The organism is Nocardia sp. NPDC052254 (genome assembly GCF_040679495.1).
In the GTDB taxonomy this organism is placed as follows: Bacteria; Actinomycetota; Actinomycetes; order Mycobacteriales; family Mycobacteriaceae; genus Nocardia.
This window is the reverse complement of record NZ_JBFAUW010000005.1, coordinates 114044-340340: the sequence shown is the minus strand read 5'-3', so window position 1 is coordinate 340340 and position 226297 is coordinate 114044. Positions and strand designations below refer to the sequence as shown.

Below are 226297 nucleotides of genomic sequence, written 5' to 3'. Positions count from 1 at the left end.
GCTCCTCGAAACGCCCGATCACGCCCTGCTCCATGGCGGTCATGATCGGCGACGGGATCATCGACTCCCGCGACTGGCCCTTGGCGATGACCATGGAGATGTTCCACGAATATTTGATGTGGTCCTCGGTGGTGCCGGCGGTGCCCTGCACCACCAGGGTGGAATTGCGGCTGATGGCCGCCGACAGCAGCTCGGCCAGCCAGCTCTTGCCGGTACCCGGATCTCCGATCAGCAGCAGGCCCCGGTCCGAGGCCAGCGTGACGATGCTGCGCTCGACGAAACTGCGGTCACCGAACCACTTCTGCTCCACCTGGCGGTCCAGTCCGTCGGCGCGTTCGGAGCCGAGGATGAACAGCCGCACCATCTTCGGGCTCAGCCGCCACGCGAACGGTTTCGGGCCGTCGTCGATCGACTCCAGCCAATCCAGCTCCTCGGCGTACTTGACCTCGGCGGGGGCGCGCAAAACGTCGTTCATGATGGCTGGTCTCCTAGTCGAGAAAGTTCTTGAGCTCATGGATGAGCTTCTGGATGCGTCCGGAAATCACGGGGGTGCCGAGGTTCTTGAACCGTTCCCGGAACCACGGATTGACGCTCTGATGGCCGGAGCTGTTCACCGAGCCGACCGGGATGAGTTTCACCCCGGACCGGTGCACGGCCTCCATCGCCTCGAACAGCGGCTGTGAACGGTCGAACTCGTAGAAGTCCGAAATCCACACCAGCACCGTGTTCTTCGGATCGGTGATCTTGGGCTGGGCCATGGCCATGGCGACCGGCCCGTCGTTACCGCCACCGAGATTGGTGCGAAGCAGCACCTCGAACGGATCGTGCACCCACGGGGTGAGATCCAGGGCGCGGGTGTCGTAGGCGATCAGATGCACGTCCACCTTGGGCAGGCCCGCGAAGATCGACGCCAGAATGGTGCAGTTGACCATGGAATCGACCATGGAACCGGACTGGTCCACCACCACGATCATGCGGGCGGGGACGGTGCGCCTGGCGGTCTGCCGGTAGTAGAGCCGGTCGACGTAGAGGCGCTCGTCTTCGGGATTCCAGTTCGGCAGGTTCTTCCAGATCGTGCGGTCCACATCGAGGTTGCGCAGGATGCGCTTGGGTGCGACCGTGCGATCGATGGTGCCGGCGCTGGTCTGCTGTACCTGGGTACGCAGAACCTCGGCGACCTCGTCGATGTAGCGGCGGATCAGGCGTCTGGCATTCGCCAGGGCCACACCGGACAGATTGCGCTTGTCGCGCAGCAATTGCTCGATCAGCGACATACTGGGTGTGAGCTGGGCGGCCAGGTGCGGATCGGCCAGCACCTCGCGCAACCGCATGCGCGAGACCAGGTCACCTTCCAGGCCGGTGAGTACGCCCTGCATCGCGCCGGCCTTCGCACCCAGACAGCGCCGCAGCCAGCTTGCATCGGACTGCCAGCCGGCCAGCTGAGTGGCGCTGACCTCGCCGGAGCCGGTCGCGAAGATATTGAGCAGGAGTTTGGAAACCAGTGCCGCGGTGCGGACATCGGCCGCGCCGATGGGCTCGGTTCCCGCGCTCGCCGGCGCGGTGTTCTCGACCTCGGAGTCACCGTGCTCGGAGAAGTCGAGGCTGTCGAACTCCGTCCGCATCTCCGGATACCGTTGCACCACGGTGTCGATGGAGACGCCCGGATCGAGGACGGCCAGCGGCAGTCCCAGATCGTCGACGATGCCCGCACTCGCCTGTTCCAGCGTGGGGTGCTGATCCCCGGAGAAGACACCTGCCAGCAGACGCCAGTACAGGATCTGGCGCCGAGTCTCGTGATTGGTCATTTCCGCAGCAACCGTCCCGCGCGCTCCCGCAACACCGCCACGGCGTCGCCCGACTTCGCTTGTGCCTTGGCCACTTTCGGATCGGTGGGACCCAGTGCCCAGTCGCCGTTGTGGAAGGCGGTGACCGCGCTCCTGACCTTGCGTCGTACGGCCAGCGGCCGCACCGACCAGCCGTCCGCATCCCAGCGCAGCAATCCGATCATCGCGACCGAACCCGACACCCCGGCGGCGGTGAGCGGACCCGCGGACGGCAGCGCGTCCAGCTCTACTCGAAGCTGCTGGTCGCCCAGGGTGAGCACGCCGTCGCGGAGCCGGTACCCCTCGAACAGAACCGGCTCGGCGATGTGTACCGGATCGCGATCCAGTGGTGCCGCGGCCGGGGCGTGTGCCTGCGGCAGTTGCACCGTGGCGGTGACGAAGGGATCGGCGGCCTCCCCGGCCTGTGCCCGGTTGTCGTCCCACAGCAGGTCACCCGCCGGTGTCAGCGGCATGTCGGTGAGTTCGAGCGCGCGATGCCCGGCCAGCGCGGTGAGCAACTGCGAATGCGCTGCGAGCAACTGCCATACCGCCGGCCCGACGATGGTGTCGACCTTGGCCGCGGCCACCGAGACCCGCACCCGGCGGGCCGGTGCGCCCGCGCTCTCCAGAACGCCGTACACCTGTGCCTGGACCACGGTGCCGTGTTCGTGCACGTCCACCCCCAGTGGTAGCAGACGCCCCGAAACAGGTTCGCTCACAGTGGAGTCCGCGCCGCGCCAGGACAGCAGCAGGGCTCGTGTCCACAGATCGGCCCAGCGGCGCGCGGGTATCCGGTCCATCGTCGCGACCGGGGCGCAGGCGCCCAGCTCGGCGGTGAAGCCGTCCAGCAGCATCGCCAGCCGCCGCACGGCGGGCTCGGCCAGCAGGGTTTCCACGGTCCGATCCGCGGCCGCCACCAGGTCGTGGTCGACGCCGCGCCAGCCGGAGATGGCGAGTTCGCCGAGCCAGGCCCGGGGGCCCGCCGCGAGCGGACTCACGGCAGTGGTGTTCGGTGCCGCGGTCCACTCGGATCGCGTGCGGTCCACCGCCGTATCGGCTCGCTCGACCAGGGCATCGTGCACCGCGCCCAGCAGCGCGGCCCGGGCAGCGGCCAGTGCCGAGAGTTCGTCCGGGCCGATCGCTCCGGTGTTCACCTTCGAGACCGCGGCGGCCACCGCCTCGGCCAGGGGCGACCCCGAGACGGCCGCGGCCAGTGCCGCCAGCGCCGCGCTCTGCGGTTCGCAGACCCGGGCGAAACCGTCGACCAGTGCGGTGTCGAAGTCACGTACCGTGGCCAGTGCCGCCGTGACGCCTTCGGGTATCTCCATCAGCGCGGTCAGTTGTACTGCCTGCATCAGCCGCCCACCCCCGCCGGGAACCACTGCAACTCCGGAATCGGTGTCGTGCTGCCCGGTAGCTCCAGGTAGGTGAGATGCCGCAGGAACCGGCTGAACACCGCTGCGGCCGGAGCCGGGTCACGAGTTCCGTTGAGGCAGTTCACCAGCCGGTCTCCGTCGGCCACCTCCACTCGCAGGAACCGCGCCACCCGGTCCTGTCCGTACTGGAGTACCGCCGCATCGATGAGCGCGTCGAGATGTTTGCAGGCCCAGCCCTGATTCAGCCCGCCGCACGGCCGGTTGTTGTTGGTGCTGCAGCTCAGCCCGTGCGTGCCCGCGGTCACCGACGCCACGTACACACGTGAGATGTCGGAGCCACTGGACACCACACCCTGCAGGCGTCCGTCGGCCAGCTCCACGAACGGCACCTTGTTCAGTTTGCGTGGTGCGACGCCGGGCACGACCCGTACGACAGCGGTGCTTTCCCAAGCCGGTTCCTCCGGCGTGGCACTCGGATTCGAGGCCATCGTTCTCCCTCCCGGTCGATCACGATGCGCACAAGGTATGTGACGGCACCGACAAGTCCTCCTCGTGCTCCGGCACGGCCGGTGGAGATCGGTCGAGGAAGTGGACCCGGCACCGGCCGGCGCGATCGGCGACCTGGCCGAAATCAGTCGATATCTGGCAGTTTCGCGCATTCCGGCCGGGTGTCGGGCCGGATACCGTCGAGCCGTCCGGTTCCGGAGGAGGGTGCGGCGGTGTTGTCCATTGGAGTGTTGCGAGCAGGTGTGTGGTGACGAAGGTCTTGCTCGCCGCGCATGTACTCGCGGTGATCGTTGCGATCGGCCCGGTCGCGGTGGCGGCCAGTATGTTTCCGCCCGCGATCCGCCGCGCGGCCGACAGCGACGATGCAGCGGATCGTTCCGTTGCCGTTGTCCTGCACCGGATCTGCCGGGTCTACGCGTGGATCGCGGTTGCCGTCCCGGTGCTGGGTGTGGGCACCGCGAGCAGTATGGGTGTGCTGGGCAGTCCGTGGCTGATCGCCTCGATGGTCCTGACGATCGCCGCCGCCGCAGTGCTGGGTCTTCTGGTGCTGCCCGCGCAGAGTGGGTTTCTGACCGCCGCGCAAGCGCCGCCCGGCGAGGCGCTGGCCGTGGCCGCTCGGGTGAGTGGCCGACTGGCGATGCACACGGGGATCTTCAATCTGCTGTGGGCGATCGTCACGGTGCTGATGATCGTCCGTCCGGGATCTTCCACCGGAGCCTGACGGCCGGACTCACCTGGTCTTGGGAAGTTTCGGCACCAGGGCGGCCGCGGCGGTGCGCGCCTTGTCGCACAGCTGCGGATACAAGCTCTTGTCCTGGCTCTGCACAGTGACTTTCGCGGTCTCGGCGAAGTCGGAGAGGTCGGTGAGCTGGATGTAGGTGTAGGTGCACAGGCCATCGGTGAGGTGTTCCTCGTAGAACGGGATCGGGCCGACGGCGACGAAACGGGTCAGGCCGGTGCTCTTGACCTTGGATTCCCGTTCGACGGAGAACTGGGCGGTGAGGGCGACCGTTCCGCTCCATTCGCATTGGTGCACACCGGCATCCGGCACACCGGCGCCGGTCCGGCCGATGATCGGCTCGAGTGTGGCGAGGTCGAGCACCGAACAGGGATCGACGGCGACGAGGGAGCCGGGCGGGGACGGGTGGCGCGGTGGATTGGCACCGAGCCGCTGCACGATCGGCGTGAAGAACTCGGTGACGACGGTGCAGGGATCCGCGCCGGAGACTCCGGAAACAGCCAGCCCCACAACCAGTTCCCGATTCTCGGTGGGTACGGCGACACCACACTCGCCGGGTTTCCTGCCGAGCAGGTCCGTCTTCTTGTGCCCGACTCGCAGGCCGTTGATGTGGTCGCTCGCATCGGGGGTATCGAATGTGTAGCCGCGGATGTCGTCATCCAGTCGAAGATCGATGACCAGCGTGCCGTATGTGCCACCCTGCGTGCGCAATTGGCATTCGGACCACATCGGATAGCCCGCACCCTTGCCGGTGGGTGTCCCGGCACCGGGCGGCACTTCGTTCACGAGCCCGCACGGATCGACCGATCGCAACAGCGCCATCGGGATCTGCCGGCCCTCGGGTGCGGTGGTGCGCGAAGCCGAGAAGGAGTCGTCGGAGCCCGAGAATCGCGTCGCCACAAAGATTCCCGAGGCGATGACGAGGATAAGAGCGACTACGACCGGAGTCGCCAGCACCGCCAGTGGCGGCCGGCGCCGTTGCGGAGGGGGTGGGGGTTGCGCAGCGGGAGGGGAGGGCCAGGTCATGGTGTCACTTCCGGGGGAGTCTCGGAATAATCTCCGCGAGAACGGATTTGGCACGCACGCACGCCGTGGCGTGGTCGACGCCGGCGGCCTCGGTGACCTGGACCGCCACGACCTCCGCTGACTCGTTCGGCTCCGGTCCATGCATGTAGCGCACCTGGCAGGCGTGTTCGTTCTTCTGGATCGTGGCGGGCGGCCCGGTATCCTCATTCGCCGGAATCTCGTACCCGGTCGCACCGGCGATGTCGAACGGCACGAAATTCTGGTATGCGTCGCGCACGTCCGGCCGGCGACCGGAACCGAGCGAGACCAGCAGGGAGGTTTGCGCACCTCGCACCCGGCAGTCGTGCACGCCGTGGGGAGGGTTGTGCCCGGCGGGCTCACCGACCACGCCGCGCACCGTGTCCGGGGTGACCAATGCGCAGGGATCGACGGTCCGCAGGGAATCCGGTGTCATCTCGGCGGGCCGGGCCGCGCCGACGAGTCGATCGACGATGAGCGGGACCGCCTTGTCCACGATGGCGCAGGCAGTGTCGGAGTTGTCGGCGCGCAGGGTCATCACACCGATCTCGAGTCCGTCCCCGCCGGCCGTGTCGACGCGCCGGGTGCAGAAACCGGAGGACTTCCGGTCCAGCCGCGATACCGGAAAGCCGTGCGATTTCTCGCCTGTCACGACCCAGCCGTCGTCGTCGCTGCTGGACCAACCGGCGTACACGTGCAGGCTGGGTGACTCGACGTCGAACGATTCGGGAAAGACGCTGCAGGAATCCCAACTCGAACTCTCGGCCACATGGCTGTTCGCGCCGACGGCCGCGACCACCCGTGCGTCCAGCAGTGAACAGGTATCGAGGATCCGCAATTTCTCGATACCGAACCCGGCCGCCGTCGCCGAGGAATCGTGGCGCAGTCCCACGGTGAACAGCACACCCGCGATCACGACCAGAACGAGTGACATCGCCAGCGAGGCAACGAGTGGACCCTTGCGCCACGGTGTCCGGCTCGTCGGCGCGGCGGCCGGTACGGCAGCGGTGAAGGGCTGGACGCCCACGGGCGGTTCGGCGGCGACGTAGGGCAGCTGTCCGGTCGCGAACGGGCCCGAAGGTGGGGGACCGGGCGCGGCGGCGGGCGGCGCCGGTGCGGTATTCGGCCACGGCGGTGCGGTATTCGCATGGTGCGCGCGCCGCGCCTCGTCCACGAGCGCGGGCAGCAGGGTGCCGATCCCGTCCAGTGTCGTTCCCAGGACGTCCGCCTGCACCGCATCGAGCAATTCGCCACGTTCCATGGCGGCTGATGCCCGAGCGGCGGCGCAGGAGTCGTCGGCGAGCAGTCCGAGCACGACCGCGCCGACGGGGAGTGGCCACAGGGTGAACCGCCCTGCCACGCGGCCGGCGATATCGAGCGCGATCGCACAGGAATCGGTGACCGGGACGTTCTCCCATCCGCCGGAAACGCCGGGATCCGGATCTGCGACATCCGCCGCCGCGAGAGCGTCGAAATCACCCGCCTGCAGCCGGATTCGCGACCAGTCGCCCGCGACGTCGGCCTGTATCAGGGCCACCAGCAGCGCACGCGTGTCGACCGGACCGGGCGCCACCCGGTTCGCCGCGTGCCGCAGGGCCGCTGAAACGGCCGGGTGCAGCGGTACGCCGGCAAGCACGGTGATCATCGATCGCCCCCTCGTCTCGTCGGTCTCCCCGGGCGGCTCGACCTCGATCACGAGACTGCGGGGGCAGACAGCGAATCTCGACGATATCGCGGTTTCGCCTGGGCGTCAGTTCGTTACGGCCACCGGGTGGGAAGGGTCATGATGGTCGGCTCTACCGGACCTGACCAGCCACAGGGCAATTCGCAGGTGGCGATCACCGCGTCGGTGACGACCCCGTCGGTGTAGGAGATGGTCCGCAGAACCGCCTGGGCGGGATATCCGCACGCCGGGCACTTGCCGAAGTAGTTCAGTATTTCCCGGGACCGTACGGCGGAGATGCCGCCCAGGCGGTGGGTCTCGTCCGGTCGTGGGTGATCGATGTGCACGCTGATCCTCCGTCCACCCGGCCCCGAGTGACTCGTTCTCGTGTCGATTCGGCGGACTCGGGTGCGATCGTGAACGACAATCGATCCGAGCGCGCAGCGCCGGGAATCCGTTGCCCGGCCCGGAGATCCCCCTGCGGTACCGCCGGGCCCGGCGGTGGTGAGTGACCTCGTCGTGGGAGTGTCGCTCGCATCGGCCGCCGATGTGGTCGCCGATACCCGTCATCGTAATCCCTGTTCGGCGCAATAGTCGATGAATTCGGCATAACTTGCTCGACATGGACCTCTGACCTCATCTTGTGGTTTTTCACTATGAGCACCGATGATTGCGGACCTTCCGGTCTGGGTGACCCTCTTCACAAAGTGTGAATTATGAGTAACATACGCTCGTGCGGGTTCACGGTGATCGCTGAAAGGCCGTGGGCAACAGGCAAGGGTGCCTGCGTCCGTCGCGTGCGAGATGTGCGTGCGACGGGGCGGCCGATGGGTGAAAGGACTTGCGTCGCAATGTTGAAGCGGCTGGATCGGCTACTGAGCTACGAGATGAAGGTGTCCGAGTTCCTGGGGACGCTGATCATCATCGCCGTGCCGTACGGGATCGTCGGGGTGATCTGGACGCTGACGCACACCTCGCACCTGAAGAACCTGCACGGCATCGACGTGATCATGTCGTTCCTGGGAGCGATCGTGTGCTGGCCCGTGCTCACCTTCTCGAACGTCTGCATGACCTAGTCATGATGGCGCTCGTATGGCTCATCGACATCGTGGTGATCGGAGTCAAGATCCTCGGTGGGCAGATGAAGATCAATCCCGTTCTCCGATACGGGCTGTGGGTCGCGGTGCTGAGTGCGCTCGGCGCCGGTATCGCCGTGGTGGGGCTGTTGCTGGTGCTGTTGCAGCACCATCTGGAGAACCTCTCCTGATGTTCCCGCGAACCGGTCGAACCGAAACAACATCGTGTGCCGCACCGCTGATGGGTGGCACCGCGCACGCCGGCGGCCGAGTGGTCCGGCGGTGGGTCAGAAAGGAACAACCGCTGTGACGTCGACCCGAGCTTCCGAGGGGCCGCAACCGCCGGTACCGCCCTGGCGCGTGACCGACGAGGGCGAGCTGCAGCGACTCGTCGATGCCGCGAGTGGTCTGTGGCGGCGACATCCGCAGCGGTCGCTGGAAACCCTGGGCCGGCAGGTGGATCTCGGTCGCGAGGCGATCATCCAGCTCTTCGTCTCCATGGTGAGCCGGCGTTTCCCGTATCGGGAATTCATCAAGCAGTGCGCCTTCATGGCCAATGTCTCCGCCGCCCCAACGGTTTTCGTCGCCATACCGATCGCCGTGGTGGTGTCGATCCAGGTGGGCGCGCTCGTGAATCAGGTCGGCGCGACGACGTTCATCGGCTCGGTGGCGGCGCTGGGCATCATCCGCCAGGGCGCACCGCTGGTCTCCGCGCTGATGATCGCGGGTGCGGTGGGCTCGGCCATCTGCGCCGATCTCGGATCGCGCACCATCCGGGAGGAGATCGACGCCATGATGGTGATGGGCGTCGATCCGGTCCGCCGGCTGGTCGCACCGCGTCTGGCCGCCGCCGTCCTGGTGAGTGTATTGCTCTGCGGTTTCATCGTTTTCGTCGGATTCGCCACCGCGTACATGTTCAATGTGTACGCGCAGTCGGGCACGCCCGGTTCGTTCATCGGTTCGTTCGCCTCCTTCGCCGTGGCCAACGATCTGCTGATCGCGCTGGCCAAAGCGGCGATCTTCGGGGCCCTGACCGCGATCATCGCCTGCGATGTCGGCCTGCACACCAGCGGCGGCCCGGCCGGAGTGGCCAATTCGGTGAACTCCGCGGTGGTCAGCTCGGCGCTGATGCTGTTCGCCACCAACATCATTCTGACCCAGCTGTCGAATACGCTGCTGCCGGCGAAGGTCGTGTGAGATGGCCAGTTCCTACACTCCGCCCGCGGCCCGGCCGCTGCGCGCCGTCGGCAACGCGGCGCTGGCCCCGGTGCACGCCAATCAGCGGCTCGGCCATCAGGCGCTGACCTTCGTCCAGGCGATGGCCTCGATTCCTTTCGTGCTGAGGCACTATCGCAAGGAGCTGGCCAGGCTGACCGCCGATGTCAGCTGGGGCAACGGCTCGCTGATCGTCGGCGGCGGCACCATCGGCGTGGTATTCATCCTGTGCTCGTTCGGCGGGATCATCGTGGGGATGGAGTCGTTCACCGCGTTGGACCTGCTCACCATGAGCCCGCTGACCGGCGCCATCTCCGGTTTCGCGACCACCCGCGAGCTCGCGCCGATCCTGGCGACGCTGGCCTTCGCGATTCAATCCGGTTGCCGCTTCACCGCACAGCTGGGATCGATGCGCATCTCCGAGGAGATCGACGCCCTGGAATCGATCGCGATCCGCCCGCTGCCGTATCTGGTCACCACCAGGATGATCGCGGCGACGGTCACCATCGTCCCGCTCTACACCATCGGTCTGGCCGCGGCCTACCTGACGACCAAGTTCACGGTGCTCTTCCTCGGCGGCACCACCTCGGGTACCTACGACCACTACTTCTTCCAGTTCCTGCTCGGACCGGATCTGTTCTACTCGCTGCTCAAGGTCGTGTTCTTCACGATGCTGGCCACCTTCATCCAGTGCTACTACGGCTATGTCGCCAGCGGTGGTCCCGAAGGTGTCGGGGTGGCGGCCGGGCGCGCGATCAAGATGGTGATCGTCGTGATGGTGTTCGCGGATCTCTTTCTCACCCTGGCGATTTGGGGGATCGACCCCGGATTCCGGATCTCAGGATAGGTGTCGTTCGTGATTCTCGATCCCAGTGGCCGGGGCGCCACCGCGCGGCAGCTCACGCTGTCCGGTATCGCGATGCTGCTCGTGCTGGCCACGCTGATGTATCTGCTGGTGTTGCGCTACACCGGCCATTTCACCGAGAAGGTACCGGTCGCCGCGATTCTGACCAGCACCGGCGACGGACTGCCCAGCCATGCCGACGTGAAGTTCCGCGGTCTGGTGGTGGGCAGTGTGGATTCGGTCGAGGTGGTGGCCAAGGGACAGCGGCAGCGTGCCGAAATCGGAATGAAACCGCGTGTGGTGGAGACGATTCCGGCCAACGTCACCGCTCGCGTGATCCCCAGCAACCTGTTCGGTGTCACCGCCGTGGAACTGGTGGACAACGGTCCCGATCACGCGACACTTCGTTCCGGGTCGACCATCCAGCAGGACACCGGCGCCGCGACCATCCAGTTGCAGACCACGCTCGACGTGCTGCGCAATGTGCTGACCAATATTCAGCCCGAGAAACTGGGCCGCGTGCTGGCGACCCTGTCGGCCGCGCTGGAACCGTCGGCCCGGGTGCCCGGTTCCACCATCGAGCGGCTCGACAACTGGCTCACCCAGGTCCACGACATCCCCGGGATCGGCGATCTGCTGGGCAATCTCGGCCGCGCTGCCGGTGCGCTGAGCCAATCGGCTCCGGAACTGGTCGGTGTGCTGTCCGACTCGGTCACCACCGCACGCACCCTCACCGAGCGGCGGTCGAATCTCGTGGCGCTGCTGACCGATGCGGGCGGTGCGATCGATGCGGTGAACGGCCTGTTCGCCCGCAATCCGGATTCCGGTAAGTACCTGGTTTCCGGACTGGACGATCTGTTCGGCGGTCTGGCCCGGGATCCGGACGCGATTCCGTTCACCGCGGCCAATCTGAACACCGCGCTGCAGCGGCTGAAGACCACCTTCCACTGGGGTCCCGAACAGCAGATGGTCTGGGCGATGGATGCCTCGCTCACGCCGTTCCAGCAGTACACCGCCGCGGACTGCCCGCATTACGGCGATCGGTACGGTCCGCGATGCGGGGGCGCCAGTGTGCCGGATGTGGCACCGGCACAGCAATATCCGGCGCAGCAGCTGCCTCGGTGGCTCGATGCCGCGGGGCCGCCCCCGGTGCCCGCGGCGATACCCGCCGCCCCGGCACAGCAGCCGTTGTTTCCCGGTCTGCCGGTGTTGCCCGGATTCCCCGCGCTGCCGGGCATTCCGGGGCTGCCGCAGATTCCCGGGATCACCGCACCCGCGGCCGATCGCGGCGGCGCGGCCGGTCCGGGCGTGCGGCCGGTCGCCTTGCGCGGACCCGCGGCGGTGGCCGCGGTCGTGGGCGGTGTGCCGAACATGGCGCAGCTGCTGTTGCTCGGGCCGATTCTCGCCGGCGGCTACCTGACCGTCGGCGATGCGCCGGAAGGTGGTGTCACGCAGTGAAATCGACGAAGGCGCTGATCGGCTTCGCCCTCTTCGCCGTGGTGGCCATCGGGCTGACGACCACGATCTACTCCACGCTCCAGCGTTCGGTGCCGGGTTCGACGGATCGGTACTCGGCGGTGTTCTCCGATGTACTCGGCCTGCGGGTCGGCGACGACGTGCGGATGGCCGGGGTACGGGTCGGCCGGGTCGACAAGATCGACTTCGCCGGCGACTACCAGGCCGGTGTCGAATTCAGCATCCGCAGCAATCAGCATCTGACCACCACCACCAAGGCGATGGTGCGATATCAGAATCTGATCGGCCAGCGCTACATCGCGCTGGCGGCGGGGCCCGGCGCCGGGCAGGCACTGCCGGCCGGCGGCAGGATTCCGATCGAGCACACCGAACCCTCGTTCGACGTGTCGGCGCTGCTGTCCGGATTCGAGCCGCTGTTCTCGGTGTTGCAGCCCGATCAGGTGAACTCGTTGTCGGACACGCTGATTCAGGCATTGCAGGGCAATCAGGTGTCGCTGAGCACGCTCATCACCCAGGCGGCGCAGCTGGCCGGCACCTTCGGTCAGCGCGACAAGATCCTCGGCGATGTGGTCGCCAACCTCAGCAGTGTGATGTCGGGACTGACGCACCGCAGCAATGAGCTGGAGACCCTCATCACCCAGACCCGATCGCTGATGGACGGCCTGTACGCCCAGGGCGAGGCGTTGAAATCCTCGGTGGATCAGGTTGCCACCTCGACCGATGCGCTGGTCGGGCTGATCAGCCAGGTCAAACCGGGAATCGCGGCCGCGCAGGACAAGGCCACGACGGGCGTCGCGCTACTGCTGCTCAACGGCGCCGCACTCGATCGCGCGGCCGTCCAGTTGCCGAACGTGCTGAACCGGATCGCCCAGTTCTCCAGCTACGGCGCCTACGGCAATGCCTATTTCTGCGGTCTCGACGTGTCGTTGTGGGGTGTCCTGCTGCCGCCGGGACTGTTCTCCCGGATCGGCGGCAACTCGCACTCGGAGGTGTGCCGGTGATGGCCAGAATTCCGCGACCGAGGGTGCCGAAGGTGCGGCTGCCGAAAACTCCCGGCTTCCTGCGCAACCGGTATCTGCGACTCGGCCTGATCGCCTCGGCCGCGGTGATCATCCTGCTGGTCGGCTCCAGCACGCTGACCCAGGCACGGCTGGGGGACAGGACGATTCACGCCGAATTCGCCCAGGCGGCCGGGCTGCGGGCGGGTGCCACGGTGGACGTGTCGGGCATCGAGGTCGGTGCGGTGCGCGCCGTACGCCTGGAGAACGCCATGGTGGTCGTGGATCTGAAGGTGCGCCGAGATCTGCGGCTGGGGTCCGATGCGCGGGCGGCGATCAAGATGTCGACCATTCTCGGCCGGCTGCACGTCGACCTCACTCCGGGACACGGAAAACAACTGCCGGGCAACCGAATTGGCCTGGACCACACCAGCGTTCCCTACAACCTCGGCAAGGTCATCCAGGATCCGCAGTACAAGGCGTCGTTCGAGCGGGTCGAGCGGATCGATCCGCAGAAGTTGCGCCAGGCCCTGGACACGATGAATCAGCAGATGGGCGATTCGCCGCAGCTGGCGGTGCAGGCGCTCGACAGCATCGGCGCACTGGCGAAGGTGATCAACGATCGCCGCGACGAGGTCGACACCCTGCTGAAGGGCATGGACACGGTATCCCAGCTGGTGTCGGACAACCAGAACAGTGTGCTGATGCTGCTGACCCGCGGCGAGGCCATCGGGCAGGCGGTGCAGCAGCGCCAGCAGCTGCTGAAGAACCTGCTCGACAACGTGGCATCGCTGTCGAAGCTGTTGCAGGACATGGGGTTGGAGAACAACAACCAGTTCGGCCCGATGATCGGGGATCTGAACACCATGTCCGAGGGACTGGAGAAGAACAAGGCCAACCTGGACCGGCTCTACGAGATCATGCCGGTCACCGTGCGGCAGTTCAACAACGTACTGGGCAACGGCCCCTACGGCGATGTGTATGTGCCGTGGGGTCTGTTCCCCGACAACTGGATCTGTTTCGCCCAGGTCGTACAGGGGTGTAAGTGATGACGTTGCGCGCACTGGCCAAACTCGCCGTGGTCTGCGCGGTCGCGACCGCGGGCTCGGGCTGTTCGCTGCTGCCGGGAACACTCGGCACCGCCGCGAATCAGGCGCTCGGCGACCACCTTCGCATCAGCGCCGATTTCGAGAATGTGGCCGGGCTGTATGCCGGTAACGAGGTCGACGTGCTGGGGGTGCCGGTGGGCACGGTCGAGTCGGTGGAAGCGAAGGGCAGCTATGTCCAGGTCGTGATGCAGGTCGACAAGGGCGTACGGATTCCGGTGGATGCCATGGCGGCACTGGTGAATCCGCAGTTGATCACCAATCGGCACATCGAATTGGCGCCCGCCTACGAGGGGCACGGGCCCACCATGGCCGACGGTGCTCATATTCCGCTGCCGCGCACCAGAACTCCGGTGGAACTGGACCGCATCATGCAGACCTTCGATGAGATCGGCGCGACCCTGAAAGGTGACAGCGAAACCGGACCGATGGCGAGCCGGACATTGTTCCCGCTGCTCAACGGCAACGGTGACAGATTGAAAGAAACCCTCGACGCGCTGTCGGGGGCTTTCGAGACCACCTTCGCCAACAAGGACCAGATATCCAACACGATCGTCAAACTCAACGACATCACGCAGGTCATCGCCCAGAACGACCAGACCGTGCGAGATTTCAGCGGACGTCTCACCGAATTGATCGGTCTGATGGGTGAGCAGGCTCCTGGTCTGCAGGCGGTGCTGACCCAGCTCGACGACTTCGTGGCCAATACCGCGACCGTCGTGGGACAGAACAAGGATCAGCTCGCCGGCGCGCTGAAACGGTTCGTCGAGATCAGCAACCAGATGCGTGCCAATGCCCGCAATCTCACCGAGATCGTGGACGTGACTCCACTGATGTTCCAGAATCTGGCCAACGCGACCAGTTACGAACATCAGGCGTTGCGCCTGCACGGTCTGCTCGACAAATCCGTACTCGACGGTGAGGCGCTGTCGACCTTCTGTGAGCGGGTCGCCATGCGCCTCGACGGTTGCCGGACCGGGAAGATCGCCGATATGGGTCCGGATTTCGGAATCACCGCCGCACTCCTGGGGATCAGCGGAAAATGACACAGTCCTCTCGCGGAAAATTCTGCCGCCGAACCACGTTCGCCGCCATCCTCACCGCTACCACCGTGGGTGTGAGCGGGTGCGGGGTGACGCTGCAGAACATGCCGATGCCGAAACCGGGCATCGGTGGGCCCGGTTACACCGTGCACGCCGCCTTCACCGATGTGCTGAATCTGCCCGATCACGCTCACGTGCGGATCGGCGGTACCGATATCGGCACCGTCACCGCGATCGAGACGACGAATTTCATCGCCGACGTGAAAATGGAGATCCGCCAGGACATCAGCCTGCCGCGCGGTACCACGGTGGAATTGCGCCAGGCCACGCCGCTCGGCGACATGTTCGTGGCGATGACGCTGCCCTCGGCGCAGGAGGCGGGTCCGCCGCTGCACGATGGTGAGACCATCGGCACCGATCACACCGGCACCGCCGCCTCGGTCGAGCAGTTGATGATGTCGGTGGCGATGCTGGTCAACGGCGGTGGTATCAATCAGGCCGCGCAGATCACCACGCAGATGAATTCGATGTTCGCGGGCCGGGGACCACAGTTGTCCCATCTGCTGAACGAATTGACCAGTGTGATCGGCGCGCTCAATCAGCGCACCGGCGATATCGACGCCACCCTGCAGGGGCTGAACGGCCTGTCCGGGGAATTGGCGAATCGGAAGAGGGAACTCGGCGAGGCCGCCGATACCTTCCCCGCACTGCTGGGCCTGGTGAACGAGAACAACCAGCGCATCATCGATCTCACCACCAAGGTGTCGACCACCATGGCGGCGCTCGGAGACTTCACCGATTCGACCGGCCCGCAGTTCCTGAGCCTGTTCGACAGTATTCAGAAACTGATGACCGGTTTCACTCAGATGGACGGCAACCTCACCGAGGCGCTCAACGGTCTCAACGAGCTCTATCCGACGCTCATGGCGAGTCTGCGCGGGTCGAGTCTGGCGGTCATGCCGGTGGTGTCGTATCTGAGCGTCGGCGCGCTCAGCGATGCGCACGGCAGCCGGTGGCCCGAGATCGGCGATGTGCCGGCCTTCGCCGGCAGCCTGGCCCAGGTGTTCGAGAAGGTGTTCGGCCGGGTGATCAGCCCGCCGCGGCCGGTGCCGGGTGCACTGCCGCCGGGAGCGACTCCGCCGGCGGCACCCGATCCGGCCACGCCGCAGCAGGCACCGCCGGACTCCGCACAACCCGAAACCTCTCAGCCCGAAACCTCTCAGCCCGAAACCTCTCAGCCCGAACCGACTTCGCCGGACGGTGACCGATGAATACACCGTTGTGGAACTGGCTGGTGCGCCGTCGTATCGCACTGGCCAACCTCAGTCTGATCGTGGTGCTGGTGATCGGTGCGGGCTATCTGGGCCGATATGTACTGCGGCTCGACCCGATTCCGCACACCTTCACCGTCACCGTGCGGCTGGCGACCTCCGGCGGCATCCTGCCCGGCAACGACGTGACCTTCCGCGGCACGCGGGTGGGCAAGGTCGCCGATGTGCGGGTGTCCGGCGACGGTATCGACGCGGTCGCCGAGATCGACGACAGCGCGAAGATACCCGTCGGCGGAACCGTGCACGTGGGCCGGCTGTCCGCGGCGGGTGAGCAGTATCTCGACTTCCGCCCCGATGCCGACAGCGGGCCCTATCTGTCCGCGGGCGCCGTGGTCGAACGGGCGCGCACCAGCGTGCCGATCCCCGTGCAGAATCTGCTGACCGACCTGAGCGGATTCATCGGCGGGATGAATCCCGACCGGCTCGACGCGGTCATCGACGAACTGGACAAGGCGCTCGCCGGTGGCCCGGATCGCCTGCGCAACATGATCTCCGGTATCAGCCGTGCCATGGCGGGACTGACCGATCTGCTGCCGCAGACCCAGCAGTTGCTCGAGAACCTCGAGGTGATCGCCGAGACCACCTCGCACGCCCAGCCGGACCTGAGCACCCTGACCGCGGCTGGTAGTGCACTGTTCCAGCAGGCCACGGCCGCCGACAACGAGATCCGGAAATTCCTCGATCAGGGCCCCGCCGAGCTCGCCACCCTCGGCTCGGTGGTGCAGCAGAATGTGGACCCGATGACCGACCTGGTCACCAATTTCGTGGCGATCACCAAGGCCGCGAAGCTGCGCCAGCCCGCCATCGAAGCACTGTTCCCCGCTCTGCGCCAAGGGATTCAGGCGCTCGGTGTGCCCGCGCACGACGGCGCTTATCACACCCTCGCGGATTTCTGGCCGCGGCCGACGTGTGAGTACGACACCATCCCGGTGAACCCCACGAAGGTGATGGCCGACACCCGGGTGCGGCTCTACAACTACTGCCTCACCGCCGATCCCGCACTGCAGGTGCGTGGTTCGGCCGATGCGCCCCGGCCGAATGTGCCGGACAACGGTTCCGGGCCGCCGCCGGGAGTCACCGGAAACGAACTGTCCCGGCCGATCCCGCCCGGCCCGATCCCCGCCAACTAGGAGCGAAACCTGATGAGTGCCAAGAAGATCGATGAGCCGGAGGATCGCGCCGAGGCGCTCGAATCCGCCGAGCCGGAAACCGCGCGGGCCGCGGCCGGCGACGTATCCGGGACCGCGGCGGCCGCGCCCGGATCCGAGAGCGCCGCCGATTCCGAGGAGGCGACTCGATCGGACACCGCCGCCGAGTCCGGGAACTCGACCGGAGCCGACGGTGTCACCGCGGGCGAATCCACGAAGGAGTATGCGGTGCAGGAGGTGTCGGTCCTGTCCCGGCTGGCGTCGAAGGCCGGCGGTCGTGGTGTGGCCGTCGCCCTGCGCGCGGTCGCCGCGGTCGTCCTGGGAGCCGCGGTCGGTAGCAGCATCTACTTCTACACCCAGGACAAGGACCACAGCGACGTGCTCACCGCGCAGGCCGAGGCCCGCCAGGCCGCCTGCGCGTATGGGCCGGTGGTGTCGACCTACGATGCCAAGCACCTGGACCAGTACGTGCACGATGTGCTGGCCGGTGCCACCGGTGACTGGCGCAAGCAGTTCGAGTCCAACAGCAAGGATCTCAGCGATGTGCTCGCCAAGGGCGAGGTGGTCGCGAAGTCGACCGATGTGCAGTGCGCGATCCGATCCGGTGACAAGAACTCCGCCGAGGCGATCGTCGTGATCGGCCAGACGATCACGAGCCTGGGCACCCAGGGCAAGCCGGAACCGGGACAGCTGTCGACGGTGATGCGGCTCGAGAAGCAGGGCGATCACTGGCTGGTGGGCAAGATCAGCACACCGCTGGCGCCGCTGCCGCCCCAATCGTAGCCGAGACGAATCTCATCGAAATCCGAGAACGGACAACAACTTTGAGCCGCGCACAGGACGCCCGGGCGAAGGCCGCGGTGCCGTCGACAAAACCGGACGGCGAACGTGTGATCCGTCGCCGGCCGAAGAATCGCCGCGCGCAGATCGCCTCCGAATCGGCGGCGGCCTTCGGCACGCTGGGCTATCACGGTGTCAGCATGGAAGACATCGCGGCCCGGCTCGGCATCTCCTCCGCCGCGCTGTACCGGCACTATCCGAGCAAGTACGCGCTGTTTCGTGAGGAGTTGCTGCGCTTGTCCGCGGCGGCGGTCACCGCGGCGACCCCGCCGGTAGCGGCCGCGGCGAGCGCGGCCGGTGATCGGCTGGCGACGGTGATCGAGGCGATCGTGGCCGACACCATCGCCAATCGCCCGACCGCGGCGCTGGCCCGCTGGGAGGCCCGTTATCTGAAGGCCGACGATCGCCGGATCTTCGACGAACGGTTCACGACCGCGATCACCGCCGTGCGCATGCTCATCGGCGAACTACGGCCGGAGTCGCCCCGTCGTGAACAGACGGTCCGTGCCGTCGCGATCTTCAGTGTGGTCAGCAGTATCGGCGACCACCACGCCCACCTGCCCGCGAAAGCGCTGGCGGTGGTGCTGCGCGAGGCCGCCTGGTCGGTGGTCCGGACGGATCTGACTGCGGCCGAAGGTATCCCGGAGGAGCCGCCGGTGTTCGATGTCCCGCAGGCGTTCAAGCATCAGGTCGTGTTGAACAAGGCCGTCGAATTGTTCCACGAGCGTGGCTATCCCAATGTGAGCGTGGAGGATATCGCCGCGGCGGCGGATCTGTCGGCGGCCTCGGCGGTGTATCGCTACTACCGCAGCAAGGACGCGCTGCTGGCCGCGGCCTTCCGGCGGGTCGCCGACCGGATGGCGGCGGCGATCGCTCCGGCGGTGGAGTTGTCGGAGTCGGCCGAGGAGGCACTGGCGCGCCTGATCGACCTCTATGTGGCGGGGTCGTTCGCCGAGCGGGAGCTGACCTTCGTCTACTACGCGGAGTTCGGCAATGTGAGCTCCTACGAGCGAACCGTGCTGCGCAACATCCAGCGGCTGGTGGTGGCCGAGTGGGCGGAGTTGCTGGTCGATGCGCGGCCGGAACTGTCACCGGCGCAGGCCCGGGTACTGGTGCACGCGGGCTTCGGACTGGTGGTGGGTCTGGGCCGGCTGTTCGGCAACGACCAGCGGATGTGTTCGCGCGCGCAGGTGGTCGGGCTGATGGAGACGACGTTGTTCGGCCGCCGGGCGGCGCGGTAGCGGCCGGTCGATTCGGTGCTGTGGATATTCGACAACTCGACGATCAAAGGGAGTGCCGCCGTGGTCGTCGCGGCACGGATCACGCGGATGGCCGTCGATCGCGGCGTATCCGGAAAACGCAGGAGGAGAGGACTCGTATGACAACGGCAATGGAGCGTTCGGAGCCGAATTACACCGACCCGCACAGTGATTCCTATGTCGAGGAGGAGTCGGTGCCGGTAGGGTCCCGGGCCGCGTCATCGGAGCACTCCGGTGTCCTGCCGCCGCTCACCCTGCAACAGACGCGTATCCACATTCCCGACTTCCACCGGTCGCCGCGCAAGCGCCCGGCGCAACTGCCCGATTCCCTGGACTTCTGGATGTTCGCGGGCGCCGCGGCCAATGTCGCCATGCAGTTCTCCCATCCGGCGGTGGCCGCCGGTGTCATGGAGAGCACCGTGGAATCCGGTGCGCTGATGGTGCATCCGTGGAAGCGGTTGCGTACCACGGCTTCCTATCTGGCGGTGGCGATCCTCGGCACGCCGGAGGAGAAGAAGGAATTCCGGGAGGCGGTGAACGTCGCGCATCGGCAGGTGCGGTCCGAGCCCGGTGCCAAGGTGAAATACAACGCCTTCGACCGGCATCTGCAGCTGTATGTGGCGGCCTGTATCTACATCGGGTTCGAGGATTCCCATCAGCTCATCAACGGGAAGATGTCGCCCGAGGAGCTCGAGGCGTTCTATCAGGGCGCGGACACCTTCGGCACCACGCTGCAGGTGCATCCGGACATGTGGCCGAAGACCCGGGCGGAATTCGACGAATACTGGCTCGAGGCATGCCGTCAGGTGATCATCGACGACGCGTTCCGCGCGTATATCGGTGATCTGCTGCATCTGCGGATGATCCACTGGTACATGCGGCTGATCTTCGGGGGCCTGCTGCGTTTCCTGACCGCCGGATTCCTGCCGCCGCATTTCCGCGATCAGATGGGTGTCGAGTGGAGCGATTCCGATCAGCGCCGATTCGAGAATCTGTTCCTCTTCGTGGGTTTCGTGAACCGTTTCATCCCCAAGTTCATCCGTTTCTCGGGAACCAAGATGATGATGCGCGATGTGCAGCGCCGCATCCGCCGGCAGAAGACGTTGGTCTGACCCGTTCGGCGCCGGGCGCGGGTGGATATCCGGCCCGCGGGGGGATGCGGCCGGCAGCCGCGCCCCGGCGGGATAGAATTCGCGGTACTTGTGGCTCGTTCACGGCATGCGCCGGTTCGCCGGCGCTCGGTCGGAAGGTACAGGTGGCCAGCATGGGCAAGATCAAGAATGCGATGGACCGGCTCCATCTCGGTCGGCGGCGGCCGGCCCCCGACCCCGAGCCGAAACAGCTCGATCGGTGGGTGAACGAGGGCGGGGCATTGCCGCCCCCGCCGACCGGCCGGGAGCGGGAGCAGCGCTGACGGCGGTGGCTCAGCCGGCGAGGGAACGGGCGATGACCAGACGCTGGATCTGGTTGGTGCCCTCGAAGATCTGGGTGATCTTGGCCTCGCGCATATAGCGCTCGACGCGGAAATCGCGGGTGTAGCCGTAACCGCCGAAGACCTGGACGGCGTCGGTGGTGACCTTCATGGCGGCGTCGGTGGCCACCAGTTTGGCGACCGAGGCGTTGCGGGAGTACGGCTGGCCGGCGTCGCGGCGCCGGGCGGCGTCGAGGTAGGTGGCGCGGGCGGAATCCACCGCGGCGGCCATATCGGCCAGCAGGAAGCCCAGGCCCTGATGATCGATGATCTTGCGGCCGAAGGTGGTGCGCTGCTGGGCGTAGGCGACTGCCTCGTCCAGGGCCGCCTGTGCCAGGCCGGTGGCGACCGCGGCGATGCCCAGCCGGCCGGAATCCAATGCGCTGAAGGCGATCTGCAATCCCTGGCCCTCGGTGCCGATGCGGCGATCGGTGGCCACGAGGGCGTTGTCGTAGTGCGCGGAGGTGGTGGGCACCGCGGCCAGGCCCATCTTGTCCTCGGGTTTGCCGAAACCGAGGCCCTCGGTGCCCGCGGGCACCAGGAAGCACGAGATACCGCGTGAGCCCTCGCCGGTGCGGGCGAACAGATTGTAGAAATCGGCGATGCCGCCGTGGGTGATCCATGCCTTGGTGCCGTTGATGCGGTACCCGTCCGGCGTCGCGCCGGCCTTGCAGGTGAGGGCGGCCGCATCGGATCCCGCCTGCGGTTCGGACAGGCTGTAGGCGCCGATCGTGGCGCCGCCCAGCATCTCCGGGAGCCACCGCTGCTTCTGCTCCTCGGTGCCGAAGGCGAACAGCGGGTGGCAGGCCAGCGAATGCACGCTCACCGCCACGGCGATCGCGGCCCAGCGCGCCGCGATCTCCTCGAGTACCTGCAGATAGACCTCGTAGGGCTGACCTCCGCCACCCCACTCGACCGGATACGGCAGGCTCAGCAACCCGGCCTCGCCGAGGGTCGCGAAAACACCCTCGGGATAGCGCTCGGAACGCTCGTGCTCGTCGACGATCGGAGTGAGCGTCTTGTCGGCGATATCGCGGGTGAGCCGGATCAGATCGTGCGCTTCGGTGGTGGGTAGCAGACGGTCGACGGCCACGGCGACTCCTCGTTCGATCACGGAAAATAGTACTGAATCGTCGATCAGAGTACTGGTTTTCGATAGTACTGAAAAGTCCCGCCCAGTACTATCGCGGCATGGAACAGCTGTCCCGGCCCGAATTCGCGACTCGGCGGCGTAGTGAACTCTTCGATGCCCTGGTCGATCTGTTCCTCGCCGAAGGCTTCGCGCACCTGACTCTCGATGACATCGCCGCCCGGCTGCGGTGCTCCAAGTCGACGCTCTACGCGCTGGCCGGAAGTAAGGAGCAGCTGGTCCGGGCGGCCACGGTGCACTTCTTCCGCCGCGCCACCGACGATGTCGAATCCCGGGTGGCGGCGCAGGCGAGCACTGCCGAGCGCATCACCGGATATCTGTCCGCGGTCGGCGTCGCGTTGGGGGCGGCCTCGGCGCGGTTCATGGCGGATCTGGATGCCTTCGGCCCCGCGCGCGAGGTCTACGAGGTCAATACCCGATTCGCCGCCGATCGGGTGCGTGAGCTGGTGACCGAGGGGGTCGAGGCGGGTGAGTTCCGCGATGTGCACGCGGTATTCGTCGCCGATCTGGCCGCGGCGATGATGGTCCGCATCCAGCAGGGCGGGGTCCGCGCGGCCACCGGTCTCGACGATGCCGGGGCATACCGGGAGCTGGCCGCGCTGCTGACGGCCGGAATCAGTCGCTGATCTCCGGGTGTGTGTTGTCGCACTAATAGTTTGTGGGCTAACTATTAGTGCGATACCTTTGTGGGGACACGAGGAGGTGGGCATGACGACCGACGTCGAAGACCCGTTGCGGCTCGACCGGCAGGTGTGTTTCGCCCTCGCGGTCGCCAACCGATCGGTGCTGACGATCTACCGGCCGCTACTGGAACCGCTGGGACTCACACATCCGCAGTATCTGGTCATGCTGGCGCTGTGGGGTGAGGCGCCGATGTCGGTGAAGGCGATCGCCGAGGCGCTGCAACTCGATTCGGCGACGTTGTCCCCACTGCTCAAACGGCTCGAGTCCGCGGGACTCATCACGCGCAGCCGCGACCGCCGCGACGAACGCGCGCTACTGGTCGATCTGACCGAGGCCGGCCGGGAGCTGCGCGGCCAGGCCGAGCAGATACCGCCGGCGGTCGTGCGGCGACTGGGGGTGAGCCTCGCGGATCTGGAGGAATTGCGCACGGTGCTGACCCGTGTCAACGAGGCGGCGCGGCGGGCCGCGCTCGCGGAACCGGTGGAGGGCCGATGAGCGACACTGCGCAGCCCCATCCGTTGGCCCGACCCCGTGCGGGTGTCCCGCGAATCTCAGGAGTTACCGATGAATGATCAGACGCCGAGTCCGATTCAGCGGATCCGTTACATCTGCGGTGCGACCCTGCCGCCGTCCATGCGGCAGTGGGTGCTGGCGGATCTGACCGGCCCGGGTGCGGCACGCCGCTACCTGCTGCGTATCCTGGTACCGATCATCCCGGTGTTGTGCCTGTTTCTGTTGATCCCGGGTCCGCTGTGGATCGGCCTGTCGATGATGGCGCTGCTGTATCTGCCGCTGATCTACTTCACCGTCGCATTGATGTACGTCTACCGCCGTCACCGGCTGTTGCGGCACGGGCTCGATCCCGAACTCGTCGATACCGCCGAACGGCAGCGTGCGGCCGCCGAACGAGAGCGTTACGAACTGCGGCACGGACGCGGCTGAGCCCGCTCGCGGGCTACCGACGCGTAATCCGTGGCCGCCGAACCGATTCCGGCGCGCCTCGCCGGTGACGTTCCCGGCCGGACACGGTTGTCCGGGGTGTACTGTCATTGTGTCGGTGATCGATCGAGAGCCGCTGGGCGCGTGGGACGTTCGGCCGATTCGTCGGCCAGGGCACAGCGCCGATGGTGAATCCGTATCACCGCATGCAAGGGAAAGGGCATCCGTTATGAGTGAGCAGCCGAACCTTTTCAGCCACAGTCCGGTGCCGATCGAAACGCCGGCGCCCGCCGGTGGGGTCGCGCACCGTCCACTGTTCCGTAGCGCCGGCGCCTCGGCGGCCGGACCCGATGGCACGGAGACGCCGGTCGACGACATCGTCCGCTGACCGTGGAGCCCGGATGCTCGCTCGGACACGATCCGGCAACGGGCACCGGGCCTCGTTATCTCGGTACGGTCGCGCTGACCTGCGGTGATTCCGGTTGTTTCCGGGATTGATGCGAAAGGTTTATCTCCCGCGACCGAACCGTTAGCAAATTCTCGTCGAATCGAAGAATTGGGCGCGATGTTGGTGAATTCGAGGCCAACGACGGTTTTTCGTACTCCGGTACTGTCGGTTCAGCAATTGTTCGGCAACCAATGTTCGGCAATCGATTTGCCCAACGCGTGACCGGCTGACGAATCGGCTATCGACTCGGCGGGAATTTTCACGCCCAGGCGTCACTTGCCCGGAAACGGAGCCCGGCGTGAGCGCTGTGACTTTCGGTTTCCCGGGAATCCGGGAACAAACCCACCGGCTGTCCGCCGGTATCGACCAGGCGTATCGGCTGCGGACCGCGGTCGAGACGTCGGCGGCGTGTGTCAGCGCGGGCACCGCCGGACTGGCCATGATGTTGCCGATCAGCCGATCGGCGCTGCAACCGGGCTCGGCCCTGCAGGTCGATCTGCTGATCTTCAACATGCCGCTGGCCCTGACCGCCGGCGCACTCATCGCGGTGATCGCCGTCTCGGTGTCGGCCGCGATCGGCAGCACCCGTCTGGCCTGGTGCGCGGTGTTCTGCGCCACCACGGCGATGCTGGTCAACCACGTCCTGCTCGTGCGGTTGGAGACCCGGACGTTGTCGACGCTCAACTACGTCGACTCCGTGCTCGCCGGAGTGATACTCGGCTGTCTGGCGGCGGCGGTGTGGGAACGCCGTGCCCCAGCGGGCGGATTCCTGTTCGGTGCGCTCGCCTCGATTCTGGTCGGCGACCTCATCCAGGCTCCCGATGACACCGCCGCCGCACTCGGCGACGAGTGGTTGCGGGGCGCGCCGCCGGTGTGGCTGATCGTGGTGGCCGTGGTGCTCATGCTCATGACCGCGGTGCTGTTCCGGCAGGGGCCTCGGTCCGAACCGGACACGCTCTCGGTGGTCCCGCTGAAACCGGTGCTGGCCGCCGTGGTGATCGCGTCGGTGACCCTGGCCACCTCGGTGTGGCTGGCGCGCAGCGGCACGGTGACCGCGATTCTGGTCGGCGGGACGATTCTGCTGGCGGCCACGGCGGTGGCGGCGTTGCTGCTGCCCGGCCGCGACGGCCTGCTCGTGGCGGCCATGGTCGCCTTCGCGGCCGCGGGGTCGACGGTGCTGACCGTGCCGCGGCCCGGCTGGTCCACGATTCCGATCGTCGTCCTCGCCGGTGCGGGACTCTATGCGGGATGGCGGGTCCCGCGCCCGATGGTGGCGGTGCTGAGTTCGGTGCTGCTGGCCCTCGCTGCCGCACTGACCTCGGCATTCATTCACACACCGAGTGCGTGGCTCACCGTGACCGGCTGCTTGGCACTGTCGGTGATCGCGGGATACGCGCTGGGCAGCACGGTCGGGCCGCGTGCCACCGGCGCGGTCGTCGGCATCACCATCCTGTTCGTCCCCTCTGCCGGGGTGGCCCTGCAGGGGCGCGACGTCGGCCGGGTCGAATACTCGCAGACCTGGTACCGCAGCGCCGAGGTCGCGCACACGGCACTTCCCGGAGCCGTCGCGGCAGGGCTGGGGGTCGGCTGTGCGCTCATCGTGTTGCTGATCGTCCGGCTCCGGCCCGCGGACCGAACTGTGTGACACGTCGTCACGGCGGTGTGGTTAGGATGACCTTGCCCGCTGGGGAAGACCGGTGTGAGTCCGGGGCTGTCCCGCAACTGTGAGGGTCGTCTGCGACCCGAAGCCAGACACCCACGGGTGCAGTGACGAACGGTCATGATCACGTGGGTATTGATCGATGCCGAATGAGCCGCCGTGCCGTGGTTCGTTTTCGCATACCTCATCGCGTGGATCACCCGGAACGCGATGGGAGTGAAGCCGCAGATGTATTCGACTGCGCCGCGGGGCCCGAGCCGCCGCGCGTTTCTGCTCACCGGTGCGCTCGCCGCGGGCGGCATGATGCTCACCGCGTGCGGCCGCGACGCCGACTCCGACACCTTCACCGCCGCATTTCAGGGCTCCGGCGCCGCCGAGGGGATCGACCCGGGGGTGAACACGCTGTTCATCGACGAAGCCCGGATGAAGGCCGTCTACGACGGGCTGTTCGAGGTCGACGACACCATGACACCGGTGCCGCGGCTGGCTGTCTCCGCCGAGCCGAATGCCGACGGCACCCGCTGGCGGATCGCGCTGCGCGAGGCCCGCTGGCACGACGGATCGGCCTTCACCGCCGACGATGTGCTGTTCACCATCGCCCGGGTACTCGGCCCGCCACAACGCCGCCCCTTCATCGCGGCGACCACGCTCGACCAGGTCGACCTTCCGCAGTGCCGGGCGGTGGACGCGCGGACCGTGGAGATCGCCCTGAAACGGCCGTCGTTCGAATTCCTGACCGCGCTGTCGGCCTACGGCACCAAGATCGTGCGCAACGGCACCACCGATTTCACGCGGCCGGTCGGCACCGGCCCGTTCGCCTTCGAATCCTTCCAGGCGGGAAGGGAATTCACCGGCCGGGCCAATGAGCACTACTGGGACGGGGCGCCCGCGATGCGGCGGCTGCGGATCCTCGGCGCCGAGCCCGATGCCCGGCTGGCGGCGGTGCAGAGCGGTCAGATCGACTACGCCGACAATCTGACCCCGTCGGCGGCCCGCACGCTGACCGGCAGGCGGGGGGTCACTCTCGAGTCCACGCCAGACAGCGGGATCTACTTCTTCGCCATGAAGACCGATCGGCCGCCGTTCGACAATCCAGCGGTCCGGCGGGCGGTCATGCACATGACCGATCGCGCCGAACTGGTGCGGGTGGCACTCGAGGGGCAGGGTCAGGTCGGCAACGATGTCTTCGGCAAGGGGTACCGGTATTACGCCGACCTGCCACAGCACGAGTACGACCCCGACGAGGTGGGCCGGCTGTTACGCGGCGCGGGTATCCGTGATCTGAGTTTCGAGTTGTTCACCGCCCAGGTCGGTTACGGGTTCGTCGAGGCGGCCCGCCTTTTCGCCGAGCATGCCGCGGCCTGCGGGGTACATGTCGAGGTCGTGCTCGGGTCCAAGGACAGCTACTACACCGACGCGCTCGAGACCGGCCACCTCACCATGGGGCAATCCGGTCCGCTGGCCATCCCCAACCACTTCGCCTCCCGGCTGCTGACCGGTGCACCGCAGAACCGCACCAAGTTCTCCGATCCGGAATTCGATGCGCTGTATCTGCGGGCGCAAGCGACCCCCTCGGCCGATGCGCGGGCGGCGATCTATCGGACCATGCACGAAATACAATATGACAGAGGAGGTTTCGTGTTCTTCGGAAATGCCGACTGGAACAGTGCGGCCCGCGACAGCTACGCGAACGTGCCCGCCGCGGTGCCGAATTCGCATCGCTGGGCCCGCTTCGACACGGTGTCGGCGCGATGACCGCGGTGGATCTGTCGCCCGAGCGCGCCCGGTACTGGGTACAGCGCTGGGATCGCCAGCAGGAGCGCTACATGCCGGACCGGGAACAGCGCTTCGAGGTCCTCGGCGATATTCTCGACGAACTTCTCGAACGTCCCGATCCACTGATCGTCGATCTCGGAGTGGGCCCGGGCACCCTGTCGCAACGGCTGGCCGCGCGTTTCCCGCGGGCACGGATCGTCGGGGTGGACGCCGATCCGCTGCTGCTGGCACTGGCCGATCTGACGCTCGGCTCGGATCGCTTCCGCACCGTGAACACCGATCTGCGCGAGCCGGAATGGATCGCGGCGCTGGAATTGGACCGGGCGCCGGACGCCTTCGTGAGTACCACCGCGCTGCACTGGATGAATCGTGAACCGTTGCGTGCGCTGATCCGCGCGTGTGCCGGTGCGCTCGCCCCAGGTGGTGTGTTCGTCGACGGCGACCATCTCTACGAGGGGCCCGCCGGTCCGAAACTGGATGCACTGGGCCGGGCGCTGACCGCGCGGCGTGGGCAACGCCAGGGCACCGCCGCGGCCGAGGACTGGGCGGCATGGTGGGAAGCGGTCGAATCGGCGCCGGACCTGGACGGACTGGTTCGGTTGCGGGACGGGGGATTCGCCCACACCGTGCACGATCGGCCCACCGCGCACGATTATGTCGACTTCGCCCGCGATGCCGGATTCACCGAATCCGGCATCGTCTGGCAGTACGGCGACGATCGTGTCGTGGTCGCGATCCGCTGAGCGGGTATCGCCGGCGTGGGCGCGTGCCGTGCTGCGCCGGCTGGTGATCATCGCCGGTCAGCTGGTGGTACTGCTCGTCGTCGTTTTCGTCCTGTCCTTGCTGCTGCCCGGCGATGCCGCAGATGTCCAGAACAATGATGTGCTCGGCGCCGGACAGCGGGAGGCGGCCCGGCATCTGCTGGGCCTGGATGTCTCGCCGGTGCGGCGTTTCCTGGACTGGTCCGGTCATGCCCTGACCGGTGACCTGGGCACCTCCTATGCGAGCGGCGAGAGTGTGGCGTCGGTGATCGCGGAACCCTTCCTCGTGACCGGCCTGATGGCCGTGCTGGCGCTGGTGCTGTTGTTACCGGTGGCCACGGCCGCGGGCTTCGCCGCCGGCCTGCGTCCCGGCTCATGGATCGATCGGCTGATCACTTCGATCAGTGTGGGTATCGACTCGGTACCGGATTTCGTGCTGGCGATCCTGCTGGTGACCTTTGTGGCGGTCCGGCTGGAACTGCTTCCGGCGACATTCCTCGGCACCGACACCCACACCGTGTTCACCCGGCCCGAATATCTGGTGCTGCCACTGATCGTGATGGTGGTGCGGGTCGCCGCGCCGCTGGTCCGCCTGGTTCGCGCCGGTGTCGTCGAGGTGCGCGACCGGCCCTATGTCGAGCAGGCGCGCCGGCTCGGCGTCGGGCCGACGTCGTTGCTGCTGCGCCACATCGCGCCGAATGCGCTGGGCCCGGCGATCCAGGAGCTCGGCCGCACGGGTGACGGATTGCTCTCCGGGGTGCTGATCGTGGAGGCGGTGTTCGTGCTGCCGGGTATCGCGTCGGCACTGATCAACGCGATCGGCAATCGCGACGATCCGGTGATCCTGGCGATCGTCGCGATCACCGGACTGTGCGCGATCGTGATCAACCTGGTGATCGATCTGATCGGCGGCCGGCTGGCACCGCGCGCGGAGATGGCGCGATGACCTGGCTGCGCCGGTGGGCCGGGGTGGTCGCGGTCGTCGTTCCGTTGCTGTTCGCTGTCGCCGGGCCGCTGCTGGCGACCTCGGCGCCGGCCGAGCGCGCGGCCCCGTTCGGGCCGTCGTCCTGGTCACCGCTGGGCACCGACCGCTTCGGCCGCGATGTCCTGGCGGCGGCACTGACCGGCGGGCGGACCTTCCTGCTGGTCGCCGCGCTGACCGTACTCGGCGCCTATGCCGTGGGTTTCGTGATCGGAGTCGCCGCCGCGGCGGCACCGCGGCGCTGGCTCGAGGAACTGCTGATGCGGCCGATGGATGTGCTGCTGTGCCTGCCCTCGCTGCTGATCGTGATGGTGGCCGCCCTGCGCACCCGCGGTTCGGCGGTGGCGATCGCCTGCGCGATCGGGGTGGCACTGGTGGCGCCGATCGCCCGCTTCGTGCGGATGGCCGCGCGGGGTGTGGTGCACGGACCGGTGATGGACGCATTGCGGATGCAGGGCGAGGGTCGCACCTACCGGTACGGCGGTTATGCGGCACGCGAATTGGCCCGTCCGCTCGCGGCGGACATGGGCGTACGTTTCACCGCCGCGGTGTATTTCCTCGCCTCCGCGAACTTCCTCGGGCTCGGTTTCGACACCACCTCCACCGACTGGGCGGTCTCGGTGGCCGCCAACAAGGACGCACTCACGATCGCACCGTGGTCGGTGGTGCTCCCGGCGGGACTGATCGTGCTGCTGGTGGTCGGCATCAACCTCGTGTGTGACGAGTGGCTGGCCGACCCGGCCACCGTGGCGGCGCGCGCCGCGGCGCGCGGATCGGTGGTCCGGACATGACGGTGGAAGACGCTGTGGCAGAGCTTGTCTCGGTGCGCGGACTGCATGTTCGGGCCGGGAACACCGTGCTCGTCGACGAGGTGGACTTCGAGGTTCGGGCGGGGGAGGTGCTGACCCTGTTCGGGCCTTCCGGTGCCGGAAAGTCCACCATCGCGGCGGTGGTGGCCGGTGCCGCCCGGCCGGGGATCGAGGTGCGTGGCGAGATCCGTCGCGCCCACGGCCGGATCGGCTATCTGCCGCAGCACGCCGCGGCGACCCTGAATCCCGCACGGCGGATCGGCACGGCCCTGGGGGAATTCGCCGGCATCCACGCTCGGCGCAGCGGGATCCGCCCCGGCCGCGACCATCGCCGGCAACTGATCGTTCGTGCCCTCACCGGCGCGGCCTTCGATATCGACGAGACAACTCTCGATCGCACCCTGCGTCGCTTTCCGTTCGAATTCTCCGGCGGTGAACGCGCCCGGCTCGCGCTGGCGCAGGTGCTGGCCGGTGAGCCGGAGGTACTGATCGTCGATGAGCCCACCGTCGGCCTGGATCCACCCGCGCGGTCGATACTGCTGGACAGCCTGGATCGTTTGCGCCGCACCGGAACCGCGATCGTGCTGATCACCCACGACCGGGTTGCGGTGGACCGGCTCGGCGGCCGGGTGTTGCAGATCCGCGACGGGCGTGTGTATGCCGGGGACCCGGTTCCGGATGCCGGAGTACGGGTCCGGCGGCAGGCGCCGCCACCGGCGCCCGTCCTCGCGCGAATGTCCGACATCTCTGTGACGCTCGGGAATTCGCCGGTGTTGCGGGAGGTGAACCTGGAGATCGGCGCGGGTGAGTTGCTCGCGGTGGTCGGTGTTTCCGGTGCGGGCAAATCCACTCTGGCGCGGGTGCTCGCCGGTCTCGTCGCACCCGATCGCGGCGTGGTGCAGGTCGAACGGACACCGATGCCGGTGCTGCGCAGGCGCTCTCGTGCGCAGATCGCGGCGGTGCAGTACGTGTGGCAGGAGTCGGCGGGCTCGTTCGATCCGCGTCGGGCCGTGCTGGATCAGGTGGCCGCGACGGCCGTGCGGTTGCGCGGTGCGACGCGCGCGGCCGCCTGCGCGCAGGCCACGGCGATACTCGCCGAGCTGGGCATCGACGCCGATCAGGCCCGCCGCCTGCCGGCGGATCTGTCCGGCGGGCAGTTGCAGCGCGCGGCGTTGGCCCGGGCCCTCACCGCCCGGCCGCGGGTGCTGATCTGCGACGAGGTCGCCACGGCGCTGGATCACACACTGGCGCAACGAATTCTGGACCAGGTGAGCGAGCTGCGGCGCGACGGGACCGCGGTGATGTGGATAGGTCACGATGTGCGCGCGCTCGTGGGACGGGCCGACCGCCTGGCCGTGGTGGCCGACGGCCGGATCGCCGAACAGGGCGCCACCGGAGACCTGCTCGCGCGGCCCGCGACGGGCGCGCTGCGGCGACTGCTCGCCGCCGAGGGGCTCGACGCCGAATCGGACTCAGGCCCTGCGTAATTCGCTGACGACCCGGAAATCCACCCCGTCGGTGTCGGCCAGATAGACCGGCTGGGTGGTGTGCGCGCCGCGGATCTTCACCTCCCCGCGCGGGCCGTCGTAGCGCACGCGCGCGGCACGCCGTTCGATGTCGCGGACATCGAGGCTGCGCGCGGCTTCGGCCAGTGAGGCGAACAGCAGCAGACCCTCGTAACAGGATTCGCCGATATTGTTCAGCGCCGGTGCGAAGGGGCCGTACCGCGCGGTGTAGCGGCCGCCGAAATCCATCGCGGCGGCCGAGACGACGCTCTCGAAATATCCCGAGGCGGTGAACAGGCCCCGGGTGCTGTCGGGCCCGCCCGCGTACAGCACGTCCTCGCCGATCATCATGCTCAGGCGCAGGCGGTGCTCGTCGAGACCGGCGGCGGCGAAGGCGCGATTGAACGCCGCGCAGTCGGCGCCGACCAGGAACAGCAGCACGGCCTGTGCCGACGAGTCGCGGATGAGGTCGAGGGCGGGTCCGAATCGGCGTCCACCCAGCGGCACGTAGGTCTCGCCGACGATGTCGATACCGCACGCCGCGGCCGATTCGCGGGTGACCCGGGCCGTCTCGCGCGGCCACACGTAATCGTTGCCGACGACGGCCCAGCGCCGGATTCCGCGTTCGGATCGCAACCAGCGCAGCGCCGGGAACAGCTGGTGTTCCGGGGTCTCGCCGACCATGTACACCCCGTCGGAGTTCTCCCCGCCCTCGTAGAAGGTCGTGTAGACGTAAGGCACCCGGCCCGCGGTGCGCGGGGTCAGGACGCGGCGGGCGTTGGACAGATGCCAGCCGACCACACCGTCGATGGCCCCGGTGCCGATCATGTGGTCGATGCGCCGCGCCAGGTGTGGCAGTGGCGCGCCGGAATCGACCGTGTGCAGTCGCACCGGCCGGCCCAGAATTCCGCCCGCGCGGTTCACATCCTCGACCGCCAGCGCCGCACAGGCCTCACACGACGGGCCGAACAGGCCCGCCGGCCCGCTGCGCGGCACCACCAGCGCGATATCGACGGTCTCGCGTTCGCTGCGGGAGTGCGACAACCTCATCGGAACCTCCGCCGTCGGGAACACGCTCGTCCGAATAGTCGCTCGTCCAACTGCTCATGTTAACGAGACCTCGCGAATCCGCTGGTTCTCGTCCTCCCAGCGATGACGAAAGCCACATCGTTGCTATATACCCCCTATGGGTATATATTCGGCACCGTTGCCGGCACTCGGCGAAAGGACTGCGCATGGACCACGTCGATCACGCGACCGTGACACCCGAACGGATGGCACACACCGAGCCCCACGGCGAGCATGAGGGGCACGGCCGGCACGACATGTCGATGGCCGATATGGCCACCGACATGCGCAACCGGTTCCTGGTGGCGCTCGTGTTCTCGGTACTGGTCATGTTCTGGTCGCCGATGGCGACCGACATGTTCGGCCTCCACCTACCCGTGCCGTTCGGTATGCGGCCCGATGTCTGGACCCTGATCCTGAGCCTGCCGGTGATCGGCTACTCCGCCACGATCTTCTTCACCGGTGCCTGGCAGGCGCTGCGGGCCCGGACTCTGGACATGATGGTGCTGGTGGCGGTGGCCATCGGCGCCGGCTGGCTGTATTCGCTGGCGATCACGCTCAGCGGCGGCGGCGAGGTCTTCTATGAGGCCTCTACCATGCTGGCCACCTTCGTACTGCTCGGGCACTGGTTCGAGATGCGGGCCCGGGGCGGCGCCTCCGACGCCATCCGGACCCTGCTGGATCTGGCGCCGCCGCATGCGGTGGTGCTGCGCGACGGGCACGAGATCGAGATCCCGACCGCGCAGGTCGTCGTCGGCGATCTGCTGCTGGTGCGGCCGGGGGCCAAGATCCCGGTCGACGGCGTGGTCGAGGGCGGTGACAGCGAGGTCGACGAATCCATGGTCACCGGCGAGAGTCTGCCGGTGCGCAAGCGGCCCGGCTCCGCGGTGATCGGCGCGAGTATCAATACCGACGGCACCCTGCGGGTCCGGGCCGACAAGGTCGGCTCCGACACCGCGCTCGCCCAGATCGTGAAACTCGTTCGACAGGCGCAGAATTCGAAGGCACCGGGCCAGAAACTGGCCGACCGGGCGGCGTTCTGGCTGGTGCTGGTGGCGCTGCTCGGTGGTGTGGCGACCCTGCTGGGCTGGCTGCTGGCCGGTGCCGACTTCGCCACCGCCATGCTGTTCGCCATCACGGTCGTGGTCGTCACCTGCCCCGACGCACTCGGCCTGGCCACGCCGACCGCGATCATGGTCGGCACCGGATTGGGTGCGCGGCGTGGGGTGCTGTTCAAGAACGCCTTGGCGCTGGAGACCTCGGCCCGCGTCGACGCGGTGGTGATGGACAAGACCGGAACCCTGACCAAGGGCGAACCGGAGGTCGTCGAATTCGTGACGCCGGACGATGTGCCCGGGCTGCCGTCGCTGGTGGCGGCGGTGGAACGGGAATCGGAGCATCCACTGGCCCGGGCGATCGTGCGCTACGCCGAGGATCAGGGCGCCGCCGTCCCGCGGGCCGAGGAGTTCGAGAACGTCGCCGGCCATGGTGCGATCGCCACCGTCGAGGGACACCGCGTGATCGTCGGCAATCGGCGGCTGTTCGAGCGCGAGGGGATCGAGCTCGGCGCACTGGCCGCGGTCCGGGACCCGATCGCGGCGGGCGGGCGGACCGCGGTGCTGGTGGCGGTCGACGGGCGGGCGGTCGCGGTCGCCGGGATCGCCGACGCGCCCCGGGACACGGCCGCCGCCGCGGTGCGCGAACTGCACGAGCTGGGGGTGGAGGTCGTCATGCTCACCGGCGACAATCGCGCCACCGCCGACCGCATCGCCGCCGAACTGGGCATCGACACCGTGATCGCGGAGGTGCTGCCCGGGGACAAGGCCGCGACCATCGCCGAAATGCAGTCCGCCGGAAGAAAAGTCGCGATGGTCGGGGACGGTGTGAACGACGCACCGGCATTGGCGCAGGCCGATCTCGGCATCGCGATCGGGGCCGGAACCGATGTCGCCATCGATACCGCCGATGTGGTGCTGATGCGATCGGATCCGCTCGATGTGCCCACCGCCTTGCGCATCGGTCGCGGCACGCTACGCAAGATGCGTCAGAACCTCGCCTGGGCGGTGGGGTACAACACCGTCGCGTTGCCGATCGCCGCCGGGGTGCTGGTGCCCGCCGTCGGGTTCACCTTGCGTCCCGAGATCGCCGCGCTCACCATGTCGGGCTCGAGCATCATCGTCGCGGTGAACGCGTTGTCGCTCAAAAGGCTTCGGCTCCCGTAACGGTCCGGGCCGCGGTGCGCGGCACGATCGCCGAGATCTGCGCGCACAGCTGCCACGGGCGCTCGGTGTCGGTGGTGGCCTTGCCGCTGGTCAGCACCGCACCGGACAGGCCCCGGTCGAGATCGGCCCAGCCGTACTGGGTGGTGAGTCCGCTACGGCCGAAGTGGGATTCGGTGTGCGCACCGAATTTCGTACGGCGACCGCCCAATTCGAAGCCGGCCGCACTGACCCGTCCGGCGATGCCGGGGATGCGCGGGGCGGGCCGGATCGCGCGCCGCACCGAATCGGGGGACAGGATGCGCACACCGTCGAGTTCACCTTCACGGCAGAGTATTTCGTAGAACCGTGACAACTCGGTGGCGGTGGTGACGAGATTGCCGGAGGGCAGTTCCGCGGTCAGGAACTCGCGATTCGCGGATTCCGACACCGATGAACTCATCCCGCCGCCGAGGGCCTTACCGGCGACCACGGACCAGGCGCGCGACGGCCGCGGCCCGGTGCGCACACTCGGCGCCACCCGGTCCACGTCCTCGGGGCGGACACCGAAATTGGTCCACCGGAAGCCCAGCGGATCCAGGATCTGCTCGGCCAACTGGTCGCGGATCCGCTTCCCGGTCGCGCGCTGCACCAGTAGCCGTAGGATCAGACCGCTGGTCAGCGCGTGATACACGCGGAATCGGCCGGGAGCCCAACTGGGCCGCAACGCGATCAGCGCCTGGGTCGCGATCTGTTCGTCCACCACGGCGTCGAAGCCGCGGAAGCCCGCGGGCATGAACGGAACACCCGCGGAGTGGGTGAGGACATCGGCGATGGTGATACGGCCCTTACCGTGCGAAGCGAACTCCGGAATGTAATCGCACACACGGTCTTCCGGTGCGAAGGCGCCCTGTTCGATCAACATGTACACCACCGTCGCCGCCACGCCCTTGGCGGTGGAGAAGCCGCAGAACGGGGTGTCGACGGTGATCGGCTCGCGCTCGATCTCCGGTCCGTCGCCGGGAGCATTGCCCCGGGCGTGGCCGATGGCGCGGTTGAGCACGATCGAGCCGTGCCGGCGCAGGCAGATCTGGATCGCCGGGGTGGTGCCCAGGCGGTACCAGCGCCGCACCGACGCCCAGACCACCTCGACCTCGCCTCGGGTCAGTCCCACGGCCGCGGGATCGTCCTCCGGGCCGATCGCGGTGACGGTGTCCAGGTCGGCGGGAATGTTCACCAGCGGGATACTCACGGCGCCAGCATAGTGATCCGGGCGATCGGCGCAGGTCAGCGCGGCCTCACAGACCCGGGCCGGTGGTCTCCGGCACGGCTGTGCGCCATCCGACGCTGGTCACCGACGGTTCCAGGCTCAGCCGGCTGACCGCCGATTCCATCTGCCGGTCGTCGCGCTGATCACCGGCCAGATCCGCGCTCACCTCCACCTTGCCCGACTTCCCGGCGTTGGCGCTGGCCACCGAGAGCAGCCGGAAGTCGGTGCGTGTCAACGCCTGTACGAGCAGTGCCCGCACGTGCGCCTCGTTCTCGTCGTCGGTGACGGCGGAGAAGGTGTAGTGCGCGGGCTGTTCGTTGCCGGATTCGGGCTGGCGGTCCACCGCCCGCCCGGCCGCGCGCAGGGCGATATTGACGATCACCACGGCGACCGTTCCCGCCGCGGCGGTGACATACATGCCCGCGCCGGACAGCGAGCCGACCGCCGCCGCGCACCACAGCGTCGCCGCGGTGTTGAGACCGCGCACGTTCAGCCCGTCGCGGATGATCACACCGGCACCGAGAAAACCGATACCGGAGACGATCTGCGCGGCCACCCGGGTCGGGTCGGCGGCGCCGCCGTGGAATCCGTGCGCGGACAGCAGGACGAACAGCGCGGCACCCGCGGAGACCAGTGCATTGGTCCGTAATCCGGCCATCCGGGCCCGATACTGGCGTTCGAAACCGATCAATGCACCGAGGCCGACACCGGTTCCCAGGCGCAGCAGCATTTCCCAAGTCGACATGGAAACATACCTTCAGTCGAGGCGAGACTCGTGCGCGCAGGCTACCGCCACGAACGGGGGTGCGGCAGGATGCGGGAGTGGTCGCCGAGTGAATTGTTGGCAAAACGGTGACTGTCACTGTCGTCCGGCATCGTCGACCACCTCCTTCCGAGGCATATCTGCTGTTCCGGAGCGCTGCGGCGACTCCGGTCACGTCATCGGGCCCGGCGCTCCCGGTGAGCGCCCGCCATCGCCGCGGGAAATATCCGCGCCGGATCGCCAGTAAACACCCGGCGCGTACCGTCGGCAACCCGGATTCCGTGAGGACGGGATCCGAACCCGTACTCGGTGCGGAGACGAGGCGGCGCCGGGGGAGGATCCGGTGACCGGTTGTCCGCTGCTCAGGTGATGTCGACGATCGGCAACCGCAGGGCGGCCGGTGCTCCCGCGGGGACCACCGGTGTCGCGGGCGGGATCGGCGCGAGGCGCCGGTAGGGCGCGCCCAGCGCGGGACGCTGATCGGTCTCACCCTTGTTGGGCCACAGCGACAAGGCCCGTTCGGCCTGCGCCGTGATGGTCAGCGACGGATTCACCCCGAGATTGGCCGAGATCGCCGAGCCGTCGACGATGTGCAGGCCGGGGTGGCCGTACATGCGGTGGTAGGCGTCGACGACGCCGGTGTCCGCCGAATCGCCGATCACGCAGCCACCGATGAAATGCCCGGTCATGGGAATGCCGAACAGGGCGGTGATGCCGGCGGTCGGAATGCCGTCGATCTTGTCGGCCACCCGGCGGGCCACCTCGTGCCCGGCGGGGATGGAGGTCGGATTCGGTTGCCCCTCACCCTGTCTGGTGGTCATCCGGCGCCCGAACAGCCCGCGCTTGGTGTAGCTGGTCAGCGAATTGTCCACCGACTGCATGACCAGCAGCCCGATCATCCGCTCCGACCAGTGCCGCGGATTGTGCACCCGGGGCAGATCGCGCCGCTGCCGCCAGTTCGCGCGCGCCCACAGCCGCCCGCGTGAGGTGCGGCCGTCCTCGTCGTACATCACCGTCGTCATCAGCGACAGCACATTGCTGCCCTTGCCGTATCGCACCGGCTCGATATGGGTGTCGGAATCGGGATGGATGGAGGAGGTGATGGCCACCCCCTTGGTGAAATCGGTATCCGCACCGCGGCTCCGGATCGACAGCAGCTCTTCGGAATTGGTGCGCGACAGATATCCCAGCCGGCCCGACACCCGGGGCAGCGAGCCCCGATCGCGCAGCCGGTGCAGCAGCCGCTGGGTGCCCAGCGCCGCCGCGGCGAAGATCACCTGTTCGGCGGTGAAACTGCGGCGGGCCTTGCGGATCCAGCGCCCGGTGCGCACCGTCTCGACGCGGTAACCGCCTTCGGGCAGCGGTCTCACATCGACCACCGTGCTGTACGGATGTACTGTGGCACCGGCCTTTTCGGCGAGGTGTAGATAGTTCTTGACCAGAGTGTTCTTGGCGTTGTGCCGGCAACCGGTCATACATTCGCCGCAGTGCGTGCAGGTGCGGCGCTCGGGTCCCACCCCGCCGAAATACGGATCGGGCACTTCCTGCCCGGGCCGGGTCCCCTTGCCGCCGAACAGGACTCCGACCGGTGTGGTCCGGAACGAGTCCCCGACGCCCAGTTCCTCGGCCACCTCGCGCAGCACCCGGTCCGAGGCGGTGATCGCCGGATTCGTGGCCACCCCGAGCATGCGCTTGGCCTGGTCGTAGTGCGGTGCGAGTTCGGCGCCCCAGTCGGTGATGTGCGCCCACTGCGGATCGTCGAAGAATTTGGCGGGAGGTTCGTACAGGGTGTTGGCATACACCAGTGAGCCGCCGCCGACGCCGGAGCCGCTCATGATGAAGGTGTCCTGGAGCAGGGTCAGACGCTGGATGCCGAAGCAGCCCAGGGCCGGTGCCCACAGGAACTGCCGGGCCCGCCACGAGGTCTTGGGGAATTCGTCGTCGGCGAAGCGGCGCCCGGCCTCCATCACTGCGACCCGGTAGCCCTTCTCGGTCAGGCGCAGCGCACTGACACTGCCACCGAAACCCGATCCGATGACCATCACGTCGTAGTCGAACCCCATCGTTCGCGCCTTTCGTCGTCCCGTCCTCGGGTTGTACCGTATGCGCGGACCAGCGGCGAGCCGAAGAGAGTGGCGGCCAGGAATCAATAGTTGCGGTCACGCCGGTAGGCGGCCGGTGTGGTTCCGGTCCAGCGTTTGAACGCGTGGATGAACGGCGTGGCCTCCGCATAACCCAGCCGGATCGCGATGTCGTCGATGGTCAGCGGGGTTCCCGACAGCATCTCCTGGGCCAGTGCCCGGCGCACCTCGTCCAGCAGTGCTCGGTAGCTGGTGCCCGCCTCCGTCAGCCGCCGGCGCAGGGTCCGCACACTCATGTTCAGATCGCGGGCCACCGATTCGATCGGTGGCGGGGTGGTGATACCGGTCGCGCCGCTGCCCGGCAGCAGTCGTTCGCGCACCTCCGCGGCGATACCGGTGCGGGCACTGCGACGCTGCACCAAATCCCGGCACTGGGCGATGCACACCGCCCACGTCTGCCGATTGGCCTGTGGCAGTGGCTGGGCCAGAATCTCGGGCGGGACGGTGAACATGGTGTGCGGTCTGCTGAAGCTGGGCCGCGCACCCAGGGCCGCTTCCAGCCTGTCCGCGTAGGCGGGTTCGTCGTATCCGAATTCCATTCGAGCGAAGGAGAATTCGCGCCCCAGCAGATCGCCCATCACCCGGTGCATGGCGACGATGTCCCGCTCGACGAGAAATCGCTGCACATCGGGCGGAATGAGTTCGTGGTGGATCCAGGCGATCACATCGTCGCGGCGATATTCCACAATCGGTGTGCAGAAGGCGAATCCGAGCCGGTAGTAGCGGATGGCGAGCGAGATCGCCTCGCGCAGTGTGGGGCTGGTGACGCACGCGAAACCGAAGATGCCGAAGGTGCTCAGCCGGTAGCGCCGGCCGACCTCGACTCCGAGTGCCGGGATCGTATCCAGTTCGGTCACCAGATTGCGTGCCACCGCCAATTCGGCCTCGGCCGGGATCTGTGCGGCGGGGTCGGCGAGGGCGCCCGCACCGATACCCGATCCGGCCAGTAACCGCCCCGGCGGCACCCCGTGTTCGGCAGCGAACTCCGTCATCACCGCGACACTGGCGATACCTCGCGGGAAGTTCCAGGTGCGGACCTCGGGTGCCTCGACGGTGTTCATCCCACCATTATGGCCGAAATTATTGATGCTCCTGGGACCCGCGTACCCGGCGGTCGTAGGAAGCCCGCGCGGTGGTGTCGACCTCGTCGGTGAAGATGCGGTGCACACCCATCCGGCGAGCGGCGAATTCCCCGAATGCCCGCGGCGTGAGTTTGTTGAAAGCCATCGCCACCCCGGCCAGCCGGGTGACCGTGACCCGTCGCCGCGGCCGCGCGATCAACCGGGCCACCGCGCGTGCCACATCTTCCGGTTCGGCCAGCAATCCCATCGGTGCCTTGGTCCCGGCGATCAGTTCGGTCCGGGTGAAGGTCGGTAGCACCGCCGAGAAATGCACGCCGGTACCGCGGTATTCCAGGCGCATGGTCTCGGTGAAACCGAGAACGGCCTGTTTGCTGGCGCAATAGGTCGCCATTCCGGGGGTGGGATTCTCCCCGGCCAGCGACGCGATGTTCACGATGTGGCCGGCGCCGCGTTCGAGCATCCGGGGCAATGCGGTCTTGGTGCCGTGCATGACCCCCAGCACGTTGACCTCGAGGATTCGGCGGGTGATGTCATCGGATTCGGCGGTGAAGCGGCCGACCGGCATGATGCCGGCATTGTTGATCAGCACGTCGACGGTGCCGGCCTGTTCGGTGACCGTGGCCAGGAAGTCCGCGAACGACCTCGGATCGGTGACGTCGAGCGGTACCGCGGCGGCGGCGCCGAGCCGAGCACCCGCCTCGCGCACGGCGTCGGCGTCGATATCACCGAGGGCGACCCGGGCGCCGTCGCGTTGCAACTGCTCGGCGATCGAGTAACCGATTCCCCGGGCGCCGCCGGTGATCGCGACGACCTTGCCCGACAGGGACTTCACGCGTGCTGCCGGCGGCGGTACCGGACGGTGCACGGCTGCTGCAACTGCACCACCATCTTGGAGTGGTCGTTGCGGTAGCTGTCCGACGGCTGCGCCATCTCGAATTCCCAGTCCCGCAGCAGAATCGAGAAGATGGCCTTGAGTTGCATGAGGGCAAAGGCCGCGCCGACGCAGCGGTGCCGGCCGGCGCCGAACGGAATCCAGGTCCAGCGGTTGATCAGATCGGCCTGATTCGGATCGATGTAGCGGCCCGGATCGAAGCGGTCCGGCTCGGGGAAGTCCTCGGCGATCCGGTTGGAGATGGCCGGGGTGGCCGCGACCATGTCGCCGGGCTCGATCTTGTTGCCGCACACCTCGAATTCACCCTGCGCGATCCGCATCAGGATGATCAGCGGCGGATGCAGCCGCAGCGTCTCCTTCAAGGTCGCCTCCAGCTGCGGAATCTGGCGCAGCGCATGGAAGCTGACATCCTGCCCGTCGGCGTAGAGCTCGTCGAGCTCACCCACGACATCGGCCAGGATCTCGGGATTGCGCAGCAGTTCGATGACCGCCCAGGACGCGGTGCCGGAGGTGGTGTGGTGCCCGGCGAACATCATCGAGATGAAGATGCCGGTGATCTCACTGGCCGAGAACCGTAGCTCGCCCTGTTCGTCGCGGATCGAGACCAGGACGTCGAGCATGTCGCGATCCTCTTTGCCCTGCGGCGGATTCGCGATGCGACCGTCCATGATGCCCTGCACCAGCTCGACCAGCTGGGCGCGGGCCTCGTCCCGGATCCGGAAGCTCTCGATCGGCGCGTAGGGGTCGACGTAGCACAGCGCGTCGGTGCCGCGCTCGAGTTCGTGGTAGAGGTGGGCGAACCGGTCGTCGAGCTCCTCGCGGAACTTCTTGCCGATGAGGCAGGACGAGGAGGTGTAGATGGTCAGCTCGGCGAAAAACTCGAGCAGATCGATCTCGCCCTCGTCGTCCCAGCGCTCGACGATCCGATACACCTCGCGGGCAATGGTTTCCGCGTGCCCGCGCATGTGCTCACCGCGCAGCGCCTGGTTGTGCAGCATCTCCTTGCGGCGCTCGGGGCTGGCGTCGAACACCACACCGTCACCGAAGATCGGCTTCATGAACGGGTAGGCGCTGCCCTGGTCGAGATCCTCGTCGGCGGACCGGAAGAAGAATTCGTTCGCTTCGGAGCCCGACAGCAGGATGACGTCCTTGTCGGCCAGACGGAACGAGCCGACATCGCCGCACTCGGTGCGTACCCGCCGCATCAGCGCGATCGGATCGGTGCGGAACTCTTCGAGGTGGCCGTGCTCGTGCTCGCCCCCGGAGACCTGCCGCGGCTTGACCAACGTCATGAGAAATCCTTCCGCAATCCCGGATCCATCTGCGATGGACACGTGTCTGGACGCTACTACGGAAGGGTGGGTGAGGCAAGGTGCGGCGACGGTTCGTACGGGGTGCCGGTGCGGCCGGAACGGCCCGGTTTCAGTGCGGGATCGGCGCGGACCGCACTGTGCTGAGCTGCCGGATGACGGCGGCGGCGTGATTGTCGAAGCGTTCGCGGTCGATCTCGATCTCGCCGATCAGATACGGGCGATAGCAATAGGCGAGAGCCCCGAATATCGCCATCGCGTTCAGGGTGGCGTCGAGTTCGTCCGGGGTGGGGTTCTCGGTGTCGTCGGCGGCCAGGACCGCGGCGATCGGCCCGGTGATCATCGCGACCAGTTCGTTGCCGCGTCGGGTCAGTGCCGGAGTGGCCAGTGATTCCACGAACAGGATGCGGCCGCGGCGCGGGTCCTCGGTGAGGAAATCGGTGAACGCGCGCACCACATGGCCGAAGAGCAGATCCCGGTCATCGGGGGCGTCCGCCAGCGCCGCGAGCAGGCGATCCCGGCACTGCTGGACGGTGTTCTCGAGGACGGTGGTCATCAGATCGTCGAGATTGGCGAAACTTTCGTAAAAATAACGTTCGGTGAGTCCCGCTTGTCGGCATACTCCGCGCATCGAGGTGTCGGCCGCGCCGGCGTCGGCCATGAGCTCGAAGCAGGCCTGCGTCAACTGCTTCCGGCGGGTGGCGATGCGGTCGGCCGGTTCGCGTCCGCGCCACGGTCGGCTGCCCGTCTTCGGGGGATGCGGCGAATCGGCCATGGTCGCGATGGTACCGGGGCCGGAAAATATCACGATTTTTGACATCGGCCGTTGTTGACATCTGTTGATGTCAACAATAGTGTCGAGACATCGCTTCGATGAGATGCAAGGACGCACCAATGAACACCTCGGTCTACGACGACCAAGCCCACGCGATCAGGGCGCGCGATGTGCGGTTCGACTTCGGCTCGGTCCCGATGCATTACATCCCGGGCGAAGTCATGGCCACCCACATCATCAACGTGATGCACCTGGTGCTCCCGGAAGGTGAGCGGGCCATGGCGGCCGCCCTGGCCGAGGCGCTGCCCTATATCGACGATGCCCGCCTGCGCGAAGAGGTGCAGGGGTTCATCGGCCAGGAGAACCAGCACGCGACCTCGCACGCGCAGGCCCGCAGCCACCTGGAGGCCATCGGCCTGGACGTGGGGCCGATGGTCGAGTCGGTGGGCTGGCTGGTCGATCGGATACTCGGCGATCACGGCCTGGTCGGCCGCGCGAAATACGAATGGCTGTGCGAGCGGCTGGGATTGTTCGCCGGAATGGAGCACTACACCGCCGTCATCGGCGAATGGCTGCTCACCAACGATGTGCTCGAGGCCAAGGACATGCATCCGGCGATGCTGGATCTGATCCGCTGGCACGGCGCCGAGGAGGTCGAGCACCGCAGTGTGGTCTACGACGCCTACATGCACGTCGACGGCGGATATCTGCGCAAGGCCCGCACCGCCGTGGTCGCGAGTTCATCGCTGCTGGTGCTGTTCGTGACCGCGGGCGGTTATCTGTTCGCCAAGGATCCCGAACCCGCCAAGGGACGATTCTGGCCGATGCAGCTGCTCAGTGCCTCCGCGCGCGGCGTCGTCCCGAAGATGTCGACCTTCCTCACCGAGATCCCGCGCTATCTGCGCCCCGGATTCCATCCCTCCCAGCTCGGGAGCATGGACAACGCACTGCGCTACCTCGCTCAGTCCCCGGCCGCGCGGGCGGGCGAGAAGTGAGTTCGACCGCGGTGGAGCCGGCCGGGATCCGGTCGGCATACGAGCCGTCACTGCCGATCCGCGCACTCGGGGCGGTATTCGACATCTACAAGCGCACCGTCACCGCCGAAGCGGCCAACAGCGTGCTGACCGGTCCGAATCCGGTGCGGCGCAGTGGGTTCGAACGGGAGATGATCGTCGCCGACCGTCAGGTGCAGGCCGGTGACGTGGTGGTGCTGACCCTGGTCGCGCCCTATCGGCGGCCGCTGCCGAGCTGGATTCCCGGTGCGCACATCGATCTGGTGCTGCCCTCGGGCCGGCAACGGCAATACTCGCTCAACGGCGATCCGGCCGATCGCGGCAGTTATCGCATCGCGGTGCGGCATCTGCCCGGCGGTGCCGGCGGTTCCGACGAGATCCACCGCACCGCGGCGGTCGGGGACCGGCTGCGGGTACGTGGGCCGCGCAATGCCTTTCCCTATATCCGCGCGCCGCACTACGTGTTCGTCGCCGGCGGTATCGGCATCACGCCGCTGCTGCCGATGGTCGCGGACGCGCAACGCCGCGGAATCGATTGGCGGCTGATCTATCTGGGCCGCAGTCGCGACAGCATGCCCTTCCTGGACGAGCTGTCGGCCCGGCGCGGTGGCCGCCTCGACATCCTGCCCGACGACGAATTCGGTGTGGCCGACATCGGTGAGCTGCTGTCCGATGTCGAGCACGGTGCCGCCGTCTATGTCTGCGGGCCGCCGCCGCTGATGGCCGCCGCCCACGACACCCGGGCCGCCGCGGACCCGACCGTCTCCCTGCACACCGAGCGGTTCTCACCGCCGCCCGTCCAGCACGGCCGGCCGTTCCGGATCGAATTGCGGCGCAGCGGCCTCGGTGTCGACGTCGCCGCCGGTGAATCGGCGCTCGCCGCCATCGGCCGGGTGCTGCCGGACGCGCCGTACTCGTGCCGGCAGGGCTTCTGCGGCACCTGCGCGGTGACCGTGCGCGCCGGCGAGGTCGACCACCGGGATCGGCGCCTGACCGACGTCGAACGCGAAACCACCATGCTCACCTGCGTATCGCGCGCGGCGGGCGAGATTATCGAACTCGATTTGTGAGCGCCCGGTGCCGCGTGCACCGCGCTTCGGGCAGTGCTGCCCGCACCGAAAGGAATTCGACGATGGCAGTATCCGACAGCGCCGCTGCCGAACACACTTCGATCGCGGTGATCGGCGCCGGAATCGCCGGAATCGGGCTCGCGGTGTCGTTGCGCGCGGCCGGATTCGAGGACTTCCTCATCCTCGAGCGCGCCGAGGACCTCGGCGGCACCTGGCAGGCCAACACCTATCCCGGCTGCGCCTGCGATGTGCCCTCGCAGCTGTACTCCTATTCCTTCGCGCCCAATCCGGAATGGTCGCGCACCTACGGCCGCCAGCCGGAGATTCTCGGATACCTGCGGGGTGTGGCCGAGAACCACGACGCGGTGCGGCACATGCGCTTCGGTGCCGAGGTGCGGCGGGCGGAATGGGAGGAATCCGAGCGGCGCTGGATCATCCGCACCGACAGCGGCGTGCTCACCGCCGACGTGCTGATCTCGGCGGTCGGCCCGTTCAGCGAGGCCAAGATCCCGAACATGGCGGGCCGGGACAGTTTCCGCGGCAATCAGTTCCATTCGCTGCACTGGGATCATGAGCACGATCTGACCGGTGAGCGCATCGCGGTCATCGGCACCGGCGCCTCCGCGGTGCAGTTCATTCCGGAGATCGCGCCGAAGGCCGGGCGGCTCACGGTCTTCCAGCGTTCCGCGCCGTGGATCGTGTCGCGGCTGGACCGGCCCACGCTGGGCCTGGAACGTGCGCTGCTGCGCCGGATCCCGGCCCTGAGCACCGCCCTGCGCGGGGCCTACTACACCGGGATCGAGAGTTTCGGGCTGGTGGGTTTCGTGGATCGCCGTTTCCGGCATCCGTTCCAGGCGCTGTCGGCGCTACAGCTGCGCCGCCAGGTCGGCGATCGGGCGCTGCGGCGCACACTCACTCCCGACTACATGATCGGTTGCAAGCGCGCGATCTTCTCCGATGCCTACTACCCGGCGCTCACCCGCGACAACGTCGAGGTCGTGACGTCGTCGATCGCCGAGATCCGCCCCGGATCGATCGTCACCACCGACGGTGCGGAGTACCCGGTCGACACCATCGTGTGGGGTACCGGATTCGGAGCGATCCCCGAGCTCTACGACCGGATCGTGGGTGTCGGGGGCCTGTCGGTGGCCGATCACTACCGCCGCCGGCCCAGCAGCTATCTCGGCGCCGCGATCGCCGGGTTCCCCAATATGTTCCTGACCCTCGGCCCGTTCGGCGCCGCGGGGAACCAGTCCGCGATCTTCATGATCGAATCACAGATCGCCTATATCGTCGATGCGCTGAAGACATTGCGCGACAACGGTATCGATCGGGTCGAGGTCCGGCCCGGGGTGCAGCGGCAGTTCCTCGACGAGATGCGCGAGCGCAGTCGCCGGACGGTCTGGCTGGGCGGTGGCTGCGACAGCTACTACACCAACGACAAGGGCGAGAACGCCGGACTGTATCCGAACTGGAGCTTCGAATATCGTCGTCGTGTCGCGACGTTCGACGCGCAGTCCTATCTGATGTCCCGATCCCCGAAGCCCGCCGCGGAGATGAGCAGTATCCGATGATCACAGATCCGTTCGACATGGTGCGTTCGCTGCTGTCGCCGGTGCTCGGCGAGCCCGAGCGGCTCGATCCGCGCGACAAGGTCGTGGTGATCACCGGCGCCGCCGCCGGAATCGGCTACGAGCTGGCCCGCCTGCTCCACGACCGTGGCGCCTATGTGGCGCTGTTCGACATCGACGCCGACGCTGCCCGCGAGCGCGCTGCCGCACTGGGTGTCCGGGCCGTCGCGGTGGGCGTCGATGTCGCCGACCGGGAGGGGGTGCGCCTGGCCATCGGTCAGGTGCGCGAGAATTTCGGCCGGATCGACGTGGTGGTCGCCAATGCGGGCGTGGTGCCGCGCCCGGCCACCGTCCGGCTGATGGACCCACAGGATTTCGACCGGGTGCTCGCCATCAATCTCACGGGCGCCTTCAACACGATTCAGCCCGCACTCGACGATGTCATCGCCCACCGCGGTCATGTCGTGGTGGTGTCCTCGTGCGCGGCCTTCGCCCCCGGTATGGGCGGTTCGCCCTACATGGTGAGCAAGGCCGGTGTGGAACAGCTCGGCCGCGCGCTGCGGGTCGAACTGGGTGGTACCGGCGCCACCGCGGGCATCGTCTACTTCGGTGTGGTCGAGACGGCCATGACGCACGGCACGCTCGACGAGGACGAGCTGGGCGCCGAGATCGGCTCGCTGCTGCCCTGGCCGCTCGATCGGCGCATCACCGCGCGACGGGCCGCGGAGGTCATCGCGGGCGCGGTGGAGCGCCGGGCCGCGCGGGCGATCGCTCCCGCGGGCTGGGAGCCCTACGCGCTGCTGCGCGGTGCGGTGAACGTCGTTCTGGACCGCAAACTCAGTGCCGACGAGCGGGTCCGTGCGCTGACCCGCCGGCTCGAGGAGCGCATCCTCGCCGATCGCGCCCGGTAGCGGGCGCCCCGAATCTGAGGAAAATCATAGGAACGGCACAGTTTGCCGTCAGGCCCGCGCGGCACCATGGATCCCGAGGACGAACTCGGCGAGATGGGGTCTGCGATGGTCGATATCGAGGTCACGGGTACCACGGTCACCGTTCACGTGCGGGGTACGCACCGGTTGCTGGCCCTGTGTGAGCGAGTTCGTTTCGATCTGTCCGAGATCGTCGCGATCGCACCCGCCGAAGTGGATCTGCGTCCACCGTGGGTGCGCGCACCGGGTACCTTCCTGCCCGGTGTCATCGCGGCCGGAATCTTCCGGGGCAAGGGCCGCAAGGAGTTCTGGGACACCCGCTTCGACGGTCGTGGTGTGCGGATCGAGTTGCGCGGCACCGAATTCACGCGAGTCGTGGTCGATGTCGACGATCCGGACGACGTGCGGCGGGTGCTGGCACACGCCGCTGCGGCCTGAATCGGGCGAAATTCGCAGCGCCGCAGCCTCATTGCGACACGCCGACTCGGCGTGGCGTGCGCGACACGCCGAATAGTCTGCCATTACGGCAAATCTGCAGTTTCGCAGATGGTGGTTCATCGACTATGAATGGCATGTGCCGTTCCCACTTCGTGAACACTTGCCGGCCACCGTTTCTCACCGGGCGGTGGTCTAGTTGACCGTCGAACACCCCGGAGAAGATGAGGTCAGGCAGCTCGCGCGACGGGTCGAAAAGGCCCGCGGGCGGCTTGCGTACCAATTCGATCCGGCGCTGACCGAGGCCCTGTCGGAGAACGAACTCCATGCCGAACGTGACCTCGCGGAGAAGATCCGTGAGCAGGAACGCGAGCAGCGCTGGAAGAATGTACAGGCGGCGGCGTCGACGTCCGACCGCGCCAGGCAGACCTCCGAAGCGATCGCGAAGGCCGATATGCGAGATCTGTTGATGGCCCGCAAGGCAATTGCGGCGCAGCGACGAGAATCCAGCCCGCATGCCAAACTGGCCTCCCTGTACCGGCATCGTGCGTGGTCGATGCGTGCCCTCGCGGGCGTCGTCATCGCCGGCATGCTGTGGTCGGCGGTCAACGTCCAGCACAACATCGCCCCCGGCGGTCCCAGTGATCCGCTGTACTGGTTCAGTTATCTGCTCGAAGCGATGATCAGCGTCTGTCTGGTCATCATCATGATCGGCACCAACAAGGTCGCCGAATGGGGCATCCTGCACAGTCGCCGCCAGGTCGCGATGGCCGAACTGGCCCTGCTGGCGCTGACGGTCGGCCTGAACACCTACCCGTATCTGCGTAACGGTGACTGGTACAACGTCGGTGTGCACGCGGTGGCGCCGGTGATGATCGGTGTCGCCCTGCTGGTGCACGACGCGGCCAGTCAGCGCTACGGCCAGGCCATCACCCAGGCCACCGACCAGATCCGTGATCTGCCCGATCCCGCCGAGCAGATCCGTCGCAGCATGCCGACCTTCGTCAGCTTCATCCGCCAGTCGGCACCCGACACCCGTCCCACCTCCGCCGCCCCCATGGCGGCGCTGCCGGGCGCATCCGACACCGCGCCCGCCGAACCGGCGGCCAAGGAATCCGCGCATGTGGAAACCGTCGACCCGGTCGTCGAGCCCGATATCTGGACCCCGAAGACGTCCAGTGCGCGGACCGATTCCACCGACGAGGCCGCCGACGGCAAGAAGAGCAAATCGCCGAAAGCCGAAGCGCTCGACGATGACTCGGATCCGCTGAGCGACTACGACACCGGCCAGTTCCGCATCGCGGACACCCTCGAGCAGGAACTCGCCGAACTCCGGGCCGAGCGCAAGCGTGCGAGGTCCGCGAAACAGCGGGCAGCAGGCGGAGCCATCCTGGACTGATCGGTTCCGGTACCCCTCTCTACGTACCGTCCAGAACAACAGCCCGGCGCATCAGCGCCGGGCTGTTGTCATATCCGGACGGCGTGGCGCGGGTCACATCCCATAGCGAACCGCTACAGTGCCTGCGTTCAGCGCAGTCATGGCCGGTGTTCGGTGTGCGGGTGTGTCTCGCACGGTATGGGAGGCGTGATGAGCATCCGCAGGCCGGCGATCGGCTTCGGTATCTTCGCGATCGTGTCGGTCCTGGTCACGGTGGTGATCTGGAATACCTTGGCCCGCACGGTGGATGGTCCGGTGGACAAGTATTCGGCGATCTTCAGTGACGTGCTGGGACTGCGGCCCAACGACGATGTGCGGATCGCGGGCGTCCGGGTCGGCAAGGTCACCGCGATCGACCTGGATCAGGACCCGAAGACCAACAAGTCCCTGGCGCGGGTGACCTTCATGGTCCAGCGCGATCAGTCGTTGCACACCGATACCAAAGCGCTGGTTCGCTATCAGAACCTGATCGGCCAGCGCTATCTCGCCCTGGCGCCGGGTACCGATCCCGATTCGCACATCATGTCCGCCGGTGGCCGGATCCCCCTCGAGCGGACCGAGCCCTCGTTCGACATCTCGGCCTTCCTCAACGGCTTCCAGCCGCTGTTCGAGAATCTGGCGCCCGAGCAGGTCAACGATCTGTCCACGACGTTGATCCAGGCGCTGCAGGGCGACGGGGTCTCGCTGTCCACCTTCATCACCCAGGCCGCGGCGCTCGCCTCGGACTTCCAGCGTCGCGACGCGATCCTCGGCGACATCATCACCAATCTGTCCGGTGTGATGTCGGGGCTGGCCCGGCGCAGCGGCGAGCTGGAAACCCTCATCACGCAGACGCGCGCGCTCGTCGGCGGACTCTACGACCAGGGGCAGTCGCTCTTGTCGTCGACCGAGCAGATCGGCCGGGCCAGTTCGAGTTTGGTGGCGATGGTGTCGCAGGTGCAGCCGGAGCTGGCGCCCACGCAGAAGTCGGTCGGCAATGCCCTGACCCTGTTGCTCGCCAACGGTGCGAAATTCGACCAGGCCGCGATCGACCTTCCCGGAATCCTTTCCGACGTGGGTAAATTCACCGCCGACGGCGCCTATGCGGCCGCCTATGTGTGCTCGCTGGACATCTCGCTGTACGGAATCCTGTTCCCGCGCGGAATCTGGTCGCAGATCGGTGGCCGGTCGCACTCGGCGGTGTGCCGCCCCTGACCCCGCCGCCCGCGGCGTGCGGGGCCGGAGCGTATCCGCTGGTCAGGCCCGGCCGCGAACTGCCTTGTAGATGAACAGAATGATCACCGCGCCGACGATCGCGCCCAGGAAGGTGTGCTGCACCGGCGGATGCACACTGAACTTGTGCGGGGCGAAGACCAGACTGCCCAGCGTGCCGCCGACGTAACCGCCGACGATGCCCAGCACAATGGTCAGGATCCAGCCGAAGTTCTCCTTGCCGGGGACCAGCAGGCGAGCGATGGCGCCGGCGATCAGGCCGATGATGATCATCGTGATGATACCCATGGTGAAATCTCCTTGCGGGCAACCGGTATGGGGATCCGACGGTAACAAGGATGAGCCCCGATGTGCAGGCGCCTGTGCCGATGTTCACCGGACCGGAGCAATATCGTGTGAAGCGCGGTTTCGGGGGTATTACCCGCGGCACTGCTCCCCATGGATACAGCTCCGCCCCGGGCGATCGAGCCCGGGGCGGATGACTGTCGCCGGTGGCTACAGGTCGGCCGGGGTCTTCTTGGCCACGCTGCGCACCTCGAACGCGTAGACGACCTCCATCACGCCCATGAAGATCAGCCACCAGCCGACCACGAGCGCCAGCACCGTGATCGAGTGGATGGGCCAGACCACCAGGGCGATACCGCCGATCAGCAACAGGATGCCGAAGAAGATCGACCACCCGCGTCCCGGAACCCCCTGCGGTGCTTCGGCCCCGGCGACCATGGCCGCGATGCCGCGGAACAGCCAGCTGATGCCGATCCACAGGCCCAGCAGCACCAGTGAGTTGCCGATGCTGCGGAAGGCGAAGAAGGCCAGGATGAACGACAGGATGCCGCTGATCAGGGTCAGCACCCGGTAACCGGTCCCGACGTGCGGGCCGAATGCGGCGATCAACTGCAAAATTCCGGAGATCAGCAGGTAGATGCCGAACAAGATGCCGGCTACTGCGAGCGTCGGACCGGGCCAGACGAGCACAATGATGCCGACGGCCACCGACAGCAGGCCGATGACCAGCAATGATTGCCATGCGCCACGGGCCAATTGGTGCAGCGGCCCTACATAAACTCCCTCTTTGCTGGTTGTCATGTGGGCAGGATAAGTCCAGTAGATCAAGTAGCGGATGATTAACCAGTATCGAACGAGTTACGGTGTGGGTGTGCCGATGCTCCCGTGAGGTGGCGAAACCGTTCGTTTCGGGCGGGTGGTGCCCGAAATTCGGTCCTCGACTGTCGTGAACAGCGGTTCTCCGGTGCGTGAGCGCGACGTGGTGGCCCGATCCGGAGGGCCGGGCGGCGGTGTTCGTGCTCGCGGGGTGACTCGGGCATCATGTCGCAGCGGCGAGATAGGGTGAACGCGGATATCGCCCCTGTCCGCCGCTGCTGCGTAGAAACGAGGCGTCATGGATCTGAGCCTGCACTATTGGAACTTCTCCACTCCCGCCGATCCGGCTCGCACGGCCGGATCCATCGCCGACAGCGCCCGCATCGCCGAGCAGGCGGGTTTCGCCGAATTCACCGTCATGGACCACTACTTCCAGATGGAGCTGCGCGGATCGGCCGAGGAGCCGATGCTGGAGGCCTACACCACGCTCGGCTATGTCGCGGGACTGACCGAGCGGATGCGGCTGTCGGTGCTGGTGACCGGCGTGATGTACCGGCACCCGGGCTTGCTCGCCAAGATCGTCACCACCCTCGACGTCCTGTCCGGCGGTCGCGGCCAGCTCGGTATCGGCGCCTCCTGGTACGAGCGTGAGCAGCGTGGCCTCGGTGTGCCGCTGGTGCCGATGGGGGAGCGCTTCGAACGGCTCGAGGAGACGCTGCGGATCTGCCTGCAGATGTGGAGCGAGGACAACGGCCCGTATACGGGCAAGTATTACCAGCTGGCCGAAACCCTTTGTGTCCCCGCGCCGCTGACCCGTCCACGCCCGCCGATCCTGATCGGTGGCGGTGGCGAGAAGAAGACGCTGCTGTTCGTCGCGCGCTACGCCGACGCGTGCAATCTGTTCGCCTCCACGCCCGAGGATGTGACGCACAAACTCGATGTGCTGCGGGCGCATTGCGCGGCCGAGGGGCGCGATTACGACGCCATCCGCAAGACCGCGACCTACCTCGGCCCGGTTCTCGACGATCCGGATGCCTTCGTCGCGGATGCGCAACGCTATGCGGCTCTGGGTATCACGCAGTTCGACATCATGCCGGACCGGGATCCGGTGGAGTACACCGAACGGGCGGCGGAGCTGGTGCCGCGGCTGCGTTCACTCTGATTCGCCACGAATGCCGTAGTCGCCGAGGGCCGGTTCCAGTAGATCGAAGATCCGCTCGGCGTCCGCGGTGACGGTTGCCGTGATGTCCGGGCGCGTGGCGCCGGACAGCTGCAGTTCCTGAATGCGGGCGAAAAGAAGCCGGTAGGCCGCGCTCAACTGCGCCGCCGCCGTCCGGCGTAGCAGTTCGTCGCCCGGTAGCACCGCCGCCAGGGCTTGTTCGCGTAGGTCGTGCAGTTCGCGCAGACGTGCGGTGAGCGTCGGGCTGCCGGCGAGCATCCGGCTGAAATCGGGGCCCGAGAATCCGATGTCGGCGGAGTACGCGTCCGTGGCGGAGCGGAATCGGGCCCGAAGGGCGGTGAGCGCCGACTCGCCGCCACCGCGCCGGCTCACCGCGTCGGCGAGAGCGCCGACGAAGTGCTCGTGATGGTCCAGTGCCAGATCTTCCTTGCGTGGGAAGTAGTTGGTGACGGTCTTCTTCGCGACTCGGGCGGCGTCGGCGATCTCCGCGATCGTGGTCGATTCGAAGCCGCGCTCGATGAACAGGCGGGTCGCGGTATCGGAGATTTCTTGACGGGTCTGCTGCTTCTTCGTTTCCCGGAGTCCCGGCGCGGTATTGGCCACCCGAAAATGTTACCACCGACATAAAAATCATCTTGACGTACTTTGTAGTACCGTTCTAATATTGCGTCCGTTGTAAGAAAGGAGGTTCCGATGTTGCCCCGTAACAGCTGCTGATCACCGTCCCGTTCCGGACAGTCCACGGCCGTCGGCCACCCAGCTCGAAAGGCATTGTCAGTGCGCGCAATTCAGTTCTCGGCCCGGGGTGATCGACTTCCCGGCTCCCGCATCGTCGAGGCGCCGCGGCCGCAACCGGAACCGGGGCAACTGCTCGTCCGTACCGAATTGAGCGGTGTCGGCGTCGGGGCGGTACGCATGCTCCGCGCCGACGCCGCGGCGAATCCCGGCGGGGAGATGGTCGGAACGGTCGTGGCGGCCGGACCCGGTGTCGACGAGGCGTGGATCGGCATGCGGGTCGGTGGACTGGTGTTCGATTCGGTACATGCCGAATATGTCTGTGCGGCACCGGCGCTGATCACCGGGATCCCCGAGGGTGTGCACGCGGCGGATGCGCTGGCGCTGGTCCGCGGCGGGCTGGTCGCCCGCGGAGCGCTGCGTGCGGCGGGATCGGTGGCGGGGAAGTCGGTCCTGATCACCGGCGCCGCCAGCGGATCCGGGCATCTGGCGTTGCAGCTGGCCCGGGTGGCGGGCGCGTCCGAGGTGATCGCCGTGGTCGGTTCCGCCGGCAAGTTCGACTTCGTGACCCGGTGCGGCGCCGATCGGGCGCTGAGCTATGACGGGTCGTGGCCCGAGGGGATCGACATCGTCCTCGACGGAGTCGGTGGTGAACTCGTCCAGCGTGGTGTGGACATTCTCGCTCCGCACGGCAGCCTGGTCGCCTTCGGTGGCGGTGGCGGTGCGGTCGATGCCTCCACATTGCTCGGCGGGCTGAAGACCGTCACCGGATTCTCGATGGCGCTACCGTCCCGGACCCGGCCGGATCTGATCGCCGAGGATCGGGCCCGGCTGTGGGAACTGCTGGACGACAGGATGATCCACCCGCATGTGGAGGTGCGCGGCTGGGCGGAGATGGACGCGGTCGTGGAGTCGATCGCCACCCGTCGCAATCTCGGGCGGATGGCCCTCACAGCACCGCTTGAGTCTGAGTGACCTTTCCGACGAGTTTTCCGGCATCGTCGTGGATCTCGGTCTCCACCACGATGAAGCTGCGCCCGGCATGCAGGGGAGTGGCGGTGGCGACCGCATGCCCGGATCGCACCGCGCGCAGGAAGTTGGTCTTCGATTCCACGGTCGTGGTGCCCTGTTTGCCCTCGGGCAGATTCAGGTAGGCGCAGACCGCACCCGTGGCATCGGCCAGCGACATCAGCGCGCCGCCGTGCATCGCACCGCCCAGCGTGCACAGACTCTCGTCCCAGGCCAGGCGGCTGCGCACCAGCTTGGGCCCGTGCTCGAGCACCTCGACACCGAGTTTCGCGGTGAACGGCATGGTGGTGTGGAACAGCTGAGTGCCCTCGGCATCTGTCACGGGCTCGGTATCGCTCATGGGGTCGAGCTTGCCCGCACCGATGTGCGCAGTCCATTACCTCCCGGGTAACGCTCGCGCGGGGGCGGTCGCGCCGGCCACCACTTCTTCGGATCGTGATGCGACCCGAAAGTAACTGGAAGGTGGTCGGCCCGCAGTCTGTCAGAAGCAGTCCGGCGGCGGTCGGCGCGATATCGATGTCTCCGGGCAGTACAGCTAGCCGAGCCGGCTCATGACCGCGCGCGGCAACCGCGGCAGTACGAGGTTCAATGCACGCCAGGGCCATTGCGGCACGCAGGCCCGGACGGGTTCGGCCTCGATCGCGGCGACCATGGCGGCGACGCCGCGGTCGAGCGGGACGATCAGGCGGGCATCCTCGGCCCGGGCGGACATCTCGGTGGCGATGAACCCGGGCTGGACGGTGGTCACCGCGATGGGGTCGGCGCGCAACTCCGTCGCCAAACCCTCACCGAGCGCGGACAATCCGGCCTTGGCGGCCGAGTACGCGGCCTTCTTTCCGGGCAGGCCCCGAACCGCGCTCATCGACGAGATCAACACCAGGTGTCCGGCTCGCTGATCGCGGAAGATCTCGAGGGCGGACTCCGCCTGCGCGAGCGCGCTCACGAAATTTGTTGTGGCCGTCGCGATATTCGCTTGTGCGCGACCGGTACCCAGCGGGGCGCCCCTGCCCAGACCGGCATTCACGACGACACGATCCAATCCGTCGAATTCATCGCGGAATTCGCCGAATACCCGCTCGACCGCGGCATGATCGTCGACATCGAGCGCGCGTACCGATACCCGGATGCCGGGATGTGCCGTGAGCAATTCTTCGCGCAGCGCCCGCAGATTCTCGATGCGGCGGGCGCACAATGCCAGATCGCGTCCCCGGGCGGCGAACTGCCGGGCCATTTCGGCTCCCAGTCCCGCGCTCGCTCCGGTGATGAGGATTCTGCGCCTGATCATGGCACTCACCCTACTGACGATGCGCGTCAGCGGGTCCGGCGCGCACCGGCGGACGGTACGGCCACGAAGAATCGAGGTGGGGTGAAGCCGTCGGCGCGGAATCGCCGGCGGATCGCCGCGGCCACCGAATCGGTGCGCTCGATATCGGTCAGGGCGATGACACTGCCGCCGAATCCACCGCCGACCATGCGCGCACCGTGTGCTCCCGCCGCGAGCGCACTGTCCACCGCGGCGTTCAATTGCGGGGTCGACACCTCGAAATCGTCGCGGAGGGACTGGTGGCCGCTGGTGAGCAGCGGACCGATGGCGCGCGGATCACGCCCGTCGCGCAGGAGTTCGGCCACGGTGAGCACGCGGGCGTTCTCGGTGACCACATGCCGCGCCCGCCGGCGCAGCACCGGATCGGCCAGCCGCAGTGTTTCGCCGGGTTCGCTGATCGCCCGCAGCGAGTGCACACCGAGTTCGTGTGCGGCCGCCTCGCATTCGCGCCGTCGCCGGCCGTAATCGCCGTCGGCCAGCCGATGCGGGGTGTCGGTGTCGGCGACCAGCAGGCGCAGGTTCGCGGCGGTGAGATCGAAGGGGACCTGCGCGGCCTCGCCCGTGGCGAAGTCCAGGAACAACGCATGGCCTTCGGTGCACAGCAGCGAGGCGGACTGATCCAGCGTCCCGGTCGCGGCACCCACATAGGAGTTCTCGGCCGCCCGGCCGATGTCGATCAGTTCGGCGAGCCCGACTCGGGGCGCGAACAGATCACGCATCGCCAGTGCCACCGAACATTCCACCGCTGCCGACGACGACAGTCCGGCGCCGACCGGTACCGCGCCGTCGATGTCGAGCACCACACCGGGCGGCCGATGTCCGCGGCGGGCGAATTCGTGCACCACGCCCAGCGGGTAGCGCGCCCAGCCACCGACCGTCGCGTCACCGAGCCCGGCGATCGGCTCGCGCACCGACCGGCCCGGGTGCTGGCGCGACGTCACGCTCACCATCGCGTCGGTGGTGGCCGTGGCGGTGCAGGTCACGACCTGGGGCAGCGCGATCGGCAGCGCGTACCCGTCGTTGTAGTCGGTGTGCTCGCCGATGATGTTGACCCGTCCGGGCGCCACCCAGACCCCGGCGTTCACCGCACCTCCCGCAACTCCGCGGCGACGGTCTCCGGTGTCGTGTCACTGATGAACACCTGCATTCCCGACTCCGAGCCAGCCAAATACTTCACCTTGTGCGCGGTCCGGCGGATGGAGAACAGTTGCAGGTGCAACCACCAATTCTCCTGTGCTGCGGGAATGCCCGGTGCCTGATTCCAGGCCGCCACGTAGGGCATGGGCGTGTCGAAGCGATGGGCGAAGCGTTGCAGCACATCCAGATACAGCGTGGCGAACCCGTCGCGCTGGGCCTCGTCGAGCTCCGGGAGGTCGGTCACCCGGCGGTGCGGATAGAGCTGGACCTCATAGGGCCAGCGGGCGAACGGCGGGACGAACGCGGTCCATTCCTCGTTGGCCGCCACCACCCGGATCCCGGCCGCCCGTTCGGCGCCGAGCAGATCCCCGAACAGGTTGCTGCCGTGCGCCCGCCGATGCCGCGCCGCATTGGCCGACATGGTGACCGCGCGCGGGGTGGGGAAGGAATAGGCGTAGATCTGACCGTGCGGATGCGACAGGGTGACCCCGATCTCGGCCCCGTGGTTCTCGAAGCAATAGACCTGCGCGACACCGTCGAGTGCGGCCAGTTCCGCACTGCGCTGGGCCCATACATCGACCACCAGCCGGGCCCGCTCGGGCGTCAGCTCGGCGAACGAACTGTCGTGATCGCTGGTGAAGCACACCACTTCGCATCGTCCGAAACCATTGCGCAGCAGCGTCTCCGGTGAACCTTCGACATGATCGGGCAGCTCCACGCGGTCGGTGGACAGTGCGGGAAAGCGGTTCTCGAACACGACCACCTCATAGTCGGATTCGGGAATCTCGGAGGGGCGCCCGGGCCGTGACGGGCACAGTGGGCATTGATCGGCCGGCGGCAGGAAGGTGCGGGTCTGCCGATGCGACGCGATCACCACCCATTCGCCCAGCAGCGGATCGAAACGCGCCTGGGATTGTGTCGCGGTGGGCGGCAGATCGCGGGTGTCGGTCGCGGTACGTGGCACCGGATCGGTGTCGAAATAGATGATCTCGCGCCCGTCGGCCAGCGTCCGACGACTCGGTACCGGAATCGACCGTGGCATCGCATCCCTCCGCTCGAACCCCCGGACTCAGCGGACACTAACACCGGCGCGGCCGAACAAGCTGGCGCGAACTGCGGCGCGGCGCATCCGATCGGATGCGCCGCGCCGCAGTTCGCGCCAGCTTGTTCGGCCGCGGCGCATCCGATCGGATGCGCCGCGCCGCAGTGGCGGTCAGTACTCGCTGCCGAACGGGCCGCCGGGTCCGTAGGAACCGGTGGCCGGCGGTGCGGGCATCATCACCCAGCCGCCGCAATTGCTCGCGTGGAAGGCGACATCGTTGGGCTTGATCAGCACCCGGACCGGCGCGTTGTGGGTGTCGTCGCTGGCGCTGATGTATTTGTTGGGATCGGCGGTATCGCCCGGCGGGGCGATCTCCCACAGGCGCTGCCAGGAGCAGGCATGGGCAGGATCCGCCGGTCCAGCGGACTGGTAGATGCCGGGGGCGATGTCGACACCCACCCGGTAGAGCCCGTCACCGGGAATGCTTGTGGCCGGATCGGCAGCGGCACTGCCGAATCCGAACATCGTCACCGCGGACGCAACGGTCCCGGCGATCACAAACGTGCGTCCACGCACGACGGACCTCCTCGATATCGCATACAGCCGCCGATCGACTATCGCGGCCGGAGAAGATCCCCGAATCTTCCGGGGCCTTGGTTTATCAGAATTCCGATGGCGCCGGACCGGATCGGTCAAATATCTGGAGATTCGACAAAGAAATGCGGATGGTTTCGCCTCGATGGCGAGGCGGTGTCCGGCGGAATCTCGAAATGTCCCCGCGGGATCCCCTCGCGCCCACGGGGACAGCACCGGATCGAGTGCGGTCCGAGGTGCGAGATGGGAAGCTACTGCAGTTTCGGCAATCGATGCAACACGGCTTATGTTTCAGTATTCAATTACTGTTGCGAATGATCGGACTCAGCATTTATCGAGATTTCGATGGCTTCCCTGTATATCAAGGTCCTCGAGATCCCGAAGTGGATCACAGCGATTTTCGGGCAATGGTGTGTGTTCACAGCGTTTTTCGAAAAAATGTGGCTAGCAACACAAACCTTACGGTTGTTTCCGGCGGTGCCGCTCCGGCGATCTCCCTCGGAGATCGGTTCGGTAGCTCCGAAATGTCCAGTTCCGCGACCTCGCCGCCAGGTTGCGCTGCATATGCGAGTTGTCCTGCGAAGATACTGCTGTATCCGCTCATGCAGCGGGGTAACGGTTCGATAACTGGGGTTGCGCATGTGAACTAGCGTTGCCACAGTGAACCACTGGGTTTGATGTTACTAGTGGGAAGGGAGGGGCGCCCCCATCCCGGGAGCGCCGTCCGAACATGAACCATCCACGCATCATCAAGACCGGACTCGGGCTCACCGCCGCCGCGATCACCACCGCCGGTGTGCTGGTGCCGGCCGCCGCCTTCGCCGCGCCGGCCGCGCCCGCGGATCCCGATATGTCCACGAAATTGGCCGGTAAGACGGTATTCCTCGACCCGGGCCATCAGGGCTCCGGCGCTGCCTCCGATCTCGCACGGCAGGTGAACGACGGCCGGGGCGGGACCAAGGAGTGTCAGACCACCGGGATGACGAGCCGGGGCGGGGTGCCCGAACACACCATCAACTGGAATGTGTCCCAGCTCGTCCGCCAGTCTCTCGAGGCGCTGGGCGCGCATGTGGTGCTGAGCCGCCAGGACGACACCGGCTGGGGCGGCTGCGTCGACGAACGGGCCGCGGCGGCGAACAGCTCCGGCGCCGCGGTCGCCGTCAGCATTCACGCCGACGGCGCACCCGAACAGGACCACGGCTTCCACCTCATCGTGCCGCAGCTGCCGATACCGGACGCCGCCGCGAACCAGGCGCAGTCCGGGCCGGGGCTGGTCGCGACCAAGGCGGTGCGCGACGCGTACGTCCAGTCCGGATTCACGCCCGCCAACTACGCCGGCGCGGTCGATGGACTGCAGACTCGCTCCGATATCGCCGGCCCGGCGCTGACCTCGGTGCCCGACGTCTTCATCGAGATGGGCAACGGCGCCAACGCCGACGACGCGGCGATGCTGGAGTCGGCGGACGGTCAGCTCAAACACGCCATCGCCATCACAACCGGACTGGTGAGCTATCTGATTGGTGCGGCTCCGGGCGGAACCTCCCCGGCCTCGAGTCCGGCGGACAGCCCGGTGAACGCCCCGCAGTCGGCGCCCGCCGAGCAATCCGCCCCCGCGCAGCAGTCGGCGCCCGCCGAGCAGTCCACGCCTGCTCAGCAATCCACTCCTGCTCAGCAACCGGCTCCCGCTCAGCAGCAGTCCACGCCTGCGCAGCAGAATTCGGGTGTGCCCGGTTCGGTACCGCAAAACTCGGTGCCGCAACAGGGATCGGCCACCGATGCCCTGCGCGGTCTGTCCCGATCGGCACCTGCGGCACCCGCGCCGGGTGGTACCAACCAGCAGGCTGCTCCGGGCGCGACCCAGCCCGGTGCACCGGCGGGCACCTATCGCACCGCGCCGGGCGCCTATTCGAAGACCGATCCCGGAACCTCCGGCACCACACCGGGACAGTCGTCGAGTCCGGGAAGTCCGGGGACCAGTGCGCAGGCGCTGCCGGGGCAGGCGGGAACCGGTACGCAGAGCAGCCCCGACAACTCGGCCGCGGGCACGCTCACCACGACCGCGATGCAGTTGCTGCTGCCGCTGGCGAAGTCACTCGGCCTGGACGACAACGGGCTCGACTCGGTCCTGGTCAACCTCGCCTACACCCTGGTCTCCACCCTCATGGGGTCGAGTAAGTAACTCGACCTCCGATCGTGCCCGTCCCTGCGCACGAGGGGCGGGCACGGTCGTGCCGGGACCTGGGTAAGCTCGGCCGAATGGATCGGCGCATACCTGTTCTGGTGGTCGCGGGATTCCTGGGCGCGGGCAAGACCACCCTGCTGAACCGGCTGCTCCGCCGGCGCGAGGCCCGGATCGGGGTGGTGGTCAACGACTTCGGCGCGGTCAACATCGACGCCATGCTGGTCGCGGGGCAGGTCGACGCGATGGTGTCACTCGGCAACGGTTGTGTGTGCTGTGCGGTCGATGTCACCGAACTCGACGACATGTTCGCGCGGCTCACCGAACCGCGTCACGGTATCGACGTGATCGTGGTGGAGGCCAGCGGTCTGGCGGAACCGCGCAATCTGATCCGGATGGTCGTGGGCAGTGACAATCCGCGCATCCGCTACGGCGGCCTGGTCGAGGTCGTGGACGCCGAACACTTCGACGACTGCCGTGCCCGTCATCCTGAACTGGCCAAGCATCTGCGCCTGGCGGATCTGATCGTGCTGAACAAGGCGGATCGGGTCGGCCCGGAGCGACTCGACGAGTTGCGTGCCGAACTGATCGAGATCGCCGCAGGTGTACCGGTCCACCCCGCCGCGCACGGCCGCATCGATCCGGCCCTGCTGTTCGACCTGCCGGACAAGGACGAATCGCCGGTGGCGCAACAGTTGTCGTTCGATGAACTGCTCGACGATCACGATCACGACGAGCCCGGTCACCACCACCTGCACGACGGGTACGACAGCGTCTCGTTCACCAGCGCCACCGATCTCGATCCGCGGAGTCTGGTCGGCTTCCTGGAGGATCCACCGGCGGGTCTGTTCCGCGCCAAGGGCACGGCGGCATTCGGCGTGCGCGGGGAGAACCGGAAGTTCCTGCTGCACATGGTCGGTCGCCATGTGGTGTTCGAACCCGCGCCGTGGTCACGTGGCGAGACTCGCGAAACCTGTCTGGTACTCATCGGTTCCGGGCTGGACACCGCCGCGGCCACCGCTCGCCTGCGCGCCACCGCGCACACCGCCGCCGAACCGCTGGACGAACAGGCACTGCTGCCGGTCTGGCGCCATGTGCCACGCGAGATCGGCGACCGGAGTGCGTGAATGTCGGGCAGCGGCTCGATGATCCGGCCGGGCCCCGCGCCGTCCGAGGTCCGGCCGATCGAGCCGGATGTGGTCGATGCCGATACCGGCCCAGGATCCGGAACGACGTCGGCATCGAGCGCGGCGACGGTGGTCCAGATCTCGCGGTGACCGGTGCGGCCGCGGTCAGCCGCAGGCATTCACCCACTCGGACATGCCGTCGGCGAAGAGCTGGCGTTTCCAGATCGGTACCTCGTGTTTGATCCGGTCCACCAGCTCCGCGCAGATGGTGAAGGCCTCCCGGCGATGCGGTGCCGCCACCGCCACCGCGATCGCCGGATCGCCGACGGTGAGTGAGCCGATACGGTGCACCGCCGCCACCGGCAGGCCCGACTCCGCCGTCATCTCGGCGCAGACCCGCGCCAGGAACTTCCCGGCCTCCGGGTGCGCCGAGTATTCGAGTGCCGAAACGGCTTGTCCAGCATCGTGATCGCGGACCTTGCCGGTGAAGACGACGACTGCGCCGTGCTGGGGGCCGGTGACCGCTTCCTCCACCTCGTCGGGGTCGAGTGGCTGATCACTGATACGGGTGAGCGGCGTGTACTCACTCATGACGTCCTCCTCCGGCGACCTGGGCCAGCAGATGGTCCAGCAGCGGTTCCAGGACCGCGATCCCGTCCCGGACCCCGCCCGGCGAACCGGGCAGATTCACGATCACCGTAGCGCCGGACAACCCCGCCACGCCACGGCTCAACGCGGCCAAGGGGAATGCGGCCGTGCCGCGCTGCCGAATCGATTCGGCGACACCCGGCAGCTCCCGATCCAGCACGGCCAGTGTGGCTTCGGGAGTGGCATCGGTGGGCGAGGCGCCGGTTCCCCCGGTGGTGATCACCAGACCCGGTCCGCCATCGAGCGCGTCACGCAGACCGGACGCGATCTCGGCATCGGCGTACACGAGCGGGCCGCGCACCGAAAAACCCAGGCCGGCAAGCCAATCCGTGAGCACCGGGCCCGTCTTGTCGACCCGGGTGCCGGCCGCGGCGCCGGTGGAGGCGACCACCACGACAGCGGAACGAGAGCCCTCCTCGCCGTGCGCGTGGCCGGAATGTCCCGAAGTCCGCGGGTCTCCGAGATCGTGCCCGTGCGGATGGCCGTGCAGCACAACGGGACTCGATGTGGGGTTGCGGGCCGGGCCGGGCAGGTGCTCGGTGGTGTCCTGTGCTGCGGTTCGAGGGCCGGCTCCGGGTCGTTCCCAGTGACCGTGCTTGCCGCCGTCCTTGGTCAGCAACCGCACGCCGTCCAGGACCGCGGCCGGGTCCACCGCCTTGACCATGTCGTGCAGTGTCAGCCCCGCGACGGCGACCGCGGTCAGCGCCTCCATTTCGACTCCGGTCGGGCCCTTGGTCTTGGCGCGGGCCTCGATCGTGATGGCGTCATCGGTGAAATCGAACCGCACGTGCACCGACGACAATGCCAGCTGATGACACAGCGGGATCAGTTCCGAGGTCTTCTTCGCGCCCGCTATCCCGGCGATGCGTGCCGTGGCGAGCACATCGGCCTTCGGCATGTCGTCGGCACGGACCAGCGCCACCACCTCAGGGGTGGTCCGCAGTACACCGGCGGCGACCGCGACGCGGGTGGTCTCCGTCTTCGCGCTCACGTCGACCATGCGCGCCCGGCCTTCGGCGTCCAGATGCGACAGACCACCCTGATCGGGATGCGGCAGACCTTCGGCATTCACCTTCGACTCGCTCACAGTTCGCGCACCCGCACCGGTGCACCGGCCGCCACCGCGGTGACCTCCGGCGGAATATCGATGAGGACATCGGCCTGTGCCATCGCGGCCACCAGATGTGATCCGGGGCCCGAGACCGAACGCACCCCGGCGCCCTCGCGCCGCCCGCGCAGGAATTGCCGCCGCCCGGCCGGTGACCGCACCGGATTCAGCAGCGCCACTTCACTGTCCGGCACCGGCGCCAGCCCACTCAGCAGCCGCAGGATCGGCCGGGCGAACACCTCGAACGACACCATCGTGCTCACCGGATTACCCGGGAAGCTCAAGATCGGGACACCGTCGACCACACTGACGCCCTGCGGGCCACCCGGCTGTACCGCGACGGATCCGAACTCGCCGCCGAATTCCGCCAGCACCTCCTTGACGACCTCGAAATCGCCCTGTGACACACCACCCGAGGTGAACACCACATCCGCCGCCGCGGTGGCCGCCGACAGTTCGCGGCGGAACTGCGCCGGATCGTCGCGGCTGTGCGACACACTCACCACGTCGATTCCGTTGGCGCCCAGCGCCGCCGCGAGGGCGATGCCGTTGGAGTTGTAGATCTGCCCCGGCCGCAGCCGCGCACCCGCGGGCATCAGTTCGTCCCCGGTCGTCAGCACCGCCGCGCGCACCCGCCGGGCCACCGGCACCGATGCGATCCCCACCGCGGCCAGCGCCGCGATCCGCTGTGGTGACAGCAGTGCCCCGGCGGCGATCAGCAAGTCGCCCCGCCGGATATCGGTGCCCGCCTCGCGGACGAAGTCGCCCGCGCTGCGGCCCCGTTCGATCAGCACCCGGCTGCCGTCGGAGCGGGTGTCCTCGACCGGCACCACACAATCGGCACCCGGCGGAACCGGCGCTCCGGTCATCACCTTGATCGCGGCTGCCTCGGGCAGCCGTTCCGGACCGCCCTCACCCGCCGCGACCACGGCGGCGACCGGCAGTGTCACCGGCGTGACGGCCACCGAGGACGCGCGCACCGCATAGCCGTCCATTCCGGAATTGCGGAACACCGGAAGATCCAGCGGCGAAGCGACATCCTCGGCCAGTACCCGCCCCCCGGCCAGCGGCACTCCCACCCGCTCCACATCGCGCGCGGCCAGCGGGCGCAGCAACTGTTCGATGCGCTCACGGTGATCCTCGACGGACCGAGCCGCCGCGGTGCTGGGCCGGTTGGTCATAGAGGTCAGCCTAGCCGCGGGTTTCGGGAGGACCCGAGGTGCCGGTCGGCTACGACCCGGGACCAAGCGGCACAACCCCGGGAAGTCCCGCCCCGGAATCACCACAGCACGACAACTGCGGATTGGCCCCGGGACACCAGGTCACCTCATCGGCACACAGCAAGGTAAACGTTTCCGACACGGTGCTCCCGAGTGGGTTTCGGCCCGCCTCGATTCTGGACTGCCGGAGCGGAGGAGCGAAGCGGAGGAGCGGAGAAGGGAAGAATCGAGGCCCAGAGGGCCGAAACCCCGCCGAAGCGAAGCGGAGGCCAAAGATACAGCCGAAGCGAAGTCCAAAACACCTCCCCTCACAGTCGCCGAGTCCTCGGACGTGAGATGGGGGTGATGTCCATAATGGTGGGGTGACCGTCGTTCTCATGGGGATTCCCGCCGTCCGGGGTGGGCGGCCCTCGATGGACGGCCGGCCCGGCACCGACCTGCTCGTGGATCGATTCGGGCGCACCGCCCGGGACCTGCGGGTGTCGATCACCGAGAAATGCTCACTGCGCTGTACCTATTGCATGCCCGAGGAGGGCCTGCCCGCCATCCCGGCCGACGAACTGCTCTCCGCCGAGGAGATCGTGCGGCTGGTCGCGTTGGCGGTGCGCCGGCTCGGGGTGCGCGAGGTGCGCTTCACCGGTGGTGAGCCGCTGATGCGACGCGATCTCGAGGAGATCCTCGCGGGCTGTCACAGCGCGGTCCCGGGTACGCCCCTGGCGATCACCACCAATGGTGTCGGTCTGCAGCATCGGGCCCGTGGGCTCGCGGACGCCGGACTGGGCCGGGTCAACGTATCGCTGGATACCGTCGACCGTGCCGGATTCGCCCGTCTGACCCGCCGTGATCGGCTCGGTTCGGTGTTGTCGGGTATTCGCGCCGCGCATGCGGCGGGGCTGTCCCCGGTCAAGGTCAATGCCGTCCTGATGCGCGAAACTCTGTCCGGCGCAGTCGATCTGCTGCGCTGGTGCCTGGCCGAGGGCTGTGAACTGCGGTTCATCGAGGAGATGCCGCTCGACGCCGATCACGAATGGGCCCGCGCGAATATGGTCACCGCCGCCGAACTGCTCGAGGTCCTGGGGGCCGGTTTCACTCTCACCGCGGCCGGGCGCACCGATCCGGCGGCGCCCGCCGAAACCTGGCTGGTGGACGGCGGCCCGGCCACCGTCGGCATCATCGCCTCGGTGACCAGGCAGTTCTGTGGTGATTGCGATCGCACCCGGCTGACCGCGGACGGCATGATACGGTCCTGCCTGTTCAGCGACCAGGAATACGATCTGCGCTCACTGCTGCGCGCGGGTGCGACCGACGAGGAACTCGCACAGCGCTGGCGCGGTGCGATGTGGAACAAATGGGCAGGGCATGGCATCGACGCCGCCGATTTCGTGCCGCCGGAACGCACGATGGGGGCCATCGGTGGTTGAGGTCCGATATTTCGCCGCGATCGCCGACGCGGTCGGCGCTTCGAGTGAACAGCTCGACCTGCCCGATGCGGCGACGGTCGCGGATCTGCGCGCCGCGTTGCTGGCGGCGCACGGGACGGATCTCGAGCGGATGCTGAAGGTCTGTGCCTACCTGGTGGGCGACGAGCTCACTCGCGACGACAACGCCCAAGTGGGAGTCCGGGTCGACGTGCTGCCGCCATTCGCCGGCGGCTGAGCCCGTTCAGGCCCGCTGCCACCAGGTGTCCAGCGGTGTCGCCGGGACGGTGCGCTTGTGCCGGGTGTTGCGGAAGATGGTTTCGAGGCGTTCGGCGACCTCCGGTGACACGTCCTTGCCCTCGAGGTAGTCGTCGATCTCGGCGTATTTCAGGCCGAGCGCGACCTCGTCCGGCAGAGCCGGACGGTCGTCCTCGAGATCGGCGGTGGGCACCTTCTCCCATACGCTCGGCGGTGCGCCCAGTTCCTGCAGCAGCGCCGCGCCCTGGCGTTTGGTGAGTCCGGTGAGCGGCGTGATGTCCACACCGCCGTCGCCGTACTTGGTGAAGAAGCCCGTCACGGCCTCGGCCGCGTGATCGGTACCGACCACGACCAGATTGAGCTGACCGGCGATGGCGTATTGGATCACCATCCGCTCGCGGGCCTTGATGTTGCCGCGCACGAAATCACGCAACTGCGCGTCCTCGCCCAGCAGTTCGCGCACACCCGTGGCGGTCGCGGCCGCCACCGCGTCGGCGCCCGGCTTGACGTTCACCTCGACCGAACGGTCGGGGGTGATGAAATCCAGAGCGCGCCGGGCATCCTCGGCATCGGCCTGATCGCCGTAGGGGAGCCGGACCGCGACGAAGGTGGCCTCGCGGCCGCGGGCCCGCAACTCCTCGGCCGCGAGCTGGCACAGCTTGCCGGCCAGGGTGCTGTCCTGGCCGCCGCTGATGCCGAGAACGAAACCCGTTGCCGGCGTGGAACTCAGGTAGTCGGCGAGGAATTCGACGCGCCGCCGCACCTCGAGTTTCGGTTCGATCTCGGCGACAACGCCCAGTTCGGCGATGATCTGTTCGCGCAGGTTCCCCATGCGCACACTCTACTGGGCAGGTGTCACCAGCGCGCGGACCACCTTTTCCCAGTGATCGGCGATCCGCTCGGGCGGATGACCGGCCACCCGGATCTGATGCAGGACCAGCGCGGCGTCCAGGTTGGCCAGCAGCGTATCGGCCAGCAGCGCGATGTCACCGGTGGCGCCGAGCTGCCGGAGCAACAGCGACACATGGGTTTTGGAGATGTTGTAGGGGGCGGAGGCATAGCGCCCGGATTCGTCGGCGGCCCGGCGCATCTCGCCCTCCACCTCGATCCCCGCCAGCCGGGCGCGACCGAAGGCGATGAGCCGCTGTAGCGGTGGCGCGCCCGGGCCCAGTGGTGGCGGCCCGAACATGAACGCCGCCTGCAGTTTCTGTTCGGACTGGTCCAACAGTGCCAGCATCAGCCCGGCGCGATTTCCGAACCGCCGGAAGACGGTGCCCTTACCCACCCCGGCACGCTTGGCGACCGCGTCCATGGTGACGCCGTCCGCGCCGAATTCGCGGACCAGCTCCTCGGCCGCGTCGAGCAGCAGCTGCCGGTTGCGTGCGGCATCGCTGCGCTCGGAGAACTCGGCCACCGGCAGGGCGAGGGCCTGCCTCGGCAGTTCCACCGACAGGGCCTCGAGCGGGAGTTCGGCCGGAAGCGAGTCCGTCGCGAGCAGCGATGTATCGGCTGCTCGCAGGGTCGATGACGAGGAGGAGTCCGACCCCTTCGGATTGGGAGTGTCGCAGTTCACCGTTCGGTCACCCCATGGCCCGGGAATGAAACCGGACTGTAGTCCGGTTATCGTCACGTGAAAGCGGACGCCACCGCCCCACCGCACAAGGAGTGATCATGTCACAAACTCGCATCCTGGCTCTCGTCGGCAGCTTGCGTGCCGGTTCCATCAACAAGCAGCTGGCCGAGGCCGCCGCCCACACCGCCCCGGAGGGTGTCGAGGTCGGTATCTACGAGGGCCTCGGAGATATTCCTTTCTACAACGAGGACATCGATGTCGAGGGCCGTGTGCCCGCCGCCGCGCAGGCGCTGCGTGACGCCGTCGGTGCGGCCGACGCTCTGGTGTTGTTCGTTCCCGAGTACAACGGAACCATCCCCGCGGCGCTGAAGAACGCCATCGACTGGGCCTCGCGTCCCTATGGTGCCGGGTCGATCAAGGGCAAGCCGACCGCCGTGGTGAGCGCGTCGATCAGCCCGAACGCCGGGAAGTGGGCGCACGGGGACACCGTCAAGTCGGCCGGTGTGGCCGGTGCCGCGGTCGTGGAGAGCGCGCACCTGCACTTCGCGACCATCGGCCAGCGGTTCGGCGAGGCGCATCCGCGTGAGGATGCCGAGGCGCTCACCCAGCTCGCCGCCGTGGTGACCGATCTGGTGGCGGCCGTACGCGAATCGGTCGACGCCTGAGCGCGAGCCGACACCGTCCCGAATTTCGCCTCGAGGGGCCGCACCGCTGTGGTGCGGCCCCTCGGCGTCGTCGGGCCGGACATCGTCCGGTTGTCGGCCGGTCACTTCACGGCGTGATCCGCGCCCTAGGGGGCGGGGCACTCGGTCTATAGGATATGAAAACCATTTCCAATAGAAGGAGTGAGAAGGATATGAAGGTGCGGAACTCGTTGCGCTCACTGAAGAGCAAGCCGGGTGCACAGGTCGTGCGCCGCCGGGGTAAGACGTATGTGATCAACAAGAAGGATCCGCGATTCAAGGCCCGCCAGGGCTGACTGTCACGGCCTGCGGGGCCGACCGTGCGACACGCCGGAATCGACGGCCGGATGTCGAGCCTGCTCTCCGGAGCGGTGACGGCATCCGGTCGTTCTGCTGTGCCGGGTGGGTGTCGGAGAGGTGCCTGTGACCGGTGTGACCAGAGGTGGAATTGGGTTTGCTGGGGGAGAGCTGCGACACAAAATCGTGATCTGCGCCACTGTCGTGTCGGGTTGCGAATCAACTGTCCTGGTACTTACGACCGCCGAATTCCATCTTTGTGGTTCGCAACATGTCGTGTTGTAGGAAACTGTCGGCCACTAGGTGTAGTGTCTTGAGCACTGGAAGGGGAGACGGATTCCGAGCCGATCACGGCAGGGAAATTGCCCCTACTGCTCCTTCTTCCAGGGGTTTGCGCAGTACCAGATGGATCGTGCTCAGTACGGATGCTCAGTGCAGATGGCAATCGATTCAAGACTGCATCGGATAAGGCAAGGAGAGAGGGTCACCCATGAGTATCACGGTCTACACCAAGCCCGCTTGTGTCCAGTGCAATGCCACCTACCGTGCGCTCGACAAGGCCGGTGTGGAGTACGAGATCATCGACATCTCCGAGAACCCCGAGGCCCGCGATTACGTGATGGCAATGGGTTATCTGCAGGCCCCTGTCGTCGTCGCCGGCGACGACCACTGGTCCGGTTTCCGTCCGGACCGCATCAAGTCCCTGGTGACCGCCGCGGCCTGATCCGCCGGTCATCGTTCGTCCGATGATGGGAAGGGGGAGTGGGATGGCTGGGTTGTCCGGGGAAGGAGCCCAATCGACGCCCGCTCTGGTCTACTTCTCGAGCGCGTCGGAGAACACGCACCGCTTCGTCGAGCGGCTGGGTTTGCCCGCCGTTCGCATTCCGCTCCACACCGCCGATTCGCTGCGCGTCGATGCGCCCTATGTGCTGATCTGTCCCACCTACGGTGGCGGCCGGCACGTCTTCGACGCGCAGCGCGGCGAGGGAGCATCCGGTCGCTCGGACAAGGAATTCGTGCCCAGACAGGTGGCGAAGTTCCTCAACGATCCGCATAACCGCGCGCTGCTGCGCGGGGTGATCGCGGCCGGAAACACGAACTTCGGCGATACGTATTGCTATGCGGGAGAGGTGATCTCGCGCAAATGCGGGGTGCCTTACCTGTATCGCTTCGAACTGATGGGAACCGCCGAGGACGTCGAGCGCGTCCGAGAGGGATTGGGATTGTTTTGGCAACGACAACAGCACCGGCCGGAAAGACGGCCCGCCTAGAGCGCCCGGTCAGCAACGAGACCGCCACCGACGGTCTGGACTACCACGCGCTCAACGCGATGCTGAACCTGTACGGACCGAACGGCGAGATTCAGTTCGACAAGGATGTCGCCGCCGCCCGGCAGTACTTCCTGCAGCACGTCAACCAGAACACCGTGTTCTTCCACAATCTCGACGAGAAGCTCGACTACCTCGTGGAGGAGAACTACTACGAGGCCGAGGTGCTGGATCGGTACAGCCGGGCCTTCGTCAAGAAGCTGTTCCAGCAGGCCTACGCCAAGAAGTTCCGGTTCCCGACCTTCCTGGGCGCGTTCAAGTACTACACCTCCTACACGCTCAAGACTTTCGACGGTAAGCGCTATCTGGAGCGGTTCGAGGACCGTGTCTGCATGGTCGCGCTGACCCTGGCCGACGGTGACGAGGTCCTGGCGCAGCGGTTGGTCGAGGAGATCATCGACGGCCGCTTCCAGCCGGCGACGCCGACCTTCCTGAATTCGGGTAAGAAGCAGCGCGGTGAGCCCGTGAGCTGCTTCCCCGCAGGAACTCCGGTGGATACCAGTGTCGGCCCGCGCCCGATCGAGAGCCTGCGTCCAGGGGATCTCGTGTTGTCGCACGACGGTTCCTATGCCGAGGTCGAGAAGCTGATCGAGAATCCGAACGATCAAGCGCTGGTGTCGATTTCGCATTTCGGTCACAAGGAGCCGATCAGGTGCACTCCGGAGCATCCGATTCTGGTGTGGACCAGCCGTGACGTCGAGACCATCATCGACGGTGACGGTGCCGATCCGTTCCGTGGGTTCGTGTGGCTGGCCGCGCAGGATGTGCATCCGTCCGATTTCATCGTGACGACTGCGCCGATGGATACGCGTGAGCGCCGGAGCTTCGACATGATGGAGTTCACGGGGAGGGGCATCTACGAAGAGTCCGACGGGCTGGTCCGCAAGGTGAATGCGGATGCCAAGCACCGCAACAAGCAGCGGTACAGTCAGGCGTTCGTGCCGGTCAATCGGTACATCGAGGAGTCACATGAACTCGGCCTGATTCTCGGCTGGTACCTCGCCGAGGGGCATGTCTCCAAGCGTTCCGGTGTGGAGGATGTGCAGCCGAACGGTGTGCACTTCACCCTGGGCGCACATGAAGTCGAATATCATGCCGAACTTGGTATGGCGTTCAAGCAGGTGTTCGGGACGAACCTGTCCCTGCACACCAACCACTCCGATCACTCCACTCGTATGGTCTGCAACAGCAAAGCCGTTGCGTCATTGTTGTTGTCGATGGCAGGGACCGGATATGCCACCAAGCGGCTGTCGCACGGGGTCATGACGGCTGATGACGATTTTCTGCGCGGTCTGGTCGGTGGACTGTTCCGTGGTGACGGATGCACGACCACCGGTGGCATGGTTCTCGACCTGGTCAATCCGGAACTGATCGACCAGGTACAGCTGATCCTGCGCCGTCTCGGCATCGTGTCGGTGGTTCGCACCTACCTCAACCAGGCCGGTAACCCGACCGGGCAGGTATTTGTGCCAGGCCTGCCCGGAACCAACGAAGAGTTCATCTTCGACATCGGCAAGAACCTGCACAACTACGCCGGGCGGAAAGGAACGAAGCGCACGACGTATCAGGTCGTCCACGGTCGCCACGTCTACGGCGTCCGCGCGATCGAGCGTACGTCGGACATCCCGCAGAACGTGTACAACCTGCACGTAGCAGGTACTCACACCTATTCGATCCATGGCACGGTTGTGCATAATTGCTTCCTGCTGCGCATCGAGGACAACATGGAGTCCATCGGGCGCTCCATCAACTCGGCGCTGCAGCTGTCCAAGCGTGGTGGCGGAGTCGCGCTGTTGCTCAGCAATATTCGTGAGCACGGCGCGCCGATCAAGAAGATCGAGAACCAGTCCTCGGGCGTCATTCCGATCATGAAGCTGCTCGAGGATTCGTTCTCCTACGCCAACCAGCTCGGTGCGCGTCAGGGCGCGGGTGCGGTGTATCTGCACGCCCACCACCCCGACATCTACCGCTTCCTCGACACCAAGCGCGAGAACGCGGACGAGAAGATCCGCATCAAGACGCTCTCGCTGGGTGTGGTGATCCCCGACATCACCTTCGAGCTGGCGAAGAAGAACGAGGACATGTACCTGTTCTCGCCGTACGACGTCGAGCGCATTTATGGGACGCCTTTTGCTGATGTGAATGTCACCGAGAAGTACTACGAGATGGTCGACGACGGGCGCATCCGCAAGTCGAAGATCAATGCGCGCGAGTTCTTCCAGACCATCGCCGAGCTGCAGTTCGAGTCCGGATATCCGTACATCATGTACGAGGACACCGTGAACCGGGCCAACCCGATCAAGGGCAAGATCACCCACTCCAACCTGTGCTCGGAAATCCTGCAGGTCTCCACCCCGTCGGTGTTCAACGACGATCTGTCCTATGCCACCGTCGGCAAGGACATCTCCTGCAACCTCGGCTCCCTCAATATCGCCAAGGCGATGGACTCACCGGATTTCGGGCAGACCATCGAGACCTCGATCCGCGCGCTGACCGCCGTCTCGGATCAGACCCACATCTACTCGGTGCCCTCGATCGAACAGGGCAACAACCAGTCCCACGCCATCGGCCTCGGTCAGATGAACCTGCACGGGTACCTGGCGCGCGAGCGGGTCCACTACGGATCCGAGGAGGGTGTGGACTTCACGAACATCTACTTCTACACCGTCGCGTTCCACGCGGTGCGGGCCTCGAACCTGCTCGCCATCGAGCGTGGCACCGCCTTCGGTGGTTTCGCCGATTCGAAGTACGCCAGCGGCGAGTACTTCGACAAGTACACCGAACAGGTGTGGGAGCCGAAAACCGAACGCGTGCAGCAGATCTTCGCCGAGGCGGGTGTGCACATCCCGACCCAGGAGGATTGGCGCGAGCTGAAGTCCTCGGTCATGGCGCACGGGATCTACAACCAGAACCTGCAGGCCGTACCGCCGACCGGGTCCATCTCCTACATCAACAACTCCACCAGCTCGATCCACCCGGTGGCATCGAAGATCGAGATCCGTAAGGAAGGCAAGATCGGCCGCGTCTACTACCCGGCTCCCTTCCTCACCAACGACAATCTCGAATACTTCGCCGACGCCTACGAGATCGGCTACGAGAAGATCATCGACACCTACGCCGCGGCCACCCAGCACGTGGATCAGGGCCTGTCGCTGACCCTGTTCTTCAACGACAGCGCCACCACTCGCGAGGTCAACCGGGCCCAGATCTACGCCTGGCGCAAGGGCATCAAGACGCTGTACTACATCCGCATCCGCCAGATGGCTCTGGAGGGTACCGAAGTAGAGGGCTGCGTCAGCTGCATGTTGTAGAGGTTCGGCTCGGTCGCCGGCCGGGGGAGCAACCCCCGGCCAGCGTTTTGTTTCAGGTGTCACGTAGCGGCTCTTGCGACGAGACGGGCGCGACTGGGCATCGCAGCCGAGGTGTTCGGCGAGGCCGAGGACCACCCGGTGACGGTGACTCGGCGCGACGGTGAGGCTCTCGTGCTCATGTCTCGGCGCGAGGCGGAAGGCCGCGCCCGCTTGCTCGAGTTCGCCGCACAGCTCATCGGGGTGGCGGTGGACGACGACGGTCCGCTCGCCGAGCCACGAGAGGTGGCAGCACACGCCGACGATCAAGGGCACCGCGCGCATCTGGTTCTTCGTCGGCGAGCGCACGGTGTACTTGGAGCAGGTGCATACCAGCCACCCGAACGAGACGAAGTAGCGGAGTTCCTCACGCCGGCGTCGGCGGGGCTACGCACCCATCTTGCCGAGGCGCAACTCGGTGTCCTCCAGAAGAACTCCCGGTGGTCGTGTACCACTTCGAAGTCGAAGCGGCGATGCGCGCGGGCTGCGACGACTCGGTTCGGCATTACGGCCCGCAGAGGTGTAACCTGCATGCGGGCGCACTGCGTCCAGATGATGATCTTGCGATGGTGCAGGTCATCGGGGTTGCCGGGAGGGCGCCCGAACATTCTTTTGACGGTGAAGTGCTGGCGATGAGGAGGTGGGTAGCTGTGCGTAGCGAACCCCCGAGTCGAAGGCCGCGCGGCGCCGTCCTCCTGTTCTGCCGGTAGAGCTTTCGGTGGCGAGGTCGGTGCCTCGCGGTGTGAATCCGTGATTCCCGTACCCACTCGCTGTATGCCGAGGTTCTGTCATGTCGCCGACCGATCTGTACTTTGCCGCGCCCGCGCGTTCCCGTGCCCTGGGTGACGATCACCCGTCCGTACCCGAAATCGTTGCCGCCGACGCCGTCGCGGAAACGACCCTTGCCGCCGTGGACGGGCCCTGCTCGCCCGGTGTCGGATCGGCGGGCGAATCCGGGAACGTGGCATCGGATGCCGCGGAATCGAGTGCCGCCGAATCGAATTCGGACCACACGTCGTTGTGGGAGCTCATCGACGCGCGCCGCGTCTGTGACGCGCTGACCTGGTTGGACGAGCACGCGCCGCATCGGATCGCCGATGAACTCGCGCGCATGGACGCGGTGCAGGCCGGTATCGCGTTCCGGCTGCTGGACAAGGACCGCGCGCTGGCGGTGTTCGAGGAACTCGAGCCCGTCGACCAGCAGCAGATCCTGTCCGGTATGCGGGATCAGAGCTTCCGCGAACTGATCGAGGGGATGGATCCCGACGACCGCGCGCGCATGCTCCGCGAGGCGCCGGCCACCGTCGCCAAGAAGGTACTGGCCGGGCTGAGCCCGCGCGAACGGCGGATGACCGCGGCTCTGCTGGGCTATCCCGAGGGTTCGGTCGGCCGGTACATGACGCCGGAAGTCGTTGCGCTGCATCGCGATCTGACGGTTGCCGAGGCGCTCGGAGTGGTCCGGGCCAAGGGCGCGCACGCAGAGACGGTCTACACGTTGCCCGTGGTGGACGGCGGCCGCCGGTTGATCGGGATCGTCGAGATGCGCGAGCTGGTGCTCAGCGATCCCATCACGCTGCTGACCGACCTCGTCGTCACCGAACCGGTTTTCGTCCGCGCGACCGATGCCGCGGAGAAGGCGGCACGGCTCATGCGTGAGACCAATCTGATCAACCTGCCGGTGGTCGACAGCGAGGATCGCCTCGTGGGTCTGCTCACCATCGATGATGCGGTGGAGGTCATCGAGGCCGCCGACAGCGAGGACGTGGCCCGGCAGGCCGGGGCCAGTCCCTGGGCCGGCCACTACATGGCCGCCGGAGTTTTCCAGCTGGCCCGCTACCGGGCGATGTGGTTGCTGTTGCTGCTGGTCGCCGCCACGTTGACGGTCTCGGTCACCGACGCGTTCGAAACGACGCTGGTACAGGCGGCGAATCTGGCGCTGTTCATTCCGTTGCTCATCGGCGCGGGCGGCAATGCCGGTGCGCAGGCGGCGACCTCGTGTGTGCGCGCGCTCGCGGTGGGTGAGGTGCGGGTGTCGGACCTGCTGAAGGTCATCTGGCGCGAATGCCGGGTGGGCCTGGTGCTGGGGTCGATGCTGGCGGTCGTCGGCATGGTCATCGGCGCGACCTTCGTCGGCGCGCAGATCGCGCTGGTCGTGGGCATCACCCTGGTGATCATCTGCGGCTGGGCGGCGACCATCGGCGGCACGATGCCGTTGCTGGCCAAGAAATTGCGCATCGATCCGGCGGTCATCTCCGCGCCCATGGTGACGACGCTGGTCGACGCGACCGGGCTGATCATCTACTTCACCACCGCGAAGCTCGTACTCGGCATCTGAGTGCGGGCTGCTGTCAGCTCGGAGCGGAAGAACTCTCGCCTCGGCGTCGGTGTGCTGCTCTGTTGCCCCGGCACCGAGCCGACAGTCGTGGCGAGACCCGAATCGGCTGGCGGGTCACGAGGTTCCGAGGGCTCGACGGCACCCATACTGATCGCATGAATATGCAGCTGCGAGCAAATTTCTTCCGCAGGACCGCGATTGCCGTAGCGCTCGCGGCGCCGCTGTCGCTCGGTGCCGCCGCGACGGTGAGCGCCCAGCCGGCCACGGTGTTCCCGGTGCCGGTGGTCACCGGCCCGGAGATCGGCCCGGGCGGGGTGCCCGGCGGTCTGTTCCAGACGACCTCGGTGACGGCCACCCCCGGCGACCGGCCGGGCACCGTGATCTTTTCGGTGGCCACGCCCGCTCCCTACAACACTCAGTACAACTATCGGTGGCTCACGGTCCAGTGGCGCAATCTCCGTACCGGCGCCACCGGTGCCGCCGATCTCCGGCATTGGGTCGATACCGGAAACACCGTGGACAAGTCCTACGCGGCGACGCTTCCGCTGCAGGTCACCGCGGACACCGGTTCCGGACCCGTCGTCGCGACCGTTGCCCACGAGCGTGAGCAGTACAACGCGCCACCCCAATCCACCGCCGTCGTGCCGGGTTTCGGCGCGATCATGGTGCCCTGAGGGCGATCCGAACTCGGGCTCGGCGCAATCCTGAGCTGCCCCGAATGGTGAAGCAGTCGGGGCGGCAACGGTTGTGGCGGTCGGCGAACCGCGCGGGGAGATGCTGTCGGTGAAGTGTGCACGGCTTCCGATGGGCGATCCGGAAGATTTCGGCAAACCCTCGGCATCGTTGCTGTCGCCGATGCGCCGGCACTGGCCTGTCGAGCGCGCGCTGGTCATTCCCCATCGGCCGCGATGTGGAACTTCCCACGCTGGAACGTATTTGCGCAGTACTCGGAAGACACAAGCCTTTGTGCTGTGCTGAAGCACAGACCACTAGGAGTAGTGTCTCGGCGTAGAATGTCCAGCGAAGCGGGAAGGGTGAGTGAGCGGGCGTGAAGCTGATCGATCGAGTGTCTGCGATCAACTGGAATCGGGTGCCCGACGAGAAGGATGCCGAGGTCTGGGATCGACTCGTCGGCAACTTCTGGTTGCCGGAGAAGGTTCCGGTGTCCAATGACATTCCGTCGTGGGCGACGCTGAACTCGCAGGAAAAGCAGCTGACCATGCGGGTGTTCACGGGCTTGACCCTGCTGGACACCATCCAGGGCACCGTCGGTGCGGTGAGCCTGATTCCGGATGCGCGCACTCCGCATGAAGAGGCGGTGTACACCAACATCGCGTTCATGGAGTCGGTGCACGCCAAGAGCTACAGTTCCATCTTCTCCACGCTGTGCTCCACCCGCGAGATCGACGACGCGTTCCGGTGGTCGGAGGAGAATCCGAATCTGCAGCGCAAGGCCGAGATCGTTCTCGACTACTACCGGGGCGACGAGCCGCTCAAGCGCAAGGTGGCCTCGACGCTGCTGGAGAGCTTCCTGTTCTACTCCGGCTTCTATCTGCCGATGTATTGGTCCTCGCGTGCCAAGCTCACCAACACCGCCGACCTGATCCGCCTGATCATCCGCGACGAGGCCGTGCACGGGTACTACATCGGGTACAAGTACCAGAAGGGACTCGAGGACCTCACCCAGCCCGAGCGTGAGGAGCTCAAGAACTACACCTTCGAGCTGCTGTTCGAGCTCTACGAGAACGAGGTCGAATACACCCAGGACCTCTACGACGAGGTCGGCCTCACCGAGGACGTCAAGAAGTTCCTGCGCTACAACGCCAACAAGGCGCTGATGAATCTGGGCTACGAGGGCTTGTTCCCGGGCGACGAGACCGACGTCAACCCGGCGATCCTGTCGGCGCTGTCGCCCAATGCCGACGAGAACCACGACTTCTTCTCCGGTTCCGGCTCCAGCTATGTCATCGGTAAAGCGGTCAACACCGAGGACGAGGACTGGGATTTCTGAATAACCCTCTCCCCGGACAGGCCCGGACATCATCGACGATGTCCGGGCCCTGTTCGTCTGAGCCCGGACGCCTGGTCCGCACGACCCGAATGCTGGGCCGCGGCTTGTCATCCGGCGATGCGGTCGATTCGGGACGCGAGCGCGGCGTAGTCGACGGGCCGGGTGGTGTCGACCTCGAGGGTGGGCGTCAGCCCGAGGGGTGTGGCGTTGCGGGCCCAGGTGTCCCAGTCCGTCGACAGGTGGTGGGCGTCGCGATGGAACTCCGGGCGGCGCCGGTTCGAGTAACGGGCCCGCGCGACCGGTGCCGGTGCGGCGCACCATATTTCGATCGTGCGGTCGGGCGCGGTCCGCTCGATCCCCAGCCGGGCGAATTCCGTATCGCGCGGTGCGAACCACCATGAATCGATGACGACGGAGTTCGGGGCCGCGCGTGCCAGGGCCCAGACGGTGTCCATGGCGATGCCACCCAGCTCCGGCAGGTCTGCGCTGTCGTCCACCCCGTTCGCCAGCGCCTCCTTGACGGCGTCCTTGGACAGGAATCGCGCGTTCAGGGCCCGCGCCAATGCTCGTCCGGTGGTCGACTTGCCCGATCCGGGGAGTCCGTTGACGAGGATCAGCAGCTTGCCCATCGGGGCATCATGCACGTGGCCGGGCCGGACTGTGCGGAGATGGTGTGTGGACCGCGGCGCCGGCGGTGGGGTGGGTGCGAAGCGGGCCGACCGCCCGGTATCATTCGAATATGTGTTCGAGTTCCGATCGGAAGGTGCCGGGTGAGGGTGGTGCGGCCGAGTCGGTGGCGCCGCGGCGGCTTCCGGCCGATATTCCGCGGACCGAGGGCACCGGGCCGGAACTGCAATATCCGAACGAGACCGGCTATTACTACCGCGTTCTGGTGCAGCCGCCCAAGCCGGTGTGGGTGCGGCTGGATGCGATCCTGATCCGGGATCCCGGTGCGCCGACGCATGTCAACGGGTCGGGGCTGGATATGACGGGGGAGCGGCCCGGCACGCTCACCCACTGGGTGCCCTCGTTCAGTGGTGATTGGCTGGGGCGGGTGAACTTCTCGGTGTGCTACGCGGACGGGCGGACGCCGCTGCAGCTGTCCGATCAACTCGTGCCCGCCTACGCCTTGCGGCCGCGCGGGGCGGGTGCCGATCCGCGCCGTCCGCCGCAGCGGAACTGATCGGATGTGGTTGCGCCGCCGGAAATCAGTCGGTGACGAAGCCGTTGAGCGTCTTGCGCAGATCGTCGAGGATCGCGCGGGCGGCGGTGAGGCCCGATCCGTGCCAGATATCGTCCTCGACGACGAAATCGCGCTTGTCGCTCACCGCGCTGAGGTCCTTCCAGTCGTCACCCTTCATGACCGACTGGGCATGGCTCTTGCCGTCCGCGCCGTCGAGCATCAGATAGATGATGTCGCCCTCGATCTTGTTGCGATCGGACTTCGTGGACAGGCTGTCCACCGTGAAGGAACGATCGCGCTGGGCGGTGGGGCGCTGCACGCCGGCGTCGGCGAGCACCTGGCCCGCGAACGTGTCGTCACCCTGGACCTGAATATCCTTGGCGGAGAAGCGGATCACCGATGCCTGCGAGAAGTTCGCGGCGATCGAGGCGCCCGTCTCGCGGGCGTCGGTCCGGTAGTCGGTGAGCGCCTGGGTTCCGGCCGACGCGCGGCCCATCGCATCGGCGTACCCGGTGAAATCTTCCTGCCAGCCGCGGTGCTCCACCAGGACCGTCGGCGCGACGCCGCGCAGTGCGCCGGGATCGCCGTCGCCGGCGCTGCCCAGAATCAGATCCGGATGCAGTTCGGCGATCTTCGCGGTGTCGACCGCACCCGTGCTGCCGACGCCGGGGATCTTCAGTACGCCGGTGCCCAGATAGTTCGGCTGGGTCACCGGCCCGGCCAGGGTGGTGGTGCCGACGACACGCTCCCACAACCCCACCGCGCACACCGCGTCCAGCGCCGCGGTATCCAGTACGACAATCCGTTTCGGATCGGCCGGGACCTGTGTGCCCGCGACGGTACGGGTCCCGGTTGCCTGATCGGGTGCGCTGGGCAGCGCGCACGCGCGGGTGGTGTCGCGCTCGATCCCGACCACACTCGCGCCGGCGATATTGGTGGTGGTCCGGACGATGGAACTCGCCGCGTCGTCGCCGCCGGTTCCGCAGCCGGACACCACGGCGACCAGGGCGCCGACCGCCGCCGCGCCGATCGACAGCCGACGCGCGCTGGCGCGCTTGCGGGTCTTGGGGTTTCGGGCGGAGACGCGTTCGCTCACCGGCATGCAGCGTAGGGTACATGCGCTTGCCCGGCGCGCCCCGCCGCCCTGGGCCGATCAGGTCGTCGTGATCCCTTCCGAGGGCAATTACGACACAGAGTAGGACCCGTTCGGACGCTTGTGGCGCCACGGTTTACGATGCCTTTAGCGCAAGCCACCGTCGTTTCGTCATGCACCGGAACGCACGAGCGTGCGAAACGAGCAGAAGGCACACCTTCAGGAGGATCAGTGACTGCTGTAGAGCCCCAGCCAGTCCCCAAGTTGGAAGCGACGCGGCCGTATCCGGCGCGGCTGGGCCCTAAGGGGTCGTTCATCTACAAGGCCGTCACCACGACCGACCCGAAGGTCCTCGGTGTGATGTACCTGGTGACGGCGATGTCGTTCTTCATGATCGGCGGCCTGATGGCGCTGCTGATGCGTGGTGAGCTCGCTCGCCCGAATCTGCAGTTCCTGTCGCCGGAACAGTTCAACCAGCTGTTCACCATGCACGGCACGATCATGCTGCTGTTCTACGCCACCGCGATCGTGTTCGGTTTCGCCAATATCGTGCTGCCGCTGCAGATCGGCGCACCCGATGTCGCTTTCCCGCGCCTGAACGCGTTCAGCTACTGGCTGTACCTGTTCGGTGCGACCATGGCGACCGCGGGCTTCATCACCCCCGGTGGCGCCGCCGACTTCGGCTGGACCGCCTACACCCCGCTGTCGGACATCGTGCACTCCCCGGGTGTCGGCGCCGACCTGTGGATTCTGGGTCTGGCCGTTTCCGGTCTGGGCACCATTCTCGGTGGTGTCAACATGCTGACCACCGTCGTCTGCCTGCGTTGCCCGGGTATGACCCTGTTCCGGATGCCGATCTTCACCTGGAACATCGCCGTCACCAGCGTCCTGGTCCTGCTGGCCTTCCCGCTGCTGACCGCCGCGCTGATGGCACTGGCCTACGACCGCCACCTGGGTGGCCACATCTACGACCCGGCCACCGGTGGTTCGCTGCTCTACCAGCATCTGTTCTGGTACTTCGGTCACCCCGAGGTGTACATCATCGCGTTGCCGTTCTTCGGCATAGTCTCCGAGATCTTCCCGGTCTTCAGCCGTAAGCCGATCTTCGGTTACACCACGCTGGTGTACGCCACCCTGGGTATCGCCGCGCTGTCGATCGCGGTGTGGGCGCACCACATGTACGCCACCGGCGCGGTGCTGCTGCCGTACTTCTCGTTCATGACCTTCCTGATCGCGGTGCCCACCGGTGTGAAGTTCTTCAACTGGATCGGCACCATGTGGAAGGGGCAATTGACCTTCGAGACACCGATGTTGTGGTCTGTCGGCTTCCTGGTGACCTTCCTGTTCGGTGGTCTGTCGGGTGTCATCCTGGCCAGCCCGCCGCTGGACTTCCACGTGTCCGACACCTACTTCGTCGTCGCGCACTTCCACTACGTGCTCTTCGGCACCATCGTGTTCGCGACCTTCGCGGGTATCTACTTCTGGTTCCCGAAGATGACCGGCCGCATGATGGACGAGCGTCTGGGCAAGTGGCACTTCTGGGCGACGCTGGTCGGCTTCCACACCACCTTCCTGGTGCAGCACTGGCTGGGCGCCGAGGGCATGCCGCGTCGGTACGCCGACTACCTGCCGACCGACGGTTTCACCACGCTGAACACCATCTCCACGATCGGTGCCTTCATCCTCGGTGCCTCGACGCTGCCGTTCATCTGGAACGTCTTCAAGAGCTACCGCTACGGCGAGGTCGTGACCGTCGACGATCCCTGGGGTTACGGCAACTCCCTCGAATGGGCCACCACCTGCCCGCCGCCGCGGCACAACTTCTACGAGCTGCCGCGGATCCGGTCCGAGCGTCCGGCATTCGAGCTGCACTACCCGCACATGGTGGAGCGCATGCGGGCCGAGGCCCACGTGGGCTGGGGCTCCAAGTCCCACCATGTGGCCGAGCTCGAGAAGGTGTCGAGCTAGTACCACACCCGAACGCGGCGGTCGTCCTCGAGACGGCCGCCGCGTTCGGCGTTTCCGGGGATTTCGGGCGCGGTACCGCGCGCGCCGGGGACGGGATCCGACCTGAGAGAATGACCCCTGGCCGTCGGCGGACCCGCGATCGCCGGCCACTGGAGTTGTCACGAGAGATGGAGTTGCGCGTGGGCACGTCCGAGTCTGGTGATGGCACGCGCGCGGCGAGTGCCATGGAGACGACGGTGCTGATCACGGTCACCGGTCCCGATAAGCCGGGTGTGACCTCGGTGCTGCTGGCGGCGCTGTCCCGGCACGGCGTGAGCCTGCTGGACGTGGAGCAGGTCGTGATCCGGGGCCGGTTGACTCTCGGTGTGCTGGTGACAAGTCCGGGCGATCCCGAAGAACTGCAGGATCAGCTCGAGGAAGCCATGGCGACGGTCGGCATGGAGGTCGAGATCGAGATCGGCGCCAATTCGGTGTCCGGGGCGCCGCTCTCGACCCATGCGGTGGTGGTACTGGGCAGTCCGGTCACCGCGCGGGCGTTCAGCACGATCGCGCGCACTCTCGCGGCGCAGGGCGCCAATATCGACTCGATCCGGGGGATCGCCGACTATCCGGTGACCGGTCTCGAACTGATGGTCACCGCACCCGCGACGGCACCCGACGATACCGCCGCACTGCAGGCGCAAGCGGCTGCCGCCTCCGGCCCCGATCCGAGTACCGCTGTGTCGGATGGCGGTACTCGGGGGGCCTCCGTGGTGACGCAGGCTGCCGCCTCCGGCCCTGACCCGAGTACCGCTGTGTCGGATGGCGGTATTCGGGGGGCCTCCGTGGTGACGCAGGCTGCCGCCTCCGGCCCTGACCCGAGTACCGCGGAGACCCGGTTGCGCACGGCGCTGGCCGAGGTCGCCGCCAAGGAGAACGTCGATGTCGCCGTCGAGCGTGCGGGGCTGGCGCGGCGGGCGAAGCGGCTGATCGTGTTCGATGTCGACTCCACCCTCATTCAGGGCGAGGTGATCGAGATGCTCGCCGCGCACGCCGGTGTGGAGGACGAGGTCCGTAAGGTCACCGAGGCCGCGATGCGCGGTGAGATCGACTTCGCGGAATCCCTGCGGCAGCGGGTCGCGACGCTCACCGGACTGAACGAGACGGTGATCGATCGAGTGGCCGAGCGCATCGAACTGACCGCCGGTGCCCGGACCACCATCCGCACACTGCGCCGGCTGGGTTTCCGCTGCGGTGTCGTCTCGGGTGGTTTCCGTCAGGTCATCGAACCGCTGGCGCATGACCTGGAACTGGACTTCGTCCATGCCAACACGCTCGAGGTCGTCGACGGCAAGCTGACCGGCAAGGTGATCGGCGAAATCGTCGACCGCCCCGGAAAGGCCGTCGCGCTGCGACGTTTCGCTGCCGAGGCCGGGGTGCCGATGGAACAGACCGTCGCGGTCGGCGACGGCGCCAACGACATCGACATGCTCAACGCCGCCGGACTGGGTATCGCCTTCCAGGCCAAGCCCGCCCTGCGGGAGGTCGCCGACACCGCACTGTCGCACCCGTTCCTGGACGCGGTGCTGTTCATCCTCGGCGTCACCCGCGACGAGGTCGAGGCGGCCGACGCGCGCGACGGGTTGCTGCGCCGGGTGCCGCTGAGCTGACCGGCCGGGCGCGGCGGTATCGACGATTGCCCTCGACCGGCACGGCGAGGCGATACGGCCTGCCATGGCGGTTCGAGCACACGAGCGGAGATCACATATGACCGAATCGGATTCCGGTACGCCGACTCCGGACGCCGCCGGGAATCACGCCGCGGCACGTGGCGTCGAGGCGAACCCGGTGTTGTGCGTTCCGGCGGACGAACCGCCCGGTCACGGCACACCGGGTGATCCGCTGCCCGGCGACGGTGTGGACGCACCCCTGCGACTGGATGCGCGGTTCCGTGCCTGTCACGCCGAACTCGCACGCGGTTACGGCGGCGGTGGTGATCCGGACGATCCCGCGCAGGTGCAGGCCATGCAGATGGTGCTGCACATTCCGAAGACCGATCCGCCGCCGCGCAGTGCCGTGCTGGAGGCGGCCGCCGCCTCCGCCGTGGCGCTGTGCCTGGACCCGCGGGTGGGACCGGGCGGTGAATGGGAACCCCGGTATCTGACCTGGAAGCGATCGCGGATCCGCAAGGTGGCGCGGCGGGCGCGCGGTGCGCAGTGGACCGCGGCCGGCGAGGTCGACGGCATCACGATCGAGACCGACGGTGCCCAGGCCCGCGCACTGGTCCCCGGTCCGGTCGGCGAGATCGATCCGCGAATTCGCAAACTGCAGATCGGCGGAACCGACCTCGAACATGACACACCGGAGGCACCGGACCCGGAACTGCCGGTGCTGTGGGTGAATTCGGTCCTGGACATGACAGTGGGCAAGGCCGCGGCCCAGGTCGGCCACGCCAGCATGCTGCTCGCCGGAGCGCTCCCGGTGGACCAGGCGTTCGCCTGGGCACAGCGCGGGTTCCGATGCGCGGTACGTGACGCGGATCCGCGGCAGTGGGAACGACTGTGCGCGCTGGTGAACGGCGATGCCGGAGCGCGGACGGTCGCCGCGGTGCGAGATGCCGGATTCACCGAAGTCGCACCGGGATCGATGACCGTGATCGCTGTCGCGCCGGAGCTCCGGGCGATCGAGGAGTGAACTGCGGCCCGTGCCGAATCCGCATGCGCGATCCGGCCTGAACGGAGGGGTCCGCCGCGCGCTCGGTCTCCCCGGCTCACCGCATGCGCGGTCCGGCTCGACGACCCGCTCCCACGCTCGGGCGACTCGATGCCGCGCCGGGCGTGTCGAGTAGCGGATCTCGGTGAAACGTGCGCAATCTCACTGCGACAATGGCTGATTCGAATCGTCATCGCGTGAGCGGCCGACTATGACAGATATCGTGCACACCGACCAAGTTGGCAACCGAGCGCGCGCGTCGGCAAAGATGGAGCTCGTGTCGCAACCGGATCCCGATCTGCTCATCGATTTCACCGAGGTGACCGTCCGGCGTTCGGGCCACACCCTGGTGGGGCCCGTCACCTGGCAGGTGGAGCTCGACGAACGCTGGGTCGTCCTCGGCCCCAACGGCGCCGGTAAGACGTCGCTGCTGCGGATGGCCGCCGCCGAGCTGTATCCGACCTCCGGCTCGGCCATCCTGCTGGGGGAGGTGCTGGGCAAGACCGACATCAGCGAGCTGCGCCCGCGCATCGGCCTGTCCTCGGCCGCGGTGTCGAGCCGGATCCCGCAGGAGGAGAAGGTGTCGGATCTGGTCGTATCGGCCGGATACGCGGTCATGGGCCGCTGGCGCGAACAGTACGACGACGTCGACACCGACCGCGCCGTCGACATCCTGGAAAGTCTGGGCGCGGAACACCTTTCCGACCGTTCCTACGGCACCCTGTCCGAGGGAGAGCGCAAGCGGGTGCTGATCGCACGCGCCCTGATGACCGATCCGGAACTGCTGCTGCTCGACGAACCGGCCGCCGGACTGGATCTGGGCGGTCGCGAGGAACTGGTCGAGCAACTCGGCGATCTGGCGGCCGACTCCGATGCGCCTGCCACGGTGTTGGTCACCCATCACGTGGAGGAGATCCCGCCGGGTTTCACCCACGCCTTGCTGCTCCGCGAGGGTGATGTGATCGCGCAGGGCCTGCTGTCGGATGTGCTGACCGCCGAGAATCTCAGTGATGCGTTCCGGCAATCGATCGCCCTCGATCGCATCGACGGCCGGTACTTCGCGCGCCGCTCACAGCGTTTCGGCCGGCATCGCGTCTGAGCGCGGGCGGCACCGGCGTCCGGACGGTGGACACCGTACAACTCGGGACCGAGCGGACGTTAGGGTGCGATTGTGAGTGAAACCGTTGCGGGAACCGAGACCGAGCCGCCGGCGCCCAAGGACGCCTCCACCGTCGTGCTGGTACGCGACGGCGCTTCCGGCCCGGAGGTATTCCTGCAACGCCGCGTCAAGGCGATGGCCTTCGCGGCCGGGATGACGGTATTTCCCGGCGGCGGCGTCGACCCCTCGGACGCGGGCGCCGAAATCGCCTGGGCCGGTCCCGACCCGAGTTGGTGGGCACAGCGGTTCGCGGTCGATCGAGCGCGCGCGCAGGCACTGGTGTGCGCCGCGGTCCGCGAGACCTTCGAGGAGTGCGGCGTCCTGCTGGCCGGGCCCACCGCCGATTCGGTGGTCTCCGATACCGCTGCCTACCGCACCGCCCGCGAGCGTCTGGAGCGGCGGGAACTGTCGCTGGGGCAGTTTCTCGCCGAGGAGAAACTGATCCTGCGCGCGGATCTGCTGCGTCCCTGGGACAACTGGATCACGCCGGTGGTCGAACCTCGCCGCTACGACACCTACTTCTTCGTCGCGGTTCTTCCGGAGGGCCAGCGCGCCGACGGCGCGACGTCGGAGGCCAACGAGGTCGCCTGGCGCACTCCCGCCGAGGCCCTGGATCGCTGGCGTGCCGGCCATGAGATCCTGCTCCCGCCCACCTGGACCCAGCTCAGCTCGATCGCCGAATTCTCCTCCACCGCAGAGGTGCTGGCGGCCACCCGCACGATCACTCCGATCATGCCGGTGTTCGAGCCGGTCGAGGGCAAGCCGATGCTGCAGTTCCCGAACAATGTCCGCTACTTCGCCGATACACCGGACGCGACCCGTTTGCAGGGGTCCAAGAGGGACTGATCGGGCGCCGCCCCGCCCGATCCGGCACGCCCGGACACCGACCCGGATACCGGCATCCTGCGGGTCCCGCCACGCCAGTAGGCTCGCGCGGTGGCCGAATTCGTGACCGTGGACCGTGCCGAGACGGGAATCGCCGTCCTGCGTTTCGCACGACCACCGCTGAACCTGATCGATCTGCAGCTGGCACTGGAACTGGCGGCGGCAGCCGAGGAGATCGCGGCGGCCGAGGACGTGCGCGCGGTGATCGTCTACGGCGACGAGCGGATCTTCGCCGCGGGTGACGACCAGGCCGAACTGGCGGGCTGGACGCCGGAGCAGGCGCGGGCCGTCGTGTCGGATCTGCAGGCGGCCCTCGAGTGCCTGGCCCGCATCCCGCAGCCCACGGTCGCCGCCGTCACCGGTTACGCGGTCGGCGCCGGCCTGGAGCTGGCGCTGGGTGCCGACCGCCGGGTGATCGGCGACAACGTCAAACTCGCGTTGCCGCAGATCCGCGCGGGCCTGGTGCCGGTGGCCGGTATCCGGCGGCTCGCGCTGCTGATCGGTGCCGGTCCCGCCAGGGATCTCGTCTACACCGGCCGCTTCGTCGAGGCCGCGGAGGCGGCCGCGCTCGGCCTGGTCGACGAGGTCGTCGCCCCCGACGACGTCTTCACCGCCGCACTGCGCTGGGCCCGGCAGTTCACCGAGGGGCCGGCGCGTGCGCTGGCCGCCGCGAAACGGATCTTCGAGGCCGGTCCGCACGGCCGTGACCGGGCCCGCGACGAGTGGGCGGAGCTGTTCGAAACCGAAGATCGCAGCACAGGAACACGTTCTTGTTCGGTGGCCGGTCCGGGCGCCGCGGAATTCGTGGGCCGCTGACCGGCGGCCGGTGATCACTCGATACGCTGTCCCACCATGACCGCACGTCCTGACGACCCCGCGCCGAACCCGCACGCCACCGAGGCGGAGGTCCAGGCCGCGCTCGCCGACAACAAGCTCGCGCAGGTCCTCTACCACGACTGGGAAGCCGAGACCTACGACGACAAATGGTCCATCTCCTATGACGAGCGCTGCATCGAGTACGCGCGCGGCCGTTTCGACGCCGTCGCGCCGAACGCGCCGCTGCCCTATGATCGGGCGCTCGAGCTGGGGTGTGGTACCGGCTTCTTCCTGCTGAACCTGATGCAGGCCGGCGTCGCGAAATCCGGTTCGGTGACCGATCTTTCGCCGGGCATGGTGAAGGTCGCCACCCGCAACGCGCAGAACCTCGGTCTCGATGTCGACGGCCGGGTCGCCGACGCCGAAACCATTCCCTACGAGGACGACACCTTCGACCTTGTCGTGGGTCACGCTGTGCTGCATCACATTCCGGATGTCGAGCTGGCGCTCAAGGAATGCCTGCGGGTGCTGAAGCCGGGCGGTCGTTTCGTCTTCGCCGGTGAGCCGACCACCGTCGGCAACTTCTACGCCCGCAAACTGGGCCAGATCACCTGGAAGATCACCACCGAGGTCACCAAGCTGCCCTTCCTGTCGGACTGGCGTCGTCCGCAGGCGGAACTGGACGAGTCCTCGCGTGCCGCGGCCCTCGAGGCCGTCGTCGACCTGCACACCTTCGATCCCTCCGACCTCGAGGAGATCGCCCGCCGCGCGGGTGCCACCGGGGTGCACGCCGAGACCGAGGAGTTCGCCGCCGCACTGTGGGGCTGGCCGGTGCGGACGTTCGAGGCGGCGGTTCCGGAGGAGAAACTCACCTGGCGCTACCGGATGGCGCAGTATCGGGCGTGGCTGGGCCTGAGCAAGCTCGACGAGAAGGTGCTTCGGCACATCGTTCCGCGGCAGTTCTTCTACAACGCCATGATCACCGGCGTGAAGCCGGGCGGCGCCGGAAAGTAGTGGGCGAGAGCCTGTCTCGTGCGCGGGCCGATCGTGGGATCGGCCCGGTACGGCCACCTCGGACGGGCGGTCGTCATGTCGTCGCCGTACCGCGCCGCCGCCGGCGACATCGGTGGCCGACCGGGTGGTACCGGCCGGAGGCGCGCTAGTGGGATACCGATTCACTCGTGCCGATATCGCCTATCTGGGCGGTGACGCCGGGCGCGCCGCGCTGGTAGCGGTCGGTGAGCGCCCGCTCGGACCCGCCACTCTGCTCGGCGACCTCGAATCGGTCCGCCGGGACCACCCCGCTCACGCGGCGGCCCTGGTGGAGACGGTACGGCTGCGCCGGCGCGCGTCGGCCAAACTGGATGCCGCCGATTGGCTGCTCACCGATGACGCACTGCAACAAGCGACTCCGAGCCCGGTCGCCCGCCATCGTGCCGATCGCCTGGCCGGGCGCGAAGTACACGACGTCACCTGTTCGATCGGCGCGGAACTGGCCGCACTGCATCGGGTCTGCCCCGCGGTGATCGGCAGCGATCTGGATCTGGTCCGGCTGGACATGGCCGCACACAACCTGGCCGGTGCCCCGAATGTGGTACTGGCGCAGGCGGATGCGCTGCGACCGTGCTCGGCCGGCACGGTGGTGATCGCCGATCCCGCCCGGCGGGCCGACGGCCGCCGCACCCACGATCCGGCGAAATTGCAGCCACCACTACCGGATCTGCTGTCGGTGTACCGGGATCGCGATCTGGTCGTGAAATGCGCTCCCGGACTGGATTTCGACCGTTTCACCGGCCCGGAGCCGTCGCGAGGCGCGGACGGATACGCCGGAATGTCCTGGGACGGGGAGGTCGAGGTGGTGTCCCTCGACGGTGCGGTGCGCGAGGCGTGCCTGTGGTCGCGCGGCCTGAGCGAATCCGGCGTGACCCGCCGGGCGACGGTGCTGCGCGGTGACGGTTCGTCGTGGACGCTCACCGATACCGAACCCCGCGAGATCCCCGAGCGTGGCCCCGGTGAATGGATCGTCGACCCGGACGGAGCGGTGGTCCGCGCCGGGCTGGTTCGTCATTACGCGGCGAGACACGGTCTGTGGCAGCTGGATCCGCGGATCGCCTATCTGACCGGCGACAGCGTGCCCGCGGGTGTGCGCGGATTCCGCATTCTCGACCGGCTGGAATTCCGGGAGAAGCCGTTGCGGGCCGAACTGCACCGCCGTGACTGCGGTCCGCTCGAGATCCTGGTGCGCGGCGTGGATGTCGACCCCGATGCGCTGCGCCGCCGCATCAAACCGCGCGGCGGGACCGCCCACACCGTGGTGATCACCCGGATCGGCCGCACCGCGACCGCATTCGTCTGCGCGACCCCGCCCGTGGGCTGATCGGTACTACTTGTCCGGAGTGAAGGTGAACAGTTCGCCCAGACGATCGGCGACCACGACCTCACCCTTGGGCCCGATCGCGGTCGACACCGTGCTACCCGTGGCTCCGGGCAGGGGAGCGGAGGCGACCGTCTTACCGGTCGTGGTCTCGAAGGTCAGCAGATTGAGGTCCGCGCCCATCGGGACCACCGCGTAGCCGGTGTCACCGGCGGTCTGCACCGGACGGCCGCGCAGCGCGAGATCCTTACGTTCCCAGGCGATACCGGCACTGTCGCCGTTGTCGTGCAGTGCCAGCAGATGGCCGTCGTCACCGCTGGGGATCAGCAGACCGTCGCGTTCGGAGATCCCGCCGCGGGGAGTGAAACCCAGCGGTTGTGTCCACTTCGTATGCCCGTCGCCGGTGTCGACGGCGAGCAGCCGGCCGCTGTTGTCGCCCACGTACAGCGTCTTCCCATCCGCTGACAGCGCCGGACTGGTGGCACTGCCGTCGGCGAGGATGTCCACGCTCCACTCCTGGGTGACCTTCTTGTCGGCGTAGTGCAACGCCACCAGCGATGCGGCCGGTGCGCCCGTCCGCCAGGCGGTCAGGTAGAAGTGACCCGAATCTTTGTCCAGCGCCGAGACATTCGCCACCGCGCACTGCGGTCCGCCGACCGCGCAGTCGCCGAGGCCCTGACCGTCCGGTGGCCGCGTGATGTCGGGGTGGGTGAGGAAGTCCGGCTCGCCGAGTACCTGGTAGCTCGAGACCGTTCGCGCACCGGTCTGCCGATCCAGAATGTCGACCTGACCGGATTGCGATACCGACAGCACGGCGCCGTCGGCGGTGAACTGCATGGACACCGGGACGCCCGCGACCGGGGTGCGCCAGCGGGGCTGTCCGAGGTTGTTGAACGCGAAGACCGCGCCGTCGTCGCCGACGTAGACGTTGTTCGCGCTGTCCACCGCCGAGGCGGCCGCGATGGCATCGGGCCCCAGCGGGTTGCAGAAGCGTTTGCGGCCGGTCGGCATCTGGAACGAGAAGATCGCTCCGTTCGTCCCCGGGTTGCCCACGCAGTCGGTCTGGGTACGTGTCGTGACGAACATCTGCCCGTCCGGGCCGAGCGTGGTGGCGGCGGCCAGCGGCCCCCCGATCGGGCGTGACCAGCTGAGGGTGAGGTGCCGGGATCCGGTGACCGGACTGGAACCGCTGTTGCGGGCATCGCGGAAGGGAGACTGCCAGCCCTTGTCCTTGCCGACCGCGATGTCGTCGAGAGTGGTGCTGCCACATCCGGTCAGCGCCAGCATGCCGAGGGCGCCGAGCGCCGCCAGGGTTCGCTTCGGTGCGGACAGCCGAATGTCCGAGCGCCGCAATGCTGTCGGGTGGTCTCCGGCGCGGTCGTGCTCGTTGCGCTCCGGTCGCCGGCTGCCGCTTCGCACCTGCTGGGCTCCCATCTGTTCGTAACGGGCCTGCACGAGACTAGAACATTCACCGGCGTCGCAGCGTGCTGGGTGAGAAGAGTGGGCGGATACCGCTGCCCCGGTCGGGTACTGCCGGAATTCCCGGGGTGGAATCGCGGACCCGGGATTCGAAAGTACGCTGGTACCTCGATCGGACATCCGCCGAGGTAGCCGACGCCGAAGGAAAGGGAACAGACCCGTGACGAGCATGTGGGGCGCACCGTTGCGTTCGCGCTGGCGGGGATCGCGCCGCCAGGATCCGGACCAGGCGCGTTTTCTGACCATGGCATCGCTGCGCTGGGTGTTCGCCAATCGGGCGTACACACCGTGGTACCTGGTGCGGTACTACCGCCTGTTCAAGTTCCGGATGGCCAATCCGCATATCGTGCTGCGCGGCATGGTCTTTCTGGGCCGCCGCGTCGAGATCCACGCGACTCCCGAACTCGGCCGGATGGAGATCGGCAAATGGGTGCACATCGGCGACGGCAACGCGCTGCGCTGCCACGAGGGCTCCCTGCGCATCGGTGACAAGGTGGTCTTCGGCAAGGACAACGTCGTCAACACCTACCTCGATATCGAGATCGGGGCGTCGACCCTGGTGGCCGACTGGTGCTACATCTGCGACTTCGACCACCGGATGGACGATGTGAACATGCCGATCAAGGATCAGGGCATCGTGAAGAGCCCGGTCCGGATCGGCCCCGACACCTGGATCGCGGCCAAGGTGACCGTGCTGCGCGAAACCTCGGTGGGCCGTGGCTGTGTCCTCGGCGCCCACGCCGTGGTGAAGGGTGAGATCCCGGACTACAGCATCGCCGTCGGCGCTCCGGCGCGGGTGGTGAAGAACCGCAAGAAGGCCTGGGACGATGCCGCCGAGGAGCGCGCCCGGCACGAGGCCGCCCTGGCCGATATCGAACGCAAGAAGGCCGGAGTCGGGGCGGGGTCCGACGACTGAACGGCGAGCCTCAATCCGGCGGCGGTGTCGGTGCCGGCGGGTAGCGTTTCGGCCATGAATCGGTACGCGGCGTGGCTGCGGGGGATCATGCCCAGCAACCCCAACATGCGCAACGAGAAGCTGCGGGCCGTCTTCGAGGGGCTGGGTTTCGACGGCGTCGGGTCGTTGCTGGCCAGCGGCAATATCGTCTTCGGCAGTCCCGAAACGGATATGGCCGCAATGGAATCCCGGATCCAGGCGGCCCTGCGGGCCGAGCTGGGGATCGGTGGCGGCACCATCATCCGCAGCCGGGACGAGTTGCGGGCGCTGGTGGACTCGGATCCTTTTCCGGGGCTCACCCACGGACGCGGGACCTATCTCACCGCCACCTTCATCAAGAGCCGGCCGGAATCCCCGCCGCCCGCACTACCGGAGGCACTGCAGTCGTCGGTGCGGCTCGTCGGCTACGACCGCCCCGCGGCGACACTGCTGGCGATCATCGACAACAACGTCGCCGGCACGCCCAACCACATGGCCTGGCTGGAATCGGTGTACGGCAAGGACATCACCACGCGCACCTGGCTCACGGTCCAGAAGGTGCTCGCCAAGCTGTAGTCCGAGCCGCGGGAACTTCTACGCTTCAACCCACTGCCAGGTCTTGACTGCGGATGGATCAAGAGGAGACTGAGAGGTACACCGGAGCACCGGAAAAAGTCGAGTAGTCGATCGAGACGTCGAACGATGTACCAGGCGGTTTCCAGGATCTGGCCAGGCCCCCGGCAAGTCGATCGAGGACCTGAACATCAGCGACGACCGACGTTCAGGAATCGATGAAGACTACCGGGGACTGCTGTGTCCGGGGGTGTTCAGCCGAACGTCATGGCGGCGCGGACCTGTTCCGGGTCCAGCGAGTGGCCCGGGAGCGGATGCGCCGCTTCGGCGCGCAGACCGTCGAGCAGGGTCGCCAGATGCCGCCGCCACGCATCGGGTGCGATGTCGCGTATCCCGTCGGTCGCCCGGACCACCGACCACACCAGTAGTCCGATATCGGTCTCGGTGACGTCGGAGCGCAGCTGCCCGGACTGCCGGGCACGCTCGACCACCTGCCGGAACTTTTCGTGGCCTTGATGTTTCGCGATCTCGATGGGGCTGTCCGCGGGTAGCGAGTAGACGCAGATATCGGTGAAGCCACGGTCGCGGGCCTGGAGTTGCGCAATGGCCGTCAGATGGTCGACCAGCCCCGTCCACGGATCGGTGGCACGCAGTGCGGCCTCGGCGCTGCGCCCGGACTCCAGCACGCCCTCCAGGAGTGCCTCGTTGATCAGGGCCTCGCGGGTCGGGAAGTGGTTGTAGAGCGTGCCGATGCTGACCCCGGCATCGCGCGCTATCTGATTGAGCGACGCGTCCAGCCCCGCCGTGCCGAATCTGGCCCGCGCCGCGGTCGCGATCTTGTCGCGATTGTCGCGGGCGTCGCGACGTCGTGGCCGCGGCGGATTCTGCGCCACCGTGTCCACGGTCGTGGCGGGTCCGGCGCTGCCGTCGTTCGCGACCGTCTCGACCATGGAATCACTCTACAACTTGAAAACCCTCTCAACTCGAGCGTAAGTTGAGTGGTAACTCAAGTTGAGTGGGTTCTCAAATTGATCTGGAGGTACGGACATGGCTCATCTGGTGGTGTTCGGTGCGGGCCCCGCGCTCGGTCTGTCGGTGGCGCTGCGGTTCGGTCGTGCCGGCTGTTCGGTCACCCTGATCGGGCGCAACGCGGCGACGCTCGAACCGCTCCGTGAACGGCTCGCGGCCGAGGGCGTGGCAGTGGATGTCCTGCTCGCCGATCTGACGGACGAATCGGCGGTGGACGCGGCGCTCACGGAATTGCACGCCGCGCACGGTGTTCCCGATGTCGTGGTCTACAGCCCCGGCGATGTCGGCCGGCTCCCCGTCGACGCGGCGTCCTTGGATGTCACCACGCTGCGCAGCTGGTTGCCGATCAACCTGACCACGCCGGTCCACATCATCCATACGCTCGTACCCGCCATGATGGCCCGCGGCTCGGGTGCGATCCTGATCGCGCAGGGCAGTTCCGTCCGGCAACCCCAGGCGGCGCTGGCCAGCGTCAGCATCCCGCAGTCGGGTCTGCTGAATTATCTGCACTCGATCGATCAGCAGGTCCGGGCGCGTGGTGTTCGAGTCGGCGCGTTACTGATCGGCCGGCTCATCGAGAACAGTGCGGCGCAAAAGCTTTTCGATTCCGGTCACTTCGCCACGGTGGAACCGAACGAGGTGCAGCGAGTGCACCCGGACGAACTGGCCGACGATCTCTATCTGATGGCGACCACGGACGCCGAGGTCGAACGAGCGGCGTGAGGGTTGCCGGGCTGGATTTGCAGCGCGTGAGACCGGCTAACGCACCGTGCGCGCCAGGATGCCGAGAGTGGCGCGCAGTGCGCTCTCCGGGATCACGGGGAAGATGCCGAGGTCGCGATACTGCTGGTCGATCTCGCTCCAGTCGTAGTACGAGGTGACCAGCGTTCCATTGGCGCTCGGCTCGAGCCGGTAGCCGTACAGGTGCCTGATCGGGGGCTGGATCGTCCCGGAGATCGTCCACTCGATCAGTGCATCCTGCTCGAATCGGGTGATGATCACGGTGACGTCGTATGCGCCCATCGGCAGATCGTTGAGCGCCTCGCGGTCCATGTGCACGACGAACCGGTCGCCGACCCGGGCGACCCGTTCGCCTTCCGCGGATTGGAGCATCCCGGAACTGTCGATGGCGACATGGCCGTCCGGCTCGCACAGCACCGCGAACACCGCACCGGGCGACGCCGCGATCTCGCGCTGTACTTCGAAACGCTCGGTAGTCATGGCGCCAACCTTCACACAGCGGACCCCGCCGGACAAGGCGAGGATCGGGTCAGGCCGCTCGTCGTTGCTCGGGAACCGGTGTCGCCGCTTCCTTTTCGCTCTCCTCGAAGCCGGGGCGCCCGGTGCCGATGAACGCGACCAGCCACGAAGCCACCGCCACGAAGCGGTTGCGGAAGCCCACCAGATAGAACAGGTGCACCGCGAGCCAGGTGGCCCACGCGAACGTGCCGGTGAACTTGATGCGGTCGTTGAGCTTGGTGACCGCGCTGAACCGGCTGATCACCGCCATCGACCCCTTGTCCAGGTACACGAACGGGGTTCCGGGCTGCTTCTTGCGGCGGATGATGTCGGCGACGTGGCGGCCCTCCTGCATGGCCGTCGGCGACTGGCCGGGATAGCCGTTGAGCGAGGTCATATCGCCGATGGCGTAGATGTCGGCATGCCCGCCGACCGTGCAGTCGGGATTGATGAGCAACCGTCCGGCCCGGTCGGTGTCGCATCCGGTCGCCTCGGCCAGCAGTGTGGCGAAACCGCCGGCCGCCACGCCCGCCGACCACACCACGGTCTCGGCGCCGATACCGCGCTCGACACCGTCCTTGGTCTTGACCGTCACCTTGCCGGCCTCGATGTCGGTGACGAACGTGTCGAGCAGGACTTCGACACCGTTGCGGGTCAGCGACTTACGCGCGTACTCCGACAGGCTGCCACCGAACGGCGGCAGCACCGCGCCCGCGCCCTCGACCAGCGTGACCGAGATCTCCTGGTGGTAGTGCCGTTTCGCGAGTTCCTTGAGCTGCCCGGCGACCTCGACACCGGTCGGTCCGGCCCCCACGACGACGAAGCTCAGCAGCCGTTCGCGGGTCTCGGGATCGGCCTGTGCGGCCTCGGCGAAGACCCGCTCGATCTGCGCGCGCAGCAGTTTGGCGTCGTCGATGGTCTTGAGTGAGAACGTCTTCTCCGCGAAATCGTCACGGCCGAAATAGGACTGGGTGGCACCGGTGGCCGCGATCAGCGATCCGTAGCGGATCCGGCGCGTGCCGTGCTCGGTCTCGTAGGTCAGCACCGCGGCATCGGCATCGATGTCGGTGACCTTCCCCAGCCGGACATCCCCGCCCTGGTGCCGGCGCAGGATCTGCGCGATCGGCGGAGCGATATCTGTGGACGGGAGCACACCCGTCGCTACCTGATACAGCAGCGGCTGGAACAGGTGTTCCGGCGTCGCCGAAATGAGTACGTAGTCCACCCCCGATTTGCTGAGCTGCTTCGCGGCGGCGAGCCCGCCGAACCCCGAACCCACGATGACCACATCCGTGGTTTCGATTCCCGCTTCCACGTGTTGCATGACAGCCTCCTTCTGTCATTAGTAACCGCGATTCGTTGTCTGGATGTTCCAGGGGTCAGGGCGCATAATATTGATGACTCTTATCTGGATCGATCATGAATGGGAGATCTCGATGGAACTGCGTCAGCTCACCTACTTCGTCGCGGTGTGCGAGGAGTTGAGCTTCAGTCGGGCAGCCACTCGCTGCTTCATATCGCAATCAGCTATCAGTCATCAAATTGCGAGACTCGAACATGATCTTGGTGTGCAGCTCTTCGAGCGCTCCACACGATCGGTTGTTCCGACTGAGGCAACTATTCGGCTACTTCCTCTTGCGAAGCAAATGCTCAGCCTCGAATCGGCCATTCGCGCAGCTGTACGGGACTCCGGGCCGCGAATTCGCTTGGCGGCGAATATGTCTTTCGCAACAAGATCGCTGTCCGCGATCGCTGGAGCACGCGAAGCGCATCCAGGCGCCGAAATCGAGTTCGTCATCAAGCCTTTCCGGCAGCGCATCGCCGCGGTCGCCGATGGCGATTGTGATCTTGCTCTCATTAGAGGCAGCGTCGAACAGCCCGGTTTGACGGTCGAACAGCTGTGGGTGGAGGACCTCGTGATCGCCACCTCCACCGCGCATCGGCTGGCCGGCCGGGTGGATGTGAAACTGACGGAGTTGGGGAAATATCCGCTGCTGCTACCGCCGGAGACGGAACAGGTGCTGCTGCACAACGTCGTCCGGCACGCTTTTGCCGAACTGCCGACCCGGCCGAGCTACGGCCCGCCCATCCCGCCGGACCACACCGCGACGATGGAATTGATCAACCGGCCCGATGCCTGGACCATCCTGTACGCCGACAGCGCCACCGAGGGCATCGCGACGCTGAAGCTGGCGGGCCGGCCGCTGCGCATCCCGGTCTCGGCGGTCCTGCGCAGCGAAGTGCGCCGCTCGCCGATTCTGGTGACGTTGCTGGCCGCCTTGCACAGTTCCTGAGCCCGGCCACGCAAAAGACCGGTTGCCGCCATACTTCGGCGACAACCGGTCTCGGATGCGATGTCTAGGCGCGGGCTTCGATCCGGTGGAACAGGAATTCGACCAGTGTGATCAGCGACCGCAAACAGGTGCCGCGATCGCGGGCGTCCAGCGCGGTCAGCGGTGTGCCGGGCTCGAGATCCAGCGCATCGCGGATCTCGCCGAGCGCAAACCGCTGGGCGCCGTCGAATTCGTTGATCGCCACCGAATACGGGACGCCGCGTTCCTCGAGGATCGACAGCACCTCGTCGGCCTTGTCGATCCTGCGGGTGTCCACCAGGACGAGGGCGCCCAGCGCGCCGTGGGCCAATTCCTCCCACAGCGGCAGGAAGCGACGCTGTCCGGGGGTGCCGAACAGATACAGCGCCAACTGCGGATTGAGCGTGATACGCCCGAAATCCATTGCTACCGTGGTGGTTTCCTTACCGGGGAGCCCGGCCATGTCGTCGACGCCGACGCTGGCCTCGGTGATGGTCTCCTCGGTGCGCAACGGCCGGATCTCCGACACACTGCTGACGAACGTGGTTTTACCGACACCGAAATTACCCGCGACCAACAGCTTCACCGACCGCGTGACCGTTTCGGGGACATAGTCGACCGTTCGGTCGGTCACCGCGGCGGGACGTTCGGACAGGGCAGTTGGGCGCTCAGACGGCGAGAGCGCGGAGCCCATTGAGTACCTCCTCGAGCAGGGCGACCTCCGGAACTTGATCCACCGGGGTCGGATTGACCAGATGGCCGCTGTCGAGAAGGTCGGATACCACGATCTTCACTACCGAGGGCGGCAGGTCGAGATAGGCGGCCACCTCGGCGAGCGACAGTGCGGCATGCCGACTGCAGATTCCCAGTACCCGGCGCGCATCCGGAGTGGCGCCAGGCATCGGGTCCTGGGCTGCCACAACGAGTGTCACCAGATTCACCGAACGAGATGCACGGGTACGTCCGCCCGTGCGCACGTAGGCACGGACCAGGTCGGGATCGCGCCGGTGCTTGCTCATGCCCGGTCGCTACCGGGCCTGTGGCGCGGCAGGCTGCCCAGTTCGCGGCCGACTCGGACCGCGAGCTCGTTCATGCGGTGGGCCACCATGCTGACGTCGACATCGGCCGAGGTCGAGACTCCGATCAGGGCACCCTCACCAGCCGCGGTGATGAAGATCATGCCCTCGTCGTACTCGGTCATGTTCTGGCGCACCGAACTCGCGCTGCCGCAGAATTCCGTCAGCGCCTTCCCCAGCGATCTCAGCCCCGACGCCGCAGCGGCGAACCGCTCGGAATCGTCCAGCGAGATGGCGCCGACGTGGGCGATGCGCAGGCCGTCCTCGGACAGCAGTACAGCGAATCGGACCCCGGGGACCGTGAGGTCCTCGAGCATCCACGACAGCTTGTTGTCGCCGTCGGTCACGGTGGTGCCGGGTGTGGCCATCAGGATGTCATCCCTTCGGAGTTGTCATGTGCGGCCGCGCGTCCGGCGGTGGAGCCGGTCTGCCAGGCTTCGGCGATATCGACCCGGGGCAGCGCGGTGTCGGTGTGTGGTCCGGACGGCCCGGACTCGGTGCGGGGCGTGCGTGCGGACACGGGTACTGCCACGCTGCGGCGGCGCCGGCGCGGCAGACCGCCCGGGGTGATCTCGTGCACCGTGGAGGACTGGCCTGTCGGATTCGGATCGGCATCGGGCAGCCGCACCGGCTCGGGTACCGCGGCGACCGGGGCCGCCGCGGCGATGGGAGCCGGTACCGCGGCCGGAGCCGGTACCGCGGTCGGAACAGGCATGGGAGCGATGTTCACCGGGGCCGGAATATCGATGTTGTTCGCGACCGGGGCGGGGGCCGCCATCGCGGGGGCCGGAGCCTCCGCGGGAGCGGAAATCGGTGGGGCCGTCATGGATTCGAGCGCGGCCTCGGGCCGCGCGGTGAGCAGGCCCTCGGGCACGTAGACCATCGCGCGCATACCACCGTAGATGTTGGGGCCATCGATGTAGACGGTGAAGCCGTAACGCCGAGCCAGGGCGGCGATACCGGGGAAGCCGACGCGCGGGGTCGGTCCGAGCTGGTGGATGTCGACGCTGCGCTCACCGGCGAGGACCTGGCGGGCCTCCTCCATCTGCTCCGGGTTCATCCGGACACCCGCGTCGTCGATGATCACCGTGAGTCCGTGATGGCCTTCCTGGAAGGTGACATCGACGAACGACGTGGGCGGCGAGTAACGCAGTGCGTTGTCCAGCAGCGTCGCCATGGTGTGCACCAGCGGCTCGACAGCACGGCTGATCACCACGCGGTCCAACTGCTGCGGGCGCACCCGGGTGAAGTCGCGGACGCGGCCGACGGCGCCACCGACGATGTCGGTGAGTGTCTGCTGCGGCCAGCGGCGGCCGGGCAGACCACCGCAGACGATCACGTAGGACTGCGCCTGGCGGATCATCTGCTGGACGCTGTGATCGATCCGGATGAGTGTCTCGTAGACGTCGTCACCGCGGTGCTCGCGCAACGCGGCGCTCACCACCTGGCTGACGTCGGCGCCCAGGCTGACGACGGATGTGCCGAAGGCACGCACGGCCGCACTGGTGGCGTCGCGGGAGCCGTTCTCGACCTGTTCGCGAACACTGGTCTCGGCGGTGGAGATTGCTTGTTGTTTCTCGTATTCGAGTTCGTGGCTGGTGCGTTCGTGGGTCTCGGCGGCGACCCGGTGCAGGTCGTCGGCGTAGCGCTCGGTCAGCCGCTGAAGCAGCTGAGCGAAGCGGGAACCGCCGCGGTCGATTGCGGGCAATTCGACCGTCGACTCGGCGCGGCGCACCGAGTCGGCCACCAAAGCCATTGTGGTACTCGCGAAATGCTCGAGCTCGTCCTCATGGGCACGTAGCTCGGCCTCGGCGCGGCTTGCGCGGGCACGTTGTTGCGACGCGTAATACGCGGCATACAGGGCTCCCGCAATCGTCAGTATCAGAATGGCGGCGAGGATCCACGAAAGCGTCACGGCGGTAGCTTGATTCATCAGTTCCCTCGGTGCCGGATGTCCGGCCGCTGCGTCCTTCCCTATTGGCGACCGCGAATCTGCACGGCCGGATGACACTGGGGTCGGACGGCCGGAACGCGGTAGGCAGGATGATACTGCAACCTAACCTGAGGGACCTCGAAGCGCTTACCGGACAGGCGAATTCATGATCGACCCAACCGGCGGAGGATCCCGATCGGCCCCAGCACCCGACCGTGCAAAGATAGCAGCAATTCCGGGTGGCAGCGACCGATTCGTTATCTACGCCTCGGTAGGAAAAAGTTCACTGCGAGTATTTCGGATTCTGCCGGCCGGTTCTGTTACGCCGGTGTTTCCCGCAGCGCCGGTATCCCGGCGAGCGCCGTCGCCACGGCCAGATGTAATCGCAGGTCATCGGCGTTGTGATCGGTGACGGCCCAGGAAATTTCCTCCATCGCCCGCAGATAGGCCCAAGCCGCCGCGCGGGCCGGGTCCACACCGGTTGCGGTCGAGGTCGATGTGACCATTTGTTCAGCGTGGTCGATGGCCGGAAATCGCTGAACTCGAATCACGATCAGGAATCCGATATCGAATGCCGCTTCCCCCAGATACGGCTTCGGATCGATGAGCAGCCACGGTTCCCGTTCGGCGGCAACGATATTGCCGAGGTGGGTGTCACGGTTGACGATCAGTGCCGGACCCTGCGGCTGTGACAGCTGCTCGCAGCACCGGACGGCCAGGTCGAGCAGGGCGGGCGGGACGATCCGGGCGAACTCGGGTTCCGGTGATCCGAACCGATCCGACCATTCGGTCACCAGCGACGAGACGGTGGGAACGGCGGGATAACCGTCGGGGAGGGGGACGGGTTCGCGGCGCAGCCGGCGGAACAGACGGCAGGCGGTGCCCACTTTGCCCGAATGTTCCGGTAGCCCTTCCAGACTGGGGAAACCCGGCTGTTCCAGCAGGGCGGTGCCGGGCCGCGCCCACTCCAGCAGCAGCGCGCCGGAGGCTGGATCGTAGTCGTGGAGCCGGACCGCGCCGTCACCGTCGTAGCAGAACAGGCCGCTCGCCTCGCCCGCGTTCTCCGCGTCGACGACCGGGATCTTCAGCACGGCCACCGAGTCGTCGCCGCGGCGGACCGGAGCGGCGTAGGAATGGGTGCCGCCATGGAAGGCGGAACCGATCGGTTCGAGTTCCCAGTGCGCGCACAGTTGTTCGACGCGGTCGGGGAGTTCGGCCAGCCAGGTCTGCCCGCGGGCACCGAAGACGGTGCCGACCGTCTCGGTGACATCGGATGGCAGCGCTATCGGAGGTCTCGGCATCTGTCCAGCCTGCGTAGCCGCCGGGGTGATGGCAAGCGGACGGGCTTGCGCGCGGGTGGTTTTCCGGGTGACCGGAGTTCGTCCGGCGCGGCTCGGGGTGGCGTTCTACGCTTGACCCCGTGGGAAACGAGAACGTCCGGGCCTCGGATGCGGATCGGGAGAAGATCGTCGAGCGATTGCGCTCGGCGATGGACGAGGGCCGGTTGAATCTGGCCGAGTTCGACGAACGCGTCCAGCAGGTCTACGTCGCTCGTACCTACGGCGAGCTGTCGCCGATCCTGTCGGATCTGCCGGCCGTACGCGACGAGCCGCGGAGTTCGCGGCCGAAGCGGGTGCCGCCGTGGGTGCTGATCATGTGGACGCCGTGGGTATTCGTCAACGTGCTGTGCATCGTCATCTGGCTCGCCACCGGCGCCGGGTACTTCTGGCCGTTCTGGGTGGCGGTGCCGTGGGGACTGGCGTTGTGTATCCCGTCCGCCATCGGTGTCATCACCGGGCGGCCGCCGGAGCAGGGCTCGTGCCGCCGCCACGACGATCCGTGAGCTGGATCCAGACGTGGTCCTGATCCGGAAGTCCGCGACGCGCCACAACGCAGACGGCCCGCCGGATCGGAATCGATCCGGCGGGCCGTACTCCCTGCAGGGGTCAGGTTGTCAGCCCTTGTGAGCCTTGACCGCCTCGGTCAGCTGCGGGGCGACGTTGAACAGGTCGCCCACGATGCCGTAGTCGCTGATCTCGAAGATCGGCGCCTCTTCGTCCTTGTTGACCGCGACGATGGTCTTCGAGGTCTGCATACCGGCCCGGTGCTGAATGGCGCCGGAGATGCCCAGGGCCACGTACAGCTGCGGGGAGACCGTCTTACCGGTCTGACCGACCTGGAACTGGCCCGGGTAGTAGCCCGAGTCGACGGCGGCACGCGAGGCGCCGACCGCGGCACCCAGCGCATCGGCCAGCGGCTCGATGACCTTGTGGAAGTTGTCCTCCGAGCCGACGCCGCGACCACCGGAGACCACGATGGTGGCCTCGGTGAGCTCCGGACGATCGCCACCGACGATGGGCTCACGGGAGGTCACCTTGGTGACGCCCTCTTCCTGAGCCGGAACCTCGACGGTGACCTTCTCGCCGGCGCCGGCCTGCGGAGCGGCCTCGATCGCGCCCGGGCGCACCGAGATCACCGGCACATCGCCGGTGGCCTTGGCGTCGACGGTGAACGCGCCACCGAAGATGGAGTGTGTCGCGGTGCCGTCGGCCTTGACGTCGATGACGTCGACCAGCAGGCCGGAACCGATGCGGGCGGCCAGGCGACCCGACACCTCCTTGCCCTCGGCGGACGCGGCGACCAGCACGGCGGCGGGGGAGGCCGCCTCGGCCAGACCGGCCAGCACGTCGACCTTCGGGGTCACCAGGAAGCCGTCGACATCGTCGGACTCGGCGACGTAGATCTTCTCGGCACCGGCGGCGGCCAGCGCGTCGGCGATCTTGTCAGCCGAGCCGGGCGCGCCCAGCACGACCGCGGCCGGCGAACCCAGCGAGCGGGCGGCGGTGAGGAGTTCGGTGGTCACCTTCTTGGGGGCACCATCGGCGTGCTCGACGAGCACAAGTACTTCTGCCATGTGTATCTCTCCTGAAGTCTGTGGTGAATGCGCTCGGCGGGATCAGATGATCTTCTGGCCGACGAGGTACTGCGCGACCTGGTTGCCGCCCTCGCCTTCGTCGACCGTCTTCTCACCCGCGGTGCGCGGCGGCTTCGGCGTTACAGCAGTCACAGCAGTCCCGGCATTGCCCACACCGACGGTCGACGGGTCGATGCCCAGGTCGGCCAGGGTGAACGTCTGCACTTCCTTCTTCTTCGCGGCCATGATGCCCTTGAAGGAGGGGAAACGGGGCTCGTTGATCTTCTCGGTGACCGACACGATGGCGGGCAGGCTCGCCTCGAGCTTGAACACGCCCTCGTCGGTCTCGCGCTCTCCGGAGATCTTCTCGCCGTCGACGGTGAGCTTGCGCAGGTGGGTGAGCTGCGGGATACCGAGGTACTCGGCGATGATGGCCGGCACGGCTCCCGCGCGGCCATCGGTGGCCTCGTTACCGGCGATGACGAGTTCGATGCCTTCGATCTGGCCCAGCGCACCGGCGAGCACCCACGCGGTCTGCACGGCGTCGGAACCCTTGATGGCGTCGTCCTTGACGTGGATGGCCTTGTCGGCACCCATGGACAGCGCCTTGCGGATGGCCTCGGTGGCACGCTCGGGACCCATGGCGAGAACGGTGACCTCGCCGCCCTGGGCTTCCTTGATCAGCAGGGCCTCTTCGACGGCACGCTCGTTGATCTCGTCCAGGATCGCGTCGGCGGCCTCCCGGTCGAGGGTGTAGTCACCATCGGTCAGCTTGCGCTCGGACCAGGTGTCGGGAACCTGCTTGATCAGTACGACGATGTTCGGCATTGGTCTTCGTCGACCTCCTGTTCTGGTGGCACGTGAGGTGGGGTCGCACGATCGGGTCGCCGTACGTCCTCTGTGACTTCGAAAGCTTCGATCGGGAGATTACCCTACATTAAGTTACTCGCGGGTAACTTAGGGTGTGATGTTCTCCATGCCCGGTCCGGACGTGGGTGTGATACGCGCAACCGCTAACGTCGATCCAATGAGTGAGGCTGTCGTCTCCCCGGTGAGTGGGGAGTCTGCCCAGGTGGAGCCGTTGCCGCTGACCGGTGAGCGGACCGTGCCCGGTATCGCGGAGGAGAACTACTGGTTCCGTCGGCACGAGATCGTCTACGCCCGGTTGCTCGACCGGTGCACCGGCGCAACGGTTCTGGAGGCCGGATCCGGCGAGGGGTACGGCGCGAACATGATCGCCGCAGTGGCCACCGAGGTGATCGGTCTGGACTACGACAGCAGCGCCGTCGAGCATGTGCGGGCGGCCTATCCCCGGGTGCGGATGATCCAGGGCAACCTGGCCGAGCTGCCGCTCGACGACGCCTCGGTGGATGTGGTGGTGAATTTCCAGGTCATCGAACATCTCTGGGATCAGGGACAGTTCCTGCGCGAGTGCCTGCGGGTGCTGCGCCCGGGTGGTGAACTGCTGATCAGCACGCCGAACCGGATCACCTTCTCGCCCGGTCGTGATACGCCGTTGAACCCCTTCCACACTCGGGAACTGAATGCCGCCGAACTCTCGGAACTGTTGGTGGCCGCCGGATTCCGGGTCGAGGTGATGGCAGGCGTGCATCACGGTGCGGCGCTGGTCGCCCTCGACGAGCAGTGGGGTGGTTCGTTCATCGACGCCCAGATCGAGCGGGCGCTGGCGGGCGAGCCCTGGCCTGCCGAGTTGACCGCGGCGGTGGCCGGCGTGCGGACCGACGATTTCGATCTGCGTCCCGCGCTGCCGGCACGCGGTGCCGATGTTGCGCCCGCCTGGGATCCGGAGATCGACGCCAGTCTCGACCTGGTCGCCATCGCGGTGAAGCCGTGACCGGAGCGCGGTCCGTGCCGGGGCAGTTCACCCTGGTCCTGCATTCCCATCTGCCGTGGCTGGTGCATCACGGGCGCTGGCCGGTCGGCGAGGAATGGCTCTATCAATCCTGGGCGGCGTCCTACCTGCCCGTGGCGAAGGTGCTGAGAACCCTTGCCGCCGAAGGTCGTTCGCACCTGCTGAGCTTCGGCATCACACCGGTGCTGGCGGCCCAGCTCGACGATCCGCACGCGCTGACGGCCATGCATCACTGGCTGGGGAACTGGCAGATGCGCGCCGACGAGGCGTCGATGGCGGGCAAACGCGAGCTCGGCCGGTACGAGCACACGCTGGCCGCGCGGGCGCTGGCCGATTTCGAGCAGCGGTGGCGGCACGGCGGGTCGCCGGTCTGGCGTGAGCTGATCGACGCCGAAACGATCGAACTGCTCGGCGGTCCGCTGGCGCACCCGTTCCAGCCGTTGCTCGATCCCCGGCTGCGGGGATTCCAGTTGCGTGAGGGGCTGGCCGATGCCCGGCATCGCTGGGGGCACACGCCCGCCGGTATCTGGGCGCCGGAGTGCGGTTTCACCCCCGGTATGGAACAGGGGTACGCCGATGCCGGTGTGACGCATTTCATGGTCGACGGCCCCGCCCTGCGCGGCAATACCACCGTGGGCCGCCCGGTGTGGGACAGCGATGTCGTGGCCTTCGGGCGGGATCTGCAGGTCAGCTATCGGGTCTGGTCGCCGAAATCCGGATATCCGGGGCAGAGTCACTATCGCGACTTCCATCACTACGACCATGACACCGGTCTCAAACCCGCCCGGGTGACCGGTAAGACGGTGGCCGGTCCGGACAAGGCGCCCTACGACCCGGCGGCCGCCGCCGCGGCGGTCGAGCGCGATGTGGCCGATTTCGTCGAGACCGTGCGCCGGCGCCTGATCGACGAATCCGAGCGCATCGGCCGGCCCGCGCTGGTGGTCGCCGCCTTCGACACCGAATTGTTCGGGCACTGGTGGCACGAGGGCCCGCAGTGGCTGGAGCAGGTACTGCGCGCGCTGCCCGAGGCCGGTGTCACCGTCGGCACCCTGGCCGATGCCCGTGCGGCCGGATTTGTCGGCGAGCCGGTGGAGCTGGCCGATTCCTCGTGGGGTTCGGGTAAGGATTGGCGGGTGTGGGCCGGCGATCAGGTCCAGGATCTGGTCGAACTCGACGCCGAGGTCGTGCGCACCGCGCTGGACACGCTGGACAAGATGGCCGCGCAGTCCGACGGGCTGCGTGATCCGGTCGCCGATCAGCTGGTCCGCGAGGCGATTCTCGCGGTGTCCAGCGACTGGGCGTTCATGGTCAGCAAGGATTCCGCGGCCGGCTATGCCCGCGATCGCGCGCACGAGCACGCCCATGCCGTCCGCGAACTCGCGGGGGCGGTCACCTCGGGTCAACTCGCCAAAGCGCGGCAGTTGGCGGCAGGATGGTATGCGGCCGACGGATTCTTTCCCGCTCTGGACGCGCGGCGACTCGACGCACGAGAGACGGACCCATCCGGACTCGGTCACCGCGCGGCGGGAGCAACAGAAGGACCGGCATGAAGATCTTGATGGTGTCGTGGGAGTACCCACCGGTGGTTGTCGGCGGGCTCGGTCGCCACGTCCATCACCTTGCGGTCGAACTGGCCGCCGCCGGACACGAGGTCGTCGTGCTGGCCCGCCGTCCCATGGGCACCGATGCGACCACCCATCCCACCCACACGTTCATCGAGGACCGGGTGCTGGTGGTCGCGGTCGCGGAGGATCCGCCCGCCTTCGATTTCGGCGAGGACATGCTGGCCTGGACGCTGGCCATGGGCCACGCGATGGTTCGGGCCGGTATCGCGTTGAGCAAGCCGGGGATCGCCGACGGCTGGACGCCGGATGTGGTGCACGCCCACGACTGGCTGGTCGCGCATTCGGCGATCGCCCTGGCCGAGCACTACGACGTGCCGCTGGTATCGACCATCCACGCCACCGAGGCCGGGCGGCACAGCGGCTGGGTGTCGGGCCGGGTCAACAAGCAGGTCCACTCGGTCGAGTGGTGGCTCGCCCGCGAATCCGATGCGCTGATCACCTGTTCGGCCTCCATGCAGGACGAGGTGGACAGCCTGTACGGCCCCGGGCTGGTGCCGGTGACGGTGATCCGCAACGGAATCGATGTGGGCGCGTGGACCTTTCGCGACCGCTCACCGCGTTCGGGGCCGCCGCGGCTGCTGTATGTGGGCCGGCTCGAATACGAGAAGGGCATACAGGACGCGATCGCGGCACTGCCGCGGATCCGTCGCGCGCATCCGGGCACCACGCTCACCATCGCCGGGGTCGGTACCCAGTTCGAGTGGCTGCGCGAGCGCGCCCGGGTGCACCGGGTGGCGCGCGCGGTGAATTTCGCCGGGCGCCTGGACCATACGGAACTACTGGGCTGGCTGCACGGTGCCGACGCGATCGTGCTGCCGAGCCGCTACGAGCCGTTCGGCATCGTCGCCCTCGAGGCCGCGGCGGCCGGTACGCCACTGGTGACCTCGACGGCCGGCGGGCTGGGTGAGCTGGTGGTCGACGGTATCACCGGTGCCTCGTTCGAACCCGCGGACGTGAGTGGACTGGTCGAGGCGGTGACCGCGGTACTCGACGATCCCACGGCCGCCCAGCAGCGCGCCTACGCCGCACACCAGCGGCTGACCGCCGATTTCGCCTGGGATGTGGTGGCGGCGGAGACGATTCAGGTCTATCAGGCCGCCAAGCGCCGGGTCCGCAATCCGCTGGGCCGTCCGGTGATCACCGAACGCCCGCTGCCGGAACGGGATCCGAACAACCCGCTGTGAGCGAGCCGCACCGCCGCGGCGGTTGTGGGTCGGTGAGCCAATTGCCGGAGACGGGGCGGAAACGCGCTGGTTAACGTTCGGTGTGACGGGCGTCTCGTTCACCGGACTGGCATCGGCTCGACACTCGAACGTCGCCGCGATGCCCGATCCGCCTGGCTTCATCGACACATGACGCCATCGTCCGTGCTGACCGCGACCCGCACGACAGGCCCAGGGGCCGCTCGGCCAGAGTACTCCCTGGTTGTGTCTTCCGATCTCGACCACCGCCGTGCCGCACAACGCCTGCGGTACCAGGTTTTCGCAAACGAACCCGGATTCGATATTCCGGACAACGCCGACGGTCTGGACGCCGACCGGTTCGACGACCACTGCGACCATCTACTGGTCCGCGACGATCTCACCGATCAATTCGTCGGTTGCTACCGGATGCTGCCCCCGGACAAGGTCTCCGCGGCCGGCGGCTACTACACCGCCACCGAATTCGATGTGAGCGCAATGGATCCCGCGGGGCAGCGGATCGTCGAGATGGGCCGCGCCTGCGTGGTTCCCGAGCACCGCAACGGTTCGGTGCTGACTCTGATGTGGGCCGGAATCCTGCACTACATCCAGCTCACCGGTTACGACTGGGTGATGGGCTGCGTATCGGTTCCGATGTGCGAGGGCCCCACCGACCCGCCCGGGGTGAACGTGGCGGCGGTGCGAAATCTGTTGTTGAGCAAGCACGCCGGCGATCCGCAGCGCCGGGTGCGCCCGTATCGGCCGGTGCTGGTCGACGGGCGCGGGCTCGACGAGGTCGACGCGCCCGCGCGCCCGAAGCTCCCGCCGCTGCTGCGTGGCTATCTGCGGCTGGGCGCCGAGATCTGCGGTGAACCGGCGCACGATCCCGATTTCGGTGTCGCCGACTTCGTGGCCCTGCTCGGGCTGGAAACCATCAACACCCGCTACCTGGAACGTCTGCAGAGTGCGGCGGGCGCCATGGACGCGCGAGCGGCTCAGGCCGCCGTGGTCACCGATCGTGGCGGTGTGTGATGTCGGTGAACAGCGAATTATTGACCGGTGCAACGATTTCCGACCGTTCGCACCTCCCCGGTGTGGCGCCGGCCGAGCCTTCGGCCACCGCGGCACGCGGCGGGCTGTCCTGCCCGCCCGCCGCACCCGTGCACGCGTGGATGCCGGTGAGCCCGTGCGGCGCGCGCTGCGTCGACACTCCCGACAGTGCGAGTGTGCTGCGCAGTACCGCCCGCGCGGCGGGGGTGGTGGGATTGCTGGCCGCCTTCCCCGTGATCAACGTGGTGACGCCGCGGTCGCGCCGTCCGCGCCTGCACCGGCGCTACGCCCGTGCGATGGTGCGGTGCTGCGGAATCGAACTGCGGATCGTCGACCGCCGGCACGCGGCCGAGCCCGCCGCGGCGCCGGTGGTCCGGGACGCGCAGGTCGATGCCGGGATGCTGGTGGTCGCCGGCCATGTCGGCTGGACCGACATACTCGCGCTGGCCACCGTCTCGCCGATGGGGTTCGTCGCGCGCGCCGATCTCGTCTCCTGGCCGCTGCTCGGCAGGTTGGCGAGGCTGATGCGGGTGATCCCCATCGAGCGCGAACGACTGCGACAGCTACCGGAGGTGATCGCGGCGATCTCGGCGCGGCTGACGGCGGGGGAGCGGGTCGGGGTGTTCCCGGAGGGCACCACCTGGTGTGGGCGGGCTCACGGGCGGCTGCGCCCCGCGCTGTTCCAGGCCGCGGTGGATACCGCGACGCCGGTGCAGCCCATTCGCCTGCGCTATCTGAACGATGCAAGTGAGATCTCGACGGTGCCCGGGTTCGTCGGTGTGGACACCTTCCTCGACTCTGTTCGCCGGGTGCTGCGGGCCCGCGGTGTCGTCGCCGAACTGGTCCTGCTTCCGGCGCAGGCACCGGGTGCGGATCGCCACGATCTGGCCCGCCGCTGCGATCGGGCCATTCGCGGCCGCACCGAAGTGCGCATCGATGCCCACGCCACCGCGGTGGGTACCGGGCCCACCCGGGACATCGTGCTCGCCGATCCGGAATCGGTGCACCCGGACTGACCCGCGCCGTGGGGCCGGTTCAGTCGTGCGGCACCAGCCGGTGTGCGGTGAGCACGATGTGGTCGACGCGACTGCGGGTGGCGGTGTTCTGCCCCCGCAAGCGGCGGAACTCGTCGACGAACTGCACCGCCAGATCACGCAGTTTGGTGTTGGTTTCCTGCGAGCGCCAGCTCAGCACCCGGAACGCCTGGTCCGGGCTGATGCCGTAGGCGAGGACCAGCGCGCCCTTGGCCTGCTCGATGACCGCCCGGTTCTCGATCAGCTCGGGCAGCACCTCCGATATCGCGTCGTTGCGCTCACCGGCGATCGTCTCGGTGATGTCGACGAAGAAGCCGCAGGTGCCGATGATCGTGCCCGCATCGTCGGCGAGATGATCACCGACGACGATGATGTCGCGCGCCCGTCCTTCGCTGTCGAGGATGCGGTGCTGTCCGCAGATCGGCTCGCCGGTCTCGAGGGCCGTCGCGATGCTTGCCGCCATTGCTTCCCGGTCGTCCGGGTGCTTGTGCGACAACAGCAGGTCGGTGGAGGGGTCGGTGTCGGTGGCGGAGTAGCCGTACATCCGGGCCACTTCCTCGGACCACTCCCAGCGCTGGTCGGCGAACCAGAACCGGAACCAGCCGACACCGCCGCACGGCTCCGCACCGAGCACGGTGGTGACGAGATCCAGCTCTGCGGCAGCCAGCCGCTGTTCGGTATTCACCGCCACAGTATCCGCCGGACCGCGATCACCCGGCATACCAGGTCGGATGGACCGGCATCCCGCCGGATGCGCGGGGAAATTTCTGTTTGGTGCGCGGCGTTGAGGGCATTTCGAACACTGCGAGCGTGGACGGCGCACCGAATCGGTGCTCGACGCCGACGCTCGCGGTCCGGGAGACGGCGACCTGCGCCGGAGTTCGGATCGAGACCGTTCGACATCGAGAGGACCGGATCGTTCGTGGTTACGCTGCTTGTGGGGATCGGTGTCGTCGCACTGACCGTCATCTCGATGTATGCGGCAGTGGTCGCTGTGTGGTCGGTGAAACTGCGCGGTCGCTACGCGATCGGAGTTCCCGGTGCCCCGCGCGAATCGAGCCGCCTGCGGCAAGCAGCGAAAGACGTTGTGAGCCAGCCTTTCAGGCCGGAGCGCGCCGCCGCGGACGCGATGCCCTGATCCGTTCTGCGCGACAGTGGGCGACGTGGGTACACCCGGCGGTGCCGAACGGCGTCGGCTAGGATCAGCTCGCCTCACGGTCGAGCAACAGGCCGCTGAGCAAGTAGGCGTGCGCTCGGGCCGCCACTTTTTCGATCGGAGGCAGCATTGTCGAAACGTGCCGCTCCTGGCACGGTCGCGCTTCCCTCGTCCATGGTCACCACGTCGACGCCCGGTGCGTCGGCCTCGCCGAAGACCCGGCCCTCGCTGCGGGAACAGAACCCGCGGGCTCGCGATGTCTCCGGTGGCGCCGTGGTGCGCGCATCCGATGACGCGCGGCCGGATCGCGGTGGGAACCGCTCCGCCCAGCTCTCGGCGTCGGCGGCGGTGCCGTCGCTCGGGCGGGGGCTGCCGATCGGGCGGACGATTCTGCTCGTGGAGGACGATCCGGGCGATGCCCTGCTGGTCGAGGAGCTCGTGGCCGACGGTGCGCCCGGCGCCCGGCTCGAACATGTCCGGTCGCTGTCCGAGGCGGGCGCCTGGCTGGCCGCGGGGCTGCCCGACTGCGTACTGCTGGATCTGAACCTGCCCGATTCGCAGGGCCTCGAAGCCCTCGCCCAGCTGCGCGAGTACACCGACCAGGTCGCGGTCGTGGTGATGACCGGGCTCGACGAGGAGCAGACGGGACTGGCGGCGATGGCGGCCGGTGCCGAGGACTACCTGGTCAAGGGCCGGGTCGAGCCCGAGTGGTTCGGCCGTGCCGTGCGCTACGCGATCGAGCGCAAACAGGCCGAGCGAACCGCCGCCGCACTGCGTGCGACCACCATGCGCGAGCAGGAGAACGCCCGCCTGGAACGGGGTCTGCTGCCCACACCGCTGCTGCGTGGTGAACCCGTCATCGACGTGGTGTCGCGATACCGGCCGGGCCGCGCGTATTCGCTGCTGGGCGGTGACTTCTACGACGTGGTCCAGGAAGCCGACGGCACGGTGCACGCCCTGATCGGTGATGTGGCCGGTCACGGACCGGACGAGGCCGCGATCGGCGTCGGACTGCGGCTGGCCTGGCGCACCCTCGTGATCAGCGGCGTCACCGGGCCTCGGCAGGTGGAGCTGTTGGAGCAGGTGCTGGTCGCCGAACGGACCGGTCCGCAGATCTTCGCCACACTCACGACGTTGTACGCCCCGCCGCAGTGCACGCAGGTGCAGGTCATCCGCGCGGGGCATCCGGGTCTGCTGGTGCACGGGCCCACCGGTACCGAGTGGCTCGAGGTTCCCGGCGGGCCGGCGCTCGGCTTCGTGCCGGGCCGGGCGGACTGGCCGGTGCAGCGGGTGGACGTGCCCGCGGGAACCGGCCTGGTGCTGTTCACCGACGGCTTGTTCGAGGCGCGCACGAGCACCGACGGCGAGCGTCTCGGTGAGGACGGCCTGCTGTCGATGGCGACGGCGGTATCGGCCGATGAGCCCGCGCGGTATCTGGACGAACTGCTGAGCAGGGTCGAGGACGCCGCCGCGCCGGCCGGAGGGCTCGACGACGACGTGGCCGTCGTTCATCTGCGCTGGCGCGAACGCGGGCAGGAGGGCGACCGATGACGAGCACACGGCGTCGCGCCGGCAGTGTCGGGCGCTTCACCGTGCAGACCTGGTTTCAGATCGTGCTGGGGCTGATGATCGTGATGATCGTCCTCGGCGCGGTCGTGGCCGGCCAGGTGATCGTGCGGACCAACGCGGTGACCGATCGACTGCTCGACCGCACGCAGCCCACCGCCACGGAGGTCTACCGCCTGCAGTCGGCGTTGGTCAACCAGGAGACCGGTCTGCGTGGTTTCGCGATCGCCGGTGACCCGCAGTTTCTCGATCCGTACAACCAAGGCGTACAGGACGAGGCCGCGGCGGTGGCGCGCATCCGCGAGGTGGCTGCCGGGCGGCCGAAACAGCTCGCCCAGCTCGACAGTGTGGAGTCGGCAACCCGGCGCTGGCGCGGCGAATACGCCGAACCTCTGATCGCCGCGGGTGGTAACACCCGTGGTGGCGATACCGAGGCGCTGGTCAGCCGGGGCAAGATCCTCTTCGACGGGTTGCGGGTGGCCTTCGCCGCACAGAACGCCGACGCTTCCGCCGCGATCGTCGCCGACCGGCACGAGCTGACCGACGCACGGGCATGGCGCGATCGGGTGCTGATCGCGGTGGTGGTCGTGGTTCTGCTGACCGGTCTCGCGCTGATCGTGCTGATCCGGCGGCTGGTCGCGCGCCCGCTCGACGATCTCACCGCATCGTCGCTGCGGGTCGCGAACGGCGAGTTCGATCATCACATCAGCCCGCGCGGGCCCGCGGATCTGGCGACCGTCGCCGAGGCGGTGGAGCAGATGCGGGTGCGGATCGTCACCGAACTGTCGGCCGCGCGTGAGCAGGAGGAACGGCTCGCCAGCCAAGCCGAGGATCTGGACCGGCAGACGGTGCAGCTGCGCCGATCCAACGCCGAGCTGGAGCAGTTCGCCTATGTCGCCTCGCACGACCTGCAGGAACCGCTGCGCAAGGTGGCGGCGTTCTGCCAGCTGCTCGAGAAGCGCTACCACGATCAGCTCGACGACCGGGCCAAGCAGTACATCGACTATGCCGTGGACGGTGCCAAGCGGATGCAGCGGCTGATCAACGATCTGCTGACCTTCTCCCGCGTGGGGCGGGTGATCGACGGCACCGAACCGGTCGACCTGAACGCCACTTTGGATTCGGCGCTGGACAATCTGTCCGGTGCGATCGAGGACTCCGGCACGGTGATCGAAAAACCCGAGCAACTGCCCGAGATCACCGGCGATCACACCCTGCTGACGATGCTGTGGCAGAACCTCGTCGGTAATGCCGTCAAATTCCGCGCACCCGATACCACGACCCTGGTGCGGATCGAATGCGAGTCCAGCGAGGACCCCGGGCAATGGCAGTTCTCGGTATCGGACAACGGGATCGGTATCGCGCCCCAGTTCGCCGAGAAGGTGTTCGTGATCTTCCAGCGCCTGCACAATCGGGAGGAATACAGCGGCACCGGTATCGGTCTGGCGCTGTGCAAGAAGATCGTCGAGTACCACGGTGGCGCACTGTGGATCGACACCACCTACACCGGCGGCACCCGATTCCGCTTCACCCTCGCGGCGCACACCGCGCCCGTCCCCATCGAACCCGTAGCCGAAGGAGTCGACGCATGACCGATCCACTGGGCCAGCCCATCGACATCCTGCTCGTGGAAGACGATCCCGGCGACGAGCTCATGACGCGTGAAGCGTTCGAGGACAACAAGATCGGCAACACGCTGCACGTCGCGCACGACGGTCAGGAAGCGCTCGACTTCCTGTATCGAGAGGGGCAATTCCCCGAGGCGCCTCGGCCGGATCTGATTCTGCTGGATCTGAATCTCCCGAAATACGACGGCCGGCAGATTCTGGAGAAGATCAAATCCGATCCGGATCTGAACCATATTCCGGTGGTCGTGCTGACCACCTCGGCCGCCGAGGAGGACATTCTGCGGAGCTATCGGCTGCACGCCAACGCCTATGTCACCAAACCGGTCGACCTGGACCAGTTCATCGCCGCGATCAAGCACATCGACGAATTCTTCGTCCAGGTCGTCCGTCTCCCCAGGCAGCGGTGAGCGTGCCGGATACCGTCCGGATCAGTTCGCGGTCGAGCCGTTCAGCGCGGCCTCGACGCTCGGGAACAGTTCCAGCAGTTCGTCCAGCGCCGTCACCTCGATCGGACGGCGCGCCGCGGGCGAGGCCACGACGCGCAGCGCGGCGGTTCCGGCCTGCGAGACGGTCAGCAGCACACTCAGCCCCGCCGAACCGAGAAATCCGACCTCGCTCATGTCCAGGACGACGGCAGCGGGCGATTCCCGCAGCGCCTCGTCGAGCGCCGATTGCAACTGCGGTGCGGAATTCATGTCCACCTCGCCGTACACCGTCACCACCACGGCGGAACCCTCGGTGCGCTGTTCGGTGCGCAGTACCGGTGAGACCCGTTCGCCGTTCATCGGGCAACCTCCGGCGCGAGCTGGTGCGTACCGCATGTGGTCACTTCGATACCTCCGACATATCGCTGTCTGTGCCGCTGGCAGCGGCGCGGCGAACTGTCGCCGGTGAACAACATACCCCGTTCGCCACGGTTCGAACGGGCGCCGTCGAAGCGATCGGCCGATACCGCGCGAGCGCTCGCGTACGCTGGGAAATCGTTTTGCGGCACGATCATTGGGAGCAAGGAATGGGCATGGTGGAGAAGGTGTCTCCCGAGGCGGGGACCACTGCGGTCGGATTCCGGGTGCCGGCCGTCGCGGAGCAACTGATCATGCTCCGTGCCCTGACCGAAACCGTGGCACTGGTGGCCGATTTCGGCATCGACGAGGCCACCGACATCCGGCTGGCCGTCGACGAGGTGGTCAGTGCCCTGATCGTCGACGCGGTCACCACATCGGTGATCGATTGCGCATTCACCGCCGGTGATTCGACGATGGATGTGCGGGTGGCCGCGGTCACCACGAGCGCGGACTCTCCGGACACCACCGGTTTCGGCTGGCACATCGTCTCGACGCTGACACAGTGGGTGCACACGTCGAACTCCGATTACGACGAATCCGCGGGCGGCTACCCGACCGTCGTCGAATTCCGCTGGGCGCGTGGCGGAACCGATGTCGCCTGACAACAGCGCGGCCTCCGCGCCGGAGACGCCGGCGGCGCGCACCGGTACCCACCGGGCTCACGCCGACGGTTACGACGATGTGGCGCCCATGTTCGCCGAGCTCGATGCCCTGCCCGCGGACGATCCGCGCCGGGCACAGCTGCGCGAGCGGGTGATCAACCGCTGTCTGCCGCTGGCCGAGCACATCGCCCGGAAATTCAGCGGCCGGGGTGAGAACTTCGAGGACCTGCTGCAGATCGCGCGGGTGGGACTGGTCGGTGCCGTCGACCGCTTCGATCCCTCACAGGGCACGCCATTTTTGGCCTATGCCGTGCCGACCGTGATGGGTGAGGTGCGCCGTCATTTCCGCGACCATGCCTGGGCGCTGCGGGTGCCCCGGCGGCTCAAGGAGATCCAGACCGCGCTGGGACCGACGGTGGACGATCTCTCGCAGCAGCTGGGCCGAATGCCGCGTGCGCGTGAGATCGCCGAGGCCATGGGCGCCGATCTGGGCGAGGTGACCCAGGCATTGATCGCACGAAACGCGTATCAGACCCAGTCGCTGGATGTGCAGCCCACCGACGACGACAGCAGTTCGCGCTCGATCCTGGACACGATCGGTGACGAGGATCCGACCTTCGGCTCGATCGAGAACACACTCACGGTCAAGCCGTTGATCGACGCCCTGCCCGAACGGGAGCGGTACGTGCTCACGATGCGATTCTTCGCCGGGATGACCCAGGAGCAGATAGCGCGCAACCTCGGTTGTTCGCAGATGCAGGTCTCACGGATCCTGTCCCGCACGCTCAAACAACTCCGGGACAAGGCGCTGCGGGACTGATCGGTGACGGGTGTCGCCGCATGGTGTGCGCGAAAGCGGGTATCGCGGTGGCGAAGGCATCATCGGCTGCGATCGGAGTGAGAGTATGAGCGTGTTTCGGAATCCTCTGGACGACCATGTCCGGGGAGCCGGGATACGTCACTCGGCCGCGGCCGGAATCGAGCCGTTCCGATCGGATTTTCCGTCCGAAGCCGCGCGGGTGAGCGAGGTGCGCCACCGGTTACGTGGCTGGTTACAGCGCGGCGGGATCGGTTCGGATCAGATCTACGACGTGCTGCTGGCGGTGGACGAGGCCTGCACCAATGCCGTGGAGCACGGATATCGGGACGGTCCGGGCATCGTCGCGGTGCGCGGTCGGATCAGCGGATCCGACCTGTACCTGTCGATCATCGACCGGGGCAGCTGGGAACCCGTCGGTGACCGGCCGGATCCGCGGCGCGGTCGTGGCCTGATGATGATGCGGGCCCTGATCACCGATGTCGACATCGATACCGGCGCGGCGGGCACGCGCGTCGATCTACACACCGAAATACGGTCCGCGCAGCAGGATTCGGCCGTATTCGGTGACAACGGCGCGGATGGGTGGTGAGGCATGATTCACAGCGGACGGGCCGCCACGCCCCGTCGGGCGGGACTTTTCCCACCCCTGTCCGGGTTGTACTGGTGCAAGATTCCGGTGGGGACTCGACGCTGAAGGAGGAAGCGTGACCGACACACGCAAGGCGATTCTGGCAGGCGGATGTTTCTGGGGCGTACAGGAGCTGATTCGCCGGCAGCCGGGAGTGATCTCGACGCGCGTCGGATATACCGGCGGCCGCAACGATCACCCCACCTATCGCAATCATCCCGGCCATGCCGAGGCCGTCGAGATCGTCTACGACCCGGCGCGCACCGACTACCGCGCACTGCTCGAGTTCTTCTTCCAGATCCACGACCCGTCGACGAAGGATCGGCAGGGCAACGACGTCGGCAGCAGCTATCGGTCCGCCATCTTCTACCTCGACGAGGAGCAGAAGGCGATCGCGCTGGACACCATCGCCGACGTGGACGCTTCCGGACTGTGGCCGGGCAAGGTCGTCACCGAGGTGACCCCGGCGGTCGATTTCTGGGATGCCGAGCCCGAGCATCAGGACTACCTGCAGCACTACCCGGACGGTTACACCTGTCACTTCCCGCGACCGGGCTGGAAACTGCCCAGGCGCACCGCCGGTTCGCACTGACGCGCGGCGCGATGTCGGAACGGAAACGGGTGCCGGTATTGCGCAATCCGCTGCCGGCGCTGGGCCGGGCGCTGGCCCGCATTCCCTGGGTGATGCGCATCGGCCCACTGGTCGTCGTCCTGGAGCGGCTGGTGCGGCGGCTGTCCGGTGGCCGTCACGGGGTGCTGGATCTGGCCGGGTTGCCGTCGATGGAACTGACCGTGCTGGGCCGGAAATCCGGGCTGCCGCGCACGGTGTCGCTGCTCTACGTCCCCGACGGCCCACGGCGCCAGCTGCTGATCGGTTCCAATTGGGGGCGGCCCGAGCACCCGTCCTGGTCGGCCAACCTCGTGGCCGCCACCGACGCCGAGATCAACAGGGGTGGGGAGCGGACCAAGGTACGGGTGCGGCGGCTCGAGGGCGAGGACCGGGAGCGCGCCTGGGCGCATGCCGTGGACTACTGGCCCGGCTATGCGATGGAACAGCGGCTGGCGGGTTCCCGGGTCTTCCGGCTGTTCGAATTGACCCCGATCTGAACCGTCCCGGCCGCCGGTTCGCCCCCGCGACCGGGCGGTCTGCTGGACAATGAGGGTGAGCCGACCATCGCGCGGACCGACCCGCACGCCCAGCCCGGAGCAGCGCCGATTCGCCGTGGCGGCGAATCGGCGGACGTCTGACGGGTGAGATGCGGATGCGAGCAGGACAGGACGGCGCGTTGCGACGGCGACGTGAGGTCGCGGAGCGGCAGTGGGCGCACTGGGTGCCCGACGCGTCGGTGGAATCCGATGTCGCCCAACCACAACCGCGCGCCGAGGTGGCGCAGTCCTGGTTGCGTTCGCGCGCTGTCGTCGACCCGGCCACCGACTGTGCGCCCGCCGTCGGTGATGTGGCGTCGAGCTGGGCGTCCTCACCACTGCGGGGACCGGTCGGCGAGTTGTCGGATCAGTTGCACAGCATCACCCACGATGCCGGATTCGTCGCGGCCGTCACCGACGAGGCGGGCACCATCCTGTGGTCCGACGGCGGTCAGGTGATGCGGCGGCGGGCCGAACGGGTGGGGTTCACCCCGGGCGGCCGCTGGGACGAGGACCACATGGGCACCAACGCGCTGTCGTTGTCCCTGCACACCGGCCGCCCCAGCAGTGTGTTCTCCGCCGAGCATCTGGTCGAGGCGCTGCACGGCTGGGTCTGCTATTGCGCGCCGATCCGGGCCGCCGACGGCCGCCAGCTCGGTGTCCTCGATCTGTCCACCACCTGGGACCGGTCGCATCCGCTGGCCATGTCCACGGTGCTGTCGCTCGCCGCCGCGGTGGAGGCGAAACTCCTCGCCACGACGGACGCCGAATCCGGCGTGCGGCTGCATTGTCTCGGCGCGGCCGAACTCAGCCGGGCCGGTCGTCCGGTGCGGTTGCGGCGGCGTCAGCTCGAGATCCTCACGCTGCTGGCCCTGGAACCCGAAGGCTTCACTCCCGAGCGTCTGCATCTGGCCGTTTACGGTGATCGCGCCACCGGTTCCAGCACGCTCAAAGCCGATGTCTCCCATCTTCGCCGCGCCACCGGTGGTGAGATCAGCAACCGGGTGTACCGGCTCACCACACCGGTGCGCTGCGATGCCGCCGATCTGCTGGCCGCGCTGGCGGCCGGGGACGCGGCCACCGCGGTGCGCTTGTACCGGGGCCCGCTGCTGCCGGGTTCGCAGACACCGGGCATCGTCGAGTGGCGCGAGTATCTCGAGGTGGGGATGCGCACCGCGGTGCTGGCCCGGCCCGATGCCGCGCTGGCCCTCGAATACGGTGCGAAAGCCCTGGGTGACATCGCCGTTCACGAACACGCGCTGCGCCTGCTCCCGCCCGCCGACGCCCGCCGCGCGGTGGCGGTGGCCCGCCTGCACACCGCGTTGCGGGACTGATCGGGACACGCTCGGCGCGGATCAACCTTGTGCCAACCTCCGCCGCCCATAGTGGTCTACATCACGATTTCGCAGCCGTGATGCCGACCCGACTCAGCGAGGAGTGTCCGAGATGATCTACGCCAAGCCCGGCGCCGAGGGCAGCATCGTCGATTACGCCGACCGCTACGACAATTTCATCGGTGGCGAGTGGAGGGCACCGGTCGAGGGCCGGTACTTCGACAACCCCTCGCCGGTCGACGGGGAGACCTTCTGCCGAGTCGCTCGATCCTCCGCCGCGGATGTGGATCTGGCGCTGGACGCCGCGCACGCCGCCGCCGACGGCTGGGGCGCCACCTCCGCCACCGACCGCGCCAACATCCTGAACAAGATCGCCGATCGGATCGAGGCGAATCTGGATCGGCTCGCGGTCGCCGAGACCTGGGACAACGGCAAGCCCGTCCGGGAAACCCTCGCCGCCGACCTGCCGCTGGCGGTCGATCACTTCCGCTACTTCGCCGGTGCCATCCGCGCACAGGAGGGCGGGGTCAGCGAAATCGATTCCGACACCATCGCTTACCACTTCCACGAGCCGCTGGGTGTGGTCGGCCAGATCATCCCGTGGAACTTCCCGATTCTCATGGCGACCTGGAAGCTGGCGCCGGCGCTGGCCGCGGGTAATGCCGTGGTGCTCAAGCCCGCCGAGCAGACCCCGGCCTCGATCATGAAGGTGATCGAGCTGATCGGCGATCTGCTCCCACCGGGAGTCGTCAACGTGGTCAACGGTTTCGGTGTCGAGACCGGTAAGCCGCTGGCATCCAGTCCGCGGGTGGCCAAGGTGGCGTTCACCGGTGAGACCACCACCGGCCGGCTGATCATGCAGTACGCCAGCGAGAACATCATCCCGGTGACACTCGAGCTGGGTGGTAAGAGCCCCAACATCTTCCTGCCGGATGTGATGGCCGCCGACGACGCCTTCCTGGACAAGGCCGTCGAGGGTTTCGTGATGTTCGCGCTGAACCAGGGCGAGGTGTGCACCTGCCCGTCGCGCGCGCTCATCCACTCCTCGATCTACGACGAGTTCATGGCCCGCTGCCTGGAACGCACGAAGGCGATCGTGAGCGGGAACCCGCTCGACAGCGAGACCATGATCGGCGCCCAGGCCAGCAACGATCAGTACGAGAAGATCCTGTCCTACATCGACATCGGGCGTCAGGAGGGGGCGGAGGTCCTCACCGGCGGCAGCCCGCGCAAGGTGGAGGGTCTGCCCGACGGCTTCTACATCGAGCCGACGATCCTGAAGGGCCGCAACGACATGCGCGTGTTCCAGGAGGAGATCTTCGGCCCGGTCGTCGCGGTCACCACCTTCGACAGCACCGAACAGGCCCTCGAACTCGCCAACGACACGCTCTACGGTCTCGGTGCCGGTGTGTGGAGCCGCGACGGCAACACCGCCTACCGGCTGGGCCGCGGCATCAAGGCCGGGCGGGTGTGGACCAACTGCTACCACGCCTACCCCGCACACGCCGCGTTCGGTGGTTACAAGAAGTCCGGTATCGGGCGCGAGAACCATCGCATGATGCTCGATCACTACCAGCAGACCAAGAACCTGCTGGTGAGCTACTCCCCGGACAAGCTGGGCTTCTTCTGATGGGTACGCGCGTCGACCTGACCGGGGCAGCGGAGTCGTTGCTGGACAGCCTCGTTCGACAGCACGGGCCGGTGATGTTCCACCAGTCCGGCGGATGTTGCGACGGCAGCGCGCCGATGTGCTTCCCGCGCGGGGAATTCCGCGTGGGGGCCTCGGATGTACTGCTCGGCCGGGTCGGCGCCGATACCCCGTTCTGGATGAGCGCCGACCAGTACGAGTACTGGAAGCACACGCACCTGACCGTCGACGTGGTGCCCGGCCGGGGCAGCGGGTTCTCGCTCGAGGCGCCCGAGGGGGTGCGCTTCCTGATCCGCTCCCGCCTGCTCACCGACGCCGAGGTCGCCGAGTTCGCCGATGAGCGCCCGCGCACCGGAGCCGAACAGCTGGACTGATCTCGGGAAGTGGCACTCCGGCACGGGATTTCGCGGGTGTTGCGGTACCCGCTTTCCGGTCGGGAACCCAACGCCGTGTCGCTTCCCGTGGTTTCCGGCAGGCCGGTGTCGAATGGGTGCGTGGTGCGACGGGAGTATCGATGGCGGTGACCGTGGACGAGCTCGCGGAGCGGGTGCTCGCCGCGGCGCGCGCCGTGGGCAGTGCGCATCGGTATCTGCTGGGGATCACCGGCCCGCCGGGCGCGGGGAAGTCCAGGCTGGCTGCGCACTTGGCGACCTCACTCGACGGCCGGGCCCTGGTAGCGGGGATGGACGGTTTCCATCTCCCGAACGCGACCCTGCGGGCGATCGGCGCCGTCGATCGCAAGGGGCAGCCGGACACCTTCGATGTAGCGGGCTTCGTCGAGCGTCTGATGGCGTTGCGGGACAACGAGATCCAGGTTCCTTGGCCGGTCTACGATCGCGCACTGCACGATCCGGTCGCGGATGCGGTGATGTTCGGTGACCAGCGGATCGCGATCGTCGAGGGGAACTATCTGCTGCTGGATCGGCCCGGTTGGTCGCGGGTGCGCGCCCAGCTCGACGAGGTCTGGTATCTGGACGCCGACGAGTCGGTCATCGCGGACCGGTTGCGCCGCCGGCATCTCCGGGGCGGGAAGTCCCCGGAGCGGGCGCGCGCCATGGTGTCCGCCAGTGATCTGCCGAATGCCCGGCTGATCGCACGCGGCCGGGAACGCGCCGATCTGGTACTCACCGCCACCACCGGCGGTTTCCACATCCGGATCAACCGGACAGTTCACTGAGCGCGTCCCGCCAGCCGCGGGTGCCGAAGTAGCGGCAGGACAGCGTGGCGACCGCGCTCGCCCGGGTGAGTGCGCCGACGACATCGCGATCGCGTGTGTAGTAGGCGCAGAAGGCGCCGTGCAGGATGTCTCCGGCACCCAGGGTATCGCCGGTGGCGGTGGCGCGAACCGCGATCTCCCCTCGAATCCCGTTGGTGGAGTAGCGGATCGGCTCCGATCCGGAGGTGACCGCGACGTGGCGCGGCCCGAGCCGGTGCAGTGCCTCGAACAGATCCGCGGACTCGATGCCGGGCGGGGCGAACGACGCCGAGCAGATGGCGATGTCGACCAGCGGTAACAGGTCGGCATGGTCCGGCCGCCACCGGCCCGCGTCGAGAACGACGGGAATGCCCGCCCGGTGCGCCGTTTCGGCGACGCCCAGTGCCAGTTCGCGATGATGTCCGTCGATCAGGACCACCGGTGATCGCAGCACGTGCTCGGCGACCTTCGCGTCGAAGTGCGCTTCGATACCCGAACCGTCCAGGGACACGATGGTTCTGGTGCCACGGCCGGTCGCGACGACGATGGACGAGACCGGCGGCGGTTGCTCCCGCTCCGGTGTCGTATCCATCAGTTCGACTCCGTTGCTCGCCAGATCGTCGCGGACGAGCCCGGTCAGCGGATGCCGCCCGAGCGCTGTGATCAGCCGCGCCTCGCCGATGAGCACGGCGCACGCGACGGCGGCATTGGCGGCCGGTCCGCCCGCACCCAGGAATTGTTCCCGGGCAGTGGTTTTGGTGTCCTCGGCCGGATACGAACCGACGCCGTAGGCGAGGTCCACGGTCGTCAGTCCCGCGAACAGCGGTGCGGGGGCGTTCATGCGGTGGGTCTGTGTGCGGGCCGGAGTACGAGTGGTGCCACGAATCGTTCGACCGCGCGGCGCTCGGCGGCGGCATCCGGCAGCGGAAAGGTCAACAGGGACAACACCACCCGCACGATCCACTGCGCGGCGTCCTCGTCGGGCGCGATTCCGGTGAGCGCCGTCGCGATACCGCGCAGCTCCGGGACGGCGACCACATGATCGCCGGTGACACCCGCCCCGGACAGGAACGCCGCCAGCGCGGGTTCGCGGCGGATCGCGGCGAGCGAGGTGAGGATGGCCTCGGTGACCCGGCGCGGCCCGCGCAGCGACGCCACGCCCGCGGCCACCCGCTCGGCGATCTCTCGGGCGGCGGAGCTCATCACGATGCGGACCAGTTCGGATTTCCCGCCGACGTGCCGGTACACGGTGGCGCGCGAACATCCCACCCGCGCCGCCACGTCATCGATGCTCACCCGATCGATCCCGCGTTCGAGGAACAGTTCGGCGGCGGCGGTTTCGATCCGCGAGCGCGCGACGGTGCGCCGTACACCGCCCGCCAGCCAGTCCACCTCACCGGTGCGCACGGCAGGACCTCCGTTTCGTGTGCTCGGGCGACCCTGTCTCGAGACGAGACGAATCACATTCATCGTCGCATCGCATCGCGGATGAGTAAATACATCCTGAACTGTGGGTATGGGTGCGGAGCGCGGGTGGTGCAGGGAGCGGGCCGACGGTCCGGTCGGCACATTTCGTCTCATGCCGCGACAAGGATTGACAGCTGTATCCATGCCCCGCACGGTGGCCGCATCGCGTTCACGATGGGAGTTCACCGATGACGACGACCCTGCCGGACGGTTCGGCGCTGTTCGACCCCGCGCATCTGGACGATCCGTATCCGCTCTACGACCGATTGCGCCGCGATGCTCCGGTGTTCCGGGTGCCCGGCACCGACTTCCATCTGGTGTCGTCGTGGGAGCTGGTGGCCGAGGCGGCGGCGCGGACCGCCGACTTCTCCGCCAACCTCACCGCGGTATTGCTCCGGTATCCGGACGCGCCACCGATCGCGTTCGAGATGGATGGGGGCGCGGCCGTCCATGTGCTGGCGACCGCGGACGATCCGGCGCACGCCATACATCGCAAAATGGTGTCGGCTGTACTGGCCGGACGGGTGCGTGGTCTCGCGCCGATGGTCGCCGGCCTCGTCGACCTGTTGTGGTCGCGGTATGCCCGCGACGGCCGCACCGATTGGGCTGCCGACATGGCCGATCGGCTGCCACTGGCGGTGGTCGCCACCCTGATCGGGCTACCGGATGAGGATGTGCCGCGACTGCTCGGCTGGGCCTATGACAGCACCGAGATGATCGGCGGTGTGGTGGCGGCGGATCGACTGCCGGAGCTGGTGCGTTCGGCCACCGAGCTGGCCGGCTATCTGTTCGAGCAGGTGCGGTGGGCGAAGAATCGCGCGACGGGGGAGGGGCCGCCGCGGGATCTGCTCGACGCACTGGCGCGTGCCTGCCGGTCCGGTGACCTCACCGACGAGGTGGCGGCCCTGATCCTGATCCAGCTGGTCGGTGCCGGTGGCGAGTCGACCGCCGCTCTGATCGCCGCCGCGGGCCGAATTCTGGCCTCCCGCAGCGATATCCAATCGCTGTTGCGGCAACGCCCGGAGCTGATCCCGGCCTTTCTCGACGAGGTGCTGCGCCTGGAGTCGCCCTTTCGCGGGCACTACCGCCATGTGGTCGCCGATACCCGCCTCGGTACCGTCGATCTCCCGGCCGGCAGCCACCTGCTGTTGCTCTGGGGTGCGGCCAATCGCGATCCCGCCGTCTTCCCCGATCCCGGCGTTCTCGATCTGCACCGCCCGAATGGTAAGTCGCACATGGCCTTCGGTCGCGGTATCCACTTCTGCGTCGGTTCGGCCCTGGCCAAACTGGAGGCCCGCACCGCCGTCGCGGCACTGCTGGACCGGACCACCGGCATCGCGCTGGACGGCACGCCGCAGCGGGTGCCCAGCATCCTGGTCCGCCGCCATCGCAGTCTGCCGCTGCGGCTGAGTTGAGCGGCCGGAAATAGGACCGGCCGCCGCGATGGTTGTGCGAGGTGTACCCAACCGACCGAAAGGACCGGCCGATGCCGACCATGACCAGTTCCGAACGTGAGCAGTTCCTGGCCGAGGTGCATGTGGGGGTGATTGCGGTGGAACGCGCGGATCGCGCGCCGCTGGCGGTACCGATCTGGTACGACTACGAGCCCGGCGGCGACGTGCTGGTGTGGACCGAGGCGGGGACGGTGAAGGACAAGCTCATCCGTGCGGCGCAGCGGTTCTCGCTCACCGCGCAGGTCGAGCAGCCGCCGTACCGCTATGTCACGGCCGAGGGCCCGGTCGTCGGCATCGAACCGGCCACATCGGAGATCGTGGGTTCGCTCGCGGTCCGCTATATGGGCCCCGAGGCCGGGGCGGCATTCGTGGCCGAGAACCTGACCCCGGAGTCGATCGTCATTCGGATGCGCCCCGAACGGTGGCTGAGCACGGACTACTCGAAGGAGTAGTGCCCCGATTCGGCCGCCTCGGCGTTTGCGGCCAGATTGCCGAGGCGGCTGTGTGACGATGATCCGATGCTGCTGGCGCAGGCGTCATCGGAATCCGGTCCGTCGGCGATCGTCTCGCTGTTCTGGATCGCGCTGGCCGCGATGCTGGCACCGCTGATCGCGCGATTGCTGCGTGGATACGTGCCGGACGTGGTGGTTCTGCTGCTGTGCGGGATGGCCATCGGGCCGTTCGGGCTGCACTGGGCGGATTCGGCGGGCGGGGTCGACCTGCTCGCCGAACTCGGCCTGGGCATGCTGTTCCTGCTGGCGGGATACGAACTGGACCCGGCGTTGCTGCGCGGGCGCTCCGGCCGCGTCGCATGGTCGACCTGGGTGTGCTGTCTGTTGTTCGCACTCGTCTTCGTCTCGCTGTCGGCCACCGATGCCGACTTCACCACACATATCGCGGTCGCCATCGCGATGACCTCGACCGCACTCGGCACGTTGCTGCCGATCGTCAAACAGACCGGGGAACTCGACCGGCCGCTGGGGCGCGCCATCCTCGCACACGGCGCGGTGGGTGAACTCGCGCCCGTCGTGGCGATGTCGCTTCTGCTCACCAGCCACAGTGTCGGCGCGGCGAGCGTGATCCTGCTGCTGTTCCTGCTGGCCGCCGCCCTGGTGGGGCTGGTACCGCACCGCATCCTGGACCGGGTTCCCGGATTCGGCAGACTGCTGTCCGAATTGAGCGGTGGCACTGCGCAATTGCCGGTACGCGCGGTCTTCCTGCTGCTGATGATCCTGATGGCGGTCGCGGAGGTCTTCGATCTCGACGTCGTGTTGGGCGCCTTCGCGGCCGGGCTGATCCTGCGCCGGCTGATCGCCGCCGGACACCCGGATGTGGGGCCGTCGCTGGAGACGGTCGGCTACGGGGTGCTGATCCCGATCTTCTTCGTGAACTCCGGAATGGGGATCGATATCGGCGCGGTGGCCGCGAAGCCGGTGCTGTGGGTGGTCTTCGTCGTGTCGATTGCGGTAGCCCGCGGACTGCCGGTGTGGCTGAGCGAGCGGTTCGTGCCACATGGTGCGAACCTGGACTCCGGCCGGGAACGGGTGCAGCTGGCCCTGTACGCGGCGACCGGGCTGCCGATCATCGTGGCGGTCACCCAGGTCGCCACCGCGGCCGGACTGATGGGTCAGGAACTGGCGTCGACGCTGGTGGCCTCCGGTGCTACCACGGTGCTGCTGTTCCCGATGGTCGCTCGCGTGATCGGCTCCGCCCGCGCCCGCGTCGCCTGAGCGTGCCGCCGGGTTCCGAGGATCGAACCAGTGGTTTGCTGAATGTGTGCCAATGGGTCGGCTATCGGGTCGAAATGCCTCCGGCCTCGAACCGCGCGAACTAGCCTGACAGGCGACGCCGGGTGCGATCTCGCACGGGCCCCAGCCGCTCGACCGAAAGGAAAAGCGCTATGAAGGCACTGCAGTACGTCACCGTGGGAGCCGAACCCGAGGTTCGCGAAATCCCCACGCCCGAACCGGGACCCGGACAGGTGCTGCTGAAGGTCACCGCGGCCGGGGTCTGCCATTCCGACGATTTCGTGATGTCGATGCCACTCGAGAACTTCGGCTTCGAGCTGCCGCTGACCCTGGGACACGAGGGGGCGGGAACGGTCGCCGCCATCGGTGACGGGGTGCGGGGCCTCGAGGTGGGAACCAGCACGGTGGTCTACGGCCCGTGGGGATGCGGAAATTGCTGGTTCTGCTCACAGGGCATGGAGAACTACTGCTCGCGCGCGGCCGAACTGGGGATCTTCCCGCCCGGCCTGGGCGCACCGGGTGCCATCGCGGAATATCTGATCGTCGATTCGCCGCGTCATCTGGTGCCGATCGGTGATCTGGATCCGGTGGCGACGGTGCCGCTCACCGATGCCGGCCTCACCCCGTATCACGCCATCAAGCGGTCACTGGGCAAACTGCGGGCCGGTTCCTGGGCGGTCGTCATCGGCAGCGGCGGACTCGGGCATGTGGCGATCCAGCTGCTGCGGCATCTGTCGGCGGCGCGGGTCATCGCACTCGACGTCAACGACGACAAACTCGAGTTCGCGAAATCGGTGGGCGCGCACGAGGCGGTGCTGTCGAATGCCGCTGCCGCCGAGAACGTTCGCAAGATCACCGGTCCGGCGGGTGCGAGCCTGGTACTGGATTTCGTCGGTTATCAGCCGACCGTGGATACCGCGATGGCGGTCGCGGGCGTCGACTCGGATGTGACGATCGTCGGCCTAGGCGACGGAAAGTCCGCTGCCCGAGTGGGATTTGGGGTCAGCCCATACGAGGCGGCGGTGACATCCCCGTACTGGGGTACGCGCAGCGAACTCATCGAGCTGATCGATCTGGCACACGAGGGTGTCCTCGATGTCGCGGTGGAACGCTTCTCGCTCGACGAGGGGCCCGAGGCCTATCGACGCCTGGCGGCGGGCACGCTGCGTGGGCGCGCGGTGGTCGTGCCGTGAAGATCGGCGAATTCAGACAGCGACGCTCGACATCATGCGGGCAATACCGGTGGCGTTCGCCATTCGCTGTCCGCGAGCCTCGCCGGAGCTTCGCTCGAACGACTTGTCGAAAGCAGCCGCCGCTGTCTCGGGCGTATCGGTGCTCACCAACGCGCCGTACGCCCCCTTTTCGCTTGTCGACAGCTCGTGCATCAGAAAATCGACCTGGACGTCGAGGTTCTTCTCGCTGACCCCTCGTTTGGCAGCGAAGACTTCGAGATTGTGCCTGCGGCCGCCCTCCCACTGGCACAGCCCGATGGCCCCCTCGCCGGGGTTTTCCGCATTGGGGTTGAGGCCGGGAGCCTCGACCTGCATGTTGCCCACGATCCCGGCCGCCTGCGCCGGGGACAGATGATATTCGTTGATGAGACGTTCGTAGATGTGTTTGGCCCTGTCCCTCTCACTGCCCTCCAGCGGAGTGGGTGACCCGTTGCTATAGGAGGCGGGTGAGACTCCACCGCCGCCACCGGAATACGACGTCGGAGCGATTCCGATCGGCACGGCCGGAAAACTCGGGCTGCTGCCACCGCCGGAGCCGCCGGTGTCCGCCGGCGTCTTGGGGATCTTTCCCGAATTCGCGTTGTGGGCTTGGTGTGCTTTCGATACCAGGACACCGGCCTCTTCCACGGCCTTGTCGATGGCGCCGACGGCTCGCAGTTGTATATCCAGACTGCGCTCCGGCTTGGTGCTGCGATTGATTTCTTTTCCAGCGGTGAGAATGATTTCCTTGATATCGGACTCGAGTTCTTTCACCGCCGCCCGGGTCTGTTTGGATACTCCAGCGGAGTTCTCGGCGATATCCGACATGTGGGTGTCGAGCGAATCCCACTCGTCATTGTATTTCTTGATCTTCTGCTGCCGGGTGTCGTAATTGCTCACCATTTCGCTGGTGATCTCGGGTGGCTTCTTCCCAATTTGGGTGAGCGCCGCCATCACCTTCTTTTCCGCGGTGCCGTTGCCGACACCGTTCAGCAGCGCTTCGAGCACGGTCTCCAGGTCGGAGACGGCCGAGTTCAACAGGGTCGCACCGGCGACCCGGGGAAAGTTCACCGACTCGGCCATGACCTGCCCTCCGTCACACCGTGCCGACGACACTCGACAGCATCTGCCGGAAGTGTAGAGCGCAGGGCCGCCGCGCCCTACTCCCGCGGATGGGAAGAACGCTCGGTTGTCGTCACTCCGTGGCGCACTTGGACCAGGTGTTGAACGGCCCGGTCGCGCCGTAGTTGTCGGTGGCCGTGCCATTGGCCTTGGATTCGGCCTCCTCGGCGGTCTCGCCCCAGGTGGAGGCCCACGCACCGTTGTTGCCCACCACGATGGCGACACAGGCATTGCGCGCCCAGGCCGCCGGTTGTGCGCAGTTCGGGCAACGTTTGGCGACTTCGGCGGTGGCATCGTCGGAGCTGACGGTGCTGCGTACCCAGGTCACCTTGCCGGTGCCGGTGTCGTAGCCCGCGGCGATCCAGGTGTCGGAGGGCGCGGGTGAGGACGGCGGCACGACGGGCGCGCGGGTCGTCGGCGGCGCGGCGGAACTCGTCGTCGACTCGTCGTACGAGGTCGTCGTGGTCGTGGAGGAGCCGGCCGCGGTGTTGTTCGAATCGTCGTCGCGATTGTTGTTCCAGACGATGAATCCGACGAGCGCGCCGAGGATCAGCAGCGGGACCAGAATGGCCGCGGTGATCACCAGGCCCTTGTTGCCGCCCGAATTCGGCGGCACAGGTGGATAACCGGGGTATTGCGGACCGCCCGGATACTGCGGGTCCTGCGGATACCCCTGTTGATACTGCGGGTCCTGGGGATACGCCTGCTGGTATTGGGGGTCCTGCTGATACTGCGGTGCGCCGGGGTAGCCCGCATCCGGATAACCGCCCCCGGGGGGATAGCCGCCCGCATCCGGATAACCGCCCCCGGGGGGATAGCCGCCCGCATCCGGATAACCACCGGGCGGGGGATAACCGCCGGGCGGTATGTTCGGGCCCTGACCGTAGATCTGGGTCGGCACACCCTGATTCGGGTCGGGCGGGTACTGCGCGCCGCCGGAGAACGCCTCCGTGGGCGGGTCGGCCGGGCGCATGGTCGTCGGATCGTTCGAGCCGGGGAAGGGCGCACCGCCAGGCGGCGGCCCGCCGACCGGGTACGCCTGCGTCGGGGGCGCCGGATACCCCGGCGGATTCTGTTGTCCGGGTTGCTGTCCCGCAGGCGCGGGCTGACCCGGGTACGCCTGCGTCGGCGGTGCCTGCTGGGGGCCGTCCGGGCCCGCGCCCGGCGGCACGCCACCGGGAAAGGCGCGAGTGGGCGGTGCCTGATGGGGGTCCTGACCGGAGGGTGGTTGCTGCGGCCCGTCGGGACGATCATCGCCGGTCATCGGTTACCGCACCCGGCCCGCGGTAGAAATGCGTTGTGCCGTGGTCGGTATCGCCATCGAGCCTGCCCCCGTCTTTCCTGTGAACCGCATCGGCGAGCAACTGTAGCGCATCGCGGCGACACCTTCCGATCGGCGAATCGGCGGTGGATAAATTTGATTCTCCAATTTTGAGAGGAACATTGCCATGTCCAGATAGCCTGATTCGTGGAGCCTGAACCCGGGACGCCGGAGAGGACAGCATCGTGACAGTGCACTCCGAAAAGCACGGACAGCACGCCGAAGAACATCGGCAGCCGCGCTACGAATTCGATCGGCACGCGCCGCAGTACCGCGACAGATTCGACACCATCACCGACGAGATGCACCGGCGATGTCCGATCGCCTGGTCGCCGACCTACGGCGGGCACTGGGTTGCGGCGGGCAGCCGGGAGGTCTTCAGCCTGGCGCGCTCGGAGAACGTGTCCAGTGACCACGATCCGAACGGGGAGCGCCGCGGCTATCACGGAATCACGATTCCCTTCCCGGAGACGGGAATACCGATTCGCAACGGAATCCTCGAAATGGATCCGCCCGAGCAGCGACTCTGGCGGCAGGTTCTCAACCCCTATCTGTCCCCGGCCGCGGTCCAGCGGTGGATTCCGCTCGTCGACGAGGTGGTGCGCGCGAGCCTGGACGATCGGATCGAGAGCGGGAGTATCGATTTCGTCGACGATCTGGCCAATATCGTGCCCGCCGTTCTCACCCTGGCCATGCTCGGCATCCGGCTCGACAAGTGGCAGCTGTACTGCGAGCCCGCGCACGCTTCGGTCTACACCCCGCCCAATTCCCCGGATACACCGCGCGTGCGGCGCATGCACGAGGCAATGGGCCTGGACCTGCTGACCAACCTCATCGAGGTGCGCGAGCGGCCGCGGCCGGGAATCGTCAACGAACTGGCGCATACCGAGATCGATGGTGTCCGGCCGCCGGACATCGAGATCCTCGGCATGCTGGGCCTGCTCATCGGTGGCGGATTCGACACCACCACCGCGCTGACCGCCCATGCGCTGGAATGGCTTTCGGATCACCCGGACCAGCGCGCGGCGCTGAGCGCCGAACGCGATCTGCTGCTGAACTCCGCGACCGAGGAATTCCTGCGCTTCTTCACCCCCGCCCCCGGGGACGGCCGCACCATCTCCGCGGACTGTGAATACGCCGGAACCAGCTTCAAGGAGGGGGAGCGGCTGTGGCTGTCGTGGGCGATGGCCAATCGCGATCCGCAACTGTTCCCCGATCCGAACACCGTCGACCTGGAACGGAAGGGGAACCGGCACTTCAGTTTCGGCCTCGGAATCCATCGCTGCATCGGATCCAACGTGGCTCGCACGGTCTTCAAACGCATGGTGATCGCGGTCCTGGACCGGATGCCCGACTTCCGATGCGATCCCGACGGCGCGGTGCACTACGACACCATCGGTGTCATCCAGGGCATGCGGAAACTACCGGCCACCTTCACCCCGGGCCCGCGACTGGGACCGGGAGTCGACGAGACCCTCGAGACGTTGCAGCGGATCTGCGACGAGCAGCGCCTGGCCGACCCGGTCACCGTCCGCCGCGACAGCGCCGAGATCTGAGGAGAACGGGAAGTACCGGCCGCGCACCGTGATACGGCGGAGGCGGGCCCGGCACGATCGCGCCCGCCGAGGGTGGCACCGGCTGCCACTCCCGGCGGGCGAACGGTTCTCACGAGCGGCGGCGACCATGGACGCCGCGGGTGATCGCCCGGATCAGCGGATGATCTGCCCGCCGTCCACATTCATGATGTGCCCGGTCACCCACGCCGCATCGTCGGACAGCAGGTACAGGCAGGCGCCCACGAGGTCCTGCGGGGTGCCGATCCGCTTGAGCGGCAACCGGCTGACCATGTCGTCGACGATGGTGCCCGGCGTGACGGTCTGGGTGGCCTCGGTGTTGATGGGCCCCGGCGCGATGGCGTTGATCCGGATGTTGGATCCACCGAGTTCGACGGCCAGCTGCTGGGTGAGGCTGTTGACCCCGGCCTTGGCCAGTCCGTAGTAGTTCGAGTAGACCCAGGCCGCGGTCGAGGACTGGTTGACGATCGAGCCGCCGCCGCCCTTGGACATGTACTTCCACACGGCGCGAGTCATGTTCAGCGCGCCGTCGAGGTTCACGCTCATGAACTTCTTGTAGTAGTCCCACGGCACCGTCAGCAGCAGGTCGAGCTTCATGTCGCCGTAGATGGCCGCGTTGTTGACCAGATGGTTGATGGCGCCGAATTCGTTCTTGGTGAAACGGGCCACGTCGGTGACCGATTCGGGATCGGAGACGTCGACGGGGTGGAAGACCGCGGTCCCGCCGTCGGCGGTGATCTGCTCGGCGACCTGTTTGCCCTTGTCGGCGTTGAGATCCGCGATGACGACCTTCGCGCCCTCGGCGGCCAGCGCCTTCGCGTATTCCGCGCCGATGCCCTGCGCCGAACCGGTGACGATCGCGGTGCGATCGGTGAAACGAGCCATGAGTTGTCTTCTCCTACAGTGGGTTCGCGAGGATCTCGCGGGATGTCTACTTCTGTGCGGTGGCGATCAGCTTGGTCTCGAGGTACTCCTCGAATCCGGCCACGCCGAGCTCCCGGCCGATACCGGACTGCTTGTAGCCGCCGAACGGCGCGTCGGCGCTGTACCAGATACCGCCGTTGACGCCGAAGGTTCCGGTCCGGACGCTGTCGACCACGTGATCGATGCGTGCCTGATCGGTGCCCCAGACCTCGCCCGACAGGCCGTAGGGCGATTCGTTGGCCAGCCGGATGGCATCGTCGTCACCGTCGTGCGGGATCACCACGAGCACCGGGCCGAAGATCTCCTCCTGCGCCGCGGTCGAGGTGTTGGACAGGCCGCTGATCAGGGTGGGTTGGATGAAGAAACCCTGATCCCGATCGGGCCGCCCGCCGCCGGTGACGATGGTGCCGCCTTCGGACTTCGCGATGTCGATATAGCGCTGCACGCGATCACGCTGGCGTGCCGAGATCACCGGCCCGCACACCGTTCCCGGCTTGTTCGGATCGCCGGGAGCGATGCCGCCCATCGACTTCGCCGCCGCCTCGACCGCCGCGTCGTAGTGCTCGCGTGGCACCAGCAGGCGGGTGGTGAGCGCACAACCCTGTCCGGCGTGCACGCAGACCGTGAAGCCGGCGTAGCTTGCCGCCGCGGCCACATCGGTGTCGTCGAGCACGATGAACGCCGATTTGCCGCCGAGCTCGAGGAAGACCTTCTTCAGGCTCTGCGCCGCGTCGGCCATGATCGAGCGCCCGGTCTGCGTCGACCCGGTGAACGAGATCATGTCCACCCGCGGGTCGGTGACCAGTTGCGCGCCCAGCTGATGATCGTCGGAGGTGACGATATTGATCACGCCGGCCGGGATGTCGGTCTGCTCGGCGATGACGGTGCCGACCAGCGCCGCGACCCACGGGGTGTCGGGGGCCGGTTTGAGCACCACGGTGCAGCCCGCCGCGAGCGCGGGACCGATCTTGGCGAAGTTGATCTGGTGCGGGAAGTTCCACGGTGTGATCGCGCCGACCACGCCGATCGCCTCCCGGCGCAGGGTGCGCGCGGTGGGGATTCCCATCGGCTTCGCCACGCCCAGATCGGTTGCCCACTCGTAACTTTCGGCCATGTCGGCGAAATATCCGAGGTCGCCGATCGGGCCTTCCAGCTGTGGTCCGCTGGTGAGCATGCGCGGGGCGCCCACCTCGGCGATGGTGATCTCGCGCAGTTCCTCGATGTTCTCGCGCAGCGCGTCACGCAGTTGCCGCAGGCACTGTGCGCGGAACTGGTGATTGCGCGACCAGTCGGTGTTGTCGAAGGCCGCGCGGGCCGCGGCGATGGCCGCGTCCATATCGGCGGCATCGGCATTGGCGGCCTGACCGATGACTTCCTCGGTCGCCGGGTTGATCGTCGCGAACACACCCGCGCCGCCGGCGACCAGTTTGCCGTCGATCAGAAGCCGGGAGCCCTCGTCCTGGGGTAGCAGTTTTGTCATTCGCCTCTCCGATAGGGCTGTCTGGACACCTGTACGGAATATAGTTTGGATCAAGCTGTGAATACAAGAACGTGTTCCAGCAGATTGGACTGGAGAGGTGGTGCCCGCGATGACCGGAGATGCGACGCTGGCTGGTAGAGCGGCGATCGTGGTGGGCGGCGGCAGCGGTATCGGCCGCTCGGTCGCGGTCGAATTGGCTCGCCGGGGCGCCGGGGTGGTGGTCAACTCCCGCACCGAGGCGACGGTCGAAGCGGTGGTGCGCGATATCGGTGCCGACGGTGGCCGTGCGGTGGGTGTCGCGGGCTCGGCGGCCGACGAACGGGTCGCCGAACGGCTGGTCGAGCGCTGTGTGGCCGACTTCGGCGGGGTCGATGTGCTGATCAACTGTGCCGGTATCGCCGAACCGCAGCACTCCTCGATTCTCGATATCAGCACCGAGGATTGGCGGACGTTGCTGGATTCGCATCTGACCACGGTGTTCAACACCTGCCGGACGGTCGCGCCGCTGATGGTGAAGCGCGGCGGCGGCTCGATCGTCAACACCGGCTCGTTCGCCTATCTCGGCGACTACGGCGGCACCGGCTATCCGGCGGGAAAGGGCGCCGTGGCCAGCCTGTCCCTGGCGATGGCGGCCGAGCTGAAAGAGCATGGCGTCCGGGTGAACACGGTGTGCCCGGGTGCGCGCACGCAACTGTCCACCGGGCCGGACTACGAGGCGAAGATCGCCGAACTGCGCGATCGTGGCCTGCTCGACGAGTTCACCGCGCAATCGTCACTGGACGCCCCGCCGCCGGACTACGCCGCCTCGGTGTATCTGTATCTGGCCGATGATCGCTCGCGCGCGGTGACCGGTGAGATCCTCATCGCCGCAGGTGGATTCGTCGGCAGGTTCGCGCGGCCGCAGCTGCAATCGATCGGATTCCGCGATCACGCGCAGACCCCGCCCTGGTCGGTATCGGAATTGGACCAGCTCATGCGCGAGCGGAAATGATCATTCCCCTCTGCTGTGCGGTGCCCGTGCCCGATGGCGGCGGTGGCGGGATTCGCTTCCGAGTGGCCCGCGCGGCTCGGCGACCCGCCCCCATTGTCGGTTTTCCGCTCCGGTGGTAGCGTCCAGACACATGTCCAGTCCTGTGTCTCGGTTGGCGGTATGCATATGAGGTTCGGTGTGAACGCGTTCTATCTCGAGAGGTGGGTCCGATGACCGCGGCATCGCTGCAACCGGTCGTATTCGATCCCTACGACTACGGCTTCCACGACGACCCGTACCCGGTGTACGCGCGGCTGCGCGAGGAATCGCCGCTGTACCACAATCCGGACCTGGATTTCTGGGCGCTGTCGCGGCATGCCGATGTGACCGCTGCCTTCCGCGATGCGACGCGGTTGTCGAGCGCCAACGGAGTGTCCCTGGACCCGGCGGCCTGGGGGCCGCACGCGCACAAGACCATGTCGTTCCTGGCCATGGACGATCCTCGCCATCTGCGCATGCGGCAGCTGGTGAACAAGGGCTTCACCCCGCGCCGGGTGGGCGGGATGGCCGACCGGATCCGCGAGATCACCCTGCAGCACCTGGAACCGGCGCTGGCCAGCGGCAGTTTCGACTGGATCGACGAGGTCGCCGGCAAACTGCCGATGGACGTCATCTCCGATCTGATGGGTGTGCCCGAGGCCGACCGCGCCGAGATCCGCCGGATGGCCGATCTGGTCGTGCACCGCGAGGAAGGCGTGCTCGACGTACCCGACGCCGCGATCGAGGCATCGCTGAATCTCGTTGTCTACTACGCCGATATGGTCGCCGAGCGTCGTCGCAACCGCACCGAGGACCTGACCTCGGCGCTGCTGGACGCCGAGATCGACGGCGACAAGCTCACCGACGACGAGATCATCGGCTTCATGTTCCTGATGGTGGTGGCCGGTAACGAGACCACCACCAAACTGCTCGGCAACGCGTTGTACTGGGCCGGGCACAATCCGGACCAGTACGCCAAGGTGGTCGCCGACAACGATCTGGTGCCGGACTGGGTCGAGGAGACGCTGCGCTACGACACCTCGAGCCAGATGGTGGCGCGGTCGGCCTCGGTCGATGTCGAACTCGAACACGGCGTGATCCCGGCGGGTTCGAAGGTGCTGCTGCTGATCGGATCCGCCAACCGCGACTCCGCCGTCTTCGCCGACGGCGACCGCTACGACCTCGACCGCACCGACAAGGGCTCGCTGGTCAGTTTCGGTAGCGGCGTGCACTTCTGCCTGGGCGCGCATCTGGCCCGGCTGGAGGCGACCATCGCGCTGCGCGAGTTCGTCACTCGCGTTCGCGCCTACACCGTCTCCGAGCCCGGTATCGCCCGGGTGCATTCGACCAATGTCCGAGGATTCGCCAAACTCCCTGTCACCGTGGAGGTTTCGTAATGCCGCGTTTCGATCCGCATCCGGATGTGCGACCGGTCCTGATCGCGGGTGCCTCATCGGGCATCGGCGCCGCCACCGCGATCATGCTGGCCGAGGCCGGATTCCCGGTGGCGCTGGGCGCGCGGCGGGTGGACACCCTCCGGGAACTGGCCGACAAGATCGTCGCCAACGGTGGTACCGCCTTCGCCGGCGCCCTCGATGTCACCGACGACGCCTCGGTCGACGAGTTCGTCACCGCGGCCGAAACCGCCCTGGGCCCCATCGAAGTGGTGGTGTCCGGCGCCGGCAACATCGAATTCGGGGTGGCCCACGAGATGTCGCCGGAGGTGTTCCTGCAGCAGGTGAATGTGCACCTGGTCGGTGCGCACCGGCTGGCGCACCGGGTGATTCCGGGAATGATCGAGCGCCGCCGCGGTGATTTCGTGGTCATCGGCTCCGACTGCGCCGATCAGGTGCGCCCTCGCAACGGCGCCTACAACGCCGCCAAGACCGGCCTCGAGGCGATGGCCCGGCAGATGCGGATGGAACTGGAGGGCACCGGAGTTCGCGCGTCCATCGTGCGGCCGGGTGCGACCCAGACCGGGATGGGCATGGATGCCGCACCGGAGCAGGTCGGCCCGCTGCTCGACGACTGGGTGAAGTGGGGCTTCGCCCGTCACCCGTTCTTCCTGCGCGCCTCCGATATCGCCGCGGCCGTCACCGCCGTGGTCAACACCCCTCGTGGCGCGCACCTGGTCCTGGCCGAGGTGCAGCCGGAAGCGCCCCTGCGGGAACAGGATTCCGCACCGGAGGGCAAGAGCTGATGCGCATCGAAGTGGATCTGGACCTGTGTCAGGGCCACGCGATGTGTGAGGCCGAGGCCCCCGATTACTTCAGCGTGCCCAAACACGGCAAGGTCGAGTTGCTGCGCACGGATGTGGATCCCGCCGATCGCGCCGACGTGGAGAACGCGGTGCGATACTGCCCGACCCAGGCGTTGTCGATCGTGGAGGACAAGTGAGCGGGGCGCTGGGATCGTCGGCTCCGCGCCCCGGCGCCGGGGGCCGGGGCGACTGGCCGATGACCTTCGGCGGGAAGTCCCGGGCGAGGGGAGTACGGCTGTGATCAAGGTGATTCAGTGGGCGACCGGCGGTGTCGGACGTGCCGCGATCGAGGGCATCCTCGATCATCCGGAGCTCGAACTCGTCGGCGCGTGGGTGCACAGTGCCGACAAGAAGGGCACGGACCTGGGCGCGCTGGTGGGCCGCGAGCCGATCGGCGTGACGGCGACCGACGACGCGGAGGCCCTGCTGGCACTCGACGCGGACTGTGTGCTCTACAGCCCGATCTTCGCCGACACCTCGGTGCTGCGCGCGATCCTGCGTTCGGGCAAGAATGTCGTCACCCCGCTGGGCTGGTTCTATCCCCGGCAGCGCGACCGCGAGAAGTTCGACGCGGTCTGTGCCGAAGGCGGAGTCACGTTGCACGGCACCGGAATTCATCCCGGCGGTCTGACCGAGCGGTTACCGCTGGTGGCCTCGGCTCTGTCGGGTGCGGTAACGGGAGTGCGGGCCGAGGAGTTCTCCGATATCCGCACCTACGGCGCTCCGGACGTGGTGCGGCACTGGATGATGTTCGGCGCCGACCCCGAGAAGGCCGCGGGCAGTTCGGTCGCGTCGATGCTCGCCGGTGGTTACAGCCAGTCGGTGTGGATGATCGCCGACGAACTCGGCTTCGACCTGGACCCCGATATCCGCACCACGCACGACATCGCCGTGGCGACCGCGCCGATCGACTCGCCGATCGGGGTCATCGAGCCGGGACAGGTTGCGGCACAGCACTTCCGCTGGGAAGGCACCGTCGCCGGCGAGCCGGTGATCACGGCCGCGGTCAACTGGTTCATGGGCGAGGAGAATTTCGATCCGCCGTGGAGTTTCGGTCCGAACGGGCAGCGCTTCGAGGTCGAGATCCGCGGCGATCCCGGCTGTGTGCTGACCCTGTCCGGATTGCACGCGCACGATCCGGCCGAGGGTGCGCGCCGCAACCCCTCGATCGTGGCCACCGCGTTGAACTGTGTGAACGCGATTCCGTACGTCGTGGCGGCGGAACCGGGTGTGCGGACCTATCTCGATCTGCCGCTGCCCGCGGGCCGGGCGGCCGCGGCATTGCATCGCGATCGGCGGACCGAGGTGATCCGATGACGGCGACCGGCTGATTGTCCGGAGTACCGGACGGCAGCGCCCGGAAAACGGGCAATACAGATGAATACCCTGCGGCGAACTGCGGCGCGAACGATCGGAAATCCCGGTCGATCGGGCCTTTTTCGGCATGCCGGGAAATTGTTTGTCGCAATTTATGTTTTTCCGAGATCCGCACCGGTGCAGCCTTTTCCGTCTCGCCTGCAACGTGTTCTAATTGAGGGAGAACACGTTTCGTAACAATCCATGATTCGCAGTGCAGCGGACACGAGGAGGAACTGTGGCTGCTCCGTCGATACCGGCCGGATTCGATTTCACCGACCCGGGGCTCTGGGCCGACAGAAGTCCGGTCGCCGAATTCGCGGAATTGCGGCGCACGGCGCCGGTGTGGTGGAACGCCCAGAACGAGGAGCAGGCCTATCCCTTCGAGGATGGCGGCTACTGGGTGGTCAGCCGGCACGAGGACATCAAAGAGGTCTCGCGCCGGTCCGACATCTTCTCCTCGGAGAAGAAGGGCTCCATCATCCGCCTGCCCGGATATGCCACACCCGAACAGCTGTCGGTGACCAACGCCCTGCTGGTGAACATGGATCCGCCCAAGCACACCAAGGTCCGCCGCATCATCTCGAAGGGCTTCACCCCGCGCGCGGTCGAGAGCCTGCGGGCGGCGCTGACCGAACGCGCCGAGCGCATCGTGCGCGAGGCCAAGGAGGCCGGCGGCGGAGATTTCGTCGAGCAGGTGGCGTGTGAACTGCCGCTGCAGGCCATCGCCGAATTGCTGGGTGTACCGCAGGACGACCGGCACAAGCTGTTCGACTGGTCCAATCTGATGCTCAACTACGACGATCCCGAATATGGAGATCCCGTCGTCGCCTCCGCGGAAATCCTCGGCTATGCCTGGAATATGGCCGAGGAACGCCGGGCCACTCCCGCCGACGATATCGTGAGCCAGTTGGTCAATGCCGATATCGACGGCGAGGCGCTGGCATCTGACGAATTCGGATTCTTCGTCATTCTGCTGGCGGTAGCCGGAAACGAGACCACTCGTAATGCCATCAGCCACGGAATGAAGGCATTCGTCGATCATCCCGAGCAGTGGAAGATCTTCCGCGAGCAGCGCCCGCGCACCGCGGTCGACGAGATCGTGCGCTGGGCGACGCCGGTCACCGCATTCCAGCGCACCGCCACCGAGGATGTGGAACTGGGCGGTCAGCTGATCAAGGCCGGCGACCGGGTCGGATTGTTCTACAGCTCCGCCAATTTCGACGAGGCCGCCTTCGACAAGCCCTTCGAGTTCGATGTCCTGCGCGACCCGAACCCGCACCTGGCCTTCGGCGGCACCGGTGCGCACTTCTGCGTCGGCGCCAACCTGGCCCGCCTGGAAATCGACCTGATGTTCAACGCCATCGCGGAGGTCATGCCGGACCTGCGGCAGCTCGCCGATCCGCAGCGGTTGCGCTCGGGCTGGATCAACGGCATCAAGCACTGGGACGTGAGTTACTCCTGATCTGGGATCGGCAGGTGGCGGGCGTCCGGATTCCGGGTGCCCGCCACTGTCATTTCTGTGATCGGAGGCCGTCGAGCACGACGCCGGTCAATTGTTCGGGGGCGCTGCGTGATCGGGCGCGGCGCTCGGCCGCCGCCGTGCCGATGAGCAGGTCGAGCACATCGGCGACATCGACGTCGGACCGTACTTCCCCGGCCTGTTTCGCCTGGGCGAGCAGAGTGCCGAACGAGTGGATGAATTCGCGCCGGAGCTCGACGGGAATCGCGATGGCGGTGCCGTCGTCGCCGTCGAGCGCTTCGCACAGGGCCTGATTGAGGGCGACCTCGCCGACCAGATGGGCGAAGAAGTCGCAGAAGGCGTCCGGTGGTGGGGTGCCGGCGGCAGAGAGAGTGCGCGCTCGCGCGGTGAACTCTTCGACGCGGCCGACCACGACGGCCTCGAACAGTGCGTTTCGGGTGGGGAAGTGCCGGTACACGGTGCCGACGCCTACTCCCGCGCGCCGTGCGATCTCGTCGAAGGACACCGACGATCCGTCGGCCGAGAGCATCTCCCGGGCGATGGCCAGTACCTGATCGCGGTTGCGACGCGCGTCCGCACGCAGCGGCTTGGCGATCCGGCCGGCGTTGTCACTCATCGTTCGATCGTAACGGCCACCGTTGCAAAACGGAGAGTTCTCTCCGTATAGTCCTCATCAAACGGAGAATGTTCTCCGTTTACCGCGTGGCTCGTCCGCACGGTGAGATCAGGGGCCGATCACGGAGGACATATGAATCAGGTTGTTTTCGTCACCGGTGCGACCGGCCAGCAGGGCGGTGCCGTCGCGGACCGACTGCTGCGGGACGGATGGCAGGTGCGGGCGCTGACCCGGCATCCGGACAGTGCCCGAGCACGGGCCCTGGCGGACGCCGGGGCGCAACTGATCGCGGGTTCACTGGAAGATCCCGCCACGATCGACCGCTGCGTCGACGGGGTGTACGGCGTGTACAGCGTGCACCCCGGTCCGCTGGCCCCGGACCAGGACGAGGTCGCCGCCGGCAAGGCCGTCACCGACGCCGCGGTGAAATACGGTGTGGCGCATCTGGTCTACAGTTCCGGACTGGGAGCCGACCGCGGCGGGCAGCCGACCAAATGGGAGATCGAGCAGTACATCGCCGCCTCGGGCGTCTCGGCCACGGTCCTGCGACCGAGTTCCTTCATGGAGAACCTGATCACGCAGTCCGCGACCGTCGGGATTCGCGACGGCGCGCTGCGCACCGCCGCCGCCGCTCACGTGCGTCAGCAATTCATCGCTCTCGACGATATCGGTGCCTTCGCCGCCCTGGCATTGCGAAATCCGGACGACTACCGCGGGCGGACACTGGAGTTGGTCGCCGACACGCTGACACCACCCGAGGTGGCCGCCGAGGTCAGTGCCGCCATGGGACGGCAGGTGCCCTACCTGCAACGTCCGATCGAGGAACTGCGCCGTATCAACGAGCGATTCGCTCGCGGCTACGAATTGCTCAACAGTGGGGACGGCATCGTCCCCGGGGTCGATGCCGACGCATTGCGGGCATTGCATCCGGGGTTGATGAGCTTGCGGGACTGGCTCGATCGCAAGGGGGCCGAGCTGATCCGGCCATTGCTCGATCCCCGGCCCTGATCGCGTTCGGTGCGCATCCGGCTCGGGCGCGGGCACCCCACGCCCGAGCCGAATGCGGCGGGCGACAGGTCAGGAGGCCTCGCCGCTGCCCGCGGCCTTCTTCACCAGTTCGCCGATGTATGCCTCGTCGGCCGCTGTCAGTCGCGTGATCGCGAACGAGGTCGCCCACATGGCGCCGTCGTCGAGGGTGGCCTTGTCCTCGAAGCCCAGGGTCGCGTAGCGCGACTTGAATTTCTCGGCACTGCGGAAGAAGCACACGATCTTGCCGTCCTTGGCGTAGGAGGGCATGCCGTACCACAGTTTCGGGGACAGATTCGGTGCGCTCGCGGTGACGACGGCATGGATGCGTTCGGCCAGCACACGATCGGACTCGCCCATTTCCGCGATCTTGGCGAGCACGTCCTGTTCCCCGTCGGCCTTGGTGGCGCGGGAGCCGCGGCGTGCCGCCGTCTTCAGCTCCTGGGCGTGTTCCTTCATCGCGGCGCGTTCGTCGTCGCTGAAGGCCGGTGCGGTCTTGCTCTTACCGGAGTTCGTTGTTCGGGTTGCCATGTCGGTTCCTCTCGTTGGGGTTCGGGTGGGGATGGTTCGGGGTGTTCACCGGGCCAGTTGCAGCGCCAGCGTCGCGGCGACGGGGATGATGTACAGCACCGGGAAGATCGAGGTCTGATAGGAGCGAGCGCGCAGCGCTGTCGCCGTCGCACCAAGGAAATACAGGATCAATCCGATGGCCGCGGCGATGCCGATCGCCGGTATGGCGAAGCCGACGATCAGGCCCAGCGCACCGGCGGACTTGGCGGTGGCCAGCCAGTTCCACCACGACCTCGGTACTCCGTACTGTTCGAGCGGTTCGACCACGAACTTCTGCTTCGTGAACAGCGAGTACCCCGAAAAGCCGACCCATAGGGCGGCGACCACTCCTACGACGTAGTAAGCGATGTTCATCGAATTTTCTAACCTTTCGACAGCACTGGTGGTCGGCCCGCCGCATGGTCGGCGGGCCGCGTGAACCCGGATTCCGGGTCGACAAATGTGGATTGCGCTACTCCGTGTGACGGGCGGGACGTGCGACCGGTGCGCGGCAATAGATTTCGGCGGGATCGCCCCGGTACCGCACTGTCTCGACGCCGATGCGCCGCAGGACCCATCGGGAATCGGCATTGACCAGCTCGGTGGTGCAGCGGTAGGTGAGATCGGCCCCGACGCTGTTGTCGGCGAGCAGCCGATGCCGGATGTCGAGCAGCGCGCGCAGGTCCGCGCGGGGACCGTCGACGACGACCGCCGATTCGGTGATGGCGTGGGTGGTCCGCACGCGACTGTGGAAGATTCCCAGCAGAATATCCACGATGGCGTCCCGGCCGATCAGGCGCGGGGCCCGCGCCGACCATGCCACGGTGGCGGCGCGCGGGTCCAGTTCGGCGTCGGTGGACAGCGCCGATATCAGCAGGTCGCGGTCCCACGACTGGGCGCCACGACAGAACCGGTGCAGCGCTTCGGTCACCTGCCCGTCCATGGGCCTCCTCCGGTTGATCGCGATCGGGCACGGTGGGCTCGAAACCCGTTGTGCCGGTGCGATTCAGAGTGCCGGTCTTGAAAACCCGTATCAAGCAGGCATTATGTAACCATCGTTTAGTCAGATTCACAGATCGGTGTGCTCATGCTCGACAGGCTCGAATTGGAGGCGTTCCTGACGCTGGCCGAGGAACTGCACTTCAGCCGGACCGCCGAACGTCTGCGGGTCTCACCGGGCCGGATCAGCCAGACCATCAAGAAGCTGGAGCGCCAGGTCGGCAGCCCGCTGTTCGAACGGACCAGCCGCCACGTCGCGCTGACCGAACTCGGGCAACGTCTGCGTGACGATCTGCTGCCGGGCTACCGGCAGATCGAGCTCGCCGTGGAGACCGCGACCGCGCTCGGGCGCGGCATTCACGGGGTTCTTCGGGTCGGTTTCACCGCGGCGTGGAGCGGAAATCTGATCCTCCGGGCGACGGATCGGTTCCGGGCCCAGCATCCCGCCTGCACCGTCGAACTCCGGGAGGTCACCTATCGTGCCGCCCGGCAATCGCTGCTCTCCGGTGAGATCGATCTGACCTTGGCGGAAAGCGAACTGTTCGAAGGTGATTCCGCGTTCGTCATCGGTCCGACGGTGTTCACGCGCCCACAGGTCCTCGCGGTCCCCGCCGGTCATCGGCTCGCCGATCGCGACAGCGTCACACTCGAGGATCTCGCCACCGTGCCGCTGATCCTTCCGGACGGAGTTCCCGACGCCGTCCTCGACGCCTACTTTCCCGATGACACACCGTCGGGACGCCCGATTTCGCGTGGTCCGGTCGCCGCCGGATGGCAGGAGATGCTCTCGCTGATCGGTTCGGGCCGCGGAGCAACCCCCACCTGTGACTGGGCCGCCGACTACTACGCCCGGCCCGGCGTGGCCTTCGTCCCCTTCGCCGATGCCGGACCGATCCGCCAGGCACTGATCCGGCCCGCTGCGCGCGACTCCGTGGCGACTCGGATCTTCACCCAGGCCGTCACCGAGCAGGTGGAGGCCGACGGCTCGCGCCGATGACCGATCAGCGCGCGGGCAGGATGTGCGGGTTGAGCGTGAGCGTCGGATCGACGCCGCTGCGAATCGCCTTCATCACCTCGATGTCGACGGCCGAACGAGCCAGGTGTATCCAGGGCGCCTTGGATCGGCCGATGCCGTGTTCGGCACTGATGCTCCCTTCGTGCGCGGCGACCAGTTCGAAGACGCGACCGGTGACCGGCAGGGCCTGCCCTGGCTCGACATCGAGCAGGTTGACGTGCACATTGCCGTCCGCGATGTGACCGAAAAGGATCGGTCGCGCGTGCGGGAACTCGGTGGCGAGGGTGTGGGTCAGCGTGTCGACGAAGGATTCCACCGCGGCGAGCGGGGTGGTGATGTCCAGCTTGACCGGCGGTGTGGAGGAGGCGGCGTTGATCGCCTCGGTGTGGCTGTCGCGGTAGCTCCACAGCCGCCGCCCGCGCTCGTCGTCGACGGTGGCGTCCAGTACCAGATCGCTCGCGCGTTCCAGCGCGCCCAGCAGGAGACCCTCGGTGTCCGCTGGCCCGGACACCTCGACCAGCAGGTAGTACGGCGGCTCGATGCGCAGCGGAGCCCGCAGCGCGCGGTGCCGCCGGACCAGCCGCATGCCCGCATCGGTCATGAGTTCCGCGGCCTCGATCGTCAGCCCGGCCCGTCGCAACAGGTCGACCAGTGCCGGTGCCGCACCGACCGTTCGGACACCGACCAGCGCGCAGTACGAATGTGACGGCGGCACATGAAGTTTCATCAGCACCCGGGTGACGACGCCGAGTGTCCCCTCCGATCCGGCGAGCAGGCCGGGCAGGTGATAGCCGGCATTGTCCTTGCGCAACGCTTTCCACCGGGTGAGCACCGTGCCGTCGGACAGCACTGCTTCCACGCCGAGCAGCTGGGCCCGGGTGTCGCCGTACTTGATCACCCGGACCCCGCCCGCGTTGGTCGCGACGATTCCGCCCAGAGTCGCAGAATCCCGTGCGGCCAGATCTATTCCGAAGATGAGACCGGCTTCGCGCGCGGCGTCCTGCGCCCGTGCGACGGTGACGCCGGCACCGGCGGCGAGGGTGTGGCCGACGGGGTCGGGATCCTCGATCCGGTCCAATCGCGTCACGCTGAGCACGATCTCTCCGTGCATCGGGATCGAGCCGCCCACCAGTCCGGTGTTGCCGCCCTGCGGGACGACGGCCACACCGGCGCGGTGGCACACCTCGAGCACCCGTGCCACCTCCACGGTGTCGGCGGGCCGCACCACCGCGGTGGCGCGGCCGTGCCACCGTCCGGTCCAGTCCGTGGTGTATCGCGCCGTTGTGTCGGGATCGGTGAGAACGTGTGCCGCACCGACGATTTCGGCCAGTTCGGAGACGATGCTCGAGGGCATGTGCTGGATCACTCCCGTCCGGATTCGGCACCGGCACCGGCGCGTTCGGCCGCGATGCGCAGGACTTGCCGGCGGGCGACGAACCAGCCGCCGACCAGCACCGGTCCCATGATCACCAGCGCGGCGATCACCGCGCCACGCTGGATCTCGTCGTCGCTGCAGGCCATCAGCACGACGACGGCGGCGAGGAACATCAGTGTGGCGATGCCGGTGTACGGTGCGCCGATGAGCCGGAACGCGGGGCGTTCGACCAGGCCCTGCCGCGAGCGCCGCCACAATCGCAGTTGACACAGCACGATGGCGGCCCACGCCGACAGCACACCGATCGCCGACATGTTCAGCGTGATCTCGTACGCCTTGTCCGGCACCACGGCGTTCACGCCGACGCCGAGCAGGGCGATCGCGGCGGTGGCCAGAATGCCGATGTAGGGCACGCCGCTGGTGGACAACCGGGCGGCCGTCGTCGGCGCGCTACCGTTCATCGACATCGATCGTAGGATTCGGCCGGTCGAGTAGAGCCCCGCGTTCAAGCTCGAGAAGGCCGCGGTCAGAACCACCAGGTTCATTATCGAATCCGCCCCTGCAACACCGAGTTTCGAGAAGAAGGTCACGAACGGGCTGACTCCCGCGGCATAAGCCGTGTACGGCAGCAGAAGCCCCAATAGAACCAGCGAACCCACATAGAACACCGCGATTCTGGCGATGACCGAATTGATCGCCCGGGGCATGATCTCGGCGGGTCTTTCGGTCTCGCCCGCCGCCGTGCCGATCAATTCGACCGCGGAGTAGGCGAAGACGACACCCGTGGTGACGGTGACCAACGGCAGCAGGCCGGTCGGAAACAATCCACCGTCGGCGAGAACCGCTGTGCCCGTGGCCTGCCCGTCGAGGCGGAACCGGCCGGCGAGGAAGACGGCGCCGACGACCAGGAAGATCACCAGCGCGGCGACCTTGATCAGCGCGGCCCAGAACTCCAGCTCGCCGAACCAGGTCACCGACACCAGGTTGATCGAGACCACGACCGCCAAGGCGATCAGCGCGATCGTCCACTGCGGCATCACCCGGAACGCACTCCAGTAGTGCACGTAGGTCGCGATGGCGGTGATGTCCACGATGCCGCTCATGCACCAGTGGAAGAAGTACATCCAGCCGACGCCGAAAGCCAGCTTCTCCCCGTAGAACTCGCGAGCGTAGGACACGAACGAGCCCGAGGCCGGCCGGTACAGCACCAGCTCACCGAGGGCTCGCAGGATGAAGAAAACGAAGACCCCGCACACGGCGTAGACCAGGAACAATCCTGGGCCCGTGGCGTGCAGGCGCCCGCCCGATCCGAGGAACAGCCCGGTTCCGATCGCGCCGCCGATCGCGATCATCTGCAACTGCCGGGGTCGCAGCGATTTGTGATAGTCGGCGTCCTCGGCGGCCAGTGTGTCCGAGGAGGATCCGGTAGGTCTGATTGTCGCCATGGTCGACCCTCTCCGCGGCACACAGTAGATCGCTGATCAATGTACCGCTGAATGACGGCACGTTCCATGGGTGGAGAAGTTGGGTGGCGTCCTTCGTCTTCGGTGTCGACCGGCACGGTCATCCAGGTCTGCGCCCAGACCGCGCCGCGAAAGGCATCCGGGTGCCGATGTGCGGCAATCGCGAATACGATCGGGGTCATATCGATGGCCGGGCGGGGGAGCCCGTTGTGGACGGAGGCTGCGGGCGTGAGCGAATCGGAGTTCGAACGGGGTGGTGAGCCGGCGACTGCCGATTCCGATTCCATAGTGCCGCCGCCCGATCCGGCAGCAGTCGATCGGGCGTGGCAACACCCGGATCGCCCTGTACCCGGGGAACTTCCGCCGGGGTACGGATATGGGCCGCAACCTGTCACCGCGCCGTCGGCGGGCTCCCGCAGGACGGGGCCGATCATCGCGGGTGTGACCGCGCTGGTGCTGGTCCTGGGTCTCGGTGTGGCGGCGGGGGGCTGGATCCGCGGCCGCGACAATGGTGGGCACGCCGCCGGCGCCGCATCGGTATCGGCGTCGCCGTCGTATTCGATGGCCGCGGTCACCGACGCGTGCGACCTCGTCGATCCGAAACCGCTGACGAAGTGGTCACCGAATCCCAAGGGCCCGCCCACACACGAGGAGACGCGCCCGACCACAGACGACGCGGGCAGTCTGAGCTGCGATGTCGCCTATACCAGCGCCACCCGCGGCGGATACTCCTTCGACACCATCGCGATGAGTCTCGAGGTCGAATTCACCGACGGCACCGCCCCGCCGTTCTACGACCACTGGAAACACCTCGACACCGTCACCCGCGCGGGTCCGGGAACATCCACGGGCGCGGTCACCGACCTCGGTGCGCAGGGCTACTGGAGCTCCGCGATCGCCGACAGCCTCACCGTGCAGCGCGCCTATGTCGTGTGTGTGCAGGACGGCAATGTCTCGGTGCGAGTGAAGATCGATCTGAGCCGTGACGACACACGCGGGCCGGTCGCGAGCTGGGCGGAGCTCGATTCGATCGCGCGCTCCCAGATCCGGCTCGCACTCACCGGATTGAAGCGGAAATAGAACCGGAATCCCGCAGTGATCGGACGAGCGCATCGCCGGTCGGCGGTAGACCATCGGACGGGGAGGCAATGCCCGATTCTCGGCACGAACCACACGATCAACCGATAGCGGACGTCGGGCCACCGGTCGCGCCCCATACCGACCCGGTATTCGACCCGCCGCCCCCGGACGCCACCGACCCGCCGCCGCACGCGCAGTACCCCGCCGCTCACGAGCCGCTCGGTCATCTATACCCGCAGCCGCCCAGCGCCTCGCCGGCCGGTGGTAGCAGGGCCGGGTTGATCGCCGCGGGTGTGGCCGCACTGGTGCTGGTCCTGGGAATCGGTGTGGCAGTAGGTTTCTCGGTCGGCGGCGACACCGGTGACCGCGGTCGGTCCGCCCCAGCCGATACCACGACAACGGCCGCGGCGTCCGCGACCGGCACGACCTCGGCGCTGCCGCGACCCGCGCCGGGGATCTACTCGATGGACGCGGTCGCCAACGCCTGCGATCTGGTCGATCCCGCACCGCTGACCAAGTGGTCGTCGACCCCGAAGCCGGTTCAGCACAACGAGATGCGCCCCGCCGAGCACGGCATCGGCAGCCTGCTCTGCCAGCTCGGCTACACCAGCACATCCCCGGTCGACGATGTCACGAGCGACGAAGCCTCGATGAGTGTGCAGGTCGTCTTCACCAACGCGGGCCTTGCGCCCGAATACGACAAGTGGAAACAGGATGACACCACCCGGACCCAGGAGGGTTCGGCCTCCGGCGGTGTCACCGATATCGGCACACAAGGCTATTGGCGTTCGCTGGAGGGCAACTCCAGTGTTTCCACGGGCATGAACTACATCGTCGGCGTACAGGACAGCAACACATCGGTCCGGGTCGAGGTTGCCGTACTGCGCGCGATCGGAGAACCCCCGGTGAGCGCGGGTGAACTCGAATCGATCGCCCGCGCGCAGGCTCGCAAGGTGCTGGACGGATTGCGGAAGCGATGACCCTCGTGTGATCCGGGTCGTGAAACCGAGCAGCCGGCCACGACCCGGTCCTGAACGTGTCCCGGAAACGACCGAGGGCCGCACGGAGGATCGTGCGGCCCTCGGTCGTGGTCTCGGGAGGCTCAGCTTCCGCGTTTGATCCATTCCGGCAGGTGCGGCGCCTCGGCGCCGATCGTGGTGGAGTCGCCGTGGCCGGTGCGCACGACGGTGTCGGCCGGCAGGGTCAGCAGGCGGGTGCGGATGGATTCGATGATGGTCGGGAAGCTGGAGAACGAGCGGCCGGTGGCGCCCGGTCCACCGGCGAACAGGGTGTCGCCGGTGAAGACGGTCTGTTCCGAGGGCAGGTGCAGGCTCACCGCGCCGGGGGAGTGGCCGGGGGTGTGCAGGACCTCGATCTCGCTGCCCGCCAAGGGAATTCGCTCCCGATCGGTGAGCGCTTCGTAACCGGTGTCGGGATACAGGGCGGTCCACAGCATCTCGTCGGCCGGATGCAGCCGGATCGGCGCGTTCAGGGCCTCGGCCAGCTGGGAAGCCACGTTGATGTGGTCGTTGTGGGCGTGCGTGCACACGATCGCCCGCACGGTGCGCCCGGCGACGGCCGCGATGATCGGCTCGGCCTGGTGGGCGGCGTCGATCACGATCACCTCGTCGTCGTCACCGACCACCCAGACGTTGTTCTCGACATCCCAGCTGCCGCCGTCCAATTCGAACTTCCCGGAGGTGACGACCCGATCGATCCTCACAGCGTCACCACCGATCGCAGGACGTCACCGTGGTGCATGGTGGTGAAGGCCGCTTCGACCTGATCGAGGCCGACGCGCTCGCTGACGAACCGCTCCAGTGGCAACCGGCCCTGCCGGTACAGGTCCAGCAGCATCGGGAAGTCGCGTTCGGGCAGGCAGTCGCCGTACCAGGACGACTTCAGCGAGCCGCCGTGCGAGAAGAAGTCGATCAGTGGCATGTCGAGCTTCATATCCGGGGTCGGCACGCCGACCAGCACCACGGTCCCGGCCAGGTCGCGCGCGTAGAACGCCTGCTTCCAGGTCTCGGGCCGCCCGACCGCGTCGATGACGACATCGGCGCCGAATCCGCCGGTCAGTTCCTGGACCTGCTCGACCACATCGTCACCGGCCTCGATGGTGTGGGTGGCCCCGAGATCCTTGGCCCACTCCAGCTTTCGCGAGTCCCGGTCGATCGCGATGATGGTCGTCGCCCCGGCCAGCCGGGCGCCGGCGATGGCCGCGTCACCGACACCGCCGCAGCCGATCACCGCGACCGAATCGCCGTAGCTCACCCCGCCGGTGTTGATCGCCGCGCCCAGCCCGGCCATCACGCCACAGCCCAGCAGCCCCGCGACCGCCGGGTCGGTCTCGGCGTCGATGACGGTGCACTGGCCCTCGTGCACGAGTGTCTTGTCGGCGAATGCGCCGATGCCCAGCGCGGGCGTGAGCTCGGTGCCGTCGGCCAGGGTCATGGGACGGCTGGCGTTGTGGGTGTCGAAGCAGTACCACGGCTTGCCGCGCTTGCAGGCGCGGCACTGACCGCACACCGCGCGCCAGTTGAGCACGACGGAATCACCCGGCTGGACGTGGGTGACCGCGTCGCCGACGGTTTCCACCACGCCTGCCGCCTCGTGGCCGAGCAGGAACGGGAATTCGTCGTTGATACCGCCCTCGCGGTAGGTCAGATCGGTGTGGCACACGCCGCAGGCCTGCACGCGTACCACCACGTCGTGCGGGCCCGGGTCGGGAATGACGATCTCGACGATCTCGACCGGTGCGCCCACACTGCGGGCGATGACGCCGCGAACCTTCTCGGACATGGAGTCTCCTTTACACGTCGTGGTGCCGATTTCACCGAGGCTCAGTCTAAGCCCGCCGGGATTCCTCCGGACACCTGTCCGGACTATAGTTCGGTCCACCTCGGCGGGACGGGCGAGTCCTGGTGGAAACCATTTTCACCACGAGGTCCCGCCCGGCGATCGACGCATCCGCCCGTTCGTCACGGTCCGGACTTCCGGCGGAACTCCTCGCTGATCGCGCACCACAGGCTGTGATACTCCGGCGCGAGAAAATGCGCGACGGCCAGGGTGGGCGGATCGGCGAACACCACGCCGTCTCGGGAAGTGCGCACGACCCGGTGGTTGACGAAACATGCCGTGTCGATGAGGTGTTCGCGATCGGTGAGGTGAGTGACCTCGATCCGCTCCTCGCGTACCACCCGCCACCAGGCCGAGTGTGGTCCGACCTCGGTCCGGAAATGATGACTATTCGTGTCGCCGGTCACGGTATCTCACCTTTCGCACCCGGTCCTCGAGGGCAATGCGGTCCAGAATGGCGGAAACCGAGTTGTGTGATTCGTTTCGGGAATTCCGTTCCGGCCAGAACACTGCGAGCAGGATTACTCCGAGTGGAATACTCAGAGCTAGAACGATACCCGCACTCATCGCGACCGTCCCGTGTCCGGTACCAGGTGTTTCGCCTCGATCAGTCTTTGTTTCGCCTGTTGTTTCACCGGGCAGACGCACAATGCGCAGTCGATGTGCAATTGCATGACGACATGCGCGAAAGACACTGTCATTATCGGCATTCGATCGTGCTTCAACAGTCCCATGATGGATACTTTCCCTGCGATGTGAAAGTGGTTGTCGGCGTTGAGGTTGCACCGATTCGGCCGCGAGTTGAAGCCGAATGACGGCGATTCCGGGCACGAGCCACCGTGCCGATTGTGTGAACTCGTCCGTCAGCGACCTGTCCAGAGGGGACCTGTCCAGAAAACCGGGACACGAGAGATAGGGGAGCTAACGATATGGGGTCAGGAAGTACGCTCGCGCAGCGCGCATTGGGTCGTGAACTGCGGCGACTGCGGAATGCCAAGGGGATGGGGCAATCTCAGGCCGCGCGCATCGCGGAGACGTCGCACCAGACGATCGGCAGGATCGAGGAGGGGCAGACGACGCGGATCACCCAGCTGCAAGTCAATGCGCTGTGCGACAAGTACGGAGCCACCGGTGAGGAGCGGCGGATCTGCCTCGATCTGGTGAAGGAGATTCGTGCGTCACGGGAGGGGAAGGTGACAGCCAGCTGGTGGAGAGCCTATGCGGACGCGCAGGCGACCGGATTCAATCACTATCTCGCACTTGAAGATGCAGCGAGCCGTTTGACGATCTGGAAAACGGCCATCATGCCGGGGCTGCTCCAGACCCCCGCGTATCGGCGAACGATGGCATGGACGGAATATCCGGACATGCCCATTGATCATCTCGAGCGGCAGATCGAATGGCAGACGCATCGTCAAGAGAGGTTGATGGATCCGAACCTGCAGGTGACAGTGTTTGTGTATGAGACCCTTCTGTACGAACAGGTCGGTGGCCCAGCAGTATTCGATGAACAACTGCAGCAACTGGTCTCGCTGGCGGTACTACCGAACGTTTGCATCCGGGTCGTCCGGTTCGCTGCTTCGAGCCACCTCGGGGCCTATGCCGGGAACTTCACGCTGCTGGAATTTCCAGACCTCGTGTCCGGTCTGCCGCAGCCGCCGATCGTCTACGTCGAGGGGTGGACCGGTGATCTGTACTTGGAGCGTGAGGCTGAGCTTCAACGTTATATGCAGGCACTTCGGGAGATTGATCGTGTAGCGTTGACTGAAGCTGAGTCGGTAGCACTGATCAAGGAGCGCATGCGGTGAGCAACGACCTGTCTGGGGCGAAGTGGTTCAAGTCGAGCTTCTCGGGTTCGAGCAAAGATTGCGTCGAGGTGGCTTTCGTCGATGCTGGTGTGGGCGTGCGTGATTCGAAGGATCCCACCGGCCCGGCTCTGGTCTTCACCCCCTCCGAATGGTCTGCTTTCACGGTCGGTGTCACGATGGGCGAGTTCGACCAGGCATAGGAGCATTCCGGTGAGCAACGACCTGTCCGGAGCGAAGTGGTTCAAGTCGAGCTTCTCGGGTGCGAGCAAGGACTGTGTCGAGGTGGCTTTTCTCGATGCTGGTGTGGGCGTACGTGATTCGAAGAACCCCACCGGCCCGGCCCTGATCTTCACCCCCGCCGAGTGGTCCACCTTCACCGCCGGTGTGCAACACGGCGAGTTCGACCAGGCATAGCCCCGCTCCACACAAACGATCCGAGCCCCCGAAGCCGATCCTGGCTGATTCCACATTTCGATGAAACATAGTGTGGCGCAGTATTTTCAGATCCAGATCGCTGCCGGGGCAAGGTGCGACGGCGTGCGCACATTTCTCACCACCTCCGGCAGCCGATTCCCTGACCGTCAGCTGCCGGTGTGTGGTGGTGCGGCGGGGAGTTGCACGGAGACCCGGAGCCCGCCCGAGGGCCGGGGCGTGAGGGTGAGGGTCCCGTCGTGGGCTCGGACGATGCTCTGAACTATCGCCAGGCCCAGCCCGGCACCCGCGTGGTCGGTATGGATGCGTTCGGTGCCGCGGCGAAACGGTTCGACGAGCGTGGAAACCGCTTGTGGCGAGAGTATCTCGCCGGTGTTCTCGACCGTGAGTACGACCGTTCCGGGGTGCGCGCTGGTCGTGACCCAGACGGTGCCACGGTCGGGCAGGTTGTGCACGATCGCGTTGTGGACGAGGTTCGTGCTCAACTGCAGCAGGAGTGCGGGTGAGCCGATGGCCGGGGTGATGTCGCCGGAGGTTTCGATGGCGACACCGCGTTTCTCCGCGAAGGGGAGAAGTGTTTCGGAGGCTTCTTCCGCCATGAGGGACAGATCGACGCGTGCTCGGGTGAACGATCGCTGGTCGGCGCGGCTGAGCAGGAGTAGCGCCTCGGTGAGGTCGATCGCTCTGGTGTTGACGGCGCGGAGTCGGTCGACGAGTTCCGGGGTGCTGCTTTCGGGATCGTTGTGCGCCACGTCGAGCAGTGCCCGCGTGATGGCCAGCGGGGTGCGCAGTTCGTGGGAGGCGTTGGCCGCGAATCTCTTCTGTTCGCCGACATGAGCTTCCAGCTGGGCGAGCATGGTGTCGAAGCTGTCGGCGAGTTCGCGGAACTCGTCGCTACGGCCGGGCAGCCGGATCCGCTGGGACAGCGATCCGCCGGCGGCCGTTCGGGTGGCCTCGGTGATTCGAGTCAGTGGGGCGAGCATGCGACCGGCGAGAATCCACCCGCCCACGAGGCCGAAGACCAGCAGGAACCCCAGCACCAGGACTGCCGCCGGGACGAAGACGGCGGAACCGAAGCTGTGCGGGTCGAAGGCGCGCCGGAAGTCGGACAGATCGGGAACGAACAGGACGTTCGAGCGCCCTCGCAGGAGGAACACCCACACGGCGGCCAGCAGCAGGGCACCCGCGACCATGAGAAACCCGACGTAACTGAGGGTCAGTTTGAGGCGAACGCTCAACCCCGGCGCCCTGTCCACGGTCGACTCCCTCACGTTCCGGTGTCGATGCGGTAGCCGACCCCGGGCACAGTGGCGATGAGCCATGGCTCACCGAGCCGTTTGCGCAGTGCCGAGACGGTGATGCGCACCGCGTTGGTGAAGGGGTCGGCATTCTCGTCCCACGCCCGTTCCAGCAGCTCCTCGGCGCTGATGACACCACCCTCGGCGGCGACGAGAACGTCGAGTACGGCGAACTGCTTGCGGGTGAGCGCCACATAGCGGCCTTCGCGGTAGACCTCGCGACGGAACGGGTCCACCCGCAGGCCCGCGATCTCCCGCACCGGTGGCCGGCGGTGGACGCGCCTGCGGTCGAGCGCCCGGAGCCTGAGCGCGAGTTCACGGAGTTCGAACGGTTTGGTGAGATAGTCGTCGGCGCCGAGCTCGAAGCCGGAGGCCTTGTCGTCGAGCCGGTCGGCGGCGGTGAGCATCAGGATCGGCATACCGGAACCGGACGCGACGATGTGCTCGGCGATCCGGTCACCCGAGGGGCCGGGGATGTCGCGGTCGAGGACCGCTATGTCGTAGGTGTTGATGTTCAGCAACTCCAGGGCCGTGTCGCCGTCACCGGCGATATCGGCCGCGATCGCCTCCAGGCGCAGCCCATCCCGAACGGCTTCTGCCAGGTAGGGCTCGTCCTCGACGATCAGAACACGCATGATCTCGATGGTACGAGGCACGACATTTCGTGAGCGTATGGAAAATCGCATACGGGCCGGCAACACCGCCGAGTCTTGACTGGCGGCATGAGTCGAAGAACTGGATCACCGACAACGACCCGCCGGCCTGCCGCGGCCGGTCTGCTCGTCGCCACTGCCGCGGTCGCCGCCACCCTGGTCTACCAGTCGGCGTCGTCATCGGTTCGCTTGGTGAGTGAGGTCCTGCGCGGCGACCACACCGGCCGGGCCGTCCCGGACGAGGGTGGTCTCCCGAACGGCGTCACAGTGTTCGACGACGAGTATCCGGGCGTGGCCAACCTCGCACCCGATCTGATCGGGGCGCTGCGTGCCGCGGCGGCCGACGCGAGCCCCGAGGGTGTCGAGTTCCGCGTCAACAGTGGCTGGCGTAGCCGGGAGTATCAGAATCGGCTGCGTCGCGAGGCGGTCGCGAAGTACGGCTCGACGCGGGCGGCCGCCCGATTGGTCGCCACCGCCGACACGTCCGCGCACGTATCCGGCAACGCGGTCGACCTCGGCTCCGGCGCCGCGGCATGGCTGTCCGCACACGGCGCCGCGTACGGACTGTGCCAGATCTATCGCAACGAGCCGTGGCACTACGAACTGCGCCCCGAGGCGATCGAGAACGGTTGTCCTGCCATGTATCCCGACCCGGCACACGATCCAAGGATGCGGCCGTGACGACTACTGTGACCATGCCCAGGGTGGAAACGCAGCCGGCTCGACGAGCGCGGTGGAACACGCTCACCCTTGTCGCGTTCCGGTTCTGTTTTCTGTACTTCGGCTTGTTCTGTGTACTGACTCCGCCGATCCTGTTCGTGCTGACCGGCCCCCTCGGCCGCCGGCTCGGCTACAACGCACAGTTCTGGCACATCCGGAAACTGCAGCCCGCCCTGAACTGGGTGGGCCGGGAGCTGTTCGGCACCCCCGTACAGCTGTATCCGACCGGGGTCGGTGACCAGACGATCTTCTGGGTGCTGCTGTTCTGCATCCTGGTCGTGGCGGTGACCGGCACGGCGGTGTGGTCGGTACTGGACCGGCACCGGACGCACCATCGCACACTCGCGGGCTGGTTTCTCCTCGGCATCCGCATAATGCTGGCCGGTCAGATGCTGAGTTTCGGCGTCGCGAAGGCGATTCCGACACAGATGCCCGAGCCGTCGCTGACCACGCTGCTGACGAAGTACGGTGACCTCACGCCGATGGCCGTGCTGTGGTCGCAGGTAGGTACGTCGAGGCCGTACGAAATGCTGCTCGGCGCGGCGGAAATCACGGCGGCGATCCTGCTGCTCATCCCACGTACCGCGTTGCTCGGCGCGTTGCTGGCACTGATCGACACGCTGCAGATCGTCGTATTGAACATGACCTTCGATGTGCCGGAGAAGATCTCGTCCACCCATCTCCTGCTCATGTCGTTGCTGCTGCTGGCGCCCGAGACCCGGCGGCTGACCCGAGTGCTGCTGCTCGACCGCGCGACCGGTCCCTCCGCCGTACCGTATCCGTTCCACACCAGGAGATCTCGCCGTATCGCGGCGCTGACGCAGATCGCGCTCGCCCTGTGGATGACGGTGGCGCTCGTGTACAGCGGCTGGCACGCTTGGCATTCCGGCGGGCCCGACCGCACCAAGCCACCGCTGTACGGCATCTGGTCGGTGTCGCAGTTCACCCGCGACGGGCAACCGGTGCCACCGCTGACAACCGACGAAACACGCTGGAAGACAGTGGTGTTCGACTATTCCAACAGGATCACCGTTCAGCGGATGGACGACACCCTGGTTACTGCACCTGTCGATGTGGACGCCGCATCCCATCGGATCCAACTGATCGAGGGGACACCACCCTCGGGACCGGTGGCAACATCCGACGGCACTCGAAATCCCTCGGGCACACTGACCTTCCAGACAAACTCGCCGGACCGAGCCGTCCTGACCGGCGAACTGGACGGCCACCAGGTCACCCTCACGCTCGACCGGATCGACCCGGACAGCTTCCCGCAACGCAGCACACCGTTCCGGTGGGTGCAGAACCGCCCGAACTTCTGACCGGACACCCATCCACGCCGATTCACCCGACCGGGGATATGAAGCCCCGGTGGTGGCGGCCGCCTGGCCGAGGATCTCTTCGAGGCTGGCGGTGAGAACCTGAGCGACGGACTCGCTCAACGTATGTCCGGTCCACGACGAATCCCGGTTCAGGAGATCGCGTGAACGGAATTTCCCTACGCCCGCCGCTCTTTCCGGACTTTCCGGACCGGAAAAGTCGGCGCGCTGCGGTCAGCCGAGGCCGCTGAGCGCCGGTGCGAGGCGGGTCGAACCAGCTACGCCAGAGACGAATTCGGTGCCGATCGGTGCCAGCAGAACGACATGGTCGGCACCGGCGTCGAGGTGTTCGCGCACCTTCGCGGCGATCGCGTCCGGTGTGCCGTGCGCGACGAGCGCGTCCACCACACGATCGTCCGGCTCGCCGTGCTCCGTTACCGGATAACCGAATTCGGCCAGCGTGGCCCGGAAGGCAGCTTGGCCGGAGTGCCCCGTGACCACCTGCCGCGCGGCGGCCCGGGCTCGATCGTGATCGTCGTCGATCACCGCCGAGAGTCCCACCACGAGGAGCTTGTCCGGGCCGAGTATGCGCCTGGCTCGCGCGGTGTGTTCCGGTGGCAGCCCCGCGGGCAGCGCACCGTCGGCGATCTCACCGGCGAGTGCGAGCATCTTCGGGCCGTTCGCCGCGAGCAGCCGCGGATACGCCACATCCGGTGCGGGCGGCCAGGTTTCACCGTCCATTCCGGCGAAGTAGTCGCGCATGGTGGTCAGCGGACTACCGAACGGCCGGCCCACACTGTCGGCCTGCTGCGGGTAGCCGACGCCCAGACCGAGCGCGAACCGGCCCGGATACGCGTCGGCCAGATAGGCCGCCGCACCGTGTGCGGTCTGTGGCGGCCGCGCCCAGATATTGGCCACACAGGTGCCCACCGCGATGTGTTCGGTGGCGGCGAGCAGCACGGCCAGGTGCGTGAACGCGTCCTTGCCGATGACCTCGTTGGTCCAGATGGTGCCGTAACCGGCACGTTCGAGCAGTCGGCCCGCATCCCGCTGCGCGGCAGCCGGTGGGGTGCTCGTGAAGGAGACCGGCAGGCTCACCCCGACCGGTCCGAGCGTTCGGCGTGCCGCGTCGACCGCGGGGTTGATCGTCATGGCGTTCCTCCAGATGAATTCGCCGCGGGCGCGGATGCGCACGCTCGAGTCCACTCTGGTTCCGAATGAGGCTCTCCGGCCAATGAATCTTTCGCATCAGGCAATACGTTTCGCGCATCACCGCAGCTGGTGCGGCCAGGTCTGCGACAGTGATGTTCGGGCACGGTTAGTGTGGCGATATGACCGATGTGCCGCCCGCAGTGGATCTCGACCTGCGGCTCGTGCATTGCTTCACCGTTGTCGCCGAGCACGCGCACTTCGGTCGTGCCGCGGAGATCCTGCACGTCACCCAGCCCTCGCTGAGCCGGCAGATCAACCGGCTCGAACGGCAGCTCGGCGTCCGGCTGCTGGACCGCGGTCCGCGGGGCACCCGGCTCACCGAGGCGGGCGAGGTGTTCCTGCCGCAGGCGCGCACCTTGCTGCGGACCGCGGGCCGGGTCGTTGCCCAGGCCCGTGCCGCCGCCCGCCCCGGTCACCTCACCATCGGCTACACCGGAGACCTGATCATCACCCCCGTCGTGCGCGAGATGCGCCGCCGCCATCCCGACGCCGAGGTGCGCGCCCATCATGTGCAGGTGACCGACGTCCCGGCCGCACTGCTCGATCACCGGGTCGACGTGCTGGTCTCCCGATTGCCCTTTCCCACCGAGGGATTGCAGGTCACCGTCCTCTACGACGAACCGCGCGTGGTACTCGTACCGGTCGATCACCGGTTGGCGCACAACGACTTCGTGACCCTCGACGACATCGCCGACGAACCCGTGCCCCGCCTGCGCGAGTCGAATCCGGCCTGGGAATCCTTCTGGCGCATCGATCCTCGCCCCGACGGCCGCCCCGCGCCCGACGGCCCGATCATCGACGCCATCGAGGACAAACTCGAGGTCATCGCGGCCGGTGAGGCCATCGCCATCGCGGCGGGCCGCAACCTCCCGTCGATCCGGCCCGATATCGTCGCGATTCCGTTGCACGGTGTCGACCCGGCCCACGTCGCCTTGGCTGCCCGCCGCGACGACCGCGACCGGCTGGTCACCGCATTCCGAAAGTACGCGCAGGAACTACTCACCGTGAGCGCCGGTGGGTGACCGGTCACGGCGGCCGGTTCGATGGGCGGGGGCGTCGACCAGCGAATAGCCGGATTGCCGGGATTGCCGAGCGGGAAATTTCCACGGGACCTTGACGCGGGGGTAGTTAGCAGAGCTAAGTTAACGGTGATGCGCGCCATATCGGCGCTCGGGCGGCGACTCGCCCACAGGGAACGACCGAGGGAGACCCGCCCATGGCCGCGACGGACCGGAAGGCCGAGCGTAAACGGCGACTCGCCGCGGCGAGGGAGGATGCCGAGGTACTGGCGGCCTGGCCGCGGGCCGAGGTGAGCGAGGCGATCGAGGCTCCCGGTCTGGGATTGCGCGCACTGGTCGACACGGTCATGACCGCCTACGCCGATCGCCCGGCGGTGGGGCAGCGGGCCGCCGAGTTCGTCACCGATGCGAGCGGTCGCCGGGTCCGGCGCCTGCTGCCCCGCTTCGAGACGCTGACCTATCGGCAGCTGTGGGCGCGCTCGGCGGCGCTGGCGAATGCCTGGTATGCCGCGGGGGTGCGGGCCGGGGACTTCGTCTGCACGGTCGGATTCGTCAGCAGCGAGTACGTCATCGTCGATCTAGCGGGCGTGCGACTCGGGACCGTCGCCGTTCCGTTGCAGGCCACTGCCGGTGTGGCGCAATGGAACTCGATCATCGGCGAGACCGGCGCCCGGGTGCTGGCGAGCAGTGCCGAACTGCTGGACGCGACCGTCGAGGCCGCGCTGGCGAGCGGGTCGGTCGCGCATGTGGTCATTTTCGACACCACCGGTACCGATGACGGGAACGCGGCACTGGCGGCGGCCCGCGAACGACTGGCCGCATCCGGGCGAACCCTCGCCACGGTCGGCGAACTCCTCGACCGTGACGCGGCACCGGGCCCGGAACCGGCTGCGGCGCAGGACGATCCGCTGGCACTGCTGATCTACACCTCCGGTAGCACCGGAACGCCCAAGGGTGCCATGTACACCGACAGTCTCGCCGCGACGATGTGGCTGTACACCGCGAAAGCCCCGGTGCCCGCGATCACCCTGAACTATCTGCCGCTCAGTCACGTCGCGGGCCGCCTGCAACTCGGCGGCACCCTGGCGCGCGGCGGCACCGCGTACTTCACCGCGCGCAGCGACATGTCGACGCTGTTCGAGGATCTGGAACTCGTCCGGCCCACCGAACTGGTCTTCGTACCCCGGGTCTGCGAGATGCTGCTGCACCGGCATCAGGGCGAGGTCGAGGCCCGGGTGGCAGCCGGTGGTGAGCGGGCCGTCGTCGACGACGAGGTGAAAGTCGCACTGCGCCAACGAGTACTGGGCGGCCGCTTCCTCGGAGCCATGTGCGCCAGCGCTCCGCTCGCCCCGGAGATGCGCGCGTTCATGGAATCGGTGCTCGGGATCGGGCTGCACGACGGGTACGGCTCCACCGAGGCCGGCGGCAGCGTCATCGTCGACAACAAGGTCCGGCGCCCACCCGTGCTGGACTACCGGCTGGCCGACGTTCCCGAACTCGGCTACTTCGCCACCGACCGGCCATATCCGCGCGGTGAACTGCTGCTCGAGACCACCACCATGTTCCACGGCTACTACAAGCGGCCCGAGATCACCGCGGCGATGTTCGACGAGGACGGCTTCTATCGCACCGGCGATGTGGTCGCCGAAATCGGGCCCGATCATCTGGTCTACGTCGATCGGCGCAACAATGTGCTCAAACTGTCCCAGGGTGAGTTCATTACCGTGGCGAAGCTGGAATCGGTGTTCTCCACCAGTTCTCTGATCCGGCAGATATTCGTCTACGGCAGCAGTGAGCGCGCCTATCTGCTGGCGGTGATCGTGCCCTCCGAGGAGGCACTGGCGCTGCCCGATCCGCGCTCGGCGCTCGGCGAGTCGCTCCAGCGCCTCGCCCGGGAGGCGGGACTCAACTCCTACGAGATCCCGCGCGACTTCCTGCTCGAGAACGAACCCTTCACCCAGGACAACGGTTTGTTGTCGGGGATCGGGAAACTGTTGCGGCCCAAACTCACCGAGCGCTACGGCAAGGGTCTGGAACAGCTCTACACCGAACTGTCGCGAGAGCAGGCCGACGAACTGGCCGCACTGCGCCGCGAGGCAGGGGAGCGCCCGGTGACCGAGACCGTCGGCCGGGCCGCGCGGGCGCTGCTGGGCTGCGCCGGAGCCGATATCCGGCCCGAGGCGCATTTCACCGATCTGGGTGGTGATTCCCTGTCGGCGCTGTCGCTGTCGACGCTGCTGAGCGAACTGTTCGCGGTCGACGTTCCGGTGGGAACCATCGTGCATCCGGCGAATACGTTGCGGCGCCTGGCCGACTACATCGAGACCGAACGCGGACAGGGCACCCGCCGTCCCACCGCCGCGACCGTCCACGAGTCCGGTGCTCTGGTGCGGGCCGGAGAGCTCACCCTGGACAAGTTCATCGATCCCGGAACACTCTCCGCCGCAACGGATCTGCCGCCGGTGACCGATCCGCCGCGCACCGTGCTGCTGACCGGCGCCAACGGCTATCTGGGCCGGTTCCTGTGCCTGGAATGGCTCGCGCGCCTCGACCCGATCGACGGGACACTGATCTGCATCGTGCGCGGCAGCGATGCCGAAGCCGCCCGTGCCCGCGTGGACGAGGCCTTCGACAGCGGCGATCCCGCACTGCTGCAACGGTATCGGGAGCTGTCGTCGCGGCTGACCGTCCTGGCCGGTGATATCGGCGAGCCGAATCTGGGTCTGCCCGAACCGGACTGGCGCGAGCTCGCCGACACCGTCGACCTGGTGGTGCATCCGGCGGCCCTGGTCAATCATGTGCTGCCCTACGACCAGCTGTTCGGGCCGAACGTGGTCGGCACGGCCGAGATCATCCGGTTCGCGATCACCGGCCGCCGCACACCGGTGACCTACCTGTCGACCGTGGCGGTGGGGGACCGGATCGAGCCCGCCCGATTCGCCGAGGACGGCGATATCCGCGAGATCAGCCCGCAGCGCGCCGTCGACGCCGGTTATGCCAACGGTTACGGCAACAGCAAATGGGCCGGTGAGGTGTTGCTGCGGGAAGCGCACGACCTGTGCGGTCTGCCGGTGGCGGTGTTCCGCTCCGATATGATCCTGGCGCACAGCACATTCGAGGGACAGATCAACCTGCCGGACATGTTCACCCGGCTGCTGCTCAGTGTGCTCGCCACGGGTCTGGCACCCGCCTCGTTCTATCGCGGCGACGGCGGCCATTACGACGGCCTCCCCGCCGATTTCACCGCCGCGGCGATCACCGTGCTCGGCGCCGGGCCAACGTCGGGATTCACCAGTTTCGATGTGCTGAATCCGCACGACGACGGCATCGGCCTGGACACCTTCGTGGACTGGCTCATCGCATCCGGCCGCTCGATCGTCCGCATCGACGACTACGCCGACTGGCTCAGCCGCTTCGAGACCGCGTTGCTTGCCCTGCCCGAACGGCAGCGCCGCCACTCGGTCCTGCCGCTGCTGCACGCCTTCCGCCGGCCCGCGCCACCGGTCGCGGGATCGGTCCTGCCCGCCGACGGCTTCCGGGCCGCGGTGCGCGCGGCCGGTATCGGTCCCGATCGCGACATACCGCATCTGACCCGGGAATTGATCGAAAAATACGTCCGCGATCTGACTGCTGCGGGTCTGCTGTGAAGATTCCCGAATCCGGACACAACGTGGCTGTGCGGGCGTACTGTCTTGCCCCACAGCGTTGATCGGCACGGTGCCGCGGGTGACGGTGTCGCCCGCCGCGCCGACCGCGCGACAAGGAGGTCGATTTCGGTGCACCGACTCGAGAAGTCCGCGTTCTGGCGCTGTGTTCTGAGCGGATTATCCGCTCTGGGAGCGGGTTTCGGCGCGATGGTCCCTGTCTACTACGACTGTACCCAGCTCGTCGAGGAGCCCGAGCCGGTGTGGGACTGGTCGATTCCCTACGAGTGGTTCGACCACGCCAACGGCTGACTCGCCGCTACCCACGAAGATTCCCGTCAACCGCTGCGGACGCGACCTGCTTGCGGGTCAGGTCCCGGCGAAGTAGTCGGCGCCACCGATGTAGATGGTGTGGCCGGGTGCGGTCGTAGCCGAGGTGGCATCGGCGATGGCCGTGGCGAACTCCTCGATCGTGGGCAGCGCGCCGTGCTCGGTGCGGGCGGCCACAGCTTCCGGGGCACGTCGCTCGAGCAGGCGCACGATGATCGTGCCCTCGATCATGTCTCCCGAGACGACGGTGAAACCGATACCGCGCGAAGATAATTCGTCGATCCGTGCCCGCAGTGCGTCCTCGCCCGCGCGTTTGCTCGCCGCGATCGGTTCATAGCCGGGTGGAGCCGGTGTGCGGCCGTGGAAGTGTGCCTGATGGCTGGTGACGAACACGATGTGCGCGCCCGGTTTCAGCAGCGGCAGCGCCGAGTCGACCAGTCGCAGCTGAGCGTCGCGGTTGATCGCCATGGCGTAGTCGGGGGCGGCACCCTGTTCCAGACCGCCGGAGGCGTTGAGGATCAGCACATCCAGGCGTCCGAACCGCTCGCCGATTCCGGCGATCAGCTCCGCCACCGCATCCGGATCGGTGAGATCGGCGCCCAGTGGCGTCGCGGCACCGCCGTCCGCGGCGATCTCCGCAGCGAGATCATCTGCGCGCCTGTGCTTCTCGCGATAATTCAGGACGACGTGATCGCCGCGGCCGGCGAGGATCCGGGCGGTCTGCGCCCCGATACCGCGCGCGGCGCCGGTGATCAACACGATGCGTTGCGAATCCATCTGCACTCCCGCCGATTGCTTCTGATTCAGAATCACTATGGTGGTTCGAAATGAGAAGTGCAAGCGATGGTGCGGCGGCCCCCAAGGCGGCGATGGAACTGCTCGGGCAGCGCTGGATGCTGCGTATCGTGTGGGAACTGGAACCCGGCCCGCTCGGATTCCTGGAATTGCGCCGCCGGATGGATCACTGCTCGTCCAGCATCCTGTCGGTGCGGCTGCAGGCCCTGCAGGCGGCCGCAATCATCGTCAAACGTGCCGACAAGGTCTACGAACTGACCGATGCCGGCGCCGGGCTCGGCCGCGCACTGCATCCGCTCTGGACCTGGGCGGGCGGCCATCTGGATCCGGATCGGAGAGTCCCGGACCAGCGGTGACCCCGCCGCGGCGGACTTGCCCGCGGGTCTCGATCCACTAGGTTGGGGGCCACCCGCCCGAGCGGCGGGCCGCACTGCAAGCGATGAGCTGGGGACCGATATGAACAGTGACACGATTCGGCGCCGGGGCCGCCCGCTGTTCGGGGCGATCGCGGCCGCCGCACTACTGATACCCGCCGGCTGCGGATCCACCGACTCCGGAACCGCCCGCCCGGCGGATTCCACGGCGGCACAGGTCAGCGCCCGGGGATCCGCCCCCGAAGTTATCGACTGTTCCTTCGATGAGCCGGCCGTCCGTCCCGACCATCTGATCCTCGCCTGTGCTGATCTGGGAGCCCAGGTCGAGCAGATCGCGTGGCAGAACTGGGGGCCGGAACAAGCGCAGGGCGACGGCATCGAACGGGACAACACCTGCGATCCGAACTGTGCTGCCGGCACGTTCGTGACCAAGAAGGTGCATCTCACGCTGACCGACGTGGCCCGTCCGGGCAATGTCTTCACCAAGGTGACCACGGCAGACGCCGAGGGGCATGCGAAGACCTGGCCGATGACCTCGCGCTGAGCGCACACCCTAGGCAATCTATGTGGTACTCAGGGTGTCGCATATCGTCCAAAAGTTGCTACGCTGGCGTAGCAATGGTCCCTGCGCGATCGGGACCCATGGCCGACATGACGACCAGGAGTACCGATGAAGTTACTTCCCCTGCGCAATGGCGATGCGGGCGAACCGGGTGAGGTAGCGCTGCACGCACGCAATGTGCGGTTCGACTGGCAGGCGACGCCGCTGCAGTGGCTGGCATCGGAACCCATCGCCGCCCATGTGTTCAATTCGCTCAACCTGCTGCTGCCCGAGGGCGAGCGCATGTTCATCGAGACCTTCTCCGAGGCGCTGCCGCTGATCAAGGACGAGAAGCTGCGTGAACAGGTCATCGGCTTCATGGGACAGGAGGCCATGCACGCCGAGACCCACAACGACTCGGTGCAGCAGGTGTTCAAGGCACACGGCGTCGATGTGGACAGTTACGCGCGTCAGATGGAGTACGTCTTCCGCAAGGCGCTGGGACCGCGCGCCGGACAGGACGCGCGCGCGGAGTTCCAGACGCTGGTGGAGCGGCTGGGCTTCATCGCCACCCTCGAGCACTTCTTCGCCTTCCTGGGCGACTGGATCATCAATGCCGATCTGGAGCAGTTCGGTGCCGCGCCCAATATGCTCGATCTGTATCGCTGGCACGGGGCCGAAGAGGTCGAGCACCGCTTCGTCGCCCACGATGTCGCCACCTACTTCGAGGTCGGCTACGTGCGCCGCTGCGCGCTGATGGCCATCGTCTTCCCGGTCTTCGTGGCGCTGCTGCTGCGCGGCACCAAATACCTCGTCCATCAGGATCCGGAGCTGCCGAACATGCGCTACCCGCGCATCGTGGGCAAGGCGTTCGGCGCCATGTGGCGCGGTGCGCTGCCCGGTATTCCGTCGCTGCTGTGGTCGGCGCTGTCGGTCGCCAAGCCGGGATACACCCCCGCCTCGGTCGGCTCGACCGCGCAGGCCGTGGCCTATCTGGCGAAATCGCCTGCGGCGCAGGCACTCGCCTCGTGAGTACCCGGCGTCCGGTACCGGCCGAACTGCCGCCGGATCTCTACCGCAAGACCGGCCGCGACCGGCCGACACAGCTCATCAGTTTCCTGGCACAGGCGCGCCTGCGGTGGTCGTCGACGATCAATCGCCAGGTCACCGCCGGTGGTGTGGACGACGGACGGCTGCGGCTGACCGTGGTGGAACGCCGGGTCGAGGCGCGCGACACCGATGTGATCAGCCTGTTGCTCGCGGCTCCCGACGGCCGGATGCTGCCGTCCTGGCGGCCCGGCGCCCATCTGGATCTGGAACTGCCCTCCGGCCGGTTGCGGCAGTACTCGCTGTGCGGTGATCCGGCCGATCGGCACCACTACCGGATCGCCGTGCGCCGGATTCCGGCCGGGCTCGGTGGTTCGGTGGAGGTGCACGACACCGTGCTGCCCGGCACCGAACTGACCGTGCGGGGGCCGCGCAACGCCTTTCCGTTCGTGCCACCGGGATACGGATCCGGTGCCGCGCGAGTGCATTTCGTCGCCGGCGGGATCGGCGTGACGCCGATCCTGCCGATGGTGCGGGCGGCACATCGGCTGGGGCTGGACTGGTCGCTGGTCTACACCGGCCGCAGCCGCGACACGTTGCCGTTCCTGCCCGAGATCGAATACTTCGGCGATCGCGTCACCGTACGCACCGACGACGAATACGGCCTTCCCACCGCGGCCGATCTGCTTCCTGGCGTGGGGCGTGACACCTCGGTCCATTGTTGCGGACCGGTGCCGATGACCGCGGTGATCGCTGCCGCCGTCCGCGAGATGCGCGGTGTGGAACTGTATTCCGAGCGCTTCTCCGCCGCGCCGGTGGTGGACGGCAAACCGTTCCGCGTCGAACTCGCGCGCACCGGCGAGGTCCTCGACATCCCCGCCGACCGCTCCCTGCTCGAGGAGGTGCTGCGGGTGCGCCCCGATATCGCCTACTCCTGCCGGCAGGGCTTCTGCCGTACCTGCAAGGTGCACGTCGTGGCCGGGGAACCCGACCACCGCGACACCGTTCTGACTCCCGGCGAACGCGCCGACGGCGAGCTGCTCATCTGCGTATCTCGCTGTGCCGGTGAACGTTTGGTACTCGACCTCTGACCATCCCCGCCCCCATCGGGCCACCCGAGGAGATTCTCGTGACCGACACCGCTGTCGTACCGGACACCGAACACTTCGTCCGCAACGGCGAATTCGACATCGCCGTCTACGAATACGGCGATCCGTCCGCGCCGACCCTGCTGCTCGTGCACGGCTGGCCCGATGACCATCACCTGTGGGATCGCGTGATTCCGCTGCTCACCGATCATTTCCACGTCGTCGCCTATGACACTCGCGGGCACGGCCGCTCGACCCGAACCTCCCGCACCGAGGACTACGGCCTGGACCGATTCGCCTCCGATTTCTACGCGGTCGCCGATGCGGTGAGCCCGGACGCGCCGGTGCACGTGCTCGCCCACGACTGGGGTTCGGTGCAGGTCTGGGAGGCGGTGTGCGAACCGCGGGCCACCGCGCGGATCGCCTCGTTCACCTCGGTATCCGGCCCGAACCTCGACCACCTGGCGAAATGGACCCGGAACCGGATGGGCCGTGGCGCCGTGTGGGGACCGGCCACCCAGTTGCTGTCGTCGGCCTACACCTTCCTGTTCATGACCCCCGGGCTGAACAAGGCGGTGCTGCGGCCGCTGTCATCGGAGAAGGTCTGGAAGCGGTTCATCGGCCTGATGAACGAAACCTCGCCCGACAACGTCACACTCGGTCCGGCGTTCCGGCAGGACTTCTTCGACGGGATGCGGATCTATCGCGCCAATATCCTGCCGCGCATGCTGGGACCGCGGGAGCGCCACACCGAGGTGCCGGTGCAGCTGATCATCGCGCGCCGCGATGTCGCCGTCCGCCCGGCCGGCTACGACGACGAGACCAGCTGGACCGACCGGCTGTGGCGGCGTGAGGTCGCGGGCGGGCACTGGCTGCCGTTCTCCCATCCCGAACTGCTCGCCACCGCCGCGATCGAACTCGCGGATTCCCTCGCGACCGGCGAACAGCCGCGCACGCTGCGCCGTGCCGAAGTCGGTAAGCAGAGCGCACCGTTCGGCGATCAGCTGGTCGTGATCACCGGCGGCGGCAGCGGAATCGGCCGTGAGACCGCACTGGCCTTCGCCCGGCTCGGCGCCGAGATCGTGCTGTCGGACCTCGACGCGGACGCGGCCAAGCAGACCGCCGAACTGATCACGGCCGCGGGCGCGACAGCACACGCCTACCCGGTCGACGTCTCCGACGAGGCGGCGATGGCCGAGCACGCGGCGACCGTGATCGCCGCGCACGGCGTGCCCGACATCCTGATCAACAACGCCGGAATCGGCCAGGCCGGAGACTTCTTCGAGACCTCCGCCGCCGAATTCGACCGCGTCCTGCGGGTCAATCTGGGCGGGGTGCTCAACGGCTGCCGGACATTCGGCGCGGCCATGGCGCGGCGCGGGCTCGGCGGCCACATCGTCAATCTGTCGAGTATGGCCGCCTACAGCCCGCAGCAGGGTTTCAGCGCCTATTCGACCAGTAAGTCCGCGGTGTTCATGTTCTCCGACTGCCTGCGCGCCGAGCTGGCAGGCAAGGGCATCGAGGTGCACACCGTCTGCCCCGGCGTCGTGCACACGAATATCGTTGCCACCACCAAGTTCTCGGGTCTGTCCGATGCCGACGAGACCGCGAAGCAGGCGAAATACGATGCGCTGTACCGCCGGCGCGGCTACGGGCCGGAGAAGGTGGCGCAGCGGATCGTGCGGGCGGTGCAACGTCACCGCGATATCGTCCCCGTCACCCCGGAAGCGCATCTGCAGTACCACTTCAGCCGCCTGGCACCGGCGATCCACCGCTTCGTCGCGGCGCGCGTCAAGCTCACCTGAGCGCATCCGGGCACGACTTCGATTGCCGTGCATCCGATTCGACGTCGCGCAGGATCGTGGATCGAAGCGATACCGGACGACAGTTCTCGGGATCTACCCGGCGCGTGGATGTGCGCCGGGATTCTCGGCGCCCGGGAGAGCCGGGCCCGGCCGGCTCGGGCGGCCATCGGCCGGGACGGGAGCGCTCGCCTCGGCACGGTTGGCGGGGGCCGGTCCGGGGGATCGGGCGGTGTCCTCGGGGTGTGTGGTGGGCGTGTCCGCGGCCGACGGTTCCCCGGGCTCGCTGTCGGCCGGGGTCGAACGCTCCAGAAAACGCAGCAGCTCGACCGGGAAAGGCAGCACCAGCGTCGAATTCTTCTCCGCCGCCACCTCGACCACGGTTTGCAGCAGCCGCAGTTGCAGTGCGGCCGGTGCCGACGCCATCCGATCGCCCGCTTCAGCGAGCCGGTGGGAGGCCTGCAGCTCGCCCTCGGCGGTGATGACGCGGGCGCGGCGTTCGCGCTCCGCCTCCGCCTGCCGCGACATCGACCGTTTCAGCGATTCCGGCAGCGCCACATCCTTGATCTCCACCCGGTCGATGTGCACACCCCAGGCGAGCGCCGGGCTGTCGATCATCAACTCCAGGCCGCGGTTGAGCTGTTCCCGGTTGGAGAGCAGATCATCGAGCTCGCTCTTGCCGATGATCGATCGCAGTGAGGTCTGGGCCACCTGCTCGACGGCGAACAGATAGTCCTGCACCTCGACCACCGCCTGCACCGGATCGATCACCCGGAAGTACACCACCGCGTCCACCCGCACCGTCACGTTGTCGCGGGTGATGCCCTCCTGGCCCGGTACCGGCATCGTCACCACCTGCATCGGCACCTTGTGCATCTTGTCCGCGAACGGGATGAGCAGCCGCAGCCCCGGGTCGCGGGTGGCTCGGACCCGGCCGAAACGGAACACCAGGCCGCGTTCGTATTGCTGCACCACCCGCAGTCCGGTTCCGGCGGCGAGCCCGGCGAGAACGGCCCCGGCCGCGATCACGAGAGAGATCACTGTCGCAATGTCCATAGCGCCACCACCATGCGGAAACGCCCGGCGCGCCCGCGACCGGGCTCCTGTCATCGATCATGGCACCGTTGCCGCGGATCGGCCACGTCCTCCCGAGTTGAATCCGATCCTCGGGCGACCGTCGGAATTCGCGGCTAGCCTCCCAGCATGGGGTTCTTTTTCATCGCCGTGGTGATAGGCATCTTCGTCTGTTCGATCGTCGCGGCCTTCGTCGGCCGAGGATCGTCGTCCGAGCGGCGCGATCGCTGGAGTGCCGGTGATTCCGGTGGCAGTGACGGCGGAAGTGGTTGCAGCGCAAGCGGTTGCAGCGGCAGCGGGTGCAGCGCCGGGAGTTGCGGCGGGGGCGGCAGCAGCTGCGGCGGGGGCAGCAGTTGTGGTGGGGGGAGTAGCTGTGGTGGGGGCAGCAGCAGCTGAGCCGGTCACGGTTCCGACGACGCCCCGCCGTTCAGCCTGGCCTCCACCTCCGCGACCCGCTCCGGCGAGATTCCCCACGGATGCTGCACGCCGACAACCGAATCCAGATCCCAGAGCACACATTTCTCGCCGGGTGCCGCGACCATCGACCACGCGACGACCGTGCGGCCGAGCTGGGCGGCCATCGGCACAGCGCTGCCACCGCCGTAGCCGTCCCCCTCCGGGAAGTGATGCAGCATCCGCCCGTAGGCGGCATCGCAGAAATCGGCATAACGCTTGGTACACAGGATGAGCCCGTGCCATGCCTCGTCGACAGCGTGTGAGGGCATCCCGATCACCTGATCATCGGCCATCGCCGCACCACAGCACCGCAACCATTGCCGCAGCCCCGTCTCCACCAGTTCGCGCGGCTGCCAGGGGCAGGTCTTGAACACCGCCTCCGGCAGGTGCAGCGCGTGTACGGCACGTTGGGTGCGAGCCGGGGCCGGGCGCCGGAAGCGAGACAGCACCCGACCACGCTACGGCGGATTTCACGCACCGGGCAACCGGCGGTACCGCTACCCCACGGTGGAATCGGCTGTGGCGGAATCGTCGTCGGACGATCCCCGGGTGGCCAGCAGACTGGTCACGGTGACCACGCCCAGAACCACCACGATCACGACCAGGGACGCCGCGGTCGGGATCTCCGGCAGCCGATCCCAGTACCCGTGCGCCCAGTGCAGCACCAGCTTGACGCCGATGAAGCCCAGGATCACCGCGAGGCCGTAGGCCAGGTGTACCAGCCGGGCCAGCAGCGACTGCAGCACGAAATACAGTGCGCGCAGCCCCAGCAGCGCGAAGGCGTTGGTCGCGAACACCAGATACGGATCACCGGTGACCCCGTACACCGCCGGTACCGAATCGATCGCGAACACCAGATCGGTGGCCATGACCGCGGTGACCACCAGCGCCAGCGGTGTCAGGGCCCGGCGACCGGCCTCCCGGACGGTCATGCGCGTGCCGCGATAGTCGTCGGTGACCGGCATGAATCTGCGCATCACCCGCACCGACCGCATCCGCGAGATGTCGACCTCCTGCTCGTGCCCGGTGAGCGCGTCGCGGAGCAGTTTCAGCGCGGTGAGCAGCAGCACGGCACCGAACAGCAGGAACGCCCAGTCCAGCGAGGCCAGTGCGGCCGCGCCGACGGCGATGAAGATGCCGCGCAGCACCAGGGCGCCGACGATACCGAACAACAGCACGCGCTGCGCCAGTGCCGCCGGGACCGCGAAGGCGGCCAGCAGCAGCATGAAGACGAACAGGTTGTCCACCGACAACGATTTCTCCAGCACGTAGCCGGTGAGGAACTCGGTGGCGGGCGTGGAGCCGTAGCCGGCCCACAGAATGCCGAAGAAGGCGACGGGAAGAGCCAGGTAGAACACCGTCCACCCGACCGCCTCCCGCATCGATACCTCGTGCGGTTTACGGGTGACGACGAAATCCAGCGCGACCAGCACGAGCACACCGGCGATGGTGGCGGCCCACAACCATGGACTGCCGATGGTGTGCAGCTGCTCTGCGGCCAGAACGGGCGAATTCACAGGTCTCCTCGGTATGCGTTAGCACCCGAGGTCTCCTTCACCCGGTATCCGGGTGGTCACCCGGGGATCCCGACGGCGGAATCCGTACTGACCGGTGTGACGCTTGGGAAGTACTCCCCTCGGAAGCGAGGATAACGAAATCTTTGCCTGAAACCAACTGACCAGTCGTGCGCCGCGTGCGCTGACCGGGAACGATGCCGGCCACGGTGTCGCGTCTCACCACCCGGTCGCCCATCGGCGGCCGATTCGCTCAGCGCGGAGTGAGGACGACGACCGAGATCGGCCGATCCGTCTGCTTCTGATACTGCGTGTACCGGCCTTTGTTGACGTCGTCGGCCAGCACCCAGTGCCGCGCGTAGTCGACATCGTCCGGATAGGTGGCCCGCGCCGTCACCGGAATCCGCCGATGCCCGACCTGGATCTCGCACTCCGGCGCGGCCTTCACATTCGCCAGCCACCCCGGCGGTCGTGCCGCCCCACCGTTGGACGCGGTCACCAGATAATCGGCCCCGTCCCGTGCGTAGGTCAGCGCACTGGTACGCGGCTGCCCGGTCTTGCGCCCCACTGTCCGCAACAACAACGTCGGATTCCCGAACAACAACCGATGCCCCACATATCCATCGGATTTCTCGTACACCCACTGGTGCACCCGCAGCGCATTCGCGAACAGTCCGGCCATCCCGTACCTCCTGTCGGCATCCCCGCCCCAACCTTATCCGCCCGCACCCCGCCCGGCCCGGCCGTCGAAGCAACCGCACCCCGTGTCGGTACCGATCACGTCCGGTCCGGCCGCCGCGATGTGCGGTAGGGCTCGCCGAGCACCACGGAGCCCGAGGGGATCGGTGCCGGCCGCGCCGCCGAACGATCGGGTCGCCGGGATGCCGGTCACGCCGGTGCGGGCGCGATTCCCGCGACCGGTCGCGATGAATGTGCACCGGCGCCACCCACTTTCGCCGCCGCCGCGCCGCGTGCGGATCCCGGCTGGGCATACCCCCGCCCGACCCGGTAGCATCCACCGAGCCCGCATATTTCGCGGCAGGGGGCGGTAGCTCAGTCGGTTAGAGCCGCGGACTCATAATCCGCTGGTCGTGGGTTCGAGCCCCACCCGCCCCACAAATCCACCTCTACCAGCGGAAATGCCGTACCGGTTCAGTCGCGTTGATCCAGGACAACGCTTGTAACGGTGCCGCCGCCACAGAGGCCACCTGTTACGAAACTCGTTGCCAGGCACCAGGATGTGCGAAGGCCCTCACCCGCTCCGGCACGGGCCGCCCAGGGCGCTACTGCTCGACCGCCTGCCGGATGCGGGCCCGCCGCGCACGACTGGCGAAGTGCGAGCAGCAGGCCGACGCAGTCCATCGGCAGTGGCACGTCTGGACAGACTGTGAACCGCGAGGCGAGATGGGGAGAAGGTAGCGCGACGTGTTAACCAGTGGCCGACGGTCTTGTTGATGAAGCGAGGCGTTGCCATTGCCGCGATCGCCAGCGCCATCCCGATCCCGTTCGCCGCTAGTGCCATCGCCAGCCCTGGAGGCGACACCGATCCGATCTACGGCCGCGCACAGTGCGAAAGCTTGGCACGCCGATACCAGGCCGCCGGTTACAGCGCCTCCTGCTATCCGCATCACGGTGACTGGTACTACGTCCACTTCTCGCCCCGGGCGGGCGGGTAACAGTCCGATACCCGACGCCGCGGGCACTTGGGCGGCCCGGTTTCCTGCCATGACGTTTCGCGTTATAGTGGACTGGTGACCCTGTCGTTCAAGGGCAAGGAGGCGGAGACGCTTTGGATCGAACGATCAGCACCGAAGCTTGGCGCCATCCAGCGGGTCGCGCTCAGGAAGCTGACGATGCTCGATGCTGCGGTGAACTTGAATGATCTGCGAGTGCCTCCAGCGAACCGGCTGGAGAAGCTCAGCGGCGATCGTCAAGGGCAGCACAGCATCCGAATCAACGACCAATGGCGAATCTGCTTTGTCTGGGAACCTGCCGGACCGCGAGACGTCGAAATCGTCGACTACCACTGAAGGGAGGGAAATCATGAGTACCACGGCACCGCTGCCTCCGACCTCTCCTGGCGAGATCCTCGCCGAGGAGTTCCTGCAGCCGATGGACATCAGCCAGAATGCACTCGCACGTGCGCTCAGCCTGCCGCCGCGTCAGATCAACGAGATCGTGCACGGCAAGAGAGCGATCACTCCGCGTACCGCTCTGTTGCTGGCCAAGTACTTCGGTACAACGCCGGAATTCTGGCTGAATCTCCAGACGCACTACGAACTCGTGCGCGAGCGTGAAAGCCTTCGTGACTGGCTCGATCGGGTGAAGCCGCGGGCTGTCGCCTGCTGAGCGGAACCGGTGATGATTGACCAGGGGCATCCCGTCACGGCGGGGTGCCCCTGCTGCGGCTGGGCGCCGAGCCTTGCTCGCCTGTGCGCTTCGCGGTGCGTGGATCCGCCATCGGGGCCCATGGGATGTGCTCATGTCTGGCCGATTGCGCAACGCCGTCGGCCCGCGCGCTGCAGCGTGAATGCCGTCTCCGCGTCGACGGGCTCTGAAAAGCATTGCGGTGATCGGGAACTGGATCCCGGTGTGCGGGTTGTGCTTCCGGTAGTGTCGGATACGGACGGGAGGGAAGTAGTGCCGACACTCGAGGGTATCGAGCATGATGCCACGGCAAGGCTGAGCCGACTGTGGCGGACTATCACCGGCGATCTACCGCACCCGCCACAGATCATGCGTCAGTGGTTTCGTGGTGAGAACCCGGGGCAACCGATGGTGCGGCTGTGTCTGGTCGCCGGACAGGAAGCGCCGCATGCCATCCTGGCGCAGGCGGCCACGGTGATACGGCGCGAAGGGAACCGGATCGATGAGCGCGTGCCGGCATCCGGTGGCGTCGTTCACGGAAAAATCGGCGACGACGACATCCATGTGCGCTGGAGTGACGGAATTGTGCTCGTGGTCATTACCAGCGAGTCCGGGCCGGTCAGCGAAGCCCTGCCGGCCGGTCTCGATCAGTTCGTCCCGTATCGCGAGGGCGATGCGTACGCCGCTGATGACGGTCCGTCCCCGCGCGTCCACGATTCCGCGGCGGCTGCGGCTCGGATGCTCGAGACGGCGGTACTGCTGCGGGATGTGTATGCCCGAAAACGGTTGGAACAGATCGAGCGGCAGGTCCCCGCGATAGACAGGCGTTCGGCAAATCGCTTCCGTGCCGGGCGGGCGGGCGGCTTTCTGGATCATGCCGCTGAAGTCCTGGGGGCATCCGGTTTCGGATTGCTCGTCGTCGGCGGCGTGGCGATATTCGGTCCGGATCACAAGCAGGCTGCTTTGAAATGTTTCATGTTTGCCGTGCTGCTTCTCCTGGCGTGCGCCCAGATCCTCCTCGTCGAACGCCGCTTCTGGCCCATTCTGGGCGCAGCGGTGGGCGGAACTGCCGCGTTCACGACCATATATTGGCCGCAGTTGCAGATCGCCGGATACGCCGCTTTTCTTGTGGAATCGGCGCTCTACGCGTGGCTGCTGCCGACGTATCGCGCTGCATTACAGGCGGAGCGGACCTGACCGCGACATCACAGGGACGTATGTGCCCGCGAGTTTGACATAGAGCGCGGGTCCCTCGACGGTCAAGGTATTCGGGTTCTGGAGCGCTGGGCCCGCACATCCCACTGTCGCGATCGGTCGCCACCGTTGCGGCCTCCTCGCCGGTGAGCGCGGCCGCGTGGTCGAAGCCGAGAAGTGAAGCGCCGATACCGATGTGGCGGTAGCCCTGCCTCGTTTGGGGAACCGTCCGGTCCGATTCTGGTGTAGGTTAGCGCTGCTAATCAGTTTCGAGGAGTGAAGATGTTGAAGCCCTATGGTGCGGTGGGCTTGGTGCCCACGATTCGAGCAGCGCATTCCCGGGCCGACATCGGCCGGAACATCGACCACCTCGAGGATCTCGCACACGGTGCGCTGTGGTTGTCGGGGCTGGATGTCCCGGTGCGTCTGCTGGTCATTCCGGAGGGTGCGCTGCAGGGATTCACCGACGAGGCGCTGGACATGGATCCGAAGGAATTCGCGCATGATCACGCGATCGAGATCCCGGGACCGGAGACCGATCGGCTCGCCGAACTCGCCAGATCGATGAATGTCTATGTGATGGCACAGGCCAAGGCGCGGCACGAGGACTGGGACGATCTGTTCTTCAATGTGGGTATCGTCATCGATCCGCGTGGTGACATCATCTTGAAGCACTACAAGATGACCGCGCTGGCAGCATGTGAACGGTCCACGTCGCCGCACGATCTCTTCGACTGGTGGATCGAGAAATACGGCCGCACGCTGCAGGCGTTCTGGCCCACCGTCGACACCGAAATCGGTTGTCTCGGTGTCATGATGGCGATGGAGGGCATCTTCCCGGAGAACGGCAGGGGGCTCGCGCTCAACGGCGCGGAGGTCGTCTACCGGGCCTCGCTGCCCAATCCGTTCGTGCAACGCGACGTGCTGGAGATATCGAGTCGGGCGCGGGCGCTGGAGAACAATTTCTTCGTGCTGAGTCCGAATATCGGCCCGATCTACATGGGCGCCCAATCGACCACTCCGATCGACGCCGGTGGCGGCAACTCGTTGTTCGTCGATTACATGGGGCGGGTCATCGGCCGGCAGCGCGACAGCAACGGTTCGACCTATATCGGCGCGACGATCGATATCGAGGCGCTTCGGTATCACCGGGAGTCGGCGAAGGTCACCAACTGGGTGAAGGACATTCGCACCGAAGCGGCGCAGTTGATCTACGAGAATCCGATCTATCCGAAGAACCTGTATCTGGACGAGACGCCCGGCAGACACGAGTGGTATCAGAAGCAGGTCATCGACGAGCAGGTGCGCAAACTCCAGGACAGCGGGATCTGGCGGCGCTCCGGCTATCGTGACTAGCGCCGGTCGGGCCGGGATCAGCGGCCGAAATCACGGAGTCCGGTCCAGGACGAGATCGGACAAGCGCACCGCGTAGATCGACACCAGAACGGCTTCGTCGTGCCCGGGTCCGGTGGGAGGCAGCTCGGCGCGCAGGGAATCCGTTTCGTGCATCAGGTCGAGCAGCGCCGCGCGCAGAGCCTCGGGGCGCGGTGCGGTGGCCAGGGTCTGGTTGCTGTGCCGCCAGCGGTAGTCGTCGACCAGGCGTGCCAGCCGTTCGGCCTCGACCACGTGGTGATACCGCACCTCCTGGGAGTGCGAATCCAGGGCGGACAGCAGCTGCTCGACCTCGGTGAGCCGATCCGCCACCCCGGTGAGGCCGGCGCTGTAGGCGATCTCGCCGGAGTTGTGGATGGCGTGCGCGCAGGCCTGCGGCAACGCCCAGGGCAGCGAGAGCCGTGACTGCGATTCCGATTCGGGCCCCGGCCAATACGGTCCCGGACCGGTATCGATACCGAACAGCACCGCATAGGGGTAGCCCGCCAGGTGCAGGGGCTCGTTGTCGTGCCATTCCGGTTGCCGTGCCACATGTTCGAGCATCCGGCGGCGCAGCCGCACCATCGTCGCCAGTACCCGGTATCGGTCGGGGCGTGACCACCGGAAACCGTTATCGGCCAGTCGTTGCCGCACGGTCTCGGTGAGTTGCTTCCAGCCCGGCCCATCGGTGCACGCGGCGATCCGGACGGAGTAGCCGTTGCCGAACAGGTGGCGCAACAACTGCTGTTCCTCCTCGGCCGCGGGTTCGGGCGGCTCGGGCAGAAGTACGGCGCGCAGCGAGGTCGGCCCGACGAATTCGTCACCGCCGACGTGCAGATCGATACGACCCCGGATCGCGAGTGCGGCCAGTTGCGCCGCGACGATGCGACCGTAACGGGCGGCGCCCTGGTCCTGCATGGTCGGCGCGAGCAACATCCCGGCTTGCAGCACTGTCATTCGCGCCGACAGTTGGTCGAACGCCGCAGCCATCGGGCCCGGTTCCGGAGGTATGCGCACCACTCACCTTGTGACGCAGGACGATCAGGTCCGCCACAGTGTAGTTCCCGGCGCGTCGCCCGAGCGCACGATTGGTGTCACGATCGAATTGCGCCGGGACGCAGTCGACCGTCCGGGCACTCAGTCCGCCGCGTGGATCTGCGCCCGGATCAGTTTGCCGGTCACATTGCGTGGCAGCGGCTCCGTGGTGATCCGCCAGCGTTCGGGCACCTTGAAGTAGGACAGCCGCTCGCGGGCGAAAGTGTCGAGATCGGCCTCCGACACCGCGGACCCGGCGGTGACCACGACGATCGCGGCCACCTGCTGGCCCAGATCCGGATGAGGTTCGCCGACCACGGCGCATTCCACCACATCCGGATGTTCGTCGAGGCACTGCTCGATCTCGACCGGGTAGATGTTCTCACCACCGCGCAGGATGAGATCGGAGCGCCGGCCGGTGAGACGCAGGCGCCCGCCCTCCATCACTCCGAAATCTCCGGTACGCAACCAGCGTTCGCCGTCGATCGCCAGGGCGGTCGCCTCCGGATTGCGCCAGTAGCCGAGCATCACGAACGGGCTGCGGACGAAGACCTCGCCCTCGACGCCCTCGGGCAGCGCGGCGCCGTCGGGATCGCGGATCTCGAGCGCGACGCTGATGATCGGACGGCCCAGGGTGCCGGGTGCCTCGGCCAGGTCGGCAGGAGTGGCGACCGCGACGGCGGTACTGCACTCGGTGAGGCCGTAGCTGTCGACCAGCGCATCGGCGGCGAACGGAACCTCATCCCGCAGGCGCTGTTTGAACGCCGTGGACGAGGGCGCGGAGGCGAGGGCGAAGGCGGTCAGCGAGGACGTGTCGTAGCGGCCGATATCGCCGTGCTCGAGCAGCCGGGATGCCATGGTCGGCACCGCACCCCAGTTGGTGACCCGTTCGCGCTCGATCAGGCCGAGGATGCGGTCGACGTCGAATCCGCCCTGCGGCATGATCACCGCACTGCCGGTCGCGATCCGCGGAACCACCAGATTGTGCAGGCTCGCGATGTGGAACAGGGGAGAGGTGAGCAGGCAGCGCAGATCCAGCGGTGCGCCCGGTGTCACCGTGGCGCCGGTGAAGGCCGCGGCCAGCGCGTCGGTGTATTCGAAGTATCCGGTGACGGCCAGCAGATTTCGCTGGGAATGCAATGCCGCCTTGGGCTTTCCGCTGGTTCCGCTGGTGAACAGAATCACCGACGGGTCGTCCTCGGCGACGTCGGGCACCACGAGTTCGGCACCGGCGTGTGCGGCGATCAGGCGGGGCAGATCCTGCTCCATCGTGAGTACCACTGCCGGGGAATCGATCTCGGCCAGCAGTGCGGCCCGCTTGGCATCGGCCACCACCACGGCAGGTTCGGTCAACTGCAGGCCGTAGGCGATCTCGCGCGGCACCCACCAGCCGTTGAGACCCACCGCGATGGCGCCCAGCGACTGGGTCGCCCAGAAGGTGATCACCCATTCCAGCGTGTTCGCGGCGAGAATCGCCACCCGATCACCGCGCCCGACGCCGTAGTCCTCACGCAGGGCGGCCGCCAGAGCCGCTGCGGCCTCGGCATGTTCACGGAAGGACAACCGCCGGTCTCCGGCGACGAGATAGTCCCGATCGCCGAAGACCACCGATTCGGCGAGTAGTTCGGCCACTGCGCGCCGGCGATGCCGCAGCACCGGCATCCGGGCGCCGAGCACATCCTCCTCGACGAGTTCGAACCGGCCGCCGGGCCCGGTCAAACCGTGCACGACGGCGGCGAGGTCGATACGGGGGTCGGAGGTCGCGGTCATCGGCTGTCCTTCTGTGCGGAGCGTCACAACCCTCGCACTGTGTCACGGACCACCGGGGTGTTCGCCGAAGTTTCCGCTCAGCGAGACTCGGCGCGAATTCGGGCCGGGTGCACGGTGACGTTGCGCCGACGGCTCAGGCCGAACGCGGCGACGAGGTGATCGGCCGGGCGACGTGCCCGCGCGGTCCGGTCACCGGCGTGGGCCGGCCCGCCGTCTCGGGGAACAGCAACCGTGAGGTGCGCGCGGCGGCATCCGCCACCAGCGGGGCGAGTCGTTCCATCGCCGCGAAGCTCGTCTCCCCGCACAGGCAGATCGCCGCGACCGGGCCCTGCGGTCCGCGGACCGCCGCGGCCACGCTCGGCAGCATGCGGCCGACCACCCTGTTGGTCCATTCCCCGCGGTCGAAGGACAGGCCGCGATTGCGCCGGATTCGGTTCAGTTCCTGATACAGACTGGGCAGATCCCAGCCCTGCGCGGTGGCCGGGTCGGCCAGCCGGCGCCCGAGCATCGACTCCACTTCCTCCGGCGGCAGCCATGCCAGCATGGCCCGGCCGCCGGTGGTGAGGTGGGCGAGATTGCGCCGCCCCACCCGGGATTCGAGGGTGCGGGCGAACGGACCGCCGAGCTTGTCCAGGAAGATCTCGTCGGTACCCTCGAGCGCGGCCAGATGCACCACCATGCCGGTGCGCAGCTGCAGGTCGTGCAGGTAATCGGCGGCCGCCTCGCGGATCTCGCCGTGCCGGCCGTCGTATCCGCCCAGGCCCAGTGAGCGGCGGCCCAGGCAGTAGCCCGACGGCGTGTGCTCGAGCCAGTGCAGCTTGACGAGCTGCTCGAGAATGCGGTGCGCGGTCGAGCGCGGCAGTCCGCTGTGGTTGCAGATCTCCACCAGGCTCAGCCGCGTCGATCGGTGCTCGAACATGTCGAGAATGAGCGTCATCCGCTCCACCATCGATGGCGGCAGGGGCCGGGGATCTGAGGTGGCCAGTGGCATCGATGCCTCCGATCGTGAGTCACTTCCATACTGCCCCCCGAAATCGGGACAGAACCGGAATTGACCCCGAGTGTAGTGACGGCAAACACATCGCGTGCGACCGGGCGACGCTCGGCCCGCGCCGTCGCCGCCCGGCGCCGGGTCGCGCCGGGCCGCGGCGAACAGCGCATCGCAGCCGGTTCCGCTGACCGGAATACCGGCCGTACCGGGGCTTCGAACCTGCCACGGTGAGGCGGTTGGCCAGCGGAAAGGAGCGGTTGTGCGGCTCGCGGGAAAGATTGCGATCGTCACCGGCGGTGCGGGCGGTATCGGCCGCGGCATCGTCCGGGCATTCGCCAAGGAGGGAGCGCGGATCCTGTTCGTCGACATCGACGACGATTCCGGGCGTGAACTCGAGCGCGAACTGGATGGCGCCGGGTCCTATCTGCACGCGGACATCTCGCTCGAGTCCAGTGCCGCCGAGATCGTGACGGCCGCGATCGACCGGTTCGGCTCGGTACACGTTCTGGTCAACAACGCGCACGCCTCGAAGCAGGCGCCGTTGCTCGACACCACACAGGAGATGTTCGACCTGTCCTTCGGAACGGGCTTCTATCCGACCTTCCGATTGATGCGCGCCTGCTATCCCCACCTGGCGGCCAATCGGGGCTCGGTGATCAATTTCGCCTCCGGTGCCGGGATCGACGGCCAGGTGCGGCAGGGATCGTACGCGGCTGCCAAGGAGGCCATCCGGGCCATCAGCCGGGTGGCCGCCAACGAGTGGGCGGCACAGGACGTCAATGTCAACGTGATCTCGCCGCTGGCCCTGACCGAGGGCGTCGCGGCCTATATCGACGCCAATCCGGGAGTGGAGCAGGCCCTGCTGGCCCGCACACCCCTGCGTCGCTTCGGCGATCCCGAGACCGATATCGGCCGGGTGGCGGTGTTCCTGGCCAGCGAGGACGCGCGCTACATGACCGGCCAGACGCTGATGGTCGACGGCGGTTCGATCAAATTGCGCTGAGGCCCACCGGGCGCGCGGTCAGGACGAACCGCGTTGCATCGACGCGGTGACGGCGGCGAAACCGTGCTCGAGCATGTCGATCTCGTAGTCGCGCACGGCTTCTCGTACCGATCCGGTGGGGGTGGTGATCGCCCGGCACAGCGCGGCGGCATCGCGCAGCGCCACCCCGGCGCTCATCCCCGCGGGAATCATGGTGTGAATGGCATCGCCCATCAGGGTGACCGGACCGGTTTCCCAGTGCGGCAACGGATTCGCGGTGCGAATGGTGGTCGACGCCACGCTGTCCGGACAGCCCCGCCCGATGATCGCGGCGATATTCGGATGCCAGTCCGCGACCATCTTCCCGGCGATGTCGAGCAGGCTCGCGCCATCGGCGCGGGTGAGGTCGGCCGGGAACATCGTCTTCGGGGCGACCACCACCCACATCGCGTAATCCTCGCCGCCGGAGCGGTATTCGTGGGCCGCGAGCGGGACGAAGCGGCCGTCGTCGCCGACGATGGTGGTGAAGCTGTCCATCGCGGCAGGCGGCATCAATGCGCGCACCTCGTCGGTGAGTGGAGTCTTTCCGTAGATCTCCGACTGGCCGGTTTCGATCACCTCGGCGTGCGGCAGCAGCTGTGCCCGGATGCGGGAATGGGTGCCGTCGGCGGCGACCAGGAGATCTGCCTCGGTGACCGTGCCGTCGGAGAACCGCACCCGCACCCGGCCGTCGTCGAGCGGATCGAAGTGCTCGAAGGCCGCGCCGTGGTGAACATCGATACCGGACAGCATGATTCGGCGCAGGGTCTCCCGATCGACGGTCAGATGCCGGCCGGTGTTCTCCACATCCGGTGGATCCGGAACGAGGATCTCGTGCACGACGTGCAACTGCGGATCGAGGACCCGAACACCGGAACCTCGTTTACCCGAGGTGGCAAGTACGCGTTCGTAGAGCTGCGGTGGCAGCCACTCGCGCAGCGCGAGATCGCCCTCGGGTTCGAGATGGATGCGATAACCCTGGCCGTGCCGGTCGGCCTGCTCGCGCTCGAACAGCGTCACGTCGAGCCCGGCTTGCCGCAGGCCCTGTGTCAACAGCGAACCGGCGAGGCCGGCGCCGACTACTACAATATTCATAGTTACAAACTATCTGAATTCAGACGATCTGTCATCGGTCATAATGATGGGGTGCGGGAAACCATGGAAGGCCTGAGTGCCCGAATCGGTGGCCAGATGTATCTGGCCCATCGCTACGCGCGGGCCGCCACCAACGAGGCGCTGCGAGAATTCGGCATCGAACTGCGTCACCTCGGCGTGCTGAACATGCTGGCGCAGGACGGTCCGATGAATCAGCGCGCGCTGGTGGATCGGTTGCAGCTGGACAAGTCGTCGATGGTGTACGTGATCGACGAACTGGAACGGCAGGGGCTGGCCGAGCGCCGGCGCGATCCGCGAGATCGCCGCAGTTACCAGGTCTCGATCACCGATGCCGGGCGGGAGCGGGTCACCGCTGCCGCGGCGGCCACCGCCGTCGTGATGGATCGCCTGTGTGAGCCGCTGTCCGGGCAGGAGCGCCGGCAGCTCAGTGACCTGCTGGGCCGGTTCATCGCGAACGCGGAGCGCTGAACCGGCGGTTATCGTGGGGGTATGGGCGTGTTCGGTGAGATGTTTCCCGGAAAGAAGCTGACCGACGAGAGTGGCGGCGACAGTGACGGTCAGCCGCATCAGCCGCGGCTGGATCTGGACCTGGATGCCGGGGTGATCCGGCTGTCCGGCTCGTCGTCGCGGTCGGAGGACGATTCGGCCGAGTGAGCCGGTGCGCGTGATGTCTCGATAGCGGTATCCGCATCGCTGGTCCGCTGGGGGTTCCGCTAGCTCATCTAGCAATCTAGATTGCTAGCATGTTAGCGTGGGAAGGTGGCTGGTGCCGAAGTCAAGCAGTTCAACGTCTATCTCCCGGTCGAGCTGATCAAGCAGGTGAAATACCGGGCGGTGGAATCCGAGATGTCACTGTCGGCGCTGGTGACCGAGGCGCTGCAGGCGTATCTCGGCGCCGGCCCGTCCTCGCGTGAATCCGAGAAGGAGAAGTGATCATGGCCGACCGAGGTGTCGAGGCGATCTATCTGGAAACACACAACTGGGGGAAGGCGGCCAAGTTCTTCCAGCAGCTGGGCTTCGAACTGGAATTCGCGACCGACCACGATTCCGGGCAGCTCCGCAGCGGTGACGGTCCCTTCCTGTTCATCGCGGAGGTGCCCGCCGATCGTGAGCCGGACATGCGGGTGGTGCTGAAAGTGCCTGATGAACAAGGGTTTCCGGCGGATTCGCCGGTCGAGGTGGTCTCGCCGTTCGCCGATACCCACTTCGGCACCCGGGAGATGACCGTGCGCGATCCCGACGGGCGCGACTGGATCCTGCAGGCCCCGGGGAGTGCGCGATGAGCGAGTCCGCAGCGGTTCCCGATTCGACAGCGGTGCGGGTGGCGCTGTGGCGCGCACTGCACGTGGAGCTGGATCCGCCGCCGCATGTGCTCGTCGACGAGATCGGTATGCGCCTCGCCGATCCCGCCGACGGGTGGCGGGAACGCGGCGATATGGATCCGGTGGGCACCAGCCGGTTCCGGGCCAGCATCGTGGTGCGGTCGCGGTTCGTCGAGGATCTGCTCACCGAGCAGGCCGGCCGGGTGGGGCAGTACGCCCTGCTGGGTGCGGGACTGGAGACCTTCCCGCAGCGCCGGCCCGACATCGCCTCGCGGTATCGGATCTTCGAGGTCGACGAGCCGCGGACGCAGCAATGGAAACGGCAGCGCCTGATCGAAACCGGGTACGGGCTCCCGGAATGGTTGCGATCGGTTCCGGTCGATTTCGAAACCGATTCGTGGTGGGAACGGCTGGGCGCGGCCGGTTTCGACGCGTCCGAGCCCGCGGTGGTCGCCTCGCTCGGGGTGAGCATGTACCTCACCGACGCGGCCAATCGCGAAACCCTGTCGCTGCTGGCGCGACTCGCGCCCGGCTCGACGGTGGTGATGACCTTCTTCCTGCCGTTCGAGCTGCTCGACGAGCAGGCGCGATCGGGGCATCGGTTCTCGTCGAAGGGCGCGGCGGCCGAGGGGACCCCGTTCATCAGCTTCTATTCACCGGACGAGATGGTCGAGATGGCGCGCGCGGCGGGTTTCGCGGAGGCCCGGCACATCTCGGCAGACGAGCTGAACGCCCGCTACTTCGCCGGCCGCGGCGACGGGCTGCACACCACCAACGGTGAGGAATTGCTGGTGGCGACCACCTGAGCCCGGCCACCGCCGCCTACGATCGGCCGATGAGCAGATCTCAGCGGCTGCATATCGTGCCCTCCCGGTTCAGTGTCGACCATGTCGCGACCGCGACCTTCCCCGAGGACGACGAATGGGTGGCGCTGGTGCGTGCGCCGGAGGGACTGACGGTGGTCCGGGAGGCGCCGCCCTGGGAACAGGAACGTTGCTGGGTCGGTCTGTATGCCGCCGTCCCGCGCGAGCTCGGTAACTCCGGCGTACTCGCGGATATCCTGAACCCCTTGGCGGGCAATGGTATTCCGGTGTTCGTCGCCTCCACCTTCCACGCCGACCTGGTACTCGTTCCGGAGACGCGCATCGCGGCGGCCACCGAGGCGCTGACCGCCGCCGGCTACGAGATCGTGGGGGCCCCGGCGGGGTAGCGGTCAGATGTGGTCGCCCTTGTCCCGATTGCAGCCGCGGCACAGAATCTGCAGATTCGCCGCACTGGTGGCGCCGCCGCGGCTGAGCGGAATGATGTGGTCGAATTCGAGATAGTGTGCCGCACCGCATTCCACACACCGGGCACCGTCGCGATGCCACACCTCGGCCTTGATATCGGGCGGGATGGTACGGCTGTCGCGTCTGCCGGGGGCGATGGTGAGCCGTTTGGCCACGCGCAGTGCGCCTTCGGTGACCGCGGCCACCAATTCCGGTTCGTCCACCTCGAATTCGGCGCCGCCGCGTGCCGAGGTCGCCGCGACCGCGATGCCGCCGTCGGTCACGGTCACCGAAACTGCTCTGGCCCAGGGGATTTCGATACCCGCGTCCGATCCGATGAATCGGAGTTTGGTATTCGAGCAGATCAGGCGGCCATCGGTCGCGCGCGCACCACGGGCCGCGCGGCGGATGCGGGTGGCGCCGGTGTCGAGATGGACCCGCTCGCCCGAGTCCAGATGCAGATCGGGTACCGCGATGACCGGTAGCTCCCCGTCGCGCAGCCGGGACAGAATCCGCACCCGGCGCAGGTCGCGACGCAATTCTTCCACCGCGCCACCGCGCAGTCCGAGCGCGGCCACGACGGCATCGAATCGTTGCATCTCCGCACCGCTGACGGTGCCGTCGGCCAGGGCGAAGGCGGCCGTTCGTTCCAGATGTGCCGCCCCCGGCCCGCGCAATGCGGCCTGGGCGACCGGCTCCTCGATGCGATTGTGGCGAATCTGGGTCCACAGCTGCTCCCAGTCCGGACCGCCGGGACCGGATGTGGCCAGGGTCCGCACCGCCCGGCCGCACCAGCCCGTCAGATAGTCCTCGATCTCCGCCGCGCAGGCCCGGCAGGGCGCCGAGCCGATCAGCCGCCAGCCGCGCCGCGCTCCGCAGCGGCCGCACAATCGGACGTCGGCGGGAGGGCGGGGTGCGGTCTCCTCGGTCCAGCGGGCGCCGTCCCACCAGCGCAGGACCGCGGAATCGCCCGGATCGGGATGCCAGTCCGCGCGTTCGGGCGCGGCGGGTGCGGGCGGCGGCGCCGCGAACCGGTTGCGATGCAACGAGATTCGGTCACCGCGACCGGCGCCCGAGGTGTCGACCGACGCGCCGAAGGCAGCGAAGAGATCCGCCACATCGCCGCATTCGAGCCCGCCGGGAACGAACCACCAGCGCCCCTCGCCACGCCGGAACTCGGCGAACACGGCCGCCCGCGCATCCGGCGCGGCGGCGATATCGGCCCGCGCCACCAGCCCCTCGGCATCGTCGACCGATACCGCAAGCCCGGGCAGCGCGGACAGAGGCTCGCCGGCACCGGAGCCGGTGAGCAGGATGCGGTCGACCTCGGCCTCGGTCCGGGGCAGCGAGACCGACAACCGGGCCGTACCGGGCTGCGGATCCTGATCGAGGGTCACGGCCTGCGACGGATGCCGGGGAGCATTGAAGTACACGACGTCGCGAGCGGACCGGATGCGCCCGCCGGCGGCCAGCAGGATCGCGTGCGCGTCCAGCGGCGCCGCCGAGCGCCACGAAACCAGCACCGACAGAAGCGAAGTCGGAACCGGCGTCGCATCGCCGTGGAGGGTGTGCCGCGTGGATGTCATCGCTGTGAACTATGCCAGGCCACTCCGACACGAACCGTGCGGTCGGCGCGGAGCTTTCCGTGACCCACCGGGTGCGGCACAGTGGAGACATGACGAACCCGAAGGGTGAGGCCGGGCGCAGGTCCGGTGGGTCGCGGGTACCGGGGACGACGGAAATTCTGGCCGCCGCCCAGGCCGCCGCGCAGGCGGCCCAGACCGCCGCGGGGCAGGCCATCGACGCCGCGCAGGTCACCGCGGGTGCCGCCTTCGGCACCGCGGTACGGCTGCCGCCGGCCTCGGTGCAGCTGGCCGCGCAGCTGCCCGATCTGGTGGAGAATCTGGCCGTCGCCATCGATCGGCTCAATTCGACCATCGACCGGCTCGACCGCACGCTGGCGCTGGCCGACCCGGCCTTCTCCGCCTACGACCGGCTGCTGCCCCGGCTGGAGGCCGTGATCGCACTGGGCGAGGATGTCTTCGGCCGGCTCACGAAACTGCCCGGAGCCTCGATTCTGGGCCGGCTCACCGGTCGTGACAGCGAGCCCCCGGAACCCGAGCCGCGTTCGCGCCGGCGACGCTGATCCGCCTCAGCTCATCGGCGCCGTGCCGTCACCGGCGGGGACCGGCGGTCCCGCCACCCGGGCCACCGCACGCAGTGCCGCCGCCGCCTTGAGCACCATCTCGTGGAACTCCGCCTCGGCGTCGGAGTCCAGCACGATCGCACCGCCCGCGCCCACCCGCCAGCCGCGGGCATCGCGGACCGCGGTGCGGATGACGATATTGAGATCCGCGGTCCCGCCCAGACCCAGAAATCCGATGGTGCCCGAATAGATCCCGCGCGCCTCGGTTTCCAGTCCGTCGATGATCTCCATGGTGCGCAGCTTCGGTGCTCCGGTCATCGATCCACCCGGGAAACAGGCTCGCAGGCAATCGATCACATCGATCTCGGGGCGCAGGCGCCCGCGTACGGTGCTCACCAGTTGATGCATCGTGGTGTAGGTCTCGGCGACCATCAGCTCGGGAACGTGCACGCTGCCGAGCTCGCAGACCCGGCCCAGATCGTTGCGCAGCAGATCGACGATCATCAGGTTCTCGGCCCGGGTCTTCGGATCCAATTCCAGTGTGCGGCGCAGATTGTCGTCGGCCGCGGGGGTGGCGCCGCGTGGTGCGGTGCCCTTGATCGGCTTGGTCTCCACCGTGCGGGTGCGGTCGATCTTGAGGAATCGCTCCGGCGAGGAACAGGCGATCTCGAGTTCACCGAAGCGCAGATACGCCGCGTAGGGCGCCGGATTGCTGCGGCGCAGGGTGCGGTACACATCGAGACCCGCTGCGGCGGAGAGGATCTCGGTGCTGTCGGTGAGATTCACCTCGTAGGTCTGCCCGGCGCGCAGCTGGGTGTCGATCGCCGCGATATCGGCGAGGTAGCGGTCGCGTCCGCGGGTGAGCCCGGAGGTGACCGCGGCCTCGTCGGCGGGCAGCGCCAGCGCCCGCGGTTTCGACCAGTCCGGCAGCGCCGCGACGACGGTCAGGGTCTCGGTCAGCCAGCGCCGGTTCTGCTCGGCGGTGGCCGCATCGGTGACGGCGAGCAGATGGGTGCGGTCGGCGACATGATCGACGACCACCAGCCGATCCGCGAACACCCACTGTGCGTCGGGATACCGCGACCGGTGCGCGGCGGTGGCGCCGCAGTCGGCTTTCACCTCGTAGCCCAGGTAGCCGACATAGCCGCCGACGAAGTCGAAAGGGACGTCCGGAAAACGGATCTCGCGCTCGCACAGCCGTCGTGACAGGTACTCGAGCACCGGCCGCGCCTCGGTGCGTACTCCGTCGCGGTCGGTGACGACACACCCCGCGCCGACCCGATACCGCACGACCTCCGCCAGCGGCCCCGACGCGTCCCCCACGAACGAGAATCGGTCCAGCCCCGGTTCGATGTGCGCACTGTCGAGCCAGAACGCCGTCGGCGAATCCCGATACAACCGCAGCACAACCGATTCCGTGTCGACGGCCCGATCGATCACCTCGTGCAGGACCGTGAGCGAAACCGCTGTATCCGCTTCGGTGGACTCGTGTCCACGGGCGTCGGACACCGATGCCGATCCCGCGCCGTGCGCCGTTGTGCTACGGCGGGGGCGTCGTTGCGTACCGTCCCCGTCCTCGCGCCGGTCGGAGGTCGGATCGGACCGGGTGCCGATCGTCGCCGCGTCGCGGGTGTGGGCGGGGACGTCGACCGGCGTCTGCCCGAGTTCGCCCGTGACCCCGGATCCTCGGTTGGCGCGTATCCACTCGCGGGTGAGCCGCGCGAAGTTCCGCAGCAGCGGGGCACCGTATTCGCCGGCTATCGATTCCGGATGGAACTGCACTCCCCACTGGGGCCGCTGCCGGTGGCGCACGCCCATCACCACGCCGTCCGGTGCGGTCGCGGTGATCGCCAGGGCGTCGGGCAGCGGCTGTGCCGCGCACAAGGAGTGATACCGGACCGCCAGGAAATCGCGGGGAATTCCGGCGAACAGGCCGGATCCGTCGTGGGTGATGCGATCCGGATAGCCGTGCCGGGGCGCGGGCGCGGCGACGACCTGCCCGCCCGCGGCGGCCACGATGCCCTGATGGCCGAGGCAGACTCCCAGCAACGGCAGCTCCGCGGTCTCGATCAGGGTTCGCGAAATCCCGAAATCCCTTGCGTTGCCGGGATGTCCGGGACCGGGCGAGATGACGATACTGTCGAATCCGGCCAGGTCCAGCCGCGTGAGTGCGTCGATCTCGTCGTTGTGGATCACGGTGGGCTCGGCCCCGTTCACCACACCGATCAGCTGGTGCAGGTTGTAGGTGAACGAGTCGTAGTTGTCGATCAGCAGGGTGCGCAGGGGTGCGGTTCCCTGGTCGATGCTGGCCTCGTCCGGATCCCGAGGCCGGGTCGTGCTCATGGCCTCACCGTATCGGGCATCCCGAACCATGCAGTGATGGCATATGCCTTCAGTTGCCGGGGTCCGGTGGTGCACAATGTGGGGCATGTCTGTGGTGCAACCGGCCGAGGTGGAGCGCGAGGTCGTCGATTTCGCGGCCGTCGGTGAGTGGATGGAACAGCAGGGCCTGCCCGGCGGTGATTTCGAGGATGTGGCATCGCTCGGCGGCGGCACCCAGAACATCATGCTGCGCTTCGGCCGTGGTGGTCGCGAGTTCGTGCTGCGCCGCGGCCCGAAACACCTGCGGCCCAAGAGCAATGATGTGATCCGCCGGGAATCGCGGCTGCTCGGTGCGCTGGCCGGTACCGGGGTGCGGGCCCCGCGGGTGATCGCCGCCGGGGCCGACGAGTCGGTGATCGGGGCGGTCTTCTATCTGATGGAACCGATCCACGGTTTCAACCCGCAGACCGAGCTGCCCGCACTGCACGCCGGTGATCCGGAGGTGCGGCGGCAGATGGGGTTGTCGGCGGTGGAGGCCATCGCCCGGCTCGGCGCACTCGACTACGAGGCGCTCGGGTTGGCCGACTACGGTAAGCCGGACGGATTCCTGGAACGTCAGGTGCCGCGCTGGCTCGGCGAACTGGATTCCTACAGCGCCAACGACGGATATCCCGGACCGCAGATCCCCGGTGTGGATCGGGTGGGGGAGTGGCTGGACCGCAATCGGCCCGCGCAGTGGCGGCCCGGCATCCTGCACGGCGACTGCCATCTCGCGAACATGATGTTCTCCTATGACGGCCCCGAGGTCGCCGCGATGGTCGACTGGGAGATGTCGACCATCGGTGATCCGCTACTGGATCTGGGCTGGCAGATCGCCACCCGTCCGGAGCCAGGCACCACCGGCGCCGCGCTGGTCGGCAAACTCGGCGCGGTGGGCGGCCTGCCGACGGCCGAGGAGATGATCGCCCACTACGCGAAATTCTCCGATCGCGATCTCGGCCATGCCACCTGGTACACCGTGCTGGCCTGTTTCAAGCTGGGCATCGTGCTGGAGGGTACGCACGCGCGCGCGTTCGCCGGCAAGGCGCCGAAGCAGACCGGAGACTTCCTGCACGCCATCACCCTGGAACTGTTCGAGAAGGCGAACCGGCTCAGCGAGTGAGCCGGCGCGGTCAGCTCGCGTCCAGCAGTCCGGCCGCGATGGCGAGATCCTTGTCGCCGCGGCCGGACAGGCACACCAGGATCACCGCGTCCTCCGCGATCTGGCGATGCTCGGCCAGTTCCAGCAGATATCCCACGGCGTGCGCGGATTCCAGCGCGGTGATGATGCCCTCGGTCCGGCACAGCGTGTGCAGCCCGTGGACGGCGACCGCGTCGGTGGCGACGGCGTGCTCGATCCGCCCGATGTCCTTGAGGTGGCTCAGTTCCGGTCCCACTCCCGGATAGTCCAATCCGGCCGCGATGCTGTGGGTGCGGGCGATCTGCCCGTCGCCGTCCTGCAGGACGTAGCTGAAGGATCCGTCCATCTCACCCGGTGTGCCCGCGCTCAGGGTCGCGGCGTGCTCACCGGTGTGCAGACCCCGCCCGCCCGCCTCCACTCCGATCAGCCGCACCGCGGGGTCGCCGGTGAAGGCGTGGAACATGCCGAGCGCATTGCTGCCACCGCCCACACAGGCGATGACATCGTCGGGTAATCGCCCGGTCAGCGCCAGCAGCTGGGTTCGCGACTCGGCGCCGATGCGGCTCTGGTGATCGCGCACCATGCGGGGATACGGTGCCGGTCCGGCGGCGGTCCCGAACAGGAAATGCGTGTCCTCGGTGTGCGCCACCCAATCCCGTACCGCCTCGGTGACCGCCGACTTGAGGCGCCGGTCACCCGAGCGCACCGCCCGCACCTCGGCGCCCAGCAACCGCATGCGCACCACATTGCTCTGCTGCCGGGCCATGTCCTCGACGCCCATGTAGACCACACACGTCAGCCCGAGCATGGCGCACACCGTGGCCACTGCCACGCCGTGCTGGCCCGCGCCGGTCTCGGCAATGATCCGGGTCTTGCCCATCCGGGTGGCCAGCAAGCCCTGCCCGAGCGCGTTGTTGATCTTGTGAGCCCCGGTGTGTGCCATGTCCTCCCGTTTGAGAAACACCCGCACGCCGGGGATCGCGAGCGACTGTGCCAGCCGCGGCGCCGAATGCAGCAGCGTCGGCCGGCCCACTCGATCACGCAGCAGTTCGTCGAGTTCCCGGTGGAAGTCGGGGTCCGCCCACGCGCGCCGATGCGCGTCCTCCACCTCTTCGAGCGCGGCCATCAATCCTTCGGGGACATAGCGGCCGCCGAAGGCGCCGAAGCGCCCGCGGTCATCGTGCCCAGCGTCGTAACAGCCGGTCGCGTGCGCCGACGTGTGTCCGATAACCATTCGCATCAGTGCTTTCTCTTCGCCATCCGGCCGGGACAGTGTGTGCTACTCGCACGCACACGAAGTCACCTGCCGGGGACGAATGAGTTAACAAGACAGAAGCGCTGATCCTCAGTGGTGGCGAATCGGCGGCGATCCAGATCAGCCGCAGCGCAACAGCGCTGTGCGAATGGTGCGGGCACGGGCGTCGTCGAGAACCGCGGTGCCGAGCCGGTTCATCGCATAACCGAAGCCCAGTCCCGTCGTCGGGTCGGCGAAACCGAACGATCCGCCGTAGCCGGTGGTGCCATAGGCGCGTTTGTCGCTGCCGAAGCGGAAACTGCCGCAGGACTTGCGGAAACCCAGGTGGTAACGGCTGCGGGTCAGCAGCACCAGATCATCGGGCGGTACGTCGTCGACGGTGTCGGCGGTGGCGATCCGATCGAGAATGCCGGGCGCGACGGGCAATTCACCGGTACGCCCGGCCGCCGCCCCGTACACCCGCGCCAGCGATCGAGCGGTTCCCACCCCACCCGCCGCCGGACTCTCGACGCCCAGGAACTCCCGGCGCGAGGCGCGCTCGGGTGCGCCGGTGCGTGGACTGCTCAGGGCCCGGTAGGTGAGGCCGCGGCGCAGCACCATCTGAATCGCGATGCGCAGCGGCACGTCTCGCTCGTAGCGCACGACATCCAGGCCCGAGGTGGCCGACAGGGCCGCGATCCGGTCCAGCGATTCCCGCTCGGGCACGCCGATGAAGAAGTCCAGTTCGAGCGGTGCGGCGAATTCCTCGGCGAAGATCTGCCCGATACTGCGATGCCCCGGATCCACCCGCCGGATCAGCTCACCCTGATACAGGCCCGCCGTGATCGGGTGATAGCCCTGCCGGGTTCCCGGACTCCACAACGGTTTCTGCTCCGCGAGGATCTTCGCCAGCCGATCCCGATCCGCCATATCCGCCAGCCGCACCACCCGGTCCAGTACGGGCAGTCCCGCACGATGGTCGAGCAACTGCCGCACGGTGATCGATTCCTTGCCGTGTGCGGCGAACTCCGGCCAGTACTTCGCGACGGGCGCCTGGTAGTCCAGACCGCCGCGGGACACCGCGCTCGCGACGACGAACGCGGTCATTCCCTTGGTCGACGAGAACACCGGGACCATGGTGTCGCGCTCCCACGGCTGCGTGCGCCGACGATCGCGGAACCCCGCCCACAGATCCACCACCGGCCGGTCACCCTCGTAGACCGCGACGGCCGCGCCGATTTCGCCGAGGTGCGTGAAGTTGCGTCGAAAGGCGTCCGCGACCGGCCCGAATCCGTCGGCCACTTCACCGTGAACCTGTGCAACCTCGCCCATAGTGCAACCGATGGTAACGGTCATCGCGGTGGCGCTCGACGTGGCGCCGTCCGAGGTGCTCGCCACCGCTGGTCCGCCATCGCCCCTGCGGGCAGCCGCACCGTGATCCTCTCGTAGGCTCGATGCCGTGCGAGCACTGGAACAGATTCGCGAATGGCCCGTCCGTCACGCCGCCGCCGGCGTCGCCGATGCGAGCGGGGTCGTCGGTACCGAAGGCGATCTCGACCGGGTCTTCGCGCTCGCCTCGGTGACCAAACCCCTTGCCGCCTACGCGGTCCTGGTCGCGGTGGAGGAAGGCGCGATCGAACTGGACCAGCCCGCCGGACCGCCCGGTTCCACCGTTCGGCACCTGCTGGCGCACACTTCCGGCCTGGCCTTCGACACCACGGTGATCCTGTCCGAACCGGGACAGCGCCGCATCTATTCGAGTTCCGGATTCGAGGTCCTGGCCGAGTTCCTCACCCGCGAAACCGGAATCGAATTTCCCGACTATCTCCGCGAGGCGGTATTCGAGCCACTCGGAATGAAATCCTCGGTTCTGGCCGGCTCGGCAGGTCACGCCGCGCGCTCGACGGTGCACGATCTGCTTCGTTTCGCTGGCGAATTGCTGAACCCGGAACTGGTATCCAGCGCGACCCTCGCCGAGGCAACCACCGTGCAATTCTCCGGCGTCGGCGGAGTTCTTCCCGGATACGGTTCGCAGCGCCCCAATGATTGGGGTCTGGGATTCGAGATCCGCGACCACAAGACTCCGCATTGGACGGGGGGAGCCAACTCGCCGCAGACCTACGGTCACTTCGGGCAGTCCGGCACCTTCCTGTGGGTGGACCCGCGGATCGGAGTGGCGTGTGTGGCATTGAGCGATGAGAATTTCGGGGATTGGGCGCGGGCCGTGTGGCCCACGCTCAGCGATGCCGTCATCGCGGATATCCAGCGGATTCGCGACACGGCAAAAAAGTAACAGCCGTAACACCGGGCACTCCAGTAAACTCGGGCAACGCCTGCGCTCGGCGGGATGTTGGGGAAGACGTCCCACGTCGAGGCTGGAGGTGTACAGGTGCGCGCATCTGATCAGTTCGCGGATGTGACATGTGGAGTGGTGTACGTCCACGCGTCACCGGCCGCGCTGTGCCCGCACATCGAATGGACGCTCTCTTCCACACTCAAATCACCGGCATCACTGCGCTGGACCGCGCAACCCGCGGCCGCGGGACAACTGCGCGCAACCACGGACTGGGTCGGTCCGGTGGGGACCGCCGGGCGAATAGCCAGTGCGTTGCGGGATTGGCCGGTACTGCATTTCGAAGTCACCGAGGATCCCTCCGAAGGCGTCGACGGCGAGCGCTACAGTTTCGTTCCGGGCCTCGGATTGTGGTCCGGCGCGATGAGTGCCAACGGCGATGTGATGGTCGGCGAAATGCGCCTGCGGGAAATCATCCGCACCGCCCGCACACGGCACGGTGACATCTCGGCGGACATAGATCGCGCCCTCGGCACCGCCTGGGACGACCAGCTCGAACCCTTCCGCACCGGCGGTGAGGGCGCCGAGGTCACCTGGCTGCGTCGCGACGTCGGCTGATCGGACTACTCGGACTACTCGGTCTCGGTCGCCGCGGCCTGTTCGGCGAAGAACGATCGAATGTCTCGCAGGCTCGCCGCCCCCGGCACCACATCGGGCAGATCTCCCAGCTCGTCCAGGTCGGCGACGACCGGTGTGGTGAGCGCTTCGCCCTGTCGCTGTGCGGCCTGTGCCGCGGCCTGCACGGTCTCCAGGATCGAGCTCGCCAATTTCTCCGGTGTGGTGCGCATGGCCCAGCTCGTCAGCTGCAGATCGGTCAGCACCCCGCTGCTGTCCACCGTCACCTCGACCGCCTGATCCGGTGAACTGGCCTTTACCCGGAGCGATTCGAGCTGCCGGCACACCTCGCCGAGCTGGGACTGCTGTTGTTCGAACGCGTCGAGCAGATTGTCGACCTGCCGGCGCAGGCCGCTGTTGGCCGACCGCAAGTCCTCACGCTCCCACTGGTCCATACCCGCCTCCTCGGTGTGGTCGCCGCCATCGGGCTGTGCGACTCATCGACTGGATCCGCATCCCAGTTTCGGTGCGGATCGGCCGTCTCCCCATTGTTGGGAGGGGTGACCGGGCGCGGGCTCGGGGACGCCGCGACCGGTGTTCACCGGGAATCGAGGCGGCCCGCCTGTGAGACGAGCATTCGGTGCAGCACTCTGGCCGGCGCCGGGGCCTCGTCACCGCTGAGCTCCACCATCGCGAATGCGGTCGCCATGGCGTGGTCGGGCGCGAAAACGTTGTGCTGCAGACAATCCGGACCGAGTTCCCCGCGCCATTGCCGATAGCCGTCGACGACACGGGACAACGCCTCGTAGCGCGCGTCGGTCGTCCGCAGGTACTCGGTGATGAGTGCCCGTTGCGCCTCACGCCGGAAGCGATATCGGCCGGTCATATCGAGCACGCCACCGAGTTCTCGCGTGATCGCGGCGAACATCGGTCTCGCGGCCGGGCCCGCCGACTGGGCGGCCGGGGGGAATTCGGGTAGCAGATCGGGATCGGCCGCGACCTCCGAGCCCAGTATGATCCATGGCTCGATGTCATCGGACTGTATTGTCGTGCAACGGTTTTCGACGGCGCAATGGAGGCCGGGCCGCTGGGTGATCTCGATGCCGCGCAGGCCGACCACGTACTTTCCGAGTACCGCGTCGAGCGCCGCGGCGATATCGCGCACCGTGAGCTCGGAAATACCCGCGGTCTCGAATCCGGTGATCTCGATACCGTGCCGTGCAGCCATTTCCCGTGCGATGCGCAGTGCTTCGGCATCGGTGACGCTGCGTTGCCGGCCGGACACGGGCTGCTTGCGGCGGGCCCGGGAGCCGGCGGCCTTGTCGTCGCGCTTCTTGTCCGGTTGCCCCGCAGCCGGCCCCTTCCGCTGCGGCGGTGAGACCCGCGGTGGCGTCGCATTGTCGTTCGCCGCCGGTGCGGATGCGGGCGACTTGGCCCACGGTGTCGTGGGCGTGCCACGTGACCAGGGTGTATCGGTGCGAGGCGCGGTGTCGCGGCCCGCGGCGGCACTGGGTGACGGGCTGCTTCGCCGGTTTCGATCCGCCGTGGCGCCGTCGGGTGCCGCCGTCGAGGGCGATGCGGCCGCAGGGGGTTGTCCGGCGGTCGCCGACGGATATCCGGGCGCCGCACCGGCCGGGTCGGACATGCCATCGGGGGTGGTGGTGTCCGAGGGCTGTGCGCCGTTGCCCGCCCCGGGCGGCTGGGGGCCGCCCGCCGCGGACGATTGCGGATTCGAGTCGGGGCCGCCGGGCTGCCGATTCGAGGCATCCCGGTCCCGGCTCCGCGGATCCGTGCCGTCGGCCTGCGGCGTTGCCTGTGCGGCCGGATTCGCACCCGGGGTCGCATTGTAGGGAGTGGCGGTATACGGGCTCTGCGCATCCGGGAGGTCGGTCACCGGCGCGGCGGAATCGTCGTTGCGGATCCGGTTCCCGCCGACGGCATCCTGATTCTCGAAGTTGTCGGCCGCGCCGGCGGTTCCGGCCCGCAGGGCGTGCAGATTAGCCGCCAGATTCTCGAGTCCTTCCACACCGTGGTCGGCACCGGGCACGTAGGTCTGCGCGAAGGTCTTGCCGGGATCGTCGTCGCCCCAGCACGCGCCTTCCCGGCTCAGTGCACCACGCAGCGACGACACCATCTGATCGGCTTCCTCGGCCAGCTGCCGCAGCTGTTCACCTGTGGCCCGCAGATTCTCCGGATCCACCGATAGCCGCTGATCCACGCCGATCTCCTGGTCTCCTGTTCACCCGGTACCGTCCGGACTTCGCCGCGACGACGAGGCGGGTGGCGGTGTGCCGACACCGAATTCTCCCGCAGCACCCTCGTGGGTGGCCCGGCTCGGTTCCCGGCGATGGGAATCCCGATACGACGAACGGGCGGTCCGTCGCGGACCGCCCGTTCGTCTCGTTGCCGAAACCGCCTACAGCGGAATGTTCTTGTTGTGGCTGGGGCGCGCCGGTGCGGAGGCGAGCGCCGCCGCGACGATGGAACGGGTCTTGGCCGGATCGATGACCTCGTCGACGACACCGATCGACACCGCCCGGCCGACACCGCCGGCGATGGCCTCGTGCTCGGCGGTCAGCCGATCGATCAGCGCTTCCCGCTCGGATTCGGGAGTCTTGGCGATGGCCTTCTTGTGCAGGATGCCGACCGCGGCCTTGGCGCCCATCACGGCCACCTCGGACTCCGGCCAGGCATACACCGCCGTCGCGCCGAGTGCGCGGGCGTTCATCGCGATGTAGGCACCGCCGTAGATCTTGCGGGTCACCAGCGTCACCCGGGGGATGCGCGCTTCGGCGAAGGCGTGCAGCAGTTTCGCGCCGCGGCGCACCACACCCTCCCATTCCATCCCGACCCCGGGCAGATAGCCGGGTACGTCGGTGATGACGACCATCGGAATGCCGAAGGAATTGCACAACCGCACGAAACGTGCCGCCTTCTCGGCTGATTCACTGGTGAGGCAGCCGCCCATGCGCAGCGGGTTGTTGGCCAGCACACCGACCGTGCGGCCGCCGAGACGGCCCAGACCGGTGACGATGCTGCGTGCGTATCCGCCCTGCATCTCCTCGAAGGACGATTCGTCCTCGCCGTCGGGAGAGGGGATCTTGTCGAGCAGTTCGCGCACCACCGGCTTGACGTCGTAGGCGCGCTTGGCCGAGGCCGGCAACATGGCCCGGAGGTCGACATCGCCGTGCTCGGCGGCTGTCAGATCGAATTCGCCCTGCTCGGCGAACATCGACACCAGGCGGCGGCCGCGGTGCATCGCGTCGTTCTCGTCGTGGGCGACGATGTGGCAGACGCCGGACTTCTTGCCGTGCGTGTCCGGCCCACCGAGGGTGGCCATGTCGACGTTCTCGCCGGTGACCGACTTGACCACATCCGGACCGGTCACGAAGACCCGGCCCTCGGGCGCCATGATGACGACATCGGTCAGGGCGGGGCCGTAGGCGGCGCCACCGGCGGCGAAGCCGACGACCACCGAAATCTGGGGGACCAGGCCCGACGCGCGGACCATCGCCTCGAACACGGTGCCTACCGCGTGCAGCGCCTCGACGCCCTCGGCCAGCCGCGCACCGCCGGAATGCCAGATTCCGACGACGGGGATGTGGGCGTCGATCGCGGTATCGATCGCGTTCACGATGTGCTTGCAGCCGTCGACGCCCATCGCGCCGCCCATCACGGTCGCGTCCGAGCAGTAGGCCACGGTGCGCACACCGTCGACCTCACCGATGGCCGCGAGTACCCCTGACTTGTCGCGGGGATGCAGGGGAAGGACGGTTCCGGGATCGAAGAAGCGCTGCAATCGGCCCAGGGGATCACGAGGATCGGCCGAGGCGTTCGCATGCGCGGGGGCCGTGATGGTCATCGCGTTGTCTCCTAGAAAAGACATGGAGTCGCTGACGCGGCTGTGAAAGATGAAGTCCCGGTGGGGCTTCGGAGGGGGACTCGAGCCCCACCGGGATTCGCTGAAGTTGTCGACCTACGTTGTCGACCGAGTGCGGATCAGTACCGACCGAACGCCAGCGCCACGTTGTGGCCGCCGAAGCCGAACGAGTTGTTGATCGCGTACTCGATGTCCTGGCGACGAGCCTCACCGTGCACGACATCCAGGTCGATCTCCGGATCCTGGTTCTCCAGGTTCAGCGTGGGCGGCACGATGCCGTCACGGATGCTGAGCACTGTGAGCACCGACTCGAGGGCGCCGACGGCGCCGATCGAGTGGCCCAGGGCGGACTTGGGCGCGTAGACCGAGGCATGCGTGCCCACGGCCTTGTGGATCGCGTTGGCTTCCGCGGTGTCCCCGATGGGGGTGGCGGTCGCATGCGCGTTGATATGCGTGATGTCGGACTTCTGGAGTCCGGCAGTCTGCATGGCGCGCTCCATCGCGCGCGCCGCACCGGCACCCGTGGGATCCGGGGCAACCAGATGGAAGCCGTCGGAGGTGATACCGGCACCCAGCAGGCGTGCGTGGATGGTGGCCCCGCGCGCCTTCGCGTGCTCCTCGGTCTCGACGACCATCAGAGCGCCGGCCTCGCCGAAGACGAAGCCGTCACGATCTTTGTCGAACGGCCGCGACGCGCCCTTGGGGTCGTCGTTGCGGGTGCTCATCGCACGCATCATGGAGAACGCCGCGATCGGCACATCGGAGATGAAGCCCTCGACACCGCCGGTGACGACCATGTCGGCGTCACCCATGACGATCATCCGCCACGCGTTGGCGATGCCTTCCGATCCCGACGAACACGCCGAAACCGGGGTGACCACTCCCGCCTTGGCCTGGAGTTCCAGGCCAACGACAGCGGACGGCCCGTTCGGCATGACCATCTGAACGGCCAGCGGCGAGATCTTGCGATAGCCACCGTTCTTCAGCTTGTCCACCGAGTCGATGAGCGCGTCGCCGCCACCGAGGCCGGTGCCGATCGCCACGCCCAGGCGCTCGGTGTCGACCTCGGGGCTGCCGGCGTTCTTCCACACCTCGCGGCCCAGCACCGTGGCCAGCCGCTCGACATAAGCCATACGGCGGATCTCGACTCGGCTGAGCAGGGTGTCGGGCGAAACCTTCAGGTGACCGCCGATGCGGACCGGGAGGTCGTATTCCTCGATGAAGGAATCCTCGAGAACGTCGATGCCGCTCTCGCCGTTGAGGAGTCCCTTCCACGTCGCATCGACGTCACCGGCGATCGACGTGGTCGCCGCGAGACTGGTGACGACTACGTTCGGGAAGTTCCCGTTCAAAGTGGAAGGAGTGGTCACGGTATCGGCCCTTTACTCGGCGTTACCGAACTTGGCCTTGAGCTCGGCGGCCGCCTCGGAGTTCTCGGCCTCGAGCTTCTGGATGTAGGTGACGGCGTCACCCACGGTCTTCAGGCTGGCCAGATCCTCGTCCGGGATCTTCACCCCGTACTGGTCTTCCAGCTGCACGGCAATCTCGACCAGCGACAGCGAGTCGATGTCCAGGTCGTCGACGAAGGCCTTCTCGATCGTGACCTCGGAGGGCTCGATACCGGTCACCTCTTCGATGATCTTGCCGATCTCTTCGACGATCTGTTCCTGGGTCAGAGCGGCCACTTCGTGGCTCCCTTCTTGTTCTCTCGTTGGTCCGAAGTGATTCGGAGGTCCGATTATTTTTTCGGTACGAGGAGGACGAATGTTTCGCCCACCCGCTCACGGCCGCAACACTGCCGACCGCGAGGAAAGCTAGCCGGTTGCCGTCAGCTCGACAAACGCGGGGATGTTCTCGGGGGTCTTCAGCGCCAGATTCGGGGTGCCCTTGAGCTCCCGTTTGGCGATGCCGACCAGAGTTCCGGCCGGTGGCAGCTCGGCCACCGCGGTGACTCCTGCCGCGCGAACGGTCTCGGTACACAGATCCCACCGGACGGGCCGGGTCACCTGTGCCGCGAGCTTCTCGATGGCGTCTTCGCCCGAAGTGACCGGCTTACCGTCGAAATTCGACAGCAACGTCCGGGTCGGCTCGTCGGGGACCATCTGGGAGATGGCTTCCCGCACCGCGTCCTGGGCAGGTGCCATGAACGAGGTGTGGAATGCCCCGGCGACGGGCAACGCACGAACACGCGCCTTCTCGGGCGGGTTCGCGGCGAGTTCCGCCAACGCATCCAGCCGGCCTGCCGCCACGATCTGACCCACCGCATTGCGGTTGGCCGGAACGAGATCGAGTTCGGCGAGCCGGTCGAGCACGGCGGCCTCGTCGCCACCGAGCACGGCGGACATGCCGGTCGGTTCCAGCGCGCACGCCTTGGCCATCTCCGTGCCGCGAATCGCGGCGAGTACCACCGCGTCCTCGGGGGAGATGACACCGGCGACGGCTGCGGCGGCGAGCTCGCCGACCGAATGTCCGGCGACGATCGTATCGGCCGGAACCGAATCGTGCGGGATCTCGGCGAAAGCCAGCAGTGCGGCCGCGACCACGAGCGGCTGGGTCACCGAGGTATCGGTGATCTCCTCCGCGGTGGCCGTGGTGCCGAGCTGCAGCAGGTCGAGGCCGGCGGCCTTGGACCACAATTCGATCCGGTCACGCGCGCCGGGAAGGTCGAGCCATGGCGCGAGCATGCCGGGTGTCTGGGAGCCCTGTCCTGGGGCGAACAACGCGATCACGTCTCTAACAAAACACCGTAAGAGGGCTCTGAGGAGATGTCGACGCCGATGAAGCTTGCGGACAGCTTTTGTGCGGACCCCACAAAAGTCCACGTGGGTTGTCCTGATCGACCGATTCCCCGGATGCGTTACAGCCGATCTTCCGAGAACGGTGCCGACGAGTCCTCTGGGGCAGATGTTGACGGTTCGTTACGGGTTCGTGTCAAACGACCTACTGTGGCCGCGATTCGGAGCACGTACGCATCCCGCGGATTCATCGGATCACGCCCGGTGACTTCGGCGATGCGCTTGAGTCGATAGCGGACCGTATTTGGATGAACGAACAGCTGACGCGCACACGTCTCGACTGCTCCACCGCAATCCAGATAGGCGTCGAGAGTGTCCGACAGAGCCGACCCGGCGGCGGCCAACGGTAGCACAAGTAACTCGTTGAGAGCCTCGACCGCGGCCCGGTCGCCGAGCAGGGCTCGTTCGGGCAGCAATTCGGTCGCGTGCACCGGTCGTGGCGCCGCTCGCCAGCCGACAACGGCCTCCATACCGGCCATCGCCTCCACCGCGCTGACATGCGCGACGGACAGCGCCCGCATCGTCGGCCCGATCACCACGGGGCTCTCGGAGAAGGCCTCGCCGAGCAGGTCCATCACGAACGGCGACGGATAGCCGGTATCACCGAGGTTGCCACTGACCACCATCACCAGACGCGAGCCCTGAACCACCGCCAGCGCCGCGCGGCCGTGCCGGGCCGCGATGCTGTGCACCGAGCTCACCACGGCCACCTGATCTTTCGGCGGGGTGCCGACCAGCACGGTGGCCGGGGCGGTGGCATCCCAGTTCAGCGTGGCCGCCCGCGACAGCATTTCCGGGCCGGTGTCGCCGCGCACCACCGCGTCGACCACCAGGGCCTCCAGGCGGGTGTCCCAGGCGCCGCGGGATTCTGCCGCGCTGGCGTAGACCGAGGCCGCCGCGAAACCCAGTTCGCGGCCGTAGCGCAGCACCGCCTCGGTCAGCGCCACCAGTTGCCGATCGTTGCGAGCCAGCGCCGGCAACCACTGTTCGAAGAACTCCATCGCGACCCGGACCATGTCCACGGTCTGGCGCAGGGTCAGCCGGCGGGCCAGATCCTGCGGGATCACCTGGAAGGCGTCGAGACTGAAGCGGATATCGCTTTCCGGATCCTGGAGCCATTCCAGGAAGTTCACGACCGCGGTCTGGACCAGCATCTGCACACCGGCCCGCTGGGCGGCATCCAGGTCGCCGAAGAACGGCAGCCGATCCTCCATCGAGGCGATGGCCTCGGTGGACAACCGCCCGGAGAACTGCTTCACCCTCTTGAGCAGGGTGTCCGGCAGCGGATCACGATTTTGCCGATTCGGGGACAGGGCCCCGGTCGGCAGGTAGACCTCATGCTCGGACGACCCCTCGGAAACCCGGCGAGGCCGCGGCGGTTTACGTTCCACGGTTCAATATTCCGTCATCGCGCTGGTGGGAATCTGCAAGGCCCCGGTAGGGACGCGATGTCGCGCCCGAGGTCCCCGCCCGGGACGGGGCGCGATCGGTGTCGGGTGGACCCGTCCGATCGCGCCCCGCGGGGTCATGCGAGTTGTTCGTCGGTGCTCACGGACTTCGGTGCCGCGTCCACATCGTCGATGCGGTAGCGGGCCGCCGCCTGCGCGACCACCGCCGGATCGATTCCGCCGGTGCGGCCGAGGGCCTCCAGCGCCGCGAGAGCGATGGATTCGGCATCCACGTTGAACACCCGCCGGGCGGCCGGTCGCGTGTCGGAGAATCCGAATCCGTCGGTGCCGAGCGTGGTGTAGTCCCCGGGAACCCACTTGCGGATCTGGTCCGGCACCGCCCGCATCCAGTCGGAGGCGGCCACCACGGGCCCCTGGCCCTGCGACAGCGCCTGCGTCACATAGGGGAGCCCGGTGTCGGCCTCCGGGTGACGCAGGGTGTGGACCTCCTTGGCCAGTGCCTCGCGCCGCAGCTCACTCCACGACGTCACCGACCACACGTCCGCCTGCACACCCCAGTCGCGCGCCAGCAGTTCCTGGGCACGCAGGCCGTCGGGCATCGTCACGCCGGCGACCAGGATCTGGGCGCGCACCGCTCCCTCACCGCCGCGGCGGTAGAGATAGATGCCCTTCAGCAGACCCTCGATATCGAGGTCGTCGGGCTCGGCCGGCTGCTGATACGGCTCGTTGTAGAGGGTGATGTAGTAGAAGATGTTCTCGCCGCCGAAGGCATCCTCGTGCATCACCGGATGGGTGCCGGGCATCTCGGAGGCCAGGGTGCCACCGGGGCCCAGCTGCGGGCGTCCGCCGCCGTACATCCGGCGCAGGCCGTCGCGCACGATGTGCGCGATCTCGAAGGCGAAGGCCGGATCGTAGGACACCACCGCCGGATTGGTCGAGGCCAGCAGCAGCGAGTGGCCATCGTTGTGCTGCAGGCCCTCGCCGGTGAGGGTGGTCCGCCCCGCGGTCGCGCCGAGCACGAACCCACGGGCGAGCTGATCGGCAGCGGCCCACAGGCCGTCACCGGTGCGCTGGAACCCGAACATCGAATAGAAGATGTAGAGCGGGATCATCGGCTCGCCCTGGGTGGCGTACGAGGTGCCGGCCGCGGTGAACGACGCCGTGGAACCGGCCTCGTTGATGCCCTCGTGCAGGATCTGGCCGACCGAGCTCTCCTTGTAGGCCAGCATCAGTTCCGCGTCGACCGAGGTGTAGAGCTGGCCGTTGCGGTTGTAGATCTTCAGCGAGGGGAACCACGAGTCCATGCCGAAGGTACGGGCCTCGTCCGGAATGATCGGAACGATCCGCTTGCCGATCTCCTTGTCGCGCAGCAGTTCCTTCATCAGCCGCACGAAGGCCATCGTGGTCGCCACGTTCTGCTTGCCCGAGCCCTTGCGCACGGAGGCGTAGGGCGCGTCGCCGGGCAGCTGCAGCGGCTTGGCCGCCGAACGACGTTCGGGCAGGAAGCCACCGAGGTTGCGGCGCCGGTCGAGCATGTAGCCGATCTCGTGCGAATCCATGCCCGGGTGGTAGTACGGCGGCAGATACGGATCGGCCTCGAGCTGGGCGTCGGTGATCGGGATGCGCTGCACGTCGCGGAACGCCTTGAGGTCGTCCAGCGTCATCTTCTTCATCTGGTGCGTGGCATTGCGGGCCTCGAAGTGCTTGCCCAGGCCATAACCCTTGATGGTCTTGGCCAGGATCACCGTCGGCTTGCCCTGATGCGACAGCGCCGCCGCGTAGGCCGCGTAGATCTTGCGGTAGTCGTGGCCGCCGCGCTTGAGATTCCAGACCTGCTGATCGGTCAGATCCTTGACCAGGTCCTTGGTGCGCGGGTCCCGGCCGAAGAAGTGCTCGCGGACGTAGGCGCCGTCATTGGCCTTGTAGGTCTGGTAGTCACCGTCGGGGGTGGAGTTCATCAGGTTCACCAGCGCGCCGTCGCGGTCGGCGCCCAGCAGCGCGTCCCACTCCCGGCCCCAGATGACCTTGATGACGTTCCAGCCGGCGCCACGGAAGAACGATTCCAGCTCCTGGATGATCTTGCCGTTACCGCGCACCGGGCCGTCGAGCCGCTGCAGATTGCAGTTGATGACGAAGGTCAGGTTGTCCAGGCCCTCGAGCGCTGCCACATGGGCCAGGCCGCGCGATTCGGCCTCGTCCATCTCGCCGTCGCCCAGGAAGGCCCACACATGCTGATCGGAGGTGTCCTTGATACCGCGATCGTGGAGGTAGTGGTTGAAGCGGGCTTGGTAGATGGCGTTCATCGGGCCCAGGCCCATCGAGACCGTGGGGAATTCCCAGAAGTCGGGCATCAACCGCGGATGCGGATACGACGACAGGCCGTGGCCCGGGCCGCCGTGGCTGTACTCCTGCCGGAAGCCGTCGAGCTGCTGCTCGGTCAGGCGGCCCTCGAGGAAGGCCCGGGCGTAGACACCGGGGGAGGCGTGACCCTGGATGAAGATCTGGTCACCGCCGCCCGGGTGATCCTTACCGCGGAAGAAGTGATTGAACCCGACCTCGTACAGCGCCGCGGAGGACGCGTAGGTCGAGATGTGGCCGCCCACACCGATTCCCGGCCGCTGCGCGCGGTGCACCATGACCGCGGCGTTCCAGCGGATCCAGGCCCGGTAACGGCGCTCGACTTCCTCGTCGCCGGGGAACCAGGGCTCGTTCTCGGTGGGAATGGTGTTGACGTAGTCGGTGGAGGTCAACGACGGGATGGTGACGTGACGTTCACCGGCGCGCTCGAGAAGGCGCAGCATCAGATAGCGCGCGCGGCCGGGGCCCTCGCGCTCGAGCATGTCGTCGAAGGAGTCGAGCCACTCGCTCGTCTCCTCCGGGTCGATGTCCGGTAGGTATGACGCCACCCCCTCGCGGATCACGCGCACCCGCGCCGCCGGTCGAGCGGTCGCCGGTTGGTTGTCGGCGGTACCGTCGCTGTTCGCGGGGTCGGATGCGGAACTTGACGAAATCGGGTGCATCAGGTCGGTCAAAATCAATGCTCCTCGTACAGGGGTGGACAAGCTGATGGCTCTAACCCCGGACGGCCGCGCTGGTGTGCGGGCCCTCCGTCGCTCACGGTTTGGGGCGCACCTCACATCCTTGTCGATGATGCGTCCCAGGTCATCATGTCAGCCGCAAATCCAGTACCGTTCGCTAGGCTGCGTTGTCCGCGGCGCAATGGGGCGCCCTGCGTGGTAACACTTCGTTGCCGCCGCCAGACGCTGTCCCATTAGGCTGGGGTGCCCGATGGCCGATCGGCCGAACGACATTCTTTTCGAACTGCTCGAAGAAGCGGGGAGGACGATGAAACTGCTGAACCCACGTGGGTTCGGTCTGATGTGCGCGACCCTTGCGGTCGGCACGGGACTGGTGGTGGCGGGCTGTTCCACCGCCGTCCAGGGAACCGCGACAGTGAACCAGACCGACGCGGCGGCGTATCGGACGGAGATGGCCTCGTCGTCGGCCGCGGCCGCCTCGTCGAAAAAGGCTGCCGCGCAGACCAAGGCGATCGGGGACAATTGCACCCCGTTCCGGGAGACGACCGGTCCGGCGGTGACGAAATACAACGACTTCGTCGATGCGCACGATGCGAACGCACCGGATCAGGACGCCAAGCGTGATGACGCCGCGCAGACGCTCGAGGACGCCGCGAAGACCGTCGAGGGCCGGGTGTCCGGCTCCGGCGACACACTACCGCCGGATCTGTCGCAGAAGCTCACCGAATATGTCAACGCCGCACGCGAATTGGCGACCGAATCGCGCAAGATGACCTACACCGCACCCGTCGGCACGCTCAACGACGCCAGCAAACGGGTCAACGACGCACTCAATACCGTCCGGACCGCATGCCCTGCCCGATAAAGCCATTCTGGCCGCTCACAGCGCTGCCGAGTGGGTCTGCATGGTTCGGGGTGAGGTAATCATCTGCGACATTTCGGAGGTAATTTAGCCCGATCGGCTTGCGTTGCGGCCGATAACCATGTTCGCTTGCAACTATCTGTTGTCGGGAGTTGAGGAGGACACCACCGTGGTCGCCGCGGCGGACGCGCAGAACTACGCAGAGAAGCTTGGCATTGCTCACGGAATGGTGGTTCAGGAGCTGGGCTGGGACGAAGACACCTCGGACGAACTACGTTCGTCGATCGAGGAGGAGATCGGAACCGAGCTGCTCGACGAGGACACCGACGAAGTCGTCGACGTTGTCATGCTGTGGTGGCGTGACGGCGACGGTGATCTGGTCGACGAGCTGATGGATGCCATCGGACCGCTCGCCGAGGACGGTGTGGTGTGGGTATTGACCCCCAAGACCGGTGAACCCGGCCATGTCGACCCCAGTGAGATCGCCGAATCGGCCCCCACCGCGGGGCTGACATCCACGACTCCGGTGAGTCTCGGCACCTGGACCGGCACCAAGCTGATGCAGCCGAAGACGCCCTCGAAACAGCGCTGACCCATCGCGTGACTAGAGTTTCGCAGGGACGGCCACCGAGTTCGGGGACAGCCCGCCGTCGAAGACAGGAGGACTGCGCATGCCACTCGAAGTAGGTACGGCCGCACCGGATTTCACGCTGAAGGATCAGAACAACCAGGACGTGAGCCTGTCCGATTACCGGGGCAACAAGAACGTCCTGATCGTGTTCTACCCACTGGCGTTCACCGGCATCTGTCAGGGCGAGCTATGCAAGGTTCGCGACGAGTTGCCGAAGTTCCAGAACGACAACGCCGAGATCCTCGCCATCTCCGTCGGCCCGCCGCCCACCCACAAGATCTGGGCGGCCGAACAGGGTTACACCTTCCCCCTGTTGTCCGACTTCTGGCCGCACGGCGCGGTCACCCAGACCTACGGTGTCTTCAACGACAAGACCGGTTTCCCCAACCGCGGCACCTTCGTCGTCGACAAGGACGGAATCATCCGTTTCGCCGAGATGAACGGCCCCGGAGAGCCCCGTGACCAGGCGGCTTGGGAGAAAGCGCTCACTACGTTAGATTCATGAATCGCCGCGCGAGGTTCCGGACACCCCGGAATAACGCGGCAGACACCATCTTCACCGCCTCGCCCGGCCGGTGAAGTCCGGGCGTATAGCTCAGCGGTAGAGCTCTGGTTTTACACACCAGCGGTCGGGGGTTCGAACCCCTCTGCGCCCACAGTGTTTGTGCAGGTCAGAAGGCTTGCAATTTGCCCCACGTGAAATGCGTGGGGCATTCGTGGGCTCCCGGTTCTACCGAGGATGCTCCGGACGTTCTCCCACTGGCTGTCAGCGAGGCTCGCGTAGCGCTGCGTGGTCCGGATCGAGGCGTGCCAGAGGAGCTTCTGAACTTGTAAAAGCGGGACCTCGGCACGGATGAGGCGGCCCCCCGTAAGCGACAGGTGAGCATCTGCTGGTGCTGTTTCCAGTTGGTCGATTTTGTCGACGTCTCAGGCAATACCGGAGCGACAGACATCACGAACCTAGGGGGTAGGCACTCTCGACCGAAGAACCGCGCGGCCCAGGGCCGCGAATGTGCGCCGCCTCGGCGGCGGGCATGGCCACCCAGAGAGACAGGCAACGCGTGTGCAGTCGGGCGGGTCTGATCGACGGGTAGGAATCAAACCTGATTGATGTATCCGAAGCGACGGTTGCATGCGAGGACGTCCGGGTGACGACTTGCTCGTCGGTCACTCGATAGGGTCACCTCGCAAGGGAGTTCGCCGCCATTCGGAGGTGACTCCACCATGCGAGCGGGAGCGGCTGGATCGGACGCCGGTCTTCTCCACGTAGCCTCTGCGGCGCAGCCGCAGCAGCATCGAGCCCATGTGACGGAGCCCAGGGATATCCGGCCAGCCATTGGTGCGCATCGTTCCGATGATGTCCGCGTTGATGAAGATCTGCCCCTCCGACATTGCGATGACTAACGCCTCCGCTGCCGCGAGGTACGCCTTCACGGGATCGGCCGTGTCTACGAGCTGAGTCATGGCGGGCGCCCCCTCCGCGCGAAGGTGTACGCAATCCTCGGTACGAGGCAGTTCCCAAGATCGTTGCCACTGTGCCCCGATTGTCACATTTCAGGTGCATGGTCCCGCGCTGGCCATGTGCTCCCTGCGAGCTGGTACCCGAGCGGAACCGTCGGCGTCTGGGCAGAGGGGCCTATTTGCGCCGACGGCCGAGCGCCTGGTGTATCAGCTCTCGCGCTGCGTCGCCGGTTACCGAGAGGCGGACGAGGGTGTCGAATGCCTGGTGGTAGAGCTTTATTTCGCGTGGTTGGGTCACCGTGAGTTCCGCGGTGATCGCTTCGACCAGCACGATCTTGGTGTCGAACATGGAGAAATTGGCAGGGGCGAAGGGGATTTCGGCCGTCGCGGGAACTATGCCGATCGTGACGCGGGGAAGGCCGGTGACGGCGATCAGTCGGTCCAGTTGACCGGTCATCACAGAGGTTCCGCCGACGGTGGTGTACAGGGCTTGTTCGCCGATCAAGAAGTGAAATCGCCGGATTCCGCGGTACAGCAACTGTTGTCGTTCAAGACGCTTGGCTACTCCGGCGTCGACATCGTCGGGAGTTCGGTAGAAGCGGCTGACGTTGCGGAGGACTCCGGCCGCGTATTCGGCTGTTTGCAGGAAGCCTGGGATGAACTGCGGGTTGTAGATCCGGATGATCTCGGATTCCTCGGTGAGGTTGACCAGCGCGTGTTGCCGTCGTTTGGTACCGGTGCCGAGAACCTTTCGCCATTCGAGGTGAGCGGTGGTGATGTTCTCCAAGCTCGCGATGAGGTCCGGCACGTGGTCCGTGGCGTCGCAGTGCCGACACCAGGCATGAATGTCGTCTCGCGAGGGCTTGATCCGCCCATATTCGATCTTCGACACCTTGGTTTGGTGCCACTGGTTGCGGCGTGCCAGTTCGGCGCCGGAGAGCCTGGCGGTAAGGCGAAGCTCCCGGAGTCGAGCTCCGAGAGCTTCGCGCTGTTGGTCGACCGAATTCGTCACCTGCCGACGTACTCCGCGTAAGGCGTCGCCAGTTTCCACAGCCGATCGCGCACGCTCATCGCGTAGTCCACGATGCCCGGATCGGTGGTTACTGCCGCACCTGCTGGTTTGCCGTCCGTGTCGGCGAGATTGAACACCACTCGCTCATCATCGAACAGCCACCAGTCGTCGGGAGGCACCACGCCCGCGAGATGCCGGGGCAGGTACCGGATGTCTTCGCCCGATTCGATATTGCGGCCGGTGATGGACAGCAGCCAGCGGTGGTATCCCGACAGCGGCTCGGTGACCACGCGGACGCGGCTCACCGTGACATGCCGGCTGGTGGTTTCCCGCATCAACGCGTGCCACGGCACGGGCGGCTCGTCGGGTGCGGGTTCGCCGGCGAGGAACGCGCGAAGCCGATTGTTCTCCGACGCTTCGGAGTACGAGTCACGGACCTCGAGGTGAAACGCGGAGCGCTGTAGCCCGCGGAACCATTCGGACCACGGGTCACCGCCGACGAGCAGCATGGCCGTAGAACGTCCTTCCCAGCTTCGGCAGCTCGACCGCGGATTCGTCTTCGGCGAGATCTAGCCGGATCAGTGTTTCGTTGTCTGTGATCGGGCGGCCGGTGACGGTGAAGGTGCCTCGGCCGGTGTCTGTCATGGTGGCACCTATGAAGGTCCGAGGCTCCGCGAATCCTGTGAGCAGGTGCGGTATTTCGATTGTCGCCGCCTCGTCGGTGGTCCAACCTATCGCCAGGTAGCTGCCATGATCGGTGGCGTAGAGGGCCGGGCACCCGTTGGCTTCGGAACCGCCCTTGCCCAGGAGCTTAATTTCCATCTCCGATTCTCCTATCAGGTATGCACGTGCATGGTGGTATGCGGTCTCAGTGTGGATGAAATTTGCCGCCGATGACATGGATAGTTCGATTTCGAGCATGGTTGTGCATAGGTATGGATCTGGGATGCGGACGGTTCGTACGGTTCTGGCCAGGCACGCGGCATCGGGTGAACACAGGCCCCGGTGCCGGGTGTCGATCACCGGAGGAGGGAACCGATGCGGCATTACCTGGTCTCAGTGCATTGCTGCGGTCCGCGATGGATTGTCCATGTTCCCGCGGTCGGGGCATGGGCTCTGGGGGACTCGAAAAGGGCCATAAAACTGGTTGCACGCCAACTGATTTCGTCGATCACCGGTGTGGGTGCGGCGGAGTTCGAACTCGACCTTATCCACGGTCGGGCGGTTGCCACAGTCGATGAATTCTCCAGCGCGGCCATATTCGCGCAGCGGTGGGAACGCAACCCGGCATGGCCTGGCCAGGTCTCGGACCCGGTAGCCGCCGACGACGTGGTGCCGGTGAGGCGTGGGCTGTGAGCGGATATCCGAATGTGTGTCCCTACGCAGTCGATCTGGGCCAACCGCGCCCTGAGGGAGTCCCGCCGCTGTTGTTCAATCTCCAACTGCACGAAGGTCACGGATGTGCCTCCGAGGCGACGCTCAGGGAGATTTGCCGACAACGGGGGTATCTGAAGGGGTATCGGCGAGACACGGCTCGAGGGACCGCTCCCGCCATGGAACCGCATCCAGTCCGTGGTCACGGTCCGAAGTCCACGTCCGGATAGGGGATCGGGTCTGCCACGGCTACGTCGGAATCTGTGTGGTCGCAGTTGTAGTCCATTTCGGCGACAGAGTGCGGCTGCGCCACATCGATAGCCGACTCGATGTCTGCGATTTTGTGCAGCGTGGCTGTCACGTATCCATCAGACACCCAACGACATTCGGATTGCGAGGGCTGGACGGGATGGAGTTTTTATCTATTTTCGTCCTTTTCCCAGGTCGTCAGGAAATTCTGTCGGTGGAGTCACATATTCGAACGGCGTATATAGGACTGACGGCTTGTCAGTATCGAGGATGGTCTGCGGGGTCGAATGATCCCTGAATCACGACCGCTTGGGGACCACGACCTGGCCTGCGAGCGGGCGCGGTTGCACCACTGCATCGGTCCGACCCGGGGTCGCCCGTGGCATTCGCCGAAGATCGGTTCGAGCGCGGCGGGACTGCCTGAATCGAGTGTCGGCCGACGATCGGTGGTGCAGGAACCGGGTGTACTGGCCATCGTGGGGCGCTCGCGTAATTGGCGTATTTCCAAGGCTGGTACGGCGTTATTGTCGCCCGAGCGGACGGCCGCACGGTGGCGAACTCACTTGCGGCCGGACCGGCGACCACTATCGTTGCGCCGGTCCGATCACCGATGCGAAGTCTCGAACCAGGCGATGCGGGTTCTGGCTGAGTCAGGGCTCTTCCGTGCGCCGTTCGATGATCACGAGCGGGATTTCGCGGTGGGTTTTCGCCTGGTAGGTGTCGTAGAGCGGAAAGATCGCGGTCATGAGGTGCCACAGCGGTGGTTTCTCTTCGGCGGTCGCGGGTCGCGCACGCCCGGTGAATTTCTCCGCGCCGACTTGGATTGTGACGTCGGGGTCCGCGATCAGGTTGAGGTACCACGCGGGGTGGGTGGGGGATCCGGCGTTCGAGGCCACCAGGACGTAGCGGTCGTCGTCCTGTCCGTAGATCAACGCTGTGCGCCGGAGCTTTCCCGATTTCCTTCCGCGCGTGGTGAGCAGCAGCGAAGGCCAGCCTTGGTAGAGATGGCCACTCTGCCCGTCGGTCTCGACGTAGTCTCGGATGTGGTTCGCCACCCAGTCTGTCGGGCTGTCGAGGACGTCGTCAGGTTCGGGCGCGGAGCTCTCGGACAGGCTGTGTAGCAGGTGGTATCGCGTGAATCCGCTGTCGATGACCCCGGGGAATTCTTTCACTCGCTGCCAGCCGCTGCCTGATCCGATCATGCCTTGGCCGGACCGTTCGATTGCGTCGCGGTGGGCGTCCGCATTTGTCCACTCGGCGTAGGGGAGCACTCGGGTGCCGTCGGTGCTGACGTGGAAGTGGCCGGAGATGCCGCCGGGATGTGGGTCGGTTTCGCCGGCCATCGCGTCGAAAACCGTATCGACCCAGCGTCGTTGCCGATCGTGGTCCGGTCCGTCGAACTCGACGTCGAGGATGACGATGCATCCTGGAACCGGCGGATTCACCCCAGCGTTGCTGCGATACAGCCGATATTCGACCGCTTCGATGTCGGCGAATCCGGTCAGGTATTCGCGGCCCGCTTCGCCGTTGCGCCACTGGGTGTAGGTGACGTTCTTCTCGCCGTCGGTGCTCACGAAGGTGGTGCACGAGATGAGTTCCTTCGGCCAGGGGCCGCGTTCCAAATCGGCGTAGACCTCCGCCGACGCCGACCTCGTGATCAGGACGGTGTCGACGTCGGGATGTGCGATGTCGGGCAGTGCATTACGGGCGATCATGGTTCGCTCTCCGTTCATCGTTGGTCGGGGGTGGTTCAGGCGGCGTAGGGGTGCTCGGATCGAGCGACTTCGAGGGCTCGGCCAAACCAGAGGAGTTGATCGATCAACTTCGCGGCGGCGGCGTCACTGGCGGCCGTGGATGTCAGCTCGCCCGATGCGGTCATGGCGTTGTGGAAGCTCACGGTTTCGCGAACGGTCACCGCGTGCAGTTCGGTGAAGACCTGCCGAAGGTGCTCGACTGCACGAAGTCCGCCCGCCATGCCTCCGTAGGAGACGAATCCGATCGGCTTGGCTTGCCACTGGGTGTAATGCCAGTCGATGGCGTTCTTCAGCGGCGCGGGATAGCTGTGGTTGTACTCGGGTGTCACCACGACGAACGCGTCGGCCGCCGCGAGGCGCGGGCTGACAGCCGCCAGTGCCGCGGCCTCCTGCGCCCCGAGATCGGTCGACAGCCGTTCGGGCAGAGGCGATTCCGCGAGGTCGATGACATCGACGATGACTCCCGCACGCTGCTTGGCGTGTTCGACGAACCAGTTGGCGACTGTTGGGCCGAACCGGCCCGTGCGGGTGCTGCCGACGATCACGGCGAGGGTCAGTGGACTTTCGGATGCGGTCATAGGGAAAGCCTCAAACTTAAACACGAGTTCAAGTCAAGGTAGTGTGGGCTGCGTGACACCGCCGCATCCGGAAATCGCCGAAGTGACGATCGGCGAACTGGCCGAACGCAGTGGCGTTCCGGCCTCGGCGCTGCGCTTCTACGAGCGGCAAGGGCTCATCCACAGTCGTCGCACCACTGGGAATCAGCGCCGCTATTCCCGTGCGACGTTGCGGCAGGTTGCCTTCATCCGGGCCTCACACCATCTGGGCATTCCCCTGTCAGTGATCGGCAATGTCCTGGCACTGCTGCCACCCGGTGAAATACCGGGCCAGGAGTTCTGGGCCAGGGCGTCGGAATGCTGGACCGAGGACATCAACTCCAGAATCGCGCGGTTGGAGCGGATGCGCGATCGGTTCACCGAATGCATCGGCTGCGGCTGCCTGTCGTTCCAGCAATGCGCACTCGTCAACCCGAACGACAAACTGAGCGAAGAGGGTTCGGGTCCGCGGCGGCTCTTCGACAACTGAGGGTCGCTGTCGAGGGGGTCGGCGGCGGACGGATCCAGCTCGGCGCGCCGCTGAAGGTCGCCAGTTCGTGTGCGAGGTGACGCCAATTTTCGGGAACGCCTCGTACAGGTGGGAACCGACGTGCATGGGCTGTCCGGCCGCCGATGCCGGTGTCACGCACGGCTCGCGGCGTCGTTCGAATCAACCCGTGCATCTTCCTGGCCTGATCGACGCTGCCGCCGAGTATCGCGACGAGGTGCCACCCACAGCCGGCGTCGCGTGCAAGGCCGACGAGGCGGTCGGGCAGCCCCAGCGCGAGTGGGCGCACATCCGGCAGACTGGTCAACGCAAGCATGCCCGCTGTAAAGTGTCGACTCCGGAGTAGCGCGTCACCGAGGAAGACGAAACTCGAATCGCCAAGCACTGCAACACTTCCCGTGACGCTGGGACATCGATGCCGCCGCAGCCGCCGATGCTCGGCCCCAACAAGGCGGATTCGGCGCGATCGCATCGAGATGGGGACAGTGATCGCCGGCCCGGCATTCGCGCTCGACCTCGCATACCTGGCGGCCATCGGCGTCGATCCGGAATCCGGATTCGACGAATCCGCGATACGCACCGCGCTGTGCTCCCTCGATCTGCTGGTGATCGTTCCGATCACCGCGGAGGCCGAACGTGCACTGTCCACACCGGAGCTGCCCCGGCTCCGCGAGAGCGTGAATGATGCCCTGCTGGAACTGGTTTACGCCGACACGATGCAGTGACTTCAAGGCGTGCCCATTCTCGAGCTGACCTGCCCGCTCGATCAACGTGTCCATGTGGTGTTCGATGCCCTGACCGAGGGGCAGACAACCGCCTAGCCCAGCTGAAACCGGCAGCGGGACAACAGTTTTGCCGATGCCGCCGTGACACCCCGTTCACAGCGGATCAACTCAACGGGGCCAGCCACGGGACTGCGTTGTGCGCAAAGCTCTGCCTCAGGGGCACCAGGTCCGAATGATCGTCCAACGCCGTGATCGTGACCCCCACCAATCCGGGTTCATCGCCCCTGGACGCAACCGACGAACCGCACGTCGGGCAGAACCCGCGGCAGATCTGCGGGAACGTCTCGAACCAGGTCGGCTCTCCGCCCGGACCGGTCCAGGTGAATCCTTCCTCGGGGAAGGACACCCACGACATCACCGGAGCGCCCGAAAGTCGTTGGCAGTGCTCGCACGAGCACAAATGAGGGAAGTCCGGATCGCCGACCGCGGAGAACCGGATATTGCCGCAGAGACAGCCGCCGTTCACATCGCTCCTTCTCGGACTGGGCACCATGTCGTTGCAGCGGAGCGTACGAGGAAGGTCCGACAGAATCACCCGGACACCAGCACTTTCGACGTACCTTCCCACACTCGCCCAGGCACCCTGGTCATTCCGCTCCGGAACGAGGGTGTCGAAGACGCGAATGATTCCCGCCCGCTTCACTGCGAATCGGGCAACGCCGCCACCACGATCGGCGGCCAATCCTGAGGTTCGACGTTGCCGGGTTTGAGAGCGATGTCGAAGGACCAGTCGAAGATCGGTTCCGGTGGCCCCCATTGCTTGGGGTCGGCGAACGAGATGCGCTGTACACCGAAGTCCACTTTCTCGAATATGCAGGTACCGGAGAAGGTCGCGGAGACGAACAGGCTGGTGCCGGAGAAGACCGTGTCGTCGAACCAGGTGGCGCGGGAGAAGGTCGCGCCGGTGAAGTCGGCCGTGTCGGAGAAGATCGTGTCGGTGAACGTGATGATGCCGGAGAAGGTCGCGGCGAGGAACAAGGTGGTGCCGGAGAAAGCCGTGTGTTCGAACGTGGTGATGTTGGAGAAGGTCGCGCCGGTGAAGTTGGCTGTGTCGGAGAAGGTCGCGGTGAGGAACAGCGTGGCTTCGGAGAAGGTGGCGCGGTCGAACGAGGCGGTTCCGGAGAAGGTCGTGCCGATGAACGAGGCGGTGTCGGAGAAGCTCGCGCGATCGAACCGGGTGTCGGAGAAGGTGGCGCGGTCGAACGAGGCGGTGCCGGAGAAGATTGCGCGGTCGAACGACGTGGTGCCGGAGAAGGTGGCGCGGTCGAACACGGTGGTGCCGGAGAAGGTCGCGCCGTTGAAGTCGACGTCTTCGAGGTAGACAGTGCGGAAGTCGAAATCGTTTGCCGACCAGCTGTACTCGGCTTCCGCGCGCAGATGGTTGGCGATGACGCGGACGATGGTGGTGCGTACTTCGCGGTCGTTGTTGCGGTACTCGTGGTGTTCCTCGACCTTTCCCGGATCATCGAGGTCCTCGACGCGCGGGTTGGGCACGGTGACCACGCATTTGGTCCGGCCGCTGCTGCCGTGCGCGGCGTCGTAGGGCAAGCGGAGATACCCGCACAGCACGTCGATGCACTGCTGGCGGCGTAACCCGTCGGATTCGTCTGCGACGCCGGCCATTGCGTACACCCCCGCGATCCGGACCGCGACATCGGTCGCGCCGAGTTGGGCTGCGGCGGCGCCGAACCGCTCGACGAATCTGTTCTGCTCGAGGTCGCGTTGGCGGCGGTAGGCGATCACCAGCGCGACCACACCGCCCACGCCGCCGACCACGGTGAAGGCCAGTTTGGTGACGTCGATCGGGCTGCCCCCGGTCCGGGCCGGATGGAACACCGCGATCAGCACCACCTCGGCGACCACGGCGAGCGCGGCGCCGACGGCGACCGCGAGGACCACCGCCACCGACAATCGCATTCGGCCGGACCGCCGCGACACCGCGGAAACTCTGTGCCCCACCCGCGCCGTGCCGGCGCGCATCCACTTGATCACCGCTCGATTCTCTCTGAAACCTCTGCTTTGCAGACGGTTTCGGAGACGGACTCCGGCTTCGTGGGGCGCGTTTTCCCGCGTCCTGGGTGTGACGCGGCGTCGCGGGCGTCGGTGGCAGTCTCGTTCGGCGCCGAACGCGGTGCGCTACATCTCGTGTACGAGGGTGTCGGCCACCGCGTTCGCGGCGACGGCGCACCAGCCGAAGACGACCGGTGCGACGTAGGACTGTCCTGCCCAGACTCCGGCCATCATCTGTCCGTGTGGGTGCAGCTCGAAGTAGAGGCCTGACGCCGCACGCCCGACGAGTGTGTTGTGCGAGACGCCCAGTACGTCGGACAGACGGACCAGCTCTGCAGCTGTCGGTTCCGATTCTCCTGTCTCCCAGCGGGACACGGTCTTGGTCTTCTGATCGCTCGCGAGCTTGCGGCTGGTGTGGTAGCTGGTGCGGGAGTGGCCGGCGAGGTTGTTTCGTACGACTGAGGTAGCCGGTGACCTCGGCATGCGCGGCCGAATCAGTTCATTTTCGGGTGCGGCCGGGTGGCGATGGTGCGACGCTGGATTCTGACAGCGACGCAATCCGAGGAGTAGTTATTTCAAGGAGCACACGATGTCCACCATCCATCTCACGCACACCACCACTTCGACGCCGGAGCAGTTCCTCGCCGCTCTGACCGACTTCGGCCCGGGACGAGGGCAATTGTTCGGTAACAGCACCGATGAGTACCTCGAAGTGCATGAGCAGGACCCGACGCACGCCGATGTCACCGAGGGGTCGAACCACATCTGGGAGCGCCTGCGCTACGACTGGTCGGACCCGCGCCACGTCGTCATGACGACCACCGACTCGAACATATGGGGTGGTGGGTCCGGCCACAGCTACACACTCACGCCGATGGCTGACGGCACCACCGAAGTCGATGCCGTTGTGGTGCGTGACGGTAAGAATCTCAGGGGACATGTGCTGGGGGCGGTGATCGGGACCGTGGGCAAACGCGTTCTCGACAAAGAGCTCGTCAAGACCATCCACGCCATCGAAGCCCGCAATGCCGGCGGGCCGTGCACCGGCACGGCCGCGGGCCCGCAGGATCTCGGGTCCTGACGACCCTGTCGCGCCGAGGAGCCCGCAGCTAGACGGTGGTGATGAAGCCGCCGTCGATCGCCATATCCGCGCCGGTGATGTTGGCCGCCCGGTCCGAGGCCAGGAACAAGGCCAGGTCGGCGACTTCATCGGGGGTGGTGAATCGTCCGGTCGGGGTGCCGGCCACTGCCTGGTCGGCCACCTCCTGGGCGCTGGAGCCGCTCGCCTTCGCGACCGTCTCGGCGACTCCGCCGCTGCCGAGCCACAGGTCTGTGCGCACCGGACCCGGGCTGATCGAATTCGCCCGGATGCCGTGCGGGCCGAATTCCTTCGACAGCGCCTTGGTGAGGTTGGTCAGTGCCGCCTTGACGGCGCTGTAGTCGACGACGCCGGGGTCGGGGAAGAAGGCGTTGACCGATCCGATCGTGACGATCGCGCCACCGCCCCGGCGCAGCATTTCGGGGATCGCGGCGCGGGTGGTGCGTACGGCCGCCATCATGCCCAGGGTCCACGCGGATTCCCAGTCCTCGTCGGTGACGGAGGTGAATCCGTCCGGTCTCGGGGTGACCGCCCCAGCGTTGTTGATCAGGATGTCGGTTCCGCCCAGCAGGGCGGCGGCCGCGACCAGTGCCGCGGGGGCCTCGGCGCCGGCCAGGTCTCCGGGGACGAATGTCACGCTGCCGTCGGACACCAGCTCGGCGATGCGATCGCTGCGGGTGCGTGCTCCCGCGACGACGTGTGCACCGGCTTCGGTGAGACGCTCGGTGATCGCGAGCCCGATGCCCTTGCTCGCACCGGTGACCACCGCGATCTTTCCGTCGAGATGCAGGTCCATGGTCGGTCTCCTGTGTCGGGGTGAGAGCCGAATCCAGCATGCCGATGTGTGCCCCATCGGTACGGGCAGCCTAGTCATCCGCCCGTCGGGACACGGCGAAATCGCGTTCACCCGTGCGGGAATCGATGGGGTCGGCGCCGGCGGCTCGGCTCGGATTCGTGTTCGCGCATCCGAGTCGTTCTGCTGCGGTGAGTAGCGCCGAATGTCTACTTTTGCGGACTGTTCGCGGGCGTGGGACCGCTCATAACGTGACAGGGGATGTTGCCTCTGTCACACAAAGGAGTGGTCCGATGAGCCGCCTGAAGTTCGGTATTTTCCTGGCGCCGATCCACAAACCCGGCCAGAATCCGACGCTGCTGTTGCAGCGCGATCTCGAGCTCGTCGAGCATCTGGAGCAGCTCGGATATGACGAGGCCTGGTTCGGCGAGCATCACTCGGCCGGCTCGGAGATCTACGCGTCGCCGGAGATCATGATCGCGGCGGCCGGGGAGCGAACCAGCCGCATCAAGCTCGGTACCGGGGTCACGTCGGTGTCGTACCACAATCCGTTGTGGGCGGCCGAGCGCATGGTGATGCTGGACCACCTCACCCGTGGCCGCGCGTTGTTCGGGCTCGGTCCGGGCTCGCTGCCCACGGATGCGGCGATGCTGGGGCTGTCCCAGGTCGATACCCGCGAACTGCTGGCCGAGAACGCCGACATCATCATGCGGCTGTTGCGTGGTGAGACGGTGTCGGCGAAGACCCGCACGCACACGCTGATCGACGCGAAGATCCAGATGGCGCCGTACTCGGATCCGCTGTTCGATGTCGTGGTCGCGGCCATCGCGTCACCGACCGGCGCCCGGCTCGCGGGCAAGTACGGGATCGGGCTGCTGTCCATCGCGGCCACGCTCACCGCCGACGGTTTCAGTGCGCTGCAACATCATTGGGGGATGCTCGAGGAATTCGCGGAGCAGGCGGGCCGGTCCGCCGAGGTGGATCGCTCCACCTGGCGTCTGGTCGGCCCGTTCCACATCGCGGAGACCAAGGAGCAGGCCTACCGCGATGTGGAGCACGGGATCGAGCACTGGTTCGACTACCTGCAGCATGTGGCGGCGTTCCCGCAGATGGATGTCCGCGGCGAGAACAAGCGCGAGATGATCGATTTCATCAACACGTCCGGCATCGGAGTGATCGGCACCGCCGAGGAAGCGCGGGCCCAGGTACAGCGCCTGGTGGATCAGTCGGGTGGTTTCGGCACGCTGCTGGTGCAAGGGCACGACTGGGCGAATCCGCAGGCCACCAAGCGGTCGTTCGAATTGTTCGCGCAGGATGTGATGCCCTGGTTCCAGGGCCAGGCGCAGCCGATGGTCGATGCCGCCGCTCGTGCCGAAGCGGTGCGCGAAGGCCAGGCGACCGAGCATCGCAAGGCGGTCGAGCATATGACCAAGAAGTACGAGGCCGAGCTGGGCAGGGTGTGATCGACGTGGCCGAAATCAATGTCGAGAAGCAGTTTTCCGCATCCCCGGACGAGGTCTGGGCGCGTGCCGGGAATCCGGCCACGGTCAGCGATTGGATTCCCGCGATCGGTTCCTCGCGCGTCGAGGGAGATGTCCGGCATGTCGTGTTCACCGACGGTAATCCGGCGCGTGAACGCATAGTCGAGCTTCGCGATGAGGATCGCAACTACACCTATCGCTACATCGACGGCCCGCTGGCGCTGGAGTACTACCAGTCGAGGTTCGCGGTCGTCGCGACAGCGGACGGTGGTTCCGCGATTCGCTGGAGCGCCGAGTTCACCGCCGCGTCGCGGGAAGCCGAAGCGGAACTGGCGGCCGCGATCGAGGGGATCTACACCCAGGCTCTCGACGAGCTCGCCACGCAGCTGGCCGATCGCTGATTCGAAAAGTGTTGCCCGAGAGCGGGTGCCGCACCGCGGCACCGCCTCGGGCGATACGAACGGCACCGGAGGAACAGGAGTCGATGTGCCCGACAACAATGCTATGACCGCAATTCCGTCCGTCACCGCCGCCGATCCGGCCGCCGTGGATGCCTCGTTCCGGGAGGCGCTGGCACACTTCTGCACGGGCGTCGTCGTGGTCACATCGCTGGATGGCTCGCAGCGCCCGGTGGGGATGACGGTGGGATCGTTCACCTCCATCTCGCTCGACCCACCGCTGGTGGGCTTCTACGCGGGCCGGACGTCGACGACGCTGCCGCACATCGCGGGCCGGGGGCGGTTCTGCGTCAATGTGCTGGCGGCCGACCAGCACGAGCTCGCGCGCACGTTCGCGGTCAGCGATGCCGACAAGTTCGCGGGTGTCGGCTGGTTCCGGGGCAGGGACGGTTGTCCGCGTCTGACCGGCGCACACGCGTGGATAGATTGCTCCATCACCCTGCGGCAGACGATCGGTGACCACGATCTGGTGGTCGGCCATGTCGAGGCGCTGGCTGTCTCCGGTGACAGCGATCCCCTCGTCTTCCATCGTTCGATCTTCCGCAGTTTGAAGGACGCATCATGACCACACGCGCGGATTCCACTGTCGCACAATGCCTTCAGCAGCTCCGGGCCGGGCGGCCGGTCGTCGTGATCGATGCGGCGAACCGGGAGAACGAAGCGGATCTCGTACTGGCCGCCGAGCACGCGACCACCGACGCGGTCGCCTTCTTTCTCGAACACACCTCCGGATTCCTCTGTGTGGCAATGTCCGACGCCCGGCTGACCGAGCTCGAACTACCGCTGATGGTGTCCGATCCGACGGATCCGCTGGGGACCGCGTTCACCATCAGCGTGGACGCCGCCACCGGCGTCGGCACCGGCATCAGTGCGGCGGATCGGGCGCGGACCGCACGGCTGCTGGCGTCACCGGCCACCGGGCCGCGCGATCTCACCCGGCCCGGGCACATGATGCCGCTGCGATCGCGACCCGGCGGTGTTGTCGAGCGCGGGGGGCATACCGAGGCGGCCGTGGACCTGTGCCGGGCCGCCGGGCTGAATCCGGCGGGCCTGATCTGCGAACTCGTCGGCCCGGGCCGGCGAGCGATGATGTCGCGCGAGCAGGCGTACGCCTTCGCCGCCGAACACGAGCTCGCGGTCCTGACGATCGACGATTTCGTCGCCCATCGCAGGCGGACGTCGGTGCTGCGTGTGTCGCAGGCCGAATTGCCCACGGACAATGGGGCATTCGAGGTGATCGTCTATCGATCGGTGGCGACGGGCACCGAACATGTGGCGCTCGTTCATGGTGACCTCGATGTCTCACGGCCGCTGGTGCGGGTCCACAGTGAATGCTTGACCGGTGACACCTTCGGATCGCGGCGTTGTGATTGCGGCGCTCAGTTGCGCACCGCGATGCGTGAGATCTCGGAATCACCAGGGGGAGCGGTGGTCTACCTCGGCGGTCATGAGGGCCGCGGGATCGGATTGGCCGCCAAGATCGCGGCGTATCGGTTGCAGGACGTCGAGGGGCTCGACACCGTCGATGCGAATGTGCGGCTGGGCCTGCCGGCCGACGGGCGCGACTATCGCGAGGCCGCGGCGATTCTCGGCGATCTGGGAATCGGCGAGGTGCGGCTGCTGACCAACAACCCGGACAAGGTCGCGGGCTTGCGGGCGGCGGGAACGGTCGTCACCGAGGTGGTCGGTCTGGTCACCGAGCCCAACCCGGACAACAGCGCCTATCTCCGCGCCAAACGGGACCGTATGGGGCACCACCTCATCGACACCCGGGCAGCTTCGCCGCGGATGGTGACGCGATGAAGCCGGAAGAGAAACCGTACGCCGATGCGGCCCGCGGGTTCGGTGATCTGATCGAACGTGTCTCCGTGCTGCACAACAGTTCTCGATGGGAGTCGACCCAACGGGATCTGACAGCGTTACTGGGCGAGCCGAGCTTCAGCGACGGGAAGGCGTGGGCGGTCTTCGATCGGCTGAACCTGGGCGACGAAGCGGAATCGGCCGAGTGGTGCCTGCTGGCGCGGGTCACCGATCTGGATCGGATGCGTGCGCGTGCCGCCGAATTGAACTGGGCCGCAGCAGCTTCCACCGTGGGCGGGCACGAGATCCGGATGGTGCTGACCGCACCCTCCGGGCTGGTCGTGGTCGCCTACACCCCGGTGCGTGGCTGATGGGTGCCCCCGGTGAAGCTGCGGCGCAGTACGGCGGTGGCCAGTTCGGAACGGTTGCGGTGTCCGGTGATCTCGAAGATGCGGCTGATGTACTTCTTGATCGACAGTTCCGACAGGCACAGCACATCGGCGATCTCGTGGTTGCTGAGCCCATCGCTGACCAGTTCGGCGACCTCGATCTGGCGCGGCGACAATCCCGCGAGAGGATCGGCCGGGGCGCTCGGTGTGCCCGCGCCGATCGTCGCGGTGTGGCTGCGCAGGTGCTTGGCGAGCAGCCGGATGGCGATCAGATCGGCGGCTTCCCAGGGGCGGATCCGATCGAACATGCCGATGAGTGCTTCCCCGTCCGCGAGCCGCAGGTGCATGGCGGCGGCGGTGTGCATGTCGTTGGGGTTGAGGTAGTCGACCACATAGGAACGTTGCGGCCGGGGCAGCCGAGCGAGCTCGTCCAACGTGACGAACCCGTCGGCGGTGAGCCTGCGGCGGGCCTGGGGGAGCGCGAAAATATCCTTGTCGCTCCAGCTTTCGCGATAGATCGGGAGCAACCGTGCGGTGGCTCCCGCCAGCAACGGCTTCGGGTCGGAAAAGATCTCGCGATAGTTGGGGCCGTGGAAGAACGTCACATCGCGAATGCCGAATTGCGTCGCGATCGATTCCGCGAGTTTC

At 67.1% G+C, this 226297-nt stretch carries 228 protein-coding genes, 2 tRNA genes, 5 pseudogenes and 1 riboswitch (2 of these 236 cut by a window edge); of the genes and pseudogenes, 140 read left to right on the top strand and 95 right to left on the bottom strand.

What is annotated here, in order from left to right; all coding sequences use genetic code 11:
* The 4 genes in view from AB0L57_RS16050 to AB0L57_RS16035 are tightly spaced (at most 13 nt apart) and all read right to left on the bottom strand, a layout consistent with a single transcriptional unit that may run on beyond the window.
* Positions 1–475 carry the start of an AAA family ATPase gene (locus AB0L57_RS16050; RefSeq protein WP_364962013.1) on the bottom strand. The gene continues 644 nt to the left of window position 1, outside the view, so only the first 475 of its 1119 coding nucleotides appear in the window; the start codon lies at positions 473–475; its stop codon lies off the left edge, out of view.
* Between the two features lie 13 nt (positions 476–488).
* Positions 489–1805, bottom strand: coding sequence for a VWA domain-containing protein (locus tag AB0L57_RS16045; protein ID WP_364962009.1), 1317 nt, complete (start codon positions 1803–1805; stop codon positions 489–491).
* Positions 1802–3178 (bottom strand): hypothetical protein, encoded by a 1377-nt coding sequence (locus AB0L57_RS16040; protein ID WP_364962006.1) that lies wholly within the window; start codon positions 3176–3178, stop codon positions 1802–1804. Before AB0L57_RS16040 ends, AB0L57_RS16045 begins: the two co-directional genes overlap by 4 nt.
* Positions 3178–3687, bottom strand: coding sequence for a hypothetical protein (locus tag AB0L57_RS16035; RefSeq protein ID WP_364962004.1), 510 nt, complete (start codon positions 3685–3687; stop codon positions 3178–3180). Before AB0L57_RS16035 ends, AB0L57_RS16040 begins: the two co-directional genes overlap by 1 nt.
* Positions 3688–3953: 266 nt before the next feature.
* Here AB0L57_RS16035 and AB0L57_RS16030 point away from each other — a divergent pair, with 266 nt between their 5' ends.
* A complete protein-coding gene (locus tag AB0L57_RS16030) occupies positions 3954–4427 on the top strand; it encodes a hypothetical protein (protein ID WP_364962001.1) in 474 nt (157 codons plus the stop codon).
* A 9-nt stretch (positions 4428–4436) separates the two neighbouring features.
* Here AB0L57_RS16030 and AB0L57_RS16025 read toward each other — a convergent pair whose 3' ends face one another.
* The 3 genes from AB0L57_RS16025 to AB0L57_RS16015 form a co-directional block, all read right to left on the bottom strand.
* A complete protein-coding gene (locus tag AB0L57_RS16025) occupies positions 4437–5402 on the bottom strand; it encodes a hypothetical protein (RefSeq protein WP_364961998.1) in 966 nt (321 codons plus the stop codon).
* A 73-nt stretch (positions 5403–5475) separates the two neighbouring features.
* Entirely contained in the window at positions 5476–7134 is a 1659-nt protein-coding gene (locus AB0L57_RS16020) for a hypothetical protein (protein WP_364961996.1), read from the bottom strand.
* A 113-nt stretch (positions 7135–7247) separates the two neighbouring features.
* Positions 7248–7499, bottom strand: a complete 252-nt coding sequence (locus AB0L57_RS16015) for a hypothetical protein (RefSeq protein WP_364961994.1) — start codon at positions 7497–7499, stop codon at positions 7248–7250.
* Positions 7500–8003: 504 nt separating this feature from the next.
* On the opposite strand from AB0L57_RS16015, the gene AB0L57_RS16010 reads away from it, so the two are divergent.
* From AB0L57_RS16010 to AB0L57_RS15945, 14 genes are all read left to right on the top strand, one after another.
* Entirely contained in the window at positions 8004–8228 is a 225-nt protein-coding gene (locus AB0L57_RS16010; RefSeq protein WP_025348182.1) for a hypothetical protein, read from the top strand.
* A gap of 2 nt (positions 8229–8230) precedes the next feature.
* Positions 8231–8419, top strand: a complete 189-nt coding sequence (locus AB0L57_RS16005) for a hypothetical protein (protein WP_364961991.1) — start codon at positions 8231–8233, stop codon at positions 8417–8419.
* A 169-nt stretch (positions 8420–8588) separates the two neighbouring features.
* On the top strand, positions 8589–9425 hold the full coding sequence (locus AB0L57_RS16000) for an ABC transporter permease (protein ID WP_364962435.1): 837 nt from the start codon (positions 8589–8591) through the stop codon (positions 9423–9425).
* Between the two features lies 1 nt (position 9426).
* Positions 9427–10290, top strand: a complete 864-nt coding sequence (locus AB0L57_RS15995) for an ABC transporter permease (protein ID WP_364961988.1) — start codon at positions 9427–9429, stop codon at positions 10288–10290.
* A gap of 9 nt (positions 10291–10299) precedes the next feature.
* Positions 10300–11745, top strand: a complete 1446-nt coding sequence (locus tag AB0L57_RS15990) for an MCE family protein (protein ID WP_364961985.1) — start codon at positions 10300–10302, stop codon at positions 11743–11745.
* Positions 11742–12764 carry an MlaD family protein gene (locus AB0L57_RS15985; RefSeq protein WP_364961982.1) on the top strand — a complete coding sequence of 341 codons (1023 nt, stop codon included), beginning with the start codon at positions 11742–11744 and terminating at the stop codon, positions 12762–12764. The genes AB0L57_RS15990 and AB0L57_RS15985 overlap by 4 nt, the downstream gene beginning before the upstream one ends.
* Positions 12764–13810 (top strand): MCE family protein, encoded by a 1047-nt coding sequence (locus AB0L57_RS15980; RefSeq protein WP_364961979.1) that lies wholly within the window; start codon positions 12764–12766, stop codon positions 13808–13810. Before AB0L57_RS15985 ends, AB0L57_RS15980 begins: the two co-directional genes overlap by 1 nt.
* Positions 13810–14913: an MCE family protein gene (locus AB0L57_RS15975; RefSeq protein ID WP_364961976.1), complete on the top strand. Its 1104-nt coding sequence runs from the start codon at positions 13810–13812 to the stop codon at positions 14911–14913. The genes AB0L57_RS15980 and AB0L57_RS15975 overlap by 1 nt, the downstream gene beginning before the upstream one ends.
* The gene (locus tag AB0L57_RS15970; RefSeq protein WP_364961973.1) at positions 14910–16181 is read left to right on the top strand and encodes an MCE family protein; all 1272 of its coding nucleotides are present in this window, start codon (positions 14910–14912) and stop codon (positions 16179–16181) included. The genes AB0L57_RS15975 and AB0L57_RS15970 overlap by 4 nt, the downstream gene beginning before the upstream one ends.
* Positions 16178–17371 carry an MlaD family protein gene (locus AB0L57_RS15965; RefSeq protein ID WP_364961970.1) on the top strand — a complete coding sequence of 398 codons (1194 nt, stop codon included), beginning with the start codon at positions 16178–16180 and terminating at the stop codon, positions 17369–17371. Before AB0L57_RS15970 ends, AB0L57_RS15965 begins: the two co-directional genes overlap by 4 nt.
* Before the next feature lie 12 nt (positions 17372–17383).
* Positions 17384–18172: a hypothetical protein gene (locus tag AB0L57_RS15960; protein WP_364961968.1), complete on the top strand. Its 789-nt coding sequence runs from the start codon at positions 17384–17386 to the stop codon at positions 18170–18172.
* Between the two features lie 41 nt (positions 18173–18213).
* On the top strand, positions 18214–19470 hold the full coding sequence (locus tag AB0L57_RS15955) for a helix-turn-helix domain-containing protein (protein WP_364961966.1): 1257 nt from the start codon (positions 18214–18216) through the stop codon (positions 19468–19470).
* A gap of 137 nt (positions 19471–19607) precedes the next feature.
* Positions 19608–20600: an oxygenase MpaB family protein gene (locus AB0L57_RS15950; protein WP_364961963.1), complete on the top strand. Its 993-nt coding sequence runs from the start codon at positions 19608–19610 to the stop codon at positions 20598–20600.
* Positions 20601–20752: 152 nt separating this feature from the next.
* Positions 20753–20902, top strand: coding sequence for a hypothetical protein (locus AB0L57_RS15945; RefSeq protein WP_364961960.1), 150 nt, complete (start codon positions 20753–20755; stop codon positions 20900–20902).
* 10 nt (positions 20903–20912) lie between these two features.
* Here AB0L57_RS15945 and AB0L57_RS15940 read toward each other — a convergent pair whose 3' ends face one another.
* On the bottom strand, positions 20913–22052 hold the full coding sequence (locus AB0L57_RS15940) for an acyl-CoA dehydrogenase family protein (RefSeq protein WP_364961958.1): 1140 nt from the start codon (positions 22050–22052) through the stop codon (positions 20913–20915).
* Between the two features lie 98 nt (positions 22053–22150).
* Between AB0L57_RS15940 and AB0L57_RS15935 the strand changes: the two genes are divergently transcribed.
* From AB0L57_RS15935 to AB0L57_RS15890, 10 genes are all read left to right on the top strand, one after another.
* Entirely contained in the window at positions 22151–22735 is a 585-nt protein-coding gene (locus tag AB0L57_RS15935) for a TetR/AcrR family transcriptional regulator (protein ID WP_364961955.1), read from the top strand.
* A gap of 82 nt (positions 22736–22817) precedes the next feature.
* On the top strand, positions 22818–23288 hold the full coding sequence (locus AB0L57_RS15930; RefSeq protein WP_364961954.1) for a MarR family transcriptional regulator: 471 nt from the start codon (positions 22818–22820) through the stop codon (positions 23286–23288).
* Between the two features lie 69 nt (positions 23289–23357).
* A complete protein-coding gene (locus AB0L57_RS15925) occupies positions 23358–23735 on the top strand; it encodes a DUF5313 family protein (RefSeq protein WP_364961951.1) in 378 nt (125 codons plus the stop codon).
* 226 nt (positions 23736–23961) lie between these two features.
* Positions 23962–24120, top strand: a complete 159-nt coding sequence (locus tag AB0L57_RS15920; protein WP_364961948.1) for a hypothetical protein — start codon at positions 23962–23964, stop codon at positions 24118–24120.
* A gap of 358 nt (positions 24121–24478) precedes the next feature.
* Positions 24479–25825 (top strand): hypothetical protein, encoded by a 1347-nt coding sequence (locus AB0L57_RS15915; protein ID WP_364961946.1) that lies wholly within the window; start codon positions 24479–24481, stop codon positions 25823–25825.
* Between the two features lie 41 nt (positions 25826–25866).
* A riboswitch (cobalamin riboswitch) is annotated at positions 25867–25938 on the top strand.
* Between the two features lie 61 nt (positions 25939–25999).
* Positions 26000–27595, top strand: a complete 1596-nt coding sequence (locus AB0L57_RS15910) for an ABC transporter substrate-binding protein (protein ID WP_364961943.1) — start codon at positions 26000–26002, stop codon at positions 27593–27595.
* Positions 27592–28359, top strand: a complete 768-nt coding sequence (locus tag AB0L57_RS15905) for a class I SAM-dependent methyltransferase (protein WP_364961941.1) — start codon at positions 27592–27594, stop codon at positions 28357–28359. Before AB0L57_RS15910 ends, AB0L57_RS15905 begins: the two co-directional genes overlap by 4 nt.
* Positions 28337–29323, top strand: a complete 987-nt coding sequence (locus AB0L57_RS15900; protein ID WP_364961938.1) for an ABC transporter permease — start codon at positions 28337–28339, stop codon at positions 29321–29323. Before AB0L57_RS15905 ends, AB0L57_RS15900 begins: the two co-directional genes overlap by 23 nt.
* Complete coding sequence (locus tag AB0L57_RS15895) at positions 29320–30150, top strand: ABC transporter permease subunit (RefSeq protein WP_364961936.1); 831 nt, start codon at positions 29320–29322, stop codon at positions 30148–30150. The genes AB0L57_RS15900 and AB0L57_RS15895 overlap by 4 nt, the downstream gene beginning before the upstream one ends.
* 14 nt (positions 30151–30164) lie before the next feature.
* On the top strand, positions 30165–31655 hold the full coding sequence (locus AB0L57_RS15890) for an ATP-binding cassette domain-containing protein (RefSeq protein WP_364961933.1): 1491 nt from the start codon (positions 30165–30167) through the stop codon (positions 31653–31655).
* On the opposite strand, the gene AB0L57_RS15885 is transcribed toward AB0L57_RS15890, so the two are convergent.
* The gene (locus AB0L57_RS15885) at positions 31641–32723 is read right to left on the bottom strand and encodes a substrate-binding domain-containing protein (protein ID WP_364961931.1); all 1083 of its coding nucleotides are present in this window, start codon (positions 32721–32723) and stop codon (positions 31641–31643) included. The two genes, AB0L57_RS15890 and AB0L57_RS15885, sit on opposite strands and share 15 nt — an antisense overlap.
* 224 nt (positions 32724–32947) lie before the next feature.
* On the opposite strand from AB0L57_RS15885, the gene AB0L57_RS15880 reads away from it, so the two are divergent.
* The gene (locus tag AB0L57_RS15880; RefSeq protein WP_364962432.1) at positions 32948–34963 is read left to right on the top strand and encodes a copper-translocating P-type ATPase; all 2016 of its coding nucleotides are present in this window, start codon (positions 32948–32950) and stop codon (positions 34961–34963) included.
* Here AB0L57_RS15880 and AB0L57_RS15875 read toward each other — a convergent pair.
* The 7 genes from AB0L57_RS15875 to AB0L57_RS15845 all read right to left on the bottom strand — a co-directional run bounded on the left by AB0L57_RS15875 (position 34941) and on the right by AB0L57_RS15845 (position 43172).
* A complete protein-coding gene (locus tag AB0L57_RS15875) occupies positions 34941–36191 on the bottom strand; it encodes a serine hydrolase domain-containing protein (RefSeq protein WP_364961928.1) in 1251 nt (416 codons plus the stop codon). The two genes, AB0L57_RS15880 and AB0L57_RS15875, sit on opposite strands and share 23 nt — an antisense overlap.
* Before the next feature lie 46 nt (positions 36192–36237).
* Complete coding sequence (locus AB0L57_RS15870) at positions 36238–36954, bottom strand: MgtC/SapB family protein (RefSeq protein ID WP_364961926.1); 717 nt, start codon at positions 36952–36954, stop codon at positions 36238–36240.
* A 380-nt stretch (positions 36955–37334) separates the two neighbouring features.
* Positions 37335–39035, bottom strand: coding sequence for a GMC family oxidoreductase (locus tag AB0L57_RS15865; RefSeq protein WP_364961924.1), 1701 nt, complete (start codon positions 39033–39035; stop codon positions 37335–37337).
* Positions 39036–39118: 83 nt separating this feature from the next.
* Positions 39119–40174, bottom strand: coding sequence for an AraC family transcriptional regulator (locus tag AB0L57_RS15860; RefSeq protein ID WP_364961922.1), 1056 nt, complete (start codon positions 40172–40174; stop codon positions 39119–39121).
* Between the two features lie 19 nt (positions 40175–40193).
* On the bottom strand, positions 40194–41027 hold the full coding sequence (locus AB0L57_RS15855) for an SDR family oxidoreductase (RefSeq protein ID WP_364961920.1): 834 nt from the start codon (positions 41025–41027) through the stop codon (positions 40194–40196).
* The gene (locus AB0L57_RS15850; protein ID WP_364961917.1) at positions 41024–42379 is read right to left on the bottom strand and encodes a cytochrome P450; all 1356 of its coding nucleotides are present in this window, start codon (positions 42377–42379) and stop codon (positions 41024–41026) included. The genes AB0L57_RS15855 and AB0L57_RS15850 overlap by 4 nt, the downstream gene beginning before the upstream one ends.
* Positions 42380–42509: 130 nt before the next feature.
* Positions 42510–43172 (bottom strand): TetR/AcrR family transcriptional regulator, encoded by a 663-nt coding sequence (locus AB0L57_RS15845; protein ID WP_364961915.1) that lies wholly within the window; start codon positions 43170–43172, stop codon positions 42510–42512.
* 119 nt (positions 43173–43291) lie between these two features.
* Here AB0L57_RS15845 and AB0L57_RS15840 point away from each other — a divergent pair, with 119 nt between their 5' ends.
* From AB0L57_RS15840 to AB0L57_RS15810, 7 genes are all read left to right on the top strand, one after another.
* Entirely contained in the window at positions 43292–44167 is an 876-nt protein-coding gene (locus AB0L57_RS15840) for a metal-dependent hydrolase (protein ID WP_364961913.1), read from the top strand.
* Positions 44164–45255: a PDR/VanB family oxidoreductase gene (locus AB0L57_RS15835; RefSeq protein ID WP_364961911.1), complete on the top strand. Its 1092-nt coding sequence runs from the start codon at positions 44164–44166 to the stop codon at positions 45253–45255. Before AB0L57_RS15840 ends, AB0L57_RS15835 begins: the two co-directional genes overlap by 4 nt.
* 62 nt (positions 45256–45317) lie before the next feature.
* Positions 45318–46829, top strand: coding sequence for an NAD(P)/FAD-dependent oxidoreductase (locus AB0L57_RS15830; protein WP_364961909.1), 1512 nt, complete (start codon positions 45318–45320; stop codon positions 46827–46829).
* Positions 46826–47737, top strand: a complete 912-nt coding sequence (locus tag AB0L57_RS15825; RefSeq protein WP_364961907.1) for a short-chain dehydrogenase/reductase — start codon at positions 46826–46828, stop codon at positions 47735–47737. Before AB0L57_RS15830 ends, AB0L57_RS15825 begins: the two co-directional genes overlap by 4 nt.
* A gap of 42 nt (positions 47738–47779) precedes the next feature.
* Positions 47780–48193, top strand: coding sequence for a hypothetical protein (locus AB0L57_RS15820; protein ID WP_364961905.1), 414 nt, complete (start codon positions 47780–47782; stop codon positions 48191–48193).
* Between the two features lie 196 nt (positions 48194–48389).
* Positions 48390–49589 carry a hypothetical protein gene (locus AB0L57_RS15815; RefSeq protein WP_364961903.1) on the top strand — a complete coding sequence of 400 codons (1200 nt, stop codon included), beginning with the start codon at positions 48390–48392 and terminating at the stop codon, positions 49587–49589.
* Between the two features lie 189 nt (positions 49590–49778).
* Positions 49779–50822, top strand: coding sequence for an MCE family protein (locus AB0L57_RS15810; protein ID WP_364961901.1), 1044 nt, complete (start codon positions 49779–49781; stop codon positions 50820–50822).
* Between the two features lie 42 nt (positions 50823–50864).
* Here AB0L57_RS15810 and AB0L57_RS15805 read toward each other — a convergent pair whose 3' ends face one another.
* Together AB0L57_RS15805 and AB0L57_RS15800 are read right to left on the bottom strand one after the other, a co-directional pair.
* A complete protein-coding gene (locus tag AB0L57_RS15805) occupies positions 50865–51128 on the bottom strand; it encodes a GlsB/YeaQ/YmgE family stress response membrane protein (RefSeq protein ID WP_364961899.1) in 264 nt (87 codons plus the stop codon).
* Positions 51129–51335: 207 nt separating this feature from the next.
* Positions 51336–51926, bottom strand: coding sequence for a DUF308 domain-containing protein (locus tag AB0L57_RS15800; RefSeq protein ID WP_364961897.1), 591 nt, complete (start codon positions 51924–51926; stop codon positions 51336–51338).
* A gap of 313 nt (positions 51927–52239) precedes the next feature.
* Here AB0L57_RS15800 and AB0L57_RS15795 point away from each other — a divergent pair, with 313 nt between their 5' ends.
* A complete protein-coding gene (locus AB0L57_RS15795) occupies positions 52240–53103 on the top strand; it encodes an LLM class F420-dependent oxidoreductase (protein WP_364961894.1) in 864 nt (287 codons plus the stop codon).
* Here AB0L57_RS15795 and AB0L57_RS15790 read toward each other — a convergent pair.
* Positions 53095–53724, bottom strand: coding sequence for a TetR/AcrR family transcriptional regulator (locus tag AB0L57_RS15790; RefSeq protein WP_364961892.1), 630 nt, complete (start codon positions 53722–53724; stop codon positions 53095–53097). The genes AB0L57_RS15795 and AB0L57_RS15790 overlap by 9 nt on opposite strands.
* 174 nt (positions 53725–53898) lie before the next feature.
* Here AB0L57_RS15790 and AB0L57_RS15785 point away from each other — a divergent pair, with 174 nt between their 5' ends.
* Entirely contained in the window at positions 53899–54831 is a 933-nt protein-coding gene (locus AB0L57_RS15785) for a zinc-binding alcohol dehydrogenase family protein (RefSeq protein WP_364961890.1), read from the top strand.
* On the opposite strand, the gene AB0L57_RS15780 is transcribed toward AB0L57_RS15785, so the two are convergent.
* The 5 genes from AB0L57_RS15780 to AB0L57_RS15760 form a co-directional block, all read right to left on the bottom strand.
* The gene (locus AB0L57_RS15780) at positions 54806–55225 is read right to left on the bottom strand and encodes a PaaI family thioesterase (RefSeq protein ID WP_364961887.1); all 420 of its coding nucleotides are present in this window, start codon (positions 55223–55225) and stop codon (positions 54806–54808) included. The two genes, AB0L57_RS15785 and AB0L57_RS15780, sit on opposite strands and share 26 nt — an antisense overlap.
* 195 nt (positions 55226–55420) lie before the next feature.
* On the bottom strand, positions 55421–56170 hold the full coding sequence (locus AB0L57_RS15775) for an SDR family oxidoreductase (protein WP_364961885.1): 750 nt from the start codon (positions 56168–56170) through the stop codon (positions 55421–55423).
* 26 nt (positions 56171–56196) lie between these two features.
* Complete coding sequence (galK, locus tag AB0L57_RS15770) at positions 56197–57294, bottom strand: galactokinase (RefSeq protein ID WP_364961883.1); 1098 nt, start codon at positions 57292–57294, stop codon at positions 56197–56199.
* Positions 57291–58352 (bottom strand): galactose-1-phosphate uridylyltransferase, encoded by a 1062-nt coding sequence (gene galT / locus AB0L57_RS15765; protein WP_364962430.1) that lies wholly within the window; start codon positions 58350–58352, stop codon positions 57291–57293. Before galT ends, galK begins: the two co-directional genes overlap by 4 nt.
* 207 nt (positions 58353–58559) lie before the next feature.
* Positions 58560–58964 (bottom strand): hypothetical protein, encoded by a 405-nt coding sequence (locus AB0L57_RS15760; protein ID WP_364961881.1) that lies wholly within the window; start codon positions 58962–58964, stop codon positions 58560–58562.
* A 748-nt stretch (positions 58965–59712) separates the two neighbouring features.
* Between AB0L57_RS15760 and AB0L57_RS15755 the strand changes: the two are divergent.
* Positions 59713–60648, top strand: a pseudogene (locus AB0L57_RS15755) (N-acetylmuramoyl-L-alanine amidase); the annotation flags it as partial.
* A gap of 590 nt (positions 60649–61238) precedes the next feature.
* Positions 61239–62288, top strand: a complete 1050-nt coding sequence (locus tag AB0L57_RS15750; RefSeq protein ID WP_364961879.1) for a CobW family GTP-binding protein — start codon at positions 61239–61241, stop codon at positions 62286–62288.
* A 165-nt stretch (positions 62289–62453) separates the two neighbouring features.
* Here AB0L57_RS15750 and AB0L57_RS15745 read toward each other — a convergent pair whose 3' ends face one another.
* Genes AB0L57_RS15745 through glp form a run of 3 tightly spaced genes read right to left on the bottom strand, consistent with a single transcriptional unit; the run spans position 62454 to position 65225 of the window.
* Positions 62454–62879 (bottom strand): molybdenum cofactor biosynthesis protein MoaE, encoded by a 426-nt coding sequence (locus AB0L57_RS15745; protein ID WP_364961877.1) that lies wholly within the window; start codon positions 62877–62879, stop codon positions 62454–62456.
* A complete protein-coding gene (gene moaCB / locus AB0L57_RS15740; RefSeq protein ID WP_364962427.1) occupies positions 62872–63993 on the bottom strand; it encodes a bifunctional molybdenum cofactor biosynthesis protein MoaC/MoaB in 1122 nt (373 codons plus the stop codon). The genes AB0L57_RS15745 and moaCB overlap by 8 nt, the downstream gene beginning before the upstream one ends.
* A gap of 26 nt (positions 63994–64019) precedes the next feature.
* Entirely contained in the window at positions 64020–65225 is a 1206-nt protein-coding gene (gene glp / locus AB0L57_RS15735) for a gephyrin-like molybdotransferase Glp (RefSeq protein ID WP_364961875.1), read from the bottom strand.
* A 401-nt stretch (positions 65226–65626) separates the two neighbouring features.
* On the opposite strand from glp, the gene moaA reads away from it, so the two are divergent.
* Together moaA and AB0L57_RS15725 are read left to right on the top strand one after the other, a co-directional pair.
* Positions 65627–66685 carry a GTP 3',8-cyclase MoaA gene (gene moaA, locus AB0L57_RS15730; RefSeq protein WP_364961873.1) on the top strand — a complete coding sequence of 353 codons (1059 nt, stop codon included), beginning with the start codon at positions 65627–65629 and terminating at the stop codon, positions 66683–66685.
* Positions 66678–66920 carry a MoaD/ThiS family protein gene (locus tag AB0L57_RS15725; RefSeq protein WP_364961871.1) on the top strand — a complete coding sequence of 81 codons (243 nt, stop codon included), beginning with the start codon at positions 66678–66680 and terminating at the stop codon, positions 66918–66920. The genes moaA and AB0L57_RS15725 overlap by 8 nt, the downstream gene beginning before the upstream one ends.
* A 6-nt stretch (positions 66921–66926) precedes the next feature.
* Here the strand turns inward: AB0L57_RS15725 and nadE are convergent, their stop codons facing one another.
* Together nadE and AB0L57_RS15715 are read right to left on the bottom strand one after the other, a co-directional pair.
* Positions 66927–67772: an ammonia-dependent NAD(+) synthetase gene (gene nadE, locus AB0L57_RS15720; RefSeq protein WP_364961869.1), complete on the bottom strand. Its 846-nt coding sequence runs from the start codon at positions 67770–67772 to the stop codon at positions 66927–66929.
* Positions 67773–67781: 9 nt separating this feature from the next.
* The gene (locus AB0L57_RS15715) at positions 67782–68381 is read right to left on the bottom strand and encodes a helix-turn-helix domain-containing protein (RefSeq protein ID WP_364962424.1); all 600 of its coding nucleotides are present in this window, start codon (positions 68379–68381) and stop codon (positions 67782–67784) included.
* A gap of 230 nt (positions 68382–68611) precedes the next feature.
* Here AB0L57_RS15715 and AB0L57_RS15710 point away from each other — a divergent pair, with 230 nt between their 5' ends.
* The 11 genes and pseudogenes from AB0L57_RS15710 to nrdF all read left to right on the top strand — a co-directional run bounded on the left by AB0L57_RS15710 (position 68612) and on the right by nrdF (position 78514).
* The gene (locus AB0L57_RS15710; RefSeq protein WP_364961867.1) at positions 68612–69178 is read left to right on the top strand and encodes an NAD(P)H-dependent oxidoreductase; all 567 of its coding nucleotides are present in this window, start codon (positions 68612–68614) and stop codon (positions 69176–69178) included.
* A gap of 191 nt (positions 69179–69369) precedes the next feature.
* The gene (gene ykgO / locus AB0L57_RS15705) at positions 69370–69492 is read left to right on the top strand and encodes a type B 50S ribosomal protein L36 (RefSeq protein WP_025348247.1); all 123 of its coding nucleotides are present in this window, start codon (positions 69370–69372) and stop codon (positions 69490–69492) included.
* Positions 69493–69983: 491 nt separating this feature from the next.
* A complete protein-coding gene (locus tag AB0L57_RS15700) occupies positions 69984–70217 on the top strand; it encodes a redoxin NrdH (RefSeq protein ID WP_364961865.1) in 234 nt (77 codons plus the stop codon).
* Positions 70218–70260: 43 nt separating this feature from the next.
* Positions 70261–70764, top strand: a complete 504-nt coding sequence (nrdI, locus tag AB0L57_RS15695; protein WP_364961863.1) for a class Ib ribonucleoside-diphosphate reductase assembly flavoprotein NrdI — start codon at positions 70261–70263, stop codon at positions 70762–70764.
* 35 nt (positions 70765–70799) lie between these two features.
* Positions 70800–71297, top strand: a pseudogene (locus AB0L57_RS15690) (ribonucleotide reductase N-terminal alpha domain-containing protein); the annotation flags it as partial.
* A pseudogene (locus tag AB0L57_RS15685) lies at positions 71286–72263 on the top strand (LAGLIDADG family homing endonuclease); the annotation flags it as partial. The pseudogenes AB0L57_RS15690 and AB0L57_RS15685, both read left to right, overlap by 12 nt.
* A gap of 252 nt (positions 72264–72515) precedes the next feature.
* Positions 72516–74132: pseudogene (gene nrdE, locus AB0L57_RS15680) on the top strand (class 1b ribonucleoside-diphosphate reductase subunit alpha); the annotation flags it as partial.
* A 93-nt stretch (positions 74133–74225) separates the two neighbouring features.
* Positions 74226–74405: pseudogene (locus AB0L57_RS15675) on the top strand (prevent-host-death protein); the annotation flags it as partial.
* A 553-nt stretch (positions 74406–74958) separates the two neighbouring features.
* Positions 74959–76503 (top strand): magnesium transporter, encoded by a 1545-nt coding sequence (gene mgtE / locus AB0L57_RS15670; RefSeq protein WP_364961861.1) that lies wholly within the window; start codon positions 74959–74961, stop codon positions 76501–76503.
* A gap of 155 nt (positions 76504–76658) precedes the next feature.
* Complete coding sequence (locus tag AB0L57_RS15665) at positions 76659–77177, top strand: hypothetical protein (protein ID WP_364961859.1); 519 nt, start codon at positions 76659–76661, stop codon at positions 77175–77177.
* Positions 77178–77551: 374 nt separating this feature from the next.
* Entirely contained in the window at positions 77552–78514 is a 963-nt protein-coding gene (nrdF, locus tag AB0L57_RS15660; protein ID WP_364961857.1) for a class 1b ribonucleoside-diphosphate reductase subunit beta, read from the top strand.
* A gap of 107 nt (positions 78515–78621) precedes the next feature.
* Here nrdF and AB0L57_RS15655 read toward each other — a convergent pair whose 3' ends face one another.
* Positions 78622–79143, bottom strand: coding sequence for an AAA family ATPase (locus tag AB0L57_RS15655; RefSeq protein WP_364961855.1), 522 nt, complete (start codon positions 79141–79143; stop codon positions 78622–78624).
* A 110-nt stretch (positions 79144–79253) separates the two neighbouring features.
* Between AB0L57_RS15655 and AB0L57_RS15650 the strand changes: the two genes are divergently transcribed.
* Positions 79254–79697 carry a hypothetical protein gene (locus AB0L57_RS15650; protein WP_364961853.1) on the top strand — a complete coding sequence of 148 codons (444 nt, stop codon included), beginning with the start codon at positions 79254–79256 and terminating at the stop codon, positions 79695–79697.
* Positions 79698–79722: 25 nt separating this feature from the next.
* On the opposite strand, the gene AB0L57_RS15645 is transcribed toward AB0L57_RS15650, so the two are convergent.
* Positions 79723–80799, bottom strand: a complete 1077-nt coding sequence (locus AB0L57_RS15645) for an ABC transporter substrate-binding protein (RefSeq protein WP_364961851.1) — start codon at positions 80797–80799, stop codon at positions 79723–79725.
* Positions 80800–81021: 222 nt separating this feature from the next.
* On the opposite strand from AB0L57_RS15645, the gene ctaD reads away from it, so the two are divergent.
* From ctaD to AB0L57_RS15605, 8 genes are all read left to right on the top strand, one after another.
* Positions 81022–82758 (top strand): cytochrome c oxidase subunit I, encoded by a 1737-nt coding sequence (ctaD, locus tag AB0L57_RS15640; RefSeq protein ID WP_364961849.1) that lies wholly within the window; start codon positions 81022–81024, stop codon positions 82756–82758.
* Between the two features lie 224 nt (positions 82759–82982).
* The gene (gene serB / locus AB0L57_RS15635) at positions 82983–84407 is read left to right on the top strand and encodes a phosphoserine phosphatase SerB (RefSeq protein ID WP_364962421.1); all 1425 of its coding nucleotides are present in this window, start codon (positions 82983–82985) and stop codon (positions 84405–84407) included.
* Positions 84408–84504: 97 nt separating this feature from the next.
* Complete coding sequence (locus tag AB0L57_RS15630; protein WP_364961847.1) at positions 84505–85431, top strand: peptidyl-tRNA hydrolase; 927 nt, start codon at positions 84505–84507, stop codon at positions 85429–85431.
* Between the two features lie 286 nt (positions 85432–85717).
* On the top strand, positions 85718–86548 hold the full coding sequence (locus AB0L57_RS15625) for an ABC transporter ATP-binding protein (protein ID WP_364962418.1): 831 nt from the start codon (positions 85718–85720) through the stop codon (positions 86546–86548).
* A 72-nt stretch (positions 86549–86620) separates the two neighbouring features.
* Complete coding sequence (locus AB0L57_RS15620) at positions 86621–87454, top strand: NUDIX hydrolase (RefSeq protein ID WP_364961845.1); 834 nt, start codon at positions 86621–86623, stop codon at positions 87452–87454.
* 90 nt (positions 87455–87544) lie between these two features.
* Positions 87545–88309, top strand: a complete 765-nt coding sequence (locus AB0L57_RS15615; protein WP_364961844.1) for an enoyl-CoA hydratase-related protein — start codon at positions 87545–87547, stop codon at positions 88307–88309.
* A 36-nt stretch (positions 88310–88345) separates the two neighbouring features.
* Positions 88346–89323: a class I SAM-dependent methyltransferase gene (locus AB0L57_RS15610; protein WP_364961843.1), complete on the top strand. Its 978-nt coding sequence runs from the start codon at positions 88346–88348 to the stop codon at positions 89321–89323.
* Between the two features lie 148 nt (positions 89324–89471).
* Positions 89472–90686 (top strand): class I SAM-dependent methyltransferase, encoded by a 1215-nt coding sequence (locus AB0L57_RS15605; protein WP_364961841.1) that lies wholly within the window; start codon positions 89472–89474, stop codon positions 90684–90686.
* Between the two features lie 6 nt (positions 90687–90692).
* On the opposite strand, the gene AB0L57_RS15600 is transcribed toward AB0L57_RS15605, so the two are convergent.
* Positions 90693–92138 carry a PQQ-binding-like beta-propeller repeat protein gene (locus tag AB0L57_RS15600; RefSeq protein ID WP_364961839.1) on the bottom strand — a complete coding sequence of 482 codons (1446 nt, stop codon included), beginning with the start codon at positions 92136–92138 and terminating at the stop codon, positions 90693–90695.
* A gap of 184 nt (positions 92139–92322) precedes the next feature.
* On the opposite strand from AB0L57_RS15600, the gene AB0L57_RS15595 reads away from it, so the two are divergent.
* Together AB0L57_RS15595 and AB0L57_RS15590 are read left to right on the top strand one after the other, a co-directional pair.
* Complete coding sequence (locus AB0L57_RS15595; RefSeq protein ID WP_364961837.1) at positions 92323–93078, top strand: acyltransferase; 756 nt, start codon at positions 92323–92325, stop codon at positions 93076–93078.
* A gap of 54 nt (positions 93079–93132) precedes the next feature.
* Positions 93133–93672, top strand: a complete 540-nt coding sequence (locus AB0L57_RS15590) for a DUF1697 domain-containing protein (RefSeq protein WP_364961835.1) — start codon at positions 93133–93135, stop codon at positions 93670–93672.
* 251 nt (positions 93673–93923) lie between these two features.
* On the opposite strand, the gene AB0L57_RS15585 is transcribed toward AB0L57_RS15590, so the two are convergent.
* On the bottom strand, positions 93924–94619 hold the full coding sequence (locus tag AB0L57_RS15585; RefSeq protein ID WP_364961833.1) for a TetR/AcrR family transcriptional regulator: 696 nt from the start codon (positions 94617–94619) through the stop codon (positions 93924–93926).
* 97 nt (positions 94620–94716) lie between these two features.
* Between AB0L57_RS15585 and AB0L57_RS15580 the strand changes: the two genes are divergently transcribed.
* Complete coding sequence (locus AB0L57_RS15580) at positions 94717–95421, top strand: SDR family NAD(P)-dependent oxidoreductase (protein WP_364961831.1); 705 nt, start codon at positions 94717–94719, stop codon at positions 95419–95421.
* 36 nt (positions 95422–95457) lie between these two features.
* Here the strand turns inward: AB0L57_RS15580 and AB0L57_RS15575 are convergent, their stop codons facing one another.
* Complete coding sequence (locus AB0L57_RS15575; protein ID WP_364961830.1) at positions 95458–95919, bottom strand: polyketide cyclase; 462 nt, start codon at positions 95917–95919, stop codon at positions 95458–95460.
* Positions 95920–95968: 49 nt separating this feature from the next.
* Positions 95969–97261, bottom strand: a complete 1293-nt coding sequence (locus AB0L57_RS15570) for an NAD(P)/FAD-dependent oxidoreductase (protein WP_364961828.1) — start codon at positions 97259–97261, stop codon at positions 95969–95971.
* 112 nt (positions 97262–97373) lie between these two features.
* Here AB0L57_RS15570 and AB0L57_RS15565 point away from each other — a divergent pair, with 112 nt between their 5' ends.
* Positions 97374–98231: a LysR family transcriptional regulator gene (locus tag AB0L57_RS15565; RefSeq protein WP_364961826.1), complete on the top strand. Its 858-nt coding sequence runs from the start codon at positions 97374–97376 to the stop codon at positions 98229–98231.
* Positions 98232–98295: 64 nt separating this feature from the next.
* On the opposite strand, the gene AB0L57_RS15560 is transcribed toward AB0L57_RS15565, so the two are convergent.
* The 5 genes from AB0L57_RS15560 to AB0L57_RS15540 all read right to left on the bottom strand — a co-directional run bounded on the left by AB0L57_RS15560 (position 98296) and on the right by AB0L57_RS15540 (position 102559).
* Positions 98296–98943, bottom strand: coding sequence for an ATP/GTP-binding protein (locus tag AB0L57_RS15560; RefSeq protein ID WP_364961825.1), 648 nt, complete (start codon positions 98941–98943; stop codon positions 98296–98298).
* Entirely contained in the window at positions 98918–99268 is a 351-nt protein-coding gene (locus tag AB0L57_RS15555; protein ID WP_025348274.1) for a DUF742 domain-containing protein, read from the bottom strand. Before AB0L57_RS15555 ends, AB0L57_RS15560 begins: the two co-directional genes overlap by 26 nt.
* Entirely contained in the window at positions 99265–99693 is a 429-nt protein-coding gene (locus tag AB0L57_RS15550; protein WP_364961822.1) for a roadblock/LC7 domain-containing protein, read from the bottom strand. The genes AB0L57_RS15555 and AB0L57_RS15550 overlap by 4 nt, the downstream gene beginning before the upstream one ends.
* Positions 99693–101240 carry an ATP-binding protein gene (locus AB0L57_RS15545; RefSeq protein WP_364961820.1) on the bottom strand — a complete coding sequence of 516 codons (1548 nt, stop codon included), beginning with the start codon at positions 101238–101240 and terminating at the stop codon, positions 99693–99695. The genes AB0L57_RS15550 and AB0L57_RS15545 overlap by 1 nt, the downstream gene beginning before the upstream one ends.
* A 338-nt stretch (positions 101241–101578) precedes the next feature.
* Positions 101579–102559, bottom strand: coding sequence for an aminoglycoside phosphotransferase family protein (locus tag AB0L57_RS15540; RefSeq protein WP_364961818.1), 981 nt, complete (start codon positions 102557–102559; stop codon positions 101579–101581).
* A 119-nt stretch (positions 102560–102678) separates the two neighbouring features.
* On the opposite strand from AB0L57_RS15540, the gene AB0L57_RS15535 reads away from it, so the two are divergent.
* Positions 102679–103101 (top strand): DUF1707 domain-containing protein, encoded by a 423-nt coding sequence (locus tag AB0L57_RS15535; RefSeq protein ID WP_364961817.1) that lies wholly within the window; start codon positions 102679–102681, stop codon positions 103099–103101.
* 111 nt (positions 103102–103212) lie between these two features.
* On the opposite strand, the gene AB0L57_RS15530 is transcribed toward AB0L57_RS15535, so the two are convergent.
* Entirely contained in the window at positions 103213–104172 is a 960-nt protein-coding gene (locus AB0L57_RS15530) for an electron transfer flavoprotein subunit alpha/FixB family protein (protein ID WP_364961815.1), read from the bottom strand.
* Positions 104173–104214: 42 nt separating this feature from the next.
* Positions 104215–105000 (bottom strand): electron transfer flavoprotein subunit beta/FixA family protein, encoded by a 786-nt coding sequence (locus tag AB0L57_RS15525; protein ID WP_364961813.1) that lies wholly within the window; start codon positions 104998–105000, stop codon positions 104215–104217.
* 199 nt (positions 105001–105199) lie between these two features.
* Here AB0L57_RS15525 and AB0L57_RS15520 point away from each other — a divergent pair, with 199 nt between their 5' ends.
* The 5 genes from AB0L57_RS15520 (at position 105200) to AB0L57_RS15500 (ending at position 110917) form a co-directional block, all read left to right on the top strand.
* Positions 105200–106027 (top strand): class I SAM-dependent methyltransferase, encoded by an 828-nt coding sequence (locus AB0L57_RS15520; protein WP_364961811.1) that lies wholly within the window; start codon positions 105200–105202, stop codon positions 106025–106027.
* Positions 106024–107595, top strand: a complete 1572-nt coding sequence (locus AB0L57_RS15515; protein ID WP_364961810.1) for a glycoside hydrolase family 57 protein — start codon at positions 106024–106026, stop codon at positions 107593–107595. The genes AB0L57_RS15520 and AB0L57_RS15515 overlap by 4 nt, the downstream gene beginning before the upstream one ends.
* On the top strand, positions 107592–108854 hold the full coding sequence (locus AB0L57_RS15510) for a glycosyltransferase family 4 protein (protein ID WP_364961808.1): 1263 nt from the start codon (positions 107592–107594) through the stop codon (positions 108852–108854). Before AB0L57_RS15515 ends, AB0L57_RS15510 begins: the two co-directional genes overlap by 4 nt.
* A 168-nt stretch (positions 108855–109022) precedes the next feature.
* Entirely contained in the window at positions 109023–109883 is an 861-nt protein-coding gene (locus AB0L57_RS15505; protein ID WP_364961806.1) for a GNAT family N-acyltransferase, read from the top strand.
* A complete protein-coding gene (locus AB0L57_RS15500; protein WP_364961804.1) occupies positions 109883–110917 on the top strand; it encodes a lysophospholipid acyltransferase family protein in 1035 nt (344 codons plus the stop codon). Before AB0L57_RS15505 ends, AB0L57_RS15500 begins: the two co-directional genes overlap by 1 nt.
* Before the next feature lie 19 nt (positions 110918–110936).
* Here the strand turns inward: AB0L57_RS15500 and AB0L57_RS15495 are convergent, their stop codons facing one another.
* Complete coding sequence (locus tag AB0L57_RS15495; protein ID WP_364961802.1) at positions 110937–111620, bottom strand: PAS and ANTAR domain-containing protein; 684 nt, start codon at positions 111618–111620, stop codon at positions 110937–110939.
* A 237-nt stretch (positions 111621–111857) separates the two neighbouring features.
* On the opposite strand from AB0L57_RS15495, the gene AB0L57_RS15490 reads away from it, so the two are divergent.
* The 4 genes from AB0L57_RS15490 to AB0L57_RS15475 all read left to right on the top strand — a co-directional run bounded on the left by AB0L57_RS15490 (position 111858) and on the right by AB0L57_RS15475 (position 115692).
* A complete protein-coding gene (locus AB0L57_RS15490) occupies positions 111858–112073 on the top strand; it encodes a hypothetical protein (RefSeq protein ID WP_364961800.1) in 216 nt (71 codons plus the stop codon).
* Between the two features lie 147 nt (positions 112074–112220).
* A complete protein-coding gene (locus AB0L57_RS15485; protein WP_364961798.1) occupies positions 112221–113642 on the top strand; it encodes a fused response regulator/phosphatase in 1422 nt (473 codons plus the stop codon).
* Complete coding sequence (locus AB0L57_RS15480) at positions 113639–115249, top strand: CHASE3 domain-containing protein (protein WP_364961796.1); 1611 nt, start codon at positions 113639–113641, stop codon at positions 115247–115249. The genes AB0L57_RS15485 and AB0L57_RS15480 overlap by 4 nt, the downstream gene beginning before the upstream one ends.
* A complete protein-coding gene (locus AB0L57_RS15475; protein WP_364961794.1) occupies positions 115246–115692 on the top strand; it encodes a response regulator in 447 nt (148 codons plus the stop codon). The genes AB0L57_RS15480 and AB0L57_RS15475 overlap by 4 nt, the downstream gene beginning before the upstream one ends.
* 21 nt (positions 115693–115713) lie before the next feature.
* On the opposite strand, the gene AB0L57_RS15470 is transcribed toward AB0L57_RS15475, so the two are convergent.
* On the bottom strand, positions 115714–116070 hold the full coding sequence (locus AB0L57_RS15470) for an STAS domain-containing protein (RefSeq protein WP_364961792.1): 357 nt from the start codon (positions 116068–116070) through the stop codon (positions 115714–115716).
* A gap of 233 nt (positions 116071–116303) precedes the next feature.
* Between AB0L57_RS15470 and AB0L57_RS15465 the strand changes: the two genes are divergently transcribed.
* From AB0L57_RS15465 to AB0L57_RS15425, 9 genes are all read left to right on the top strand, one after another.
* On the top strand, positions 116304–116732 hold the full coding sequence (locus AB0L57_RS15465; protein WP_364961790.1) for an anti-sigma factor: 429 nt from the start codon (positions 116304–116306) through the stop codon (positions 116730–116732).
* Between the two features lie 88 nt (positions 116733–116820).
* Positions 116821–117552 carry an RNA polymerase sigma factor SigF gene (locus AB0L57_RS15460; protein ID WP_364962415.1) on the top strand — a complete coding sequence of 244 codons (732 nt, stop codon included), beginning with the start codon at positions 116821–116823 and terminating at the stop codon, positions 117550–117552.
* 85 nt (positions 117553–117637) lie between these two features.
* On the top strand, positions 117638–118141 hold the full coding sequence (locus tag AB0L57_RS15455; RefSeq protein ID WP_364961788.1) for an ATP-binding protein: 504 nt from the start codon (positions 117638–117640) through the stop codon (positions 118139–118141).
* Between the two features lie 115 nt (positions 118142–118256).
* Positions 118257–118772 carry a peptide-methionine (S)-S-oxide reductase MsrA gene (gene msrA / locus AB0L57_RS15450; RefSeq protein ID WP_364961786.1) on the top strand — a complete coding sequence of 172 codons (516 nt, stop codon included), beginning with the start codon at positions 118257–118259 and terminating at the stop codon, positions 118770–118772.
* Between the two features lie 11 nt (positions 118773–118783).
* A complete protein-coding gene (locus AB0L57_RS15445) occupies positions 118784–119287 on the top strand; it encodes a nitroreductase family deazaflavin-dependent oxidoreductase (protein ID WP_364961784.1) in 504 nt (167 codons plus the stop codon).
* A gap of 155 nt (positions 119288–119442) precedes the next feature.
* On the top strand, positions 119443–120660 hold the full coding sequence (locus AB0L57_RS15440; protein WP_364961782.1) for a transcriptional regulator: 1218 nt from the start codon (positions 119443–119445) through the stop codon (positions 120658–120660).
* Positions 120661–120772: 112 nt separating this feature from the next.
* Positions 120773–122290 carry an aldehyde dehydrogenase gene (adh, locus tag AB0L57_RS15435; protein WP_364961780.1) on the top strand — a complete coding sequence of 506 codons (1518 nt, stop codon included), beginning with the start codon at positions 120773–120775 and terminating at the stop codon, positions 122288–122290.
* On the top strand, positions 122290–122682 hold the full coding sequence (locus tag AB0L57_RS15430; protein ID WP_364961778.1) for a DUF779 domain-containing protein: 393 nt from the start codon (positions 122290–122292) through the stop codon (positions 122680–122682). The genes adh and AB0L57_RS15430 overlap by 1 nt, the downstream gene beginning before the upstream one ends.
* A 140-nt stretch (positions 122683–122822) precedes the next feature.
* Positions 122823–123485 carry a nucleoside/nucleotide kinase family protein gene (locus AB0L57_RS15425; protein WP_364961777.1) on the top strand — a complete coding sequence of 221 codons (663 nt, stop codon included), beginning with the start codon at positions 122823–122825 and terminating at the stop codon, positions 123483–123485.
* Here AB0L57_RS15425 and AB0L57_RS15420 read toward each other — a convergent pair.
* Positions 123466–124344 (bottom strand): PfkB family carbohydrate kinase, encoded by an 879-nt coding sequence (locus AB0L57_RS15420; RefSeq protein ID WP_364961775.1) that lies wholly within the window; start codon positions 124342–124344, stop codon positions 123466–123468. The genes AB0L57_RS15425 and AB0L57_RS15420 overlap by 20 nt on opposite strands.
* On the bottom strand, positions 124341–124910 hold the full coding sequence (locus tag AB0L57_RS15415) for a helix-turn-helix domain-containing protein (RefSeq protein ID WP_364961772.1): 570 nt from the start codon (positions 124908–124910) through the stop codon (positions 124341–124343). The genes AB0L57_RS15420 and AB0L57_RS15415 overlap by 4 nt, the downstream gene beginning before the upstream one ends.
* 248 nt (positions 124911–125158) lie before the next feature.
* Between AB0L57_RS15415 and AB0L57_RS15410 the strand changes: the two genes are divergently transcribed.
* The 4 genes from AB0L57_RS15410 (at position 125159) to AB0L57_RS15395 (ending at position 129365) form a co-directional block, all read left to right on the top strand.
* Positions 125159–126385 (top strand): cytochrome P450, encoded by a 1227-nt coding sequence (locus AB0L57_RS15410; protein WP_364961770.1) that lies wholly within the window; start codon positions 125159–125161, stop codon positions 126383–126385.
* 71 nt (positions 126386–126456) lie between these two features.
* Entirely contained in the window at positions 126457–126876 is a 420-nt protein-coding gene (locus AB0L57_RS15405) for a pyridoxamine 5'-phosphate oxidase family protein (protein WP_364961768.1), read from the top strand.
* A gap of 66 nt (positions 126877–126942) precedes the next feature.
* Positions 126943–128154, top strand: a complete 1212-nt coding sequence (locus tag AB0L57_RS15400; RefSeq protein WP_364961766.1) for a cation:proton antiporter — start codon at positions 126943–126945, stop codon at positions 128152–128154.
* A gap of 170 nt (positions 128155–128324) precedes the next feature.
* Positions 128325–129365, top strand: a complete 1041-nt coding sequence (locus AB0L57_RS15395; protein WP_364961764.1) for an NAD(P)-dependent alcohol dehydrogenase — start codon at positions 128325–128327, stop codon at positions 129363–129365.
* A gap of 12 nt (positions 129366–129377) precedes the next feature.
* Here AB0L57_RS15395 and AB0L57_RS15390 read toward each other — a convergent pair whose 3' ends face one another.
* Together AB0L57_RS15390 and AB0L57_RS15385 are read right to left on the bottom strand one after the other, a co-directional pair.
* On the bottom strand, positions 129378–130466 hold the full coding sequence (locus AB0L57_RS15390; RefSeq protein ID WP_364961762.1) for a phage tail tip lysozyme: 1089 nt from the start codon (positions 130464–130466) through the stop codon (positions 129378–129380).
* Between the two features lie 112 nt (positions 130467–130578).
* The gene (locus tag AB0L57_RS15385) at positions 130579–131769 is read right to left on the bottom strand and encodes a DUF4189 domain-containing protein (protein WP_364961760.1); all 1191 of its coding nucleotides are present in this window, start codon (positions 131767–131769) and stop codon (positions 130579–130581) included.
* 242 nt (positions 131770–132011) lie between these two features.
* Between AB0L57_RS15385 and AB0L57_RS15380 the strand changes: the two genes are divergently transcribed.
* Positions 132012–133382, top strand: a complete 1371-nt coding sequence (locus AB0L57_RS15380) for a cytochrome P450 (RefSeq protein WP_364961758.1) — start codon at positions 132012–132014, stop codon at positions 133380–133382.
* A gap of 153 nt (positions 133383–133535) precedes the next feature.
* Here AB0L57_RS15380 and AB0L57_RS15375 read toward each other — a convergent pair whose 3' ends face one another.
* Positions 133536–134285, bottom strand: coding sequence for an SDR family oxidoreductase (locus AB0L57_RS15375; RefSeq protein ID WP_364961756.1), 750 nt, complete (start codon positions 134283–134285; stop codon positions 133536–133538).
* A gap of 46 nt (positions 134286–134331) precedes the next feature.
* Positions 134332–135804, bottom strand: a complete 1473-nt coding sequence (locus AB0L57_RS15370; RefSeq protein WP_364961754.1) for an aldehyde dehydrogenase — start codon at positions 135802–135804, stop codon at positions 134332–134334.
* 109 nt (positions 135805–135913) lie between these two features.
* On the opposite strand from AB0L57_RS15370, the gene AB0L57_RS15365 reads away from it, so the two are divergent.
* From AB0L57_RS15365 to AB0L57_RS15340, 6 genes are all read left to right on the top strand, one after another.
* Positions 135914–136795 carry an SDR family oxidoreductase gene (locus AB0L57_RS15365; protein WP_364961753.1) on the top strand — a complete coding sequence of 294 codons (882 nt, stop codon included), beginning with the start codon at positions 135914–135916 and terminating at the stop codon, positions 136793–136795.
* Between the two features lie 209 nt (positions 136796–137004).
* Positions 137005–138210, top strand: a complete 1206-nt coding sequence (locus AB0L57_RS15360) for a cytochrome P450 (protein ID WP_364961751.1) — start codon at positions 137005–137007, stop codon at positions 138208–138210.
* Complete coding sequence (locus tag AB0L57_RS15355) at positions 138210–139013, top strand: SDR family oxidoreductase (protein ID WP_364961749.1); 804 nt, start codon at positions 138210–138212, stop codon at positions 139011–139013. Before AB0L57_RS15360 ends, AB0L57_RS15355 begins: the two co-directional genes overlap by 1 nt.
* On the top strand, positions 139013–139210 hold the full coding sequence (locus AB0L57_RS15350) for a ferredoxin (protein WP_364961747.1): 198 nt from the start codon (positions 139013–139015) through the stop codon (positions 139208–139210). The genes AB0L57_RS15355 and AB0L57_RS15350 overlap by 1 nt, the downstream gene beginning before the upstream one ends.
* 100 nt (positions 139211–139310) lie before the next feature.
* Complete coding sequence (locus AB0L57_RS15345; RefSeq protein WP_364961745.1) at positions 139311–140390, top strand: dihydrodipicolinate reductase; 1080 nt, start codon at positions 139311–139313, stop codon at positions 140388–140390.
* Between the two features lie 277 nt (positions 140391–140667).
* A complete protein-coding gene (locus AB0L57_RS15340) occupies positions 140668–141894 on the top strand; it encodes a cytochrome P450 (protein ID WP_364961744.1) in 1227 nt (408 codons plus the stop codon).
* Between the two features lie 49 nt (positions 141895–141943).
* On the opposite strand, the gene AB0L57_RS15335 is transcribed toward AB0L57_RS15340, so the two are convergent.
* A complete protein-coding gene (locus AB0L57_RS15335; protein WP_364961742.1) occupies positions 141944–142528 on the bottom strand; it encodes a TetR/AcrR family transcriptional regulator in 585 nt (194 codons plus the stop codon).
* Between the two features lie 132 nt (positions 142529–142660).
* On the opposite strand from AB0L57_RS15335, the gene AB0L57_RS15330 reads away from it, so the two are divergent.
* Positions 142661–143536, top strand: coding sequence for an NmrA/HSCARG family protein (locus AB0L57_RS15330; protein ID WP_364961740.1), 876 nt, complete (start codon positions 142661–142663; stop codon positions 143534–143536).
* A 69-nt stretch (positions 143537–143605) separates the two neighbouring features.
* On the opposite strand, the gene AB0L57_RS15325 is transcribed toward AB0L57_RS15330, so the two are convergent.
* The 3 genes from AB0L57_RS15325 to AB0L57_RS15315 all read right to left on the bottom strand — a co-directional run bounded on the left by AB0L57_RS15325 (position 143606) and on the right by AB0L57_RS15315 (position 145046).
* Positions 143606–144085 (bottom strand): DUF1801 domain-containing protein, encoded by a 480-nt coding sequence (locus AB0L57_RS15325; RefSeq protein ID WP_364961738.1) that lies wholly within the window; start codon positions 144083–144085, stop codon positions 143606–143608.
* Positions 144086–144130: 45 nt separating this feature from the next.
* Complete coding sequence (locus AB0L57_RS15320; RefSeq protein WP_364961736.1) at positions 144131–144478, bottom strand: DoxX family protein; 348 nt, start codon at positions 144476–144478, stop codon at positions 144131–144133.
* 97 nt (positions 144479–144575) lie between these two features.
* The gene (locus AB0L57_RS15315) at positions 144576–145046 is read right to left on the bottom strand and encodes a nuclear transport factor 2 family protein (protein WP_364961734.1); all 471 of its coding nucleotides are present in this window, start codon (positions 145044–145046) and stop codon (positions 144576–144578) included.
* Positions 145047–145190: 144 nt separating this feature from the next.
* Here AB0L57_RS15315 and AB0L57_RS15310 point away from each other — a divergent pair, with 144 nt between their 5' ends.
* Positions 145191–146099: a LysR family transcriptional regulator gene (locus tag AB0L57_RS15310; protein ID WP_364961732.1), complete on the top strand. Its 909-nt coding sequence runs from the start codon at positions 145191–145193 to the stop codon at positions 146097–146099.
* 4 nt (positions 146100–146103) lie between these two features.
* Here AB0L57_RS15310 and AB0L57_RS15305 read toward each other — a convergent pair whose 3' ends face one another.
* Positions 146104–147471: an FAD-binding oxidoreductase gene (locus AB0L57_RS15305; RefSeq protein WP_364961731.1), complete on the bottom strand. Its 1368-nt coding sequence runs from the start codon at positions 147469–147471 to the stop codon at positions 146104–146106.
* A gap of 8 nt (positions 147472–147479) precedes the next feature.
* Positions 147480–148937 carry an amino acid permease gene (locus AB0L57_RS15300; protein WP_364961730.1) on the bottom strand — a complete coding sequence of 486 codons (1458 nt, stop codon included), beginning with the start codon at positions 148935–148937 and terminating at the stop codon, positions 147480–147482.
* Positions 148938–149396: 459 nt separating this feature from the next.
* Here AB0L57_RS15300 and AB0L57_RS15295 point away from each other — a divergent pair, with 459 nt between their 5' ends.
* Both AB0L57_RS15295 and AB0L57_RS15290 read left to right on the top strand, forming a co-directional pair.
* Entirely contained in the window at positions 149397–150035 is a 639-nt protein-coding gene (locus AB0L57_RS15295) for a hypothetical protein (protein ID WP_364961729.1), read from the top strand.
* A gap of 68 nt (positions 150036–150103) precedes the next feature.
* Positions 150104–151015: a hypothetical protein gene (locus AB0L57_RS15290; protein WP_364961728.1), complete on the top strand. Its 912-nt coding sequence runs from the start codon at positions 150104–150106 to the stop codon at positions 151013–151015.
* 122 nt (positions 151016–151137) lie between these two features.
* Here AB0L57_RS15290 and AB0L57_RS15285 read toward each other — a convergent pair whose 3' ends face one another.
* The 3 genes from AB0L57_RS15285 to AB0L57_RS15275 all read right to left on the bottom strand — a co-directional run bounded on the left by AB0L57_RS15285 (position 151138) and on the right by AB0L57_RS15275 (position 153301).
* The gene (locus AB0L57_RS15285; RefSeq protein WP_364961726.1) at positions 151138–151758 is read right to left on the bottom strand and encodes an MBL fold metallo-hydrolase; all 621 of its coding nucleotides are present in this window, start codon (positions 151756–151758) and stop codon (positions 151138–151140) included.
* Entirely contained in the window at positions 151755–152837 is a 1083-nt protein-coding gene (locus AB0L57_RS15280; protein ID WP_364961724.1) for an S-(hydroxymethyl)mycothiol dehydrogenase, read from the bottom strand. The genes AB0L57_RS15285 and AB0L57_RS15280 overlap by 4 nt, the downstream gene beginning before the upstream one ends.
* Positions 152838–153016: 179 nt before the next feature.
* A complete protein-coding gene (locus AB0L57_RS15275) occupies positions 153017–153301 on the bottom strand; it encodes a hypothetical protein (RefSeq protein ID WP_364961722.1) in 285 nt (94 codons plus the stop codon).
* Between the two features lie 522 nt (positions 153302–153823).
* Between AB0L57_RS15275 and AB0L57_RS15270 the strand changes: the two genes are divergently transcribed.
* The 3 genes from AB0L57_RS15270 to AB0L57_RS15260 are packed head-to-tail and all read left to right on the top strand — an operon-like array spanning position 153824 to position 155116.
* Positions 153824–154702 carry a helix-turn-helix transcriptional regulator gene (locus tag AB0L57_RS15270; protein ID WP_364961720.1) on the top strand — a complete coding sequence of 293 codons (879 nt, stop codon included), beginning with the start codon at positions 153824–153826 and terminating at the stop codon, positions 154700–154702.
* Entirely contained in the window at positions 154699–154902 is a 204-nt protein-coding gene (locus AB0L57_RS15265) for a DUF397 domain-containing protein (RefSeq protein ID WP_364961718.1), read from the top strand. The genes AB0L57_RS15270 and AB0L57_RS15265 overlap by 4 nt, the downstream gene beginning before the upstream one ends.
* Positions 154903–154912: 10 nt before the next feature.
* Positions 154913–155116, top strand: coding sequence for a DUF397 domain-containing protein (locus AB0L57_RS15260; RefSeq protein ID WP_364961717.1), 204 nt, complete (start codon positions 154913–154915; stop codon positions 155114–155116).
* Between the two features lie 167 nt (positions 155117–155283).
* Here AB0L57_RS15260 and AB0L57_RS15255 read toward each other — a convergent pair whose 3' ends face one another.
* On the bottom strand, positions 155284–156390 hold the full coding sequence (locus tag AB0L57_RS15255; protein ID WP_364961715.1) for a HAMP domain-containing sensor histidine kinase: 1107 nt from the start codon (positions 156388–156390) through the stop codon (positions 155284–155286).
* Positions 156391–156401: 11 nt separating this feature from the next.
* The gene (locus AB0L57_RS15250) at positions 156402–157067 is read right to left on the bottom strand and encodes a response regulator transcription factor (RefSeq protein ID WP_364961713.1); all 666 of its coding nucleotides are present in this window, start codon (positions 157065–157067) and stop codon (positions 156402–156404) included.
* 87 nt (positions 157068–157154) lie between these two features.
* Between AB0L57_RS15250 and AB0L57_RS15245 the strand changes: the two genes are divergently transcribed.
* Together AB0L57_RS15245 and AB0L57_RS15240 are read left to right on the top strand one after the other, a co-directional pair.
* Positions 157155–157766, top strand: coding sequence for a D-alanyl-D-alanine carboxypeptidase family protein (locus AB0L57_RS15245; protein ID WP_364961711.1), 612 nt, complete (start codon positions 157155–157157; stop codon positions 157764–157766).
* Positions 157763–159127, top strand: coding sequence for a DoxX family protein (locus AB0L57_RS15240; protein WP_364961709.1), 1365 nt, complete (start codon positions 157763–157765; stop codon positions 159125–159127). The genes AB0L57_RS15245 and AB0L57_RS15240 overlap by 4 nt, the downstream gene beginning before the upstream one ends.
* Positions 159128–159358: 231 nt before the next feature.
* On the opposite strand, the gene AB0L57_RS15235 is transcribed toward AB0L57_RS15240, so the two are convergent.
* Positions 159359–160276: a TIGR03620 family F420-dependent LLM class oxidoreductase gene (locus tag AB0L57_RS15235; protein ID WP_364961707.1), complete on the bottom strand. Its 918-nt coding sequence runs from the start codon at positions 160274–160276 to the stop codon at positions 159359–159361.
* 179 nt (positions 160277–160455) lie between these two features.
* On the opposite strand from AB0L57_RS15235, the gene AB0L57_RS15230 reads away from it, so the two are divergent.
* The 3 genes from AB0L57_RS15230 to AB0L57_RS15220 all read left to right on the top strand — a co-directional run bounded on the left by AB0L57_RS15230 (position 160456) and on the right by AB0L57_RS15220 (position 165311).
* Entirely contained in the window at positions 160456–161358 is a 903-nt protein-coding gene (locus tag AB0L57_RS15230; RefSeq protein WP_364961705.1) for a LysR substrate-binding domain-containing protein, read from the top strand.
* Positions 161359–161552: 194 nt separating this feature from the next.
* A complete protein-coding gene (gene car / locus AB0L57_RS15225) occupies positions 161553–165002 on the top strand; it encodes a carboxylic acid reductase (RefSeq protein WP_364961703.1) in 3450 nt (1149 codons plus the stop codon).
* A 129-nt stretch (positions 165003–165131) separates the two neighbouring features.
* Positions 165132–165311 carry a hypothetical protein gene (locus tag AB0L57_RS15220; protein WP_364961701.1) on the top strand — a complete coding sequence of 60 codons (180 nt, stop codon included), beginning with the start codon at positions 165132–165134 and terminating at the stop codon, positions 165309–165311.
* Between the two features lie 57 nt (positions 165312–165368).
* Here the strand turns inward: AB0L57_RS15220 and AB0L57_RS15215 are convergent, their stop codons facing one another.
* Positions 165369–166106, bottom strand: a complete 738-nt coding sequence (locus AB0L57_RS15215) for an SDR family oxidoreductase (protein ID WP_364961699.1) — start codon at positions 166104–166106, stop codon at positions 165369–165371.
* Positions 166107–166156: 50 nt separating this feature from the next.
* On the opposite strand from AB0L57_RS15215, the gene AB0L57_RS15210 reads away from it, so the two are divergent.
* The 5 genes from AB0L57_RS15210 to AB0L57_RS15190 all read left to right on the top strand — a co-directional run bounded on the left by AB0L57_RS15210 (position 166157) and on the right by AB0L57_RS15190 (position 170979).
* Positions 166157–166480, top strand: coding sequence for a helix-turn-helix domain-containing protein (locus AB0L57_RS15210; RefSeq protein ID WP_364961697.1), 324 nt, complete (start codon positions 166157–166159; stop codon positions 166478–166480).
* A gap of 100 nt (positions 166481–166580) precedes the next feature.
* Positions 166581–167042: a hypothetical protein gene (locus AB0L57_RS15205; protein ID WP_364961695.1), complete on the top strand. Its 462-nt coding sequence runs from the start codon at positions 166581–166583 to the stop codon at positions 167040–167042.
* A gap of 126 nt (positions 167043–167168) precedes the next feature.
* On the top strand, positions 167169–168071 hold the full coding sequence (locus tag AB0L57_RS15200) for a metal-dependent hydrolase (protein WP_364961693.1): 903 nt from the start codon (positions 167169–167171) through the stop codon (positions 168069–168071).
* Positions 168068–169177: a PDR/VanB family oxidoreductase gene (locus AB0L57_RS15195; RefSeq protein WP_364961691.1), complete on the top strand. Its 1110-nt coding sequence runs from the start codon at positions 168068–168070 to the stop codon at positions 169175–169177. The genes AB0L57_RS15200 and AB0L57_RS15195 overlap by 4 nt, the downstream gene beginning before the upstream one ends.
* A gap of 32 nt (positions 169178–169209) precedes the next feature.
* Positions 169210–170979, top strand: a complete 1770-nt coding sequence (locus AB0L57_RS15190; protein WP_364962412.1) for an SDR family oxidoreductase — start codon at positions 169210–169212, stop codon at positions 170977–170979.
* A 93-nt stretch (positions 170980–171072) separates the two neighbouring features.
* Here the strand turns inward: AB0L57_RS15190 and AB0L57_RS15185 are convergent, their stop codons facing one another.
* The 4 genes from AB0L57_RS15185 to AB0L57_RS15170 all read right to left on the bottom strand — a co-directional run bounded on the left by AB0L57_RS15185 (position 171073) and on the right by AB0L57_RS15170 (position 174702).
* Positions 171073–172032 carry an SPFH domain-containing protein gene (locus tag AB0L57_RS15185; protein ID WP_364961689.1) on the bottom strand — a complete coding sequence of 320 codons (960 nt, stop codon included), beginning with the start codon at positions 172030–172032 and terminating at the stop codon, positions 171073–171075.
* Between the two features lie 419 nt (positions 172033–172451).
* A complete protein-coding gene (locus tag AB0L57_RS15180) occupies positions 172452–172952 on the bottom strand; it encodes a hypothetical protein (protein WP_364962409.1) in 501 nt (166 codons plus the stop codon).
* A 51-nt stretch (positions 172953–173003) separates the two neighbouring features.
* Positions 173004–174023 carry a TerC/Alx family metal homeostasis membrane protein gene (locus tag AB0L57_RS15175; protein WP_364961687.1) on the bottom strand — a complete coding sequence of 340 codons (1020 nt, stop codon included), beginning with the start codon at positions 174021–174023 and terminating at the stop codon, positions 173004–173006.
* A 250-nt stretch (positions 174024–174273) separates the two neighbouring features.
* Entirely contained in the window at positions 174274–174702 is a 429-nt protein-coding gene (locus AB0L57_RS15170) for a nitroreductase family deazaflavin-dependent oxidoreductase (protein WP_364961686.1), read from the bottom strand.
* 360 nt (positions 174703–175062) lie between these two features.
* Between AB0L57_RS15170 and AB0L57_RS15165 the strand changes: the two genes are divergently transcribed.
* The 6 genes from AB0L57_RS15165 to AB0L57_RS15140 all read left to right on the top strand — a co-directional run bounded on the left by AB0L57_RS15165 (position 175063) and on the right by AB0L57_RS15140 (position 178937).
* Positions 175063–175136 (top strand) — tRNA-Ile (locus tag AB0L57_RS15165).
* A 338-nt stretch (positions 175137–175474) separates the two neighbouring features.
* Entirely contained in the window at positions 175475–175696 is a 222-nt protein-coding gene (locus AB0L57_RS15160) for a hypothetical protein (RefSeq protein WP_364961684.1), read from the top strand.
* A 75-nt stretch (positions 175697–175771) separates the two neighbouring features.
* Positions 175772–176050: a type II toxin-antitoxin system RelE/ParE family toxin gene (locus AB0L57_RS15155; protein WP_364961682.1), complete on the top strand. Its 279-nt coding sequence runs from the start codon at positions 175772–175774 to the stop codon at positions 176048–176050.
* Between the two features lie 13 nt (positions 176051–176063).
* Positions 176064–176369 carry a HigA family addiction module antitoxin gene (locus tag AB0L57_RS15150; protein ID WP_364961680.1) on the top strand — a complete coding sequence of 102 codons (306 nt, stop codon included), beginning with the start codon at positions 176064–176066 and terminating at the stop codon, positions 176367–176369.
* 291 nt (positions 176370–176660) lie between these two features.
* The gene (locus AB0L57_RS15145) at positions 176661–177584 is read left to right on the top strand and encodes a hypothetical protein (RefSeq protein WP_364961679.1); all 924 of its coding nucleotides are present in this window, start codon (positions 176661–176663) and stop codon (positions 177582–177584) included.
* Positions 177585–177863: 279 nt separating this feature from the next.
* Positions 177864–178937 (top strand): nitrilase-related carbon-nitrogen hydrolase, encoded by a 1074-nt coding sequence (locus AB0L57_RS15140; protein ID WP_364961677.1) that lies wholly within the window; start codon positions 177864–177866, stop codon positions 178935–178937.
* 30 nt (positions 178938–178967) lie between these two features.
* On the opposite strand, the gene AB0L57_RS15135 is transcribed toward AB0L57_RS15140, so the two are convergent.
* The 3 genes from AB0L57_RS15135 to AB0L57_RS15125 all read right to left on the bottom strand — a co-directional run bounded on the left by AB0L57_RS15135 (position 178968) and on the right by AB0L57_RS15125 (position 182694).
* Positions 178968–179909: a hypothetical protein gene (locus AB0L57_RS15135; protein ID WP_364961676.1), complete on the bottom strand. Its 942-nt coding sequence runs from the start codon at positions 179907–179909 to the stop codon at positions 178968–178970.
* A gap of 180 nt (positions 179910–180089) precedes the next feature.
* Positions 180090–181757 carry a class I adenylate-forming enzyme family protein gene (locus tag AB0L57_RS15130; protein WP_364961674.1) on the bottom strand — a complete coding sequence of 556 codons (1668 nt, stop codon included), beginning with the start codon at positions 181755–181757 and terminating at the stop codon, positions 180090–180092.
* Positions 181758–181890: 133 nt separating this feature from the next.
* Positions 181891–182694: an IclR family transcriptional regulator gene (locus tag AB0L57_RS15125; RefSeq protein ID WP_364961672.1), complete on the bottom strand. Its 804-nt coding sequence runs from the start codon at positions 182692–182694 to the stop codon at positions 181891–181893.
* Positions 182695–183007: 313 nt separating this feature from the next.
* Here AB0L57_RS15125 and AB0L57_RS15120 point away from each other — a divergent pair, with 313 nt between their 5' ends.
* Positions 183008–183751, top strand: a complete 744-nt coding sequence (locus AB0L57_RS15120) for an SDR family oxidoreductase (protein ID WP_364961670.1) — start codon at positions 183008–183010, stop codon at positions 183749–183751.
* Positions 183752–183769: 18 nt separating this feature from the next.
* Here the strand turns inward: AB0L57_RS15120 and AB0L57_RS15115 are convergent, their stop codons facing one another.
* Positions 183770–184864 (bottom strand): NAD(P)/FAD-dependent oxidoreductase, encoded by a 1095-nt coding sequence (locus AB0L57_RS15115; protein WP_364961669.1) that lies wholly within the window; start codon positions 184862–184864, stop codon positions 183770–183772.
* A 51-nt stretch (positions 184865–184915) separates the two neighbouring features.
* On the opposite strand from AB0L57_RS15115, the gene AB0L57_RS15110 reads away from it, so the two are divergent.
* The 6 genes from AB0L57_RS15110 to AB0L57_RS15085 all read left to right on the top strand — a co-directional run bounded on the left by AB0L57_RS15110 (position 184916) and on the right by AB0L57_RS15085 (position 187417).
* On the top strand, positions 184916–185353 hold the full coding sequence (locus AB0L57_RS15110; RefSeq protein ID WP_364961667.1) for a MarR family transcriptional regulator: 438 nt from the start codon (positions 184916–184918) through the stop codon (positions 185351–185353).
* 21 nt (positions 185354–185374) lie between these two features.
* On the top strand, positions 185375–185539 hold the full coding sequence (locus AB0L57_RS15105) for a hypothetical protein (RefSeq protein ID WP_364961665.1): 165 nt from the start codon (positions 185375–185377) through the stop codon (positions 185537–185539).
* Positions 185540–185644: 105 nt separating this feature from the next.
* Positions 185645–185818: a CopG family transcriptional regulator gene (locus tag AB0L57_RS15100; RefSeq protein WP_358198899.1), complete on the top strand. Its 174-nt coding sequence runs from the start codon at positions 185645–185647 to the stop codon at positions 185816–185818.
* Between the two features lie 2 nt (positions 185819–185820).
* Positions 185821–186168: a VOC family protein gene (locus AB0L57_RS15095; RefSeq protein ID WP_364961663.1), complete on the top strand. Its 348-nt coding sequence runs from the start codon at positions 185821–185823 to the stop codon at positions 186166–186168.
* Positions 186165–187013 (top strand): class I SAM-dependent methyltransferase, encoded by an 849-nt coding sequence (locus tag AB0L57_RS15090; RefSeq protein ID WP_364961661.1) that lies wholly within the window; start codon positions 186165–186167, stop codon positions 187011–187013. The genes AB0L57_RS15095 and AB0L57_RS15090 overlap by 4 nt, the downstream gene beginning before the upstream one ends.
* Before the next feature lie 29 nt (positions 187014–187042).
* Complete coding sequence (locus AB0L57_RS15085; RefSeq protein WP_364961660.1) at positions 187043–187417, top strand: ACT domain-containing protein; 375 nt, start codon at positions 187043–187045, stop codon at positions 187415–187417.
* A gap of 3 nt (positions 187418–187420) precedes the next feature.
* Here AB0L57_RS15085 and AB0L57_RS15080 read toward each other — a convergent pair whose 3' ends face one another.
* The gene (locus AB0L57_RS15080; RefSeq protein WP_364961658.1) at positions 187421–189061 is read right to left on the bottom strand and encodes an HNH endonuclease; all 1641 of its coding nucleotides are present in this window, start codon (positions 189059–189061) and stop codon (positions 187421–187423) included.
* Positions 189062–189150: 89 nt separating this feature from the next.
* Here AB0L57_RS15080 and AB0L57_RS15075 point away from each other — a divergent pair, with 89 nt between their 5' ends.
* A complete protein-coding gene (locus AB0L57_RS15075; protein WP_364961657.1) occupies positions 189151–189621 on the top strand; it encodes a hypothetical protein in 471 nt (156 codons plus the stop codon).
* 6 nt (positions 189622–189627) lie between these two features.
* Here the strand turns inward: AB0L57_RS15075 and pabB are convergent, their stop codons facing one another.
* Positions 189628–191964 carry an aminodeoxychorismate synthase component I gene (gene pabB / locus AB0L57_RS15070; RefSeq protein WP_364961655.1) on the bottom strand — a complete coding sequence of 779 codons (2337 nt, stop codon included), beginning with the start codon at positions 191962–191964 and terminating at the stop codon, positions 189628–189630.
* A gap of 76 nt (positions 191965–192040) precedes the next feature.
* On the opposite strand from pabB, the gene AB0L57_RS15065 reads away from it, so the two are divergent.
* Positions 192041–193105 carry a phosphotransferase family protein gene (locus tag AB0L57_RS15065; protein ID WP_364961653.1) on the top strand — a complete coding sequence of 355 codons (1065 nt, stop codon included), beginning with the start codon at positions 192041–192043 and terminating at the stop codon, positions 193103–193105.
* A 10-nt stretch (positions 193106–193115) separates the two neighbouring features.
* On the opposite strand, the gene trpB is transcribed toward AB0L57_RS15065, so the two are convergent.
* Positions 193116–194357, bottom strand: coding sequence for a tryptophan synthase subunit beta (gene trpB / locus AB0L57_RS15060; RefSeq protein WP_364961651.1), 1242 nt, complete (start codon positions 194355–194357; stop codon positions 193116–193118).
* 141 nt (positions 194358–194498) lie between these two features.
* Positions 194499–195689, bottom strand: a complete 1191-nt coding sequence (locus AB0L57_RS15055; protein ID WP_364961649.1) for a serine hydrolase domain-containing protein — start codon at positions 195687–195689, stop codon at positions 194499–194501.
* A 127-nt stretch (positions 195690–195816) separates the two neighbouring features.
* On the opposite strand from AB0L57_RS15055, the gene AB0L57_RS15050 reads away from it, so the two are divergent.
* Together AB0L57_RS15050 and AB0L57_RS15045 are read left to right on the top strand one after the other, a co-directional pair.
* Positions 195817–196650: a serine hydrolase domain-containing protein gene (locus tag AB0L57_RS15050; RefSeq protein WP_364961647.1), complete on the top strand. Its 834-nt coding sequence runs from the start codon at positions 195817–195819 to the stop codon at positions 196648–196650.
* Positions 196651–196746: 96 nt separating this feature from the next.
* Positions 196747–197268, top strand: a complete 522-nt coding sequence (locus AB0L57_RS15045; protein WP_364961645.1) for a DUF3145 domain-containing protein — start codon at positions 196747–196749, stop codon at positions 197266–197268.
* 14 nt (positions 197269–197282) lie between these two features.
* On the opposite strand, the gene AB0L57_RS15040 is transcribed toward AB0L57_RS15045, so the two are convergent.
* The 8 genes from AB0L57_RS15040 to aceE all read right to left on the bottom strand — a co-directional run bounded on the left by AB0L57_RS15040 (position 197283) and on the right by aceE (position 208381).
* Positions 197283–197720 (bottom strand): YbaB/EbfC family nucleoid-associated protein, encoded by a 438-nt coding sequence (locus AB0L57_RS15040; RefSeq protein ID WP_364961643.1) that lies wholly within the window; start codon positions 197718–197720, stop codon positions 197283–197285.
* Positions 197721–197863: 143 nt separating this feature from the next.
* Positions 197864–199483 carry a hypothetical protein gene (locus tag AB0L57_RS15035; RefSeq protein ID WP_364961641.1) on the bottom strand — a complete coding sequence of 540 codons (1620 nt, stop codon included), beginning with the start codon at positions 199481–199483 and terminating at the stop codon, positions 197864–197866.
* Between the two features lie 198 nt (positions 199484–199681).
* A complete protein-coding gene (locus AB0L57_RS15030) occupies positions 199682–201127 on the bottom strand; it encodes a carboxyl transferase domain-containing protein (protein ID WP_364961639.1) in 1446 nt (481 codons plus the stop codon).
* A 137-nt stretch (positions 201128–201264) separates the two neighbouring features.
* Positions 201265–202515, bottom strand: coding sequence for a KasA/KasB family beta-ketoacyl-ACP synthase (locus AB0L57_RS15025; RefSeq protein ID WP_364961638.1), 1251 nt, complete (start codon positions 202513–202515; stop codon positions 201265–201267).
* 12 nt (positions 202516–202527) lie between these two features.
* Positions 202528–202830 (bottom strand): meromycolate extension acyl carrier protein AcpM, encoded by a 303-nt coding sequence (acpM, locus tag AB0L57_RS15020; protein ID WP_364961636.1) that lies wholly within the window; start codon positions 202828–202830, stop codon positions 202528–202530.
* A gap of 129 nt (positions 202831–202959) precedes the next feature.
* The gene (locus AB0L57_RS15015; protein ID WP_364961634.1) at positions 202960–203874 is read right to left on the bottom strand and encodes an ACP S-malonyltransferase; all 915 of its coding nucleotides are present in this window, start codon (positions 203872–203874) and stop codon (positions 202960–202962) included.
* Positions 203875–204002: 128 nt separating this feature from the next.
* A complete protein-coding gene (locus tag AB0L57_RS15010; RefSeq protein ID WP_364961632.1) occupies positions 204003–205331 on the bottom strand; it encodes a helix-turn-helix domain-containing protein in 1329 nt (442 codons plus the stop codon).
* 134 nt (positions 205332–205465) lie between these two features.
* Positions 205466–208381 carry a pyruvate dehydrogenase (acetyl-transferring), homodimeric type gene (aceE, locus tag AB0L57_RS15005; protein WP_364961630.1) on the bottom strand — a complete coding sequence of 972 codons (2916 nt, stop codon included), beginning with the start codon at positions 208379–208381 and terminating at the stop codon, positions 205466–205468.
* A 256-nt stretch (positions 208382–208637) separates the two neighbouring features.
* On the opposite strand from aceE, the gene AB0L57_RS15000 reads away from it, so the two are divergent.
* From AB0L57_RS15000 to AB0L57_RS14985, 4 genes are all read left to right on the top strand, one after another.
* Positions 208638–209252: a hypothetical protein gene (locus AB0L57_RS15000; RefSeq protein ID WP_364961628.1), complete on the top strand. Its 615-nt coding sequence runs from the start codon at positions 208638–208640 to the stop codon at positions 209250–209252.
* A gap of 166 nt (positions 209253–209418) precedes the next feature.
* Positions 209419–209841, top strand: a complete 423-nt coding sequence (locus AB0L57_RS14995) for a DUF3052 domain-containing protein (RefSeq protein WP_364962407.1) — start codon at positions 209419–209421, stop codon at positions 209839–209841.
* A 79-nt stretch (positions 209842–209920) separates the two neighbouring features.
* Positions 209921–210385, top strand: coding sequence for a peroxiredoxin (locus AB0L57_RS14990; RefSeq protein ID WP_364961626.1), 465 nt, complete (start codon positions 209921–209923; stop codon positions 210383–210385).
* Positions 210386–210464: 79 nt separating this feature from the next.
* Positions 210465–210536 (top strand) — tRNA-Val (locus AB0L57_RS14985).
* Between the two features lie 511 nt (positions 210537–211047).
* Here the strand turns inward: AB0L57_RS14985 and AB0L57_RS14980 are convergent.
* The 4 genes from AB0L57_RS14980 to AB0L57_RS14965 form a co-directional block, all read right to left on the bottom strand.
* Complete coding sequence (locus tag AB0L57_RS14980) at positions 211048–211344, bottom strand: hypothetical protein (protein WP_364961624.1); 297 nt, start codon at positions 211342–211344, stop codon at positions 211048–211050.
* A gap of 172 nt (positions 211345–211516) precedes the next feature.
* A complete protein-coding gene (locus AB0L57_RS14975; protein WP_364961622.1) occupies positions 211517–212353 on the bottom strand; it encodes a helix-turn-helix transcriptional regulator in 837 nt (278 codons plus the stop codon).
* Positions 212350–212862, bottom strand: a complete 513-nt coding sequence (locus AB0L57_RS14970; protein ID WP_364961620.1) for a DUF6879 family protein — start codon at positions 212860–212862, stop codon at positions 212350–212352. The genes AB0L57_RS14975 and AB0L57_RS14970 overlap by 4 nt, the downstream gene beginning before the upstream one ends.
* A complete protein-coding gene (locus tag AB0L57_RS14965) occupies positions 212843–213274 on the bottom strand; it encodes a hypothetical protein (protein WP_364961618.1) in 432 nt (143 codons plus the stop codon). The genes AB0L57_RS14970 and AB0L57_RS14965 overlap by 20 nt, the downstream gene beginning before the upstream one ends.
* Positions 213275–213391: 117 nt before the next feature.
* Between AB0L57_RS14965 and AB0L57_RS14960 the strand changes: the two genes are divergently transcribed.
* Complete coding sequence (locus AB0L57_RS14960; RefSeq protein WP_364961617.1) at positions 213392–213709, top strand: hypothetical protein; 318 nt, start codon at positions 213392–213394, stop codon at positions 213707–213709.
* Between the two features lie 220 nt (positions 213710–213929).
* On the opposite strand, the gene AB0L57_RS14955 is transcribed toward AB0L57_RS14960, so the two are convergent.
* From AB0L57_RS14955 to AB0L57_RS14945, 3 genes are all read right to left on the bottom strand, one after another.
* Positions 213930–214088, bottom strand: coding sequence for a hypothetical protein (locus AB0L57_RS14955; RefSeq protein ID WP_364961615.1), 159 nt, complete (start codon positions 214086–214088; stop codon positions 213930–213932).
* Positions 214089–214626: 538 nt separating this feature from the next.
* Positions 214627–215691, bottom strand: coding sequence for a nitroreductase family deazaflavin-dependent oxidoreductase (locus AB0L57_RS14950; RefSeq protein ID WP_364961614.1), 1065 nt, complete (start codon positions 215689–215691; stop codon positions 214627–214629).
* A gap of 35 nt (positions 215692–215726) precedes the next feature.
* A complete protein-coding gene (locus AB0L57_RS14945; RefSeq protein WP_364961612.1) occupies positions 215727–216308 on the bottom strand; it encodes an NAD(P)H-dependent oxidoreductase in 582 nt (193 codons plus the stop codon).
* Positions 216309–216360: 52 nt separating this feature from the next.
* Here AB0L57_RS14945 and soxR point away from each other — a divergent pair, with 52 nt between their 5' ends.
* Both soxR and AB0L57_RS14935 read left to right on the top strand, forming a co-directional pair.
* Entirely contained in the window at positions 216361–216816 is a 456-nt protein-coding gene (soxR, locus tag AB0L57_RS14940) for a redox-sensitive transcriptional activator SoxR (RefSeq protein ID WP_364961611.1), read from the top strand.
* Between the two features lie 494 nt (positions 216817–217310).
* Entirely contained in the window at positions 217311–217559 is a 249-nt protein-coding gene (locus tag AB0L57_RS14935; RefSeq protein ID WP_364961609.1) for a hypothetical protein, read from the top strand.
* A gap of 163 nt (positions 217560–217722) precedes the next feature.
* Here the strand turns inward: AB0L57_RS14935 and AB0L57_RS14930 are convergent, their stop codons facing one another.
* The 3 genes from AB0L57_RS14930 to AB0L57_RS14920 form a co-directional block, all read right to left on the bottom strand.
* Positions 217723–218112 (bottom strand): GFA family protein, encoded by a 390-nt coding sequence (locus tag AB0L57_RS14930; RefSeq protein ID WP_364962405.1) that lies wholly within the window; start codon positions 218110–218112, stop codon positions 217723–217725.
* A 146-nt stretch (positions 218113–218258) separates the two neighbouring features.
* Positions 218259–219611: a pentapeptide repeat-containing protein gene (locus tag AB0L57_RS14925; protein WP_364961608.1), complete on the bottom strand. Its 1353-nt coding sequence runs from the start codon at positions 219609–219611 to the stop codon at positions 218259–218261.
* 144 nt (positions 219612–219755) lie between these two features.
* Complete coding sequence (locus tag AB0L57_RS14920) at positions 219756–220112, bottom strand: helix-turn-helix transcriptional regulator (RefSeq protein ID WP_364961606.1); 357 nt, start codon at positions 220110–220112, stop codon at positions 219756–219758.
* Between the two features lie 106 nt (positions 220113–220218).
* On the opposite strand from AB0L57_RS14920, the gene AB0L57_RS14915 reads away from it, so the two are divergent.
* The gene (locus AB0L57_RS14915; protein ID WP_364961604.1) at positions 220219–220710 is read left to right on the top strand and encodes a hypothetical protein; all 492 of its coding nucleotides are present in this window, start codon (positions 220219–220221) and stop codon (positions 220708–220710) included.
* Positions 220711–220738: 28 nt separating this feature from the next.
* On the opposite strand, the gene AB0L57_RS14910 is transcribed toward AB0L57_RS14915, so the two are convergent.
* Positions 220739–221524, bottom strand: a complete 786-nt coding sequence (locus AB0L57_RS14910) for an SDR family oxidoreductase (RefSeq protein WP_364961602.1) — start codon at positions 221522–221524, stop codon at positions 220739–220741.
* A gap of 290 nt (positions 221525–221814) precedes the next feature.
* Here AB0L57_RS14910 and AB0L57_RS14905 point away from each other — a divergent pair, with 290 nt between their 5' ends.
* The 5 genes from AB0L57_RS14905 (at position 221815) to AB0L57_RS14885 (ending at position 225631) form a co-directional block, all read left to right on the top strand.
* Positions 221815–222984: an LLM class flavin-dependent oxidoreductase gene (locus tag AB0L57_RS14905; protein WP_364961600.1), complete on the top strand. Its 1170-nt coding sequence runs from the start codon at positions 221815–221817 to the stop codon at positions 222982–222984.
* A 5-nt stretch (positions 222985–222989) separates the two neighbouring features.
* Positions 222990–223403, top strand: coding sequence for an SRPBCC family protein (locus AB0L57_RS14900; protein WP_364961598.1), 414 nt, complete (start codon positions 222990–222992; stop codon positions 223401–223403).
* A 103-nt stretch (positions 223404–223506) separates the two neighbouring features.
* A complete protein-coding gene (locus AB0L57_RS14895; protein ID WP_364961596.1) occupies positions 223507–224025 on the top strand; it encodes a flavin reductase family protein in 519 nt (172 codons plus the stop codon).
* Positions 224022–225263 (top strand): GTP cyclohydrolase II, encoded by a 1242-nt coding sequence (ribA, locus tag AB0L57_RS14890; protein WP_364961594.1) that lies wholly within the window; start codon positions 224022–224024, stop codon positions 225261–225263. Before AB0L57_RS14895 ends, ribA begins: the two co-directional genes overlap by 4 nt.
* Entirely contained in the window at positions 225260–225631 is a 372-nt protein-coding gene (locus AB0L57_RS14885) for a hypothetical protein (protein WP_364961592.1), read from the top strand. Before ribA ends, AB0L57_RS14885 begins: the two co-directional genes overlap by 4 nt.
* On the opposite strand, the gene AB0L57_RS14880 is transcribed toward AB0L57_RS14885, so the two are convergent.
* Positions 225610–226297: the 3' portion of a LuxR C-terminal-related transcriptional regulator gene (locus AB0L57_RS14880; RefSeq protein WP_364961590.1), read on the bottom strand. 110 nt of this gene lie beyond the right edge of the window; the window shows 688 of its 798 coding nt (coding positions 111–798); its start codon lies off the right edge, out of view; it ends in the stop codon at positions 225610–225612. The two genes, AB0L57_RS14885 and AB0L57_RS14880, sit on opposite strands and share 22 nt — an antisense overlap.

Bases quoted from the DNA above. Each gene is read 5' to 3' on its own strand.
- AB0L57_RS15745 (WP_364961877.1), bottom strand. From the start codon at position 62,879: ATGAGTGAGTACACGCCGCTCACCCGTATCAGTGATCAGCCACTCGAC.
- AB0L57_RS14980 (WP_364961624.1), bottom strand. From the start codon at position 211,344: ATGACTCAGCTCGTAGACACGGCCGATCCCGTGAAGGCGTACCTCGCG.
- AB0L57_RS15335 (WP_364961742.1), bottom strand. From the start codon at position 142,528: ATGAGTGACAACGCCGGCCGGATCGCCAAGCCGCTGCGTGCGGACGCG.
- AB0L57_RS15580 (WP_364961831.1), top strand. From the start codon at position 94,717: ATGGCTCATCTGGTGGTGTTCGGTGCGGGCCCCGCGCTCGGTCTGTCG.
- AB0L57_RS14910 (WP_364961602.1), bottom strand. From the start codon at position 221,524: ATGGACCTGCATCTCGACGGAAAGATCGCGGTGGTCACCGGTGCGAGC.
- AB0L57_RS16005 (WP_364961991.1), top strand. From the start codon at position 8,231: ATGATGGCGCTCGTATGGCTCATCGACATCGTGGTGATCGGAGTCAAG.
- AB0L57_RS14970 (WP_364961620.1), bottom strand. From the start codon at position 212,862: ATGCTGCTCGTCGGCGGTGACCCGTGGTCCGAATGGTTCCGCGGGCTA.
- nadE (WP_364961869.1), bottom strand. From the start codon at position 67,772: ATGGGGAACCTGCGCGAACAGATCATCGCCGAACTGGGCGTTGTCGCC.
- AB0L57_RS15880 (WP_364962432.1), top strand. From the start codon at position 32,948: ATGGCACACACCGAGCCCCACGGCGAGCATGAGGGGCACGGCCGGCAC.
- AB0L57_RS15810 (WP_364961901.1), top strand. From the start codon at position 49,779: ATGAGCATCCGCAGGCCGGCGATCGGCTTCGGTATCTTCGCGATCGTG.
- AB0L57_RS14950 (WP_364961614.1), bottom strand. From the start codon at position 215,691: ATGATCGCCCGTAATGCACTGCCCGACATCGCACATCCCGACGTCGAC.
- AB0L57_RS14990 (WP_364961626.1), top strand. From the start codon at position 209,921: ATGCCACTCGAAGTAGGTACGGCCGCACCGGATTTCACGCTGAAGGAT.
- AB0L57_RS15310 (WP_364961732.1), top strand. From the start codon at position 145,191: ATGCTCGACAGGCTCGAATTGGAGGCGTTCCTGACGCTGGCCGAGGAA.
- mgtE (WP_364961861.1), top strand. From the start codon at position 74,959: ATGTCGCCGACCGATCTGTACTTTGCCGCGCCCGCGCGTTCCCGTGCC.
- AB0L57_RS15115 (WP_364961669.1), bottom strand. From the start codon at position 184,864: ATGAATATTGTAGTAGTCGGCGCCGGCCTCGCCGGTTCGCTGTTGACA.
- AB0L57_RS15350 (WP_364961747.1), top strand. From the start codon at position 139,013: ATGCGCATCGAAGTGGATCTGGACCTGTGTCAGGGCCACGCGATGTGT.
- AB0L57_RS15140 (WP_364961677.1), top strand. From the start codon at position 177,864: ATGTTGAAGCCCTATGGTGCGGTGGGCTTGGTGCCCACGATTCGAGCA.
- car (WP_364961703.1), top strand. From the start codon at position 161,553: ATGGCCGCGACGGACCGGAAGGCCGAGCGTAAACGGCGACTCGCCGCG.
- adh (WP_364961780.1), top strand. From the start codon at position 120,773: ATGATCTACGCCAAGCCCGGCGCCGAGGGCAGCATCGTCGATTACGCC.
- AB0L57_RS15550 (WP_364961822.1), bottom strand. From the start codon at position 99,693: ATGGCCACACCCGGCACCACCGTGACCGACGGCGACAACAAGCTGTCG.
- AB0L57_RS15105 (WP_364961665.1), top strand. From the start codon at position 185,375: ATGGGCGTGTTCGGTGAGATGTTTCCCGGAAAGAAGCTGACCGACGAG.
- AB0L57_RS15475 (WP_364961794.1), top strand. From the start codon at position 115,246: ATGACCGATCCACTGGGCCAGCCCATCGACATCCTGCTCGTGGAAGAC.
- AB0L57_RS15555 (WP_025348274.1), bottom strand. From the start codon at position 99,268: ATGAGCAAGCACCGGCGCGATCCCGACCTGGTCCGTGCCTACGTGCGC.
- AB0L57_RS14960 (WP_364961617.1), top strand. From the start codon at position 213,392: ATGCGGCATTACCTGGTCTCAGTGCATTGCTGCGGTCCGCGATGGATT.
- AB0L57_RS15440 (WP_364961782.1), top strand. From the start codon at position 119,443: ATGCGAGCAGGACAGGACGGCGCGTTGCGACGGCGACGTGAGGTCGCG.
- serB (WP_364962421.1), top strand. From the start codon at position 82,983: ATGGAGACGACGGTGCTGATCACGGTCACCGGTCCCGATAAGCCGGGT.
- trpB (WP_364961651.1), bottom strand. From the start codon at position 194,357: ATGGTTATCGGACACACGTCGGCGCACGCGACCGGCTGTTACGACGCT.
- AB0L57_RS15150 (WP_364961680.1), top strand. From the start codon at position 176,064: ATGAGTACCACGGCACCGCTGCCTCCGACCTCTCCTGGCGAGATCCTC.
- AB0L57_RS15315 (WP_364961734.1), bottom strand. From the start codon at position 145,046: ATGGACGGGCAGGTGACCGAAGCGCTGCACCGGTTCTGTCGTGGCGCC.
- AB0L57_RS15360 (WP_364961751.1), top strand. From the start codon at position 137,005: ATGACCGCGGCATCGCTGCAACCGGTCGTATTCGATCCCTACGACTAC.
- AB0L57_RS15420 (WP_364961775.1), bottom strand. From the start codon at position 124,344: ATGAACGCCCCCGCACCGCTGTTCGCGGGACTGACGACCGTGGACCTC.
- AB0L57_RS15445 (WP_364961784.1), top strand. From the start codon at position 118,784: ATGTCGGAACGGAAACGGGTGCCGGTATTGCGCAATCCGCTGCCGGCG.
- AB0L57_RS15575 (WP_364961830.1), bottom strand. From the start codon at position 95,919: ATGACTACCGAGCGTTTCGAAGTACAGCGCGAGATCGCGGCGTCGCCC.
- nrdI (WP_364961863.1), top strand. From the start codon at position 70,261: ATGGCTGGGTTGTCCGGGGAAGGAGCCCAATCGACGCCCGCTCTGGTC.
- AB0L57_RS15505 (WP_364961806.1), top strand. From the start codon at position 109,023: ATGACGCCATCGTCCGTGCTGACCGCGACCCGCACGACAGGCCCAGGG.
- AB0L57_RS15280 (WP_364961724.1), bottom strand. From the start codon at position 152,837: ATGTCCGAGAAGGTTCGCGGCGTCATCGCCCGCAGTGTGGGCGCACCG.
- AB0L57_RS15465 (WP_364961790.1), top strand. From the start codon at position 116,304: ATGGTGGAGAAGGTGTCTCCCGAGGCGGGGACCACTGCGGTCGGATTC.
- AB0L57_RS15930 (WP_364961954.1), top strand. From the start codon at position 22,818: ATGACGACCGACGTCGAAGACCCGTTGCGGCTCGACCGGCAGGTGTGT.
- AB0L57_RS15055 (WP_364961649.1), bottom strand. From the start codon at position 195,689: ATGGGCGAGGTTGCACAGGTTCACGGTGAAGTGGCCGACGGATTCGGG.
- AB0L57_RS15185 (WP_364961689.1), bottom strand. From the start codon at position 172,032: ATGGACATTGCGACAGTGATCTCTCTCGTGATCGCGGCCGGGGCCGTT.
- AB0L57_RS15520 (WP_364961811.1), top strand. From the start codon at position 105,200: ATGAGTGAGGCTGTCGTCTCCCCGGTGAGTGGGGAGTCTGCCCAGGTG.
- AB0L57_RS15975 (WP_364961976.1), top strand. From the start codon at position 13,810: ATGACGTTGCGCGCACTGGCCAAACTCGCCGTGGTCTGCGCGGTCGCG.
- AB0L57_RS15395 (WP_364961764.1), top strand. From the start codon at position 128,325: ATGAAGGCACTGCAGTACGTCACCGTGGGAGCCGAACCCGAGGTTCGC.
- AB0L57_RS15950 (WP_364961963.1), top strand. From the start codon at position 19,608: ATGACAACGGCAATGGAGCGTTCGGAGCCGAATTACACCGACCCGCAC.
- AB0L57_RS15215 (WP_364961699.1), bottom strand. From the start codon at position 166,106: ATGGATTCGCAACGCATCGTGTTGATCACCGGCGCCGCGCGCGGTATC.
- AB0L57_RS15805 (WP_364961899.1), bottom strand. From the start codon at position 51,128: ATGGGTATCATCACGATGATCATCATCGGCCTGATCGCCGGCGCCATC.
- AB0L57_RS14915 (WP_364961604.1), top strand. From the start codon at position 220,219: ATGTCCACCATCCATCTCACGCACACCACCACTTCGACGCCGGAGCAG.
- AB0L57_RS15365 (WP_364961753.1), top strand. From the start codon at position 135,914: ATGACCGGAGATGCGACGCTGGCTGGTAGAGCGGCGATCGTGGTGGGC.
- AB0L57_RS15700 (WP_364961865.1), top strand. From the start codon at position 69,984: ATGAGTATCACGGTCTACACCAAGCCCGCTTGTGTCCAGTGCAATGCC.
- AB0L57_RS15390 (WP_364961762.1), bottom strand. From the start codon at position 130,466: ATGGCCGAGTCGGTGAACTTTCCCCGGGTCGCCGGTGCGACCCTGTTG.
- AB0L57_RS15510 (WP_364961808.1), top strand. From the start codon at position 107,592: ATGAAGATCTTGATGGTGTCGTGGGAGTACCCACCGGTGGTTGTCGGC.
- AB0L57_RS15320 (WP_364961736.1), bottom strand. From the start codon at position 144,478: ATGAACATCGCTTACTACGTCGTAGGAGTGGTCGCCGCCCTATGGGTC.
- AB0L57_RS15570 (WP_364961828.1), bottom strand. From the start codon at position 97,261: ATGCAACACGTGGAAGCGGGAATCGAAACCACGGATGTGGTCATCGTG.
- AB0L57_RS15795 (WP_364961894.1), top strand. From the start codon at position 52,240: ATGGATCTGAGCCTGCACTATTGGAACTTCTCCACTCCCGCCGATCCG.
- AB0L57_RS15075 (WP_364961657.1), top strand. From the start codon at position 189,151: ATGACGAACCCGAAGGGTGAGGCCGGGCGCAGGTCCGGTGGGTCGCGG.
- AB0L57_RS14945 (WP_364961612.1), bottom strand. From the start codon at position 216,308: ATGACCGCATCCGAAAGTCCACTGACCCTCGCCGTGATCGTCGGCAGC.
- AB0L57_RS15905 (WP_364961941.1), top strand. From the start codon at position 27,592: ATGACCGCGGTGGATCTGTCGCCCGAGCGCGCCCGGTACTGGGTACAG.
- AB0L57_RS15135 (WP_364961676.1), bottom strand. From the start codon at position 179,909: ATGACAGTGCTGCAAGCCGGGATGTTGCTCGCGCCGACCATGCAGGAC.
- AB0L57_RS15290 (WP_364961728.1), top strand. From the start codon at position 150,104: ATGCCCGATTCTCGGCACGAACCACACGATCAACCGATAGCGGACGTC.
- AB0L57_RS15430 (WP_364961778.1), top strand. From the start codon at position 122,290: ATGGGTACGCGCGTCGACCTGACCGGGGCAGCGGAGTCGTTGCTGGAC.
- AB0L57_RS15565 (WP_364961826.1), top strand. From the start codon at position 97,374: ATGGAACTGCGTCAGCTCACCTACTTCGTCGCGGTGTGCGAGGAGTTG.
- AB0L57_RS15030 (WP_364961639.1), bottom strand. From the start codon at position 201,127: ATGACCATCACGGCCCCCGCGCATGCGAACGCCTCGGCCGATCCTCGT.
- AB0L57_RS15235 (WP_364961707.1), bottom strand. From the start codon at position 160,276: ATGACGATCAACCCCGCGGTCGACGCGGCACGCCGAACGCTCGGACCG.
- AB0L57_RS15200 (WP_364961693.1), top strand. From the start codon at position 167,169: ATGAAGTTACTTCCCCTGCGCAATGGCGATGCGGGCGAACCGGGTGAG.
- AB0L57_RS15840 (WP_364961913.1), top strand. From the start codon at position 43,292: ATGAACACCTCGGTCTACGACGACCAAGCCCACGCGATCAGGGCGCGC.
- AB0L57_RS15845 (WP_364961915.1), bottom strand. From the start codon at position 43,172: ATGGCCGATTCGCCGCATCCCCCGAAGACGGGCAGCCGACCGTGGCGC.
- AB0L57_RS15305 (WP_364961731.1), bottom strand. From the start codon at position 147,471: ATGCCCTCGAGCATCGTCTCCGAACTGGCCGAAATCGTCGGTGCGGCA.
- AB0L57_RS15470 (WP_364961792.1), bottom strand. From the start codon at position 116,070: ATGAACGGCGAACGGGTCTCACCGGTACTGCGCACCGAACAGCGCACC.
- AB0L57_RS15130 (WP_364961674.1), bottom strand. From the start codon at position 181,757: ATGACCGCGACCTCCGACCCCCGTATCGACCTCGCCGCCGTCGTGCAC.
- AB0L57_RS15425 (WP_364961777.1), top strand. From the start codon at position 122,823: ATGGCGGTGACCGTGGACGAGCTCGCGGAGCGGGTGCTCGCCGCGGCG.
- AB0L57_RS15995 (WP_364961988.1), top strand. From the start codon at position 9,427: ATGGCCAGTTCCTACACTCCGCCCGCGGCCCGGCCGCTGCGCGCCGTC.
- AB0L57_RS16035 (WP_364962004.1), bottom strand. From the start codon at position 3,687: ATGGCCTCGAATCCGAGTGCCACGCCGGAGGAACCGGCTTGGGAAAGC.
- AB0L57_RS15980 (WP_364961979.1), top strand. From the start codon at position 12,764: ATGGCCAGAATTCCGCGACCGAGGGTGCCGAAGGTGCGGCTGCCGAAA.
- AB0L57_RS15960 (WP_364961968.1), top strand. From the start codon at position 17,384: ATGAGTGCCAAGAAGATCGATGAGCCGGAGGATCGCGCCGAGGCGCTC.
- AB0L57_RS15630 (WP_364961847.1), top strand. From the start codon at position 84,505: ATGACCGAATCGGATTCCGGTACGCCGACTCCGGACGCCGCCGGGAAT.
- AB0L57_RS15970 (WP_364961973.1), top strand. From the start codon at position 14,910: ATGACACAGTCCTCTCGCGGAAAATTCTGCCGCCGAACCACGTTCGCC.
- ribA (WP_364961594.1), top strand. From the start codon at position 224,022: ATGACCACACGCGCGGATTCCACTGTCGCACAATGCCTTCAGCAGCTC.
- AB0L57_RS15895 (WP_364961936.1), top strand. From the start codon at position 29,320: ATGACCTGGCTGCGCCGGTGGGCCGGGGTGGTCGCGGTCGTCGTTCCG.
- AB0L57_RS15480 (WP_364961796.1), top strand. From the start codon at position 113,639: ATGACGAGCACACGGCGTCGCGCCGGCAGTGTCGGGCGCTTCACCGTG.
- AB0L57_RS15665 (WP_364961859.1), top strand. From the start codon at position 76,659: ATGAATATGCAGCTGCGAGCAAATTTCTTCCGCAGGACCGCGATTGCC.
- AB0L57_RS14905 (WP_364961600.1), top strand. From the start codon at position 221,815: ATGAGCCGCCTGAAGTTCGGTATTTTCCTGGCGCCGATCCACAAACCC.
- AB0L57_RS15330 (WP_364961740.1), top strand. From the start codon at position 142,661: ATGAATCAGGTTGTTTTCGTCACCGGTGCGACCGGCCAGCAGGGCGGT.
- AB0L57_RS15325 (WP_364961738.1), bottom strand. From the start codon at position 144,085: ATGGCAACCCGAACAACGAACTCCGGTAAGAGCAAGACCGCACCGGCC.
- AB0L57_RS15410 (WP_364961770.1), top strand. From the start codon at position 125,159: ATGACGACGACCCTGCCGGACGGTTCGGCGCTGTTCGACCCCGCGCAT.
- AB0L57_RS14920 (WP_364961606.1), bottom strand. From the start codon at position 220,112: ATGCCGAGGTCACCGGCTACCTCAGTCGTACGAAACAACCTCGCCGGC.
- AB0L57_RS15000 (WP_364961628.1), top strand. From the start codon at position 208,638: ATGGCCGATCGGCCGAACGACATTCTTTTCGAACTGCTCGAAGAAGCG.
- AB0L57_RS15800 (WP_364961897.1), bottom strand. From the start codon at position 51,926: ATGACAACCAGCAAAGAGGGAGTTTATGTAGGGCCGCTGCACCAATTG.
- AB0L57_RS15945 (WP_364961960.1), top strand. From the start codon at position 20,753: ATGGGCAAGATCAAGAATGCGATGGACCGGCTCCATCTCGGTCGGCGG.
- AB0L57_RS16010 (WP_025348182.1), top strand. From the start codon at position 8,004: ATGTTGAAGCGGCTGGATCGGCTACTGAGCTACGAGATGAAGGTGTCC.
- AB0L57_RS15540 (WP_364961818.1), bottom strand. From the start codon at position 102,559: ATGCCGAGACCTCCGATAGCGCTGCCATCCGATGTCACCGAGACGGTC.
- AB0L57_RS15065 (WP_364961653.1), top strand. From the start codon at position 192,041: ATGTGGGGCATGTCTGTGGTGCAACCGGCCGAGGTGGAGCGCGAGGTC.
- AB0L57_RS15400 (WP_364961766.1), top strand. From the start codon at position 126,943: ATGCTGCTGGCGCAGGCGTCATCGGAATCCGGTCCGTCGGCGATCGTC.
- AB0L57_RS15750 (WP_364961879.1), top strand. From the start codon at position 61,239: ATGGATCGGCGCATACCTGTTCTGGTGGTCGCGGGATTCCTGGGCGCG.
- AB0L57_RS14895 (WP_364961596.1), top strand. From the start codon at position 223,507: ATGACCGCAATTCCGTCCGTCACCGCCGCCGATCCGGCCGCCGTGGAT.
- AB0L57_RS15780 (WP_364961887.1), bottom strand. From the start codon at position 55,225: ATGAGCGATACCGAGCCCGTGACAGATGCCGAGGGCACTCAGCTGTTC.
- AB0L57_RS15655 (WP_364961855.1), bottom strand. From the start codon at position 79,143: ATGGGCAAGCTGCTGATCCTCGTCAACGGACTCCCCGGATCGGGCAAG.
- AB0L57_RS15040 (WP_364961643.1), bottom strand. From the start codon at position 197,720: ATGGACCAGTGGGAGCGTGAGGACTTGCGGTCGGCCAACAGCGGCCTG.
- AB0L57_RS15775 (WP_364961885.1), bottom strand. From the start codon at position 56,170: ATGATCAGGCGCAGAATCCTCATCACCGGAGCGAGCGCGGGACTGGGA.
- AB0L57_RS15090 (WP_364961661.1), top strand. From the start codon at position 186,165: ATGAGCGAGTCCGCAGCGGTTCCCGATTCGACAGCGGTGCGGGTGGCG.
- AB0L57_RS15590 (WP_364961835.1), top strand. From the start codon at position 93,133: ATGAATCGGTACGCGGCGTGGCTGCGGGGGATCATGCCCAGCAACCCC.
- AB0L57_RS15860 (WP_364961922.1), bottom strand. From the start codon at position 40,174: ATGAACACCGTCGAGGCACCCGAGGTCCGCACCTGGAACTTCCCGCGA.
- AB0L57_RS15870 (WP_364961926.1), bottom strand. From the start codon at position 36,954: ATGTCGACTTGGGAAATGCTGCTGCGCCTGGGAACCGGTGTCGGCCTC.
- AB0L57_RS15710 (WP_364961867.1), top strand. From the start codon at position 68,612: ATGTCACAAACTCGCATCCTGGCTCTCGTCGGCAGCTTGCGTGCCGGT.
- AB0L57_RS15560 (WP_364961825.1), bottom strand. From the start codon at position 98,943: ATGGGCTCCGCGCTCTCGCCGTCTGAGCGCCCAACTGCCCTGTCCGAA.
- AB0L57_RS15080 (WP_364961658.1), bottom strand. From the start codon at position 189,061: ATGACATCCACGCGGCACACCCTCCACGGCGATGCGACGCCGGTTCCG.
- AB0L57_RS15885 (WP_364961931.1), bottom strand. From the start codon at position 32,723: ATGAGGTTGTCGCACTCCCGCAGCGAACGCGAGACCGTCGATATCGCG.
- AB0L57_RS16045 (WP_364962009.1), bottom strand. From the start codon at position 1,805: ATGACCAATCACGAGACTCGGCGCCAGATCCTGTACTGGCGTCTGCTG.
- AB0L57_RS14965 (WP_364961618.1), bottom strand. From the start codon at position 213,274: ATGCTCGAAATCGAACTATCCATGTCATCGGCGGCAAATTTCATCCAC.
- AB0L57_RS15250 (WP_364961713.1), bottom strand. From the start codon at position 157,067: ATGCGTGTTCTGATCGTCGAGGACGAGCCCTACCTGGCAGAAGCCGTT.
- AB0L57_RS15530 (WP_364961815.1), bottom strand. From the start codon at position 104,172: ATGGCAGAAGTACTTGTGCTCGTCGAGCACGCCGATGGTGCCCCCAAG.
- glp (WP_364961875.1), bottom strand. From the start codon at position 65,225: ATGACCAACCGGCCCAGCACCGCGGCGGCTCGGTCCGTCGAGGATCAC.
- AB0L57_RS15095 (WP_364961663.1), top strand. From the start codon at position 185,821: ATGGCCGACCGAGGTGTCGAGGCGATCTATCTGGAAACACACAACTGG.
- AB0L57_RS15625 (WP_364962418.1), top strand. From the start codon at position 85,718: ATGGAGCTCGTGTCGCAACCGGATCCCGATCTGCTCATCGATTTCACC.
- AB0L57_RS15925 (WP_364961951.1), top strand. From the start codon at position 23,358: ATGAATGATCAGACGCCGAGTCCGATTCAGCGGATCCGTTACATCTGC.
- AB0L57_RS15125 (WP_364961672.1), bottom strand. From the start codon at position 182,694: ATGACGCTCATTCTCGACATGTTCGAGCACCGATCGACGCGGCTGAGC.
- AB0L57_RS15455 (WP_364961788.1), top strand. From the start codon at position 117,638: ATGAGCGTGTTTCGGAATCCTCTGGACGACCATGTCCGGGGAGCCGGG.
- AB0L57_RS15085 (WP_364961660.1), top strand. From the start codon at position 187,043: ATGAGCAGATCTCAGCGGCTGCATATCGTGCCCTCCCGGTTCAGTGTC.
- AB0L57_RS15500 (WP_364961804.1), top strand. From the start codon at position 109,883: ATGTCGGTGAACAGCGAATTATTGACCGGTGCAACGATTTCCGACCGT.
- AB0L57_RS15230 (WP_364961705.1), top strand. From the start codon at position 160,456: ATGACCGATGTGCCGCCCGCAGTGGATCTCGACCTGCGGCTCGTGCAT.
- AB0L57_RS15300 (WP_364961730.1), bottom strand. From the start codon at position 148,937: ATGGCGACAATCAGACCTACCGGATCCTCCTCGGACACACTGGCCGCC.
- AB0L57_RS15375 (WP_364961756.1), bottom strand. From the start codon at position 134,285: ATGGCTCGTTTCACCGATCGCACCGCGATCGTCACCGGTTCGGCGCAG.
- AB0L57_RS15935 (WP_364961955.1), top strand. From the start codon at position 22,151: ATGGAACAGCTGTCCCGGCCCGAATTCGCGACTCGGCGGCGTAGTGAA.
- AB0L57_RS15210 (WP_364961697.1), top strand. From the start codon at position 166,157: ATGAGAAGTGCAAGCGATGGTGCGGCGGCCCCCAAGGCGGCGATGGAA.
- AB0L57_RS15405 (WP_364961768.1), top strand. From the start codon at position 126,457: ATGCCGACCATGACCAGTTCCGAACGTGAGCAGTTCCTGGCCGAGGTG.
- AB0L57_RS15920 (WP_364961948.1), top strand. From the start codon at position 23,962: ATGAGTGAGCAGCCGAACCTTTTCAGCCACAGTCCGGTGCCGATCGAA.
- AB0L57_RS15245 (WP_364961711.1), top strand. From the start codon at position 157,155: ATGAGTCGAAGAACTGGATCACCGACAACGACCCGCCGGCCTGCCGCG.
- AB0L57_RS15270 (WP_364961720.1), top strand. From the start codon at position 153,824: ATGGGGTCAGGAAGTACGCTCGCGCAGCGCGCATTGGGTCGTGAACTG.
- AB0L57_RS14935 (WP_364961609.1), top strand. From the start codon at position 217,311: ATGGGGACAGTGATCGCCGGCCCGGCATTCGCGCTCGACCTCGCATAC.
- AB0L57_RS16020 (WP_364961996.1), bottom strand. From the start codon at position 7,134: ATGATCACCGTGCTTGCCGGCGTACCGCTGCACCCGGCCGTTTCAGCG.
- AB0L57_RS15610 (WP_364961843.1), top strand. From the start codon at position 88,346: ATGACCGCACGTCCTGACGACCCCGCGCCGAACCCGCACGCCACCGAG.
- AB0L57_RS15850 (WP_364961917.1), bottom strand. From the start codon at position 42,379: ATGACGTTGGTCAAGCCGCGGCAGGTCTCCGGGGGCGAGCACGAGCAC.
- AB0L57_RS15825 (WP_364961907.1), top strand. From the start codon at position 46,826: ATGATCACAGATCCGTTCGACATGGTGCGTTCGCTGCTGTCGCCGGTG.
- AB0L57_RS15160 (WP_364961684.1), top strand. From the start codon at position 175,475: ATGAAGCGAGGCGTTGCCATTGCCGCGATCGCCAGCGCCATCCCGATC.
- AB0L57_RS15170 (WP_364961686.1), bottom strand. From the start codon at position 174,702: ATGGCCGGACTGTTCGCGAATGCGCTGCGGGTGCACCAGTGGGTGTAC.
- AB0L57_RS15385 (WP_364961760.1), bottom strand. From the start codon at position 131,769: ATGACCGGCGATGATCGTCCCGACGGGCCGCAGCAACCACCCTCCGGT.
- AB0L57_RS15645 (WP_364961851.1), bottom strand. From the start codon at position 80,799: ATGCCGGTGAGCGAACGCGTCTCCGCCCGAAACCCCAAGACCCGCAAG.
- AB0L57_RS15355 (WP_364961749.1), top strand. From the start codon at position 138,210: ATGCCGCGTTTCGATCCGCATCCGGATGTGCGACCGGTCCTGATCGCG.
- AB0L57_RS15205 (WP_364961695.1), top strand. From the start codon at position 166,581: ATGAACAGTGACACGATTCGGCGCCGGGGCCGCCCGCTGTTCGGGGCG.
- AB0L57_RS14930 (WP_364962405.1), bottom strand. From the start codon at position 218,112: ATGGTGCCCAGTCCGAGAAGGAGCGATGTGAACGGCGGCTGTCTCTGC.
- pabB (WP_364961655.1), bottom strand. From the start codon at position 191,964: ATGAGCACGACCCGGCCTCGGGATCCGGACGAGGCCAGCATCGACCAG.
- AB0L57_RS15650 (WP_364961853.1), top strand. From the start codon at position 79,254: ATGTGTTCGAGTTCCGATCGGAAGGTGCCGGGTGAGGGTGGTGCGGCC.
- AB0L57_RS15525 (WP_364961813.1), bottom strand. From the start codon at position 105,000: ATGCCGAACATCGTCGTACTGATCAAGCAGGTTCCCGACACCTGGTCC.
- AB0L57_RS15965 (WP_364961970.1), top strand. From the start codon at position 16,178: ATGAATACACCGTTGTGGAACTGGCTGGTGCGCCGTCGTATCGCACTG.
- AB0L57_RS15865 (WP_364961924.1), bottom strand. From the start codon at position 39,035: ATGGGGTTCGACTACGACGTGATGGTCATCGGATCGGGTTTCGGTGGC.
- AB0L57_RS15830 (WP_364961909.1), top strand. From the start codon at position 45,318: ATGGCAGTATCCGACAGCGCCGCTGCCGAACACACTTCGATCGCGGTG.
- AB0L57_RS15370 (WP_364961754.1), bottom strand. From the start codon at position 135,804: ATGACAAAACTGCTACCCCAGGACGAGGGCTCCCGGCTTCTGATCGAC.
- AB0L57_RS15460 (WP_364962415.1), top strand. From the start codon at position 116,821: ATGTTCGCCGAGCTCGATGCCCTGCCCGCGGACGATCCGCGCCGGGCA.
- AB0L57_RS14885 (WP_364961592.1), top strand. From the start codon at position 225,260: ATGAAGCCGGAAGAGAAACCGTACGCCGATGCGGCCCGCGGGTTCGGT.
- AB0L57_RS15585 (WP_364961833.1), bottom strand. From the start codon at position 94,619: ATGGTCGAGACGGTCGCGAACGACGGCAGCGCCGGACCCGCCACGACC.
- AB0L57_RS16040 (WP_364962006.1), bottom strand. From the start codon at position 3,178: ATGCAGGCAGTACAACTGACCGCGCTGATGGAGATACCCGAAGGCGTC.
- ykgO (WP_025348247.1), top strand. From the start codon at position 69,370: ATGAAGGTGCGGAACTCGTTGCGCTCACTGAAGAGCAAGCCGGGTGCA.